Here is a 225,621-nt window from a genome sequence, read left to right on the forward strand (position 1 = left end):
CATCGCAGGCCAGCTCACCGCGTGGAACTACTACCAGACCGTCGACAGCCCGGTGAACCGGAAGTTCGTCGCCGACTACAAGGCCGCCTTCGGCGCCGACAAGCCGACCTCGGACCCGATGGAAGCCGCCTACGCGTCGGTCTACCTGTGGAAGAACACCGTCGAGAAGGCGAAGTCGTTCAAGGTCGAGGACATCCAGGCCGCCGCCGACGGCGTGACGTTCGACGCGCCCGAGGGCCTGGTCACCATCAACGGCGCCAACCACCACATCACCAAGACCGCCCGTATCGGCGAGATCCGCCCTGACGGACTGATCTACACCGTGTGGGACTCCGGCAAGGCCGTGACGCCGGACCCCTACCTGAAGTCCTACGACTGGGCCAAGGGCCTGAAGTAGTCCGCGGCTGTCCGCGGCCCAGCTACCGGTGCCCGCCCGGCGACACAGTCGCGACGGCGGTCACGCGGAGCGCGTAATGAGGGGGGCCGCGGACAGCATCGGACCGGCGCAGGCATCGCAGGCCCTGCGGCAACTAGCCGCAGGGCACGGCCACCGATTCCGCGCATGCCGCTTGCGGCCATACCGCTTCCGGCCATACCGCTTCCGGCACAGCTTCGGTCCCTGGTCACAAGCGCTCAACGCGCACCGCGCTAGCCACGGAGGTGAACGAAGAGAGCCACTGGTAGGCGAACACCAGATCCTCCGGCGCACACCGAACGCGCCCAGCGCACCTCAGCTCCAGGTTTCGAGCGAAGCGAGACCGAGCATGCGCCGTTCGCGGCCCGGCTCGCGTTTGCGCGGCCGCCGCGCACGCGACGAAGGAGCAAGCGGCGGTCGCGCAAACGCGAGCCACAAGGGGGCCGCGAACACGCCGCGACGAAGTCGCGGCAAATCCAACACAGGAGCCTTCCCCATGGATGTTGTGATCGGACAGCTCTTCACCGGGCTGAGTCTGGGATCCATTCTCTTGCTCGCCGCGCTCGGTCTCTCGCTGACATTCGGTCAGATGGGCGTGATCAACATGGCGCACGGCGAGTTCATCATGGCCGGTTGTTACACCACTTATGTTGTGCAGAAGGTGATCTCGTCGGCGGGCGTCTCGCTCGTCATCTCCTTGCTGATCGGTTTCCTCGTCGGCGGACTGTTGGGCGCCGCGTTGGAGATGGGCCTGATCCGCTGGATGTACGACCGGCCGCTGGACACCCTGCTGGTCACCTTCGGTGTCGGCCTGGTGCTGCAACAATTGGCCCGCGACATCTTCGGCGCACCCGCCAAGAACGTGATCGCGCCGGAATGGCTCAGCGGCGGCGTCACGATCCTGGGCGCGGTGGTGCCGAAGACGCGCATCTTCATCCTGGTCCTCGCGGTGGTCGCGGTGACCGCGCTGGCCGCGGTGCTCAAGACGACGCCGCTGGGCCGCCGTATCCGAGCGGTGGTGCAGAATCGCGGCCTGGCCGAAACCTCCGGCGTATCCAGTCGTTTCACGGATATCAGCACGTTCTTCATCGGCTCGGGCCTGGCGGGCGTGGCCGGTGTGGCGCTGACGCTGATCGGCTCGACCAGCCCGACCATCGGCCAGAGTTACCTGATCGACGCGTTCCTCGTGGTGGTCATCGGCGGGCTCGGTCAGATCAAAGGCACGGTGATCGCGGCGTTCGCGCTCGGGCTGCTCAATTCCTACATCGAATACTCGACCACCGCGTCCATCGCGAAGGTCATCGTCTTCGTCGTCATCGTGATCTTCCTGCAGGTCCGCCCGCAGGGTCTGTTCACCGTCCGGACAAGGAGCCTGGCATGACCACGCTGATACAACGGTGGCGCGCGCACTCCTCGCTCGGCGCGCTGGCCGGATTCGCCGTCGCCGCCGTTCTGTTGTTCGCGGTCGCGCCCGCCCTGCTCAGCGATTTCCGGCTCAACCTGCTTGCGAAGTTCCTGTGCTTCGCGATCGTCGCGGTCGGCATCGGATTGGCTTGGGGCCGAGGCGGAATGCTCACCCTGGGACAAGGTGTGTTCTTCGGCATCGGCGCCTACATCATGGCTATGCACCTGCAGATGGCCGACGCCGCCCGGCTGGGCAACGACGTGCCGGAGTTCATGGAGATCGCGGGCATTCGCGAATTGCCTTCGTTCTGGAAGCCGTTCGCGTCGGCTCCGGTTGCGCTGATCGGCATCCTCGTGCTGCCCGCTCTGATCGCCGCGGTGCTGGGCTACGGCGTTTTCAAGCGCCGCGTGAAGGGCGCCTACTTCGCCATCCTCAGCCAGGCGCTGGCCGCCGCGCTGGCCATCCTGCTGACCGGTCAGCAGAGCATCGGCGGGTTCACCGGCCTGTCGGATTTCCGCGCGTTCTTCGGGTTCAAGCTGTCCGACCCGGTCAACCGGCGCATGCTGTTCTTCTTCGCCGCGGCCGCGCTGCTGGTGGTGGTCGCGCTGGTGCGGCAGTTGATGCACAGCCGCTACGGCGAGTTGCTCGTCGCGGTGCGCGATCAGGAGGAACGGGTACGTTTCCTGGGCTACGATCCGGCGAACGTCAAGATCGTCGCCTACGTGGTCGCCGCGTTCTTCGCGGGCATCGCAGGCGCCCTGTTCACCCCGATCGTCGGCATCATCTCCCCCGCCGACATCGGCGTCGTCCCGTCCATCGCGTTCCTCATCGGCGTCGCGATCGGCGGCCGGACCACGCTGCTCGGGCCGGTGCTCGGCGCGATCGGCGTGGCGTGGGCGCAGACGGCGCTGTCGGAGGAGTTCCCCTCGGGGTGGACGTATCTGCAAGGCGTGCTGTTCATCGTGGTGGTCGGTTTCGTTCCGGCGGGTCTGGCCGGATTGTGGCCGATGCTGAAAGGCCTGCTGGACAGCAGGCGTTCCGCGCCCGCACCCGCGACGGTGGTGGTCGAGGCGCTGCCGGAATCCGCGACGGAGAAGGTGGAATCGCGATGACCGAGACGACGCACGAACCGAAGCTCGGCGGCAACGCCGGAATGTCCAGCGAGTACCTCGAGATCCGCGGTCTCTCGGTGAGTTTCGACGGTTTCAAGGCCGTCACCGACGTCGATCTGACGGTGTTGCAGGGCGATCTGCGCTTCCTCATCGGCCCCAACGGGGCGGGCAAGACGACGCTCATCGACGCGATCACCGGACTGGTCCCGGCGACCGGCTCCGCGCAGAAGACCGGCGTGGAACTGCTCGGCCAGAAGGTACACCGGATCGCCCGGCTCGGTGTCGGAAGAACGTTCCAGACCGCGAGCGTGTTCGAGCAGCTCAGCGTGCTGCAGAACCTCGACATCGCCGCGGGCGCCGGCCGTTCGGCGCTCACCATGCTGCGCCGCCGCAAGACGGTGCTGCCCGCGATCGAGGAGGCGCTGGAGACCACCGGCCTTGCCGACCTGCGCGACAAACCCGCAGGGATGCTCGCACACGGGCAGAAGCAATGGCTGGAGATCGGCATGCTTCTGGTGCAGAACGCGTCGGTGCTGCTGTTGGACGAACCGGTGGCCGGGATGAGCGCCGAGGAGCGCGAGGAAACCGGCAATCTGTTACGCCGCATCGGCGGCGACCGGGTGGTCGTCGTGGTCGAGCACGACATGGATTTCATGCGCGCCTTCGCCACCTCGGTCACCGTCCTGGCCGGCGGCAAGGTGCTCAGCGAGGGAACCGTCGAACAGGTGCAGGCGGACCCGAAAGTCCAGGAGGTCTACCTCGGCACCGCAGCGGCCGTCGGGACCGAGCTGGAGGACGCGTCGATCGCGCCGAGCCCGGAGTCACCCCAGAAAGGGGACAGTGATGCTTGAACTCACCGATATCCACTCCGGTTACGGCCGCACCGAGGTGATCCACGGCGTCTCGGTGACCGTCCCGGACGACAGCGTGGTCGCCATCATGGGGCACAACGGCGCGGGGAAGACCACGTTGCTGCGCACCGCCGTCGGGCTGATCGGCACGAAGGCGGGCCGGATCGAGTTCGACGGGGAGACCATCACCAAACTGTCGCCGTCGCGCCGGGTGCGCCGCGGGATCGCGTATGTGCCGCAGGGGCAGCAAAGTTTCCCGCAACTGACCACGGCGGAGAATTTGCAAGTGGTCGCCGACGGCCGCAAACGGGGCAAGGCGTTGATCGATGAATCGCTGGACCTGTTTCCCGCGCTGCGCGAGCTGCTCACCCGGAAGGCGGGCCTGCTGTCCGGTGGCCAGCGCCAGCAACTCGCCATCGCGCGGGCGCTGATCACCGAGCCGAAGCTGCTCATCCTGGACGAGCCGACCGAGGGCATCCAGCCGTCGGTGGTCGCCGAGATCGAGCGCACCATCATCGATCTCACCCGGCGCGGCGGGCTGAGCGTGCTGCTGGTCGAACAGCACATCGGCTTCGCATTGCAGGCGGCGCAGCGCTACTACGTGTTGCGATCGGGCCGGGTGACCTCCACGGGCACGGGTGGGGCGGGCGCCGAGCGCGAAGTCCGCTCGGCGATGGCGATCTGAGCGCCGCCGTGGCCCGCGACAGGGGCCGGATTCCGTTGCGCGAGCAGGTGTACGACTCGTTGCGCCAGGATCTGGCCACCGGAGCCATCGTGCCGACCGAACGGCTCGGCGAAGAACGCCTCGCCGAGGCGTACGGCGTGTCGCGCACGCCGGTGCGCGAGGCGCTGGCGCGACTGCAAGCGGACGGACTGGTCGAGCGGCTCGCCGACGGCCTCTACCCGTACCGTCCCCGGCTCGACGAACTCGATCACCTCTACGAGTTGCGGCTCGTACTGGAAGCCAGGGGCATGCAACGCGTGGCCCCGCCCGGCGAGGCGCCCACGCACGATCTGGATCTCGTGCGCACGGAACTCGACACCTGGCGCGCACTGCGCGACGCCCCACCCGAACCGGGCCCCGCGCTGGTGGCCGCCGACGAACACTTCCACACCACCCTGCTCACAGCCGCGGGCAACGCCGCGCTCGCCGACGCGCTCACCGCCGTGCACGTCCGGGTGCGTCCGGTGCGCACGCTGGACATGCCGACTCCGGAACGCATCGCCACGATGACCGCCGAGCACATCGCGATCGCCGAACACCTGGTGTCCGGTGCGGTGGACACGGCGTTGGCGACGCTCACCGCCCATATCGACACCTCGCGAACGCATGTGCTGGCCCGAGCGCAGTACGCCATGCGCCTGACCAAACTGGGCCGCGCCGTGCGGGATTGACCGTTCAGCAGTGCTGCTGGAAGGGGTAGCACTGGGTGGGCCGGTACGCCGGCGGCGACGGCGTCGGACTCGTCGTGCCGGTCGCCGGGATCGGCTGGGCCGAGTCGTGCGCCAACGCGGTGGCGATCACGCCGAGCACGAACAGGACCCCGACAACGGCGATCACGATGACGGACCAGCCCGCATAGGCCTGGCTTTTCGTCGCGACGCCCGCCGTCGGCTCGACTCGCGGCTTCGGTGTGCGCGCGATGGTGGTGACCGGTTCCGGCGCGTTCTCCTCGAAGCCCGCCTCGAGGAGCTCCGCGCGGGACGGCGCGATTTCCGCCAGGCCGAGCGCGCCGCACGCGCCGATCACCCGGTCCGCGGTCCAGTCGCGCGGTCCCGCGGAGAAACCCTCCAGGTAGATGCGTAGTTCGGTCGCGTCGGTGACATTCCCGACGACCACGTCCAACCCCGGACGCAGATTCGTGCGCGCCGGGCGCACCACGGCGCCGCGGAAGGGGACGAGCACGACGGCGCCGCTGATGTGTCCCGGGTCCTGCAACGCGCGCTGGAGCATGTGCTTGACCGCGTAGATGCCGTGTTCCACGCGCTCGGCGGGGCTTCCGTTCTCCGGGTCGTCCAGCTCCACCGGCGCGTCGCTGATCGTCCACGGCCCTTCGGCCGGTGTGCTCAGGATGCCGCTCTGCCTGCGCTGGAACCCGTGCACCTCCAGCACGGTCAACCCGCGCGGGGTCCACACCACCGCGTCGACACGCCGGTTGTCCGCCTCGAGATCTATCACGGCGAGGCCGGTCGTCGGATACGACCTCAGGCACGCGACGAATTCCCGCTCAGCGCCGGACAGCTCCGCTCCCGGCCTGATCCTCACCAGCATCTTTTCCCCTGACGACCTGTTGTCCACACCTGACGCCGCGGAAACGCGCTGCGGCCGCGGCGACCCGCACCGGTACTGATGATGACGGGGTACCCCGCTGAAAACCACTGGAAAGCAAAAGAATGGTGGCGCGCCGGACGGGATACTGCCAAGTAGGCTCTCATCTCGGTCGGCACCGACGCCGGCCGCACAGACCACGCGGAGGTGGCAACCGGCATGGTTTCAGCGCTGCAACCACGCATCTCGCCCGGACGGCTCCGGGAACTCGGGGCGCTCAATTGGGTTGTCTGGCAGGTGCTCTCCCGCGCCGCGGGCACCCACGACGCCCATTTGTTCAGCACGCTGGGCCGCACCCGCGGCCTGTTCCGCGGTTGGCTGCACTTCTCGGGCAAGCTCATGCCAGGCGGGCGGCTGCCCCGCCACGAGTCCGAGCTGGTCATCATCCGGGTCGCACATCTGCGCGGGTGCGAGTACGAGATGGACCATCACATCCGGCTCGGCCGGCGCGCCGGGGTGACGAGCGAAATCCTGGAGCGGCTGCGCAAAGGCCCCGAGGCGGCGGAGTGGTCGGACAAGCACCGCGCGCTGCTGGCCGCCGTGGATCAGCTGGTGGAGACCCGTGACCTCGACGACGACACCTGGGCCGAGCTGGCGAAGCACTACGACGAGCGCAGTCTGATCGAGATCGTCCTGCTGATCAACCAATACGACGGGCTGGCCGCCACGATCACCGCCCTGCGCATCCAACGCGACGGCCTCTAGTCGGACCGGCCCTCGATACGGCGGGCCAGACCGTCCAGCACCAGCGTCAACCCGAACTCGTAGGCATGGTCGGCGCTGTAGGCGGCGTCGTGCGCCTGGCCCGCGGCCGTCCCGACGCGCGCGGCGAGCGGGTACCGCCGCGCGTCGAAGACCTGCGCCAGCACCGGCGCGGCCCGCTCCCACCACTGACCGTCGGACATGGCGCTGTCGGCCGCCGCCCGCGCGCTGTCGATGGCGATGCGGGCGACGGACGTGACGAAGCCGAGCACGAAGGTCAGAGCGGCGTCCATCGCCAGGTCGTCGAGGCCGAGGTCCGCGAAGGCCTCCAGCTCGTGGTCGTATTTCGCGGCGAGGCCCGGCCCGAGCGGTGGCCGGGTGGTCGGCAGATACGCCACCCACGGATGACGGGCCAGCAGGGCGCGGTTCTCGGCGGCGATCCGGGCGACCCGCTCGCGCCAGGGCAGACCGGTGAGGTCGGCGCGCTCCATCCGCGCGTACACCGTGTCCAGCATCAGGTCGATCAGTTCGGATTTGCCCGGCACATAGGTGTAGGTGGCCATGGGAGTCAGGCCGAGCCGGTTGGCGACCGCACGCATCGTGACCGCTGCGATTCCCTCCACGTCGGCGATCTCGATCGCGGCGGCGACGACCGCATCGACGCTGCTGCGCTGTTTCGGCCCCCGGCCGGTGCCCGGCTCCGACGGAATCCGCCACAGCAATTCCAGCGTGCGCACCGGGTCACCGGCGCCGCTGCGCTCCTTCGGCTGTCTCATCGCTCGCCTCCTCAACCGCCTCGCTTCCCGATGGTATCGATGTGACGCACCTCATAATGCGCAGTGCCCATTAACTACGTACAAAGTACAGTGTACTTAGTACGGAGTTTTTCCGCCGAGGAGGGCCCATGCACATCACCGCTTCCGCCATCTCGCTCAACGTTCCCGACCCGGCCGCCTCGGCGCGGTTCCTCATCGAGCACCTCGGCTTCGAGGAGAAGATGTCGGCCGACGGGTTCGTCTCGCTGGACCGCGACGACGCCGGACTGAACGTCATCTACCTGCGCACCGGACTGGCGAGCTTCAAACCGCGGAGCGCGGCGGGCAGCGCGGGCGAAGGCCTGCTCGTCGTCTTCGTCGTCGACGACATCGATGCCGAATACGCCCGGCTGCGAGCCGAGGGCGTGCCGATCGTGACGCCCATCGAAACCGAGGAGTGGGGCGAGCGGTACTTCCAGATGAGCGATCCGAACGGGATCATCATCCAATTGGTGCAGTGGGTCTGAGTTGTGTCCGAGTGGCCGCCGCTGGCGACTTCGTCGCGCACGCGGCGGCCACTCGGACGCCAGCCGGGCCGCGAACAGCGCCTGCCCGGTCCCGCTTCGCCCTCTCCTCGAGCGGCTCGGATGATGTCAGGCGAGCGCAGCGCGGAAGACGTCGACGGCGGGAGTCGCCGGGCGGCCGAGCAGTCGCGCCAGGTCGCCGGAGCGGACGTCGAGGATGCCTTGTGCGATACCGGCGTCGGCGTCGGCAAGTGCCTCGGCGAACTGGGCGGGCAATCCCCCCCCGGTCAAACCAGCCGCATAGTCGGCCTGCGGAAGGTTCTCGTAGCGCACCGGCTTGCCCGATGCCTCTGAGATCGCCTCGGCCAGTTCGGCATAGGTGAGCCGGTCGTCGCCGCCGAGTTCGTATACCCGGCCCGCGTGGCCGTCGGTGGTCAGCACCCGGGCGGCGGCTTCGGCGTAGTCTGCCCGCGCCGCGCCCGCCACGCGACCTTCACCCGCCGCGCCGTGCAGCACGCCGGACTCCACCGCGTGCGCCAGACCGCCCAGGTAGTTCTCCCAGTACCACCCGTTGCGCAGCACTGTGTGTGGCACAGCCGATTCGGCGAGCACCGCTTCGGTGCCCTTGTGTTCCTGCGCGAGAATGAGCGGATTGTCGGTCGCGCCGGGAATGCTGGTGTAGGCGAGCAATTCCACACCGGCCCGCTCAGCGGCGCGAATGACGTTGGTGTGCTGCGCCACGCGCGCGCCGAACTCGTTACCGGAGACCAGCAGCACCCGGTCGACACCCGCGAGCGCCCGGTCCAGCGCGGCCGCGTCGTCGTAGTCGGCCTGCCGGACGTCCACGCCACGCTCAGCCAGGTCGGCCACCTTCGCCGGGTCGCGCACGATCGCCACGACCGGTGTCGATCCCACCTTCAACAGCGCGTCCACTACGAGCCGGCCCAGCTGTCCGCTGGCCCCGGTCACCGCGACGGTCATGACTACCTCCAAGTTCGGCATGTTCGAATAGCACTAACTATTCGTAAGCACTATGCACCTTGTAGCCACTATGGTCAAGTTGGGTACTATCGAAGTATGTCCACCCAGCGCATTGCCTCGGCGGACGCCGACGATCCCACGCTGGAAGCCGACGTCTTCGCCCGGAACTGCACGTCGCGGCCGGTCCTGCAGAACGTCGCCAGTCGTTGGGGCACCCTGGCGCTGGTCGCGCTGCGCGAGGGGCCGTACCGGTTCAGCGCCTTGCGGCGGCGGGTCGACGGCGTCAGCGAGCGCATGCTGTCGCAGACCCTGCAGGCCCTGGAACGCGACGGCATGGTGCACCGCGAGGTGCAGGAAACCATTCCGCCCCGGGTCGAGTACACCCTCACCAACCTGGGTGTCGAGGTGGCCGACCGCTTGGAGGCGCTCATCCGGGTACTGGAAACCAACATGCCGCGCGTGCGCGAGGCGCAGGCCGCCTACCACCGCGACTGACGGGAAGAGACCAGCGTCACCGCGGGTTACACGGGCATGGAACTCGCCGCCGCAGTCGATTTCGCCCGCGACCACCGCAGGTCCGTGCTCACCACGATCCGCCGCAACGGACGACCGCAACTGTCCAACGTGCTGCACGTCGTGGGCGCGGATGGCCGCATTCGCATCTCCATCACCGCCGACCGGGCGAAATACTACAACCTCGTCCGGGACCCGTGGGCGGCGCTGCACGTGACCCGCGACGATTTCTTCGCGTATGCCGTCCTCGAAGGCACGGTCGAACTCACCCCCGTCGCCGCCGAGCCAGACGACCCCACCGTCGACGCACTCGTCGACTACTACCGCACCGCCACCGGCGAGCACCCGGACTGGGACGAATACCGCAACGCGATGGTCACCGACCGCCGCGCCTTGGTGTTGTTCACCCCGACTCACGCCTACGGCATGCTCCCGGCCGCCGGGTAGCCGAACGAATCCTGCGCCACGAACACCGACGCTCCGGCGCATCGCCTCCGTCGGTGCCTGCGGCCGCGCGGGCATAGCCCACTTGCCCCGCACAAGGCGAAGCAGGGCGGCCCGTCCGGCTACCCGAGCCGGGCCGAGAGCGCCCACGACTGGGTGGCGAGACAGACACCGGATCGGCGCGTGGGCGCGCGTAGCAGTAGCGGATACGCCGTACCCCGCCCCACCTCGCGGCGGCTGATGTGCGCCGCCGACCGGACCTCGCCGCGCCGCCGACCGGCTCGGCTCCGCGGTCGGCGCGGGCCGCGAAATCCGCCGTCACCCGGCAGCCCCGCGCATCGACCGCCGTCGACGACGGCCAGTGCGCCGGGCCGGTCGGATCAGCGGGACATGAGATCGGACACCGTGACGAATTGGTATCCCGCGGCACGCAATTCGGTGACAATGCGCGGGATGGCGGCGATCGAGGGCTCCGCGTTGCCGTGCATGACATGCAGCAGAACGATCGACCCGGGGCGGACCTTGCCGAGCGTCTCGGCGACGATGTCGTCCGCGGTAACGCCGGCCCGGCCGGAATCTGGCTCGACGTCCCAGGTCACGGTGACGCGGTTGTGCTCGGCGAGATAATGCGGCAGCACCCACAACTTCTTGCCGTAAGGCGGACGGAAGGTGATCGGGCCCACGTAACCCGTCTGCATGATCTCGGCGTCCGTGCGCTCCACTTCGTCGCGGACCGTGCCGGGCGTCACGAAGACCATCCGCCGATGCGAATAGGTGTGATTGCCGATCTCGTGGCCCGCCGCGGCGATCGCCCGGCCATACTCCGGGTGTTCGGCGAGATCACGCCCGTTCAGGTAGAAGGTCGCCGGAACCTGCGCGTCGGCGAGCACTTTCAGCACCTCGGGCGCGCGATCGGACGGCCCGTCGTCCAAGGTCAGCGCGACTACCCGCGCGTCGGTGTCCACCCGGCTGACCACGTGACCGGCCAACTGGAAGGTGCGCGCCTTCATCAGGTAGAAGGTGCCCGTCCCCAGCAGCACCACCACGACGAGCACCGGCACACTTCCGATCAGCCACCTGCGAAACATGCACGCTGTATAGCAGAACGCTCGCACCGATGCCGACCGCCGACGACCCTACCGGCGCGGAAACCCTTGCCGGACAGCGAAAAAGGGCGTGCGATCATCGACCGCACGCCCTTTCGACGCGAAGGGATCAGAAGTTGATCATGTGGCCGGCCAAGCCGTGGAAGGCTTCCTGGAGGGCCTCGCTGAGCGTCGGGTGAGTGTGGACGTTGCGGGTCAGCTCGTTGACCGTCAGGTCCCACTTCTGCGCGAGGGTGAGTTCGGGCAGCAGTTCGGAGACGTCCGGGCCGATGAGGTGCCCGCCGATCAGCTCGCCGTACTTGGCGTCGGCGACGAGCTTGACGAAACCGGTCGGGTCGCCGAGGCCGTGGGCCTTGCCGTTCGCGGTGAACGGGAAGGTCGCGACCTTCACGTCGTAGCCCTCGTCACGGGCCTGCTGCTCGGTCAGGCCGAAGCTGGCGACCTGCGGCTGGCAGAAGGTGGCGCGCGGCATCATCCGGTAGTCGCCGAGGGGAACGGTCTCCGCGCCCGCGATGGTCTCGGCCGCGACCACGCCTTGGGCCTCCGCGACGTGCGCGAGCTGCAGTTTCCCGGTGACGTCGCCGATCGCGTAGATGTGCGGCACGTTGGTGCGCATGTAGTCGTCGATCCCGATCGCGCCCCGGTCGGTGACCACGACGCCCGTGGTCTCCAGGCCGTAGCCGTCGACGCGCGGGGCGAAGCCGACGGCCTGCAGCACCTTGTCTACGGTGACGGTCTCGATCGACCCGGTCTTGTTGTCCTTGATCGCGACGGTGACCTTGGCGCCGTCGTCCTCGATGGACTGCACGGCCGCACCGGTGGTGATGGTGATGCCGAGCTTCTTGTACTGCTTGGTGATCTCCTTGGAGACGTCCGCGTCCTCGTTCGGCAGCGCGCGATCGAGGAACTCCACGATGCGCACGTCGACGCCGTAGTTCTTCAGGACGTAACCGAACTCCATGCCGATCGCGCCGGCGCCGACGATGAGGATCGAGCCGGGCAGGTCACGGGTGAGGATCTGCTCCTCGTAGGTGACCACGTTGGCGCTGAGCTGAGTGCCGGGCAGCAGCTTGGTGACGGTACCCGCCGCGATGATCGCGTTGTCGAAGGTGATCGACTCGGTGCCGCCCTTGGTGAGCTCGACCGAGAGCGAGTTCGGGCCGGTGAAGGTGCCCTTGCCGTCGAACTCGTCGATCTTGTTCTTCTTCATCAGGAAGTGGACGCCCTTGACCCGGCCGTCGGCGACCTTGCGGCTGCGGTCGAAGGCGACCCCGAAGTCGAAGTTCACCTCACCGGAGATGCCGAAGGTCTTCGCCTCCTTGGTGAAGATGTGGGCGAGCTCGGCGTTGCGCAGCAGCGCCTTGGACGGGATGCAGCCGACGTTGAGGCACACACCACCCCAGTATTTCTGCTCGACGATCGCTGTTCGCAGGCCGAGTTGAGCGGCGCGGATAGCGGCGACGTATCCGCCGGGACCAGCGCCGAGAACGACGACATCGTAGTGGGAAGTCACGACCCGAGCCTAACTCCGCAGCGGGTAGTTCACCCACCCATCCCCCACCACAGTGAGGCGTGGGCCACACCCGTCAGCTACGCCAGACCTGACGGGCGACGCGGCGGAAGTTTTCACCGAAGATCGCGGCTCGGTCGGCGGAGGTGAAGCCACGCTGGGAGAGGGCCGCGTCGAGGGTGGGGACTTCGGAGGGGCCGAGGAGGTCTTCGGGCGGAGTCCAGTGGAGGGGCCCCCATTGGGTGTACGCCTCGGAGAAGGCCTCGGGGTTCTGCTGTAGTTCGGCGTTGAAGTCGTCGGCGTCGAAGGAGTAGTCCGAACCTATGCCGATGTGTTCGATCCCGACGAGCTCGACGCCGTACTCGATGTGGCGGGCCATCGCCGCGATCCGCTCGGCGCGCTCGTGGGGCGCGTTGCGGCCGAGGAAGATGCCGACGCCGTTGATGCCGATGACACCGCCGGTCGCGGCGCAGGCGCGCGCTTGGTCGTCGGTGATGTTGCGCGGGTGGTCCCACAGCGCGGCGAAATTGGAGTGGCTGTAGATCATCGGGACGACGCTCAGCTCGGCCAGCTCCAGCCCGGTGCGCCGGGAACAGTGCGAACCGTCGGCGAACATGCCGACTTCGTTCAACGCGTGAACGAGATCGCGCCCGTAACCGGTGAGCCCGGTGTCCTCGGTGTCCAGGCAGCCGCAGCCCGCGGCGTTGGCGTGGTTGTAGGCGGGCAGCAACGACCGCACGCCGAGGTCGTAGAAGCGAGCGACGTTGTCCAGGTCGCCGCCCAGCGGCCCGGCGTCCTCCAGATCGAAGGCCAGCGCGATGGTGTCCGCGGCCCCGATGTCCGCCACGGTCTCGACGAGGCGGAACCGACCGTCCGCCATGGCATCCCGGCGGAATCGATCCAGCAGCGCCATGGAGTCCGCGGTCGATTGCCGGGAGTAGCCGACGTTCACCGACAGATACGATCCGGCCGGGTAGCGCGCGAGGTCGCCGATGCGCGCGGCGGGCGACAGCGGCAGACAGCAGTGCTGTTCCCAGAGAAAGGGGGGCAACCTCGAACCTCCTGGTCGGATCCAGCCTCGGAGCAGCGATCCTACTGTTGGCGCCGAGCGAGCACAGGCGCGCAGCGAACGCCGGGCCGCCGAGCCGCCGTGCCGTGACCGAGTTGCCGCGACCGCCAACACTTTTCGCCCTCACCCATCGGTAACGAGGCATCCACCTGGACCGATGCATGTTATACATCAATCCCTCCTGTGCCCGAAGGCGGTGCGACCATGCGTCGCTTGCTTCTCCTGTTCGTCTCCTTCGTGACCCTCGCCGGTCTTTTCGTCGCCCCCGCCCCGGCTTCCGCCGCCCCGGCGTGCGCCTCCGGCTGGGGTTCGATACCCAAGGTGAGCCGAGCCCGGATGCTCACGCCGCTGACCGGGATCCGCGCCGGGCGGCACGACTGCTTCGACCGCCTGGTGCTCGACATCGCCGGTCCGGTGACCGGTTATCACGTCGGCTACGTCGAGCGAGTGGTCATGGACGGCTCCGGCGCACCCGTCACGCTGCGCGGCGGCGCGTTCCTGAGCATCGCCGTCTACGCCCCGGCCTACGACGACGCGTTCAACCCCACCTACACCCCCGCGAATCGGGCCGAACTCGCCGACGTGCGGGACTACCGGACCTTCCGCCAGGTGGCCTGGGCCGGTTCCTTCGAAGGTCAGACCAACGTCGGATTGGGCACGCGCGCGCGATTGCCGTTCCAGGTGTCCACCCTGGCCGGGCCGGGCAGCGGATCGCGCATCGTGATCGATGTAGCGCACTCCTGGTGACCCCGCGCCGCGCGGCTCGGCAACAATGTGGGGATGAGCGGCGTTGAGCGGAATGTGACCGATCCCTACCTCTGGCTGGAAGAAGTGACCGGCGAGCGCGCTCTGGACTGGGCTCGCGCGCACAACACGGTCGTGCGCGCCCGGTTCGCCGACTCCGATCGCTTCCGCGACCTGGAGCGACGCATCCTCGACATGCTCGACACCGACACCAAGATCGCCTACCCATCCCGCCGCGGGCCCTGGCTCTACAACTTCTGGCGGGACGCCCAGCATCCGCGCGGCCTCTGGCGGCGCACCACGTTCGCCGAGTACGCCGAGGACGCGCCGGACTGGGACGTGCTGATCGACCTGGACGCGGTGGCCGCCGACGAGGACGAGAACTGGGTGTGGGGCGGCGCGGCGGTGCTGCGCCCGGAACAGTCCCGCGCGCTGATCAGCCTGTCGCGCGGCGGCGCGGACGCGAAGGTCGTCCGCGAGTTCGACATGGAGCGCAGGGTGTTCCTCGATCCGGCCGATGGCGGGTTCTTCCTGCCCGAGGCCAAGTCGGAGATCCGCTGGATCGACATCGACTCGGTGTACGTGGGCACCGACTTCGGCCCTGGCACACTGACCGATTCGGGATATCCGCGCATCGCGAAACGCTGGCGGCGCGGTACCGCGCTGGAGGAGGCGACCACCGTCTTCGAGGGCGAGAGCGGCGATGTCGCGGTCTCGGCGGGTTACGACCGCACGCCGGGTTACGAACGGCACTACGTCGGCCGCGCCACCGACTTCTTCAACGAAGAGGTCTACCTGTTGGAGGACGACGGAGCCCTGCGGCACCTCGACATCCCCACCGACGCGAGTGAGTCCTGGTACAAGGACTGGCTGCTGGTGCGGCTGAAGTCGCCGTGGGAGGTCGGCGGCACGAGTTATCCCGCGGGCGCGCTGCTGGCCATCGACTTCGAGAAGTTCCTCTCCGGCGCACGGGAATTCGAGGTGATCTTCACCCCGGACGCGCACACCTCACTGCACGGCTACGGCTGGACCGAGAACCACCTGCTGCTGGTCACGCTCGAGGACGTGCAGACCAAGCTCTACGTGCTGACGCCGGGATCCGACGGCTGGCGCCGCGAGCCGCTTGCCGATACCCCGCCGATGGCCACCACCAGCGTCCTGAATCTCGACCCGCTGGAGAGCGGCGACGAGTTCATGCTCAACACCAGCGGCTTCACCACCCCGGCGACGCTGCTGGCCAGTGCCGTCGGTGGGCGCACCGAGCGGCTCAAACAGGAACCCGGATTCTTCGACGCCGACGGGGTGGAGACCGAGCAGTTCTTCGCCACATCCGACGACGGCACGCCGGTGCCGTACTTCGTGATCCGCCATCGTGACCGGAAGGACGCGCCGGGGCCGACGGTGATGTCCGGCTACGGCGGTTTCGAAGTGTCCCGAACCCCCGCATACAGCGGCGCGTCCGGCATGGGCTGGTTGGAGCGCGGCGGGACGTGGGTGATGACGAACATCCGTGGCGGCGGCGAGTACGGACCGCAGTGGCACACCTCGGTGCAGAAAGCGAACCGGCACAAGGTGTACGAGGACTTCTCCTCGATCGCGAAAGACCTCGTCGCGCGCGGCATCACCACCGCGGACCAGCTCGGCGCGGTGGGCGGCAGCAACGGCGGACTGCTCATGGGTGTGATGCTGACCCGCTACCCCGAATTGTTCGGCGCCATCGTCTGCCAGGTGCCGCTGCTGGATATGAAGCGCTACCACCTGCTGCTCGCGGGCGCTTCGTGGATGGCCGAGTACGGTGACCCGGACAAACCGGAGGAATGGGAGTACATCGGCAAGTACTCGCCCTACCAGAACGCGCGCGCCGACCGCGCCTACCCGCCGATCCTGCTCACTACCTCGACCAGGGACGACCGGGTGCACCCCGGCCATGCCCGCAAGATGGCCGCCCTGCTCGAGGAGCAGGGCCACGAGTTCTGGTACCACGAGAACATCGAAGGCGGCCACGGCGGCGCGGCCGACAACAAGCAGTCGGCCTTCCAGGCGGCGCTGATCTACGAGTTCTTCACCCAGATGCTGATCGAACGACGCGGCTGACGGATCGGCGCGCAGGAACGCTCAGCGGTCGCGCAACCACTTCTCGATCTGGTCGACGGTGCTGGTGTACTGCCGGATCCAGCCGTTGTGGCCCAGTGGTTCCGGCTGGCGCCAGCGCGTCACCTCCGCGTTGGGCAGCTTCTCCAGCAGATGCTCGGCGGAGCTGGGCGGGGTGAGGTCGTCGCCGGTGATCGTGATGGACAGCACCGGGAGTTTCAGCCGCGCGATGCGCTCCTCGTAGTCGATGTCCGCGCCGACCGGAACGAACCGGCCGGTGCGCGCCAGCCGGGCCCAGTCGGAGATCAGCACCTTGGACTGGCGGCCGAAACCCATCGAGACACGGTCACCGGGCCAGAAGCCGGCCAGGTTGGCCGTCAGCGAGATCGCCGCGGTGCCGACCAGCATGCCCGGACCCGAAAGTCCCCGATAGCCACGGTAATAGGGGGTGCCGGAGGCGACCAGGATCAGCCCGCCGAGCCTGCCACGGACGCGCGCGGCGTACATGACGCCGAGCTGGCCGCCCATGCTGTGACCGAGCAGGTACGGCGTGCTGTCCGGGAACTGCTCGCGGACCACCTCGAAGATCGCCGGGAAGTCCACCGCGACCAGTTCGTGGTAGCCGAAGGTGCTGGCGGAGCTCGGCTTCGGCCTGCTGTCGCCGTTGCCGCGCAGCTCGCCGATGGCCACGTCGAACCCGCGCGCGGCCAGTCCCGAGGCGAACAGTTCGTAGTAGCCCCCCGGAACGCCGAGCCCGGGCACGATCACCAGCACCGGTCGCGGCGTGTCCGGACCCACCGCGTGCCGGTGCGGACCCCCGGCGGGGATCAACCGCACCGGGACCGTTGTGCCGTCCGGCATCTGGATCGGAACTGTTTGCATCCCCGCACGTTACCGCGCTCATCGCGCCTGATCCCGCAGGCCGGGACGCTATGCGCGGACCGCGCCGATGATCACCCTGCTGAGCACCCGGATCACGTCGTCGAGCGGCGGGCGCGGCTCCGCGCCGCTCCACGAGTCGACCACATAGTTGACACCGCCGATGATGGCGAGCATCCGCATTTCGTAGTCGCCCGCGGGTATCTCACCGTGCAGGGCGGCGTCTTCGGCAGCGCCGGCCAGCAGCGAACCCCACTCCCGGCGCACCGCGAGACGGAACTTTTCCACCTTCGGGCCCGCGCCGACCACTTCCACCAGGGCGACGCGTGCCTTGCGCGGATCGGAACCGATGGATTCGACGTAGGCGCGAACCGCGGCGTCGATGACGTCCAGGGCCTTCGCGCCGGACTTCGCGTCCAACGCTTTCTTCACGGCGTCCCGCGACTCCCGGTCGATCTGCTCGTACAGCTCTAGGAGCAGGGACTCGCGCCCGGTGAACTCCTCGTAGAACTGTCGCGAGGAGAGTCCGGCGTCCTTGCATATGGCGCCGACCGAACTGTTGGCGTAGCCGTCCCGCGCGAAGACCGTCAGGCCTGACTCCAGAAAACGCGCACGCCGCTGACGTTGCCGGTCCTCCACGGGTTGCCCGGCATACATTCGACCCGTATTCGCATCCTGTGACATTGGGGCAGACAATACAGAAGGGCCCGAACTCATCGTCACGGATCGGGCCCTTCGTTACAACCCTCGACCAATCTACGGTTAGCCGAAAGTTGGCTGAGCAGTTGCTACCTCATCAAATGGTCGCCGGACAGAAGCCCGGCGACCATAGTAGCTTGCGCACAAGCACTCTTTTCCACGGATCGAGCATTCGGCAACTCCGATCTGGGCCGTAGGAGATTTCTTGTCACTGGCTATTTGCCGGAACAGACGATACCTAGCAGCGTCGCGCTTGCGGGCAATTTTAGAGGGAAACTGTAGAATTTTTTGTTTCATTCCGATTCGTCGGTTACGGCGAGTTCGCCGGCTCCCACCGAACCGCCCAGCAATTCCGGCAGATCGACCACGGAATCGATGACGTGATCCGGCGCGCGGTCGGCCGACGCCAGCACGCCCGGCCGGAATTTGCCGGTGCGCACCAGCACGCCGGTCAACCCGACGTCCTGCGCCGCAAGCACATCCGAGTACAGATCGTCACCGATCATCACGACCTCCGCCGGCTCGAGGCGCATCAGCCCCGCGGCGGTCCGGAAACCGGGGGCCGCGGGCTTGCCCACCACCTCGATGCGGGCATTGCCCGCCGCCTCCAAGCCGGGCAGATACGCCCCCGCGTCGATACGCAATCCGTCCGCGGTCGCCCAGGTCAGTCCGCTGTGCATGGCGACGACGGGCACGCCGTCCAGCATCAGTTCCGCCACTCGACTCAGTGCGGCATGGGTGAATTCCGCTCCCGCACCGCCGATCACGACCACGTCCGGATGTTCCTCGTCGAGCCGGAGACCGGCGAGGTCGGCATCGATGTCGCCGTGGTTGAGCACCCAGACGGCGGCGCCGGGGTAGCGCCCGCGCACGAACTCGGCGGTGAGTCTTGCGGCGGTGACGATCTCGGCGGGTTCGACCTCGATACCCGCGCCGCACAGGCGTTCCGCGATCTCGGCGCAGGTACGCGAAGTGGTGTTGGTCAGAAACGCCCGGCGCAGGCCGCTCTCCCGGATCCGGCGCACCGCTGAGGCGGCGCCCGCGATCTCCCGCCAGGAGGTCACCAGGACGCCGTCGATGTCGTAGAGCACGCCTCGGATCCGGACGCGGTCAGGCATGGCTTCAGCGTACGACCGACCCGATGGCCCGGCATGCCGACTTAGGGTGTTCCCATGATGAAGGCGCTGCTCTACGGACTCGGCACGGCCGTACCGCTGGTCTTGGGCGCTGCCATCGGGTCGCGGTGGCAACTGCCCAAGGCGGTGCTCGCCTCCCTGATGGCCTTCGGCGCGGGCACGATGATCGCGGCGGTGTCCACCGAGCTGTTCGAGCCCGCCTTTCGCCAGAACGCGACGATCGCCGCGATCGCGCTGCTCGCGGGCGCGGGGGTCTACGTGGTGGCCGATCACCTCATCGAGAACAAGCTCGGTCCCCGCGCGCTCGGCTGGGCGCTGATGCTGGGCGCGGTGCTGGACGGCGTCCCGGAGAACACGGCGCTCGGCGTCACACTGACCGGTGGCGGCGGACTGGTGCTGCTGGTGGCAGTGGCCGTGGGCAACGTGCCCGAGGCGATCAGCGGAGCCGCGCTGATGCGCGACCAGCACGGCGTGGCGCGGCACCGCGCCCTCTGGCTGTGGACGGCGACCGGCGCGGTGCTCGTACTGGTCACGATGCTCGGAAACGCGTTGTCGGACAACTTGTCCGAGACCCACATCGGCGCGGTGCAAGCGTTCGCCGGCGGTGCCACGATCGCGGTGCTGGCCGACTCACTGATGCCGGAGGCCTACCGAGAAGGCGGCTGGTGGGTCGGAATGGCCACGGCGGCCGGGTTTCTCGTGGCTTTCATCTTGCGCTGACCGGCGGCGGTCGTCAGCGCCGCGCGCCGCTGATGACCGCGTCCAGCAGGCCGGGGAAGCGCTGATTCAAATCTTCGCGCCGTAGCGCGACCAGCCGATTGCGGCCGGAGACGAACGTCATCGTGACGCCCGCGTCCCGCAGCACCTTCCAGTGGTGCGAGGCGGTGGCCGCCGTGATCTCCACGTCGAACTCTCGGACATTGCAGCTCAACGGTTCCCGTTCCCCGGCGAGCGCGCGCACCAGTTCCAGGCGCACCGGGTCGGCGAGCGCGCTCAGCACGCGGACCAGATCGATGTCGGCGGTACTCGGCTGCGGCAGCGTACGCATCTCCATTCCCCGATCATTTGACAACGATCGAATTGTATCTCACGCTCATCCTATGATGTTTCGACAACCATCAAATAATCTCTACCGGTCGCTGCTCCCGCTCGCCGTGGGCACTTTCGTGCTCGGCACCGACGGCTTCGTGCTCAGCGGCCTGCTTCCGCTGATCGCCGCCGATCTGCACGTCTCCGTGTCCACCGCCGGGCAGCTGACCACGATCTTCGCCTGGACCTACGCCATCGCCGCACCGCTGATCGCGGCGGCGACCGGGTCCTGGGATCGCCGCGTGCTGCTCGGTGGCGGCGCCGCGCTCTTCGTGGTCGGCATGATCGGGCAGGCCGCCGGGGAGAGCTTCGGCGTCATGGCCGCGGCGCGCGTCGTCGCGGCCATCGGGGCGGCGGCCTTCCAGGCCAACGCGTACGCCGTCGCCGGCGTCGTCGCCGATGAAGCCCATCGGGGGCGGGCACTGGCGATCGTGACGGCGGGTATCACGCTGTCCAGCGTCGCGGGCGTGCCGATCGGCATCTTCGCCGAGCGCTGGATCGGCTGGCGCGGCGTGCTGTGGGGCATCGCGCTCGGCGGAGCCATCGCCGCGCTGCTGGTATTGCTACTGCCACGGGTGACCCTGCCGAGCACGGGACTGCGCGCCCGGATCGGCGTGCTGACCCGTCCGCCGGTGCTGCGGGTGCTGATCGTGACGACAACGCAGATCACCGCCGTCTACACCACCATCGTCTACCTGCCCGTGGTGGTCGCGGCATCGGTGCCGCAGAGCATGCTCGCCTGGCTGTTGCTGGCCATGGGCATCGGCCAGGTGATCGGCAACGCGCAGGCCGGGCGTGCGGTCGACCGCTACGGCCCGCAGCGCACGCTGACGGTGGGACTCGCGGGCGCGCTGGTCGGCCTCGCACTGCTCGGCGTGGCCGTCCATGCCGCGTGGGCGGTGTTCGTGGTGCTCGCCATCACCGGACTGTTCGGTTCGGCGATCCTGGTTCCGCAACAGCATCGCCTGTTCGGCATCGCCCATGACGCGCCCACCGTCGCCCTCGGCCTGAACGGATCGGCCATCTACCTCGGCGCGGGAATCGGGTCGATCATCGGTGCGACCGTGCTGGATTCCTCCGGCAGCCAGTGGCTCCCGTGGACCTCCACGCTCATCGCATGCCTCGCCCTCGCCCTCGCGCTCCAGAAGACCCAGTCCCCCACCAGGGCTCCAGTTCCGGCATGAGCTACCCGTCGCCGGGATCGGGCGGGGCACTCGCCATACCGCGTGCCCCGCTACCGGCGACTAAGCGGCAGGGCCGGGGCGGATCGAGTCCAATCGGTCGGCACAGCGAGTCAGCAAGTCCTGCAAGGAGGCTCGCTCGGCGTCGGTGAATTCTTCGGCCAAGGCGCGTTCGACTCGGACGGCGCGGGCGTCCGCGTCGCGCATGACCGCCGCGCCCTTCTCGGTCAACGTGGTCTCCAGGACGTTCTTGTGCCACGGGTGCGGGGTGCGCTCGATGAGCCCGCGGTCCTGCAGATTGCCCAGCACGGTGTTCATCGAGGGCGGGGTGACGCCGCAGAGCCGGGCCAGGGCGGCGGCGGAGATACCGGGATTCTCGGCGAGGAACAGCAGCGCGGCGTATTGGGGCACGGTGACGCCCGCCGGTTTCAACGCGGCGTTCTTGGCCGTGTTGAGGGACTGCTCGGCCCGTTTGAGGTACGAGCCGATCCGTTCGGCGGCGGGCATCGACGTCATAAGCGCATGGTATCCGCACGTCTTCTTGTTTCAGTCTTGACTGATATTAGAGTTCTAACTTAGATTCGAGCAAGATGCTTGATGTGAGCACATTTGCATGCATGATCTCTAAGAGGTAATCGATGCCCCACGCACTACCCCTCCGCCTGCTGTCGAGCCTGGCCGCAGCCAGCGCCTGCCTCCCGCTCGTCGCCTGCGGCACCAGCGACGAACCGAACACTGCCGTCCACACCGCCTACGAACTGCCGGGCGACCGGGCCTACCCCGAGGGCATCGCGGTGGACGCGCGGACGGGAGACAGCTACGTCGGCTCCTACACCACCGGCGCCGTCTATCGCGCGACGCAAAACGCGCACCGAGCCGAGGTCTTCCTGCCCGAAGGCGCGAACAACCACAAGACCGCCAACGGCTTGAAAGTCGACGCGGCCGGACGGCTGTGGGTGACCGACTCGACAACCGGCGTCGCGGTGTACGACATCGCGACCCGCGCGCTGCTCGCCGACTTCACCGTGCCCGGAAGCGAGCCCCGCTTCGTGAACGATCTCGCCATCACCCCGGACGGCACGGCGTATCTGACCGACAGCACACGTGCGCTCGTCTATCGCGTGACACCCGATCAACTGGCCGCCGCCAGAGCGCAGGGTGGGCGAGCCGAACTGACCCCACGGTTCGACCTGCACTCCGCGCTGCCGCCGATCGAGCCGGGCGGCTTCAGCCTCAACGGCATCGTCGCCGATCCGGCAGGCCGCTATCTGCTCACGGTCGACATGCCGCGCGGCGACTTGTACCGCATCGCGTTGACTCCGGACCCGAATCCGATCCGCAAGGTGGCCTTGCGCGGTGGCGATCTGCGTCAGGGCGACGGACTGGAACTGCGCGACGACACCCTGTGGGCCGCGCACAACACGACCAACACCATCAGCCGCTGGACCCTCTCCGACGACGGCGCCACGGCCACGCTCGCGCAGCAACGCACCGACGAAGCCCTGTCCATCCCCACCACCCTGGCCCGCGCCGGTGACCGGATCCTGATCGTCTCCTCCCAATTCGACAAGGGCGGCCCGATGGCCCCCGGCACCCCGAAGACGCCTTTCACCGTCGTCACTCTCGACGGAATCTGACCCGGAACGCCGGAAGCCGGCCCACCTCGCGGTGGACCGGCTTCCGGTTCGAAATGTGTTGCCGGGTGGCCGGACTCAGAAGTCCATGCCGCCCATGCCACCGGTCGGGTCGCCGGCGGGAGCGGCGGCCTTCTCCGGCTTGTCGGCGACAACGGCCTCCGTGGTCAGGAACAGAGCCGCGATCGAGGCCGCGTTCTGCAGCGCCGAACGGGTGACCTTGACCGGGTCGGCGACACCGGCGGCCAGCAGGTCCTCGTACTCGCCCGAGTCGGCGTTCAGGCCGTGACCCGCGGGCAGGTTGGCGACCTTCTCGGCGACCACGCCGGGCTCGAGGCCCGCGTTGAACGCGATCTGCTTCAGCGGAGCCGACAGCGCGACCTTCACGATGTTCGCGCCGGTGGCCTCGTCACCGGTGAGCTTCAGCTCCTCCAGCGCCGGAGCCGACTGCAGCAGGGCCACGCCACCACCGGCGACGATGCCCTCCTCCACGGCGGCCTTCGCGTTGCGGACGGCGTCCTCGATGCGGTGCTTGCGCTCCTTGAGCTCCACCTCGGTGGCCGCGCCCGCCTTGATCACCGCGACACCGCCGGCCAGCTTGGCCAGACGCTCCTGCAGCTTCTCCCGGTCGTAGTCCGAGTCGGAGTTCTCGATCTCGGTACGGATCTGCGCGACCCGGCCCTTGATCGCCTCCGCGTCGCCCGCGCCCTCGACGATGGTGGTCTCGTCCTTGGTGACGACGACCTTGCGCGCCTGGCCGAGCAGCTCGACGCCGGCGTTCTCCAGCGACAGGCCGACCTCTTCGCTGATGACCTCGCCACCGGTCAGGATGGCGATGTCGGCCAGCTGAGCCTTGCGGCGGTCACCGAAGCCGGGAGCCTTCACGGCGACCGACTTGAAGGTGCCGCGGATCTTGTTGACCACCAGGGTGGACAGGGCCTCGCCCTCGACGTCCTCGGCGATGATCAGCAGCGGCTTGCCCGCCTGGATGACCTTCTCCAGCAGCGGCAGCAGGTCCTTGACGGTGGAGACCTTCGAGCCGACCAGCAGGATGTACGGGTCCTCGAGGACCGCTTCCTGACGCTCCGGGTCGGTGACGAAGTAGCCGGAGATGTAGCCCTTGTCGAAGCGCATGCCCTCGGTGAGCTCCAGCTGGAGACCGAAGGTGTTGCTCTCCTCGACGGTGATGACGCCTTCCTTGCCGACCTTGTCCATGGCCTCGGCGATCAGCTCACCGATGGACGCGTCGCCTGCCGAGATACCGGCGGTGGCGGCGATCTGCTCCTTGGTCTCGACCTCCTTGGCGGTGTCGAGCAGCTTGGCGGTGACGGCCTCGACGGCCTTCTCGATGCCGCGCTTCAGGCCCAGCGGGTTCGCGCCGGCCGCGACGTTGCGCAGGCCCTCGCGCACCAGCGCCTGGGCGAGCACGGTCGCGGTGGTGGTGCCGTCGCCCGCGACGTCGTCGGTCTTCTTGGCGACTTCCTTGACCAGCTCGGCGCCGATCTTCTCGTACGGGTCCTCCAGCTCGATCTCCTTGGCGATGGACACACCATCGTTGGTGATCGTGGGGGCGCCCCACTTCTTCTCCAGGACAACGTTGCGACCCTTGGGGCCCAGCGTCACCTTGACCGCGTCGGCGAGGCTGTTCAGACCCCGCTCGAGGCCGCGGCGGGCCTCTTCGTCATACGCAATTGTCTTGGCCATGGCGTTGTTGAGATCCTCCATGTGTATGGCTGACACACAGGACGACCGCCGGTTGGGTCGCCCCAGTTACGCTGGCCAGGTTCGGTGCCCGCGACGGACGACCGAGGGTGTCTAGGGAACCCGGTCTCACCGTCCCGACCTGGCACTCACAGGTCGAGAGTGCCAAAAGCATTTTTAGCACTCAGGGGTGCCGAGTGCAAGGTCCGCGCGGGCTAGGGGCGGTCGTCGACACGGAGCACCAGCGCGACGAACGCGTCGGTACGGCGTTCCTCCGGGGTGCGGGGCTCGCCGTCCTCGACGGTGACGAGCTCGGCGTCGTGCAGCAGCAACTCCGCCTCCACCCGCATGATCGCGCGAATGAACGGCGGGGCGACGTCTGGCGGCAGGTCGCCGTTCACCACGTAGCTGCCGTCCGGTTGGGACTCGGTGGACACATACGAAAGCGCGCGCAGCAGATCTGCGCGCCGTTCCCCCGCTATTAGGTCGGAATCCGTTTCATCCGCCATTGCTATAGCTTAGCCGCCAGTGGTTCACATCTTCGGCCGGACGATTCGCGCCGCCCGGCGCCGACGATGAAAGCGCAGGTCACAACACCCCTCCTGGGGACAGGGTGAACCAGGCACCGCGCCGAGGCGGCCGGGGCGGCGTAGATTCCGGGTGGACCATGATCAACCTCAGCCCGGAAGGGGACGCGGGTGGACGACCTGCCGTTCGATTCGCTCTACCGGCACGGCTTCGCCCGGGTGGCGGTCGCGGTACCCCGGATCCGGGTGGCCGATCCCGCCTACAACGTGGAACAGACCGTCGAGCTGGCCACGCAAGCCGCGGCGGCCGGGGCGGTGCTCACGGTGTTCCCCGAGCTGGGCCTCTCCTCCTACACCGCCGACGACCTGTTCCACCAGGACGCGCTGGACGCGGCGGTGGAGGCGGCGCTCGCCAGGGTGGTCGCGGCGAGTACGGACATCGACACGGTGCTCGTGGTGGGCGCGCCGCTGCGGGTGCACCACCGGTTGTTCAACTGCGCGATCGTGATCTGCCGGGGCATCGTGCTCGGCGTGGCGCCGAAGAGCTACCTGCCGAACTATCGGGAGTTCTACGAGAAGCGTCAGTTCGCGGCGGCGCGGGAGGCGCTGGAGGATCACGTCACCGTCGCCGGGCACCGGGCGCCGTTCGGATCCGACCTGTTGTTCCGCGCGAGCAATCTGGACGAGTTCGTCTTCCACCTGGAGATCTGTGAGGACGGCTGGGTTCCGTTGCCGCCCAGCGGCTTCGCCGCGCTGGCCGGGGCGACCGTGCTGATCAACCTGTCCGCGAGCAACATCGTGATCGGCAAGGCGGACTACCGGCGGTCGCTGTGCACCTCGCATTCGGCGCGCTATCTCGCGGCATACCTGTACTCCGCCGCGGGGACCGGCGAGTCGACCACCGACCTCGCCTGGGACGGCCAGGCACTGATCTGCGAGAACGGCGACCTGCTCGCGGAGGGCGAGCGGTTCTCCGATCATCCCCAGCTGGTCACCGCCGACCTGGACCTGCGCCGCCTCGCCGCGGACCGGCTGCGCACCACCAGCTTCGCCGACAACGTGCACGACCACCGCGACCGGCTGACCTCGCTGCGGCACATCGACGTGCGGCTGCCCGTCCCCGAGGCCCCGGTGGCGCTGGAGCGCGAGCTCGCGCGCTTCCCCTACGTCCCCGCCGACCCCGCCTTGCGCAACGAGCGCTGCGCCGAGGTGCACCACATCCAGGTTGAGGGCTTGAGCACGCGATTGCGCGCCACCGGCACGCAGCGCGTGGTGATCGGGGTCTCCGGCGGCTTGGACTCCACGCAGGCGCTGATCGTGGCGGCCAAGACGATGGACCGGCTCGGCCTGCCCCGGGAGAACGTGCTCGCCTACACCATGCCCGGCTTCGCGACCAGCACCAGGACCAGGACCGACGCGCACCGCCTGATGGCCGCCCTCGGCGTCACGGCGCGCGAGATCGACATCACCCCATCGGCGACGCAGATGCTGCGCGACCTCGGCCATCCGGCCGCCGACGGCGCGCCGGTGTACGACATCACCTACGAGAACGTGCAGGCGGGCGAGCGGACCTCGCACCTGTTCCGGCTGGCCAATATGCACGGTGCGCTGGTGGTCGGCACCGGCGACCTCAGCGAACTCGCGCTGGGCTGGTGCACGTTCGGCGTCGGCGACCACATGGCGCACTACAGCGTGAACGCGTCGGTGCCCAAGACGCTGATCAAGTACCTGATCGCCTGGGCGGTGGACACCGAGCAGTTCGGCGCCGAAGCGAACGAGGTGCTCTCGTCGATCCTGCGCACCGAGATCTCGCCGGAGCTGATTCCGCACGAGGACTCCTCCGCGCCGGCCCAGAGCTCCGAGGCGACCGTCGGCCCGTACGAATTGCAGGACTTCCATCTCTATTACCTGTTGCGCTTCGGCTACCTGCCCAGCCGTATCGCCTACCTGGCCTGGCACGCCTGGTCCGATCCGGCGACCGGCCGCTGGCCCGATCTGGTCCCCGCCGACCAGCGCAACGCCTACGACCTCGCCACCGTCAAGCACTGGCTGGGCGAGTTCCTGCGCCGCTTCGTGCAGACCAGCCAGTTCAAGCGCTCGACGCTGCCGAACGCGCCGAAGGTCGGCTCCGGCGGCTCGCTCTCGCCGCGCGGCGACTGGCGCGCGCCGAGCGACGCGTCCGCGGCTGCCTGGCTGGACGAGCTCGCCCGCAACGTGCCGGATGCCTGACCGGCGCGGTGTCCGGCGCCCCGGATAGGGCCCGACGCACCCCTGCCTATGGTGGCTGCGTGAGTGAGAGATTCGGCTGGGATGCCATCGACGGTGCGTTGCGGCCGCTGTACGGCGACATCGAACCCTTCCATTGGGCCTCCGACCACCCGTGGTCGCTGGGCGGGTCCGACCCTCTCGACGGGATCAGCGCCTACTCCCGCACCGATCCGGTGCCGCACTGGCACTACGTCAGCTATGGGATGACCGAGCTGTACGAGAAGGAATGGGACAACCCGGCGGAGTCCGGCTGGGGCTTCGAGTTCACCTTCCGCTTGGCGCGCGGGCCCGAGGACACCGAACCGCCCGCGTGGCCCGCGAACTTCATGCAGAACCTCGCCCACTACGTCTTCCAGTCCGGCAAGTGGTTCGAACCGGGGCACACCATCAAGACGAACGGGCCGATCGCGGCCGACCACGCGGACTGCACCAATCACGCGGTCTGCTTCACGACGGACCCGGAACTGGGCGCCATCGACAGCCCGCACGGCCGCGTGCTGTTCCTGCAGATCGTCGGGTTGACCATGCGGGAGTACCGCGCGGCGCAAGGCGGGCGCGCCCTCGCACTGCTCGCCGAGCTGGAACCGCGACTACCTTTGTTCGTCACCGACATTCATCGCGAACCGTTGGTTCCCGAGCCGAAACCGCAAGCCCGCTGGCCCCGATGGGGCGGCGGCCTGGCCGGACGAGGGTGATCACGCCGCCCAGGTCGCGTGGTGTGCGACCGGAACGGCCGCGCGTGGTCCGCGGATACCGGCTCCCCGCGTGCGCAGCGCCCGGCGATGGCGCGCCCGCGCGGCGTGCGCGCCCCGCAATCCGTTGACGACGTTGCGAATCTCGTGCGCGGCAACCGATCGCCGGGCCACGCCGATCACCAGCAAGAGCACCGCGAGGGCGAGCGCGGTCCACGCACGAAACTTCCCGTCGCCCATCGGAATCAGGACTTCTCGGTCTTGATAACCGCGAGCAGCTCGCCCAGATGCGCTTCGGCGCTCGCCTTGTCGACGCCGAGATCACTGAGCAGACCGGCGCCGTTCTCCTGTTCCAGCAGCGCCAGCAGCATGTGCTCGGTGCCGATGTAGTTGTGCCCCAGCCGAAGCGCCTCACGGAAGGTGAGTTCCAGGACCTTCTTGGCCTCCGCGCCGAACGGGATCAGCGCGGGGATGTCCCCCTCGGCCTGCGGCAACGACGCGGAAGCGGCGGCGGCGATCACGTCGACGGACACGCCCTGGTGGACGAGTTCGTGCACCGCGAGACCTTGGGGTTCGGTGAGCAACCCCAGCACCATGTGCCCGAGGGAGATCTCCCGATTGCCCGCGGTACGCGCGGCCTCCTGCGCCGCCATCACGACCGCCCGCGCTCGCGGGGTGAAACGGGCGAAGCCCGCGTTCGGGTCCATGGCCGCCGCGGCGGCCGGATCGGGCACCTTGGGCACGAACCGCTTCTGCGCGGCCTGCTTGGTGACGCCCATGCTGGCGCCGATATCGGTCCACGAGGCGCCGGAGCGCCGGGCCTGGTCAACGAAGTGGCCGATCAGGTGGTCGGCCACTTCACCCAGGTGATTCGCCACGACGACGGCATCGGACAGCTGTTCGAGCACATTGTCGGGACGGGCTTTCTTGATGCCGTCGATCAGGTCGTCGAGGCGGAATTGTTCGGTCATGCGTCAACCATAAGTTGACGATGACCCATCGTCAACCGTTAGTTGACGATGCGACTCACGGGCGCGAAGACCAGGCCGCGCCGCGCACGATGCGTTCCTTCACCCACGCGGCCGTGCGCCCGGTCAGCACCGTCCTGGCCGGTGCGTCGTCGGCGCGCACCGCTTGGACGACCCCGTCGCCGCGACCCAGGCTGAGGCACTGGAGCACATAGCGGAACCGCAGCTCCTTCGGCTCACGACCACGCATCAGGGCGACGGCGGAGTCCGCCGCGTGCTTGCCGGTCGGCAGCGCCGTGGCACACGCCATGCGCAGTTCGCGTCCGCCGGGCCCTGCGACCACGGCGGCGTCACCTGCGGCGAAAACGTCCGGGTGCGACACCGAACGCAACGTGGCGTCGGTGAGCACCCGACCGTCGGGATCCACCGCCAGACCGGAGCGGGCGGCGAGGTCGGGCACCCGGAAACCGGTGGTCCACACCGTCGCGGCGGCCGCAACCAGTGAGCCGTCGGCCAAGCGCGGCCCTTCGACTGTCACCTCGATCACCTTGGCGCCGGACCGGATCTCGACTCCGAGTCGCTCGAGCGTCCGCGTGATGTGCGCCTGCGCCCGCGCCGACAGCCAGGCGCCCGGCTCCTCCGATCCGAGCAGCACCACCCGGGACTCCGGATGCGATTCGGCCAGTTCCGCCGCCAGCTCGATGCCGGTGGCTCCGGCGCCGACGATCGCCACCGGTCCGCCCGCCACGGCCAGACCGCGCACGTCTTCCTGCGTGGCGACCGAAAAGGCGTGTTCGGCGACGCCGGGGACGCTCGCGAGATCGGCGACGCTACCAAGGGCGTAGATCAAAGTGTCGTAATCGAGTGCGGGCGCAGTGTCGAGCACCACCCGACGCGCGACCGTATCGATCTCCGTCGCCAGGGCTTGCACGAAGGCGATGCCCTTGCTTTCCAGCGATTCCCGCAGATCCCATGCCGCGATCCGCTGCCCGGCCGCCTGCTGATGCAGCCGTACCCGCTCGACGAAGAACGCGTGCGCGTCCACCACGGTGATCCGAGCGTCCCGCGCCGTGCGAGCGAGCCTGCGGGCCGCCGCCAATCCCGCGTACCCCGCGCCGAGAACGACGATCCGATGCTGTCCGGTCATTGCTGAGGCTCCTTTCGATCGGCCATCAACACTCAGACCGGACAGGGCCCCGATCCCTGACAGGCCGGTGCCGTGAAGCGCGTCACAGCGGACGGCGAAGCCGGTCCGGCATTGTGTCCACCGCGCCCGCCGACCCGCTCGCCCCGGCGAAATAGGCGAGCTTGTCCGGATTCACGATCAACCGCAGCGCGGTGACCGCGCCGTCGGCCACGTCCACCGCGACCACGAGCAGTGGCGCACCGTTCACCCGTGCGACCGCGGCGGGCGCGCCGTTGACCTCCTCCACGACCAGCCGCATGCCGGGCACCTCCCAGCGCATGAGCCCGACGAGGTACCGCGCCACCTGCGCCGCACCTCGCACGGGACGGCGCGCCGCGTTCACCTTGCCGCCGCCGTCGGCCGTCGCGCTCACGTCGGCGGCGAGCATCTGCTCCAGCGACGCGACGTCGCCGTCGCGCGCCGCCTTCAGGAACCGCTCGACCAACTCGCGGGCATGGTCGGGCGTGATACCGAAGCGGGGGCGGTCCTCTCGTACCCGCAGGCCCGCCCTGCGGAAGATCTGCTGCGAGTTCGTCTCGGTGATATCGAGCATGTCGGCGATCTCGCGGTGCGCGTATCCGAACGCCTCGCGCAAGACAAAGACCGCGCGTTCGAGCGGGGTCAGCCGCTCCAGCGCGGTCAGCAGCGCGAGCGAGACCTGTTCGCGCTCCTCGACGGTCTCCAGCGGTCCGAGCTCGCCTCGCGCGGTCGGCACCGGTTCGGGCAGCCACGGCCCGACGTAGCTCTCCCGCCGGGCCCGCGCCGAAACGAGCCAGGTGCGGCACAGATTCACCAGCGCCGTGGTCAGCCAGGCCTCGGCGGAGCGGATACCGCCGCGGTCGGCGCCGTCCCAGCGCAGATAGGTCTCCTGCACCGCGTCCTCGGCCTCACCTGCCGAGCCGAGCATCCGATAGGCGAGCGCGAACAAGCGCGGCCGATGCCCCTCGAATTCCCGCAAACCGTCCGGCTCCATACGCACCTTCCTCCACCCGCCCGACGGACATGACCGTACCGCTCCCAGCGCAGCGCGCGGAGGTGCCGATGCGCCGATCCGGCGACACGGCGCATTGGCACGGCGAAGTGGAAGCGGCCGCTCCGGAAGCCGCCGCTAGAGCTCCGCGCGCGGCGGCCCATCACCGTTCTGGCGTTGCTTCGCCCCAGGTCGGCGCAGCCGCAGCCGGGCCGAGCCGCGGATCGCCGGACGCGGGATGGTCGGACGCGGAATCGCCGGACGACGGATGCCTGGCAGCCGCCGGTCCGCCCGTCGTTGCGCACGCCGCTCAGCGGGTTTGTGCGTCCAGGTCTCCGGACGCGCGGCCACCCAGCGCTGGGAATGCCAGGCGAACGGGATGTGGCCCAGATACAACGCGACCAGCACCAGCAGCAGCACGATCGGATACGTGACCAGCGCCGCGGCGGCGAGCGCGACCAGCACCAGCAGCCCGGCCGCGGCCTGCGGCGCCACCGACACCGATTTCATGGCCAGCGTCGGGATGGTGCTGACGCACAGCGCGGCCGAGAACACCGTCCACGCCGCGACCTCGTAGAAGCCGACCCACCAGCCGTCGCCGAACTGCACGAACAGGGCCACCGGCACCATCGCGATGAGCGCGCCCGCCGGAGCGGGCACACCGACGAAGTACTCCCGCGACCAATCCGGCCGGGTGTCGTCGTCCATCAGGGTGTTGAACCGGGCCAGGCGCAGCACGATGCTGACGGCGAACAGCAGCGCGACGATCCAGCCGACGCTGTTGCTGCTGAGCAGGGTCACGTACAGCACCAACGCGGGGGCGACGCCGAAGGAGATGGCATCCGACAACGAGTCGAGCTCGGCGCCCATCTTCGTGGTTGCGTCGAGCATTCTGGCCAGCCTGCCGTCGAGGGTGTCCAGCACGGCCGCCGCGCCGATCATGGCCAGCGCGATACCGAGTTTGCCGTCGAGGCCGAACTTCACCGCCGACAGCCCGGCGCACAGCGCCAGGATGGTGACGATGCTCGGCAGCAGGCGGACGGACCGCCGCCTGCGCCGCTGGGTGGATACCGCCGCTTCCATCACGCGTCAGCGGATGTGCCGAGCACGGCGAGCACTGTCTCGCCGCCGATGGTGCGCTGGCCGGGCTGCACGAGCAGTTCGGTGCCCGCCGGGAAGTAGGTGTCGACCCGCGAGCCGAAGCGGATCAGGCCGTAGGTGTCGGCGATGGTCAGCACGTCGCCGACCTGGGCGTCGCAGACGATCCGGCGCGCGAGCAGCCCGGCGATCTGCACCACGACGACCTGGTCGCCCTCCGGCGTCAGGAGCACCATGCTGTTGCGCTCGTTCACCGAACTCGCCTCGGGCAGGTCGGCGGAGCGGAACTGGCCGGGCTGGTGCAGCACGGTGCGCACGACGCCGGAGACCGGTGTGCGCTGCACGTGGACGTCCAGCACGGACAGGAAGATGCTCACGCGCGGCAGCGGCGCGTCGCCGAGACCCAGCTCGGCGGGGGGAGCGGCCGTGTCGACCAAGGCGATCTCGCCATCCGCCGGGGCGACCACGACGCCCGGCCGGTTCGGCGGCACGCGACGCGGGTGACGGAAGAAGGTCGCACAGGCCGCGGCGGCGAAGAGTCCGGTGCGCCGCACCCATTTGCGCTTGCCGCCGACCACGGCGACCGCCAAGGGTGCGGCGACGAACGGAAGCCCGGCGGGATGCAACGGAGGGATCGCGTTGCGGACCAGATCGACAACGTGGCCGACTCCGGTGCGTTCAGGCGTGCCGGGCGGGGTGGGACGGCGGGCCACAGGCTCCTCTTTCGTGCTCGATGCAGACGGTTTGCGCCATATCGACGATAGGACCGGCGCAAGCGTTCACACCTTACGGGAAAGGAGCCTGTGGCACGCGGGGTCAGGACCTGACTCGGGCGCCGGTGACCAGTCGAACCAGGAACAACAGGATGATGGCACCGCCCAGACAGGTGAAGAAGCTGAACCAAAGGCCGCCACCCTCGACGTCGACTCCGAGCAGCTTCAGCAGGAACCCACCGAGCAGACCGCCGACCACCCCGACGACAATATTGAGCAAGATGCCCTGTTGGGCGTCCGTCTTCATGAACTTGCTCGCGATCCATCCGGCAAGACCGCCGATGATGATCCATCCGATAATCCCGAGACCGAGCATGGTGTCCTCGCATTCAGTTGGGCCACGCCTCGTGCAGCAGTGGCGTGCTTCGACGTGATACCCACCGATTGTCGGAATACGCGCGGCAGATGAGCGACTTTCAAGCTAATATGAGGAAGCCTCATGTCTGTTCGCCAATGGACAGTGGCTGATGAGGGACCGATTTCGATGCTTCGGGGCACCCCCGGCGGCGTCGCCGCAGGTACATAGGAGACGCAGATGGCTGCTCGAATCGCCCAGACCACCGGCGCTGAGCACACGGCGATCCTCGGGCTCGGCGTTTACCGCCCTGCTCGAGTGGTCACCAACGACGAGGTGGCCGGCCCGATCAACTCCAGCGACGAGTGGATCAGGACCAGGTCGGGAATCAGAACCCGCCGGTTCGCCGACGAGTCGGAGACGATCCAGAGCATGAGCGTCGCGGCCGCGCGCGGCGCGCTGGAATCCTCCGGTATCGCGGTCGACCAAGTCGATTGCGTGATCGTTGCTACATCCACCCACCTGTTGCTGACGCCGGCCGCCGCCCCGCGCATCGCCACCGAACTCGGCATGAACGGCTCCGCCGCCTTCGACGTCTCGGCCGGGTGCGCGGGCTTTTGCCACTCGATCGCGCTGGCGTCGGATCTGGTCCGGGCGGGCACCGCTTCGCACGTCCTCGTGATCGGCGTGGAGAAGCTGACGAACACGGTCAACCCGAAGGACCGTTCCACCGCCTTCCTCTTCGCCGACGGCGCGGGCGCGGTGATCGTCGGCCCCTCCGACGAGCCGGGCATCGGCCCCACCGTATGGGGCTCGGACGGCACCCAGCACCACGCCATCCGGCAGGACAAGGACTGGATGGAGTTCTTCCACGAGATCGACGAGAAGGGCCTGGACGCGGTGCGGCCCTATCTGGCCATGGAGGGCACCGCGGTGTTCCGGTGGGCCGCGCACTCGCTGGAGAAGGTGTGCCGCGACGCCATCGACCGCGCGGGCCTGTCTCCCGAGGACCTGGACGCGATGATCCCGCACCAAGCCAACGGCCGGATCATCGAGATCATGGCCAGGGTGCTGAAGCTGCCCGAGCACTGCGCGCTCGCCAACGACATCGAGGAGGCGGGCAACACCTCGGCCGCCTCGATCCCGCTGGCCATGGAGGCGTTGCTGCGCAAGGGTGAGTCGAAGCCGGGCGACACGGCGCTGCTCATCGCGTTCGGCGCGGGCCTGTCCTACGCCGCTCAGGTCGTGAACCTGCCGAACTGGAAGTAACCGCTCCCACTCGCCGCGGCCGGGTCACGACATCTCGTGCACCGGCCGCGGCGAGCACCGCGCGCGGCGCCCCGCGCTCAGGCGCCGGCTTCGACCGCCGCCTTGACCTTGCCCAGCGTCTCGTTCATGCCGCGCACCAACGCCTCCTCGAACGGGATCTCGCCGCCGAGCGCGGCCTCGATCGCCTTGCGGGAGAACCAGGTGGTTCCGTTGGGCACGTCCCGCCGCTCGATCAGCCGCGTGCCGGACTCGGTCGGCTCCAAGGTGTAGCTCCACACCGTCCGGTTCTCGGTGATCCGGAACGCGAACGCCTGGTTCGGCTCGAACCGCACGATGCGGGACGTGGTCGGCCAGAATTTCTTGCCGTCGCGATTGAGGTTCAACGTCCAGGTGCCCGCCGCGAGCGAGCCGAGCGGCACCATGCGCACGCACTGCGGACTGAACTCCCGCATCCGCTTCAGATCGGAGATCACCGCCCACACCTGCTCCGGGGGCGCGGAGATGTCGATGCTGGCTTCGAGATTTTTCGGCAACGCTGCCTCCGGGATACGAGCGACGGACCGACGACCATCCGTCCGAACGCGATGTGACGAGTCGCGCACATTTTAAACGCGCCGACAGTTGCGTCACATTTTCGCTACTCGCGCACCGGCCGGTGTAATGATCGGCGCACAATAACAGATACATGAAGCACAGACACCGCCTCCAACATTTCGGCGTCCCAACGTGAGGTGAATCGGCCGTGAAACTGCGCTCCCTGCTCCATCGTCGACCGGCGGACCCGGTTCCGCTGCTTCCCGCCATCGAGCCGGTGGACGGACGAAAAGCGCACGGCGCGTCGGTCTTTCCGCCACGTAGTGTTCGCGGGGCCGCGCAAGAAGAACGTCTGGAGCGTCTGCTCACCCCGCGTGAGCTCGATTTCGTCTTGCACCATCGGCTCTGAGCCCTCGGCGAACGCCCACGACAGACCGCGCCGCGAGGCTCCATACTCGACAGGTGACTTCACCCGCTGCCACGAAACCGGCCATCCTGAGCGTCGACGACGACCCGGGCGTCTCCCGGGCGGTCGTCCGCGACCTGCGCCGCCGCTACGGCGCCGATTACCGGATTCTGCGCGCGGAATCGGGTCCGCAGGCCCTGGACGCGCTGCGTGAGATGAAGCTGCGCGGGCAGCCGGTCGCCGTGTTGATCGCCGACTATCGGATGCCGGGCATGGACGGCATCGAATTCCTCGAGCAGGCGATGGACCTGCACCCCTACGCGCGCCGCGTGCTGCTGACCGCCTACGCCGACACCAATGCCGCGATCGACGCGATCAACGTCATCGACCTCGACCACTATCTGCTCAAACCGTGGGACCCGCCGGAGGAGAAGCTCTATCCCGTGCTCGACGGGCTGCTCGACGCCTGGCGCAGCAGCGAGCATCGGCCCGTCACCGAGACCAAGGTGGTCGGCAATCGCTGGTCGCCGCGGTCGTCGCAGGTGCGGGAATTCCTCGCCCGCAACCAGCTCCCCTACCGGTGGTACCTGGCCGACGAGCCCGAGGGCGCGCGCCTGCTGGAAGCGGCGGGCGCCGACCCGGAGCGCTGTCCGGTGGTGATCACTTCCGCGGGCGACGCGCTCGTGCAGCCCACCGACAGCGAACTGGCCCAGAACGTCGGCCTGACCGTCGACCCGGCGGGCGAGTTCTACGACCTGATCGTGGTGGGCGGCGGTCCCGCCGGTCTCGGTGCGGCGGTCTACGGCGCGTCCGAGGGTCTGCGCACCGTGCTCGTGGAGCGGACCGCCACCGGCGGCCAAGCGGGGCAGAGTTCGCGCATCGAGAACTATCTCGGCTTCCCCGACGGTTTGTCCGGGGCGCAGCTGGCCGACCGGGCCCGGCGGCAGGCGGCGAAATTCGGCGCCGAAGTGATCACCACGCGCGAGGTGGTGGGGCTGGAGGTGAACGGGTCCGCGCGCACCGTGCGGTTCGCCGACGGCGGCAGACTGTGCGCGCACACCGTGATCATCGCGACCGGCGTCGACTACCGCCGCCACCCGGCGCCGGGCGTCGACGACTTCACCGGGCGCGGCGTCTACTACGGATCGGCGATGACCGAAGCGTCCGAGTGCGCCGATCACGAGGTCTACATCGTCGGCGGGGCGAACTCCGCCGGTCAGGCCGCGGTGTTCCTGTCTCGCAACGCGCGCACCGTGCACCTGGTGGTCCGGGCCGATTCGCTGGAACAGTCCATGTCGCACTACCTCATCCAGCAGATCGCGCAGATCGCGAACATCGAGGTGCACACCAACACCGAGGTGAGCGCCGCCGACGGTGACGATCACCTCCAGCAGATCGTGCTGCGCAACAACAAGTCCGGCGCCGAGGAGAAGGCCGACGCGGAGCGGCTGTTCCTGTTCATCGGCGCGGCGCCGCAGACCGATTGGCTCGACGGCGTCGTCATTCGTGACGACGCAGGTTACGTGCTCGCCGGGCCCGACCTGATGGTCGAGAGCGCGCGCCCCGCGGGCTGGGAGCTATCCCGGCCACCGCATCACCTCGAAACCAGCGTGCCCGGCGTGTTCGTGGCGGGCGACGTGCACGCCGAGTCGGCCAAGCGCGTCGCCTCCGCCGTCGGCGAGGGCGCCATGGCCGTCATGCTCGTGCACCGCTATCTCGCGTAACCAGGAGGCCGCAGATGACTTCGAACCAGACCGCGGACCGCAGCAGCAGGTCGGTGTGCGACCCCGCCGAGCTGCGCACCCTGTTCCTGTTCGAGAAGCTGAACGACGAGCAGCTGGAATGGCTGTGCGCCGACGGCCGGATCGAGACGATCGAACCCGGTGTCGTCTTCCGCGAAGGCGAACCGGCCACCTGTTTCTACGTGTTGATGGATGGCGAGCTGATCCTCACCAAGCAATCCGGCGGCGCGGAGATCGAATTGGTACGCACCGAGCATCACGGCGCCTACGCGGGCGCTTGGATGTCCTACATCGGCGACAAGGTCGACCAGACCTACAGCGGGACGATGCAGGTGACACGGCCGGCGCGGTTCTTCGTGCTGGACGCCGAGATCTTCGCCAGGATGATGCACGAGTGGTTCCCGATGGCCGTGCACCTGCTCGAAGGCGTGTTCTTCGGCAACCGCAACACCAACGCGCGCATCGGTGAGCGCGAACGACTGCTCGCGCTGGGTTCGCTGTCGGCCGGCCTCACCCACGAGCTCAACAACCCGGCCGCCGCCGCGGTGCGCGCCACCTCGGGCCTGCGCGAGCGGGTCGCGGGCATGCGGCACAAGCTCGCCATGATGGCGGAGGGCAAGTTCGATCCGTCGTCCTTGGGTTCCTTGGTGCGCCTGCAGGAGGAGGCCGCCGCCCAGGTCGCGAAGGCTCCGGAGCTGACGCCGATGGAAGCCGCCGATCGCGAGGACGTGCTCGGCGAATGGCTGGAGGACCACGGGATCGCCGACGGCTGGAACCTCGCGCCGAACTTCGTGCAGGCCGGGTTCGACACCGACTGGCTGGAGCGGGTGGCCGCCACCCTGGACGGCTCGCCGGAGCAGGTGTTCCAAGGGGCCATCCGCTGGCTGAACTACACCATCGAGACCGAGCTGCTGATGAACGAGATCGCCGACTCGACGACGCGCATCTCCGCGCTGGTGGGCGCCGCGAAGCAGTACTCGCAGATGGACCGCGCCCCGTTCCAGGTGGTCGACATCCACGAGCTGCTGGACAGCACCTTGGTGATGCTCAGCCGCAAGATCGGCGACGGCGTGCACGTGGTCAAGGAGTACGACCGGACGCTGCCGGAAGTGCCGTGCTACGCGGCCGAACTCAACCAGGTGTGGACCAATCTCATCGACAACGCGGTGTACGCGATGAACGGTGAGGGCACGCTGACCATTCGCACCAGGAAAGAGAACGACTGCGCGGTCGTGGAGATCGGCGACACCGGGCCTGGCATCGCGCCGGAGGCCCGCAACCGGATCTTCGAGCCGTTCTTCACTACCAAGCCGATGGGCGAGGGCACCGGACTGGGGCTGGACATCTCGTTCCGCATCGTGGTCAAGAAACACAACGGCGACATCAGGGTGGACTCGGAGCCGGGCGACACCAGGTTCACCGTCTGGCTGCCGCTGCACCGCCCAGAACAGGATCGAGCCGGAATCGACACGGAAGGGCAGTCATGACCGAGCAGCTCGCGGGCATCGATCCCGCGGTACCGCCCAGTGGGCCGGGTTGCGCGGAGTGCGAGCAGCACTCCGGCTGGTGGGTGCATCTGCGCCGGTGCGCCCAGTGCGGGCATATCGGCTGCTGTGACACCTCCCCCGCGCAGCACGCCACCGCGCACGCGAAGAGCACCGGTCACCCGTTCATCCAGAGCTTCGAGCCGGGTGAGGACTGGTACTACAACTTCGAAACCGAAGAGATGTTCAGCGGCGGACCGGAATTGGCGCCACCGCACAGTCATCCCGCCGATCAGGGCGTCCCCGGCCCGCGCGAGCGGGTTCCCTCGGATTGGCAGGCACACATCCACTGATGCCGCCGGAACCGGTACGCTGCTGCCGACGCCGGGGCCTCCGGCGCCACGATCCACCCGGGAAAGCATCGGTATGAAACGAACTTCCGCCATCGTCCTGATCGCCGGGACGGTGGGTTTCCTGCTGGCAGGCTGCGGCGGAGGGGACGAGTCCACCGACGCGAACGGATTGCGCCAGGGCTCCGTGACCGCGACCGCGGCCGCCTCGGCCGCCCGCACGACGACCGCTCCCGGCACCGCGACGCCGAGCGGCCCGGCGGATACGGACGCCCCCGCCACGACGAAGCAGCGCGACCCGGCGCTCGGTCCGGCGTCGAGCACCACCTGCGGTGAGTTCCGCAAGCTCGACACCGACGAAGAGAAGGTCCTGATCGAGCAGATCCTGGCGGAGAACCCGGGCGGCCCGTTCGACGGCAGCCCGAACGTCGCGCTCGGCACGGCCAAACTGGTGTGCCTGGCGCCGAGCGTCGCCGACAAGTCGGTCGCGACCGCCGCGGGACTCGTCAAGAAATAGCCGAAAGCGTCGTCGTCCACCATTCCCGGACGGCGGACCGTGACCGAACGCGGGGCCGCGCGGCAGAATGGCACAGTGGCAGAACTGGCACTCACCGCCCGTCTGAACCCTTCGGCCGCCGATGCCCGGCGCGGGGTGGTCCGCCTGCATCCGGAGGCGCTGACCGCGCTGGGGTTGCGGGAATGGGACGGGATCATGCTGGTCGGCTCCCGGCGCACGGCCGCGGTGGTCGGCGTCGCGCGCCAGGGCACGCCCGCCGGGGTAGCCCTGCTCGATGACGTCACGCTGTCCAACGCCGGGCTGCGCGAGGATGCGACGGTGGTGGTCTCCCCCGCGACCGTCTACGGCGCGAGACAGATCACGGTGAGCGGTTCGGTGCACGCCACCCGCACGATCCCGGCCGCGACACTGCGGCAGGCGCTGCTGGGGAAGGTCGTCACCGTCGGTGACGCCGTCTCCCTGCTGCCGCGCGATCTCGGCCCCGACATCAGCTCCACGGCGGCCACCCAGGCACTGTCGCGCACCTTCGGCATCGCCTGGACCACGGAATTGCTCACCGTCACCGGCACCGATCCGCGCGGACCGGTGAGCGTGCAACCGAATACCGCGGTGAGCTGGGGCGCGGGCGCGGTCGCCGCGCGGGACGCCGCCGATCTGGCCTGGGCCGGAACCCCGATCCCGGTGGGCGAGGCCTCGCGGGCCGCCACCGAAGCCGCCGCGTTCGACACGGCCGCGGGTAACAACGGCGCCGCGATGGTCCGGGCCACGGCGGCCGTCGACATGCAGAGCGTCTCGGTCGAAGTCCTGGCGGGCGGGCGCAGCCAGGCCGCGAAGCTCGAGGAGTGGCTCAGCCTGGCGTTGGACGAGCCCGAGCTGTTGCGCACGCTGGGCGCACGACCTCATCTCGGCGTGCTGATCACCGGCCCGGCCGGCGTCGGCAAAGCCACGCTGGCACGTGCGGTCGCGGGATCGCGGCGACTGGTGGAGCTGGACGGCCCCAGCATCGGCGCGGCCGAGAGCGGTGCGCGACTGCGCGAGGTCGCCGAGGCGGTGGCCGATATCGGCTGCGGCAGGGGCGGCGTCCTGCTGATCACCGACATCGACGCGCTGCTGCCCGCCGACCCCGAACCCGTCGCCACACTCATCCTCGACCAGCTGCGCGCCGCGATCGCGGGTCCCTGCGTCGCGTTCCTGGCGACCACCGCGCACCCGGCAGGCGTCGACCAGCGCCTGCGCGCCCCCGACCTGTGCGATCGCGAACTCGCGCTGCCGCTGCCCACCGCGGGCGTGCGCAAGGCGCTGCTGGAGTACCTGCTGCGCCGGGTGCCGACCGCGGAGCTGGAACTCGACGAGATCGCCTCGCGCACACCCGGATTCGTGGTGTCCGATCTGGCGGCGCTGTGCCGGGAGGCGGCGTTGCGCGCGGCGTCGCGGGCCAGAGAGCACGGCGAGCCGCAACTCACCCAATCCGACCTGCTCGGCGCGCTCGAGGTCATCCGGCCGCTGTCACGCTCAGGCATGGAGGAACTCGCCATCGGCAGCCTGAGCCTCGATGACGTCGGCGATATGGCGGAAACCAAGCAGGCGCTCACCGAGGCGGTGCTGTGGCCGCTGAAGCACCCGGACTCTTTCGCCCGCCTCGGCATCGAGCCGCCGCGCGGGGTGCTGCTCTACGGCCCGCCCGGCTGCGGCAAGACCTTCCTGGTGCGCGCGCTGGCCGGTACCGGTCAGCTCAGCGTGCACGCGGTCAAGGGCGCCGAACTGCTGGATCGGTGGGTCGGCTCGTCGGAGCGCGCGGTGCGCGAATTGTTCCAGCGGGCGCGGGATTCCGCACCCTCGCTGATCTTCCTCGATGAGGTGGACGCGCTGGCCCCGCGCCGCGGCCAGAGCGCCGACGCGGGCGTGGGCGATCGGGTGGTCGCGGCACTGCTCACCGAACTCGACGGCGTGGAGCCGCTGCGCGACGTGGTGGTGCTGGGCGCGACCAACCGGCCGGAGCTGATCGATCCGGCGCTGCTGCGCCCGGGCAGGCTCGAACGGCTGGTGTTCGTGCCGCCGCCGGACGCCGCCGCCCGCCGGGAGATCCTGCGCACCGCGGGCCGCGCGGTGCCGCTGGCCGACGATGTCGACCTCGACGCGCTCGCGGAGGAACTGGACGGCTACTCCGCCGCCGACTGCGCCGCGCTGCTGCGCGAGTCCGCGCTCGCGGCGATGCGCCGGGACGTACACGCGGCCGACGTCACCGCCGCCGATGTGCTGGCCGCCAAGACGGTGGTGCGGCCCTCGCTGGATCCGTCGCAGATCGACACACTGCGCCGCTACGCCGACAGCCGCGGGTAGGTCGCGGGCGACCCGCTTCGGACAATCTCCGGCAATCCGGCTCTTGTTGCCTTTTTCGCACCGGAGACATTTTCGGGCGAATCGTCGGCAATCACAAGATCACGTCGCCACCACGGGTATGTTCGACAACCGTGCGCAGGGTCGGCGACATTGTCGACGCGACCACGGCCTTCACCGGAGCCGCGGTCGCGGGCGTGACGCTGTTCCTGCCGGTCACCGTCAACACACAGGGGCAAGCCACGTCGTACCGGATCGCCGGGCTGCTCAACAGCGTGCCGCGCAGCGCGGCACTGGGCGTGATCGCCGCCGTGGCGGTCGCCGTGCTGGTCGCCACCACCTCGCGACCGCTGACCGGGTGGGCGACGGCCACTGCCGCCGCGCTGGCGCAGCTGATCAACCACTTCACCGGACGCCACGTGGCCACGGCCGAGATACTGACCACGCAGAACTACATCGACTCGATCTGCGCCGCCGTGCTGCTCGGCGGGCTCGGCGCGGTGGTGCTGCGCAGACCCTTGCCCGCCGCGGCGTTCGCGGTGGGCGGCGTCGGCTTCTTCGGCTTCGGCGATCTCGCCGGCCTGCTGAACATCAACGCGGATCCGTACGCGGTTCTGGAGACCCCGACGCGCTGGATGATCGGCGTGAGCTTGATCCTGCTGATGATCAGCACCTTGCACAACTGGAAGCGAACCGAGGACGCGAAGGAGCCGCACATGGCGATCGCGCTGCCGGTGACGCCGATCCTCGCCGCCATGGTGCTCGCGCTGGTGGTCCTGGCCGGCACCGAATGGCTGGGCAGGCAGTACAGCAAACTGCCGGGGGAGAGTCACGTGGTCGAGATCGTCATCGTCGTCGCGGCGACGATCGTCAGCGCGACCGCGGCCGCCATGCTGCTGCCCGGCCGCGACGGCACCGGCGTGTACCTGGCCGTGAGCCTGACCGCGGCGGTCGACGCGGTCGGCTACGCGGTGCGGCCCGGCTGGACCGCGCCGGTGCTCATCGCGCTGACCGCGGCCGGACTCGTCATCGGCGCCCGGATGCCATCGACCGCCCTCGCCATCCTGCTGCTGCTGGGCATCACGGTCTTCGCCCTCGTCACCTCGACGTCCGCGAGCACCGTCGCGTTCGCCGTGATCAGCGGGGTCATCGCGTTGACGGCGGGATACTGCTGCGGCACCGCGCGGCCGCACTACGCGCCCAGCGGCGTACTCGCGCTCAGCGCGCTGTATCTGCCGTCGGCGGTCTCGGTGATGCCTGACCGCGTCAAGGACTGGCGCGAGGACGTGGCGGCGCACGACGCGACCCCGGGCGGCACCGCGCTCGCCATCGTCATCGGCAGCGCCGTCGGGCTCGTCATGCTGCGTAAATTACGGCCACGCAGCAGGCCGCAAACAAATGGGCAACCAGAGAGCGAATCATTAGCGGACATATAGCTTCGGTTCGGGCGGATGACGGACACCATACTCAGCCCTTCCACGGAAAAAGCACGCTTTCCGTAGGCTTGTGCCGGACACCCCGCCGCCCCTACCCGACGGAGTGAAGTTTGCTCGCAATCCTGCTCGCTCATGCCGCGGCCGCCCTGGTGGCTCCGCTGTGGGTGCGGGCACTGGGGCGCAACGCATTCTTTCTACTGGCTGTGGTCCCGCTCGGCGGCTTCGCCTGGGTGATCGCGAATTGGTCCGAGCCGCAGCGAGTTCGGCTGACCTGGGCGCCGAGCATCGCCCTGAACATCGATCTGCGCTTCGACACCCTCGCGGCGGTATTGTGCGCGCTCGTACTGGGCATCGGGGCGCTGGTGCTGATCTACTGCGCCCGGTACTTCGAGGACGACGAGCCGCGGCTCGGGGTGTTCGCCGCCGAGCTGGTCGCGTTCGCCGGCGCCATGTTCGGGCTGGTCACCAGCGACAACATGCTTCTGCTCTATGTGTTCTGGGAAGCGACAACGGTGCTGTCGTTCTTGCTGATCGGTCACAACGCCGAGCAGGCGGCCAGCCGAAGGGCCGCGATCCAGGCGCTGCTGGTGACCGGAGCGGGCGGACTGGCGATGCTGACGGGCATCGTCGTGCTCGGCACCGTGAACGGCAGCTATCTGCTGTCGGATCTCCTATCCGGGACCAACCCGAGCGGGACCGCGGTGAATGTCGCGGTGGCCCTGATCCTGGTGGGCGCGCTCACCAAATCCGCCGTAGTGCCCTTGCATTTCTGGCTGCCCGGCGCGATGGCCGCACCGACCCCGGTGAGCGCGTACCTGCATGCCGCGGCGATGGTGAAAGCCGGCGTGTACCTGATCGCGCGCCTGGCACCGGCGTTCGCGCAGAACCCCGTGTGGCATCCGCTGGTGCTGACCCTCGGCCTCGCCTCGATGCTGCTGGCCGGGCTGCGCTCGCTCCAGGTGGTGGATCTGAAACTGGTGCTGGCCTTCGGCACGGTGAGCCAGCTGGGATTCCTGATCGTGCTGGTCGGCATCGGCACACCCGATGCCGCGCTGGCCGGAGTCGCGCTGGTCGTCGCGCACGCGCTGTTCAAGGCGTGCCTGTTCCTGGTGGTCGGGATCATCGACCACGGTGCGGGCACGCGCGATCTGCGCCGCTTGTCCGGGCTCGGCCGTCGGGCTCCCGTGCTGTGCGCCACCGCGGTCCTGGCCGCGCTCAGCATGGCGGGCATACCGCCGCTGCTCGGCTTCGTCGGCAAAGAAAGCGCGCTGAACGCCGTACTGGACGCGGACGTGCTCACCGCGCCCGTACGCGGCGCGGTGTTCACCGGAGTGGTGCTCGGGTCGATGCTGACCGTCGGCTACAGCATCAGGTTCGTCTGGGGCGCTTTCGCGGACAAGGACCGCGAGCCGGAACCCGCGGCAGGCGCCACGCCCGTCGCACACCACCCGAGCGAAGTACCCGTCGCCGAAGATCAGCCGGAAGCCGAGCGTCGTCTCCGCTGGCATCCGCCGGGTGCTCTGTTCCTCGCGGCACCGGTGATCCTCGCCGTCGCGAGCCTCGCGGCCGGTCTCGCCCCGTCCTGGCTCGACGCACGATTGCGCCCCTACGCCGAAACGCTGGCCGCCGTTCCGTTTTCGCATCTGGCGCTGTGGCACGGTTTCGATGCCGCGCTCGCGTCGACACTGTTGATCGTCGCGGTCGGCGTCGTGTTGTGGCGGCTGCGCGGCCGCTTCGCCGAATCGGCGCACCCGCGCCTCGGCAACGCCGACCGCGCCTACGACGCCACGCTGCGCGCGATGGACACCCTCTCGCTGCGGATGACCGGCGCGGTGCAGCGCGGGTCGCTGCCGCTGAGCCAAGCCGCGATCCTGGTCACGCTCATCGTCCTGCCGACCGTCCTGCTCGCCCTCGGCACCCGCACCGGAGTCACGCTGCGGTTGTGGGACTCGCCGCTGCAAGCGGCCATCGGCGCGATCATGGCGGTGAGCGCGCTCGCCGCGACGGTGCTGCGCAACCGGCTCGCGAGCGTGCTGGTCGTCGGGGTGACCGGATACGGCAGCGGCGTGATCTTCGCGCTGCACGGCGCGCCCGACCTCGCGCTGACCCAATTCCTGGTGGAGACGCTCACGCTGGTCATCTTCGTGCTGGTGCTGCGCGCTTTCCCCGCGACGATCGAGCCGAGCCGGACGGCCGCGTTCAAGCTGCGCAGAGCGGTCCTGGCCGTCGGGACCGGGACGATGGTCGCGGTCCTGGCCGGGTTCGCCGTGGCGGCCCGCACCGCCGAACCCATCTGGCTCAGAATTCCCGGTGCCGCCTACGAATTCGGCGGGGGGAAGAACGCCGTCAACGTCCTGCTCGTCGACCTGCGGGCGTGGGACACCCTCGGTGAGATCTCGGTGCTCGTCGTCGCCGCGACGGGGGTGGCCTCTTTGGTGTTCCGCAGCAGGCGCTTCGGCAGCGCGCCGCGCGCGACGGACTCCCCCGACTACGATCCGGAGCTGGTCAGCTGGCTGCCCGCGGGCCGATTGGTGGCCCGGGCCGAACGCTCGATGGTCCTGCAGATCACCACGCGGCTGGTGTTCCCGACCATCATGGTGCTGTCGGTCTACTTCTTCTTCTCCGGCCACAACGCGCCCGGCGGCGGGTTCGCGGGCGGGCTCACCGCTGGGCTCGCGCTGACCCTGCGGTACCTCGCGGGCGGCCGCTACGAATTGGGTGAGGCACTGCCCGTCGACGCGGGCCACATCCTCGGCGCCGGCCTCACCTTGGCCGCGGGCACTGCCGTCTCGTCGCTGCTGCTCGGCGCGCCGCCGCTGTCCTCGGCGATCATCGAGGTTTCGCTGCCGGTGATCGGGCACGTCAAGGTGGTCACCGCGCTGCTGTTCGATCTCGGCGTCTACCTCATCGTGGTCGGCCTGGTGCTGGACGTGCTGCGCAGTCTCGGCGCGCGCCTGGACAGCGAGCTGGCCGACGCCGAGACCCCCTCGGCGAACGGAGGTTCCGCGACGTGACCGCGAATCTGACCCTGCTGGTGGTGATCGGCATCCTCGTCGCGTGCGGGGTATACCTGCTCCTGGAACGCGCCGTGTCGAAGATGCTGCTCGGGCTGATCCTGTTCGGCAACGCGGTGAACCTGCTGATCCTCACCGCGGGCGGCGGTCGCGGCAAACCGCCCATCCGCGGCACGGCCGACACCGAGGAGATGGCCGACCCGCTCGCCCAGGCGATGGTGCTCACCGCCATCGTGATCACCATGGGCATCGCGGCATTCGTGCTCGCCCTCGCCTACCGCGCCTACATGCTCACCACCAGCGACGACGTCGCCAACGACCAAGAGGACGTGGATGTCGCCCGGCGTCGTATCGGAGAGGACCCGGAGACGTGAGCCTTTCACCCGGCCTGCTGCCGGTCCTCACCCCGCTGCCGGTGCTCGTCCCCCTGCTCGGCGCTGCGGCCACGCTGGTGTTCGGGCGCAGGCCGCGCATCCAGAGCGCGGTCAGCGTCGGGGCGCTCACCGCTGTCGTGGTGATCTGCGGGTTGCTGCTGTTCCTGGTCGACCGGGACGGCACCACCGCGTTGCAGGTGGGCGACTGGGCAGCGCCGATCGGCATCACGCTGGTGGTGGACCGGCTGTCGGCGGCGATGCTGCTGGTCTCGTCCATCGTGCTGCTGTCGGTCAACCTCTACGGCGCGGGCCAGAACATCCGCGACGGCGACGAGCGGCAGCCCACCTCGATCTACCGGCCCACGTATCTGGTGCTCACCGCCGGTGTTTCGGCCGCGTTCCTCGCCGGTGACCTGTTCAACCTCTTCGTCGGCTTCGAGATCCTGCTCGCGGCGTCGTTCGTGCTGCTCACCGTGGGCGCGACCACCGAACGCATCCGCGCGGGCGTGGCCTACGTGATGGTCTCGTCGGTCTCGTCGCTGATCTTCCTCGCCGGCATCGGGCTCACCTACGCGGCCACCGGAACGCTGAATCTCGCCCAGCTCGCGGTCCGGTTCGGCGCCGTGCCGGAGGGCACGCGCACGGCGATCTTCGCAGTGCTTCTGGTGGCTTTCGGCATCAAGGCGGCCGTCTTCCCGCTGTCGAACTGGCTGCCCGACTCCTATCCGACCGCCCCGGCGCCGGTCACCGCCGTGTTCGCCGGTCTGCTCACCAAAGTCGGCGTGTACGCGATCATCCGGACCCACTCGCTGTTGTTCCCCGACGGCGGCTTCGACTCGGTGCTGCTGGTGGCGGGCCTGCTCACCATGCTCATCGGCATCCTCGGCGCCATCGCGCAGAGCGACATCCGCCGTTTGCTGTCGTTCACGCTGGTCAGTCACATCGGCTACATGGTGTTCGGCGTCGGCCTCGCCAACGCGGCCGGGCTGTCGGGCGCGGTGTTCTACGTGGCGCACCACATTCTGGTGCAGACCACGCTGTTCCTGGTGGCGGGACTGATCGAGCGGCAAGCCGGATCCACCTCGCTGCGCAGGCTGGGCGGGCTCGCCGCGGCCAGCCCGCTGCTGGCCGTGCTGTTCCTCGTCCCGGCGCTGAATCTCGGTGGGATACCGCCGTTCTCCGGGTTCATCGGCAAGGTCGCGCTGTTGCGGGCCGGCGCCGAACGCGGCAGCGTGCTGGCCTGGGTGCTGGTCGGCGGCGCCGTGCTCACCAGCCTGCTCACGCTTTACACCGTCGCCAGGGTATGGAGCAAAGCGTTCTGGCGGCCCCGCGAGGACGCGCCGGAGGGCCATCTCACCGCGGCCAGGCCGCCGACGCTGATCGAGGAAGCGACCGACGTGCACTACGACGAGCGCACCGATCCCGGCCGCATGCCGCCGCTGATGGTGCTGTCCACCGCGGCCCTGGTGACGGTGGGGCTGTGCCTGACGGTGCTGGCCGGGCCGATCCTCATGATCGCCGACCGCGCCGCGGTGGACCTGCGCGATCCCGGCGTGTACATCGGTGCGGTGCTGGGCGAATCGCCGGGAAGCCCACGATGAGCGCCGAGCGGGGCCCGGTGCGCGACACGACCGTCCGCGTCGGCATCCTCGTATGGCTCACCGTGGTCTGGCTGGCCCTGTGGGGCGATCTGAGCATCGCGAATGTACTGGGCGGGCTGGCGGTCGCCGCGCTGATCATGGTGGCGCTGCCGCTGCCGCGCGTGCCGGTGTCCGGGCGGCTGAACCCGTTTCCCCTGCCCGAGCTGATCCTGGCGAGCGCGTATTACGCGCTGGAGTCGAGTCTTCAGGTCGCCTGGCTCGCGATCCGCCCCAAGCAGACCCCGGTGTCCGGCGTGTTGCGCGTGTACTCCGGCACGAGATCGGATCTGGTGCTGGTGCTGTGGGCCGACCTGCTCAACCTGATCCCCGGCACCATGGTGCTGGAGATCGACCGCAGGCGCTGCGTCGTCTACGTGCACGTTCTCGATGTCGGCAGCGATGCGGCGGTGGACAAGTTCTTCCGGACCACCCGGCGGCTGGAACGCCTGCTGATCGAAACGTTCGAACGCCCGACCGGATGGCCGTACTCCCGGCCGCCCTCTCCCCCGGAGGTGACATCGTGACCGTCGTCGCCGTCCTCGCCGCCGTCATCCTGACCGCGGCGGCACTGATCACCACGTATCGCGTCGTCATGGGGCCGAGCACGCTGGACCGGGTGGTCGGCATCGACTCGCTGATCGCCATCGCCGCCTCCGGGCTGGCCGTCTGGGCGGCCTACAGCGCCGACACCACCGTGGTGCCCGCGATCGTCGCGCTGGCGCTGGTCGGGTTCCTCGGCTCGGCCGCGGTGTCCCGATTCCGAGTGCGGGACGACACATGAACCTCTGGCACGTGCTCGCGGGCACCCTGATCCTGTTCGGCTCGACGCTGGCGCTCACGGCGGCGATCGGGATCGTGCGCTTTCCCGACACGCTGACCCGGATGCACGCCGCCACCAAGCCACAGGTCATCGGGCTGATCCTGGTGCTGGCGGGCGCCGCGATCCAGCTGGGCGGACACGGCAACGTCTGGATGCTGGTGCTGGTCGGGCTGTTCACCCTGCTGACCGCCCCGGTGATCGCCCACCTGATCGGCCGCACCGCCTACCGCGAGCAGCGCCACCGCGACGGCCTGTTGCGCGTGAACGAGATGCGCGACGACGACGTCGATTAGCCGCGTGACCGGCCTCAGCGCGCGACGGGCTCGACCTCGCGGACGGCCTGTTCCGGCTGCCGCGCGGTCGCGAACCACGTCGCGTGGAACGCCGCGGCCAGTCCGGCCAGCAGTCCCAGCACGACCGTGCCCGCGAGCACCGGATACTCGGCCATCGGCACGGCGAGGTACCGGTAGGACAGCAGCAGCGTGGCCAGCACGACCGCGCCTGCGCCGACCAACCGGATCCGGAACCATCCCCAGCCGCGCTCCGGTGCGCGCAGCGCCGATTCGACGGTGAGGCACAGCACCGCGCCCGCGACCAGGTCGACGCCGTAGTGGTAGCCGAAACCGAGGGTGGCGGTGAGGGTGGCCAGCAGCCAGAACGCGCCGCCCCAGCGCAGCCAGCGCGGAGCGGGCTCGCCGTCGCCGTCGCGGCGGGTGTGCAGGAACACCGACAGCGCCCAGGCGGTGTGCATCGAAGGCATGCAGTTGCGTGGAACCGCCGCGTCGAACGGCAGCGGCAGCGGGTTGCGATCGATCGGCGGCACCACCCCCGGCCAGTAGTTGCCCAATTGCAGCCCGTTGCCGTCCGGGCCGTACGCGAACATCGGACCGACCACCGGGAAGAGGACGTACACCAAGGGACCGATCAAGCCGAGCACCAGGAAGGTGCGCACCAGGTAATGCGATGGCCACCGGCCCGACGACACCACTCGGCGCAGCTGCCACACGGCCACGACGATCGCCGCCACGGGCAGCTCGATGTAGACCCAGTGCAGCACCGCGTAGACCACCGGCCCGAGCGTGTCCACCGCCCGCCCGAGCACCCACGACGGATCGCCCAGCGCATGGTCGGCCAGGATCACGTATTCGTCGAGCACCGTCGGTCTGCCGATCACGGTGACGTGCAACCAGACATCGCCCACTTTGGTGGCCAGGACGAGCAGCGCGCCGAGCGCGGCGGCGTGCAGCGCGTCCCGCCGTTCGGTTCCGGACCAGCGCAGCCAGGCCACCAGCGCCAAGCCGGTCAGCACGATCACGGGGCCGTTCCCGATCGCGAACGGCTCTCCCGCCAGCAAGCGGACACCGGCCCACGCCACATCGATGGCAGCCGCGACACCCACCGCGACCAGCCTGCGACGGGCCGAAATACCCACCAGCGCAAGGACCAGTCCGGCCCACGGCACCGACATCGATTTCGGTGTGCCGATGTAGTCCCGCCCCAAGCTCTCCAGGGGGCCTTCGAATCCCTGCCAGATGGCTACGCCCTGCAACACGATCAGCAGGACCGGCACCGCGGCCACCGCCGCGACGACCCGGATCCGAGTCCGCGGTACGCGACGGCGCGAGACCGCGCTTCCTGCTCTGGAACCCGGGTATTCGACAAGCATCCGACCATAGTAAACGTGGGGTGAACGTCATCCCCCTGGCCAGCTGAACAGCAACCGACCTATACGCGGCCGATCGCTACTGTTTCAGCTCCTCGACCAGCGCGTCCACCACCGCGACCAGATCTCCCTGCGACGCTGCGGCAACCCGGCGCTGCCGCTGGTAGGAGGCTCCCCGCTTGGGGATCTCGGCGACCAGGGCGAGTTCGTCCGCGCAGCCCAGCCGCGCCGCCGTCGGCTCCAGCCGGTTCAGCAGATCCGCCAGGTCGTCGGTGACCAACCGCTCGTTGCTGTCGGCGTCGGTGATGATGATCGCATCCAGCCCGTAACGTGCGGCGCGCCACTTGTTCTCCTGCACGTGCCACGGCGGCAGGGTGGGCAGTTCCTCGCCGTTCTCGACGCGGCGGTCGAGGTCGACGATGAGGCAATGGATGAGCGCGGCCATCGCGGCGAGCTCGGCGCGCGTGGAGATCCCGTCGCACACCCGGACCTCGATGGTGCCCCACTTCGGCGCCGGGCGGATGTCCCAGTGCATGCCCCCGAGCTGCGTGAAGACACCGGTCTTGATCTGATCGTGCACGAAATGCTCGAACTGGGTCCAGTTCTCGAACTGGAACGGCAGGCCCGCGGTCGGCAACTGCTGGAACATGAGCGTCCGGTTGCTCGCGTAGCCGGTGTCCGATCCCGACCACATCGGCGAGCCCGCCGACAGCGCGAGCAGATGCGGATACGACAGCAGCAACGAGTTGAGGATCGGAAAAACCTTGTCGCGGTGAGAGACTCCGACGTGCACGTGCACGCCCCAGATCATCATCTGGCGACCCCACCACTGGGTGCGCTCGATCAGCTCGTCGTAGTGCTCCGATCGGGTCAGCTGCTGGGCCGACCATTGCGCGAACGGATGGGTGCCCGCGCAGAACAAGTCGACACCGAGCTGCTCGGCCGCACGGCGCACCGTGTTCATCGTGCCGGTGAGGTCCTCCACCGCCGCGCCGACGGTCTCGTGCACCCCGGTGACGAGTTCGACGGTGTTGCGCAGCAATTCCTTGGTGACCTGGGGTGTGCCGTCGTGGGCACGGAGCTCACCGAGTGAATCGAATACCGCCGCGGCGGTATTCGACAGGTCGCGGGTCACCTTGTCGACCAAGGCGATCTCCCATTCGACCCCGATGGTGGGCCGGGGCGAACCATCGAAGGGAACGTGTTCGATTCCTGCCCCGGCCATATGCCACCGCGCTATTGGATCACGCCACAAGCGACACGGCCGCCCGCGTCGCCCGTCGCTAGGGTCGTCTCATCGGGACCCGCGACGCCATCGGCACGGGAGTAACGGTTGGGAATGTTGCCGAAGTTGTCGGCGTCGGCGTGGATGATGAGGGCCTTGCCCTTCACGTCGTCCAGCGTCACCGCGTCGGTGGTGGTGATCAGCTTGGCGACGCCGTCGCCGCGCACCTCGAGCGAGGTCAGATCGCCGCTGGCCGGATGCGCGTTGGCGCTGCCGACCTGCAGGTGACCACCGGCGGACAGGAAGTCGCCCGCCGGGCCGCCGGTCGGCGCGACGGAGTTCGGCTCGCACTTGCCGACCTGGTGCACGTGCAGGCCGTGGAAGCCGGGGCGCAGGCCGTGCGCCTCGACGGTGAGCTGCAGGTGGTTGCCGTCCTTGGCGAAGTTCGCGGTGCCGACCGAGGCGCCCGAGGGGTCCTTCAGCTGCACGTTCACGCCCTGCTCGGCGTTCGGCGAGCCACCGTGCTCGGTGCTCGACTGCCCGGCCGGAGCGGGCGACCCGCTCCACACCGGCGGGGTCGTTCCCTGGACGTCACTCGACTCCTGGCTGTTCGAGCATGCGGCGAGGCCGAAGACCGCGACCGCGAGCACCGGGGTCACAGTCCGCCAGGACGGGCGTCGAGTTGTGGACGGGGCCATCGGGGAACTCCTTTACGAGTACCGAGTTTACGAGTAAGGGCGGGTGGACACGTTCGTTACCGGACAAGATGATGCCACGCCGTCCCGCCGTGCCCCCGACAGGGCGGCGCGCCCTCACGCGTGTTCGCTGGTCCGGGCGTGCGACCAGCGGCCACATATGGGTCAGTTACCCGTGACGATCACCGTTACACCCGGCGCGGTATCCCCGATCGCACTCGACTTCGGTGCCACCGACGCGCCGAGCTGGTCCGCGATGGCCTGCGCGGCCTCCTTGTCGCCGGACGAATCGCCGTAGTACACCGTGGTTTTGGCGATGTTCGAGCCCGGGTAGTTGCCCGTTTCCGCGATCGTCCAGCCGCTCGCCTCCAGCTGGCCTGCCGTTTTCGCCGCGAGTCCGGCCACCATGCTGTTGTTGAGCACGCGCACCGGGACCGAACGCGCCGCCGTGGTGGTGGTCGACGCGGCGGCACTGGTCGGCGTCACGGTCGCCACCGCGGTGGACGAGGTCGGCGCCTTGGGCGCGGTGGTGCTCGCCGGGACCTGCGGCGCGGCGCTCGCGCTCGAGGTCGGCGATGCGCTGGTCCCCGAGGCGTCGGTGTCGGCGTCGGAACTCGACAGCGACATCGCCCCGAGACCGGCGAAGACGATGGCCAACGCGATCAGCACCATCGCCAGGGCACGCAACGGTGGCCCACCGGAGGTGGGGTTCGGGTAGCTCACCTTCGCGAGCCTAGTCGCACGGGACGGGTCCGGGTCCGCATCGCCGGGTCAGACCTGGAATCCGAGCCGCCGCGCCGCGCGCGCCTTCTGCCTGCTCGCTCGCAGCCTGCGCAGCCGCTTGACCAGCATCGGGTCGGCCGCCAGCGCCTCCTGCCGATCGACCACCGCGTTCAGCACCTGGTAGTACCGGGTCGGCGACATGGCGAACAGCTCGCGGATCGCCTCTTCCTTGGCCCCGGCGTACTTCCACCACTGCCGCTCGAAGGCCAGGATGTCGAGTTCGCGACGGCTCAGTCCGTCACCGTCGGCCTGTTCGGCCGAAGCGTGCTCCGTCGTGCCATCTTCGCTCGCGGAAGGGCCGTTGTGGGTCGCGGAAAGATTCCGTGCCGCTGCGCCGTCCATCTCGCTCCTCGCCGAGTGACCACCAGACGAAAATGGTGCTTGTACGTCGCGGAACATTCAACCACGCGGGCGAGGAATCGCCGGGCCCGCAGCGCGGCGTGTTCCCTACCGGCCGGTAGTCGCGGTCTCCACTTCGGCACCCGGGAAGCTGTGACGTGGCGCCCACGGCAATAATTGGCCCATGGCAATCCTCCCGATCGTGATCGTCGGCGACCCGGTTCTGCACAACCCGACCGAGCGGGTCACTCGATCGCCGGAGGAATTGGCTCCGCTCATCGCGGACATGTACGAAACGCTCGACGCCGCGCACGGCGTCGGGCTCGCCGCCAACCAGGTCGGCGTTCCGCTTCGCCTGTTCGTCTACGACTGCCCCGACCTCGGTGCGGACGGCACCGCGACCCGACGACGCGGGGTGGTGGTCAATCCGGTGCTGGAGACCTCGGAGATCCCGGAGACCATGCCCGACCCGGACGACGACGAGGAAGGCTGTCTGTCGGTGCCCGGGGAGCAGTTCCCCACCGGTCGCGCCGAATGGGCGAAGGTGACCGGCACCGACGAGAACGGCGAGCCGGTGGAGGTGGAGGGCAAGGGCTTCTTCGCCCGCATGCTCCAGCACGAGGTCGGGCATCTGGACGGGTTCCTCTACGTGGACGTGCTGATCGGACGGAACGCGCGGGCCGCCAAGAAGGCGATCAAACGCAACGGCTGGGGCACACCGGGTCTGAGCTGGCTGCCCGGCACCGACCCCGACCCGTTCGTGCATGACGACTGACCCCGCCGCCGGCCTGCCCGATATCCCGCTCGGCCGCCGCGTGGTGCTGCGCTATCAGCTGCCCGCGGGTTATCCACAACCGCTGACCGACGTGATCGGCGAACTCGTCTCCCTGGACCCGCCGACCGTGCGCGGCGTGGGCGGCGAGCTCGTCTCGGTGGCGCCGGAGCGCGTGGTCGCGCTGAAAGCCGTCGGGCCGAGGCCGATTCGCATCAGAGAGATCCGCGCGCTGGAGGCCGCGGCCGCCTATGGCTGGCCGGGCGTCGAACACGCGTGGATCGACGGCTGGCTGGCGCGCGCGGGCAACGGATACACCGGGCGCGCGAATTCCGCTGTGCCGCTGGGCAGCTCCGAGGGACCCGCCACCGTGTCGGCGGATACGCTGCACCGGATCGGCGAGTGGTACACCGCGCAGGGCCTGCCTGTGCAGCTCGCGCTGCCCGATCGGCTGGCCCCGGTGCCGCCCGGCTGGCACAGCTGGCGAGAGACGGCCATGCTGGCTCTCGATATCGACAATTTCGTGCTGCCCCAAGGCCCTTCGATGGTGCGGATCGCGCCCGCTCCCGACGCCGACTGGCTGGAGACGCACCGCTACGACGGCGAGGAACCCGGCGCGCGGACGATTCCCGCGCCCGATCCCGAGGTGCTGACCGCGGTCCTGAACGGTGAACTCGGCTTCGCCTCGCTCGGCCTGCCGCGTCCCATCGCGATCGGCCGCGGCGCACTCACCACCGCCCCGGACGGACGCCGCTGGATCGGCCTCACCTGCGTGGCCGTGGCCGCCGCGCACCGCAGGCACGGGCTCGGCTCGCTGGTCTGCGCCGAACTGATCCGCTGGGGCCGCGACCGCGGCGCGACGCACGCCTATCTCCAGGTGGAAGCCACCAACGAGCCGGCCCGCGCGATGTACCGCGAACTGGGCTTCATCGAACACCACACCTATCGCTACGCCGCGCCGGAACCGCTCGCCGGGCCCGGCGGCCTGCGGTAGAACAGACCTGTCACCCCCGAAGGAAGGCCGCAGTGCGTCTCGCCACCTGGAATGTCAACTCCATTCGCTCCCGGCTCGACCGCGTCGCGGACTGGCTCGACCGCCAGGACATCGACGTGCTGGCCATCCAGGAGACCAAGTGCCGCGACGACCAGTTCCCGTTCGAGCGCTTCGACGAACTGGGCTACGAAGTCGCCCACCTGGGGATCAACCAGTGGAATGGGGTGGCGATCGTCTCCCGCGTCGGTCTCTCCGACGTCGAGCTCGCCTTTCCCGGCCAGCCCGGCTTCGACAAGGACGCGGGTGAGTCGCTGATCAGCACGCCGGTCGTCGAGTCCCGCGCGATCGGGGCGACCTGTGGCGGCGTGCGGGTGTGGAGCCTGTACGTGCCCAACGGCCGTATGCTGGGCGACCCGCACTACGCCTACAAACTGGAATGGCTTGCCGCGCTGCGTGACAACGGCGCGCGCTGGCTGGCCGACGACCCGCAGGCCAAGATCGCGCTGGTGGGCGACTGGAACATCGCGCCGACCGACGACGATGTGTGGTCCGTGGAGTACTTCGCCGAGAAGACGCACACGTCGCAGCCGGAGCGCGATGCCTTCCAGGCCGTCGTGGACGCCGGATTCGCGGATGTCATGCGTCCGTTCGCGCCAGGACCGGGCGTCTACACCTACTGGGACTACACCCAGCTGCGCTTCCCGCGAAAAGAGGGGATGCGCATCGATTTCATCCTCGCCTCTCCCGCGCTCGCCGCCACCGTATCGGACGCGACGGTCGATCGTGAGGCGCGAAAGGGCAAGGGCGCCAGCGACCACGCCCCGGTGATCGCCGAGTTCGCCGACGAACCCGGGCGCTCATGACCCGCCCGGCGCAGCCGCCTTTCCCCCGCCGCAGCAGCGGTAACCGGGCCACCGGCGGCAGGCTGGGCGGTATGGGCGCCGACCCGGCCGTGCGGCAACGGCAGCGCGCACAGCATCTCGGCCCGGAGCGCCGCCGTCCGCAGGTGCTCGACACCGCGCTCGCCATCGCCGTGGAGAACGGCATCGCCGCGGTCACCATGGCCGCCATCGCGGAGCGGATGAAGGTGACCAGGCCGGTGGTCTACGCCTGCTTCGCCGATCGCGTCGAGCTGATCGAGGCGCTGATTCAGCGCGAGGAGGGCTACCTGGTCAGCGGCGTGCTCGAGGTGATGAAGCCACGGGACGTCGACGCCGACGAAACCGTGTTCGTCCAGGGATTCCGCGCCCTGCTGACGAAGGCCGCGAGCCGGCCGGACGCCTGGCGGCTGGTCTACGGCAATCCCGACCCCGCCGTCGCGAATTCCTTCGGGCGCGGGCGCGCGCTCGTCATCGAGCGCTGTACCAAACTCCTGCGCCCGACGCTGCGCGCCTGGGGCACGGCGGACGCCGAGCACAAGTTGCCGGTGCTGGTGGAGCAGTGGGTGTCCGCGGGCGAGGCCGCCGTACGCGCGCTGCTCGCGGACCAGGACGGCTGGACACCGGCGGATCTCGGCGCGTTCGTCGGGGCCGCGGTCTACCGAGCCATGCGAAACGCCTGATCGGGGATTCGGCCGCACTACGATGGTGATCAACTACCCGACCACCGGCTGGCGGAGGAACGGTCATGGCGTTCTATCGGCAAGTGGGTGCGGTACCGCCGAAGCGGCACACCCAGCATCGTGACGAGCAGGGGCGGCTCTACTACGAGGAGCTGATGGGCGAGGAGGGCTTCTCCGGCGACTCCTCCCTGCTCTATCACCGTGGCCTGCCGCCGGCACTGGTCGATTCGACGGTCTGGGAGCTGCCCGATCAGCGGACCACGCCGAACCATCCGCTGCGTCATCGCCATCTGCGCCTGCACACGCTGTTCCCCGGCGACACCCCGGCGGAGACCGATCCGGTGACCGGGCGCCGCTTGCTGCTGGGCAACGCGGACGTGCGCATCTCCTATGTGGTCGCGAAAGGCGGTTCGCCGCTGTACCGCAACGCGATCGGCGACGAGCTGGTCTATGTGGAGTCGGGCGCGGCGGTGGTGGAGACCGTGTTCGGCGCGCTGCCCGCACGGCAGGGCGATCAGGTGCTCATCCCGCGTGCCACCACACACCGCTGGCGGCCCACCGGACCGGAACCTTTGCGGGCGTACGCGATCGAAGCGACAGGTCACATCACGCCGCCCAAGCGCTATCTGTCGAAGTTCGGCCAGCTGCTCGAAAACGCCCCGTATTGCGAGCGCGACCTGCACGGACCCACCGAGACCATCAGTGCGCCCGGCACCGAAGTGGAAGTGCTGGTCAAGCACCGCCCCGGCGGCCAGGTCGTCGGCACGCGGATGGTCTACGCCGCGCACCCGTTCGACGTGGTCGGCTGGGACGGCTGCCTGTATCCGTTCACCTTCAATATCGCCGACTTCGAACCGATCACCGGCCGTATCCATCAGCCGCCGCCGGTCCATCAGGCGTTCGAGGGCGGCAACTTCGTCGTCTGCAATTTCGTTCCGCGCAAAGTGGACTACCACCCGCTGTCGATCCCGGTGCCGTACTACCACTCCAACGTCGATTCCGACGAGGTCATGTTCTATTGCGGCGGCAATTACGAAGCGCGCAAAGGCTCCGGAATCACGCAAGGCTCGGTGTCGGTGCACCCCGGCGGTTACGCACACGGTCCACAGCCCGGCGCGTACGAGAACAGCATCGGCATCGAGTACTTCGACGAGCTGGCCGTCATGGTGGACACCTTTCGCCCGCTGGAGCTCGGCGAAGGCGCGCTGGCCTGCGAGGACCCGACCTATGCGTGGAGCTGGTCGGGGCGGGGCCCCGCGTGAGGACCGAGGTGGAGGTAGCGCCGGAGTCGCTGTTCGGTCCGGACAACCTGCCCTACGGGGTGTTCGCGCCGACCGGAGAAGGCCCCCGCGTGGGGGTGCGGCTCGGCGAACATGTCATCGATTTGGCTGTGCTGCTCGATGATTCGGTTTTCGCCGAACCGAGCCTGAACGCCTTCCTTGCGCAGGGCCCCGTGCGCTGGCGGACGGTGCGCGACCGGATTCGTGCGGCGGTCGACGGCGAACTGGACCACGCCGCGGTGCATCGGCTGTCCGACGTGGTGTTGCGGCTGCCCGTGCGTGTCGGCGATTACGTGGACTTCTACGCCAGCATCGACCACGCGACGAACCTCGGCCGCCTGTTCCGGCCGGACGGCGACCCGCTGCTGCCGAATTGGCGCCATCTGCCGGTCGGTTATCACGGGCGGGCGGGCACCGTGGTGGTGTCCGGCACCGATGTGGCACGCCCCTGTGGGCAGCGCGGAACAGACTCCGGCGCACCGGATTTCGGCCCGTCGCGGCGGCTGGACATCGAAGCCGAGCTCGGATTCGTGATCGGCGTCGGCTCGCGGCTCGGCGTACCGGTGGAGATCGATGAGTTCGCCGACCGGGTCTTCGGCGTCGCGCTGGTCAACGATTGGTCCGCCCGCGACATCCAGGCCTGGGAGTACCAGCCGCTCGGCCCGTTCCTCGGCAAGTCGTTCGCGACCTCGATATCGCCGTGGATCACGCCGCTGGCTGCCTTGGAGTCGGCGCGGATACCGCTGCCCGAGCAGTCACCCGCGCCCCTGCCCTACCTGCTCGGCACCGAGCACTGGGGCCTGGACATCGAACTCACCGTGACGTGGAACGGACAACCGGTCACTTACCCGCCCTACTCCCGGATGTACTGGTCACCGGCGCAGATGCTGGCTCATCTCACCGCGAACGGCGCATCGACGCGCACCGGGGACCTGTACGCCTCTGGCACCATCTCCGGTCCCGAACCCGGCCAGCGCGGATCGTTCATCGAGTTGTCCTGGGGCGGCAGCAGGCCGGTATCGGTCAACGATCAGCAACGCACTTTCCTCGAGGACGGCGACGCGGTGACGATCACGGCATCGGCCCCGGGCCCGGGTTCGGCCAGGATCGGATTGGGCGAGGTCACCGGCCGGATCCTGCCGGCACACCCGCGCTGAACGCGTTCGGTCTCGTCCCACCGGATACCGGGTTCGACGACAGCCGCGCTTGAGAACGGCGTTCTCCGGGTACGCCGCTACCCGAGCGCCTCGATCTCCGCTGCCCGGCCGGACCGCGGAGTTCACGGCCGCACCCATCCTCCGGACAAGGAGCGAGGTCATGACCGATCGCCCGGCCGCTCAACACCGTCGCCCCGATGGCGTCGACGACGGCACCGTCGCCGCCACCGGCAAACTCTCGGAGGCCCTGGAGATCGTCGAACGCGCACGCGGCCACCTGTACTCCTTCCACCAACTGACCGGCGGGGCCGATCTGGCGCTCGACATAGCGGTGGAGCTGTTCCGCGCGGCGGGTCACGCGCACATCGCCGATCGGATCTCCGCCGAGTTGATCGGGCGCAACGTGTTGGCCGGACGCTGGACATTCCAGATCATCGAGGAATACGACGACGGTTACTACGACCTGTTCCGCGACATCGAGCGCGCCGCCCGCGACGAACTGCTCGACGGCCGCCGCCACATCTACGAGGCCGAGATGAAAGAAGCTCGCCGCACCCACGGCGCCCCGGGACATTCGGCCACCCCGCAGCCGGCGGAAGACGCCTGATCCCAACGCCGCTGCCTGCGTCTTCACTCGATCAGCCGAATCGCCGGGCAGACGCTCGGCGGGTCCGGGTATGGTCGGGCGGGAAAATTTCACAAACCAACGGGGGCTCGCACCAGCGGGCTGAGAGGACGGCTAGCCGAGAGGCGTCAGGGCCGTCGACCGTATGAACCTGACCGGGTAATGCCGGCGTAGGGAGGAAAAATGGCACGCGCCGCTGCGTCCGACGGCGGATCCGCACCCGTCGACAGCGTCACCACCGGCCCCATCGAGGGCAGCGTCAAGCACTATCTCGAGGTCGATGACCTGCGCATTCCGGTGCGCCGGATCAATCTGACCAATGGCGAGCACTTCGACGTCTACGACACGTCGGGCCCGTACACCGACGAGTCGGCGACGATCGATCTCGAAGGCGGTCTACCGAAACTGCGCGACACGTGGACCAGACCCGAGGGGAAGGGCCCGCGTACTCAGCTCGCCTGGGCCCGCGAGGGCCTAGTCACGCCGGAGATGCGTTTCATTGCCGCGCGGGAAGGCGTCTCGCCGGAATCGGTGCGGGAAGAGGTCGCCGCGGGCCGCGCGGTGATCCCGGCCAACCACAAGCATCCGGAGCTCGAGCCGACCATCATCGGCAAGAAGTTCCTGGTCAAGATCAATGCGAACATCGGCAACTCGGCCGTGTCCTCCTCGATCGCGGAGGAGGTGGAGAAGATGGTGTGGGCCACCCGCTGGGGCGCGGACACCATCATGGACCTGTCCACCGGCAAGAACATCCACGAGACCCGCGAGTGGATTCTGCGCAACTCCCCCGTCCCGGTCGGCACCGTGCCGATCTACCAGGCGCTGGAGAAGGTGAACGGCGACCCGACCGCGCTGACCTGGGAAATCTACCGGGACACCGTGATCGAGCAGTGCGAACAGGGCGTCGACTACATGACCGTCCACGCGGGCGTGCTGCTGCGCTACATTCCGCTGACCGCCAAGCGGGTGACCGGCATCGTCTCGCGCGGCGGATCCATCATGGCGGCCTGGTGCCTCGCGCATCACCAGGAATCGTTCCTCTACACGCACTTCGCGGAGCTCTGCGAGATCCTGGCCCGCTACGACGTCACGTTCTCCCTCGGTGACGGCCTGCGGCCCGGCTCCATCGCCGACGCCAACGACGAGGCGCAGTTCGCGGAACTGCGCACCCTTGGCGAACTGACCAAGATCGCGAAATCCCATGGCGTGCAGGTGATGATCGAGGGTCCGGGGCACGTGCCCATGCACAAGATCGTGGAGAACGTGCGGCTCGAGGAGGAGCTGTGCGAGGAGGCTCCGTTCTACACCCTCGGCCCGCTCGCCACCGACATCGCCCCCGCCTACGACCACATCACCTCCGCGATCGGCGCCGCCATCATCGCGCAGGCGGGCACCGCCATGCTCTGCTACGTCACGCCGAAGGAACACCTCGGCCTGCCCAACCGCGACGACGTGAAGGTCGGCGTGATCACCTACAAGATCGCCGCACACGCCGCCGACCTGGCCAAGGGCCATCCGCACGCACAGCAGCGCGACGACGCGCTGTCCCAGGCCCGCTTCGAATTCCGCTGGCGCGACCAGTTCGCGCTGTCCCTCGATCCGGACACCGCGCGCGAATACCACGACGAGACCCTGCCCGCCGAACCCGCCAAGACCGCACACTTCTGCTCCATGTGCGGCCCCAAGTTCTGCTCGATGCGGATCTCCGCGGACGTGCGCGAATACGCCGAGCGCCAGGGCTTGAACGACGCGGAGGCACTGCAGGCGGGCATGGCGGAGAAGTCCGCCGAGTTCGCCAGCCACGGCAACGCCGTCTACCTGCCCGTGGTCTCGTAGTCACCGCCCCGCCCGCCGCATCGCGACGATGCGGCGGGCGGTGGGACGACAAAAGCCGGCTGAATTTTCGACGCTGGATCTCATCTGCTCAGAAGTTCCAGGTAGAGACGTTCGCATGGCAAGCACTATCGGGCTGGCGAGGATTGGGGCCGAGTAGCGCGCCTAGAGTCGACGCGTCGTCGGACCCCTAGCGCTGCTGGTGTCTGTAAGCCTGGCGTCGCCCTTGCACTTATAAGTGCAAGCGCCTACGGTAAGTAGTACCTGCGAGAGCAGAAAGGAGTTCGAGTCGATGAGTCCGTCACTGATTCACGACGAGAAAGCGGTCGTGTCGATCACCGCAAGCGAAATCGAGCAGGCTCGGGCGTTCCAGGCCCACGTCGAGCAGGCTCGCGGCGTCGCGTCGGATGATGCAGAGGAGACCATTACTGTCGGTCTCCGAAGTGGGGACTCCGTGGAGATGCCCGCCCAGCTGACGGCGCTGATCTCTCAGATTCTCGACTTCATCAGCCGTGGTTGCACCGTGACTGTCGGCAGTGTCCCGAACGAGGTGACCACCACCGTCGCCGCAAAGATGCTGAGCATCTCACGTCCGACACTGATGAAGCTGGTCAACGAAGGCACGTTGCCCGCGCACAAGGTCGGCTCGCACACTCGACTTTTCAGCAGGGATGTTCTCGCGCACAGGGAATCCCAGCGGGCTGCGCAGCGTCAGGCTTTCGATGACCTGCGCGCTCTCGAAGACGAACTCGGCGTAGTCGACTGACTGCTCACGATGCCTGTTTGATCCGGTAAGTGGTGCCCCGTCCGCTTGTACCATGTCCGTCATGGTCAGCGGGTGGGGTACGAATGTGCTTGTCGATGCGAACGTCTTGTACTCCCGTACGCTCCGGGATTGGCTCGCACTGCTCTATCTCGAGCCGGACAATGAGATGTTCGAGGTCATGTGGACTGACGACATCATGGCGGAGTTCCATTACCACCTGAGGAAAAACAACCCGCTGCTGGATGACGCCCAGGTCGGAGGCATTCGCCGCAGACTCGAGCACACGTTCGAGACGGGCCACATAACCGGCTACACGATCGATAAGTCGGCGACTTACCCCGACGTGGGCGATGCCCACGTCCACTGCGCGGCGGTTTACGCCGCCATCGACATCCTGCTCACCGACAACGATAAGCACTTCACTCAGATGGATGAGCTTCCCTACGAGATCTACACAGCCGATGAATTCTTCGAGCTTGTCGATGACTCGGCCCCCCATATGGTTCGAGCCGTCACCGCGAAGCAACTCGTCTACCACGTTCGCAATAGCGATACCAGCAGCGCCGCACTCCCCGAACGACTGAAGGCGGCTGGAGCGCCCGCTTTCGCAGAGCGCGTCCGAAAGCATCTGCTGACACTTGATATCAACGCTCTTCTGCGCGAACCGGACTTGTAAAGTACAACGCCTGATACTCCGGTAGGCACCGGTTGGCGTGCGGGTGCGGCATGGAATCGTCGAACTACCTGGCGGTCAATAGGACTGGAGTTCGATGAGCGTGCCCTCCGGGTCGCGCAGGTGGGCGGTGCGCAGTCCGGGGCCCCACTGCGGGCGGTCGGTTGGGCCCGCGACAACGGTCGCGCCGTGGTCGGCGCACAGCTTCGCGCCCGCGTCGACGTCGGGCACTCGGCAGACGAACATCACCGTGTCCTGCGACGGTGCGGCAGGCAGCGTAGACGTGCCGATGACCTCCGCCATCGCGGCGCGATCGAAGAGCACTAGTACGCCTTGGTCCGCCACGTCCCAGTTCGCGTATGGACCGGCGGCGGTTCCCTTGACGAGGGTCGCCCCGATCAGCTCGGGTAGCACCGCCGCGTAGAACCCGAAGCATTCGGCGAAGCGGGTGACGAGGAGTCTCGGATGTAGCGCGTCCACGGTGATCTCCGATTAGTTGGTGCTGACCTATTGTAGGTTCGCTCCTACAATAGGCCCATGGGTACCGGACGCGCACTCCCACCGAGCCTGCTCGGCCTCGACATCTACCTCCTGTCGCGGGTCGGCAAGGCCGCGCGCACCGGGTTCGCCGACCGCCTCGCCGCGCGCGGCCTGCGCCTGTGGCACATGGCGATCCTCGCGGCGCTCGCCGATTTCGGCCCGCACGCCCAGCGGGACTTGGCCGAGCGCCTGGCCATCCACCCCAGCGACGTGGCCAAGATCGTCGACGAACTCGAAGCCGCCGGTAGGGTGGAACGGGCGCGGGACGAGCGCGACCGTCGCCGCATCACCGTGCGCCTCACCCGGACCGGCCGTACCGCGTTGCGTTCCCTCGATCGCGAAGCCGGTCGGGTCGGCGACGAGATCCTCGCCCCGCTCGACCCCGCGGAACGAGAGCAGCTGCATGCGATGCTCGAACGCCTCTTCGCGCATGCGCACCCGGGGTCACGCACCGAGTGATCGCCTCCGCGCGAGGCGAGCGATCTGATCACCCCGCCCTCGTCGCAGAGCTAGTCGGAAGCGCGGGCCACGGCCGTGCCGAGCAGCAGCGTCGCTACCAGATTCCACCGTCACCGACCGCACGACGGCTCGAACTCTGCCCACTGCCGATGCGCCGACAAACTGTTCAGAGCACCGTCTGTTCGATCAGGCGGCGGGCCGCGCGATCGGTGCGCTCGACCTCGCCGGTGATCAGCCGGTCTTGCAGAATTCCGCGCAGACCCGAAATCAACAGTGTGGCGACAATTTCCGGGTCATCAATGGAATCGATGACGCGCAGCCCGTCGGCCAGCGCCGAGACGAAGATCGCGATGGCCGAGTTGGCGTAATCGGCATACGGACTGCGCGGCGCACAGGCCGCGCCGAGCACCTGAAGCATCACCCTGACGCTGGTGCGGCCGTCGCCCGAGGCGTTCGCGGTCCAGAAATCCCACAGCCGGTCGCGCAGTTCCGCAGCGTCACCGATGTCGGCGAACATCGCCGCGATGTCGGGGCGCTGCGTCGCCAGCGCTTGGACCAGCAATTCCTCCTTGGTCGTGAAGTAGTAGATCAGCATGCGGGAGCTGGTGCCGAGTTCGGCGGCCAGCGGGCGCAGCGACAGGTCCGCGAGACCGTGATCGGCGATGTAGCTCACGACGGCGGCGAGCAGTTCTGCGCGTTTGGCGTGGTCGAGGGGGCGGGCCATGGGTTGACTGTAGCGATCGGTACAGGTATGCATGACATCGTGACTGTAACAATCGCTTCAGAAACTCGGAATTCGGTCGTGGTCACCGGATACGCGGCGACCACGTCGCTGGCCGACGACATGGATACGACCTGGTCCGGTTTGCTGGCGGGGCACAGCGGGATCGGCGCGTTGGATGACGATTTCGTGGCCGAGTACGACCTGCCGGTCCGCATCGGCGGCAAGTTGAAGTCACAGCCCAGCGGGGAACTGTCCCGGGTCGAACAGCGCAGGCATTCCTACGTCGAACAGATGGCGCTGGTGCTCGGCCGCCGGGTCTGGCGCGCGGCGGGCGCGCCCGAGGTGGACGGCGACCGCTTGGCGGTGGCGATCGGCACCGGGCTCGGCGGTGGTGACGCGCTGATCTCCGCGGTCGACGCGATGCGCGCGGGCGGCTACCGCAAGGTGTCGCCGATGTCGGTGCCGATGGTGATGCCGAACGGTCCCGCCGCCACCGTCGGGCTCGAAATCGGTGCCAGAGCAGGAGTTTTCGCTCCGGTCTCGGCATGTTCGTCGGGTTCGGAGGCGATCGCGCACGCCTGGCGGCTGATCACCACCGGCGAGGCGGACGTAGTGGTGGCGGGCGGGGTCGAAGGACACATCGACGCCGTGCCCATCGCGAGCTTCGCCATGATGCGCGCCATGAGCACCCGCAACGACGAACCGGAACGCGCGTCCCGCCCGTTCGACCGGGACCGCGACGGGTTCGTCTTCGGCGAGGCGGGCGCGCTGCTGGTGCTCGAATCGGAGCGGCACGCACGCGCGCGCGGCGCGACCGTGCACGGGCGGGTGCTCGGCGCGGGCATCACCTCCGACGCCTATCACATCGTCGCCTCCGAGCCGGAAGGGCTCGGCGCTGCCCGCGCGATGCGTAAGGCCATCGAAACCGCGGGACTGCGGGCTTCGGATATCCAGCATGTGAACGCCCACGCCACGTCGACCTCCATCGGCGACGCCTCGGAAGCCAACGCGATCACCTCCGTCGCGCCCGACGCCTCGGTCTACGCTCCGAAATCCGCGCTGGGTCACTCGATCGGGGCGGTCGGCGCGTTGGAATCGCTCGTCACCATGCTCACCCTGCGGGATCAGGTCGTCCCGCCGACGTTGAACCTCGACAACCTCGATCCGGAGATCGATCTCGACGTCGTCGCGGGCGCGCCACGGACTCAACACGTCGATTTCGCACTGAACAACTCGTTCGGTTTCGGCGGGCACAACGTCGCGCTCGCGTTCGGCCGGGTCTGATCCCGAGCCCGTTCCGGGGCGGGTTACCGTCGTTGTGCAAGCGACCGATCGGCCCGAAGGATGGACAGCGCCGTGAGCGAGCGTCAGCGAAGCAACCGAGGACACCGTGCGCGGGCGCGCACTGAGCCGAGCGCGGGCGAGGCACGGTCATGACTGACGCCTTCTACCTACCCGATCCCGATCGGCCGGACCGATTCATCTCGACCGAGCTCACCCGTGGCCCCTGGTCGCCGGACGCCCAGCACGCCGGTCCACCGTCGGCGCTGCTCGGGCACGTGATCGAGCGGTGCGAGCCACGGCCCGGGTTCCAGGTCGGCCGGGTCGCCGTCGAGATCCTCGGCCCGGTGCCGTTGGAACCGCTCACCGCGCAGGCGCGCGTCGCGCGTCCCGGTCGCAGCGTCGAACTCATCGAGGCGACACTGTCGACCGAGCGCGGGCCGGTGATGCGGGCGAATGCCTGGCGATTCAAGCTGGCCGAACCGGAATTGCCGCTGCCGGAACGCTTCTTGCCGACGGGTTCGCGCCCCGGCCCGGAGCACGCGGACGCGCCCGAGCCGTTCCCGTCCACCCAGCCGATCGGGTTCCACACGGCCATCGATTACCGCTTCGTCAGCGGATCCTTCTCCGAACCAGGCCCGGCGATCTGCTGGATCAGGATCAAGCACCCGATCGTCGCGGGCACCGATCCGAGCCCGCTGGAGCGCACCCTCGCGGCCGCGGATTCCGGCAACGGCGTGAGCGCGGTCCTGGACTGGTCGAAGTACCTTTTCATCAACACCGACCTGACGGTCACCCTGTACCGCCAGCCGGCGGGCGAATGGGTCTGCCTCGACGCCGTCACCTACCCCCAACCCCATGGCATAGGTATGGCGGAATCAGCGCTCTACGACGAAAAGGGTCCCTTGGGCCGCAGCACGCAAACCCTCTTCCTCGGCAACCGATAACCGAGGCAGACCCACTCGGCGTTCGTCACCGCCGCGTTCACGGACGGGTCTGGATCTGCTGGATTGCCCAATCTTGTGGTCGTAGCTTCGACGCGACTGACAGCCGTCAGGGCGAGAGGTCGGCAGCTACACGAGTACGCCGACGCGGCGGCTCAGGTTCCGCACGTCGCGGCTCATCCCCGTCGGCGGGTGCTGCACCAGGTCGTGGATCATCTCCCGCGCGAACCCGTTGTATCGAATGGTCTCCGGCGCTGTCTGCTCCGACCTCTCCAGCATCGCGAACACCGCTGCGGACTCCCGCCGCTGCGCATGTGCCCGTGCGACCTCGATGTAGTGGCGGCTACGGCGCGGCACCGACACGATCGTCTCCGCATCCACATTCCCCGCCGCACGAAGAGCCTCTGCCGAACGCCGCAGCTCCACACCGAGCGTCGTCGCATGGGCCGTCATCGCGGGCATGGAAAACGATGACTGCACATGCCGATACTCTCGACCCAGATTGCGGGCCATCGCGTCGGCCGACTCCCAATGCGCCCACGCCTCCCCATAGCGGCCGCGGCGACCGTGCACATACGCGGCTTCGGCTTCGAGAGCACCTGCGATCCCCCGCCAATCATCCGGTGTCTCATCCCTGCTCAGATAGGGCTCCAACTGGCCCAGCGCATCGCGGATCAGGTCGAGCGCTTCCTCCCAGCGGCCGGAGTCCCGCAGCGCCTGCGCCATCGCCCATGTGCTGCACGCGATCACATACGGATCATCGGCTTCAAAGCCCTCGTTCATGGCGCGGTCGGCGACCAGCCAGACCAGTTCGGGCGCAGGCTGATAAGCGACGTAGAAGTCCGCGAGCTGATACACACCTGCGAGCACACGACGCGCTTCTCTACGACCCGCCCCTGGAATGCGCGCCGCCTGCTGCGCGTCGCGGATAAGGCCGGGCAGCAGCGCCCCCAACTGGGTGCGGTGGTCGGGGCTACTGTGGCGAATCTTCCACGCCTGAGCCAATCGGATCGCCAGGTGCTCGACACTGGCCGGGCGTGGGCTCGATGTCATCCGGTAGTCGGTGAGTGCGCGACGCACCTCGGCGAGCGCTTCATGTTGCGCACCGGCGAAGACCGCCACCGACACCGCATGTCCGTTGCCGGTCAACTCGGCTAGGTCCTTCACCTCGAGAGCTTGCGCGATTCGCAGCAACATCGGCAGCTTCGGAGGTTGAAGGCGACCTGCCTCAACAGCTTTGATCCACTCTGCCGACCGGCCGACAAGTCCGGCCAGGACAGGCCGCGACATGCCCGCACGCTCACGCAGGGCCTTGATCCGCTTACCGACAGGTGCTTCATCCCAGGGGTCCTGCATGGCGCCCTCCTACGCGACGTGCCCGTGTGAGTAAAGAGTATCGGACCAAATGCGAACGGATGGTATGAAATGTACCCGGCCCCGTCTGGCGCATACCTACCGTAAGTCGCAGCACTCGATATCGGGTCCACGACCACGACACCGGACTCCAGGTCGTAAACGGTTCAACCGAAAGCCACCCGCACTGAGTGCCTATTCGATTCGACAGAACAAACGCGCAAGGGGGTATCAGATGTCCGCGGATATTTCAGCGGTTTTGATTATGGTTGCCGCCGTCGTGGGCGGATTCATTCTCTTGTTTTGGGTGCTGCCATGGATGATCGACCATCGGCCCCAGGAGCCCGATCACGCCGCACCATCCATTCCCTACCTTATGGATGAAGCCCACTTGGTCATGCAAGACCACCTCGACTGCGACGCCACCTCATGCGAGGCGCGGGCGCACGCCGTTCGCGTACTGCGTGAGGCGGGGCGCATGGTGCCCGCGAGGGACGACCGATGATTGCCCGGCGGGTTACCTGGGGAGCGGATCTACTTGCGGGCGTCTCGAGCACCGCATGGGTGGCGATGACATGAGCGAACCCATCGGGATGATGCAGTCGCACATCGACGGCTCGATGTACATCGTGGGCCCGGATGGAATGCCATACACCGCTGAGGAGTACCTCGACCTGCTCAGGGAAGCGAACGATCGGTCACCGGAGCATCTTCAGCGCATCGCCGACGCAATCCGGGAATGGGCAGGTCTATCGAATGACACTCGGTGAAGCGAGCCCACGGAAAGGTCGAGATCTGTCGCATCGACTAGCCGTTGCCAATCCGGGCAGATAAATTGCAGGCCATGCAGCAGTCCGAAAGTAATGTCGTCCAGCGCTAGGAGGTCGCTCCGGTATGACAGCGAGTCTAATCGAATTACTCGGAATCGCTCGTTCGGCGGTTGAGCGGGGGGCTGAACTTCTCCACACCGCCGATCGAGGAACCATCCACACCAAGGGCGATCGCGACTACGTAACCGGCCTGGACCATCGAATCCAAGATGACATCAGGCGGTATCTGGCCGACGCGACAGCCGAGTGCGGGTTTCTCGGTGAGGAACTGGATGACAGGTCGCCCGCACACAAGGCGCGGTATATGTGGGTTCTGGATCCGATCGACGGAACGTCCAACTTCATTCACGGACTGCCGCTCTGCGCTGTATCGCTGGCTCTGGTTCACGACGGCGAACCGGTGATCGGAGTTATCGGCGCACCGTTCCTCGGCTTGGAGTATCACGCCGCCGCTGGGCGGGGCGCGTGGAGCAATGGCAAACCGATCAGAGTGAGCAGCACCGAAACGCTCAGCCAGGCAATTGTTTCCATCGGTGATTATGCGGTCGGGCAGGAGGCGATGCCGGAGAACGAGCGCCGCATCGCTCTCACCGCCGCGCTGGCGGCAACTGTCGAGCGGGTACGAATGTTCGGATCCGCCGCCCTCGATCTGGTGTGGGTTGCCGAGGGGCGGACCGACGCCTGCGTCATGCTGTCCAACAAGCCTTGGGACACGGCGGCCGGCGTGCTCATCGCCCGGGAGGCGGGCGCTGTTGTCCTCGACTCGAGCTCTCGCCGCCACAGCCTCGACTCTCCGGACACGATCGCCGTCTCACCCGCCATCGCCGACGAACTCATGAGCTTGGTCAACGAATCGATCTATTGATCTTGGGGACAGGATCATCCCGGCTTGCCACCGGCGGTCGAAATCAGGTTGCTCACGGACGGGTCGAGATCTGTTGTACGGCCCAGCCGTTGCCGTCCGGGTCGGTGAAGAAGAAGAATCCGACGTTGTCCAAGGGGTCGGGCATGGGGGTCGGGTTTTCGCCGAGGACTTGGATTTCGGTGAGCTCGACGCCGCGGGAAGTCAGTTCCTCATGGGCTTTGCGCAGGTCGTTGACTACCAACTGGAGGCCTTGTTGGGATCCGGGGCGCATGTCCGGCACCGCGCCCTTGCCGATCACGATCGAGCAGCCCGAGCCGGGCGGGGTGAGCTGCACTATGCGCACCTCCTCGGCGATCTTCGTGTCATGGTCGACGGCGAAGCCCAGTTGCTCCGCGTAGAACCGCTTGGCTCGGTCGATGTCCGACACGGGCACGATCACGACCTCGAGTGTCCAGTTCACGGCACTTCCTTTCGGCGGACTGCGGTATTCGTACCAGTGCGGACCGGTTCACCCCGGGAAATTCATCGCCGTGCCCACCGCCAGGAGAACTCGTCCGGCGCGGGCGGTGGGCCGGGGAGTTCGCCGTCGGAGCTCAGTCCGGCGACGAGCATCGCGAGCACGCGGCGGCGCAACTGGACGGTGCGCTCGGGGTCGGGCACCGCGACCGCCGCGCAGGATTCCAGGATCAGGCCGAGGTCCTGCGGGGTGACGTCGGGACGCAGCTTGCCGGTGGCGTGGGCGCGGCGCACGAGCTCCTCGGTCGCCTCGCCGGAGCGCAGGACGTCGGGGAGGATCGATTCGTCGGGAGTGAACGTGCCCGCGAGGTGCACGGCGAGGGAATGCACGTCCGCGTCCACCACGCGCTCCAAGAAGCCGACGAGTCCGCGCCATCCGTCCGAATCCTCCAGCGCCGCTTCGGCCTCCTTGTTGTATCGGCGCAGACCGTCATGGCAGAGCGTGCGCAGCAGCACTTCCTTGCTCGGATAGCGGCGGTAGAGCGCGCTGATCCCGACGCCCGCGCGTTCGGCGACGGCGGAGATCGGGGCCGTCGCGTCGGCGAGGAAGACCACGCGGGCGGCCTCCAGGATCAAGCCGTCGTTGCGGGCCGCCTGCGCCTTGCGGCCGGGCAGACCCTTCTGAGCTGGGGCGTCGGATGTTCTCGGCATGAATTCAGCGTAGCACTTGAAACGGAATGATCCGTTCTGTTACGGTTGGAACAGAACAGAGCATTCCGTTTCACTAGGAGCAGGACATGACCGCGATCACCCCCTTCCGCATCGACATCGCCCAGGCCGAGCTGGACGATCTGTGCGACCGGCTCGCACGTACCCGGTGGGCTCAGCAGATCCCAGGCTCGGGCGACACCTACGGGGTGAGCGTCGAGCGCGTCCGTCACCTGGTCGATTACTGGCGCGACGGGTTCGACTGGCGCGCGGTCGAGAACGCGCTGAACGCCTACCCGCAGTTCACCACCGAGATCGACGGTCAGAACATCCATTTCCTGCACGTGAAATCCGCACAGGAGGACGCGTTCCCGCTGATCCTCACGCACGGCTGGCCCGGCACTTTCGTCGAGTTCGTCGGCGTCATCGAGCCGCTCACCACGGCCGGATTCGATCTGGTGATCCCTTCGGTACCGGGATACGGCTTCTCCGGCCCCACCACCGAGGCGGGCTGGAACGACGCTCGCATCGCCCGCGCCTGGGCCGAGTTGATGCGGCGGCTCGGCTACGCCCGCTACGGCGCGGTGGGCAACGACGGCGGATCGCAGATCTCGCCGGAACTCGGGCGGGTGGCTCCGGAGAACGTCGTCGGCGTGCACGTCGCGCAGGTGTACTCGTTCCCGTCCGGCGACCCGGCCGAACTGGCCGATCTCGACGAGGACGAGCAGCGGTCGCTGGCCACCCTGGACTGGTTCGTGAAGAACAAGATGGGCTTCAACGTGCTGCAATCCCAGCAGCCGCAGACGCTGGCGCACGCGATCACGGATTCGCCCGCCGGATTGGTCGGCTGGAACGGCCAACTGCTCGGCCCGGATCTGGACGACGACTTCGTGCTGACCAATATCGCGATCCACTGGCTCACCGGCACCGCGGGCTCGGCGATCCGGCACTACTTCGAGAAGGACAAGGCCGAGCACCCCACCGCGCCGACCACGGTTCCGCTCGCGCTGTGCGGCTCCTCCGGCGATTTCCACGGCATCCGGCGCTTCGCCGAGCGCGATCACAACATCGTCTCGTGGCGCACGCACGATGTGTTCACCCATTACCTGCACCATGTGGCGCCCGCGCTCATGACGGAGGAGATCACGGAGTTCTTCGCGAAGCTGCGCTGAGACAGTCGCTTATGGCATCGAGAGTCGCGGCCATGGTTCGTCTCGATTCCCGCTGATGTACTGGATTCATCAACAGCACAACAGCTTTCGAACAAGGAGAGAAACCATGCGAATCGCGGTCTTCGGAGCCACCGGTACCGTCGGGCGTCTCGTCGTCGAGCGGGCGCTGCGGGAGGGCCACGAGGTGACGGCCTTCACCCGCAGCGCCGCGAGCGTCACGCAGCGGCACGAGCGGCTGCGCGTCGTGGAAGGCGATGTGCTGGACACCGATTCGGTGCAACGCGCGGTGGAGGGACAGGAGGCGGTGCTGATCTCGCTCGGCAACGGCCGCAAGGGCGTGGTCCGGGCGGGCGGCACCAAAGCGATCATCGACGCGATGCGGCGCACGGGCGTGAAACGGCTGATCTGCCAGACGACGCTCGGCGTGGGCGACAGCAAGGGCAACCTGAACTTCCTGTGGAAGTACGTGATGTTCGGCTTGCTGCTGCGCCCGGCCTACGCCGACCACGTCGAGCAGGAGAAGTACGTCATGGCCAGCGACCTGGATTGGACGATCGTGCGGCCGAGCGCGTTCACCGACGGACCGGCCACCGGTGGCTACCGGCGCGGGTTCCGGGCGGACGAGCCCGGACTCACCCTGAAAATCTCCCGCGCCGACATCGCCGACTTCATGATCGAGCAACTGACCGACCCCACCTACCTGCACCAGGCGCCCGGTATCTCGAACTGAGCGCGTGATGCGGCGGCACAGAGACGTGTGGGTCGACGCAGCGCTCACATGTGCTCGTGCAGTTCATCCCAGGCCGGGAGAGGATCTGGATACTCGGCCCAAGCGCCAGGGCCCGCGGCGAACTCCGCGTCGGTGAGCAGGGCTTCGTCCAACAACGCGCGCACCTTCGCGCAATCCAGCTTCACCCCGATGAACACGATCTCCTGCCCTGGCGGCACCTCCAGCGACGACCACCAGGCGGCGGGTTCGAACACCAGGTTCGGTCCCGCTTGCGACCACACGGCGGCCAGCGTCGAGCGGCTCGCGATCCAGCAGAATCCTTTGCTGCGCAACAGGCCGCGCAACCGCTCCAGCGCATCGGCCAGACGCAGCGGATGGAACGGCCGGTCGGCGGTGTAGGTGAGGCTGCGGATGCCGTACTCCTCGGTCTCCGGCGTGTGGCCGCCTGCGAGTTCCTCCGCCCACCCCTCGGCCGCCGCGGCGACCAGCGGGTTGTAGCGGCCGGTGTCGAGCACCTCGCGCAGGTCGACCACACCGTTAGTGGTCCGCAGCACGTGAGCGCGCGGATTGAGCCTGCGCACCGTGGCCTCCACCGCACCCGCCGCCGCGACGCCCACCAGGTCGGTCTTGTTGACGAGCACGACGTCGGCGAACTCGACCTGATCCACCAGGAGGTCGGCGATGGTGCGCGCGTCGCCCTCCCCCGCTTCCAGATTCCGCTCGGCCAGCGCTTGGCCGCGCGCCACTTCCGCGAGGAAGGTCGAGGCATCGACCACGGTCACCATGGTGTCCAGCCGGGCGATGTCGCCGAGCCGGAACCCGTCCTCGAACTCCCAGTCGAAGGTCGCGGCCACAGGCATCGGCTCGGAGATGCCGGTGGACTCGATCACCAGCTGATCGAACCGTCCTTCCCGCGCGAGCCGGGCCACCGCCTCGATCAGGTCCTCGCGCAGGGTGCAGCAGATGCAGCCGTTGGTCAGTTCGACCAGCTTCTCTTCGGTGCGGTCGAGGTGGCCTTGGCCCGCGACCAGCGCGGCGTCGATGTTCACCTCACTCATGTCGTTGACGATGACCGCGACCCGGCGGCCCTCCCGGTTGGCGAGGATGTGGTTGAGCAGCGTCGTCTTGCCCGCACCGAGGAAGCCGGACAGCACGGTGACGGGAAGCAGGTCGGAGTCCATGAAGTTAATGATAACGATTTTCATTTTATGTGTACGGGCGGGTCCGGTTGCCCGTAGCGGGAGAACGACGTCGCCGTAGGGTTTGGGTCGTGAAATTGCTGCCATTGCCCGCCGAGGGGCAGACCCCCGTCCGGGCGCTCACCATTGCCGGTACCGATTCCGGCGGAGGCGCCGGAATCCAAGCCGATACCCGCACCATGGCGCTGTGCGGCGTGCACGCCCTGGTCGCGGTCGCAGCGGTGACCGTGCAGAACACGGTGGGCGTCAGCGGTTTCCACGAGATTCCGCCGCAGGTCGTGGCCGCTCAGGTGCGCTCGGTCGCCGGGGATATCGGCGTCGGCGCCGCGAAGACCGGCATGCTGGCCTCGACCGCGATCATCGAGGCGGTCGCGGAAGTGTGCCGGGAGGTCGGCATCGGCCGCGATGGCGAGATTCCGCTGGTCGTCGATCCGGTGGCGGCCTCGATGCACGGCGACCCACTGCTGCACGCCGAAGCGCTGGACGCGCTGCGCAACACCCTGATTCCGCTCGCGACCGTGGTGACGCCGAACCTGGACGAGGTCCGCCTGCTCACGGGCATCGAGGTAGCGGACGACGATTCGGCGCGGCGCGCGGCCGAGGCGCTGCACAAGCTGGGACCGCGGTGGGCGATCGTCAAGGGCGGGCACCTGCGTTCCTCCGAATACAGCGCCGACCTGCTGTTCGACGGCGAGCAATTCCTCGAATTCACCGCGCCGCGCATCGCGACCGGCAACGACCACGGCGGCGGCGACACGCTGGCCGCCGCGATCGCCTGTGCGCTCGCCCACGGCTATCCGGTGCCCGAAGCGGTCGAGTTCGCCAAGGAGTGGACCTACCGCTGCTTGGCCGCGTCCTACGATCTCGGCGCTGGCCATGGGCCGGTGTCCCCGCTGTGGCGGTTGCACCGGAGCTGATCGGCGCCATTTCTTGTCGGTGGGCGCTGCGATACTGAAGACGTCGCCGACACGGATGGCTTCAACGGCGAGGCGATCGGAACAACGACGTTCGGCGTGGACGCGGCACGACCTCGGCGCCCGGCCCGGGGGGCGCTCCGGTCACAACGTGGAAAAGGCGAGGTGCAGCGGACGATCGGCCGCGATGGCGATGCCGTGCAGCCGAGCGCTCGCCGCCACCAGCGCGAAGATGGTCTCGCTCAGATAGTCGGCGAACTGCTCGGCCGTCATGGCGGGCGGCTCCAGCCGGTTCACTCCCAGCCACCAATCGGTGGCCGAGGCCACCGCGCCGAAAATCGAATAGATCACCAGCTGCACGTTTTCGACCCGCACCGACTCGTCGTCCACGACGCCTGCGAACAGCTCGGCGGCGCGCCGGGCGGACTGCCTGGCCGATTGCAGCGCGCGATCGGCGTCGTCGGACCGTTGCGTGAAGTGGCTGTGCAGCATGAACCGGAAGACGTTCGGCTGCCGCGACACCACCAGCACGTATTCGGACGCGGCGCGGCGCACCAGGTCACCGGCCGAGTCGCCGGTGAGGTCGAAGCTGGTCATGACCTGTTCCCAGAGCAGGTCGCGGACCCGGTCCACGATCGCGTTGTAGAGGTCGGTCTTGTCCTCGAAATGGCGATACAGCTTCGGCTTAGCCGCGCCCGCCTCCTTGGCGATGTCGCCCATGCTGACGGCGGGGCCGAATTTGTCGAGGGCGCGGAACGCCGCGTCCACGAACTCCTCGCGCACCTTTCTGCGATGCTCGCGCCAGCGCTCGGTGCGGGCGTCCACGCGTTTCGGCGGCTGGTCGTCTTCCGTCCGGCCGCGCAGCATCACGAATCCGGATGCTACCTGCACCGAGCAGCCCCGATAACCGGGCGTCCGCCGGGCATCCACCCGGCGATCCCGAGCTACCAGGAACCTCACAGCTGAGGCCCAGCCCGGTGGCAGTGTGGCCGTCGAGTCTGGTTCGCATGACCGAGACTTCCACCGTCGCGGCGACGGAACGGACCGAGACCACGGGCGCGCCCGTGCTGGACGTGGTGATACCCGTCTACAACGAAGAGACCGACCTCGGCGTGTGCGTACGCAGACTGCACGCCCACCTGCGCGAGGGGTTCCCGTTCCCGGCGCGCATCACGGTCGCCGACAACGCGAGCACCGACGCCACGCTCCAGGTCGCCCAGCTGCTCGCGGAGGAACTGGACGATGTGCGCGTCGTCCATCTGTCCGCCAAGGGGCGCGGTCGGGCGCTGCGCGCGGTGTGGGAACACTCGGACGCGCAGGTGGTCGCCTACATGGACGTCGACCTGTCCACCGACCTGAACGCCTTGCTCCCGCTGGTCGCGCCGCTGATCACCGGGCATTCCGACCTGGCCATCGGCACCCGGCTCGACGCCGCGTCCCGCGTGGTGCGCGGACCCAAGCGCGAGATCATCTCGCGCTGCTACAACCTGCTGCTGAAGGCCTCGCTGCGCGCGCACTTCTCCGACGCGCAGTGCGGCTTCAAGGCGATGCGCACCGAGGTGGCGCGCCGCCTGCTACCGCTGGTGCACGACGGGGAATGGTTCTTCGACACCGAATTGCTGGTGCTCGCCGAGCGGGCGGGTCTGCGGATTCACGAGGTCCCGGTGGACTGGATCGATGACCCGGACAGCCGCGTCGACATCATCGACACCGCCCGCAAGGACCTGCTCGGCATCTGGCGGCTTGGTCGGGCGCTGGCGACCGGCGCGCTGCCGCTGGAGGAACTGCGCCGCTCGGTGGGCCGGGAACCGCTGGTGCCCGGGGTGCCGCTGGGCATGGTGGGTCAGCTGGTGCGGTTCGCGATCGTCGGTGTGTTGAGCACGCTGGCCTACCTGCTGCTCTACGTGGCGCTGCAACCATTGACCGGCGCGCAAGTGGCGAACTTCGCCGCCCTGCTGATCACGGCGGTGGGCAACACGGCGGCCAACCGTGCCTTCACCTTCGGCGTGCGCGGCTCGAACGGGGCCGTGTCGCACCAGTTCCAGGGTTTGGTGATCTTCGGCATCGGGCTGGCGCTCACCAGCGGTTCGTTGTTCGCGCTGCATCGGTGGGCGCCGGACTCCTCGGTGCATCTGGAACTGTTCGTCCTGGTGGTGGCGAATCTGGTGGCGACGCTGCTGCGGTTCGTCGGGCTGCGCTGGGTGTTCCGCGACAGCGGAGGCGATCGTGCGTCGAACGCATCGGGGCTCGCCGCGGAGGTTCGTCGATGACGGCGACTCTGACGACGCAACCGGTCGCGGCCCAACCGCGGCCTCGGACCAGAAGGAACTGGGAGTATCCGGCGCTGGCGGCGCTGCTGCTCGGCACGGCGGTGACCTATCTGTGCAACCTGAGCGCCAATGGGTGGGCGAATTCGTTCTATTCCGCCGCGGTGCAGGCGGGCTCGGTGTCGTGGAAGGCGTTCTTCTTCGGGTCCTCCGACGCGGCCAACTCGATCACCGTGGACAAGCCACCCGCCTCGCTGTGGTTGATGGAGCTATCGGTGCGGGCCTTCGGCCTCAACAGCTGGAGCATCCTGGTGCCGGAGGTGCTGCTCGGCGTGGCGAGCGTGGCACTGCTGTGGGCGACGGTGCGCAGGCCGTTCGGGCCCGCGGCCGGATTGCTCGCCGGGTTGGCGCTGGCGGTGACGCCGGTCGCGGCGTTGATGTTCCGCTTCAACAATCCCGAAGCGCTCTTGGTGTTCTTGATGATCGCCGCCGCCTGGGCGATGACCCGGGCGGTGGAGGACGGCCGCTGGCGTTGGCTGGTGCTGACCGGCGCGCTGATCGGATTCGGCTTTCTCACCAAGCAATTGCAGGTGCTGCTGGTGGTTCCGGCGCTCGCGCTGACTTATCTGCTCGCGGGGCCGCCGAAGCTCGGCAAGCGCATCCTGCAACTCTTCGCGGCCGGGGCCGCGATGGTGGTGGCCGCGGGCTGGTGGCTGCTCGCGGTGGAGTTGTGGCCCGCCTCGTCCCGTCCGTGGATCGGCGGCTCGCACGAGAACTCCATCCTGGAACTCACCCTCGGCTACAACGGGCTCGGCCGGCTCAACGGCAACGAGCGCGGCAGCGTCGTACCGGGCGGCGGTGAGCTGCCGCCGGGCGGCAACGGCATGTGGGGGGAAACCGGCGTCACGCGGATGTTCGAACCGGCACAGGGCGGTCAGATCGCGTGGTTGATCCCCGCCGCGCTGGTCGCGCTGGTCGTCGGAATCCTCTTGCGCGGCAGAGCGGCTCGCACCGACCGGCAGCGCGCTTCGCTTGTCCTCTGGGGCGGATGGCTCCTGGCGACCGGGCTGGTGTTCAGCTTCATGGCGGGCATCTTCCACCAGTACTACACCGTCGCCCTGGCTCCGGCCATCGCCGCGCTGGTCGGCGCGGGGGCGGTCCTGGCGTGGCGGGGGCGGCATCGGCTGTGGGTGCGACTGGCGTCGGCACTCGCGGTGGGTCTCACCACGGCGACCGCCTGGATGCTGTTGTCGCGCAGTCCGGAATGGCAGTCGTGGCTGCGCTGGACGGTGCTGGTCGTCGGCGTGCTCGCGACACTCGCCGTGCTCGTTCCCGCGCCGCGCAAGCTGGCCGTCGTGTCGGCGCTGGCGGTCGCGTTCACTTTCCTGGCCGGGCCCGTGGCCTATGCCGTCGATACCATCGCGACGCCACACGCCGGTTCGATTCCTTCGGCGGGGCCGAACGTCGCGATGCGCGGGCGGCCACCGCGGGGCGAAGGCATGCCCGGCATGGGTCGCCGTATGCAGAACGGAACGAGCACGGGCCGCGACGGCACCGCGCAAGCACCGGGTGGCACACCGCCGGACGGAGGTTCGCCGAGTCCGCAGGGCACGGACGGCCGAATTCCACAGCCGGGCAGCCGACTTCCGGGTTCTGGACCGCAGGGCAACGCACCCGGCGGCCGGACACCGAGCGGCGGACGCCAGGGCACCACGCCCAACGGGCAGGCCCCCGGCGGCGCGGGTACACCGCCCGGCTTCCCGCCCGACGGGCAAGCTCCCGACGGCGCGGGTACACCGCCGGGTTTCCCGTCCGGCACCACGCCGCAAGGCACCGCGCCCGGCGGGCAGGCACCGGACGGCACGGTGTTCCCGCAGGGAACGGGCGGTATGCCCGGAGACGGCGGTCCTGGTCCCAATGGCGGCGGTGGGATGGGCGGCCTCCTCGGGGCGAGCGAACCGAGCGCGCAGATCGTGTCCCTGCTCGAGCAGAACGGCGGCGACTACACCTGGGTGGCCGCGGCCATCGGCTCGAACAGCGCCGCGGGCTTGCAGTTGGCCACCGAACTTCCGGTGATGCCGATCGGCGGCTTCAACGGCAGTGACCCCTCGCCGACGCTGGAGCAGTTCCAGCAGTATGTCGCCGAAGGGAAGATCCACTACTTCGTCGGCGGCGGCCGTGGCGGGCCCGGTTCATCCAGCTCCTCCCCCAGTGCGCAGATCACGCAGTGGGTCGAGGAGAACTTCACCGCCATCCAGGTGGACGGGGTCGCCTTGTACGACCTGACCGCCACCCACTGAAACCACGCGATGCGGCCCTGTCGCCCTGCATCCCTCGGGGCCGCATCGCCTTCCAGTGTTCAGCGCATTCCCCTGCACTCGCTGAACACCGCATCCGCACCGGCGTCATACCTCGGCGCCGGTGCGGACCGCGTTTTCGACGTCTTCGCGTGGCTACCGGACGGACTCGATCCATTCGGCGAACGTCGGGCCTGCGAGCTTGGCGTGCGGGCCGGGGAGAAGTCCACCGTTTTCGTACACCTCACGATCGGGATTGTCCTGGTCGCTCACCTCGACGACGTGTGCGGGCGCGCCGCGGCGGGCGGCAAGCAGGGTTGCGGCACCGGCCATCGTTTCCGGTTGCGGGCCCGCGATTTCCGGGAAAGGAGCCGCGGTGATCTCGGGAGCGAGCGCGAGGTGGACGAGTTCCTCGGCGACGGTACGCGCGGCGACCAACTGGGTGCGCATCTCGGCCACGTAGGCGGTGTCCCCCTGGGTGCCCCACCCCATCATCAGCTCGACCAGTTCGTGGAACTGCGCCGCACGCAGGATCTGCACCGGCAGCGGCCCTTCCAGCAGCGCTCGCTCGTGGGCCAGCTTGGCCGCGTTGTATCCGGCGGTGGTGCCGTCGATGCCGATGATCGACGCCACCACCAGACGCTCGACCCCTGCCTTCTGTCCCGCTTCGTGCAGATTGCGCGCGGTCGCGGTGAAGAAGGCCGTCGCCACCTCCCGGTCCGGGGACGGCGTGCTGGAAACGTCGATCACGACGCGCACACCATCCAGCGCATCGACCAGGCCCCGCCCGGTCTCGATGTCGACACCGTCGGCCCGGGAGAAGGCGACCACCTCGTGCCCCTGCTCGTTCAGCACATCCACCACGTGCCTGCCCAGCCGCCCTGTCGCGCCCGCTACCGCGATCTTCGTGCCCTTCGTCATGGTCCTCACTCCTTGTGTCGCTGCGTCGTTTCGCGTTCACAGGAAGGACGACGCGACGCCGGCGAGTGTGACATCGACGAAGGCGCTCGGAGTTGGCACCGGCGCAGGCTATTCGAGCGTCAGGTCTTGGCACACCGCAAAACTCCAGCGATGATGATCGGATGCGTGACAGCGCACGTTCCGGAGCGGGAACCCGGAGCGCATCAGGTCACGTGTCCACCGCGAACATTCAGGGAAACAGTTGAACGCTTTCACGAAGCTGGCCGTGACGGTGGTCAGCGCACTGGTCGCAACCGCGCTCACCGTCGGATTCGCCGCCACCGCGTCGGCCGCGCCCGTCGACCGCACCGAACCGATCGCCGCGGCGACCATCGAGGCCCCGCAGGTGACCTACATCAAGGCGTGCCTGCCGCCCGGCGACACGATCGAACTGCGCACGGGAATCGGCGCGGCGATCGGCGCCGCCATCGGCGCGCTGGTCGGCCTGCCCGTCTTCTTCGTCGGCGCGATCCCCGGCGCGATCATCGTCGGCCTGATCGGCGCCGCCATCGGGGCCTCCTCCTACGCCATCGATTCCGGGCGCCTCGAGCAGCAAGGGTTGTGCTGATCGGTCACAGCGCATGAGCGCGCCGAGTTCGGAAGAGCCCTAAGCGAATTCGTTGAACATCAGGGGCGCGAGTTGTCTATCGCGCCCCTACCGATCCACGCGATCACATGCACCGGGACATCGGGACCCGGTAAGCATCGCTTCCCGCACAGGGAGGCCAAAAGTGACACACGTTACATTTCCCAATGGTAATACTACTTTCGTAGTAGCCGTATCGTTAGACGAGCTCACGGTTTCAGCGTTGCCCTCGGGACCGCGCCGATCATGTTGTCCGGCACCGGTTCCGCCGATCGATCGTCATCTGATGAAGGAAAGTTCATGGCAACTGTCGCACCGGCGACAACTGTCGTTGTCGCGCAGGCGACGGAACTATCGACCGCGCGTAGCCGACCGCCACGAGCCGCGCTCGCCCTGGGCGCGGCCATCGTGTTCACCGCGATCTCCCTGGCGGCCTGGCTGCTGTTCTTGCGGCCGAACTGGGAAATGTACTGGCACCAAATAGATCTGCAGGTCTACATGTGGGGCGGCAAGGCCGCCGCCCTGCACCCGGGCCAGTTGTACGCCGCCCGCGGCCCGATGTTCCTGCCGTTTCTCTATCCCGTCTTCGCCGCGTGGATCTGCGCCGAATTGGCGCGGTTCCCGATCAACTACATCGGCACCGGCATCGTGGTCACGACGCTGATCTCCCTGTATGTCAGCGTGTGGTGCACCGCTGTACTGATGCGGTATCGGCGTGGGCTCGGCATGCTGGCGATGACGCTTGCCGTGGGCAGCGCCGCGCTCTGGCTCGAGCCGGTGCAGCAGACCTTCCGCTTCGGGCAGATCAGCATGATCCTGATGGCGATGGTCCTTGGCGACCTCGCCATGCCGAAACACCGCCGGAGTCGCGGCATCCTCATCGGTATCGCCACCGGCATCAAACTGACGCCCGCGGTGTTCGTCGTCTATCTGGTGATCACCCGCCAATTCAAGGCCGCCGCCGTCGCGATGGGCGCGTTCGCGGCCACGGTCGCGGTCGGTCTCTGGTATCGGCCGACCGAGGCGATCCAGTTCTGGACCTCGACCGTGGCGTCGCAGAACCGGATCGGCTTCGCATACGTGCAGAATCAGTCGCTCAACGGTGTGCTCGGCCGCCTGCAATGGACCACGTGGGACAGCCACGTGGTGTGGCTCTTCGGCGCCGGCGGGCTCGGGCTGGCCGGGTTGGCCGCGGCGCGAATCGCCTACCAGCGGGGAGACGAGATGCTCGGCGCCCTGCTCGCCGCCGGTGTAACGCTGCTGTGCTCACCGATCTCCTGGACCCACTACTGGGTGTGGGCGGTGCCCGCGCTCGTCTGGGCCGTGCACGCACTGTCCCGCCGATCGTGGACAGCCGGCATCACCGTGCCCGGCGCGATCGCGTTGTTCGCCTTCGCGTGGCCGATGCAAGTCGACTCGATCGGAACATGGGATCAGACGCTGCCGCTGCTTCCGCAAGGCCTGATCTGGTTCGTACCCCAGACCAACGGCCGAGAATTCCACTGGACCGTCGTGCAATTCCTGGTCGGCAACTCCTACGCTCTGCTCACTCTCGCCGCCATGGTCGCCGCGATAGTCCTGCTGCTGAGTGCGCCGAGACCGCCGATCGCGGACTCCCGATCAGCGAGGAGCGTGCAAAGCGGCGTGTAGCGTGGCCGCCCATTGCTCGACTATGCGCTTGCGGCGGGCCGAGTCGTCGGTGAGGACGTCGGCCAACCCCAGGCCGCGGGCCATGTCCAAGGTCGCCTGGACCAGGTGATGGGTGACCGGATCGGAGTCGTCCACGCCGAGAGCCTCGATCGCGCGACGATGCGACGCGCGGCCGAAGCGGGCTTCCAGCGGGACGATGCGTTCGCGCAGCACCGGGTCGGCGGCGGCGTGCGTCCACACCTGCAACGCGGCTTTGAACAGCGGACTGGTGTACGACTCGACCAGCCCCGCCACCACCGCCTCCGTACGGCCGACGCCGTCGCCCAGCTCCCCCAGCGACGACGCCTCTTGCACCGCCTGCCCGCTGCGCGTGTCGAACATGAACTCCAGCGCGGCGGTGATCAGATCCTCCCTGGTGGGAAAGTGATGCTGCGCCGCGCCACGCGACACCCCGGCCCGTTCGGCGACGACCGCGACCGTCGCGGCCGCCCAGCCCATCTCGGCCAGACAGTCGATGGTCGCCTCGAGCAGGCGCTGCCGGGTGGCTCGGCTGCGGTCCTGCTTGGGTTCGTGGGGTGTCGCCATGGTCGTTATTCTGCCCAGCTCGGCGGGCGGCGCTGCAAAAAGGCCAGCATGCCCTCGTGCACTTCGGGGGTGCCGAAGAAGCTCGCCGAACGCCGCGCGAGCTCCTCGGCGGAGGCGTCGAACTCCGCGAGGATGCCCGCGTTGACCAACCGCTTGGCCTCGGCCAGCCCCTGCGGGGAGCCCTTGCGCACTTCCCCGCACAGCCGCGCCACCTCGGCGGCCGGGTCGTCGGCGGTCACCGTGACCAGGCCGATCTGCTCGGCGACGGCGGCGTCGAACTTCTCGCCGGTGAGGTAGTACCGGCTGGCCGCGCGCGGATCGAGCCTGGGCAGCAGGGTCAGCGAGATCATGAACGGCGCCAGCCCGATCCGCACCTCGGTGAGCGCGAAACTGCTGCCCGGTCCGGCCACGACGATGTCGCAACCGGCCACGATGCCCATGCCGCCCGCCCGCACGTTGCCGTCGATCCGCGCGATCACCGGCTTCGGGATCTCCACCAGCCTGCGCAGCACGCCGATCATGACCCGGGTGCGCTCGTCGGCGGCCACGGCCGGATCGGCGTCGCTCGCCTCGCTCAGATCGGCGCCAGCGCAGAACGTGTTGCCGGTGTGCGCGAGCACGACGACGCGCACCTTCTCGTCGTCGGCGGCGTCGTCGAGTCCGCGCAGCAGCTCGGCGACCAGCTTGGACGACAGGGCGTTGCGGTTGTGCGGCGAGTCGAAGGTGAGCGTCGCCACGCCGCCGCTCACCTCGTAGCGGACGAACGGAGCCGTCTCGGTCATGCGCGACCTCTCAGTACGACTTCGGCAGGCCCAGCGAGTACTGGGCGACGAAGTTCAAGACCATTTCCCGGCTCACCGGCGCGATGCGGCCGATGCGAGCGGCGGCGAGCATGGCGGCCAGTCCGACGTCCTTGGTCAGGCCGGAGCCGCCGTGGGTCTGGACGGCCTGGTCGAGCGCCTTGATGCTGGCTTCCGCCGCCGCGTATTTCGCCATGTTGGCGGCCTCGGCGGCGCCCATCTCGTCGCCCGCGTCGTAGAGGGTCGCGGCCTTCTGCATCATCAGCTTCGCCAGCTCCACTTCGACCTTCACCTGCGCCAGCGGATGCGAGATGCCCTGGTGCGCACCGATCGGCGTCTTCCACACCGTGCGCTCCTTGGCGTATTCCACCGCGCGTTCGATGGCGTAGCGACCCATGCCGACGGCCATCGCGGCGCCCATGATCCGCTCCGGGTTCAGGCCCGCGAACAACTGCATCAACGCCGCGTCCTCCTTGCCGACCAGCGCGGTGGACGGCAGCCGGACGTCGTCGAGGAACAGGTTGTACTGGTGATCGGGCTCGATGATGTCCATCTCCTGCGCCGTCTTGGTGAAGCCTTCGGCGTCGGTCGGCACGATGAACAGGGCGGGCTTGAGCTTGCCGGTCTTGTGGTCGGAGGTGCGGGCCACGATCAGCACGGCCTCGGCCTGGTCAACGCCGGAGATGAAAATCTTGCGGCCGTTGAGAATCCAGTCGTCACCGTCGCGGCGCGCGGTGGTGGTGATCTGGTGGGAGTTGGAGCCCGCGTCCGGCTCGGTGATGCCGAACACCATCTTTCCGGAGCCGTCGGCGAGTTTGGGCAGCCATTCCTGCTTCTGCTCGTCGGTGCCGTACTTGGTGATGATGGTGCCGCAGATGGCCGGGGACACCACCATCAGCAGCAGGCCCGCGCCCTGCGCGGACAGCTCCTCCATCACCAGCGACAGCTCGTACATGCCCGCGCCGCCGCCACCGTATTCCTCCGGCAGGTTCACGCCGAGGAACCCGAGTTTGCCCGCCTCCTGCCACAATTCGTCCAGCGGCTCGCTCTTGCGCGCCTTCGGCAGCACGTAGTCGCGGTAGTTGTACTTCGTGGCCAGCGCGGCGACGGCGGCCCGCAGCGCCTTCTGCTCGTCGGTTTCGATGAACGTCATCAGCTCTCCTGAGTTTCTACGGGTTCGACGACCGCGAGCACGGCGCCGACGTCGACCTGCTGGCCGACGGTGACGTTGACGGCGCTGAGCACGCCCGCGGCGGGCGCGGCGATGGTGTGCTCCATCTTCATCGCCTCCAGCCACAGGATCGGCTGGCCCTGTTCGACGTGGTTGCCGACCTCCGCGCCGAGCCGGATCACGCTGCCCGGCATGGGCGCGAGCAGAGAACCGATGGCCACCTGGTCGGCCGGATCGCTGAAACGCGGCAGCCTGCGCAGAGCCACCGGGCCGAGCGGCGAGTCGACGTAGACCTGGTCGCCGTAGCGGGCGATCTCGAACTGCCTACGCACCGGGCCGCGCTCACCCGGAACCGACAGCACGACGCGATCGGGAGCCGACTCGACGAGAGCGAGACCGTCGTGACCGTCCACGGTGACGGCGGTCCGGCCGAACCGGTAACCCACCTCGTGCGTTCCGGTAGCGCGGCTTTCGTAGGACTTGCGCTGTGACTGCGAGGGGAGATTGCGCCACCCGCTGGGCAGCCCGCCGCCCACCCGCGCGCTGCCCCGGTTGGCGGCGGCGTCGGCGAGCGCGGCGGCCACGATGGACAGCGCCTCGTCGGACTCCGACGCCAGCGGCGCGGCCAGGGCGGCCAGCCCATGCGTCGTGAAGAACGCGGTGTCGGTGTCACCCGCCAGGAACGCCGGATGACGCAGCACGCGCACCAGCAGGTCGCGGTTGGTGACCAGGCCGTGGATCTTCGCGCGGTGGAGCGCCGAAGCCAGCAATCGTGCTGCCTCGCCGCGCGTTTCGGCGTAGGAGATGACTTTGGCCAACATCGGGTCGTAGTGCACGCCGACCACCGAGCCGTCCACCACGCCTGTGTCGAGCCGCACGCCCGGGCGGTCCAGCAGGGCGAACTCGATGAGCACCGACGGGATATCGATCCGGTGCACGGTGCCGCTCTGCGGCTGCCAGTCGTGCGCCGGATCTTCGGCGTAGAGCCGGACCTCGATCGAATGCCCGTGCATGGCAGGCGGTTCTGCGGGCAACACGCCGCCCGCGGCGACGTCCAGTTGCAGGCGCACCAGATCCAGCCCGGTGGTGCACTCGGTGACCGGATGCTCCACTTGCAGGCGGGTGTTCATCTCCAGGAAGAAGAACTCGCCCTGCTCGTCGGCGAGGAACTCGACGGTGCCCGCGCCGGTGTAGCCGATCGCGCCCGCCGCCAGCCGCGCCGCCTCGAACAGCCGCGCCCGCATGCCCTCGGTGCGCTCCACCAGCGGCGACGGAGCCTCCTCGATCACCTTCTGGTGGCGGCGCTGGATCGAGCACTCACGCTCGCCGACCGCCCAGATGGTGCCGTGCGTGTCAGCCATCACCTGGACTTCGATGTGCCTGCCGGTCTCGAGGTAGCGCTCGCAGAAGACCGTCGGATCGCCGAAGGCGGATTCCGCCTCGCGCCGGGCGGCCTCGATCTGCGAAGTCAGGTCGGCCAGCTCGCGAACCACGCGCATGCCGCGCCCGCCGCCACCGGCGGACGCCTTGATCAGCACCGGCAGGTGCGCCTCGGTGACCTCGGCCGGGTCCAGTTCGGCGAGCACCGGCACGCCCGCGGCGTCCATCATCTTCTTCGCGGCGACCTTCGAGCCCATCTGCTCGATCGCCTCGACAGGCGGCCCGATCCAGACCAGCCCGGCGTCGAGCACGGCCTTGGCGAATTCGGCGTTCTCGGAGAGGAATCCGTATCCAGGATGGATGGCATCGGCGCCAGCGGCGACCGCGGCCTCGATGATCAGCTCACCGCGCAGATAGGTCTCCGCGGGCGTGTTGCCGGGCAGGCGCACCGCGGCGTCCGCCTCGGTGACATGCGGCGCGGCGGCATCCGCGTCGGAGTACACCGCGACGGTGCCGAGACCCATCCTGCGGCAGGTCGCGAAGACCCGGCGGGCGATTTCGCCACGGTTGGCGACAAGGACATTCGTGAGCCCACCCGTCACCCGGCCGCCGCCCTTCATCGAATCGCTCTGCGATGCAGTCATCGTCGGCCTCACATTCGGAAGACGCCGAAGCCGTCGGCGCCTTTGATCGGGGCGTTGTGAATGGCCGACAGGGACATTCCCAACACGGTGCGGGTGTCGCGCGGGTCGATGACGCCGTCGTCGTAGAGCCGCCCGGACATGAACATCGCCAGCGATTCGGCCTCGATCTGCGCCTCCACCATGGCGCGCATCCCGGCGTCGGCCTCCTCGTCGAACGGCAGGCCCTTCGCCTCGGCGGCGGCCCGGCCGACGATCGAGATGACGCCCGCCAGCTGCGCACCGCCCATGACGGCGGATTTCGCACTGGGCCAGGCGAAAACGAAGCGCGGGTCATAGGCCCGGCCGCACATGCCGTAGTGGCCCGCGCCGTAGGACGCGCCCATCAGCACCGAGATGTGCGGCACCTTCGAATTGGAGACCGCGTTGATCATCATCGCGCCGTGCTTGATGATGCCCTTCTGCTCGTACTCCTTGCCGACCATGTAGCCGGTGGTGTTGTGCAGGAACAGCAGCGGGGTGTTCGACTTGTTGGCCAGCTGGATGAACTGGGTGGCCTTCTGCGATTCCTCGGAGAACAGCACACCGCGCGCGTTGGCCAGGATGCCGACCGGGTAACCGTGCAGCTCGGCCCATCCGGTGACCAGGCTGCTGCCGTAGAGCGGCTTGAACTCGTCGAAATCCGAGCCGTCCACGATGCGGGCGATCACCTCGCGCGGATCGAACGGGATCTTCAGATCCGACGGCACGATGCCGAGCAGATCCTCCGGGTCGTAGAGCGGTTCGATCACCTCGGCGCGCGGGGCGGGCCCCTGCTTGCGCCAGTTCAGCCGCTTGACGATGGAGCGGCCGATGCGGATCGCGTCCTGCTCGTCCACGGCGTAGTAATCCGCCAGGCCGGAGATCCGCGCGTGCATGTCCGCGCCGCCTAGGGATTCGTCGTCGGATTCCTCACCGGTGGCCATCTTGACCAGCGGCGGACCGCCGAGGAACACCTTCGAGCGCTCCTTGATCATCACCACGTGATCGGACATACCGGGGATGTACGCGCCGCCCGCGGTGGAGTTGCCGAACACCAGCGCGATGGTCGGGATGCCCGCCGCCGACGCCTGGGTGAGGTCGCGGAACATCCGGCCGCCGGGGACGAAGACCTCCTTCTGCGTCGGCAGGTCCGCGCCGCCGGATTCCACCAGCGAGATCACCGGCAGCCGGTTCTCCCGCACGATGTCGTTGATCCGCAACGTCTTGCGCAGCGTCCACGGGTTCGAGGTGCCGCCGCGCACGGTCGGATCGGGCGCGACGATCATGCACTCGACACCCTCCACGATGCCGATGCCCGCGATGGTGCTGCCGCCGACGTGGAATTCGCTGCCCCAGCCCGCCAGCGGGCACAACTCCAGGAACGGCGAGTCCTCGTCGACGAGCAGTTCGATGCGCTCGCGCGCGGTCAGCTTGCCGCGCTTGCGATGCCGCGCCAGTTTGTCCGGCCCACCGCCCGCGATGGCCTTGGCGAACTCCGCGTCGACCTCGGCGAGCTTGGCCGTCATCGCCTCCGCGGCCGCCTCGTACTCGGGCGCGGCGGTGTCCAAGGTGCTGCGCAGAATGGTCATGACTGGTACCCCAATCGCTTCGCCGCCAGTCCGGTCAGTATTTCGGTAGTGCCGCCGCCGATCCCGAGGATGCGCATATCCCGATACTGGCGCTCGATCTCGGATTCGCGCATATAACCGAGGCCGCCGAACAACTGGACGGCCTGGTTGGCCACCCACTCGCCCGCTTCCACCGCGGTGTTCTTCGCGAAACACACCTCGGCGATCAGGTCGGTCTCGCCTTCGGCGCTGCGCTGCACCACATCCCGGGTGTAGACGCGGGCCACATCGATCCGACGCGCCATCTCGGTGACCGTGTTCTGCACCGCCTGCCTGCTGATCAGCGGGCGGCCGAAGGTCTCGCGATTGCGCACCCACTCCAGCGTCAGTTCCAGGCAACGCTGCGCGCTGGAATACGCCTGCACCGCCAGCCCGACGCGCTCGCTGACGAACGCGCCCGCGATCTGGTAGAAGCCGGAGTTCTCCGGGCCGACCAGGTTCTCCACCGGCACCCGGACGTCGACGTAGGACAGTTCGGCGGTGTCGGAGGCCAGCCAGCCCATCTTGTCCAGCTTGCGGCTGACCGTGAAGCCCGGCGTGTCCTTGTCGACGATGAGCAGCGAGATGCCGCCGGAGCCAGGCCCGCCGGTGCGCACCGCGGTGACCACGAAGTCGGCGCGGACGCCGGAGGTGATGTAGGTCTTGGCGCCGTTGATGATGTAGTGGTCGCCGTCGCGGCGCGCGGTGGTGGTGAGGTGCCCGACGTCGGAGCCGCCGCCGGGCTCGGTGATCGCGAGCGATCCGATCTTCTCGCCCGCCAGCGTCGGCTTCACCCAGCGCTCGATCTGGTCGGCGTTGTCCGAGGCGATGATGTGCGGCACGGAGATGCCGCAGGTGAACAGGGAGGCGAACAACCCGCCGGACGCACCGGCCTGGTGCATCTCCTCGCAGACGATCATCGCGTCAACGCCGTCGCCGCCGGAACCACCCGCGGATTCCGGGAACTGCACGCCGAGCAGGCCGAGCGCGCCCGCCTTCTTGTGCAGCTCGCGCGGGATCTCACCGGCGCGCTCCCAGCCGTCCAGGTACGGCAGGATCTCGCGTTCCACGAATCCGCGCACCGTGGATCGCAATTCGCGTCGTTCCGGCGTTTCCCAGAGTTTCGTCATGCGGTGTCCTTTCTCGCATGGCCGGGGGCCCTGCGTGGTGACGCGAGCTGCCGCCTCCGGGCCTGACCGGTCATGCGAAAAGCTCCACTGGAATGTCGAGGTGACGAGACCGCAGCCATTCGCCGAGTCCCTTGGCCTGCGGGTCGAAGCGGGCCTGATAGGCCACGCCCTGGCCGAGCAGGCCTTCGATGATGAAGTTCAGCGCCCGCAGATTGGGCAGCACATGCCGGGTGACGGTCAGCGAAGCCGCTTCCGGGAGTAGTTCTTTGATGCGCTCCACGGTGAGCGTGTGCACCAGCCAGCGCCATTGCTCGTCGGTGCGCACCCACACACCGATATTCGCGTCACCGCCTTTGTCACCGCTGCGTGCCAGCGCGACGGTTCCCAGCGGCACGCGGCGCGTTTCCCCGGCGGGCAGCGGTTCCGGAGCGGGCGGCTCGTCGACGGCGGCGAGTTCGGCCGTCTCCGTCGCCGGGGCGATCTCGACGCGGGCGCCGTCGGGCAGCACCGCCGTGTGCGGCACTTCGGCGGCGTCGACGAACCCGGGCGTGAACACGCCGTAAGGAGAACCGTTGCCCGGCAAGGTGGTGAAGCTGCACCCCGGATAGCTGGCCAGCGCCAGCTCCACCGCGACGTTGGAGAACGCGCGCCCGACCTTGTTCGGGTCCGGATCGCGCACCACGCAGCGCAGCAGTGCGCTGGCCTGCTCCTCGGTGTCGGCGTCCGGGCGGTCCAGGCGGGCCAAGGTCCAGGTCAGCTCGGACGGTCGGCTCGGCAGCCAGGACTCCAGTTGCCGTTGCGCCAGTTCCGCTTTCGCTTCGATGTCCAGACCGGTGAGCACGAATTCCATCTCGTTGCGGAAGCCGCCGATGGTGTTCAGCGAGACCTTGAGCCGGGGCGGCGGGGCCTCACCGGTGACGCCGCTGATCCGCACCCGGTCCGGGCCGTCCTGGTCGAGCCGGATGGTGTCCAGGCGGGAGGTGACGTCGGGCCCGGCGTAGCGCGCCCCCTGGATCTCGTACATGAGCTGGGCCTCGACCGTGTCGACGGTGACCGCGCCGCCGGTGACCGCGTGTTTGGTGATGACGCTGCCGCCGTCGGCGCGGATCTCCGCGATCGGGAAACCCGGCCTGCCCAGATCGGCGAGCTCGGTGAAGAAGGCGTAGTTGCCGCCGGTGGCCTGGGTGCCGCACTCGATGACGTGCCCGGCCACAACCGCGCCGGCCAGGCGGTCGTAATCCGTTCGGCCCCAGCCGAAGTGCGCGGCGGCGGGGCCGACGATCACCGAAGCGTCGGTGACCCGGCCGGTGACCACGATGTCCGCGCCCGCGTTCAGGCATTCGACGATGCCCCACGCGCCGAGGTAGGCGTTGGCGGTCAGCGGCGCGCCGAAGCCGAGGTCACCGGCGCGCGCGAGGAGGTCGTCGCCCTCGACGTGCGCGATCTTGGCCTCCAGTCCGAGGTCGGCGGCAACCTTGCGCAGACGCTGCGCCAGACCGGCCGGGTTCAGGCCGCCCGCGTTCGCCACGATGCGCACGTTGCGTTCGAGCGCCAGCCCGAGGCAGTCCTCGATCTGCTTGACGAAGGTCTTGGCATAGCCGAGGTCCGGGTCCTTCATCCGGTCCCGGCCGAGAATCAGCATGGTGAGTTCGGCGAGATAATCGCCGGTGAGGACGTCGAGCTGTCCCCCTTCCAGCATCTCGCGCATGGCGCCGAGCCGGTCGCCGTAGAAGCCGGAACAGTTGCCGATCCGGAGCACGTCCGGGTCGGCGGCCAGCATACTCATCAGCGGGAATGCCTCCTGTACGGCGAACCGTCAGGATGAGCCGCATGCCGCACCCGTGAAGTCCGCGTTCCGCGACCAGCATCACACCGGGGCCAGAAAAAAGCAAGCATGCGTGCTTGTTAATTGCCGCCCCGCCGCCCCGGCCACCGGGAGACCGAGTGGGCTGGAGCAAGATGGCACCGTGTCCAGCGACGTCACCGTGATCGTTCTGTTCGCCCTGGCGGGCTTCCTGCTCGGCGGCGTTTACACCACCTGGAGGACGGCCCGGCCGCTGTCCATCGCGCTCGCCGTCTGCGCCGCCCTCGCGGCGGGCGGCGCGCTGGCCTGGTGGCTCGGATAGATCGAGCGGAGAGGCAGCCGCTCAGCCCCTCGACAACCGGAAGATTCGCAGGTCCTCAGGGACACCGTTGAGTGGCGCCGCGAAGAAGCTGCGGCGATACGGCTTGGCCGCCAAGCCCAGCTCCGCCAGCGTCTCCGGCCGCAGCCCCTGGAGCGTGGCCTCCGACAGCATGGTGTTGCCGTTGCCGCCCGCCTCCATGACCCGGGCCGCGATGGTGACGTCCACCCCGAGCCAGTCGCCCCCGATCTCACGCGGGGAACCGGTGTGCAAACCGATCCGCATCTGCGGGGTATAGCCGCGCACCTGCACGTCGGCCAGGTTGCGCTTGGCGGTCACGGCGGCGCGCACCGCCCGGTCGGCCGAGGGGAACACCGCCATGACCCCGTCGCCCATGCGCTTGACCACGTGGCCGCCCCGCTCGGCGATCGGCGGCTCGATGGCCTTGGCCACCTTGCGCAGCAGTTCCAGGGTGGCCTCGTCACCGGCCGACAGCGACCAGCGCGAGAAGGCCACCAGATCGGTGAACATGACAGTTACTTCTTGGCTACCTTTACCGCGTCCCATCCGCTCCAGGGCGGCCTGCCAGACCTGCAAGGCGCCGAAGCCGATCTCCCGCGCGGCGCTCGGTGCGTCGCCGACCAGTTTGTCCGCCGCGCGCGCGACCGCTCGCGCCCCGCCGGGCCCGGAAACCGACAGCGGGTCGCCGAAAGCGGGATCACCCGGCAGCTGCTGCCGCGCCTTGCGCAGCACGCCGATCAGATCCGCCCGCTGATTCGCCGCGTTCACCAGCGCGGATATCTGGGCACGCCGTAACCCGCCGGAACGGCGGGGAGCATCGCCCGGATCGGACGGCTCCAACGGAATGACCACCTCGGGCGGTACCCCTCCCTCGGCCTCCGGCCCCGACCCCGGCTCGGCGCCGCCGGAAGGTGTTTCATGCACGCCCCGAGGGTATCTCAGCCGATCCGACGTCGGCAGGTTACCGATCATCACCATGTGCCACCTCCGCTGCGAACCTCAGCGAGCACACCGTCGGGCCCGACATTGGATAACGAGCTGGTTGCTGCACCGAGGCTACTCGGGCGAGAAGGGGTCTCGGAACCGGCAAGGGGCATAGTTTCCTCGATGTTCACACGCACGATCGGCCCGGCGCGAGGGTTCGCACCGGGCCGATCAGGGCACCGTCCGCCGGGCAGTGACGGGCGGTGGGGGGAGCGCCGGACCTCCCGACAAGGTCGGCGCACCGTCAACCCGAGTGGCGAGGGAAGGCGACTCGGGTCGTCAAGGGAGCTCGTCTCAAGCGTCGCGCTGGTTCACCACGACCAGCGACGCGCCGAAGACGATCGCGACGAAGACGGTGAAGTAGAGCAGGCTGCCCCAGGGTCCCCAGTGCCAGTTGGCCGTGGACGGGGAGGCGCTCATGAAATGGTTCGCGTTCGCGAACGGCAGGAACGGGGTGACATTGCGCCCGAAGCTGCCGAACGCACCGAGCAATCCCTCGATGAGCAGCGGCCACAGCACGATCAGCGAGATCGCGGCGGCGGATTGCCGCACCAGCACGCCGACGCCGACCGCGAGGACGACGCACAGGAACGCGTAGATCGGGATGGAGTAGACCTCGCGCCAGTCGGCCGCGCTGGACAGCGTGAGCGCCGCGCCCGCGTCCGGCCCGCTGATCGCTTTCGCCACCACGTAGGCGACGAACGCCAAGGCGATGGTCAGCAGCGCGCCGTACACGCTGACCAGCCCGGCCTTGGTCAGGATGACCTTGGCCCGGTGCGGCGTCGCTTGGAACGTCGTCCGGATGATGCCGAAGCGGTATTCGCTGGTCACGGTCAGGGTAGCCATGATCATCAGGACCATCACGCCGAAACCGCTGATCCCGGCCACCGCGGTGGAGACCGTCAGGTCGATCGCGCCTTCCGTGCCGTAGGACGCGCGCGCCACCGAGGCGAGCAAGGCGGCCATGCCCAGCGCGAGGGCGACGACGATCGCCGAGCACCACCAGGGCGACCTGGTCGAGGTGAGCTTGATTCGTTCCGCTGCCAGCACGCCCATCAGAGCGCACCTCCCATCACCTGATCGAAGCCTTCGCCGTGGTACTCCACCGCGCCGCCGGTCATCCGCATGAACGCCTCTTCCAGCGACGCGCGCTGCGGGGCCAGCTCGAACAGCGTGATGCTGTTCTCGCCCGCGAGCTTGCCCACCGCGTCACTGGAGACGCCCGCCACCATGAGCGCGGGGCCGTCGGCACTCGCGCCGTCCTCCCTGACGGTCATGCCGTTGGAGGTGAGCACGCTGCGCAGCTGGTCGAGCTGCGGGCTGCGCACCCGGACCGTCTGCTCCGAGGCGCGTTCGATGAACTCCTGGGTGGTGGAATCCGAGATCAGCTTGCCGCGCCCGATCACAACCAGGTGCTCGGCGGTCTGCGCCATCTCCGACAGCAGATGACTGGAGACCAGCACCGTGCGGCCCTCGGCGGCCAGCCGCTGCATGAAGCGGCGGATCCACAGGATGCCCTCCGGATCGAGGCCGTTCACCGGTTCGTCGAACAGCAGCACCTCCGGGTCGCCCAGCAGCGCGCCGGCCAGGCCGAGCCGCTGCGACATGCCGAGCGAGAAGCCGCCCGCCGACTTGCCCGCAACCTCGGACAGGCCGACCAGCCGCAGCACCTCCTCCACCCGGGACTTGGCGATGTCGTTGGAGGCGGCCATCCACTCCAGATGAGCCCGCGCCGACCGGTTCGGATGCACCCACTTGGCGTCCAGCAGCGCGCCGACGGTGCGCAGCGGATGGTCCAGCTCGTGGTATGGCCTGCCTTTGATCAAGGCGGTGCCCGCGGTGGGCTTGTCCAAGCCGAGGATCATGCGCATGGTGGTCGATTTACCCGCGCCGTTCGGTCCGAGGAACCCCGTTACCTGCCCGGGGCGAACGGTGAAGGTCAGATCCTGCACCGCTACGGTCTGCCCGTAGTGCTTGGTGAGGCCTTTCAGCTCGATCATGCCGCCCAGCATTCCGCAAATCGCGGGCGCGCGCGTCGGTAATTAGTGCCGAGTTGGATCATCCTCGAGGATGAGGACGGGAAACAGGATCCCTTAAGGGTCGAGGCCGAAGTCTCAACGGCCGAGTAGTTCGGCGACGTGCAGCAGCGGAGCGATGTAACCGGGGATCGCACTCGGATCGCGCAGCGCCGCCGATGTTCGGAGCGGCAGGATCACAGGCGTTTACACCGCGAGGGCGAACACGGCGGCGAGCGCGGCGGCCGCGTCGAGCAGGGCGCGAGATCGAGCCGCGATGCTCGCGTCCCGAGCCGCCAGCGCCGCCTCGACGTCATCGGATCGGTGGCCGCGCGGCAGGTCGGACATCAAGGTCTTCAGCGTGTCGACGCGGTATCCCGCTCTGCGGAGCTGATGGACGATCCGGGCATCCCGGACCTGGATGGGAGAGTACTGCCGCGTGCGCTGCGTGGTCGCGCGATCCGGGACGACGAGTCCCTCCGCGTCCCAATGCCGCAGTGTCGACGGGCGCACGCCCAGCGCGGCAGCGAGTTCGGCGACGCTCATCGCATCCGAAGGGCGCGCGTCGGCGATCGGCTCGGCGGAGATCACCTCCGCCGCCCGCTTGGCGAGTGCCAGATCGGTGCGTTCCCGGTCCAGCCGGGCATGTGCCGCGTCGAGCAGAGCCAGTACCTGAGGTACCGGTCCCTCGTGGACGGCGCGAACGATGCGCTTGGCCTCGACGGGGCCGACGCCCGCCGCCAGCGCTCGATAGGCGAGTGCGGAACGCACATGCACCTCGCCGTACCTGCGGTAGCCGGTCGCAGTGCGTATCGCCGTCGGCAGCACACCGTCGCGTTCGAGGTTGCGGATCTGCTGCACGGAGTACCCGACCCGCAGCGCCACATCGGCCGTGCGCATCGTGGAGTTGCGACTTGTCACGCTATTTGCCATGCGTCTCCTGCTCGAAGTCTCCACAAGCACCTTAATGAAACGCTGGAATACGTGACCATCGACGAGATCATCGGCTTCGTCTCCACCCTCGACGGAGTCCTCACCCTCAGCCCCGGCCCCGGCGACGGCTCACCGGAGATCAGCTGGGGCGATACCTTCTTCTACTACTCACCGGACGGGGTGATACCGAAGGCGACCCAGCCCTTCGCGACGATCGTGACGAAGAACTATCCCGCCGACGAAAGTTCGGACTTGGACCGCCCAGATGCGTTCCGCGTCAACATCGCCGCCGGAAAAGAAGCCTTCACCCACTGGACCGGCCACACTCCCCGCGAACGATCCACCCCCGACAATCCGAGCGCAACCGATACGGTGATCCCCCACCCGGTCTACGCATCCGCCGCCTGGCTGGCAGTCATCAACCCCGGCCCCCGAACCACCGCGCCCACCCGCACCCTCCTCCGCACCGCCTACGACCTCGCCCGCTCCCGCCACGAGCGCCGCTGAGGCGCCGCGAGTGGCACATGGTTGCGGCGAAGTGCGAGAAGACCTTCGACCATGTGCCACTCGCGGGAATGGTTGACATGGAGCGCGCTCCAGCACCTAGCGTCGGGGCCGACGAATTCGAGTGCAGGAGGTAGCAGCATGAACGAGGTTCCGACCCGGCAGCTCGGTGGGCTGACGGTTTCCGCGCAGGGCCTGGGGTGCATGGGTATGAGTCACGGCTACGGCGCCGCGGACGACGAGCAGTCGATCGCGACGCTGCACCATGCCCTCGACTTGGGGGTCACCTTGTTGGACACCGCTGACTTCTACGGCGCGGGGCACAACGAGGAGCTGATCGGGCGGGCCGTCGCAGGGCGGCGAGACGAGGTGGTGCTCGCCACGAAATTCGGCTTCGCCAACCGTTTGGGCGAGCCCACTCATATCCGTGGCGACGCGGCCTACGTGCGACAGGCATGCGACGCATCGCTGCGCAGGCTGGGCGTCGACCACATCGACCTCTACTACCTGCACCGGGTGGACCCGCAGGTGCCGATCGAGGAGACCGTCGGCGCGATGGCCGAACTGGTACAGGCCGGGAAGGTCCGGCACCTCGGGCTGTCGGAGGCGGGCGCGGACACCATTCGCCGCGCACACGCGGTGCACCCGATCGCCGCGTTGCAGAGCGAGTGGTCATTGTGGACGCGCGATCTGGAGGCGGAGATTCTCCCGGTCTGCCGTGAACTCGGCATCGGCCTGGTCCCCTTCTCGCCGCTCGGGCGCGGATTCCTGACCGGACGGTACAACTCGGTGGAAGGCCTGGCGGACAACGACGTGCGGCGCAGCCAGCCTCGCTTCGCCGACGGCAACCTCGAACGGAACCTGGCGATCGTCGCCGAGCTGAACGAGCTGGCCGCGGCGAAAGGTGTCACCGCGGGCCAGCTCGCGTTGGCCTGGGTGCAGCACCGGGGCGAGGACGTGGTGCCGATTCCCGGCACCCGACGGCAGCGGTACCTGGAGGAGAACCTCGCAGCGCTGACCATCGAGCTGTCCGCCGACGACATCGCCGCCATCGAGGCCGCCGCCCCGCCGGAGCAAGTGGCGGGCGACCGCTACGACGCGACGAACCTCACCTTCGTCAACGGCTGAGGCCCGAACCCAGCGCGCCCTCGCCCCACCGAGAGATGGCAGGCACCTGCTAGACCCGCTTCCGTCAACGGCTGGATCCGGGGGCGACTGGGCCGCCATCGTTCGCCGACGGAGTGAGGGCCGAGCACGCGATTCCGAAAGCCGTCATCGACGTCCCGAGCCTCTGGACTCGAGCCCGACGCTCACAGCCCCGGGGACGATGCCTGGGCCCAGAAGCGCTTCGGGATGCGCCCGGCCAAGCGCGCGGTGTATCCGGCGCGCACCGCGTCCGCCATCGCCGCGGCCATCAACTCGGGGCGTTTCGCCCTGGTGACGGCGGTGGCCAGCAACACCGCGGAGCAGCCGAGTTCCATGGCGAGGGCGGCGTCGCTCGCGGTGCCGATGCCCGCGTCCAGGATGACCGGCACCTTCGCGTCGGCGACGATCATCTCGATGTTGTGCGGGTTGCCGATGCCGAGGCCGGTGCCGATGGGCGCGCCCAGCGGCATCACCGCCACGCAACCCGTCTCCTCCAGACGGCGAGCCAGGACCGGGTCGTCGTTGGTGTAGGGCAACACGACGAAGCCGTCGTCGACGAGTTGTTCCGCGGCGGTGAGCAGTTCGACGGGGTCCGGCAGCAGGGTGCGCTCGTCGGCGACCACCTCGAGCTTCACCCAGTTGGTGTCAAGCGCCTCACGCGCCAGCTGCGCGGTGAGCACCGCCTCGGCCGCGGTGCGACAGCCCGCCGTGTTCGGCAGCGGCGCGATGTCCAGACGTTTCAGCAGGTCGAGCACACCAGTGCCGCCCGCGGCGTCGATGCGCCGCATGGCCACGGTGGTCAACTCGGTGCCGGAGGCGATCAGCGCTTCCTCCAGCACGGCGAGGTTCTCCGCGCCGCCGGTGCCCATGATCAGGCGGGAACCGAACTCCCGGTCCGCGATCCGCAGCGGGGCGTCGGCCCGCGCGGATGCCGTCGCAGCCTCAGCCACCTTGAACCGCCGTCAGCACCTCGATCTGCCAGCCGCGCCCGACCGGTTCGTCCCAGCGCGACTTGGGGAACACGGCTCCGTCCACCGCGAGCGCGACACCCCGGCACGGCAGTCCGAGGCGCTCCAGCAACTCGCGCACGGTGAGCGGCTCGGCGAACTCGTGCTCGTCGCCGTTCACCGTGACACCGATGGGGACGGATGACAGCGTCATCGAATTCCTCCTACAGTCGTCGAAAAGCGTTGCGGGTCGGCTACTTCCGCTTCGGGCAGCATTGCCCCGCCGAGCAGGCTCGCCACCGCGTCCACCGTGAGCGGCAGGGTCAGCATGCCGTTGCGGCCGTGCCCGGTGGCCGCGACGATGCGGTCGGTGAGCCGGCCGATCAGCGGCAGGTTGTCCGGGCTGCCCGGCCGGGAACCGGCGCTCGCTTCGGCCAGTTCGTATTCGCCGATGCCGGGGAACACCGCCTCCGCGTCGGCGATCAGGTCGCGGACGCCGGCGACGGTGACCGCGGTGTCGAAACCCGCCTCGTACTGCGTGGCGCCGACGACGATTCCGTCGGCGCGCGGCACCAGGTAGACCGCGCGCCCGTGCACTCTGGCTCGGATCACCCGGCGCGGCGCGGGCGCGACGCCGGGCCGTTGCCGCAGGCGCAGGATCTCGCCCTTCACCGGGCGAACCGGCAGCTCCGGCCACAATGCCGCCGACGCGGCTCCCGCGGCGAGCACGACTTGGTCGTGCGGAAGTTCCGTCAGCGAGTCTACGGACTCGGCGCGCACCACGACGCCGGCCGCCTCGGCGGCTCGCCGCAGCGCGGCGACCAGCTTGCGGTTGTCGAGCGCGGGTTCTGCGGGTGCGAGCAGCGCGGCGCGCACCGTCCTGGCCAGGCCGGGTTCCCGCTCACGCACTCCAGCGCGGTCCAGCAGGCGCAGCTCGTGCCCGCGTCCGCCGACCCAATCGGCCACGGTGCGCAGGTCGGCCACGTCGGCCGCGTCCAGCGCGACGGTCATGGTCTCGTCCGCCACGAAAACCGAGACGCCGGTCGCGTCCGCCAGCCGGGCGGCGAATTCCGGCCAGCGGGCCAGCGACGCTGCGCCGAATTCGAGCACCCGATCCTCGCCGGGCCAGCCTTCCGACAGCGGTGCGAGCATGCCCCCGGCCACCCAGGAGGCCCCGGTGGCGACAGCCGGATCGAACAGGGTGGCCGACCAACCGGCCTCGGCGGCCCGCCAGGCCACGGCGAGCCCCACGGCGCCGCCACCGACGACGGCCAGAGTCCGCATCCGATCCACCTGCCTCCTGTTTCGCATCCCACGGTAGCGCGGCTACGGTCGAAGGCGTGCAACCCTCCCACCCCAATCGACCCGCCTCGCCGCGGGAGCGTCTGACGAACGCGCGGCTGTACCTGTGCACCGACGCTCGCCGGGAGAAGGGCGATCTGGCCAAGTTCGCCGAGGCCGCGTTCGCAGGCGGAGTCGACATCATCCAGCTCAGGGACAAAGGATCACCGGGCGAGGCCGAGTTCGGCCCGCTGGAGGCCAGGGCCGAGCTCGGCGCGCTGGCCGAACTGAAGGCCGCCGCGCGCAGGCACGGCGGGCTGGTCGCGGTGAACGACCGCGCCGACATCGCCCTCGCCGCCACCGCCGACGTGCTGCACCTCGGCCAAGGCGACCTGCCGCCCTGGTACGCGCGCCGAATCCTCGGGCCCGACGTGGTGATCGGACGATCCACGCACAATCGCGCGCAGGCCGGGCTCGCCGCGATCGATGAGCACATCGATTACTTCTGCACCGGCCCCATCTGGGCGACCCCGACCAAACCCGGCAGGCAGGCGGCGGGCCCCGAACTGGTTCGCTCCACCGCGGACGCCCATCCCACCCGGCCCTGGTTCGCGATCGGCGGGATCAACGCCGAGAACCTGGCGCAGGTGCTGGAAGCCGGGGCGAAGCGGGTCGTCGTGGTGCGCGCGATCACCGAGGCACGCGATCCGGAAGCCGCGGCGCGTGAGCTGAAAACGGCGCTACTGGCGAACGCGTGAGCGCCGCGGTCAGGAAAGCACCTGTCCGCGGGTGAACGAAAGCGCGGTCTCCACCGCCGTGTTCCCGTTCGACGCGGGCTCCGCGGCCTGCACGCTCGGCTCGTCGACGATCCTGGCGTAGTCGCCCGGACCGGCAGGATCCGAATGCAGCCAAACGAAACCGAGGTCGGCGAGGTCGAGCGTGCGCGGCAGGGCGGCGGCGACGGCTCGATCGTCGCCGAGTTCGGCGAGCAGCACCCGCGCCGGTGCGGCGCGCAGAGTGGGCCAGGACGCGGCGAAACCGGGATGCAGCGGGCGGGCGTCGACGTCGTCCTCGGGAACCCAGGCCAATTCGGTGCTCTCGCGGTTGCCGGTGGTCGGCAGCGTCATCACCGCGTCGGCGACGACCGTGGTGTAGGTCCAGCCGCTCAGGGCCGACGCTGTCACCCGCTCGCCGCGCACCCGGACGTCGGCCGGATCGATGCCCGCCTCTTCCCACGCCTCGCGGACCGCCGCGTGCACGGGCGTCTCGTGACTGTCCCGCGCGCCGCCGGGCAACGCCCAGGTCCCGCCTTGATGACTCCACGGCGCGCGGTGTTGCAGCAGCACCGCCGAACCGCCATCGGCCAGCGGAGCGCGCAGCAGCAGTCCGGCGGCGCCGAAGCGCCCCCAGTGCCGCAATCCGTCCGGGCCACGCGACCAACCGTCACCGTCACCACGCATGTCGTACCCATCCTCGTCCAGCCGCGGGCAGCGCCTCACCGCCGTCTCCTCCCAATCGGGGGTGTTTCACACGCCGCGGCGCCCGTACGACCACAATAAACTCCGCACCAACACGCACGGATCGATCGGATATCCGGTCCAGCCGTCGAGAAATCCGCGTACGCGGCCCAAACTGGGGAGGTGGACATGGCTAGCTCCGAGCCGACGACGGCCGAACTCCGGCCGTCCGCGCCCGAGCCCGCCGGTCGGGACGATCCGGGCGGCCTGAGCGTCGCGGTGGTGCGCGAACGTCTCGACCTGACCAATCTGCGTTCGTTCGCCAATTCCTCACCGGGACGGCTGATCGCGCTCGGGCTGCTGCTCATCGGGTTGTGCCTGGCCGCGGGCTCGATGACCGCCGCGACGGTCGGTGACCGACAGCAGGGTTTGGATGTGTTGCTGCGCGACACCGAACCGGACGCGCATTCCGCGCTCCGGCTCTACACTTCGCTGTCGATCGCCGACGCAGCGGCGAGCACCGCCTTCATCTCCGGCGGGCTGGAGCCGCAGGCGGTGCGGGATCGCTACACGCAGGCACTGGGCGAAGCGTCGGCGGAATTGGTCACCCAATCCGACGCGGCGGCCGATCCGGATGCGCGGCTGCGCACCGGCATAGTCACCGGCCTGCCGGTGTACTCCGGTCTGGTGGAAACCGCACGGACGAACAATCGCAGCGGATATCCGGTCGGCGCCGCGTATTTGAGCGAGGCCTCCAACCAGATGCAGACGACGCTGCTACCTATGGCCGAGGAACTGCACAATCATCGCTCGGCGGCGGTGACCGCCGCGCAGCGCAACCACGTGCGCCCGCCGTGGTCCGCGATCGGCCTGCTGCTGCTCACCCTCGGCGTGCTGGTCTGGGTCCAGCGCGATCTGGCGCGACGCTGGCGGCGGGTGCTCAACCCGGGACTGGTGCTCGCGTCGGCGGCCATGCTGATCCTGCTCGCGTGGACGGTGATCGCGGGCTCGGTGTCGGCGGCGGCGATGATCAGCGCTCGCGACGACGGCGCGGTGCCCTCCTCCCGGTTGACCGAGAGCCGCATCCTGGTGCAGCAGGCCCGCGCCGCGGAGACCTTGAAATTGGTGCGCCGCGACGCGACCGGCGACTACGACCGCACCTACGACGCGGACATCGAACGGCTGGCCGATCTGATCGGCAAGTATCCCGGCTCCGCGCCCGCGGCGAAAGAGATGCGCAATGCCGTGCCTGCCCTGGCGCGCTGGCGAGTGGCGCACCAGCGCATGAACGACGCGCTGGCGAAGGGCGATTTCAACAGCGCGGCCGTGGTGGCGACCGGACCCGGCTCGGCGGACGTCACCGTGCAGGTGGAGGCGCTGGACCGTTCGCTGGAGCAAGGCATCGCCGCCACCAGGGACACGCTGCGCGACAGGATCTCCCATGCGGCCCGCACCCTGGACTTCCTGGGCACGGGCGCGATGGTGCTCGGCATACTGGCGGCAGGCTATGTCGGACTGGGCATCTGGCCCCGGCTTCGGGAGTACCGATGAGATCCGCGCGCGGCATTCTGGTGGCCACCCTCGTCGTAGTGACGCTGGCGAGCGGCTGTGCGAGCGATTCCGGCGCGCCGGTGTCGGGCAAGACGCCGAAGTACACCGATCCCCCGTTGCCTGCCAAGGCCGTTCCGGTGCTCACCGATTCGCCGGTCCCGCCGTCGCCGGGCACGTCGCGGTGCGGAGACCCGACCGCGAGCCTGCGTCCGACCGGAGCGGGCGCTGCCGCGCGCGGCGCGGCGATCGACGCGATCCGGGCGCGCGGCAGGCTGCTCGTCGGATTGGACACCGGCAGCAATCTGTTCAGCTACCGTGACCCGATCTCCGGCGCCATCGTCGGTTTCGACGCCGACATCGCCAGGGAAGTGGCCCGCGATCTGCTCGGCAGCCCGGATCTGATCGAGTTCCGCAGCCTCGGCTCCGCCGAGCGGGAGACGGCGTTGCAGAACCGCACCGTCGACCTGGTCGCCAAGACCATGACGATCAACTGCGAGCGCCGCGAGAAGGTCACGTTCTCCACCGTCTATCTGCGCGCCAACCAGCGGGTGCTCGCGGTGAAGAACTCCGGGATCCGCAGCCTGGCCGATCTGGCGGGCCGGCGGGTGTGCATCGTCTCGGGCACCACGTCGCTGGAGCACATGCGCCGCGACCAGCCCGCCGCGACCATCCTCACCGTGCCGAGCTGGGCCGACTGTCTGGTCGTGCTGCAACAGCGCCAGGTCGACGCGGTGAGCACCGACGACGCCGTGCTCGCAGGCCTGGCCGCGCAGGACCCGTACACCGAGCTGGTCGGCGGCAGCATCAGCGAGGAGCCGTACGGCATCGGCATCACCAAGGGCAACGACGACCTGGTCCGCTTCGTCAACGGCACACTGGAACGCATCCGCAACGACGGCACCTGGGTCGGGCTTTACCAGAAATATCTCACCGTTCTCGGCCCCGTACCCGCTCCACCCGCCCCTACGTATCAGGACTGACGGGTCGATGAGCACACGGCAGGTCCCCGAGCCCGACCCGGACGAGAACGCCGCGGTAGGGCCCGGCCCGGCCGCTGTGTTCGAGGCTGGATCCAGCGCGGCCGGGCGGCAGCAGAACGCGGCGGCGGCGAAACCGTCGCGTGGAGACCACGCGGACCCGCGACAACTGGGGGCACACGCCACGGGAACGGGGCGGCGCGCGGGTGTGGGCGAGCCGGAAACGGTTGCGGCCGAAGAAATCGAGCACACCACGTATACGCCGATCGGTCGTGCGGCGACCTCGTTCGGCCCAGTCGCGTTGAACCGCGTCGAGGACATTGATCCCCCCGATGAGGCGCAGACCCCACGGAACCCTGCCGTGCGCGACGCCGAGGAATCGGCCTCGTCCACCGACGACACACCGGACCGCACCGGTGCGGAGCAACATGGGCCGCCCACGCGGGACAACCCACCGGACACGGAACGCGAACCATCGCCCGCGGATGCGGAACAGTCGGCGGAAGAGGCGGATTCGGACGCGACCCGATTGCAGGTGAACCGCCCGGAAACGGCATCGAGCACGGCCGCGTGGCTACGCGACCCCGCCGAAAGGCAAGAGACACCGGAACCGGGCGGAACCCAGGGCACGGCGGCGTACGCGGCGACATCGGATCAGACGCGACGCACGGATTCCGAACCCGCGTCGGCTCCGCAGCGCACCTCCGGACGCAGCGTGCGCACCGCGCGCACCCGGCCTGCGGTGCGGCGGCTCGGCGCCGGGCTGGTGCCGATCCCGACGGTGACGCCCGCGGATCCCCGCGACGCCGTGCTCACCAACGCGGTCGTCTCCGAAGGCAGGCGATTCTGCTGGCGCTGCGGCAAACCGGTCGGCCGGGCGACGGCGACCCGGCCCGCGACCACGGCGGGCACCTGCGCGACCTGCGAGGCGCCCTTCGACTTCCGCCCCACGCTGTACCCGGGCGACATGGTGGCGGGACAGTACGAGATCCAGGGCTGCATCGCGCACGGCGGACTCGGCTGGATCTATCTGGCGATCGATCGCAATGTCAGCGACCGCTGGGTCGTGCTGAAGGGCCTGCTGCACGCCGGTGACGCCGAAGCGCAGGCGGTCGCCATGGCCGAACGCCAATTCCTCGCCGAGGTGGCGCACCCCAGCATCGTCAAGATCTACAACTTCGTCGAGCACACCGGCGCGGACGGCACACCCGTCGGCTACATCGTCATGGAGTACGTCGGCGGCCGGTCGCTGCGCGACATCCTCGACTCCTACGAACGCCCGAAGCGCATGCCGGTCACCGAGGCGATCGCCTACCTGCTCGAGATCCTGCCCGCGCTGGACTACCTGCACTCGACCGGCCTGACCTACAACGACCTCAAGCCCGACAACGTGATGGTCACCGACGATCAGGTCAAACTGATCGATCTCGGGGCCGTCGCCACCATCGAAGCGTACGGAAACCTTTACGGCACCAGAGGGTTCCAGGCGCCGGAGATCGCGCGTACGGGCCCGACCGTCGCCTCCGACGTCTACACCGTGGGGCGCACGCTGGCCGTGCTCACCTTGAACATGCCTTCGGAGCACGGACGGTACCTCGACGGCCTGCCCGACCCCGCCGACCAGCCGGTGCTGGCTCGCTACCAGTGTTTCCATCGTCTGCTGCTGTGCGCCACCGACCCGGACCCGCAACGCCGCTTTCCCTCCGCCCGTGCGATGTCCGCCCAGATGTCGGGCGTGCTGCGGGAGATCCTCGCGCTGGAGACCGAGACCGAACACCCGCAGTTGTCCACCGTCTTCACGCCGCCGCGGTCCAGTTTCGGCACCGAGGAATTGATCAGTCAAACCGACGCCTACACCGACGGCCGCCCCCGCAGCAGCCTGCTCGACGCCCCCGATGTGGTGGCGGCGTTGCCGATTCCGCTGCTGGATCCGGCCGACCCGGCCGCGCCCCTGCTCTCGGCAGCCGTGCATCCCGAGCCCGCCCACGCGCTGGAGGCGCTGCGGCACGCACGTGAGCGAGCCGAAGCCGATCCCGGCAACGCCCCGGAGACGCTCGAGCTGGAACTCACCCTCGCCGAGGCGCGCGTGCGGCTCGATCTGCGCGAATCCGCCACGGTGCTTGACTTGCTGGCGCGGCTGCCCGAACGGGAGTGGCGGGTGAGCTGGTTTCGGGGCATGGCCGAATTGCTCGACCGGGAGTACGAGCGCGCCTTCACCGACTTCGACGAGGTCTTCCGGGTGCTCCCCGGCGAACTCGCCCCCCAGCTGGCGCTCGCCGCAACGGCCGAACTCATACTCCAGCATTGGGATTCGCCGGACCCCGAACAGTGGCGCAGCTATGCCGAGCAGGCGTACGAGACCGTCTGGCGCACCGACCGCACCGTGGTGAGCGCCGCCTTCGGGCTGGCCAGGCAGCTGGCGGCGGACGAGCGGGTGGCCGAGGCCGTGCAGGCGCTGGACGCCGTGCCCGCCGCGTCACGGCATTTCACCACCGCGCGGATGACGGCGGTGCTGCTGATGCTCACCGCCGCGCCGATAGCCGATCTCGACGAGGCCACCCTGCACATCTCGGCGTCTCGGATGCTGAGCCTGCCCGCGGGCGAGAGTCGCGCGGTGCAGATGCGGGTGCTGGTGCTCGGCGCGGCCCTCGCGTGGCTCCAGGCGGGCAACACGCCGAAGCGTCCCGATGCCACACTGTTCGGCGCGCCGTTCACCGAACGCGAACTCCGCGCGGGCGCCGAGACGGGCCTGCGCTCGCTGGCTCGTGGAGCGCCCAACCGCAGGCATCGCTACGCGCTCGTCGACCTGGCCAACCTCATTCGCGCGAAGACCTGGATCTAGCCGTCGACCACGTGCCGCGCGGCGCGGGCGATGGCCAGTTCCTCGTTGGTCGGCACCACGAGCACCGCGACCGGTGCGCCGGGCGGGGAGATACGCCGCGCGGCACGGTTTTCCGCGGTGTTGGCCGCGGGATCCACCTCGATGCCGAACGCGCCGAGACCGGCCAGGGCGTCGGCCCGCACCTGTGGGCTGTTCTCGCCGACTCCTCCGGTGAAGGTGATCGCGTCGACGCCGCCCAGGTCGATCAGGTACGCGCCGAGGTAGCGCCGCAGCCGATGGATGTACACGTCGTAGGCCAACCGCGCGGCCTCGTCCCCGCCGTCGATGAGACGGCGCAGTTCGCGGAAGTCGTTCACGCCGGACAGGCCCTTGATCCCGGAATCCCGGTTGAGCAGCGTGTCGATCGCATCGATGTCCAGGTGCGCCGACCGCGCCAGATGCGCCACGATGCCGGGATCGAGATCACCGGACCTGGTGCCCATCACCAGGCCTTCCAGCGGCGTGAGGCCCATGCTGGTATCGATCGGACGACCGCCACGGATGGCCGACGCCGACGCGCCGTTGCCGAGGTGGAAGACGATCTGGTTCAGCTCGGCGGGGTCACGCCCGAGGAAGTCGGCCGCGCAGCCGGACACGTATTCGTGCGAGGTGCCGTGGAAGCCGTACTTCCGAATACCGTGCGCGGCCGCCACTTTGGCGTCGATGGCGTAGGTCTTCGCGGCGGCGGGCAAGCCGTGGAAGAACGCCGTGTCGAACACCGCGACCTGCGGCACGCCCGGCAACAGCGCCCGCGCGCTCTCGATCCCGGCGACGTTGGCCGGATTGTGCAGCGGCGCCAGCGCGGCTAGTTCGCTGATCGCGGCCACCACGTCGTCGTCGATCAGGGTGGGCCGGTAGAACACCTCGCCGCCGTGCACCACCCGGTGCCCGACCGCCCGCACTCCTTCGCGTACCAAGTCGTGGCCCGTCGCGGCGAACGTGTCGAAGATCAGTCGCAGCCCGGCGGCGTGGTCGGCGATCCGCTCGCGGCGCTCGGTGGTCGAGCCGTCGGCGCTATGCTCGATCCCACCTTCGTCCTCGCCGATCCGCTCGACCACGCCCGAGGCCGCGACCATGCCCGAATCCGGGTCCACCAGCTGGTATTTGATGGACGAGGAGCCGGAATTGATCACCAGCACCATGCCCTCGGCCGTCTTGCTCATCACGCCTCCCGTGTCCCGCGGTCGCGTCGCACTCGCTCGGCAACCACGATCACCACGCGCTTGTTCCGCGACGCGCCCGCGCCGCGACGGCGAACGCACCCATCAGCTGTCCTGCGCCTGGATGGCGGTGATCGCCACGGTGTTGACGATGTCGGCCACCAGCGCGCCGCGCGACAGGTCGTTGACCGGCTTGCGCAGACCTTGCAGCACCGGGCCGATCGCGATCGCGCCCGCGCTGCGCTGCACCGCCTTGTAGGTGTTGTTGCCGGTATTGAGGTCGGGAAACACGAACACCGTGGCGCGCCCGGCGACTTCCGAATCGGGCAGCTTGGCGTCGGCGACGGTCGGTTCGATCGCGGCGTCGTATTGGATCGGCCCCTCCACCGGCAACTTCGGTGCGCGCTCGCGCGCCAGCTTCGTCGCGACGCGCACCTTGTCCACGTCCGCCCCGCTACCGGATTCGCCGGTGGAGTACGACAGCATCGCGACCCGGGGCTCGATGCCGAAGCGGTCGGCGGTCGCCGCGGACGAGATCGCGATATCGGCCAGCTGCTCCGCGGTCGGATCCGGCACGACCGCGCAATCGCCGTACGCGAGCACCCGGTCGGCCAGGCACATCAGGAACACGCTGGAGACGGTGGAGACGCCTTCCACCGTTTTGATGATCTCCAGCGACGGGCGGATGGTGTGCGCCGTGGTGTGCGCCGCGCCGGAGACCATGCCGTCGGCGATCCCCTTGTACACCATCATGGTGCCGAAATACGAGATGTCGGCGACGGTTTCGCGGGCGCGCTCCAGCGTGATGCCCTTGTGTTTGCGCAGTTCGGCGTATTCGGCGGCGAACTCGTCCAGGTAGCCGGAGTTGCGTGGGTCGAGCACCTGCGCGGCGGAGATGTCCACCCCGAGTTCGGCGGCGCGGGCGCGCACCGCCGTCTCCTCGCCGAGGATGACCAGATCGGCGATCTTGCGCTGCAACACCCGTCCGGCCGCGCGCAGGATACGGTCGTCGTCGCCCTCCGGCAGCACGATGCGTTTGCGATCGGCTCGCGCGCGCTCGATGAGCTGGTATTCGAACATCTGCGGCGTGACCACCGGACTGTGCGGAACGTCGATGCGTCGCAACAGCTCCGCGGCGTCCACGTGTTCCTCCATCAGAGCCAGAGCGGTGTTCACCTTGCGTGGGTTGCCCGCGGACATGCGGCCGCGGCTGCGGTACGCGGCGCCCGCCGTGTCGTAGGTGCCGAGCTCGGTGGTGAGGATCGGCAACTTGGGTTTCAGGCCGGTCATGAGCCGCGCCACCGCGGGATGCGGCAGCAGGCCGCCGTTCATGATGATGCCCGACAGCGACGGAAAGCCCTCGGCCTCGTGCGCGTTCACGACGCTCAGCAGTACGTCGGACCGATCGCCCGGCGCGATCACCACCACGCCCTCGGTCAGCCGTTCCAGGATGTGCTCGGCGGTCATGCCGCCGACCATGACCTTCAGCGCCTCGCGGTGCAGCAATTCCGGATCACCGCTGTACATCTCGCCGTCGATGGCGGCGCACAGCTCGGCCATGGTGGGGGCGATCAGCAAGGGGACCTCGGGCAGTGTCCAGGACGGGACGTCGAACCCGCCGAGCGCCGCGCTCACCTCGTCCAGCCGCTGCGGGTCGCAGCGATTGGCGATGATGGCGACCAGCTGCGCGTGCTCGTGCGCCAGCTCCGACGCGCACAGTTCGGCCAGCTGCTTCACCTCGTCCGGAGTGCGCCCGGCGCCGCGGACCACCAGCAACACGGGTGCGCCCAGATTGACCGCGATCCTGGCGTTGAAGCGCAACTCGCTGGGGCTGGCCACGTCGGTGTAGTCGCTGCCGACCACCACCACCGCGTCGCACGCTTTGGCGACCTCGTGGAAGCGCAGCACGATCTCGCTGATCGCCGCGTCCGGATCGGCGTGCACCTGCTCGTAGGTGGTGCCGATCGCCTGCGCGTAGTCGATGTCCGCCGTGCTGTGCTCGAGCAGCAGTTCGAGGATGTAGTCGGGTTCGGTGGTCGAGCGTGTGATCGGCCGGAACACCCCGACCCGCGCGGTCGTCGCGCACAGCGTCTGCAGTACCCCGAGGGCCACCGTCGACTTACCGGTGTCGCCTTCGGGAGAGGCGATGTACACGGCGGATGGAGCGTTGTCGGCCATGTCCCAGAGCTTAGTGAACCAGCGGCAACCGGAACCCGCCGCGCGACGATCGTCACCCACCGGGGCCTGCTCGGCGAGGTTCGATAGGTGCTGGCGCGAAGCCGCCGAAGCCGATATCCCGGGGCCGCTATAGTCCGGGCATGGCTGAGCAATTTCCGGACCGGCAGTGGGGTTCGCGGACCAACCTATTCGCTCGCGCGGCAAGCAGATTCGCGGCCACCAAGCCCGGCTCCCGACTCGTCCGGGCCCTCACGCCACTGGACCGGGCGGTCCTGGAGCGCACCCATGCCAAGTACACCGTGCTCGGCCCGATCGGCGCGCCGGTCATCCTGCTGACGACGATCGGACGCAAGTCCGGCCAACCGCGCACCCAGCCGTTGCTGTACGTGCACGACGGCGACACGCTCTACGTGATCGGCAGCAACTTCGGCCAGGCGCACCACCCGGCCTGGACCACGAACCTCCTGGCCCACCCCACCGCGACGGTGGCGATCGCGGGCGAACGCATCCGGGTAACCGCCACCCCCGTCGAGACTCCCGACAAAGACGCGATCTTCCAACGCTTCGTCGACATCACCGGCGCCTACGCCGCCTACCGCTCCCGCACCACCCGCGACCTGCGAATCTTCGCCCTCCGCCGGGCGTGACTTCGCGAGTGGACACCACTGCGGCATCGGCCCGAGAAGACCTCTCCGTGGTGTGCCACTCGTGAACGGTCAGGCCAGAGCGCGGAGGCGGGGGGCCAGGTCGCGCTGGAAGAGGTCGAGGAAGCGGCGCTGGTCGTGGCCGGGGGCGTGGAAGACCAGGTGGTTGAGGCCCGCGTCGATGTAGGGCTTGATCTGGGCGACAGCCTCGTCGGGGTCGCTGGCGACGATCCAGCGCTTGGCGATCTGCTCGATGGGCAGCGCGTCGGCGGCGGCCTCCATCTCGATCGGGTCGGTGATGCTGTGCTTCTGCTCCGGGGTGAGCGACAGCGGAGCCCAGAACCGGGTGTTCTCCCTGGCCAGTTCCGGATCGGTGTCGTAGGAGAGCTTGATCTCGATCATCCGATCGATGTCGTCGACGCTGCGGCCGGTCTTCGCCGCGCCCTCCGCGACGGCGGGCATCAACTTCTCGGTGTAGAGGTCCATCCCCTTGCCCGAGGTGCAGATGAAACCATCGCCCGCGCGTCCGGCGTACCGCGCGACCAGCGGGCCGCCCGCGGCGACGTAGATCGGGACACCGCCCTTGGGCACGTCGTAGATGGAGGCGCCGACGGTCTTGTAGTACTCGCCGTCGAAGTCGACGCGGTCGCCGGTCCACAGGGCGCGCATCAGGTCGACCGCCTCGCGCAGGCGCGCGAAACGCTCCTTGAACTCCGGCCATTCGCCGGTGTAGCCGGTGGCGATCTCGTTGAGCGCCTCACCGGTGCCGACACCGAGCATCACGCGATCGGGGTACAGGCAACTCATGGTGGCGAATGCCTGCGCGATCACCGCTGGGTTGTAGCGGAACGTCGGGGTGAGCACCGACGTGCCGAGCTGAATGCGCTGGGTGCGCTCACCGACCGCGGCCAGCCAGGCCAGCGAGAACGGCGCGTGTCCGCCCTTGTGCCGCCAGGGCTGGAAATGGTCGCTCACGGTGGCGCTGTCCAAGCCGTGTTGCTCGGCCAGCACCGCGATCTCGACGAGTTCACGGGGACCGAACTGCTCCGCCGATGCCTTGTATCCGAGCTTGAGTCCGCTCATCTGCACGCTCCTCGCGTTTCGTTTCGCCGCCATCGCGATCCGTCATCGACAGTAGTCAACGCTGCCGCCCTCCGCGCCGACGGCCCGACGCGGATGATCTTCACAGCGGAGAACACCGCGGCGGGGGCGAAATGTTTCTGCGGTGGCCGGCGCGGGGCGATAGCGGATAATGGCCGCGTGAGCGCAGACGACGAGCCGATCCTGTCCTACTTGACCGATATGGACGGCGTGCTGGTGCACGAGGACCATCTCATTCCGGGCGCCGACAAGTTCCTCGCCGAACTGCGCGCCAACGAGACACCGTTCCTGGTGTTGACGAACAATTCGATCCGCACGCCGCGCGATCTGCAGGCGCGACTGCGGCACACCGGGCTCGACATCCCGGAAGAAGCGATCTGGACCTCCGCGCTGGCCACCGCCACCTTCCTGAACGAACAGCGCCCCAACGGCACCGCTTACGTGGTGGGCGAATCCGGCCTCACCACCGCACTGCACGAGATCGGCTACGTGCTGACCGACAGCGACCCGGACTACGTCGTCCTCGGCGAGACCCGCACGTACTCTTTCGAGGCCATCACCACCGCGATCCGGCTGGTCGAGCGAGGCGCCCGTTTCATCGCGACCAACCCCGACCCGACCGGCCCGTCCCGCGATGGCTCGCTGCCCGCGACCGGCTCGGTGGCCGCGCTGATCACCCGCGCCACCGGACGCGACCCGTACTACGTCGGCAAGCCGAACCCGCTGATGATGCGCTCCGCGCTGCGCCGCATCGGCGCACATTCGCAGTCGACGGTGATGATCGGCGACCGGATGGACACCGACGTGATCTCCGGCCTGGAAGCGGGCATGCGCACGATCCTGGTCACCTCGGGCATCTCCACCCGCGCGTCCTTCGAGGCCTACCCCTACCGCCCCACGATGGTGGTGGACTCCGTCGCCGACCTGATCGGGAAGACCGAGTCCCCGTTCGCCGACTGAGCGACACGTCCGGACCTGCGACGAACCACGCCGCCGCTGCCGCCTCCTCGGTCTCGGAAGCCCGCCGGGGACCAGGCACTCGTCGATCCGACAACAGCCGCTGCCCAGAGGCTCGGCGCGCGAAAAGCTTTCCGCGACCCGCACTTCCGCCTACGACGACGTACGCTGCGGTCGAACGCGATCGTCGTTGGTCGGCGCGGCTAGGCGCCGTCCGTGGTGATCGCGTCGATCGCGGCGGACAGCGTGGTGAGCACCTCGACGGTGCGCGCGAGCTGATCGCGGCCGAGTTCGTTTACGAGCCGTTCGGCCAGCACTTTGTGTTGCGGGTCGATGCGGTGCACCGCCGCCCGGCCCGCGTCGGTGACCGCGACGAGTTTCGCGCGCCGGTGGGCGGGATTGGGCTGGTATTCGGCGAGCCCTTTATCCACGAGCAGATCCGCGATGCGCTGGACGCTCTGGCGGGTGATGCCCATCTCGCGGGCGATGCCCGCGACGGGTAGCGGCGCACGCAGCACCGCACCGAGCACTTGCCACCAAGCGGCGGTCAGGCCCGCCGGTCGCGCCAGTTCCTCGGCCACGCCGAGGAACTGACCGTTCAAACGGAACGACGTGATCGCCGCCGCGGCGAACAATTCCTGTTCTGGGGTCATGCGTCGCCTCCCGATGCCGGCGATCCGGCCGGATCACCGACGATTCTCGCTCACGCGTGCTGCGCGTCGTATTCCGCCAGCACCGCCCATCCGGCCGGATCGGAGTGCGCGTACAACGCGTACCAGCCATCCAGCACATGCGGCTCGTACACGCCGAGCCTGCCGAGCACCTCGCGCGCGAACTCGAACGGCGCGCTCGCCCCGGCGGTGATGACGTCACCGTCGGTGACGGCCGGTTCGTCGACGTAGTGGTGCGCACCCGAATACCCGCTGTAGCGAAGGTATTCGGCGACGTTGCTGGTGTGCTCGCGAGTGTCGAGCAGACCCGCCTTGGCCAAGCCGAATGTCGCACCGCACATCGCGGCGACCGGAACACCGGCGTCCACGAACTCGCGTGCCTTGTGCGCGAACGGATCCAAGTGCGGCCCCTCCCAGGTGTCCGCGCCCGGCAGGATCAACATCGCGCTGTCCGCGGGGGTCAGCTCGGCGAGCACGACATCCGGCACGATGCGCATGCCGCCCATCGTCGTGATCGGCTCCACGGTCGGGCCGACCGTCTTCACTTGCCAGGTTCCCGGTTCCCGGTGCCAGCTCGGCTTGTTGATGTGCGCGGTCGCCGCGCCCACCTCCCAGTCGGCGAGTGTGTCGTAAACGGCCATGTGCACGGTCTTCATCATGACAGTATGCTGTCATATTTGACAGCATACTGTCAATGCGAACGATCGTCCGCACTGCCCGCGAACCGGCAACTACGCTGAACGCATGCGAATTTCGGTGGCGGCGGACGAGCGGGTCGGAGTGGCCGCGGAACTGGTCGACGAACTGGGCAAGCGCGGCCACCAACTCGTGTTGCACGGCGCGCTGTCCGACGAGGAACGCGACGACTGGGCCTGGGCCAGCGAAGCGGCCGCCCGCGATGTCGCCTCCGGCCACGCCGACCAAGCCGTCGTCTGCTGCTGGACCGGCACGGGCGCCTCGATCGCGGCCAACAAGGTCGCAGGTGTCCGCGCCGCACTCTGCGCGGACGCCTCGACCGCGGCGGGCGCCCGCACCTGGAACGACGCCAACGTCCTTGCCCTGAGCCTGCGTTCGACCTCCAGCGCCGAGCTACGGGAGATCCTCGACTCCTGGTTCACCACCGAACCGAGCTCGTCCCCGGACGACCGGGCCAACATCGCCCATCTCACCGACATCGAGCGCACCGCCGATGCCTGACGAAGCCTTCTCCGCGTAACGTGCGGCGTCGACAGCACGAAAGCGGACGCCCTCCCGCCCGCGATGGCGACGAAACCCGGCGATACGGTCGAGGCATGTCCGTGCAGAGCGCCGGTGGCACGTTCGGGAACTACTCGCTCGAACGCTTGCTGGGTCGTGGCGGCATGGGTGAGGTGTGGTTGGCACACGACCCTGAGGGCCGCGCCGTGGCGCTCAAGGTGCTGTCCGCGGCGTATACCGCGGATTCGCTCTATCGGCAGCGCTTCGAGCGGGAGGCGCGGCTGGGCGCTCGGGCGCGCGACCCGCACATCGTGCCCATCCACGCGTTCGGCGAGGTCGACGGCCATCTGTTCTTGGAGATGGCCTACATCGATGGCGTCGACTTGGGCACCCGGCTTCGATCGGGCGCGCTGCCGCCGGATCGGGCCGTCGACGTCATCGCCCAGGCCGCCGAGGCGCTGGACGCCGCGCACGCGGCCGGACTCGTGCACCGCGATGTGAAGCCGGGCAACATCCTTCTGCACACCAGCGGTTTCGTATATCTGATCGATTTCGGTATCGCCCGCGCCGCCGACGGCACCGCGCTCACCGCCACCGGGCTGGTGGTCGGCACGCTGGGGTACATGGCGCCGGAGCGATTCACCGGCACGGTCGATGCCAGGTCGGATGTCTATTCGCTGGCCTGCGTGCTCTACGAGACCCTCACCGGACAACCGCCCTACGGCGCGGGCGATCCGGCACAACAGATGCGGGCGCATCTGATGGCCGAGCCGCCGCGCGCCTCGCGGGCGGCCCACGGCGTCCCGGCCGCACTCGACGACGTCATCGCCCGGGGAATGGCCAAAGAGCCGGACGCACGCTATGGCAGCGCGGGGGAATTCGCCGCGGCGGCGTCGGCCGCTCTGGCCCGGTCCACGGTCGCGCGACCGGCCCCGCCTCTCCCGGCACCGGCCGCCCGCCCGCGAACTCGCGTCATGACCGCCGCCACTGCGGCGCAGCCGACGCCCGAGGTACGTTCACCCGCTCCGACCGGCCAGCTCCATCGTCGGCGAAAGCGCCGATGGATACCCGTCGCCGCAGGGGCGGCGCTCGTCGCCGCGGCGGCGTTGTGGCTGCTGGTAGGCGGCATCGGGTCCGCGCCCGTCGCGGGTCCGACGACCCGCGAAACCGCTACGCCGACCGATACTCCGCTGCCCCCGACCGGCGGACAACCCGCGAATCCGGGTACTGCCGTGCGCGACGGAAACTTCGCTTTCACCGTGACCGATGTGGGCTCCGGCGGCGGTTCCCGAACCATCGTCACGCTGACGGTCACCAACGTGTCCGACCGCGACCAAGTCCTCGACGTCACCGGTCAACGGCTGGTCACCACCGCGGGCCGCTCCGTCGCACCCGACGCGGCGGCCACCGCCGGACTCAACCCGCCCGGCGACGACTTCGCACGCATCGCGCCCGGCCGCGCCGACACGATCCGGCTGGCCTTCGACCTGCCGGGCAAGAACAAGAACGGCAAGAAGAACGACAAGAAAGACGACGTTCCGAGCCACTTGATCCTGCACGGTGCACCGTCTTCACCCGGCGTCACCATGCCGATGTGACCGATCCCTGCTCAGGCGAGGGCTTGGTCGAGATCCTGGAGCAGGTCTTCCACGTCCTCCAGGCCCACCGAGATGCGGACGACGCCGTCGGACAAACCGATGGTGGCCCGGCCTTCGGGACCCATGGCGCGGTGTGTCGTGGTCGCGGGGTGGGTGATCAGGGACTTGGCGTCACCGAGGTTGTTGGAGATGTCGACGATGCGCAACCGGTTCAGGACTTCGAACGCGCGCTTCTTCGCCTCGTTCTCGGGTGCGTTCAGCTCGAAGGTGACCACGGTGCCGCCGCCGCTCATCTGGCCCGTGGCCAGCGCGTACTGCGGATGCGAATCCAGGAACGGGTATCGCACCCAGCTGACGGCCGGGTTGCTCTCCAGGAAGCGGGCGATCCGCAGCGCGGACTCCGTCGAATGGCGCACCCGCAGCGGCATCGTCTCCAAGCCTTTTAGCAGCGTCCACGCGTTGAACGGGCTCAGGGCCGGGCCGGTATGGCGCATCAACGTCTTCACCGGGCCGTCGATGTAGTCCTGGGCGCCGAGGATCGCGCCGCCCAGCACGCGGCCTTGGCCGTCGATGTGCTTGGTGCCCGAATAGACCACCACGTCGGCGCCGAGTTCGAAGCCGCGTTGCAGCAGCGGAGTGGCGAACACGTTGTCCAGCACGACCTTCGCGCCCGCCGCGTGCGCCAGCTCGCTCACCCGCCGCACGTCGACCAACGTCTGCATCGGATTGGCGGGCGTCTCGAAGAAGACCGCCTGAGTGGGCACGGACAGCGCCTGTTCCCACTGGTCGAGATCCTCGCCGTCGACGAAGACGGTCTCCACGCCCCAGCGCGGCAGTATCTCGTTGCACACCACGAAGCACGAGCCGAACAGGCTGCGCGCGGCGACGAGCCGGTCGCCGGCGCCCAGCAGCGCGCCCAGCGCGGTGAACACCGCGGCCATGCCGCTCGCGGTCGCGAAGCACGCCTCGGCGCCGTCGAGCAGGCGCATCCGCTCCTCGAACATGGCCACCGTCGGGTTGCCGTAGCGGGAGTAGACGAAATGTTCGACCTCGCCGGTGAACGCGGCCTCGGCGGCCTCCGCGCTCTCGTAGACGAAGCCGGAGGTGAGGTAGAGCGCCTCGGCGGTCTCCTCGAAACCGGAGCGCCGCAGCCCGCCGCGCACGCCGAGCGTCGCGGGGCCGACGCTCTCGGGCAGCGGCTTGTCGAACGCGCCGCCGGTGATCACGACTGCCGCCAGGGCAGTCCGAGGGCACGCCAGCCGGAGCCGCCGCGATGCCCGAATTCGTCGAGCGGGCCTTCGAAGCCCTCCAGCACGTTGTAGGAGGTGCGGTAGCCCGCCGAGGTGGCGGCGATCGCCGCACCCACCGAACGCTGACCGGAGCGACAGAGGAAGACGACAGGAGCATCGGGATCATGGCCGTCGAGCGCTTGCTTCAGCTGCTCGACGAACGTCTCGTTGCGCGCTCCCGTGGAATCGACCCACTCGATCAGCACGGTCGGCCGTTCGATCGGGCTCGTGTCGGGGACTCCGACGAATCTCCATTCCGCTTCCGTCCGCACGTCCACCAGGACGGCTTCCGGATTGTCCCGCAGCAACTCCCAAGCCTGCTGAGGGGTGATGTCACCGGCATAACTCATGTGCACCTCCTGCGAATCCGCACTTGCCGCGCCCGGGACCAGGGCGCCGCCAGGTCGTCACCCGGAGCACCCCACCGCGGAGGAGGGTTGCCGACCAGCAATGCCGGGGCTTGACACTGGTTCTCATGACCTTCGACTGAGATTGCACCGACCCGGGTCACCGTGTCAAACGGTGACGCACCCTGCGCGAACGCTCAGGTGCATACCAGCCACTTGTCGCCGGATCTGGCGAGAATCCAGGTCGTCGTCTTCTCCTGCCCGTCCACCTTCGTGGTGACGGTCGCCTTGCCCCGGTCGCCGTCCACCATGGGCGGGTCGATTTTCGTGATCTCGACGGGCTTTCCGGCGCCGTCCTGGCCCGCCAGCGGTGAGTGGGCGGCGTCGAAGCCCTGGCACGCGGTGCCGGGCGGCGGCACGGCGTCGCTGCGGTTGGCACCGTCGACGAAGTTTCGGACGGCCGCCGTGATGCGGTCGGCGTCTGTGACATTTTTCTCAGCGGGTGACAGCACACCGCCGAGCACGATCGCGATCAGCACGATCGCCGCGACCACCGCGGCGGCGACGAACGGGACCACCGAGCGTTTATCGGTCTGATCGACCCGGATGATCTCGTCCTCGCCCGCGGTCGGCTGCTGTTCGGTCATGGCTCGATGATCCCTGGTCGGCGCCGGTATCGAGCGCTCGACCCCGGGCAAACACCGGCGCGACGCCGACCAGGGGCGAGCGGCGGCGATAGACCGCGCGCGAGCGGGTAAGCGGCAATCGTGGCTGTCGATGGCATCCGTCGAGTTCACGCACCGACGCGGGGCGGCGTCGGCCATCCCGATAGAATCGCGGGACGGCGGCCTGCTGTCATAGCGAATCGGCAGCTCTACGCCGCGGCGAACGGAGCACCGTGCAGCCACGAGCCGGCGACGCCGGCGTCCGCACCGGACGGGTGCGACCGAGCCGGTGCGTCAACTTAGCCTAAGCTAAGCCCGACGTCATTAATTGTTTCGACCATAAAGGTGCGCGTAAAGAGATGACCGAACAGAGTGCAGTAGAGGATGGCGGTGTCCGCGAGCCCTCCGTGGTGACGCAGGCTTCCTCCTCCGGGCCTGACGCGCACACCGCGAAGACCCGCCCGCTCCGCATCGCGATCGTGGGCGCCGGACCGGCCGGGATCTACGCCGCCGACGCCTTGATGAAGTCCGATGCCGAGGTGTCGATCGACCTCTACGAGCGCATGCCCGCGCCGTTCGGCCTGATCCGCTACGGCGTCGCGCCCGATCACCCCCGCATCAAGGGCATCATCACGGCCCTGCACAAGGTCCTCGACAAGCCGCAGGTGCGCCTGCTCGGCAACATCGACTACGGCACCGACATCACCCTCGACGACCTGCGGGCCTTCTACGACGCGGTGATCTTCTCCACCGGCGCCAACGCCGACCGCGCCCTGCCGATCCCCGGCATCGACCTCGACGGCTCCTACGGCGCCGCCGACTTCGTCTCCTGGTACGACGGCCACCCCGACGTCCCCCGCACCTGGCCGCTGGAGGCGGAGAAGGTCGCCGTCCTCGGCGTCGGCAACGTCGCCCTCGACGTCGCCCGCGTGCTGGCCAAGACCGGCGACGAACTGCTGCCGACCGAGATTCCGCCGAACGTCTACAAGGGCCTGGTGGCCAACAAGGCCGTCGAGGTGCACGTCTTCGGCCGCCGCGGTCCCGCGCAGGCCAAGTTCACCCCGCTGGAACTGCGCGAGCTCGACCATTCGCCCACGATCGAGGTCATCGTCGACCCCGAGGACATCGACTACGACGAAGGCTCCGAAGCCGCGCGCCGTCACTCCAAGCAGGTCGACATGGTCGCCAACACGCTCGAGCAGTGGGCCATCCGCGACGCGGGCGACCGGCCGCACAAGCTGTTCCTGCACTTCTTCGAATCCCCCGCCGAGATTCTCGGCGAGAACGGCAAGGTCGTCGGCCTGCGCACCGAGCGCACCGAGCTCGACGGCACCGGCAACGTCAAGGGCACCGGCGTGTTCAAGGACTGGGACGTGCAGGCGGTGTACCGCGCCGTCGGCTACCTGTCGCAGAACCTGACCAACCTGCCGTTCGACGACCAGGCCGGCACCGTGCCGAACGAAGCGGGCCGCGTGCTCATCGACGAGAACGCCGACGGCGCCGCGCGCTACCTGCCCGCCACATACGTCACCGGCTGGATCAAGCGCGGCCCGGTCGGCCTGATCGGCCACACCAAGGGCGACGCCAACGAGACCATCGCCTGCCTGCTGGACGACGCTCCCGGCTTCACCCCGGCCGAGCGGCCCGACCCCGAGGCCGTCATCGAGTTCCTCGAAGGCAAGGGCATCCCGTTCACCACCTGGGCCGGTTGGTACCGCCTCGACGCGCACGAACGCTCCCTCGGTGAGCCGGAGGGCCGCGAGCGCGTCAAGGTCGTCGAACGCGAGGACATGCTGCGCGCCAGCGAACCCCACAAGGTCTGATCACCCCGCAGTGACCCCCTCCGCCGCCATCGCGACACCCCTGCTGTGGCAGCGGAAAATCCGACCCTGAGGCATTCTGTACAAGTGTTCGATGCCCACCTGCACATTTTCGACCCGCGGTTTCCGCTGGCCGAGAACGAGGGCTACCTGCCCGACCCGTTCACCATCGCCGATTACCGGAAGCGCATGGCGCGCTACGACGTCAGCGGCGGCGCCGTGGTCAGCGGGTCGTTCCAGGGCACGGACCAGACCTACCTGAAGGCCGCCCTCGCCGAACTCGGCGAGGGCTGGGTCGGCGTCACCCGGCTCGATCTCGACGCCTCCGACGAGGAGATCCTCGAACTGGACCGGATCGGTGTGCGCGCACTGCGTTTCAACCTCAAGCGCGCGGCCACCGACATCGCCGGAATGACGTTGCAGGCGCTGCGCGCGTACGAGCTGGCCGGCTGGCACGTCGAGGTCTACATCGACGGCACGATGCTGGCCTCGTTGCAACCGGTCATCTCCAAGCTGCCCGCGCTGTCGGTCGACCATCTGGGCATGTCCGCCGAAGGGCTGCCCTTCCTGCTGGACCTGGTCGACCGCGGAGCCAAGGTCAAGGCGACCGGTTTCGGCCGGGTCGCGATGAACGTCGCCGACACGCTGCGCCGCGTGCACGCGGTGAATCCGGAAGCCCTCATGTTCGGCACCGATCTGCCCGGTACCCGAGCCGGACGTCCGTTCCGGGACTCGGACGTGGATCTGCTCTGCGACGTGGTGGGCACCGACATGTACGCGGTGCTGGAGGACAACGCGCGCGCGTTCTATCGGCTCCCGGCCCGCGAGCGTGTCGTCCGCGAGGAGCCGGCCCCCACGCTGCCGCTGTACCGGCCCGAACCGCCGACCCTCCGGCTGCGCCGCGACGAACTCCCGGGAAGCCGCGCGGGCGACACGATCCCGTTCCCCGCCATCGATAGGTAGCGCTCAGACGGCGAACACACCGGCGAGCCACACACCGGTGGCAAGCAACGCGCCGAAGAGTTCGATCAGGATGGACAGTCCGACGCCCTTCAACGCGTGCACGGTCGCCTGCCACGCCTGCCGGTTGACGCGCAGCCGCTGGAGTTCCCAAAGATAAACGCCGAGAACGAAGCCCACGAACAGGCCGATCACCGGAATCACGAAGAAGCCGATGACGCCGAGTATCGCGCCGAGCAGGACCGCGCGGTTGGACACTCCCGCGTCCTTCATCCTGCGCCCCGGCCAGGTGTATTTGACGACGCCGGAGAGCACCAGCAGCACCGTGCTGATCGCGAAAACCGTCCAGGCCGTGGCGCCCCCGGTGAGAAAGGCCCAGACGGCGATGGCCGCGAAGATCAGGATGACGCCCGGCAGGATCGGCACGACGATGCCGACCAGACCGACCAGAATCGCGAGACCGGCGAGAAGGTTGTACCACCCCTGATCAGACAGCGCTTGCACACGTGCAGCCTAGGACCGGGCGACCGAACGGGCGACTCGTCGTCCATCCGTCGTCCGGGTATGCCCCCGGCTCCGGCCCCGGCGTTATTGTCATACTGTCAATACAACCCTCCCGGCCGCGTTCGGGAGGACGCGCCGGACCGCCGGTGCGCTGGATCAACGACGAACCGAGGTAGGGCGTGAGCACTCCATCCACCGCCAAGCAGGGCCCGCTCGCGGGCATCAAGGTCATCGAGCTGGCCGGGATCGGTCCCGGTCCGCACGCCGCGCTGCTGCTCGCCGATCTGGGCGCCGACGTGGTGCGGGTGCAGCGTGCGGGCCAGCTGCCGGGCGGGTTCGACCGTCCGCAGCTGCGCGGCCGGACGATCGTCGAGGCCAACCTCAAGGACCCCGCCGACATCGAGAAGGTTCTCGGCCTCGTCGAGAAGGCGGACGTGCTGATCGAAGGCTTCCGCCCCGGCGTCACCGAGCGGCTCGGCATCGGCCCGGACGACGCGCTCGCCCGCAACCCGCGCCTGGTCTACGGACGGATGACCGGCTGGGGTCAGGAAGGCCCGCTGGCCGATCGCGCCGGACACGACATCAACTACATCTCCATCACCGGCGTTCTGCACGCCATCGGCCGCAAGGGCGAACGCCCGGTCCCGCCGCTGAACATGGTTGGCGATTTCGGCGGCGGCTCGATGTTCCTGGTCTTCGGCATCCTCGCCGCGCTGGTCGAGCGGCAGCAGTCCGGCAAGGGCCAGGTGATCGACGCGGCCATGGTCGATGGCGCCCTTGCCCTTTCGCACATGATCTGGGGCATGCGCGGCGCGGGCGCCTGGTCCGATGAGCGTGGCGTGAACCTGCTCGACACCGGAATGTCGTTCTACGACACCTACGAAACCTCCGACGGCAAGTACATGGCGGTCGGTGCGATCGAACCGCAGTTCTACGCCCAGTTGCTCGCCGGACTGGAGATCGAGGCGGACGGCCTGCCCTTCCAGCTCGACCCCGCCGGTCAGGAAACGCTGAAAAAGCTTTTCGCCGAGCGTTTCCGGACCAAGACCCGGGACGAATGGGCCGAGATCTTCGTCGGCACCGACGCGTGTGTCTCTCCCGTGCTGACATTCGACGAGGCGACGCGAAACGAGCACATCGCGGCCCGCGGCTCGCTGCTGGAGCTCGACGACATCACCCAGCACGCCCCCGCGCCGCGATTCTCCCGCACTCCGAACGGGATTCCGACCCCGCCGCCCACCACCGCCACCCCGATCGAGACGGTCTGGGCCGACTGAGCGTCGAGCGGGGTGGCATGGCGCCACTCCGCTTCGCGGCTGATAATTGAAACTTTTAACATACCAACCGGTTCGACAGTTCGGCACCGGGCCTGCCATACTGTCCGCGAGCAGGTGGCTTTCGAGAATCGCGAACCTCGTCCGGTCCGCTCCTTGACCGCTGCTCGAGCTGGAGGCCTCCGCGCCGTGCGAGCTTCTGCACACCGCCCGAGCACGACGAGGGCCAGCCCCGAGGGGTGGCCGGCCGATCGTGCTCGGCGGTGCTCGGAGGGGACATACCGCCTGCGGAGGCTCTCCCCAGCGACGAAATCGCTTCAGTAGCAGGTCAACGGCGTCAACGGGTCGGCGGCGCGTGGCGTGAGCGCCATATAGGCGGACGCGATGGCCTTGACCGCCAAACGCAATTCGGGTTCCTGGTGGGTGAACGGCAGCCGCAGGAACCGTTCGAACGCGCCTTGCACGCCGAATCGTGGCCCGGCGGCGAGTAATACGCCATGGTTGGGAGCCGTGGCCGCCAGCGCCGTGGAAACCGAGGTCGGCAGCTGTGCCCACACCGACATGCCGCCCGCGCCGACGGTGACGCGCCAGTCCGGCAGTTCCTCGGCGAGCGCGTCGAGCAGCGCGGCACGCTGCGAACGCAACTGGTCCCGGCGACGGTCGAGGATCACCTCCGCGTGCTCGAGCAGGTGCACGGTGGCCAACTGGTCCATGACGGGGGTGCCGAGGTCGACCGTGGAGCGGATGCCGAGCAGCTTGGTGATCAGCGCCTGGTTGGTCCGGATCCAGCCGACGCGCAGACCGCCCCAGAACGATTTCGAGGCCGACCCGATGGTCACGATCTCGGATCCTCTGGCGAAAGCGGCGACCGGCGGCGGCGGGTTGTCCGCACCGAGCCCGAGATCCGCCATGGACTCGTCGATCACGATGGTCATCCTGGTGTCCCTGGCGATGGCGGTCAGTTCGGCGCGGCCGTCGGCGTCGAGCAGCAGGCCGGTCGGGTTGTTGTAGTCCGGCACCAGATAGGCCAGGCTGGCCGCGGTCTGCCGCGCGGCACTGCGGACGCCGTCGAGATCCCAGCCGCCCGCCGGGTCCTCCGGGCGCAGCGGCACCGGCACCGGCCTGGCGCCGACGTCGCGGATCGCCTCGATGGCGTTCGGGTAGGTCGGGTGGTCGATGAGCACGCGGGCCGCGGGCGCGGTGAGCACGTTCAGCAGCAGGCGCAGGCCGTGCTGAGCGCCGAGGGTGACCAGGATCTGATCGGGCTCGGTCGGCAGCCCGCGCGCGGTGTAGCGGCGGGCGATCGCCTCACGGAGTGCCAGCACACCGACCGGGTCCATGCCGTGCGTGCCGAGGTAGGCGGGAATGCCCTCCAGGGCAGCCGAATACGCGTCCTGCATCTCCAGCGGGGCGGCCATGGCGGCATAGGTCATGTCGACGGTGGGCAGTTCGGGCGAGCCCATCATGGCCAGGATGCTCCGCGCCGGCTTGACGCCGTCGTGCTGCACGTCGCGGGGCAGGGCCACCGTGCTGCGCGAGCCCTGGCGGCTGATCAGGTAGCCGTGCTCGCGCAACAGCGCGTAGGTGGAGGTGATGGTGGTGCGACTGACCCCGAGGGTGCCGGCGAGATCCCGTTCGCTGGGCAAGGCGACGCCCAGCGGCGCGCGCCCGTCGTGGATCAGCAGCCGGATTCCTTCGGCGAGCGCCAAGTAGGCCGGGCGGGTGGAGCGCCGCCCGGCCGAATCCGGATCGCCGTCGTGCGCGTGCCGCCAATGGCCCAGATCGCGAGCCAGGCTGCCCGCGCCGATCACTCTTGTCGCCATACGGTCCAGTATCGGCCGATTGGATATTTATTGGCAAGGCCAGTGGCGCGCACCCTGACGGACATGATGCTCGCCACCCTGCTCCTGACCGCCTTGCTCGGCTGCCTGATCTACCGATTCGCGCCGGAACGCGACACGCGCACCTTTCGCCTCGAACGCTTCCACCCCGGTACGCCGATGTCCGACCAACTCCTCTCGTACTACGACCACCAGCGGCGATACTCCGATCTCGCGGCGATCTACGGCCGCGGCGACGCACCGAACCAATGCCAGTTCCACTAAACTGGACTGCTAATTGCGAACTTGTCGGGCCCGCGATGCAGACTTGGCTCATGAGTGACGCCACTCGCCTCGCCGCCGATCCTCCGGCGAACGAAGCCACCGAGCCCGTGGCCTCCGGCCGTCCCACACCGTACGCGGTCGCGGCGACGCTGTTCGATACCGCGATCGGCTGCTGCGCGATCGCCTGGAGCAGCGCAGGGGTGATCCGATTCCAACTTCCGGAGGCGAGCCCCGCCGCCACCCGAGCGCGCATCACACGCGCTCGCGCGGGCGAGAAGCTTCACGAGCAGCCACCCACCGAAGCCATCGCCGAGGCGATCGCGGGCATCCGCGCGCACCTCTCGGGGGAACTCGACGACCTGCGTTGGATCGCCTTGGACACCAGTGGAATTCCGGAGTTCCACCGCGCCGTCTACACCGTCACACGCGCCATCGACCCAGGCCACACCCTCAGCTACGGCCAGGTCGCCCATCGCGTGGGCGCGCCAGGCGGCGCCCAGGCGGTCGGCCAGGCCCTGGGCCGCAACCCGATCCCGTTGATCATCCCGTGCCACCGTGTACTCGCCGCCGACCACGCCCTGCACGGCTTCTCCGCCCCCGGCGGCATCGACACCAAGCAGCGTCTTCTGACCATCGAGCGCACACCGGGATTCGGCGAGCCCACCTTGTTCTGAGCGACCACGCCCGACCGGTGCGGCGCCCAGGTCCTGGTCTCGGAGTCATGGATACGCCAACGGACCGATGAATTCGCTCAGTTCGCATCGTCCTACGAGCGAGACATCGGCGACACCCGCCGATCCGGAACGAAAGTGAGCTGGCCATGGAGACTGTGACATCGACCGATGGCACCGTGATCGCGTTCGATCGGCAAGTCGGCGGCGACAACGGAGTCGTGATCTTGATCGGCGGCGCCTTCGGTTTCCGGAAATTCCCCAAGATGGTCGAGTTGGCCGCGGCACTCGCCGAGCAGCACCGATTGACGGTGATCAATTACGACCGACGCGGCCGCGGCGACAGCACGGATTCGCCCGGTGTCTACGACGTCGACCGCGAGATCGATGACATCGCCGCTTTGATCGAGGCCGCGGGCGGTACGGCGGCGTTGTTCGGGTGGTCCTCGGGCGCCGCGCTCGCGCTACGGGCCGCCGAGTCCGGCCGAGTGAAGGGCATCACGAAAGTCGTCGCGTTCGAGCCGCCATTCGTGGTCGACCGGGAAGGGTTCGTACCAGAGGCCGATCTGGAGGCGCGCCTGCACGAACTGATCGCCGCGGATTCTCGCGGGGACACCGTTCGGTTCTACATGACCAAAGCCATGGGACTCCCGCGTGTGATGGCCGCCGTCATGCGATTCACCCCCTTCTGGAAAGACTTGTGCGCCACCGCTCCCTCCACCGCGCACGACTGGGCTGTGATGCGCGACTTCATGCGCGGCGAGCCGCTGCGGCCCGCGGACTGGTCCGGAGTCGGTGTTCCCACCCTGGTCATCGCCGGCGGCAAATCCGACGCGCTACTGCGGAAGGGAGCCCGCGCCATCGCCGCCGCACTTCCCGATGCCGTTTTCCGGGAGATTCCCCGGCTCAGCCACAATCCGAACATCGGGCTTCTCGCCCCCGTCGCGGGTTCGTTCCTTACCGGCGCCGAGCAGCCCGCCGGGTAGTACGCGGCGGCTCAGCGCAAGGGGTGCGCGCGGAAGAATTCGCACGCGTCCCCGGTGATGTAGCCGTCCTCGCAGCCGAAGTACGTCTGGATGCAGGCGTTCGTCGAGCAGCCGAGTTCGATCAATTTCTGCCTGATCCGGGCGTTGCGCTCCTGCGTCGTCTCGGTCTTCGTCGCCACTGTCGCCGAGGGACGCGCGGAACTGGTGACCGGTTGCGGCTGTCCGTCCGAGCACCCGGCGGCCAAGACCAGACCCGCCGCCGTGGCAGCGATCACCGCGGCCGCTCGCAGCGTCATTTTCCGCTCCCGGACTCTCCGCGCATCAGCGCGCCCAGGGACTCGCGATCGGTGACGTCCATCTTGATGCAGGCCCGGTAGAGATGGCCTTCGACGGTGCGCACCGAGACGGTGAGCCGGTCGGCGATCTGCCGGTTGGACAGGCCCGCGGCGACGAGGTTGGCGATCTCCCGTTCCCGCGCGGTCAAGGGCAAGGGTTGTGCGGCCTGCCGCAGCGCGGGGGTGCTCGCTCCGCCGCAGGCGGCGGCGAGCCGGTTGGCGGTGGCGGCGGACTCCAGCAACTTGCGCCGATCCCCGGCTCGCTCGTGGGCCGAGGCGGCCTGCGCCGCGGCGTCGGCGGCCGACAACAGCGCGCCGATGCGCTCGAATTCGGCGGCGACCGAGTCCAGCCCGGGTCCGTCATGGTCGGCGAGCGCCACCGCGTGCCGAGCCTGCGCCTGTACCAGCCGTCCTTCCACTCGCTCGGCCAGTTCCGCCAGTCGTCCGGAGACGGAATGGTCGCCGAAGCGGGCCGCGGTGTGCAGCGCCATGGCCTCGATGGCGTGCTGATGCGAGCGTGCGGCCGCGTCGGCGGCGCCCACCGCGATGCGGATGGCAGGTGTGACGGTTCCTTCGGCCGCGGCCAGCCAAGCGCGCGCTACTTCCAGCTGCGGTTCGTACACGGCACTGTGCCTGCCGCCTCGTGCGGTGGCGTGCGCGATCGACTCGGAGGCGTCGCCGGCCCGCCCGAGCGCCGAATACGCCTCCGCCAGACGGATTCGCGCGGGGAACATCCACGCGGCCGCGCCCTCCGCGGCCAATGCGGCCAGCGCCTGTTCCAGATTCTCGATGCCGTCCAGGAACCGGCCCTGCGCCACATCGACGGTCCCTTGCAGGATCTTCGACATGCCCCAGGCCAGATACTGGCCCGGCGAGGAGTAGCCGACGAATGCCCCGGCGCAGCGCCGCGCGGCCTCCAGATCGCCGGCGAAGGTCAGGGCGAGCACCTCGGCGTGCGTGGACATGAAGCGGTTGAGCCCGTCGATGTGCGCTTCCACCTCGTGCCCACGGGCCGCGTACTGCCTGGCCGCTTCCCCCTTGCCCATCAACGCCGACGCCAGGCCGCCGCCGAACGACGCCCACCACACCGCCCACGGCGGTGCGCCGTCGGCGGACATCACCGTCTCCGCCTCGGCGATCGCGTCGTCGACCCGGTTCTCGTTGACCAGACTCGCCGACGCCAGGCCGGTGAAGATGGCCGCGATCTTCGGATGCCGCACCTTCGCGCGCACCAGCTTCAGCACCTCGTCGGCGCGATCGGCATCGCCCATGGCCCACAACAGGTTCGCCACCCTGGTGCTGCCCCAGCGCGCCAGCTGCACCTCGTCGAGTTGGTCGGGGTCGAAGCTGGCGAGGGTGCGCTCGGCCTCGATCCGGTGCCCCTGCCACAGCAGGGCGCGCGCCAGCAGGTCGGCGGCCTCCACGCCGCCGCGCCGCTCCACCGCTGCGCGGGCGAAGCGCTCGCCCAGCGGCAGATTCGCCAATCCGATCGCGTCGGCCGCCGCCGCCTCGAACAATTCCAGATCCGCGGATTTATCACTGTCCAGCGCCAATTCGGCCAGGCGGATGCGGTCGGCGGCGGAGTTTATCCGGCGGTCCTTCAGCGACGAATACAACCTGCCGCGCAAACGCCGCGCCGAGGCGATGCCGAGCCTGCGGCGGATCACCTCACCGAACAGCGGGTGGTTGTAGCGCACGATCAGATCTTGGGAATTCTCCACCACCCGGATCACCCCGCGCGTTTCGGCGGCTTCCACCGCGTCCTCGCCCGCCAATTCGGCGAGGACGTCGAGATCGATCGGTTCGCAGAAAGTCAGCAGTTCCAGCACCCGCAGCACCGGCTCGGGCAACTGCTCGACGCGGTCCTCCAGCAGCGCGGCCAGCTCCGAGGTCACCGCCGCGCGCCCACGCAGTTGCCACACGCCGTTGACCTGACGCAGCGTGCCCGCCTCCAGCGCACCCTCCACCAAATGCCGCAGGAACAACGCGTTTCCGGCGGAGGACTCCCACATCAGATTGGCGGTGAACCCCTCGAGTTGCCCACCGAGCATCGATTCCACCAGTTCGACGCTCTGGCGCTGGGTGAACGGGCGCAGGTCGATGCGCGTCAGATGGCCGTCTTTCCACAACGAGGTGACCGCGTCCGGCACCGGGACTCCGCTGCGCACGGTGACGACGATGTGGGCGGCTTTGTCGATGGCCAGTTGCAGCAGCAGCGTGGCGGAGAGCTGATCCAGCAGATGCGCGTCGTCGACCCCGATCACCGTGTCCCCGTCGGCGAGCAACGCCTCGCGCGCCGCCGACATGAACGTGACCGGATCGTGCGCCGTATAGACGCCGACCATATGCGCGAACACCCCCAGCGGAATGCTGCGCGCCGACTCGGTGCCCGCCACCCAGCGGACATTGCCGCCGATCGCGGAGGTGGCATGCCGGGCCAGGGTGGTCTTGCCCACCCCCGCGTCACCGGTCAGTACCACGCCGACGTGCCCCGGACCGGTCAGCGCCGCACGGATCGCCTCGAATTCGCTCTCGCGCTCGATCATCGGCCAGTTCCGAGCCATGCTCTAACTGTAGTTCTTCACCGATCATGATCGAAGCCGAGCGAGCACGATAGATGTGGCGAATTTCTGGTGATCTTGCCGAATTTCCGCTGGCCCACGCGGAATTCGAACAGGTTCTAGTCGAGTACGTCGTGCCGGACGATGGTCTGATCCCGGCCGGGACCCACGCCGATGCAAGAAATCCTGGCGCCGGACAGCTCCTCCAAACGCAACACGTACGCCTGGGCGTTGGCGGGCAACTCCTCGAAGGTGCGCGCGCCGGAAATGTCCTCCCACCAACCGGGCATTTGCTCGAAAATCGGCTTCGCGTGATGGAATTCGGTCTGCGTGGTCGGCATCTGCTCGACTCGCTCGCCGTCGATCTCATAGGCGACGCAGATCGGCACCGTCTCGAGACTGGATAGAACGTCCAGTTTGGTGAGGAAGTAGTCGGTGATGCCGTTGACCCGGGTGGCGTAGCGCGCGATCACCGCGTCGAACCAGCCGCAGCGGCGAGCGCGCCCGGTGGTGACACCGACCTCGCCGCCGGTCTTGGCCAGGTAGGCGCCGAACTCGTCGAACAGCTCGGTCGGGAACGGTCCGGAACCGACCCGGGTGGTGTAGGACTTCAGGATGCCGAGCACCGTGTTGATCTTGTTCGGTCCGATGCCCGCGCCGACCGCCGCGCCGCCCGAGGTCGGGTTCGACGACGTGACGTACGGGTAGGTGCCGTGGTCGACGTCGAGCAGGGTGCCCTGCGAACCCTCCAGCAGCACCGTCTCACCACGCTCGAGCGCGAGGTTCAGCTTCAGCCTGGTGTCGGCGATCCGGTGCTTGAAACTGTCCGCCTGGGTCAGCACCTCGTCCACCACCTGCTGCGGATCCAGCGCGCGGCGGTTGTAGATCTTGACAAGCACCTGGTTCTTGAACTCGAGCGCCGCCTCGACCTTCTGGGTGAGGATCTTCTCGTCCAGCACGTCCGCGACGCGCACGCCGACGCGCGCCACCTTGTCCTGGTAGCACGGCCCGATCCCGCGGCCGGTGGTGCCGATCTTCTTGTTGCCGAGGAAACGTTCGGTGACCTTATCGATGGCCACGTGGTACGGCATGATCAAGTGCGCGTCGGCCGAGAGCAGCAGCCCGGAGGTGTCGACGCCCCGCTGCTCCAGCCCCGCCAGCTCGTCCAGCAGCACGCCGGGATCCACGACGACACCGTTGCCGATGACATTCGTCACGCCAGGGGTCAGGATGCCGGAGGGGATCAGGTGCAGGGCGAAGTTGTCGCCGTTGGGCAGCACCACGGTGTGACCCGCGTTGTTGCCGCCCTGGTACCGGACCACCCAGTTCACCCGACCACCGAGCAGATCGGTTGCTTTGCCCTTCCCCTCGTCGCCCCACTGGGCGCCGATCAGGACGATTGCCGGCATGGTCGTGTCTCCTACGGTTCGACAGGCAACACTGGTGTGTTGCAGCTACCTGCCGTACTGAGGCGGTGGCCGGAAGCACAGTCTAGCCGACCCGTCCCCGGCGGCATCGCAGCGCATCTCGTCGTAGGCTCGACAACCGTGTGGTCGCGGCCGGGCAGGGCTAAGGTTGCACGGCACGCCGAGCGGCAGCGCGGCGGGCACGGGCGAGCCGCGGCTCGGGTTCGCCCGCCAATGGCGAGGGGCCCGACGGTGTCGGCTCGAACCGAGGAGGGTGTACGGCAGCTTGAGTACCCATGTTCTCCGCTGCGACGGCGCCCCCGTACCCATCGCGCTCGCGGCGCTGCCGACCACCCAGACGGCCGCCATCCCCGATCCCGCCGTGATCGACGAGTTGCTTCCCGTGCTGGCCGCCGACAGCCTGCCGCGCCTGATCGTGCTGGGTGAGGACGCCGCGCTGGCCGCGGTGCTCACCCATCTGATGCGCACCGAGCGCCTGCACGTGGAGATCGGGTACGTGCCGGTCGAGAAGACCTACGCCGCACGCGCCTACCAGACCGGCACCGGCAACGCCGCCGCCAAGCGCGCCATCGGAGGCAGCGCCGTCGAGACGCCACTGGTTCGCGACGACACCGGCAAGGTGCTCGCGGGCCGGGCGGTGATCACCGGCATCGGCGGCGAGCGGCTCGAGGGTGAGGCTTATGTCGACGACACCCTGCTGTTCTCCGGTGACGTGACGGCCATGCTCGTCTCGCCGTGCCTCGAACCGCCCGGGGTGCGGGCGGCCGTGCGGCGAAGGTTCCGCAAACGGCGCTGGGTCGAGGGGCGAGCGGCGCAGCTCGGCACGCCAGGCGCCATCGTGACCAGGGACGGCGTCCGCACCGATCGCCCGGTGCCGCGCTCGAGTTTCTACCGCCATCACGAACCCTGGCTGCTGGTGCGATGAGTTTCCCGACCAACCGCAGAGCGCGTGCGGTCCGGCCGAGCCCGGTGTTCCTGCTCGTGGTGGTCGTGACCGCGGTCGGCGGCGCGCTGGCCTGGGACGCCCCGCTGGACTCCACCAGAGCCAAGGCCGGTGTGTTCGTCCTCGTGGTCTTCGGTTGGGTGGTCTCGCTGTGCCTGCACGAGTTCGCGCACGCGTACTCGGCGTGGCGCGCGGGTGATCGCGAAGTGGAGTTGCGCGGCTATCTGACGCTCAACCCACTGAAGTACAGCCATCCGCTGCTGTCGATCGTGTTGCCGATGGTGTTCATCGCGCTCGGCGGGATCGGCTTGCCCGGCGGCGCGGTCTACGTGCACACGCACAATGTCGCGCCGCGCACGCAGCGGATCATCAGCGGCGCGGGGCCCGCCGTGAACGCGTTGTGCGCGGTGTTGCTGCTGGCGACCGTCCGGATCTGGGGCAGCTCGGCCACTCATCCCGCGTTCTGGTTCGGCGTCAGTTTCCTTGCCTTCCTGCAGATCACGGCGACTCTGCTGAATCTGATCCCGCTGCCGGGACTGGACGGCTACGGCATCGTCGAGCCGTCACTGAGCTACCAGACCCGGCGCTCGCTCGACCAGTTCAAGCCGTTCGGCATGTTGATCCTGTTCGCGCTGCTGTTCACGCCCGCGATCAATCAGGTGTTCTTCGACGCGGTGTACGCGCTGTTCGAACTGTCCGGTGTTCCGTCGAATTGGTCGCGCTACGGCGGCTACCTGACTCGGTTCTGGACCTGATCTCCAGCGACTCGCCGTACACGTGGGCGCGGGACCGCCCGGTCGGGTTGCCGGGCGGCCCCGCTTCTTCGCCGCTTCCGATCCGCCCCCCTTCCGGCTGCCACACCCCTTGGCCGGAAGGTCCTTTCGTCCACGTGCGAAGTGGTCGACCGCGATACCCCGCGACTCGCGGTCACATCGCAAAACTACGGCGGGATGACGCGCGGAACCCGAGTAGCGGACTACCCGAAGATCGAACTTCCGGCGCGCCGCACCGGAATCGGACCACGGTGGCAGGCAAGAATGTCCGAATACCGCTGAGTAGTAGGGCTTCAGACCTCGGGCCGCACGTAGGGGTTCTTGACCGTCGGCGGCAGCAGGGCAATCGCCGAGATACGTTGCACGCCGCACACCTGCATCAGGTCTACCAGCGTCGAACGCACCTGCGCGAAGACGACGTGCGCCGAAAGGCCCGCGCCGGTTACCAGTTCCGGGCGCGCGCCCTTCGCGACCGAGCGCAGTACGCGGGCCGCCTCGGCGCGGTCGGGTTGGTCGCCGGGGTCGGCCAGCATCATCCGGCGCACCACGTCGACGGCCTGGCCCAGGCGCTCCACCTCGTCGATCAAACCGGGGTGGAGGATTTCGTCGTCGCGCACCAGAGTCAGCGAGCGCCGCAACAGGACTCGGGTGTTGCGGATGGCGTTGTCCAGCGGATCCGCCGTGGCTCTGATGCGTTCGAGCCGGGGACGGGAGTTCCAGTACAACGGCGAGATCCGGCTGATCTCGCGGCCGCCTTCCAGGGTGGCGCGCAAGGAGTCGATCTGCGGCTGAGTGGCGCGCATCGCGGTGAGCGCGCGGTGCACCTTCTCCGGATCCTGTTCGAGCAGTCCGTCGGCGCATTCGGTGATCGATCTGCCCATCACGGCGAGGATGTCCCCGGCGAGCGTCCGCGCCCTGCGCACTGGATGCAGGGGGATCGCGGCGACCACCACCACGCCGACCAGTCCGCCGACCAAGGCGTCGATCATGCGGGAGAGACCGCCGCCCGCCGAGGGCGGCAGCAACGTGGCGACCAGCACGGCGGAGCCCGCCGCCTGCACGGTGATGACCGGACCGCCGTCCAGGAACACCGCCGCGGCCATGGCGACCGCGACCACCAGCGCGATCTGCCATATGCCGGTGCCCGCGTGGGAGATGAACAGATCGCCGATGCCGATGCCGACCGCGACCCCGACCACCAGTTCCACCGAGCGACGCAGCCGCGCGCCGAAGGAGATGCCCATCGACACCACGGCGGCCGTCGGCGCGAAGAACGGCAGCGCGTGGCCGATGACGTGATGCGCGAGGAACCAGGCCAGCGCGGCGCCGACCGAACACTGGATGATCGGCAGCGCCGACCGGCGCAGCCGCGCCCACGAGGTGCGTAGCCTCGCCATGCCGCTCGCGCGGGCCACGCCGAACCGGGACATCGGGTCGAACGCACCCGTCACCCGGCCGCTACCTACCATCGAATCGCTACGCGGTGCTCCGATCACTACGACTCAGTCGAGGCCCAGCTCCGCGGCCGCCTGAGGGTCGCAGTCTTCCAGCAGATCGAGGCAGCGAGCGTACTCGTCGGTCTCGCCGATCACCTTGGCGGCGCGGGCCAGCGCGCCGACGCTGCGCAGGAAGCCGCGATTGGGTTCGTGGCTCCACGGCACGGGACCGAAGCCCTTCCAGCCGTTGCGGCGCAGTAGATCGAGGCCGCGGTGGTAGCCGGTGCGGGCGAACGCGTACGCGGCCACGATGTCGTGGTTGACCGCCTCGTCCTGGGCTTCGCCACGAGACAGCGCCGCCTCGGCGAGGTGCGCCCAGGCGATCGAGGCGGCCGGGTGCTCGGCCGCCACCCGCACCGGATCGGCGCCGTCGAGGAGCGCGTCCTCGGCGTCGGAGAGTTCTGGTAGCAATACCGGTTGCGGTCCGAGCAGGTCACCGAACGAGGTCATGCGGTTCATTGTGCACCGCACGACGGTTTGCTCGACAGGCGACCGCCTCGCCTCCTCGCGTCACGGCGTAGGCCGAACACGGAGGTCAGGTGACGCGCCGGCATTCGTTCGGCTCGACGTGGGCTGATGCCGGACCTCGCCGGGCCGCGCCCATTAGGCTTGCCGTCGAGTTCAAACAGTTCCGCTTAGCGAGGGGTGTGCGTGTCCGACCCGAACGACGAGAAGAGCACGGCGCGAGACAGCGCCGGACCGGCCGACGCCGCCGGGGCCGACGCACGCCCCGAGGCCGCCACCGAACGTATCCCCGCCTCGGGCAAAAGCGGTTCCGCTTCGTCGGCTGCCCCCACCGAGCGCATCGCCAAGGCGCAGCGACCGGGTGCGACGCCGTCCGGCGGCGCCGCAGCAGCCGCCTCGGATGCTTCCGCGGCGAGATCGAAGGCCGGCGCGGGCACCGGTAGTCCAGCCCCTGGCGGCCAACCGAAACAGGCTCCCGGTGGCGGTCCGGTCCCCGGGAAGGACGCGAACACGGCCAAGGCGGGCACGAAACCGGCCAACGGTCCAGCGAGCGGTACGAACTCACCGGCTACGAATCCACCGGCTTCCAATGCGAGCGGCTCCGCACCCGCGGGTCCCGCGCCACAGGTTTCGACGCAGTCCGGAGCGTCCGGCGGTCCGAAGACCCCCGGCAACCAGGCGAATGCCACCAACCGGCCCGCAGCCGCGAGCCCCCGAGCGGCCGGGACCCCGGCTGGGTCCAACGCGACCAGTGGGACCAGCGCGGAAAGCACACCTGCCGCCGGTCCCTCGAGCGCGGCGAAGGCCGCTGGGGCGGCGTCAGCAGGCGGTACCGGTAAGCCGAACCCTCCTGCTTCTTCCGCGCCGTCCCCGGCGGGGCAATCAGCCGCGAAACCACCTGCGGGGCAAGTCGCAGCCAGCCGGAACACACCGCCGCCCTCCGGCCCGACCGCATCGAACGCACCCGGCGCCAAAGGCACAGCCCCTTCCGGTCCAGCGAACACCCCGGCAGGGAAACTCGGCGGCGCAGCAGCACCCAATGGCCCGGCCGCATCGAACCCGCCCGGCACCAAAGGCACAGCCCCTTCCGGACCGGCGAACACCCCAGGGAAACTCGGCAGCACACCAACGCCCTCCGCCCCGGCCGCATCGAACCCGCCCAGCACCAAAGGCACTGCTCCATCTGGACCGGCGAACACCCCAGGGAAACTCGGCAGCACACCAACGCCCTCCGCCCCGGCCGCATCGAACCCGCCCAGCACCAGAGACACAGCTCGTCCCGGACCGGCGAACAGCCCGGCAGGGAAGGTGGGCGGCGCACCGGCACCGTCCGGGCCAGGCACATCCAGCTCACGCCCAGCATCGGGCACCGATGCGGAAACGGCCGCGCCCGAGCGCGAGTCCGCGCCGGAGACCGGCGGTAGCGCCTCGAAGCCTGGTTCCGCTCCGGACCAGTCGCGCACCGTGGTGATCAAACGGGATCAGCTTCCGTCCGGTGCGGCCCCCGCGAGTGGGTCCGCTTCGAAAGACGCACCGGCGCAGCCGGATCGACCAGCGACGGACAAGGCACCCGACTCCGGCGCGAAGGCAGGACCGGCGGCCGCCTCGAAGAACGCGGCGACGGCCGAGACGACCCCGGGTACGCCGCCCGATACCGCCGGTGCCTCTACTCCGCCCGGTGGCAAGCCTGAGGCCGAGACCGCCGCGATCCCGGGGGGCGGCGAATCCGCGACCGTCGTGATACGCAAGCCGTCGGCCGGACCGGCTCCCGCGCCGGAGCGGACCGGCGAATCCACCCCGGCCGAGGCGCAGAACCCGCCCGGTTCGGATGACGTGACGATGGCGATGCCGGTGGTCGGCCTGGACGACGCGAAGACCGTCGCGTTGCCCATCCAGCGCCCCGGCGACGGCGGCAGGCCGGGCACCGATCGCGTGGTCACTCCACCGGCGGGTCCGGTACCGGTCACCAAGCCGCCGAGCACGCCGCGTCCGGCTCCCGGTCCCAAACAGCCCGGCCCGCACGGCCCTGCCGCGCCGCCGCAGCACGGACCCGGCGTCGAGGACACCCGCCCGTCGCCGCAGCGTCCCGGCGGCAGACCGCGACAGGTGGCGACCGCACCGTCCCCCGCGGACGTCCAGCAGACCGTGCCCGCGCAGTCGATGGGGGGTCCGCGTGCGCCGCAGACCCGGCCCGTCGCGCCGCCGCAACGGATCCCCCCTGCTTCGCAGACCGCCGGTGCGACCGCCACCGGTCCCACTCGGCCCGATCGACGGCTGATCGTGCTCGGCGCGGCGGCCGTGGCGGTGATCGCGCTCATCGCGGTGATCGTGTCGCTTGTCACGATGTCCGGCGACGACTCCCCCGAGGCTCAGGTGCGCAGCGCCATCACCAGCTACACCGACGCGCTGAAGAGCGGCGATCTGGACGCGCTCCGCTCCACCACCTGCGGTCCGCTGCACGACTTCTATCAGGGCATTCCGAGCGACCAGTTCGCCGGCGTGCACAAGTTGTCGATGGAACGCAAGAACATCCCGGTGGTGGACAGCATCGACGCCATCCGCATCACCGACGCCACCGCCATCGCCCAGGCCACGGTGTACACCGAGGCCGACCCGGCGAAGCGGTCCGCACGCACCTTCGACCTGCAGCGCACCGACGACGGATGGAAGGTCTGCGATCCGCCCTCCAGCAGCCAGTAACCACCTGGCGGCGTGATAGCCGCCACGCATCGATGCCGGTCACACACGTCACACTCACCTGGTCAATGGTCCGGTCCGGCAGTAGCATGGCCGGGATCATGAGCAGGGAGCAGACGATGGCGCGGCCGGATATCGATGTCGTCCCGGTGACGCCGATCGGACAGCGATTCCGGGTGCGTGACCACTACGAGGTCGGCCGGGAGAAGGTCCGGGAATTCGCCCGCGCGGTACAGAACCACCACGCGGCGCACCAGCACGAAGCCGACGCACGCGCGCTCGGGTATCCCGGGCTCATCGCGCCGCCGACCTTCGCCTCGGTGATCGGGATGACCGGGACCAGGGCGCTGCTCGACACGGTGCTCACCGAGTACGACCTCTCCCAGTTCCTGCAGACCGATCAGGTCTTCGAGATCTACCGGCCGATCCTGGCCGGCGACCGGATGCGCAGCGAGATCGTCATCGAATCGATCCGCCAGTTCGGCGACAACGACTTCATCTTGGTGCGCTTCACGCTGAGCAACCAGCACGGCGAGGTCGCCATCGTCGGGTCGACCACGATCGTCGCGCGCCGCGGAGCCGAGGTCGACGACACGCTCGACGACATCGTCGAGAACGTCATGATGCACGGGCGCCCGGTCGAATCCCGGAGTACCGACCCAGCGCACAACGATGTGCTGGTGTCGCTCGGCGTCAGCCCGTTGGTGGAGCCGGTCGAGCACGAGTCCACGCCCGTGCACACGCTGCCCGCCTTCGACGAGCTCGCTCCTGGCGATCAGCTACCCGACCGTGCGTTCCAGCTGACCCGCGGCGACCTGGCGAACTACGCGGGCGTGTCCGGCGACGCCAATCCGATCCACTTCAGCGACCACGCCGCACAGCTGGCCGGGCTGCCGACGGTGGTCGCGCACGGCATGCTGACCATGGGCTTGGCGGGTGACTATCTCACCTCGTGGCTGGGCGATCCCACCGCGATCCAGAAGTTCAGCGTGCGCTTCTCCGGCTTCGTTCCGGTCGCCGCCGACGCGGCGGGCACGGTGGAGTTCACCGGCCGGATCAAGTCGCTGGACGCCGCCGCGCGCACCGCGACCATTCTGCTCGGCGGCTCGTCCGAGGGTCGCAAGCTGTTCGGTCGCGCGCTGGCCGAGGTCCGGCTCCACTGACCCGAGCGGCTCACTCGCCGACGACCGAGTGCATCAGGTACACGTTGTAGTCACTCCAGGTCGACATGGTGAAGTACAGATCCGCACCCGAAGACCACGGGTGGATGAAGCCGCCGTACAGCTCCGGATAGCTCAGCGCCGACACCGTCGGCGTGCTCTCCGACCACACGCCCTGCGGTGTGTCCGCCTCGCGTACGACCAGCGCCGCCTTCGTCGTGTCCAGATAGCTCATCTGCCAGACCTCGCGGGCGGCGTCGTAGCGGACCGACAGTTCACCGACAGGACCGTCCATGATCGGCGTGGCCGAGCCGAAGCCACCGACGGGGGTCCAGGTGCCATCCCGCCAATACTGGTAGGCGGTGGTGTTGAGCAGCTGGTCCTCGGGCACCCGAGCCAGGCCCACCGCGCCGAGGCGGGTGTTGGGCGTGCCGAACATGTAGACGTAACCCCCGTGCGGCACCATCGCGCTCACCTGGAAATTCGCCAGCCCGAAGATGTTGTCCCAGCGCGCGTGCGGGTCCTTCGTCCAGGTCTGGCCGTGATCGTCGGAGTAGGCGATGCCGCCGTAGTTGGTGAAGAACGTGCCGGGCAGGCTGTTCCAGGTCCGAATGGACATATAGCTCAGATACTGTCGCTCGCCCAGCGCGAAACCCGAGGTGGGAATGGTGGTGACCTCGACATTGTCGAGTTTGCGGCTGGAGAGCACCTCGGCCGCGTGGCAGCGGTCGTCGGTCACCATCCGGTCGAAGGTCACCCCGTCGGCGAGATCCCGGTCGGTGCTGAAGGCGAGGACGTTGCTGCGCCAATCCAGCCCCATGCCGCCCGGCGGATGGAAGCCGCGCCCGACGGTGTCGCCGAACGCGGTCGCGATCTCGCCCGGTGCGCTCTCCCACATGATGCCGAGGTCGGTGCCGTCCACCTGCCAGCGTTTGTCGGTGCGGTTCACCGAGTTCGCGCCGGTCAGCTTCGCCACCTCGCGAGCTGGGCCGAGCCGCGGCGCGGGGCGAGCCGGTGACTGCGCCGCGGGCTCGATCGGCGGCCGCACCGGCGCGGGTGGTGGGGGCACCTGACCGGGGTCCGGGCCGGGGCCGGGGATCGCGAAGTGGAATGGTTTGGGATTGAGCAGGATTTCGGGGATCCCGAGCTGTCCGGCGAGACTCGGTGGCGCGCCGGGCAGATCGGTGAGATCCGGGCAGGGATTCGCGCAGGGATCCGGCGGGAGCTCCATCCGCGTTCGCTTCGGCGCGGATTCCGGCAGCTGTGGCGGGAGCACGGTGATCACCGGATAGGGAATCGGCACCTCCAGCGTTTTCGGCACCAAAGGCTCGTGGGTCGCCACCGGGTCGGTCGCGCACGGACCCACTCCCGCGAGAGGGCTCGCCGCTTCGGGCGCGGCGGCGGCAGGCCCGTCGGCGTAGACGAGCATTCCCGCGCCGACCACGATCGCACCGACCGCGGCGAGCATTCGCATCGCCATAGCAACCCCTCGAAATCCTTTGCGGACACGAATCTTGCAAGACGAACCAGCGGAACGACCTTACCCCGTTCGCCTTTCGAAGGCTGTCAGAACGACACGCCCGGCACCGCCGCAAACTCCGCCGCAGCCGAGCAATCCACCGGCCCCGAACAATCCGCCGCCGCCGAACAACCTGCCCCCGCAAGCGCCCCCGAGTCCCTACTACAAGAACTGCACGGAGGTCCGCAACGCCGGTAAGGCCCCACTGCGGCGTGGACAGCCGGGTTACGCCCCCCACCTGGACCGGGACAACGACGGAATCGCTTGCGAGTGAGGCGCGCCGGGCGATCCGGGAGCAGGATGGAGACGTGACCAAGTCAGTTCTCCGCGTCGCACCCGCGATCGGGGCGGCGCTGCTGGCGGCCGGAGCGTGCGCGCTCGTGCCGTCGGCGGCGTCCGCCGTCCCGCCCCCGGCCGTCGCGATCGCCGGACCGCACGACGACCATCCGATCCCGCACAACCGGACCGGGCCGAAGGGGGACAGCGAGCGACCCGAGGAACCCGCCGAGAGGTCGCCGAAGATCTACACCGACTGCGACCAGGTGCGCGCCGAGGGCGCCGGGCCGCTGTACCGCGGGCAGCCCGGCTTCAACACCCAGCTGGACCGGGACGGCGACGGGATCGCCTGCGACTAGTGCAGCGCCTGGAAGGTCAGGATCGTCGCGCCGATCCGGATCAGGTCGCCGTCGGCGAGCAACACGCCGCTGTCGATCGCGTCGTCGTTGACGTAGACGCCGTTGGCCGAATGCAGATCCTTGATGAGCAGACCGGAGCGACTCGGCATGATGTGCGCGTGATAGCGGCTGGCCCGCGGGTCCTCCAGCACCAAGTCGTTGTCGGTCATCCGCCCGATACGCAGGCCGCCCTGCGCGATCGCCACCACGCGACCGTCCGGCATCCGCAGCTGACCGCTGCGCACCGCACGCGGCACCTCGGTGACCGTCTCGGTCATCGCCGCGGCCAGGCGCTCGACCTGCCGGAGTTCGACCGTGCTCAGCGGCTCCTGCCGCAGCACGCGCTGCTCCAGGTCGATCAGCGCCGGCCCCGGGTCGATGCCGAGCTCGTCGGCGAGCACGCCGCGCACCTTCCGGCACGCCTCCAGCGCGTCCGCCTGCCGTCCGGACAGATACAGCGCGGTGATCAACTGGCCCCACAGCGGTTCGCGCAACGGGTGCTCGTTGGTCATCGCCACCAGCTCGCCGATCACCGAGGACGCTCGCCCGCAGGCGATCTCGGCGTCGATCCGGGCCGCCGCGGCCAGTAACCGCTCTTCGTCCATGGCGGTGGCGAACCCGTCGGCGAACTGCAATCCGGCCAGATCGGCCAGCGCCCGGCCGCTCCACTCGCGCAGCGCGGAGCCGAACAGCTGCGCCGCCCCGGCGTGATCACCCGCCTCGGCGGCACGGGCGCCCGCCTCCCGCGCCGCTTCGAAACGTCCCAGATCGCATGCGGTCTCGTCGATCTCCAACCGATAGCCCGACGACTCGGTGCGCAGCACCGTCGCCGGGTCCACCCCGGAGTTACGCAGCGCCTTGCGGATGTTGGAGACGAAGACCTGCAGGCTGGCGGCATAGGCGTCGGGCGGTTCCTCGTTCCACACCAGATCGGCGAGCGCGGCCGACGACACCGCGCGCCGCCGATTCACCGTGAGCGCGGCGAGCAGAGCTCGCGGTTTGGGCCCGCCGACGGCCACCGGTTCACCACCGACGAGCAGCCGCACGGGCCCGAGCACGCGCACATCCAAACTCATGTGCACCAAGCCCCTGACGGGTGTATCAGGGTCAGGCGCTGATCGAGCGTCCGGCCGAGTGCAGGTCGTTGCACGCCTCCACCACACGCGCCGACATCGAGGCCTCGGCCTTCTTCAGGTAGCTGCGCGGGTCGTAGGCCTTCTTGTTGCCCACTTCGCCGTCGATCTTCAGCACGCCGTCGTAGTTGGCGAACATGTGCCCGGCGACCGGCCGGGTGAACGCGTACTGGGTGTCGGTGTCGACGTTCATCTTCACCACGCCGAAGCGCAGCGAGTCCTCGATCTCGGACTTCAGCGAGCCCGAACCGCCGTGGAAGACGAAGTCGAACGGCTGCGCGTCGGCGCCGAGGCCGAGCTTGGCCGCCGCGACGCGCTGGCCCTCGGCGAGCACCTCGGGCTTGAGCACCACGTTGCCCGGCTTGTACACGCCGTGCACGTTGCCGAAGGTGGCCGCGAGCAGGTACTTGCCGTTCTCGCCCGCGCCGAGGGCGTCGATGGTCTTCTGGAAGTCCTCCGGCGAGGTGTAGAGCTTCTCGTTGATCTCGGCCTCGACGCCGTCCTCCTCACCGCCGACGACACCGATCTCGACCTCGAGAATGATGTTCGCGGCGTGGGTGGCCTTCAACAGCTCCTTGGCGATCTCGAGGTTCTCGTCGATCGGAATCGCGGAACCGTCCCACATGTGCGACTGGAACAGCGGGTTCTGGCCGGCGTTGACCCGCTCCTGGGAGATCGCCAGCAGTGGACGGACGAAAGTGTCCAGTTTGTCCTTCGGGCAGTGGTCGGTGTGCAGCGCGATGGTCACGTCGTACCTGGCCGCGACCACGTGCGCGAACTCGGCCAGCGCCACCGCGCCCGTGACCATGTCCTTCACACCCTGGCCGGAGCCGAATTCCGCGCCGCCGGTGGAGAACTGGATGATGCCGTCGCTGCCCGCGTCCGCGAAACCCTTGATGGCCGCGTTGATCGTCTCCGACGACGTGCAGTTGATGGCCGGGAATGCGAAGGAATTGGCTTTGGCCCGACCGAGCATCTCGGCGTAGACCTCCGGAGTCGCGATGGGCACTGTAAGACCTCCGTGTTGTGCGGCAAAGACCTATTTTGTCAGCCTTCACCCTAAGGCAGCGGTGTTTCGCCTGGTATGCAGGGAGGGAGGGCGCAGTTGACCCGCCGGTAATTTTGCGCACAGCACGAGCTTTTTCAGGTGGAGCCGGTACTGTGGGGCCGGTAATTTGCGCTGGCAGCTTCCGACGCGGTGGCAAGCGATGCAGGCCAGCCGTATCGGGACAGGAGGCCACGTGATTCTGCAGGCAGCGACAGAATCGGTGACGAGTAACCTCGCGTTGACCGAGTTGCTCGATCCGATGCACCTGCTCACGGAGACGTGGCTGAAGGACGCGGTGCTGCCGGCCATCCTGGTCATAGTCTTCATCGAGACCGGCTTGCTGTTCCCGATCCTGCCCGGCGACTCGCTGCTGTTCACCGGCGGCCTGCTCGCCGCGCAGCCGAATCCGCCGGTGTCGATCTGGGTGCTGGTGCCCGCCGTCGTCCTGGTCGCGTTCGCGGGAGACCAGTGCGCGTATTGGATCGGCCGGGCGATCGGGCCCGCGCTGTTCCACAAAGAGGACACCCGTTTCTTCAAGAAGCACTACGTGACGCAAACGCACGAGTTCTTCGAAAAGCACGGGCCGAAGACGATCATCCTGGCCCGCTTCGTGCCGATCGTGCGCACCTTCATGCCGGTGCTGGCCGGTGTCTCCAAGATGGACTACCGCAAGTTCGTCGCGTTCGACATCGTCGGCGCGCTGCTGTGGGGCGGCGGCGTCACCGTGCTCGGCTACTTCCTGGGCAACGTCGCGTTCATCCGGGACCACGTCGAGGCGATCTTCTTGCTCATCGTCTTCGTATCGATCCTGCCCGGCATCAGCGCGGTGGCGAAGAAGCTGCTCGGCCGCAATGCGCAGGCGCAAGAGCAGGCCGAGGCGAAGCTGCCCGCCTCGACCAGCGAGTCCACCCGCTGAAGCCGGTGACGACGGAATCGTCGCCCCTAGCCGTGGGCAGTTTCGATCCGCTACTGTCGGCGGGCCCCGCGCTCGTCTGGACGGTGGTGCTGACCTTCGTTTTCCTCGAGTGCGCGGTGATCCTCGGGCTGTTCTTGCCCGGTGACTCGATGCTGATCACCGCGGGCATCGTGATGGCGTCGCACGCCTCGGGTGAGACGCACGTCTGGGCGCTGTCGGTGGGCGCGATGGTCGCGGCCATCGCGGGCAATCAGGTCGGCTACGTCATCGGGCACCGCACCGGACGACACCTGGTGGCCAGGAAGAACGGCAGATACATCAACGTCCGCAACCTGCAACGCGTCGCGGAGCTGCTGCATCGGCACGGCTTCGTCGCGGTGCTGATCGCCCGGTGGATCCCGTGGGTGCGCACCCTGTGCCCCTCGGTGGCGGGCGCCGCGCGGATGGACCACCGCAAGTTCACAGTCGCCAGCACGATCGGCGCGATCGTCTGGGCGCCGGTGCTGTTGCTCATCGGGTACTACGCGGGCAGCTTCCTGCAGCGCGTGCAATGGCTGATGCCGATCGTGATCGGCACGCTGGTGGTGGGCCTGATCATCGGGACGGCGCTCGGCGTGCGGCACTACCGGCAGGAGATGTCGCAACCCGCCGAGGACTTCGCGCTGGAAACGGCTCCGAGCGCCGTGCTGGAGCCCGAGGGCTGATCCTCGGTCACAGCCCAGCGGCGCTGACCTGGTAGGCCGCCTCCATGAGCAGCCAGCCGGACAACTGCACCGACATGTCGCGTCCCGGCACTTTCGACGAGGTGACCGAGCCGCCGGAGGTGAGGTAACCAGCTCCCGCGCTGCCGCCGGGCAGTCGCGCGGGCTTGCTCCAGTCGTGCCCGAACAGTGGCTCGCCCTCGACTTGCAGCCGGTTCGCCCACGCCGCCTCGGCGGACGCGGTGACGATAGCGGCGGCCGCGCGGCGGTCGGCGATTTGCTGGGCGTCCTCGCCCGGCAGCATCACCGCGACCAGCGCCAGGTATCGGGCCAGGATGCCGTTGAACAGGCCGCCGTCGCCGCCGCCACCACCGTCGACCACACCGTCGGTGGTCATGTGTTCCTCGACGGCCGCGAGCAGCCGGTGCACGCGTTCGGTGTGCCTGGGTTCGCCGGTCTGCACGGCGAGCTCGGTCTCCAGGCCGAGCGCCACACCCTGGCAGTAGCTGAACACGGGACGCTCGATCTCGCCGGAGGGTAGGTGAATGCCGTCCAGGATCAACCCGGTCTCCGGATCGCGCAGGGTCGCGTCCAGCCAGTCGGACATCTCCTGCGCGCGTTGGACGCGCCCGAGGCGCAACAGCGCGATCGCGGCAGGACCGTTCGCGGGCGCGTTGAAGTAGTCCGAGCCGATGCGCCAGGGCAGGCCGCCGCCGACCTGCGGCTGCCAGCCGTCGTGCAGCTGCTTCTCCAGCGCGACCAGCGCGCTGCGCACGTCGGTGCCCTGGGTGCGCTCGGCGCGTTCCAGCGCGATGGCGAGCCAGGCCATGTCGTCGTAGTAACGGTTGGTCCAGCCGGTGATGTTGCGGATGCGGTGTGAGCGCGCCAGCGCGGCGATTCGCCTGCGGCGCAGCGGAGTCGGCGCCCGATTCGCGGCGTCGGTCGCGCACTCGATCAGATGCGCCTGCCACCAGTAGTGCCACGCGCCGAAGATTCGCTCCCGCTTGGTCGCCGGCCAACCGACCACACCGAGTTCGGTGCCAGGGAGCGCCCACAGCGCGCGCAGATGCCGGGAGATGATCGACGATTCGGCCATATCGGCCCGTTCGGACCACAGCGTCGCCGGCGCGACGGCCTCCCGGCCCGCCGGTGCCCGGCCGGTCGGCGGACGCGGTGCCGCGGAGCCCGTCTCGGCGTGCTCCACGCTCGGCACCTCGATATCGTCGCTCCGCGAGGTCATGGGTCAATGGTGCCAGGCCAGAACGCATTTATGCGCCCGATTTGTTACGAAAGCGATGTGGAATCGTGCCGGTGGGCTTCCGGGGGCGAAGATCGCCAGCTCAGACGATCGTGCGCGGGTCCGGCGCTCACCATGCGGTCGCCGGATCGGCGTGTTGCCGGATCCAGGCGTGCATGGCGATCCCGGCGGCCACGCCCGCGTTGATGCTGCGGGTCGAGCCGAACTGCGCGATCGACACCGTCATCACGGCGGCCTGCTTGGCATGGTCGGTGACACCGGGGCCTTCCTGGCCGAACAGCAGTAGGCACGCGCGCGGCAGCGTAACCGTCTCCAGCGGCACCGAACCCGGCACGTTGTCGACGGCGACCACGGTCAGGCCCGCGCGCTCGCTGAACGCCAGCAGTTCGCCGATGTCGGCGTGGTGGCGGATGTGCTGGTAGCGATCGGTCACCATGGCGCCCCGGCGATTCCAGCGCCGACGCCCGACGATGTGCACGGCCGCGGCGGCGAAGGCGTTCGCCGTGCGGACCACCGTGCCGATGTTCGCGTCGTGCCCGAAATTCTCGATCGCGACGTGGAACGGGTGCCTACGCCGGTCGATATCGGCCACGATGGCCTCGCGGCTCCAGTAGCGGTAGGCGTCGACCACGTTGCGGCGGTCGCCACCGGCCAGCAGTTCGGGATCGAGACGCGGATCATCCGGCGGCGGCTCGGCGTGCTCGCTCGCCCACGGACCGACGCCGTTGGGGTGCTCGCCCCACTCCGTCGGGCCGGGTAGATCCTGCTCCGCCGCGTCCGGCGCTGGGTGACTCACCTTCATGATGCTAATTCCGGGCACCGCGCCCGCGACGCGTGGCTCAGTAGCCGGACGAGCTTCCCGCGAACACGCCGACCAGGGCGAGCACCAACATCAACAGCAGGAACAGCAGGCTCACGCACAGCAGCCCGGTCGCGATGATGCCGCAGATGTATCCCGCGTTGACATTCCCCCGGCCACCGATGGTTCCACCGGACGCGTCGATCTCGTTGAGCGCCCGCTTGCCCATCACCCACGCGAAAGGTCCGATGAACTGACACAGCACGAGACTCAGGATGCCCAGGATCAAGATCGTGGTGGATTGCGGGTGGTCCGGTGCTCCGTAGGCCCCATAGGCTGGATAGCCGTACGGCGGCGGCTGCGGCGGGTAGCTCATCAGCAGGATCGTAGTAGGTGTGGCTGCCTACACCACTTTTTCGGCGGTCGGCTCCATCGACCCCCGGAATCGCCGCGACCACCATGGATTCCATGACCGAGACACACACCGAACCGACCCTCGTGTTCGACGCGCCGGCCAGTGCGCCAGAACCGGAAGAGCATGTCCTTCGATCGGTCCTGCTCGCACCCGTGCGCGCCCGGTTCTGGAAGGAACTCGTCTACGTTCTCACCGTTTTCGTGCTTGGCTGCCTGGCCGTCGCCTACCTGTTCCTCGGCTTCGGCGGCGGGCTGTATCTCGCGATCACGGTCATCGGCCTGCCGGTGCTGGCAGGCGTGCTGCTCGGCGGACGGCTGTGGGGCCGGGTCTACCGCGCCCTGGCCAAAGATCTGCTCGGCATCGTCGTCGCGCCGCCCCCGCCGTTCGCACCCGCGTCCGGCCTGATCGGATTCTTCCGCAGCGCCTTCACCGATCGGGCGGCATGGCGAGCGGCATTGTTCCTGCTCGCGCAGGCGGTGCTCGGCGTCGCGGTGGGTTACCTGGTGCTCGTCGGGGTGGCGATGACCATGTTCACCGCGCTCTCCCCGATCCCATGGGCACTGATCCGCCCGACGAATGTCGACGAGAACGGTGTCGAGCACCAGTCGATGGTCCAGTTCGGCGGTCTCTACCTCGACAGCTGGCCGAAAGTGCTGGCGTTCGCACTGGTGGGAGCGCTCGGCTGCCTGGCGCTGCCCTGGCTGCTGCGCGGCGTCTGCTGGTTGCACGGGCTGTTGACGATCGCGCTGCTCGGCGCGACGACCCGCGATCGCCGAGTGACCGAGTTGCAGGAGAGCAGGCGCACCGCCGTCGAGGACTCCGCGGCCACGCTGCGCAGACTGGAACGCGACCTGCACGACGGTACTCAGGCCAGACTGGTCACCATCGCGATGGCGCTGGGCCGTGCGGAGGATCGGCTGGCCGCGGGCGGCGATCCCAGCGACCTCATCGCCGAGGCGCGCGCGGGTTCCAAGGAGGCGCTGACCGAACTGCGCGAACTGGTGCGCGGAATCCACCCGCCCGCATTGGAATTGGGGCTCGGACCGGCGCTGGAGACGCTGGCGGCGCGCTGCTCGGTGCCGGTGCAGCTGCGGGTGCATCTGCCCGAACGGCCCACTCCGGCCATCGAAGCGATCGCGTATTTCTCGGTGGCCGAATTGCTGACGAACGTGGTGCGGCACGCGCGGGCCACCAGCGCGTGGGTCTCGGCGCTGCCGGGTGACGGGCGGACGATCGCGGTAACAGTGCGGGACAACGGTATCGGCGGCGTGATGACGCCCGTCGACGGCGCGCTCGGCGCGGGCAGCGGGTTGTCCGGCCTCGCGGCGCGGGCCCGCACCGTGGACGGGACGCTGACCGTGCACAGCCCGGCCGGTGGGCCGACGGTGGTGACGATTCTGCTGCCGCTGGCGGGGTCACGATGAGTGACGGACTACGCCTCGTGATCGCCGAGGACAGCGCCATCCTGCGCGACGGGCTCGCCGGGCTGCTGACCGAACGCGGCCACGAGGTGGTCGCCATGGTCGGCGACGCGACCACTCTCGCCGACGTGGTCGGCACACATAACCCCGATGTCGTCGTGGTGGACGTGCGGATGCCGCCCAGCTACACCGACGAGGGGCTTCTGGCCGCCATCGAATTGCGCCGCAAATACCCGATGACCGGCGTACTGGTGTTCTCCCAGTGGGTCGAGACCCGCTATGCCACGGAATTGCTGGCCGGTGGCGCGAGCGGCGTGGGCTACCTGCTCAAGGACCGGGTCGCCGACGTCCGTGACTTCGTGGACGCGCTGCACCGCGTGGCCACCGGAGGGACCGCGCTCGACCCGGAGGTGGTGAGTCAATTGATGGGCGCCTCACGTCAGCAGGATGCGCTGGCCCGCCTCACCCCGCGCGAACGCGAGGTGCTCGAGCTGATGGCCCAAGGCCTGTCCAACAGCGCCATCGCCGCCGCGCTGACCGTCACCGAGCGGGCGGTGGAAAAGCACATCGGCAATATCTTCCTCAAGCTCGACCTACCGCCCTCCGACACCCACCACCGCAGGGTTCTGGCGGTATTGCGACTCAAGGGCTGACGGCGCTGTGGTTTGTCGGCACGTTATGCCAGACTGGCCCCAACGCGGTATCCGTGCGGGGAGGGGAGGAAGCGATGACCGTCGACGTGAACTGGCCTGATCATCTGCTGACCCTGGAGGACTGGATTGCGCTGCCGGAGGACAGCAGCCGAAATTACGAGCTTGTCGAGGGGGTTCTGGTTGTGTCACCGAAGCCGGTGTCGCAACATCAGCGCGCTGTCTTGCGGCTGGGCCCGCAGTTGGAACCGCAACTGCCCGACACCCACGGCGTGCTGGCCGATACCGAAGTGGTGATCGACGCAGGCTCGGTGCCGACCATCCGAGTTCCGGACATTCTCGTGGTGCCCGAAGCTGGTATCGAGGCCAACCTGCCGCGCTATGATGCGGCCGACGTGCTGCTCGCCGTGGAGATTCTGTCGCCCGGTTCACGACGTACCGATCGAGTGACGAAATTCTTCGAGTACGCCGAGGCGGGTATCGAATACTACTGGCTGATCGACCTCGACAAACCCACAAGCCTTGCCGCCTACCACCTCATCGGCCGCGACTACGAACTCGTCGCCGAACAATCCGGCATCGTGACAGTCGACATTGCCGGAACTCCGATCACAATCGACCTCCCCGCGCTGACCAGCAGCCGAGCGGGCCGATAGCGCTTTCCACCGCCCGTTCCGGGCCTATCCTGGAGGTCTGGCACTCGGGGTGGAGGCTGGTATGGATCACGAGCGGATACTGCGCACGGTGCTCGGGGTGACCGCCGGGTATCTGATCCTGCTGGCGCTGTGGTTGGGGTGGGTGGTGCATCGGACGCCGCCGGGGACGGTGCCGTATCAGATCGTGGCGTTGGTCGGGTTGTTCGGTTCGTGCGTCGGCATCGGGATGATGCTCGCCGGACGGCCGTCCAAGGCGGATCGCCGCTTGTGGCGGCACGGGCTGGAAGGCTGGGCGACCGTCGAGGGCGTGCACCCACTCGAGCGCACCGACCATTACACGGAGCTCACCGAGCTGGATCTGGAACTGACCGTACCGGGCTCCGAGAGTTACCGCGGCACTGTGGTTTTCGACGCCACCCCGGCCGACAAACCCCGGCTCGCGGTCGGCGAGATCCTCTCCATCCGCGTCGACCCGGCGAACCGGGATCGCATCATTCTGGTGCTGTGAGCACCGGCTTCACGTGCGCTTTCGGATCGGCGAGCAGGTACTGCGCGGCCGCGTAGGTCGCCAGGATCACGCCTTCGGCCACCCGCCGGGTCCGCTCGCCGCGCGCGAACAACCGCCGCAGCACGATCAGCCCGTCCGAGACGGTGAACAGCAGCGCTCCGATGCCGAGGCGGCTGCGCGGATCGGTACCGGGAATGTTCACTCCCGCAATGTTTTTCGTCGCGGGCGCCAGCGCAGGGTCCGACGCGAGCACGGCCGCGGTACCCAAGGTGACGCCGTACGCGGTCAGCGGCGCGGCCACCGAAGGGGCCTTCTTCCGCAGCAACCCGGCCGCACCCAGCCAGGCGGCCACCCGCGGTACGGCCACCCCGGCGGCGGGCCTGCCACCCATCCGCCACCACAGCGTGGAGTATCCGGCCTGCATCACCGCGAACGACGAGGCGCCCGCGATCAGCCTGCGATCGTCGTCCGGATCGATGAGCAGGATGTCGCCGACCGTGGCCGCGCCCAGCGACCCGATCAGCACCGTGCGCTCGGTGGACGGCAGCTCTCGGCCTTCGGTGGCCACGTCCGCCGCGAGCAGCGGCATCAGCAGCGGCTTCGCGATCCACTGCGCCTTCTCCCGCCCGGTGACGGCGCCGAAGACGGTGAGCGCCGCCGCCGCGAGATATCCGGCTCGGAACGGCCGCATGGTCAGAAGCTCGGCTCGGCGGGCGCGGGCGGCAGCGTGACGACTTGTCCCGCGTAACTCAGCCCCGCGCCGAAGCCGAGCAGCAACGCCGTCTGCCCGCCCTTGGCCTTGCCGGTGACCAGCATTTCCTCGATCGCGAGCGGAATGGACGCGGCGGAGGTGTTTCCGGTGTTCTCGATGTCGTTGGCCATCGGGATCTCGTCGGCCAGCCCGAGATTCTTCTTCATCAGCTCGTTGATCCGGGCATTGGCCTGATGCGGGACGAAGACCTCGATGTCCTCCTTGGCCACGCCGGAGACCTCGAGCGCGGTGGACAGCGCGCGCGGCAGGGTGACCGCGGCCCAGCGGAAGACGCGGGGGCCCTCCATCCGCAGCGACATCCGGCCGACCGGATCCACCGCCGGGTCGAGCCCCTGCATGGCCTGAGCGCGCTGCATGTACTCGAGGAAATCGATGTCCTGCATGATCGCTGCGGCGTTCTCGCCGTCGCTGCCCCACACGGTCGGCGAGATGCCGTTCTCGTCGCTCGGGCCGACCACGACCGCGCCCGCGCCGTCACCGAAGATCATCGCGGTGCCGCGGTCGGTGGGGTCGAGTCCGACGGTCATCGTCTCGGCGCCGATGAGCAGGACGTACTCGGCGGAACCGGATCGGATCATGTCGGCGGCCACGCCGAGGCCGTATCCGAAGCCGCCGCAGCCGGAGGTCAGGTCGAAAGCGGGGACACCGTTCATGCCGATGTCATAGGCCACCTGCGGCGCGCCGTGCGGGGTGAGGGTCAGCCAGCTGGAGGTGGCCAGGATCACGGCGCCGATCTTCGACCGGTCGACGCCGCTGTTGACGATCGCGCGCTCGCCCGCCGCCGCCGCGATCGACCGGAGCGTCTCGTCACCGCTGATCCAGCGCCGGTTGCGGACGCCGGTGCGCTCGAAGATCCACTCGTCGGTGGAATCCAGGACCTCGCAGACCTCCGCGTTGCTGACCAGGCGTTCGGGTCGGTAAGCGCCGATTCCGAGCATCGCGACGTTCTCGCGGCTCCTGTTGACTGCAATGCTCACCACTGGAGACTCACACGACCCTTCACCTTCGAAGACTTACACCTCTTCCAGGCTATCCCAGGGCGAGATCCTTCAAGCCGAGGATCGACCGGTACTCCAGACCTTCCGCGGCAATCACCTGGTCGGCGCCGGTTTCCCGGTCGACGACGGTGGCGACGCCGACCACGGTAGCGCCCGCAGCGCGCAACGCGCGCACCGCGGTCAGGGGCGAATTGCCGGTCGTCGTGGTGTCCTCCACGACCAGCACCCGCTTGCCCACGACATCGGGGCCTTCGATCTGGCGCTGCATGCCGTGCGACTTCGCGGCCTTGCGCACCACGAAGGCGTCGATCGGGCGGCCGGGCGCGTGCAGCACGGCCAGCGCCACCGGGTCCGCGCCCATGGTCAGGCCGCCGACGGCGTCGAAGTCCCAGTCCGCGACGAGTTCGCGCAGCAGCTTGCCGATCAGCGGGCCCGCGCCGTGGTGCAGCGTCGCGCGGCGCAGGTCGACGTAGTAGTCGGCCTCTTTGCCCGAGGACAGGGTCACCCGGCCGTGCACGACGGCGAGCTCGCGTACCAGCGCGGCCAGCCGGTCCCTGTCGTTGGTAATCACGTCGATCATGTCAAGTCCTTCCGCGTGCGTTGAACAGCCCGCGATTGAGCCGGGCCCCCAGGGTTCGCGGGATCATTCCGGCGACGGTGGTGAGCGCTTTGTACTGCACACCGGGCACGCTGAGCACCCGGCCCTTCTCCAGATCACGCAGTGAGCCGGCGACTACCTGGTCGACGCTCAGCCACAACGCTTTCGGCAGCGAGGACATCTCGATGCCTGCTCGCTGGTGGAATTCCGTGCGGACGAATCCCGGGCACAGGGCTTGGACCCGGACTCCGGTCCCGGCCAATCCGCCTGCCAACCCTTCCGTGAAGGATACGACGTATGCCTTGGACGCCGAGTACGTCGACCCTCGTCCGGGAATCAGGCCCGCCACGCTGGCCACGTTGACGACGCAGCCGTTGGCCGCCGCGATCATCGGCGGCAGCGCGGCCCTGGTGAGCCGCACCACGGAGGTGACGTTGACGTCCAGTTGCGCCTGCAACTGCTCGGGCGGCAATGTCCAGAACTCCCCTGACCGCGCGAAACCGGCGTTGTTCACCAGGAATTCGACGCCGTCGGCCAGCCGCGCCGCGACCCGCTCGCGATCCTCGGCCCCGGCCAGGTCGGCGACGAGCAGCTCCGAGCGGGTACCGAAGCGGTGTTCCATCTCGGTCGCGAGGGCGGTGAGCCGCTGCTCGTCCCTGGCGGCCAGCACCAAGTCGTAGCCGAGGGAGGCCAGCCGGGTCGCGTAACCGCGGCCGATACCCGAGGTCGGTCCGGTGATCAAAGCCACCGGGCGGGTGGCGCCGGGCAGCCGGGGATGCTCGGTCATGACGGCGCGATCGATGGCAGTCGCTCGGGTCCGACCGCGGTGGGCGCGCGGCCGGTCACTTCGGCACGGGTCCCTGGTAGGGGCGGAAGCCGGGATGGAACGGTCCACCGGGCGGGTCGGCGGGCCGCTGCCGCGACTCGGAGTCGGCCCGGCCCTCGGCGCGCTCGTCGCGTTCCTCATGTGACCGAGGCCCGTCGTCCTCGCGCACGCGGGCGCGGGTGTTCGGCACGACGGCCAGCGACGGGCGGCGCGCCGGTTCCGATCCCCGCTCCTCGGCTCGCTCGCCGGCGTGGGAGTCTTCATCGGACCGCTCGTCGCCTTCGGCCTCCGGGCGCGCACGGTCGCCCGCGTCGTCCTCGGGGCCCCGGACGTTCTCGCCCCGCTGACGCTCGCGAGGCCGGGAGCGGCCCGGCTCGGGGCCGCCGTCGTCGAAGTGCGGCTCGCTGACCGGTGGCAGCACGTGCAGCAGGCCGGACAGGCGCAGCACCGCGTCGATCGCGCCTTCCCAGTCCTTCGGGGTGGTGCCGACCAGCAGCATGCCCAGCGTCCAGTTGCCCTCGCTCCAGAGCATCTGTACGGAGTCCGGAAGATTCTCGATGAACGCGACCATGCGCTGATCGACCGCATGCCTGGCGATTTCGGGATTGGTCGCGAACACCACGCGATCACCGATGGCGCCGAGCAGTTCCAGATCGTGGTCCTTGGGCGGCGCGGCCGTCTTCAGCCGCATGTCCACGTCGATGTCCGAACCGATCTGGCGGCGGACCGCGACCAGCGTCGCGGAGTCCTCCAAGTCGAACAGCACGAACTTCTCGCCCTTGCGGATGCCGGAGACCACGTCGACCGCGGAGAGATAGCCCAGTTTGGTCAGCGCGCCCCGCCGCCACGTGGACGGCAGCGCGGGTTCCACGGACACATAGGTATAGCCCTGCGACTTCGCCCACACCTGTCGCGCGTGACCGGTCCGCTGACGCTGGAGCCGATCGAAATACAGCAGCACGATCGCACCCACGAGCGCGATCGCCGCCAACCCGAACCACATTGCCGTCATCGACGCCTAGCCTAATGGTCCCGGCCGGACATGGTCCGTCATTACCCCCGGCGCTTCGCGCGGGCCGCGCCCGGCGCGGCTCATCGTCCGCCGCCGGGCAGCGAGGTACCGATGATGACCTTCGCCTGGATCGATCCGTCCGCGGCCTTGTCGCCCTGGATCAGCACCAGCTCACCGGTGGCGAGATCGGATACTTTCGTGCCCGACAAGGCGATCACCTGCGTCTTGGCGTCCGTGCGCACCGTGATGGTGTTGCCCATCACCGAACTCACCGTCAGGGTGCCCCCGTCGTTCGCGGTGATGGTGCCCATGGTCGCGCCGAGCCCGTCGGCATCGCCGAGGCCGGGCACGCTGGGCAACCCGCTCGGTGGGGTCGGCTGGGCGTTCCTGGTTCCCGGCGCCGGTCTCGTGGTGACGCGCGTCGTCGGTGCCGCCGCGGTGTCGGCCGAGCCGGAATCGCTTGCGCCAAGCAGCACGCCCGAGACCACCCCGATCGCACCGATGAGCAACACGACGCCGATGCCGAGGGCGATCCACAGACCGGTGTTGCGCCGCGGCGGCTGCGGTGGTGGTCCCTGCGGCACTCCCCCGGCAGGCGGCATCGCGCCGCCGGGCGGCCCCGCCGCACCCGGAGCGGTGTCCGGATAGGCGGCCCACTGGGAGTCGTAGGACGGGAACGCGCGCGTCGCGTTCGTCGGGGGTGGGCCCCAGGATCCGTACTGCTCCGTCGGGGGATATTCCGACGGAGCGCCGGCGCCGTACGCGTCGGGATACGCCGTGGTGTGCGCCGGGCCCCCGTAGCCGGACTTGCCCGGCGGACCCAGGTGCTCGGTCGGTGCATCCTCCGGCCGCTGTCCCCAGGGATCGTTCGGGTTGGTCATGGCTTCCAGGGTAAGCGGCCCCGCACGCGCGGGGCCGCTTGCTCGCTCATCACCTTCCGACGATCAGACCGTCCCCGTCGGGGCTGACGGCCACCTTGACGCTGTCGCCGTCGGTGACCTCGCCCGCGAGCAACTCCTTGGCGAGGGAGTCGCCGATGGCCTGCTGGATCAGCCTGCGCAACGGACGAGCGCCATAGGAGGGGTCGTAACCGCGCACGGCGAGCCAGAACCGAGCCGAATCGCTGACCTCCAGCTTCAGCCTGCGTTGCGCCAGGCGCTTCTGCAGCTGATCGAGCTGTATGTCGACGATCTGCTCCAACTGCTCCTCGTCGAGCGCGTGGAACATGACCACGTCGTCGAGGCGGTTGAGGAACTCCGGCTTGAAGGCCGAACGCACCGCGTTCATGACGAACTCCTGGTCACCACCCGCACCCAGGTTCGAGGTGAGGATGAGGATGGTGTTGCGGAAGTCCACCGTGCGGCCTTGGCCGTCGGTGAGCCTGCCCTCGTCGAGTACCTGGAGCAGGATGTCGAACACGTCCGGGTGCGCCTTCTCGATCTCGTCGAACAGCACCACCGTGTAGGGCCTGCGCCGCACCGCCTCGGTGAGCTGACCGCCCTGGTCGTAACCGACGTAGCCGGGCGGGGCGCCGACCAGCCGGGCCACCGAGTGCTTCTCGCTGTACTCGCTCATGTCGATGCGGACCATGGCGCGCTCGTCGTCGAACAGGAAGTCCGCCAACGCTTTCGCCAGCTCCGTCTTGCCGACGCCGGTCGGGCCGACGAACATGAACGAGCCGGTCGGGCGATTCGGATCGGCGACACCCGCGCGCGCCCGGCGCACCGCGTCGGACACCGCCTGCACCGCCTCGGTCTGACCGACCACGCGGCGACCCAGCTCCTCCTCCATGCGCAGCAGCTTTTGGGTCTCGCCTTCCAGCATCCGGCCCACCGGAATGCCGGTCCACGAGGACACCACCTCGGCGATGTCGTCCGGGCCGACTTCTTCCTTGAGCATCACCTCGCCGTCGCCCGCGGTGGCCGAGGACTGCTCGGCCTGAGCGAGCTGCTTCTCCAGCGCGGGGATCCGGCCGTAGCGCAGTTCGGCCGCCTTGCCCAGATCACCGTCGCGCTCGGCGCGTTCGGATTCGCCGCGCAGCGCTTCCAGTTGCTCCTTGAGCGTGCGCACCTGGTCGATCGCGCTCTTCTCGTTCTGCCAACGGGTGGTCAGCTGATTGAGCTTCTCCCGGTCGTCGGCGAGTTCGGCGCGCAGCTTCTCCAGCCGCTGCTTGGAGGCCTCGTCGGTCTCCTTGGCGAGGGCGACCTCCTCGATCTCCAGGCGGCGCACCGCGCGCTCCACCTCGTCGATCTCCACCGGGCGGGAGTCGATCTCCATGCGCAACCGCGAGGCCGACTCGTCTACCAGGTCGATCGCCTTGTCCGGCAGGAACCGGGAGGTGATGTAGCGGTCCGACAGCGTTGCCGCGGCGACCAGCGCGGAGTCGGTGATGCGCACACCGTGGTGCACCTCGTAGCGATCCTTGATGCCGCGCAGGATGCCGATGGTGTCCTCGACCGACGGCTCGCCGACCAGCACCTGCTGGAAGCGCCGCTCCAGGGCGGCGTCCTTCTCGATGTGCTGGCGGTATTCCTCCAGCGTGGTCGCGCCGACCAGGCGCAGCTCGCCGCGGGCCAGCATCGGTTTGATCATGTTGCCCGCGTCCATCGCCGATTCACCGGTGGCGCCCGCGCCGACGATGGTGTGCAGTTCGTCGATGAACGTGATGATCTGGCCCGCGCTGTTCTTGATGTCCTCAAGCACGGCCTTGAGCCGCTCCTCGAACTCGCCGCGGTACTTCGCGCCCGCGACCATCGCGCCGAGGTCGAGCGCCACGACGGACTTGCCGCGCAGCGACTCCGGGACGTCGCCCGCCACGATGCGCTGGGCGAGCCCCTCGACGATGGCCGTCTTGCCGACACCCGGCTCGCCGATCAGCACCGGGTTGTTCTTGGTGCGACGGCTCAAAACCTGCACCACCCGGCGGATCTCGGTGTCCCGGCCGATGACCGGGTCGAGTTTGCCGTGGCGGGCGGCGTCGGTGAGGTCGGTGGAGTACTTCTCCAGCGCCTGGTAGCTGCCCTCCGGATCGGGGCTGGTCACCCGGGCGCTGCCACGCACCGCGGTGAACGCCGCACGCAGCGCGTCGGCGGTGGCGCCGTACTTGGTGAGCAGCATCGTCACGTCGGAGTCGCCTTGGGCGAGACCGACCATCACGTGCTCGGTGGAGACGTATTCGTCACCGAGTTCGGTGGCCAGGCGCTGCGCCGCGGTGATCGCGGCGAGCGCCTCGCGGCCCAGCTGCGGTGTGGTGGTGGCGCCGGTCGCCTGCGGCAGCCGGTCCACGATGGCCTGTGCCTCGTTGCGCACGACCGCCGGATCCGTTCCGACGGCCTTCAGCAAGGGCGCGGCGATGCCGTCGGTCTGGTCCAGCAACGCCACCAGCAAGTGCGCCGGACGAATCTCCGGGTTGCCCGCGGCGGAGGCCGCCTGCAGGGCGGCGGTCAGTGCGGCCTGGGTCTTGGTGGTGGGATTGAACGAGTCCACGAGTCACCTTCCTACTAGTCGAGTCGATTCGTACGGCGCCGAGCGTGTTCGCCCGGCCGAAGCCGTCGCTTCGTCCCGCTCCGCCTTCGGCTCGGCGCCGTTCCTACCCGTCCAACGTCCGAAAGGTTGAGTCTGTTCCGCTCAAGTTTCAGATTCTTCGCCACGCCGCTCCGATGCCGCCGGATCGTGTCGAACGCTACGCCCCGGCACCGGCGAAAGCGACGGCCCGCGACACCGCCGATGCGATGATTCCGCACGTCGGCGACCTTCGGATGCCTACGATGACCTCGGCCGTCAGTTGTTGCAGCACTCTTCACCCCGACTCAAGGAGCGAATGGATGCGCGCGATCGTGGTACGGAAGTTCGGAGCGACGCCGGAACTGGCCGAGATGCCGATGCCCGAGCCGGGCCCCGGATCCGTGCGGGTCCAACTCCAGGCGGCCGGGGTGAATCCCTTCGACCGGAAGGTGGCCTCCGGCCTCCTGGAAGGCAAACTGCCGCACGACTTTCCGCTGATCCTCGGAGTCGACGGGGCGGGCACGGTCGCCACGATCGGCGCGGGCGTCAGCCGGTTCGCCATCGGCGACCGGGTGGTCGGCAAGTTCCTCACACCGCCGGTGGGCCACGGCAGTTTCGCCGAGTACGCGGTGCTCCCTGAGGGCGGCACGCTGGTGCCGATCCCGCCGGGCGTGACCACCGTCGCCGCCGCCGCGCTGCCGACGGCCGGGGTGACCGCGCAGGACCTCGTGGACGCCACCCACATCCACCCGGGCCAGACCGTGCTGATCGTGGGCGCGACCGGCGGCGTCGGCTCCTTCTTGGTGCAGCTGGCCAATATCGCCGGCGCGCACGTCATCGCCACGGCACGCGGCGACTCCGCCGATCAGATGACCCGCTTGGGCGCGGCCGAGACGGTGGACTACACCGCGGGGCCGGTGCGCGACCAGGTCGCCGCCGCGCATCCGGACGGCATCGACGTGCTGTTCGATCTGGTGAGCCCGCCCGAGGCGCTGGCGGAGCTGACCACGCTGGTCCGCGACGGCGGCACCGTCTACTCCACCACCTTCGCGGCCGACGAGGACGCGCTGCGCGCACGGTCGCTGAAAGGGGGCAACATCGAATCCAAGGGGAAAGCGCCGGAGCTGGCACGGCTGATCCAGCGCGTCGCCGCCGGTGACGTGGTCGTGCCGATCGACGCGACCGTCCCGCTCGCGGAGGGACCGGCGGTCATCGGAGCGCCCGGCGCACGCGGCAAGACCGTGCTCGCCATCTGAGCGACACCGGCCCGCCACGCCGGGGTCGGGCGTCCCGCGAGACCACCAGGAGGTGTGTGACGAGCACTCGACCGCCCCAATTCGGTCTGTTCCTGATCCCGGAGGCCGACGACTTCCGCAGGCTCGCCGAGCTGAGCGTGTACGCCGACGTGTCCGGGCTCGACCTGATCGGGATCCAGGACCATCCCTACCAGCGCCGTTTCCTGGACACCTGGACGCTGATCACCGCTCTCGTCGCGCGCACCGAGCGGATCACCTTCTTCCCCGACGTGGCGAACCTGCCGCTGCGCAACCCCGCGTTGCTCGCGAAGGCGGTGGCCTCGCTCGACATCATCAGCGACGGCCGGATCCAGCTCGGTCTCGGCGCCGGCGCGTTCTGGGACGCCGTCGCCGGGATGGGCGGACCGCGCCGAACCGGCGGCGAGGCGGTACGCGCCCTGGCCGAGGCGATCGCGGTGATCCGCGCCTTGTGGAGCGACGAGCGATCGGTCCGGGTGCCCGGCGCCTTCTACTCCCTGGCGGGCGCGCATCCGGGCCCCCGGCCGCGGCACGAGCCCGGCATCTGGCTCGGTGCGCGCGGGCCGCGCATGCTCGAGCTCACCGGACGCGCCGCCGACGGCTGGGTACCGTCCGCCGCGTGGGCGCCGCCGGAGTTCCTCGCCGAAGCGGGCGAGCGGATCGATGCCGCCGCCGCGGCGGCGGGCCGGGATCCGCTGACGGTGCGGCGGGTGCTGAACGTATCGGGCACCATCACCGCGGACGGGTCCGATCGCGGCTTCCTGGAGGGCCCGCCCCAGCGCTGGGTCGACGACCTGCTCGCCCTGCACCGTGACCAGCGGATCGACGGTTTCGTCTTCTGGCCGACCGAGGGGGAACCGGTCGAGCAGATCCGTCGTTATACCGAGCAGGTCGTGCCTGCGGTGTGTACCGGCGCCGGAACCTGACCGGCCGGAAACGGCATCCTCCGGTCCCGCATCGACGCGGAAATCCGGCCCGGCCCGCCCACGACGGCGGTACCCGACGGGTCAGCGGCATCCGCCGTTTGCCCACCGATTACCGTTTGCCCGGGACGCACGGCACCAACGGGCGCAGCCGGACGTAGTCCGTCTCCAGCACGGGCGTGGCCGCAGCGAAGGCGAAGGTTCGCTTTATACCCACACGACCACGGCATTTTCGGGGATACTTGTCGGCGGGAGACCGCCGGTAACGGGTATGTCCCCGGGCAGAACTGAGGGAAAGGAAGCTCCACGTCGTGGATGCGCGTTCGGCTGCGCTGGTCCGCGCCAATTTTCGTTCGGTGATCGAGTCGCCGAATGGACCCGAGCGGTTGGTCAGTGCGTTCTACGGACATTTGTTCGCCGAGAACCCACGGTTGCGCGAATTGTTCCCACCCGCCATGGAGATGCAGGCCAAACGGATCGCCACGGCCATCCAGTACGTCCTCGATCACCTGGAGGACTGGGACCGCGCGCAGAAGTTCCTGGAGCAACTCGCTCGCGACCATCGCAAGTACGGCGTGGAGGCCGCGCACTACGACATAGCGGGCCGTGCGCTGCTGGCGGCGTTCCGCGTCTACAACGGCGCGGCGTGGAATCGGAGCCTGGAGGAGGGCTGGCGCGACATCACCATCCTGATCTCCGCGTCCATGGCCATCGGCGCCAACTCCGACAAGTCGCAGCCGGTGTGGGAGGCCACCGTGGTCGGCCATCGCCGCGTGCTGGAGGACCTGGCCATCGTGCGCCTGCAGTCCGATGGGCCGGTGCCCTACCAGGCCGGGCAGTACGTGCCGGTCACCATTCCGCAGCGGCCCAAGATGTGGCGCTATTTCTCTCCCGCCATCCCGTCCAACCCGTACGGCGAGATCGAGTTCCACGTGCGCAAGATCCGCGGCGGCTGGGTGAGCCCCGCGATCGTCAACGAGACCAGGGTCGGCGACCGATGGCGGATCGCGGGCCCGCTCGGCGGACTGCACGTCGACCGGGACAGCGGCCGCGACGTGCTCATGATCGGCGCGGGCACCGGCATCGCCCCGCTGCGCGCCCAGCTGATCGAAATGGGCCAGCGCGGCATCAACCCGCGAGTGCACTTCTTCATCGGCGGCCGCTATCCCTGCGACCTGTACGACGTGGAGAACATGTGGCAGCTCTCGCAGAGCAACCCGTGGCTGACCATCGTTCCGGTGTGCGAGCAGAAGACCAACCCGTGGTGGTACCCGCATCCGCCGCAGGACGCACCGTACGGCATGCACCGGCGCCTGATCGGTAACCTTGGCGCCGTGGTCGCGAGCTTCGGCGCGTGGGAAGACCGGCAGATCCAGATCGCCGGCTCGGCCCGGATGATCGCGGACACCCGGCGCGCGCTCATCGCGGTCGGCACGCCGGAGCAGAACATCAGCTGCGACCCTGTGTAAGAAGGAGGCCCCGTTGGGGGATCCGAGCATGCTCGGCAATGGTCATCAGGCGCCGGAGTGGACTTCGACCGTGGTCGGCCATCATCGCCTGCGACACGATCTCGCGGTGATCCGCCTGATCGGAGAGTTCGTGCCGTTCGCCGCCGGACAGTCGGTCGAAGTCCGGGTGCCGCAGCATCCCGGCGTGCGCCGCAGGCTGTCCCCCGCGCTGCCGCCGTCCCTGGACGGCAAACTGGAGTTCCACGTGCGCACGGTGCCCGGCGGCTGGTGCAGCGCCGCGATCGTCGCCGACACCCAGCCGGGCGACGAGTGGCGGATCGGCGCTCCGGCAGGCGGGTTCTGGGTCGACCCCGACGGCGACGAGGTGGTGATGATCGCGGGCGGTACGGGATTGGCGCCCATGCGCGCTCAGATCCTCGAGCTGGCGCGCAAGCCGTCGCCGCCGCCCACCTACCTCTTCGTCGGGGGGCGTTCCCCCCGCGACCTGTACGCCTCGGACATGCTCTACCTGCTGGCCGCCGAATTGCCTTGGCTAACGGTGATTCCGGTGGTGGAGAACCCGGAGGATCCGAGCTGGGTCGACGACTGGTACGAGCAGTCCCGCGTCGACATCGGCTTCGCACCCGACGACCTGCTCTACGGCACCCTCGCCGAAGTCCTCGGCTCCCACGGCGCTTTCCTCGAACACCAAGTACTCGTCTGCGGCTCCCCGGCCATGGTCCAAACCACGGTCGACCGCCTCCTCGAAACCGGAACTCCGCCGGAGCGAATCCAGTTCGAGGGGCTCTGACCGATCAGCAGATCGATACAGCAGCCGTAGTATTGCCACCATCGGATATCCCGAGGCTGCAACAACGGCGAGCCCCTGGGAGCGCGGTCATCACCTGACGCCCGGCGCACCGCAACCACGTCTTTCGAGCGAAGCGAGACCGAGCATCCGCCGTTCGCGCCGAAGGCGCGGCCGAACAACACAGCCCGCGAACACCCGGCGCCGCAGGCGCCGGACTAATACAACGGGTCGTGGCGGATGTTCTTCGCCAGGGTTCCGGCTGCCATGAGTCGGAACTTGGTGGTCTGCACCATCGAGGGTGAGCCTACGATCTGCACGTCGCGGTCGGACCATGCGCCGAAACTGGCGACGACCTTGCCGATCTGGCCGGTGACGCGGGGTTCCAGGCCCGGCCAGGTGGTGCGCGGCTCCTCCGGTTCCGGGTACCACCAGGGGTTTTCGTCGTGCTCGCTCACCGGCGTGACCGTGAGCCAGCGGTTGGCCATCGCCAGCTTGCTCAGGGTCTCCAGGTCGTAGAGGTCGCATGGGTGGTGGCCGCCGACGAACAGATGCACCTTCGGATTGGTCCGCCGCATCGCCATCGACATCAGCTGCGCGCGCAGCGGCGCGATTCCGGTGCCGCAGCCGACCATCAGCATCTTGCGTTTGGCGTTGCGCGGAACGCCGAGGCCGCCGAGTGGCGAGCCGAGCAGCCATTGGTCGCCGACGACAGTCTGGCCGACGATGGCCGAGCTGACCCAGCCGCCGAGCACGCTGCGGACGTGGAACTCGATCTCACCGTTGGCATTCGCCGGCACGGCGGGCGAGAGATAGCGCCACATGCGCGGCCGCGACGGAACCTGCACGCTCAAGTACTGGCCCGCGGCATAGCGCATCGGCTGATCCAGTTGCAGCCGGACGACGACCAGGTTGCGCAGCACCTCGCGGCGCTCGATCACCGTGCCGGTCCACACCGACGGCGTGGTCTCCTTCTCCGCCGCGCCGATCATGGTGTCGGAGATGATCTGCAGGCCCTCGTCCCAGGCGCGGTCCACCTCGTCGGTCCACATCTCGGTGCCCGCGAACACTTTCACGGCGTTCTTCAGCGCGGTGGCGACGGCGGCGTAGTGCGCGGGCTGCACGCCGTACTTGCGGTGGTCCCTGCCGAGCTGGGCCAGGAAGGGCAGCAGCTTGTCGGGCTCCTCCAACCGGTCCAGTGCATAGGAGATCGCCTTGACCAGCCGGTCACGCTGGGAGTCCATCGCGGCGGGAAAGAAATCGCGGACGTGCGGGTAGTCGGTGAACAAGATCGCGTAGAACGATCTCGCCAGTTTCTCCGGCCCCCCATCCTCCGCAGCAACCGCCTTGAACGTAGTTCTGATCAAAGCGACAGTGCGTGAATCCATTGGTCTCACAACCCCATTTCGCACTCGTTCACGAACCATGCCGGCGAGTGAGGTGCTGCGGGGCCACTCGACAGCAGCCGATGGCAAGGAGTGTAGGCGAGGTTTGCCAGCAACGGAATCTTTCGAAGGAACATACCGCGCTCAATTTCGTCGAAACGAGGATGCCCAGGGCGACACGCCAGAGAAACCGACTGCAAGACCGGGGATTCGGCACAAAGTCAGTCGTGTGCATACCGAATTGGTAAGGCTCTCTTGTGGAATTACGTCCCGATTGGTCTGTTCTAGCGACTTCAGGGCAACATGGCGTCCATCCGAGGTGGATCGAATCGGGTAGGCCGAACCGGTTACGTAAACTGATCTATGGTGAAAATGTCCAGCTGATTCGACAACGAAATAGATGATGCCGCACCACTTCCGCCGAACATGTTCTGGTTTATCTTCAGCAAATCTTTGTGACAATGCCCGCGCACGACGACGGCCCCGGCGCCGGATCGCGATGTGCGACCGAGGCCGGGGCCGTCGTCGTGCCGGTTATCGTCTGCGCTGACCGTCCTCACGACGATGCCGCGGCTGCCAGACGACCAGCGCGGTACTGCGCTGCTGCGGAGCGAGATCCGGACGGTACGCCGCCCGCGTCCGCTCCAGCTCGGCCGACAGTTCCGCGACCTGCTGGCGCAGTTCCTCCACCTGATTGGTCAGTTCGATGATGCGCTTGATGCCCGCCAGGTTGACGCCCTCGTCCTGGGACAGCCGCTGCACCTCGCGCAGCAGCTCCACGTCCCGGGCCGAGTAGCGCCGACCACCGCCCGAAGTACGTTGCGGCGTGACCAGTCCCAGACGGTCATACGTGCGCAGCGTCTGCGCGTGCATGCCGGCCAGCTGGGCCGCGACCGAGATCATGAAGAACTCGGCCCGCGACCCGCCGGACGCGTTCTTCGGTTCGGAGGACATCACGCACCTGCCCATCCCGCACGTGGGTCGAAGCCGCCGGCCCGTTCCGCCTCCTGGTAGCGCTTCAGCGCCTCGACGGCGTCGTTGTCCAGCTTCTGCGGAATCGCGACCTTCACCGTCACCAGTAGGTCGCCCGCGCCGCCGCCGCGCTTGGGCACGCCACGGCCGCGCACCCGCAAGGTGCGGCCGTCGGCGGTACCCGGAGGCACCTTGACGCCGACCCGGCCGTCCAGAGTGGGCACCGAAACCGTTGTACCGAGGACCAATTCACTGTAACTGACCGGCAGAACCAGGGTCAGGTCGTCGCCGTTGCGGCCGAAGACCTTGTCCTGGCTGACGTGGACGGTGACATACAGGTCGCCCGAGGGCGCCCCGCGCAGCCCCGCCTCGCCCTGACCGGCCAGCCGGATCCGTTGACCGTCACCGACTCCGGGAGGAATCCGCACCGTGATGGTGCGCGTGCGGTTCTGGATGCCGCTGCCCTGGCAGTCGAGGCACGGGTCGTCGATGATCGACCCGCTGCCCCGGCACTCGTCGCACGGCTCGCTGAAGCCGAACGCGCCCTGGTTGCGGCTGACGATGCCGGTCCCGTTGCAGATCGGGCAGACTCGCGGACTCGTGCCCGGTTTGGCGCCGCTGCCGTGACACGTCGTGCACGGCGAGGGGCTGGTCATCCGCAGCGGGACCGTGACGCCCTGGGCCGCTTCCCGGAAACCGAGCGTCGTCTCGGTCTCCACGTCGGCCCCGCGCCTGGGTCGGCTCGACGACCGCGTGCCGCCCCGGTTGAACAGACCGCCGAGCAGGTCGCCGAGGCCACCGTCGGCGGCACCGGCGGCGCCGCCGAAGATGTCCCCGAGGTTGAACTCCTGCGAGAAGCCGCCACCGGTACCGCCGCCGAAGCCACCGCGACCGTAGCCGCCACCCGCGAAGAGCTTGCGGGTGTCGTCGTACTCCTTGCGCTTGGCCGGATCCGACAGCACGGCGTGCGCCTCGCTGACGGCCTTGAACCGCTCCTCGGCTTTGGTGTCACCGGGGTTGGCGTCCGGATGCAAGTCCCTGGCGAGCTTGCGATAGGCCTTCTTGATCTCGTCCTGCGAGGCGCCGGAGGAAATACCCAGCTCCTTGTAGAAGTCCTTTTCGATCCACTCCCGTTGGCTCACCGAGCATCTCCTCCTCTCGCGTCCTTATTGATCGTTCGCGCCGGCATCAACATCCGATGCCTCTTCAGTAGGTTGAACAGCGTTTTCCGTCAGATCGGCTACGCCGTCGGTTACCCCGACGAGCGCGTGCCGAAGCACCCTATCGCCGAAGCGATAGCCTTTGCGCATCACAATGCCGATCACCGGGTCGTGGCCGGAGCCCTCGTGCTGCACGGCCTCGTGCAGGGTCGGGTCGAAAGGCTCGCCCTCTGAACCGAACTCCTCGAGACCCTGCTTGAGCAGCGCGGCCGACAGCTTGTCGGCCACCGACCGCAGCGGACCCGATTCCAGGTCGCCGTGCGCCCGCGCGCGGTCGAGATCGTCGAGCACGCCGAGCAACTCGGTGACCACCGACGCCTTGGCGTTGTCGATGACGGCCTTGCGGTCGCGCTCGACCCGGCGCCGGTAGTTGGCGTACTCGGCGGTCAGCCGCTGCAGGTCGGCGGTGCGCTCGGCGAGCTCGCCGCTGATGGTGTCGGCGAGGGCGTCGTCGTTGTCGATGTCCACGCCCTCGTCCACCTGCGGGGCCTGCGCGGCCGCGGCGCCGTTGTCCGCGGCCTGCTGCCTGACGTCACCGGTCTCCGGATCGATCTTCCGGTTGTCGACGAAGGTGATCGGCTCCTTCTCGAAGTTGTCCTCGGTCACTTCTTCTCCGTGTCGACCGGCTCGTCCACGACCTCGGCGTCCACGACCTGGTCATCCGACGCGGCGCTGGTCGCGCCGTCGCCCTGCGCGGCGGCGTCCGCGGCGGAGGCCTCGTAGATGGCCTGGCCGAGCGCCTGCGACTCGGTGGCCAGCTTCTCGACGGCCGCCTTGACCGCGGCGATGTCGGTGCCCTTCAGAGCCTCGTTCGCCTCGGCGATGGCCGCCTCGACCTTGGTCTTGACGTCCGCGGGGACCTTGTCCTCGTTCTCCTTGATGAACTTCTCGGTCTGGTGGACCAGCGACTCGGCCTGGTTGCGGGTCTCCGCCTCCTCGCGACGCGCCTTGTCCTCGGCCGCGTGCGCCTCGGCGTCCTTGACCATCCGATCGATCTCCTCCTTGGACAGGCCGGAGCCGTCCTGGATCTTGATCGTGTTCTCCTTGCCGGTGCCCTTGTCCTTCGCGGTGACGTGCACGATGCCGTTGGCGTCGATGTCGAAGGTGACCTCGATCTGCGGCACGCCGCGCGGGGCGGGCGGGATGCCGGTCAGCTCGAAAGAGCCGAGCAGCTTGTTGTGCGAGGCGATCTCGCGCTCACCCTGGAACACCTGGATCTGCACCGACGGCTGGTTGTCGTCAGCCGTGGTGAAGGTCTCCGAGCGCTTGGTCGGGATGGTGGTGTTGCGCTCGATGAGCTTGGTCATCACGCCGCCCTTGGTCTCGATGCCCAGCGACAGCGGGGTCACGTCGAGCAGCAGGACGTCCTTGACCTCACCCTTGAGCACACCGGCCTGCAGGGCGGCGCCGACGGCGACGACCTCGTCCGGGTTCACGCCCTTGTTGGGCTCCTTGCCACCGGTCAGCTCGCGCACCAGGTCGGTGACGGCCGGCATACGGGTGGAACCGCCGACGAGCACCACGTGGTCGATGTCGGACACCTTGATGCCCGCGTCCTTGATCACGGACTGGAACGGCGCGCGGGTGCGGTCGAGCAGGTCCGAGGTGATCTTCTGGAACTCGGCGCGAGTCAGCTGCTCGTCGAGGAACAGCGGGTTCTTCTCCGCGTCGACGGTGATGTAGGGCAGGTTGATCGAGGTGCTCTGCGAGGAGCTCAGCTCGATCTTGGCCTTCTCGGCGGCCTCACGCAGCCGCTGCATGGCCATCTTGTCCTTGGTCAGGTCGATGCCCGAGCTGGCCTTGAACTTGTCGACCAGCCACTGCACGACCCGCTCGTCCCAGTCGTCACCACCGAGGTGGTTGTCGCCGGAGGTGGCGCGGACCTCGACGACGCCCTCGCCGATTTCCAGCAGCGAGACGTCGAAGGTGCCGCCACCGAGGTCGAAGACCAGGATGGTCTGTTCCTTGTCGCCCTTGTCCAGGCCGTAGGCGAGCGCCGCGGCGGTGGGCTCGTTGACGATGCGCAGGACGTTCAGGCCCGCGATCTGGCCTGCTTCCTTCGTGGCCTGCCGCTGGGCGTCCTCGAAGTAGGCGGGCACGGTGATGACCGCGTCGGTGATCTCCTCACCGAGGTAGGACTCCGCGTCGCGCTTGAGCTTCATCAGCACGCGCGCGCTGATCTCCTGCGGCGTGTACTTCTTGTCGTCGATGTCCACCGACCAGTCGGTGCCGATGTGCCGCTTGACGGAGCGAATGGTGCGGTCGACGTTGGTGACGGCCTGGTTCTTCGCCGGCTGGCCGACCAGTACCTCGCCGTTCTTCGCGAACGCGACGATCGACGGGGTGGTGCGCGATCCTTCCGAGTTGGCGACGACGACCGGTTCACCGCCTTCGAGAACGGCGACGACCGAGTTCGTGGTCCCGAGGTCGATTCCGACCGCACGAGCCATAGTGGGTTCCTCCTAATTGACGTACCGATATGTGTAGGTGCCGGGCGAAACCGCCCTCGGCGTCCGCTGCGGGACGCCGCGAGACCTCGCCCCTAGCACCTCACGGAGCACGGCCCCAGCAACACTGAGCGTGGTCGGCTCAATCCTGCCTCGCAGGAGTCTCGGAGTCAACCGAAACTTGAGTCGTACACACTCAATCTTGTCGACAGGCTCAACGGGCGACTCGCGCGTTTAATTCCCGAACGGCGACGCACATGCGTGACCTGCCACACACTTCCGGCGCGGCGAGGAAGCCCATGAAGGGCAGGAATCAGCGGGAGAGTCCGGGATGAATGCCCGGTTCCAGCCCGTTCGTCGCCGCGAGCCGCTGCAACAGCTGCAACAAGGTGGCGCGGTCGGCCGCGTCGAATTCGCGCAGCAGGTCGGACTCGAGTCCGTCGACGACACGTTGAGCCCGGGCCAGCAGATCATGCGCGGCGGGCAGCAGGTAGACGGCGTGCGCCCGGCGGTCGGCCGGATGCTTGCGGCGCTCGACCAGGCCGCGCTTCTCCAGCTCGTCGACCAACCCGACCATCACGTTGCGATGGATGCCCAGCGTCTCGCACAGCTGCTGCTGCGACTGGCCGTCGTGCTCGCGCAGCACGCGCAACGTGCCGAAATGCCTGGGACCGATGCCGAGCGGGGCCAACCCGTCACTGAAGCGGTACGCGGTGTGGAACCCGAGCTGCCCGAGGAGAAAGGCGACGTGGTCGGACAGCGGCGTCGGATCGGCTTCGGGCACGCCCCGATCATAGCATTAACGCACCTTTCATGATTGCCATATTGATTGATAATCACTCGAGGTGCATAGTTTGGGAGTCGGTACTTCCCTCCCATCCGAAAGAGGCCCTCATGGAACCCGACCCCACTACTCGTCCCCCCACCGATTCCCGCCGCTGGATCGCGTTCGCGGTCGTGCTCGCCGCGGGATTCATGGACTTGCTCGACGTCACGATCGTCAATGTCGCCGTGCCGAGCATCCAGGCCGATCTGCACGCCGCGTACTCGCAGATCGAATGGATCGTCGCGGCCTACGTGCTCGCCTTCGCCGCCGTGCTGATCACCGGCGGCAGGCTCGGCGACATCTTCGGCCGCAAACGGATCTTCCTGATCGGCATGGCCGGCTTCACGCTCGCCTCGGCGGCCTGCGGCCTGAGCACCGATCCGGCCATGTTGATCGCCGCACGCTTCGTGCAGGGCGCGATGGCCGGGCTCATGGTGCCGCAGATCCTGGCGATCATCCGCGTCACCTTCGCCGACCACGAGCGCGGGCGGGCCATCGCGCTCTACAGCGGCGTCGGCGGGTCCGCCTCCGCGGTCGGTCTCTCGCTCGGCGGCCTGCTGGTGCAGTGGGACCTGTTCGACCTGGTGTGGCGGCCGATCTTCCTGGTCAACGTCCCGGTGGGCATTCTCGCGCTCGGCGCGGCCGCGGCGGTGATGAAGGAGTCCCGCTCGCCCGCCGCGCCGCGCTTGGACGTGGTCGGCATGATCCTGGCCATCGGCGCGGTGCTCCTGCTCGTCTACCCGCTGGCCGAGGGGCGCAGACTCGACTGGCCCGCTTGGACATTCGTCATGATGGCCGCCTCCGCCGCGACCTTCGCGGTGTTCGTCGCGTATGAGCGGTACCGGGCGCGGACGGTCGGCTCACCCCTGGTCGACTTGACGCTGTTCCGGTCCCGGCCGTTCGCGATCGGGCTGGGCAGCTGGCTGCTGTTCTGGATCGGACTCGGCGGGTTCTTCCTGGTGTGGACGCTGTTCATGCAGGCGGGACTGGGCTGGACGCCGATGCGAGCCGGGTTGACCGCCGTGTTCTTCGCGGTCGGCGCGGGGATCGGCGCCGGAGTCTCGGTGAGCGTGCTCGCGCCGCGGTTCGGCAGGCGGGTCCTGATCGTCGGCGGCCTGGTCAACGCCGCGGGCTTCGGCCTCTACGGCTGGCTGGCCACGCACTACGGCGCGGAGATCGCCTCGTGGCAGATGGTCTTCCCGCTGATCGTCACCGGTGCCGGATTCGGCATGGTGGTCGCGCCGACCATCGACTTACTGCTCGGCCAGGTGCCCGCGCGGGAAGCGGGCTCGGCGTCCGGTCTGCTCAATACCGGGCAGCAACTCGGCACGGCTCTGGGCGTCGCGCTCGTGGGCGTGGTGTTCTTCACCCAGCTCGACCACGATTCGGCACGCGGGGTCGACACGGTCGCGCCGGAGGTTCGCGCCGAACTCGCCGCGGTAGGCGTGCCCGAGCAGGCGCGGGACGAGATCCTCGCGAACTTCCGCGCCTGCGTGCTGGATCGATCCGCGCAGGTCGATCCGACCGTGGTGCCGGACAGCTGCCGGGCCGGCGCGGAGCGGAGCTCCAGCGGCGTCGGTCAGGTGCTCACGACGGCGGGCATGCGGGCGAACGCGGTGAACTTCGCGAATACTTTCGAGCGCACCCTCTGGTACGGCATCGGCGTCCTGGCGCTGGTCTGCCTGGGCTTCCTCGCGCTGCCGCGCAGTGCCAAGCTCGAACACCACGAGATCGATATCGATGCGACGGACCCGCAACCGGTAGGGGTGTGAGCGAGATGGACCTTCTGATCATCGGCCGCAGCAGGAACACCGTGGACGCCGCCGTCGAGCGGGTTCGGGCCGCCGGGTTCTCCGCGCGCGGTGTCACCACCGACGACGAGGCGCTCGCGGCACTCGACACCGGAGAGTTCGCCCATCTGCTGATCGGCGGCGGGGTGGAGAAGAGGTCGCGGCCCGCGCTGAAGGAGGTTGCCGGACGGCACGGTGTCGCCGTGCACGAAGCTCGTCGCCATGGCCGCGACGTCGCCGACTACCTCGAGCAGGAGGTGTACCCGCGGCTGCGCGGCGCTTGACTGAAGCCGCAACCGAAAGCGCCTCGGCCCGTTGAGTCTACGGCCGAGGCAGCCACGGGGTGCGCCCTGCCGCAGTAGGGTGGCGGCGGGGCGCCCCGGCCGAGGCGCCCACCGTGCGCCGTCGATCCGAGGAGTCGTCATGAGGGCCGCCGTCGTCACCGCCGCCGAATTCGAGGTCACGGAACTGCCCACGCCCCGGCCCGGTGCGGGTCAACTGCTGATCGACGTGTCACGCTGCGGTATCTGCGGCTCGGACCTGCATGCCCGCACCCACGCCGACGAACTGGCCGACCTGGCCGTGGCCACGGGCTACGAGCACTTCATGCGTTCGGATCAGAGCGTGGTGCTCGGCCACGAATTCAGCGGCACGGTGGTCGATTACGGGCCGGACTGCCGGAAGAGGTGGAAGACGGGAACGCCGGTGGTATCGCTGCCGATCGTCCGGCACGGCAGGCAACCCCACTTGGTGGGACTGTCGACGGCGGCGCCCGGCGGCTACGCCGAACAGGTGGTGGTCCAGGAATCGATGACCATGCCGGTGCCCAACGGCTTGTCCGCCGAACACGCCGCGTTGACCGAGCCCATGGCCGTGGCCTGGCACGCCGTGCGCCGGGGCCGGGTGGGCAAGGGACAGACCGCGTTCGTCATCGGCTGTGGGCCGATCGGGCTCGCGGTGATCAGCATGCTGAAAGCCGCGGGCGTGCGCACCGTGGTGGCCAGCGACTTCTCGCCGCGCCGACGAGAACTGGCGACGACGTGCGGCGCCGACGTCGTGGTCGATCCGGCGACCGAATCGCCCTGGACGGCCGCCCCGAAGAAGGGACGGATCAACGGCGTCACCGACATCCTCGGACTCGGATTCGACGCCATGGATCGCCTGCGGCGGGTACCGAACCTGCCGTGGTGGTATGTCTTCCGGCTGGCTCACACGTTGAACGCGGGACCGGCCGGTCCGGTCATCTTCGAATGTGTCGGCGTACCGGGAATCATCGACCAGATCCTCACGGCCGCGCCGCCCCTCTCGCGTGTGGTGGTGGTCGGGGTCTGTATGGAGACCGACCGCTTCCATCCCGCCATGGCGATCAACAAGGAGATCGAACTGCGGTTCGTCCTCGGCTACGACCCCGGCGAGTTCCGCGACACCTTGCACATGCTCGCCGAGGGAAAGGTCGACCCGAGCCCCTTGATCACCGGGACCGTCGGTCTGGACGGCGTCGCGGACGCCTTCACCGCCCTCGGCAACCCGGAGCGGCACGCGAAGATCCTGATCGACCCGCGCGGTGCGGGCACCGCGCTGATCTGAGCGCGCTCGGTCAGGGCGCGGCGGCGAGAACCTCGTCGGCGATCTTCTCGTCCAGTGTCACCCGCACCAGGGCCGCGGCGAGATCCGCGGTGTGGTGGTTCGGCGCAAGGCGGGCCAGCCGGTCGGGATCTTCCGGCAACTGGACGCGCTTGGCGCCGCGCAGGGCTCGCTCGTCGAAATGGGGCTGGACCCAGGGCCAGGTGTCCTGGACCTCGCGTAGGAAGATGTCGGCGCCGGTGGGGCCGATGCCGTCGAACTCCTGGAGCAGTTCGGCCGCGCGCCGCGGGTCGTTGTCCGCCTTCTTCGCCAGCTCGCGCAGATCACCGTGGTAGCGGTCGAGCACGCGCGTGGCGTTGTGGCCCAGCCTCGTCGCGGTGCTCTCGTCGTAGCGGCGATAGTTTCCCCGCCCCAGCGCGTCGACCAGCTCCTGCCAGTCGGCGTCCGCCACCCGGTGCGGCGTCCGATAGCCGCTGCCGATCAGCTCCCGGGTGGCCCCGATCGCGATCTCGGCGGAGATGCGGGCACTGAGCAGCTGGGAAAGCATGAGCAGCTGGAACAGTGCGGCCGGTTTGTCGTCGAGCGTGATACCCGCTTCCTCGGCATATCCCGTGCCCGCACGGACGAGCAATTCGTGTACGACGTCCTCTTGGCTCATCGTTACCTCCTCTCGCTACCAGGGCGCATACCCGGGCCCACGTCGACTACACCGCCCTACATGGCGTGGATACGACGTCCCCGCAGGTCACCGCGCCGCCGGGGCGATCATTCCGGCAGCACGCTCAGGGTGCCCTCCGCGCTGCGAGCGGCGGTCAGGCAGGCCGTGGCGGTGAACTGGTCGGCGAGCGGGTGACGTGCCCGCGCGCGCCATTTCCGGACCGCGGCCATCGCTTGGGCCCGCTGCGCGGGGAGCGGTGCGTCGATCGGGAGGCCGAGGCGCAGATGGGGTGCGATCCCGGAGCCGCCGATGAGGCGGTGCAGTTCGGCGAGATCGTCCGCGGGCAGCGCCAGCTCGTCGGTGCGCAGGCGGCCGAGCAGGCGCAGCTCGGCGAAACCGTGCACATCCGCGAGCAGGGTGCGCACCCTGGGCAGCAGGCGATCGGCCGGGGTGCCTCGATAGGCGGTCAGCACCCGGGCCAGCGCGGTCAGCGCGGAATGCGCTTTGAGCTGATCGGCGCGCTGACCGAACTGCACGTCGAGCACCGAGCGCAGTTCGTCCACGCCGCTGCGGCTGGTCAATTCGGCGGCCAGCGTGGCCGAATCGCGCACGCCGAGCCGGATCAGCGTGACCGCCATCCGGATGCCGAACAACCCGAACCGCTCGGCCAGCTGCGCGCGCAGTTCCGGCGGCACCGGAAGCGGCACGTCGGCGCGCGCGAAACGGTCCGCCGAGAGCAACGCGGCGCTCAGTTCGTCGACCGGGACCCGCGCCAGCGCCTCGAAAGCCGCGAACTCCTGCTGACGCAGCGTCGCCGCGGCGAACGCGAGCAGGCCGGCGACCGGGATCACCGCCTGGCACAGACCCGTCCGTTCCAATTCCCCGGCGAAACGCGTGGCGACGTCACGCGCCGAGTGCAGCGCATCGATCCGGCCCGCCCCGATCTCGTCGGCCCGCGAGACCACGCCGACGATGCCGAGCGGGCCGGGCGCCCCCGGTCCACCGTTGGCCACGGCGGTTCCGGCGCCCACGCGCTCGAGAAACTGCACGTCCGTCGCGTCCAGCCGGCGCAGCAGGTAGACCACCGCGTCGGCGCCCGGGATGGCGACGCTCTGCTCGGACCGCTCGTCGTCCGCGCCGGGCGTCAGCAGACGCGCGGTGCGCCGCGACACCTCGCGCGACAGCGACGACGTGCCGGGGGTGTCGATGATGGTGGTGTGCGCGAGCGTCGCGGCGGGCCACTCGACTTCGAGATGATCGACCTCGCGCGGAGGCGGGGCGTTCCAGTTGAGCCGCTCCAGGTCGAAGGTCAGCCCGTGCGTCCCGCTGCCACGGCGGACCACGACATGCGCGCGGGCCCCGTCGGGAGCATACGCCGTCACGCTGGGTGTGGAGCCGTACCGATACCAGGTGACGACCCTGGTGCACTCGGTCGCGTCGGTCGGGGCGATGTCCTGTCCGACAAGCGAATTCAGCAGTGTGGACTTGCCCGCCTTGATCGAACCGGCGAGCGCCACCCGCAGCGGCTGATCCAATCGGCGGGCGCAGTCGGCCAGCAGGGCACGAGGCCGCGGCTCGCCCGCGAGCGCCGCTTGCGCCGCCCCGACCAGCCGATGCGCCTCGGCGACGATTCCCGGCACCGGGCCACCATCACGTCTCACGGGGTTACCGTACCGGCGGGTCCCATCGGTAGTGCGTTCTGCATGGCATCGGCGTATCGGCGCAGTTCGGCGACCACGCGCAGCTGCTGTTCCAGTTGCGCACCGCGTTCGGCGCGGCGGGTGGCGACCATGGACGCCGCCTCCTGCGCGGCCCGCAGCGACTCGTCGATCGAACGCAGGCTGCGTTCGGCGACGCCCGCGTAGTGGTCGCGCAACGCGCGGTGGATCCGGTGCAGTCGATCCTTCGACTCCTTGCCCGCCTGGAACGCCACATCGTCGACGAACCGGCGCACCGCCGCCTTCGCCTCGTTGCGCCGCTTGGCCAGCCTGGCCTGCTTGTCGTCCCGAAAAGCCTTGCCGCCCACGATCAAACCGGCGCCGATCGAGATCGGGTTGAGCATGGCGAGCCCGGCGAAGGTGGTGGCCAGCCCGACCATGAGCACGCCGCCGTAGGAGCCGCGCATGCCGACGAGCAGTTTGCTGCCGAGACCGATGTCGGGTTCCAGATCGGCGAGCGTGCCGGTGATGGCACGGCCGGTGTCGGCGCCTGCGCCGGGGCGCACGTCCGGCAGGTCGACGGCGCCGAGTTCGGAGAAGTGCTCGGCGACGCGCTCGGCGAGTTGAATCGCTCGCGCGTGGGTCCACAGCAGATTGTCGCCGAGCGCGGTATCGACGGTGCCGGTGAGGTGTTCGGCGATACGGTCCCAGTGCCTGCCCGGATCGTGCTCGTCGATCCATTCCTCGGTGCTGCGCGCGAGATTGCGCAGACGGTCGCGCAGGTCGTGGTCGACGTCTCCGGCGAGGTCGGTGATGCCGTCGGCGAGCGTCTGCTGCCAGGCGGCGGTCCTGCGGTGCAGTTCCTCCGCCGCGGAACGGGCGGATTGCAGCTCGCGCACCGCCGCCGCGCCCTGGGCGGGATCGCGGACCGCGACCAGCTCGCTGCCCAGAGCCAGCGCGAGATGCTCTGCCGCGGAGCGGATGTCGCGGGCCACGGCGGTGCGGGTGGCGAGCTGATCGCGCGCAACCACCTGGTCGCGCAGGAAGGTGTACAGCACGCCGAAGCCGGATTCGACGCCCAGCTGCGCGTCCTGCAACCGCATCGCGTGGCTGCGCAGCAGCGACGACACCGGGATCATCGGCACGTCGAGGCCGGCCCGCGCGAGATGGCCCAGATCGGCCTCGTGCACCTGGCGCCAGTGCGGGTACAGGTCGGTCTTGGTGAGCAGCAGCGCCACCGTCGGGCACAGTTCCCGCACCTGCCGCAGGAACGCCAGCTCGGGCTCGGTGAGTTCGGTCGACGCGTCCGACAGCACCAGGACCGCGTCCGCGGCGGGCACCAGTCCCAGCACGCCCGCCGCGTGAGCGTTGCCGTGCCCGCCGACGCCGGGAGTATCGATCAGCACGATGCCATCGGCCAACAACGCGTTGGGGATCTGGACCTCGAGCCGCACGATCCGACGTCCCTGCGCGAGCGGGGCGCGCTGATCGATCGCACCGATCTCGGCGATCGGCACCGTCACCCTGGTCTCCGCGCCGCTGGAGTCGCCGTGCGCCGCGAGGACCAGCTCCGCGCGCGGCTCCGGACCGTGCGCGAGCAGCATCGGCACCGCGGTTGTGGCGTCGTCGCCCACCGGGCAGATGTCCAGGTTCAGCAGCGCGTTGACGAAACGGCTCTTGCCCTGGTCCAGCTGCCCGGCGACGACGATGCGCCGCCGCGGGTCGCGGACCCGGTCGGCCGCCACTTCGAGGCGGCCGACCAGATCGTTGCGGCCCGCGGCACGGGCCGCCGCGATGGTTTCACCGAGTACCGACAGCAGCGGTACCGCCGGTGGAGTGGCGTTCGGCGCGGGTGTCCCCATCGCGGTATGGACCTCTTTCCGTATTACCGGGCAACTGTCAGTGCAGGAATGTATCGCCACCCAGCTCGGCGCCCGCCGAACCGCTCAACTCCGTGCCCGCATGGGTGTCGCCGAACAGGCCTGCGTCGGCATGGCCGCCCGCGGTGCTGTCCAAGCCCGAACCGAAGGCGCTCGACACATCCAGCGAGGACCAGGTGTGCGCGGTCGAGCCGACGCTGCCGCCGAGACCCGCGCCCGTGTCAACGGCACCGTGCGCCGCGCCGCCGGCGGAGCCCGCCAGTCCGGCGCCCGCGTCCGCCGCGCCGCTCACGGTCGAGTGCGCCGCACCGCTGAGGCCGCCCGTCGCGTCGATTCCCGTGGAGAGTCCGGAAGCCGCGTGCGAACCGACGCCGATACCGCTGTCCAGACTCGAACCGAGATGCGCTCCCGCGCTGGACGCGCCTTCCAGACCACTCGACAGACCCGCACCCGCGCTGCCCGCAGCGCCGAGACCGGTGGATAAGCCGGTCTCCAAGCCCGAACCAGCCGCACCCTCGATCCCCGTGGAGAGACCGGAAGCCGCGTGCGAACCGGCGCCGATGCCGCTGTCCAGACTCGAACCGAGATGCGCTCCCGCGCTGGACGCGCCTTCCAGACCACTCGACAGACCCGCACCCGCGCTGCCCGCAGCGCCGAGACCGGTGGATAAGCCGGTCTCCAAGCCCGAAGCAGCCGCACCCTCGATCCCGGTGGAAAGTCCGGAGCCGAGTCCCGCACCGGCTTCAGCGGCCGTGCCCAGTCCGGCCGACAAATCCGAAGCGAGTCCGGCACCAGCGTGAGTTCCCGCATCGAGCCCAGCCGAAAGCCCCGAAGCGAGTCCGGTACCCGCCTGAGCTCCCGCATCGAGCCCAGCCGAAAGCCCCGAACCCAGCCCCGCACCTGCCTGCGCACCGCCGTCGATGGCACCGGTCAGCCCGGCTCCAAGGCCGGTACCGGCGTGTGCCCCACCGCCCACGCCGGTGGACAGGGCCCCACCGAGGCCGGTGGACAAGCCCGTCTCCAGGCCGCTCGCCCCGTGGACTCCGGCGTCGAGCGCCCCGCCCAGGCCGGTCCCGAGGCCCGCACCGGCCTGCCCGCCGGTGTGCAGGGAGCTGTCCAGTCCGCCGCCGAGCTCCGCTCCGGTGTTCACGGCCGCGCCGAGACCCGTCGCGAGTCCGGTCTCCAGGCCCGCCGTCGCCTGCGTTCCGAGGCTTCCGGCACCACCGATGGCGGAGGAGAAGTTGCTTCCGAGTCCGGCGGCCAGGTTGCCGGAACCCTGCGCGGCGGTGTCGATTCCGCCGGTGAGCCCGGTCGTCGCCTGCCCGGTGGCATCGAGCGCGCCTCCGAGCCCGGTCTCCAGACCCGACCCGATCTGCGCACCCGCGTCGGCCGCCCCGTGCAACCCGGTGGACACCCCGGCGCCGAGACCGGCACCCGCCTGCGCACCGCTGCCGAGAGCCGCGTCCAAACCGGTGGTCACCCCACCGGCTCCGTTCACCGCGCCCTCCAGACCCGCACCCGCGGCGCCCCCGAGATTCGCACCAAGACCGTTCGACGCATCGACAGCACCGTTCAGACCCGCACCAAGACCCGTCGCGGCGCCAGCGGAACCATCCACAGCGCCTCCGAGATTCGCGCCCAAGCCGGTCGTCGCATCAACAGCACCGCCAAGATTCGCACCAAGCCCCGTGGCGGCACCCGCAGCACCCTCCAGACCCGCACCGACACCAGCGGTCAAATCCGTAGCGGCACCAACTGAACCATCCACAGCACCTCCCAGGCTCCCACCCAAGCCGGTCGTCGCATCGACAGCGCCGCCGAGACCCGCACCGACGCCCGCGGTCAAGTCCGTAGCAGCGCCGGCGGAACCATCCACAGCGCCTCCGAGGTTCGCGCCGAGACCGGTCGTCGCATCGACAGCTCCCCCGACACCCGCACCGAGCCCCGCGGTTACGTCGGTCGCCGCGCCCAGACCACCCTCCAGGCCCGCGCCCACACCGGTGGTGAGGTCCACCGCACCACCGACCGCGCTGTCCAGACCCGCGCCGAGGGCGGTCGTCGCGTCGACAGCCCCCCCAAGACCGGCACCCAGGCCCGAGGTCACATCGGTCGCCGCGCCCAGACCACCTTCCAGGCCCGCGTTCAATCCCGCGGAGATGTCCGTGGCACCCTGCACAGCGCCTTCCAGACCGGCGCCGACACCCGTCGTGATGTCCGCCGCGCCACCGATGGCGGTTTCCAGGCCCGCGCCGAGCCCGGTCGTCGCGTCGACAGCACCCCCGATACCCGCACCGAGATCAGCACCCGTCTGCACACTGCCGCCGATACCCCCGGTCACGCCGGTTGCCGCGTCCACCGCGCCTCCCAGGCCCGCGCCGAGCCCGGTCGTCAAACCGGTCGTCGCGTCGATCACACCGCCGAGGCCCGCGCCCGCCTGCGCACCCGTGCCCAAAGCGGCGTCCAGGCCTGTGGTCAGACCGGCTGCGGCGTCCACCGCGCCTTGCAGCCCCGCGCCTAGTCCGGCACCCAGGTCCGCTGCCCCGTTCACCGCGCCTTCCAGCCCGGCGCCCAGTCCCGCTGCCCCGTTCACCGCGCCTTCCAGCCCGGCGCCCAAGCCCACCGCCGCGTCCGCCGCGCCTTCCAGGCCCGCGCCGAGGCCGGCGCCCGCGTCTATGCCGGTGGAGAGGCCGGTCTCCAGTCCGGCGGCGATGTCGCCCAGCCCTTGGGCGTCGGCGTTCAGGTCGAGGCCCGCGCCGATACCGCTGATCACCTGAGCGCCCGCGCCGAGCAGGCCGCCCACGGCGGCGGACAGGTCGGCGCCCGCGTTCACCACGGTCTCGAGGCCCGCCGCCAGCCCCGCGCCCAGACCCGCGCCGAGCTCCAGGCCGGTTTCGATCGCGGTGTTCAGTCCGGCACCCACGTCCACGCCCGTACCGACACCGAGGTCGACGTCGAGCCCGCCACCCGCACCGGCACCGGCACCCAGATCCACGCCGAGATCGGTGCCGAGGTCGACTCCGGCATCCGCCACCGCCGCCGCGCCCACGGTGCTCGCCGCACCGATCGCGGCGGCCGTGCCGGTCTGCGCGCCCGCGGCCACGATGGACTGCAACTGGGAACCGCCGGTGACCAGAGCCGACTCGGCGACCATCGGGGCGCAGAGGGCGATGTCCTCCGGCGTCACCGCGCTCAGGCCTGCCGCGGCCAGCGCCTGGGTCGGGTTGGCGCAGTAGGCGACCGCGGCCTCTTGGTTCCGCAGCAGACCGAGGATGAACTCCAGAATCGCGTTGGGTGTCATGAGAATCTTCTCCTGAGTCCCGGCGGACCTCGCTGATCCGCAGTCGTTGGAATGCAAATCACGCTAGGAGCGCATCGCGTTACGCCGAAACGGGGCGGACCCCTACGACCGGCCGGGGCCGCCGGATAGGGGTGGGAGCGGAATTAGGGGAATTTCCCTAAACGTCCCCCTAACGAAGTAACGGCGGATGGCCAGCAACCGACAGAACGGTTGCGTCGGCAACCACAACGCCCAGCGCACGATCTCGGACATGCAGCAGCGACACCGGAACAGACAGCTTCTCGAACGGGGTTCTCGAATGACACAGCGCCTGGCGCTCGGCATCACTGTCGGAGCGTCGAATTCGGTCGCCGTGGCGGCAACGGAGGATGGCGACGACGGCCTCGGCCGGTCCGGCGGCGGCTACCTACGCTCGCATCCGAGCGTGCTGCGGCTGTCGCCGGACATGGCGCCCATGCTCGGCGCGGGCGCCGGCTCCACCGGCCGCCATTCCAGCGACGTTCTGCTGGAGGGTTTCCTCGCCAGGGTCGGCGACCCGGTCGGCATCCTCGCCGAGGACGGCTCATCTTATTCCGCCCCCGACCTGGTGGCGACCTCGATCGGCTGCCTGGTCGACGAGATCGCCGCCGAGAGCGGCCCGAGCGGCGTTCAGGCGACGGTCGCCTGCCACCCGGCCTGGTGGTCGCGGCACACCGTCGACGTCCAGCGCGACGCCCTCGAGCGGGCCGGACTCGGCGAGGTGACGCTGGTGCCGGAGCCCACCGCCGCGATCCGCTGGCTCGACGCCGCGCACGGCAGGGCCGACGACGGGGCGGTGCTCGTCTTCGATCTCGGCGCGACCGGCTCGACCGTCTCGGTGGTCCGTACCGGCGAGCACGCCAGCCTGCTCGGCACACCGTTGCGCAGCACCGACGTCGCCGGCGCGGAATTCGATCTGCTGACCATGCGCTATGTCCTGGCTAATGCGGTGCTCGCCGCGGATTTCGATCCGTTCGATCCAATGGTGGAACGCGGATTATCGGCATTGCGCGAGCACTGCAGGAAAGCGAAAGAAGAGCTTTCCATAAATACCGCGACCGTTGTTCCGGTGCGTGTTGACCCCGCGGATCCGCAGGGCAGCACCGTGCGTCTGGTGCGCGGTGAACTGGAAGACCTGCTGCGCGGACCGCTGCTGAGTGCGATGGACCTGATCCGCGACGCCGTGCACCGCGCCGGGCTCGATATCGGCGACGTCGGCCGCGTCCTGCTCACCGGAGGAGGAGGCGCCATACCGTTGGTCGCCGAACTCGTCTCCTCCGAGTTCGGATTGCCGGTCGTGGCGGCCCCGGATCCCGAGCACACCACGGCACGCGGCGCGGCGCTGCTGGCCGCCGACCTGCTCGCCGCCGAGACCGACCAACTCCCCATGGTCGATCCGGTGGTCGAGGACGAGACCGTGCCGCAACCCCGAGCGCTGCCCTCGGCGGGACTGGCGGCGCTGCCGGAGGAGCCGCCTGCGCGCGGGCGCGCACTGATCAGCAGGCAGCGCATCGCGGTGGTAGCCGGTATCGCGGCCGCCATCGGCCTGCTGGCGACCGGCACGCTCGCGATCGGCACCAGCATCCAGTCCGGCCAGGACAGCCCCGCCTCGACCGAGCAGTCCGGCACCGGCGCCGTCCAGGTCGCCGCGACGACGGGCGCGCAGACGGGCACGGAATCCGCATCTTCCGGTGTCGCCGCCACGGACTCGGCGAGCGCCACCGGCCGACCGCGGGCAAGGAACGAGGCGCCGCAGGCCGGTTCGCCTTCGTCCGCAGCTCAGGGCACGACCGCGGCCGTGGTGAAGAGCGAACAGAATCCCGATCAACCTGCCCCCGCGCCCGCCGTGGACTCCCCGGCGCAGCAACCCGCGCCGCAGCCGCAATCCCAACAGCCGTCTCCTGCTCCCGCGCCCGCACCGGCGCCGACCATCCCACCCGCGCCGACCCAGCAACAGCCCCGGCCTACACCGCCGACCGCCCCGAGCCTGCCGACCGGCGGGCTGGGCGACACCCTCGGCACGGTGCTGCGCGCTCCCGGAGAGATCCTGGGAGGCTCCGGTGGCTGATACCGCCTTCGACACCCTCCCCTGCGCCCGCGACATCTTCCGCGATCTGGATTCCGCCGACGACCAACCGGTGGTCTACCTGATCCGCGGCCGGTCCCAGACCGGCAAGTCGACGCTGCTCGCGGAGATCCGGGCTCGTCTGCGCGCCCGCGGCGTCCCGTTGCAGGACGACATCGCCGCGCTCCAGCACGCGCATGCGCGCAACGGCGCGCACCCCGTGCACCACACGACGAGCACCGCGGGCGTGACGACCGACATAGCCCGCCCCGCGCTGATCATCGACAATGCCCACACGCTTGGCCGACTCGATCTCGAATACCTCTGCGCCGCAGTGGAATCCGGGCATCGAACGATGGTGATCGCCGCGCAGCCGCGCCCGCACGACCCGCGGCTGCGGATGCTCGCCGACGCCGTCGCCCGGCGTGGTCGCGTGGTCGACCTGCGCCCACTGGGCGTCGCGGACATGGCGCCGTTCGCCCGAGAACTGGGCATGATGGTGCCGCGTCAGGTCGCGCAGCACATTCATGTGCAGACCGCGGGTATCCGCGGCGGCGTGGTGGCCGCGCTGACAGCCGCCTGCTCGGCGCGTCTGGACGCGGGCATCACCGCCGTCGACACGGCCGTCGCCGCGTGGGCGCGCGGGTTGCTGGACAACCTCGCGCCCGACCTGCTGGAGACCCTGGTTGTCGCCACGACGGGCACCGGCCTGGATTCCAGCGAGCTCACCGAGGTGCTCGGCGTGGAGCAGGCCGTCGCGCAGGATCTCATCGACCGAGCCAGGGCCAGCGCCCTGGTGACCGACGCCGACCTGCTGTTGGAACCCGCCGTTGCCCCACTGCGCACGCTGCTCGGCGACCGCAGGTTCGTCGCGGTCGAGCGCCGGTTGCTCGGCGCCCGGCTGGAGGCGGGCCTGCTGCGCGACCGCACCGCCTTGCAATTGGCCGAGTCCGGCGTCCGCGATCCGCGGCTCGCCTCTTTCCTCGTCGACGCCGCCGAGCAAGCCGGTCGCGACGCGGTTCGCTATTACGCCGCGGCGGCGGCCGTGGGTGCGGAACTGGATCTGATCGCGCTGCGCTGGGCCGAGGCGGCCGCCAGGACCGGCGACGGCGAGACCGCCATGCGCCTGGCCGAGCCGATGCTGGCGCGGTCGGGCAGCACGGGCGCGGAACTCGCTACGGCGGTGCGGATCTGCGCGGCGGTGCTCACCCGCCGGGGCCTGGTCGGTCGCGCGGCGCAGCTGTACACCTGGCTCGGGGGGCACCGGGTCGGCCCGGACTGGGCCGTCGGCGCCACGGTGTTGTGCCTGGCGGGCGACGTGACAGGCGCGCGGGAGATGTCCTCCTCGGCGACGAAGTGGCCGCCTACCGAAGCGGGCGCGCACGCGCGGCTGATCGCGACCGCGCTCGCGGACACCATCGAACCGGGCAACAACACCGCCGCCGCGGTATCGGCGCTGGTCCAGGCCGCCCATGCGGACGCGGGCGTGGACCGCTTCCTGCCTTGCACGGCGGCCTCCATCGCCACGCTGCTCTCGCTCGGCACCGGCGAGCCCCGCCGCGCCCAGGACGCGTTGCGGCGAGCCACGGCGAGCGGCCTGCGCTGCCATCAACTCGACGTGCTCGCGGCTTGGACGGCGATGCTCGGCGGCGACGAGCGCGCCGCCGCGGCCACCGTGGCCGCGCTCGACCACGATCGGCTCGACGTCCGCGACCGCCTGCTCGCGCACGGCGTCGCGGTCGGTCTCGCCCGGCGCAGCGGCGACCACACCGCGCTGGCCCGTGCGTGGCAGGCGGCGTATCCGTTGTTCGACGACGTGCAGACCGACCTGCTGGCGCTGCTGCCGATCGGCGAACTATGGCTGGCCGCCATCCGGATGCGCGACGAACGACGGATCGCGCCCCTGGTGGACGCCGCGCTGGCGCTGCTGCGTCGCTTGGACGATCCGCCCGCGTGGTCCAACGCCTTCCACTGGTACGGCGTGCAGGCCGCGATCGCCCACGAGAGCCCCGAGGAGCTGCTGCCGCACGCGCGCGCGTTGAAAGCCGCGGCCGAGGCGGGTGACCGGCACGCCGCCGTACTCGCCGACGCGGGCCGTACCTGGGTGCTGGTGCTGCGCGGCCAGGTGGTCAGCGCGCCGGTCCACGCGGCGGTCGCCGCCCTCACCGAAATCGGCATGACCTGGGACGGCGCCCGGCTGGCCAGCGAGGCGGCGCTCGCGGCGCCCGACTCGGCGACGGCCACCGCGCTGCTCAAACTGGCCCGCACGGTTCGCGCCGACGCCCGTCCGCAGGAGCCGCAGGCTCGGCAGGCGGCCCCGGCCGCGCACAACGGCGACACCCCGCCGCCCGTGCCGCCGCAGGCCGCGATTCTCAGCGAACGGGAACGCGAAGTGGCCGAGCTGGTTCTGCTCGGGCTCACCTATCGGGAGATCGGTGCGCGCCTGTACATTTCGGCGAAGACGGTCGAGCACCACGTCGCGCGCATCCGACGCCGGGTCGGTGCCCGTTCCCGTTCGGAGTTATTGTCGATGCTCCGCGCCATGGGACACGGTTCGCTTCTGGTGTGACCGGGTGCGGTTCCGTCAGCGGGAACGCCGAAGCGAGGTAGGTGAGGATGGCCACTGGGGTTGGCCTGCGCGTCGCCGACGACGAGTGCACGGCGGTCATCGTCACCGACGGTGACGAGCAGCCGGAGTACATCGTCCGGGAGTCGGTACTGCACATGTCCGAGGACGGTGACGCCGAATTGGGCGGTCCCCCGCCCACGGAGGAGTCCCACTCGATCAGCGGCTTCGTGGCCGCCGTCGGCGACCCGGCGGGTATCCCCGTCGACGACGGTGAGGCGTACCGCGCCGAAGACCTCGTCGCGACCGCCCTGTTCTGCCTGATCAACCTGGCCGCCGAACATCTCAGCGGAGCGGCCGAGTTCTACGCGACGCATCCGGCGGACTGGCCCGCCGAGCAGGTGCGTTCGCTGCGTGACGCGCTGGACTACCTCGGTCTGCGCTCGGTGCTGCTGGTCAGCGAGGGTGAATTGCCCAGCGCCCAAACCGGAGCCGACGGAAGATCGTTCGCCCACGACGCGGCCAGAGGGGCGCTGGCGGCGGTGCTCGCCACTCCGGCAGGGGCCACCCCGCCGGACCCGTCCACCGCGGAGAACTCGACGGTGGACACCATCATCATCCCGGCCGTGCCCGCCGCCGACGCGCAGCCGCAGGCGTACTCGGCGGCCATGCCGATCGCCGAGCCGATCGCGGCCACCGGAACGAAGCAGGTCGAGCAACAACCACAGCCGGCGGTTCCAGCGCGGCAACCGAAACGCACGCCGCTGGTGATCGCGGGCGCCGCGGCGATCGGCCTGGTGCTCGGCGGCATCGTGGTGGCCATGCTGCTGCGCGACGGCAGCGAGACGCCGGTGCCGCCGCTGCCCGACGCCAAGTCCGAGCCGACGTCGGTGCTCCCGGCCCCGCCGCCGGTCGTGACCACCACGGCGACCACCACCACCGAGACGTCCGAGCCACCGGTGGTGACCGAGACCACGACGCCGGAACCGACCACGACGACGCCGGAACCGACCACCACGACGCCGCCCACCACCACGCCGACCACCACCCCCACTCGGACTTCGACGACGCGGACCATCACGCCCACGACCAATCCGTTCGGTCAGCAGCTGCCGCAGATCCCGACCATCCCCGGAATGGGAATACCGGGTAGTCGGTGATTAGTAGCGTCCTTCTCGGGTTTGTGGCTTAGAGTGTTGCGCTGACCGGGTTGTCGGATGATTTTCCACACACCGGTCGATTGCTGGACGAAGACTGTGTGCCAACGGATTCTGCCCGTGGCCACGGATTTAGCTGGCACGTGCGTGCCGACGAAGGGACTTCATGCGCAAGTTGGTGGCGCGTCGCGCCGCGGTCAAAGCTGTCGCCATCGCATCGACCGTTCTCCTGACTCCCTTGTTCGGCACGACCACCGCCTCGGCGGTACCCGAAGCACCGGCGCAGCTGGCCGCGGACAATCTCCCTCCGGAACTCGTGCAGGCCATCGCGCGGGATCTGAAGATGACCCCGACGGAATACCTGGACCGCGCCGCGCGCGCCCAGCAGCTGCGTGACTACGCGCGCGGATTCCGTTCGGAGCGGCCGGATTCCTACGCGGGCGCCTGGATCGGCGCCGACGGCAAGCCCGTCATGGCGGTCACCTCGCTGGACGCCGCCAAGATCGCCGCGGCCGACGGATACCAGACCCGGCTGGCCCCCGTGTCGGCGGACAGCCTGGAAGGCTCGCTGGTGCAGCTCAACCAGTGGATCACCGGCCTGCCGCGCGAGATCTCGCAGGCGATCAACTCCGTGGCCATCGACTTCCTGAACAGTCAGCTGGTGCTCAGCGTCGCCAACACGCCCGCGGGTCACATGCTCAACCTGCCGACGCTCCTGGCCAACATCAAGGTCATCCTGTCGCCGAACAGCGGCGGACCGGTCGAGCGCAGGCCGATGGGCGGCGACACCTACATCAGTGCACCCGGTTCGCTCCAGGACTCGTCGCTGCGCGCCGTCGACGTGTGCTCGTTCGGGTTCAACAGCGTCGACGCCTCCGGCAACGCGCTGAACATCAGTGCGGGCCACTGTGATCCGAACCTGGGCAAGGGCAACCAGGAGGCGGGCGTCTACCTGCCGAACGTCCGGGACATCCCGGCCAGCCCCGAACTGGGCACCTTCGTGCGCGCCTCGCTGGGCGGACAGTCCGCGCTGGACTACTCGGTGATCAAGCTGAACGAGCGCGCGGTGCGGGCGGGCATGGACCAGCCCTCGGTGCGCGGCGCCAACGGCACGACGCTGGCGATCACCGGCACCGCCGACCCGATCACCGGCGCCCCGGTCTGCAAGTCCGGTCAGTCGTCCACGTTCACCTGCGGCTTCGTCGTCGCCGACCGGGTGGAGACCCAGCTCTACACCGCCGAGGGAGAGAGCAAGACCGTGCGCGGCTTCGCCAGCTCGGCCTGCACGCTCGGCGGCGACAGCGGCGGCGCGATCGTGTCCGGCACGCTGGCGCTCGGCATCACCAGTGGCTCCAACGCCGCGGACGCGCCGAACTGCAACGAGGCCAACGTCGCGCTCGCGCAGTACGGCGGCACCGCGTCCCTCGGCATCCCGATCCGGGCGATCCTGGCCGACATCGACGCCTCCTCCGGCGGCGGAATCGGCAGCGGAATCAGCGTGCGCACCCGGCCGAACGCGAGCTGAGCGCGCACCCGCGTGGTGTGGCGATCGGCATACTCCCGGTCGGAGGGCTATGAGCGAGTCGGGAACCACAAGATGAGTAGGCATCCCGCGTCAAACCCCATATAGTCTGCTCATGCTCCTGCCACGTATAGGACCTCCCCGATCGACTGCGCGACAGACCGTAATCCGAAAGACAGTGATCGCCGCCTCGGCGGCGATACTGCTGTTCGGGCCCACGGCGGCAGTAGCGACGGCTCAACCCGACCATGCTCCCGGTCTGCCCGCCGAGCTGGTCGCCGCGGTGACCCGCGATTTGAAGATCTCGCCCGACGAGTACCTGCACCGCGCGGAGCTGGCGCAGCAGGTCGCCGCGTTCGCCACCACCGCCCAGCGGCAGTACCCGGCCGTGTTCGGCGGCTCCTGGCTGGATGACGCGGGCAAGGCGGTCGTGGCGCTGGCGCAGGGCCCCGGCGCCGACGAGGCGAAGAAGGCCGCGGAGTCGGCCGGTTTCGAGGTCCGTAACGTCGCCAAGAGCGAAGCGGCCCTGCGTGGCGAGAAGAGCGCGTTCGAGCGCTGGCTGGAGGGTCAGCCGGAGTCGGTGCGGTCGCTGGTGCGCGGCGCGGTGGTGGACACCGTGAACAACGCGATCGCGGTCCGCGTGGACCAGGTGGGTCTGCCGATGCCGAACTTCATCGACCCGGCGCGCGTCATCGTGATGGCCCCGCCGGTGGCGGGCGAGCAGGGCACTCTCCAGGCCGGCGACATCGCGGGCGACGCGCGCGGCGCGCTCGCGGGCGGCGACGGCTACGCCTCGGTCGCCGGACGCAGCTCGCTGCGCTGCTCGCTCGGCTTCAACGGCACCGATCGCAACGGCAACACGGTGAACATCACCGCGGGCCACTGCAACCCGGACATCCCGTCCGCGGGTAGCGGCAACGCCGCGGGCGTCTACGAGATGAACGGCGACCGCCTGGGCGCGCAGCTCGGCGTCTTCCAGAAGTCGGTGCTCGGCGAGCAGGACTACTCGATCATCCGGATCAACGACCAGGCCAAGGACCGCTTCGCCAACAACGGCGTTCGTGCGCCCGGCGCGGCTCCGATTCCGGTCGACGGCGTGGCGACCCCGGTGGTCGGCGCTCCGGTGTGCAAGTCCGGTGCGCGCACCGGCTTCAGCTGCGGCGTGGTCAACGCCGTCGACCAGACCGTGCAGGTCGGCGACCGGGAGCTCACCCAGAGCTTCTCGGCCAACATCTGCGCGCTGCCCGGCGACAGCGGCGGCCCGATCGTGACCGGCCGGTTGGCGCTCGGCATCTCCAGCGCGTCGTCGGTGGCCGACTACCCGATCTGCGAGATCCCGAACCTGATCGGCGCGCTCACCGGTAACGTGCCGCAGCTGTTCGCGCAGCCGGTGCACGTGGTGCTCTCCGACAACCCGGGACTGCGCGTCCGCACCAACTGACCGCGGGAACGCGCGAAAGGCCGGCAGCGTCGAGCTGTCGGCCTTTCGCCGTCTCAGGGGCTTTCCACTGCCCTTACGCGGCCCGCAGGGGGAAACGCCACATGGCATGCGGTAGCGGTCCGGCATCCTGGACCGCATGTGTTTGGTGTTGATCGGCTGGCGCGCGCACCCGGAATACCGGTTGATCGTGGCCGCCAACCGGGACGAGTTCTATACCCGGCCGACCGAGTCCATGCGTTGGTGGCCGGAAGCGCCCGGTCTGCTCGCCGGACGCGACACCGGGGCGATCGGCCGGGCGGAGGGCGAACCGCCCGGCACCTGGCTCGGCCTGAGCACCCATCCGCACGCCGACAATCGCTTCGCGGCCGTCACGAACGTGCGAAATCCCGCCGATCAACGTCTCGATGCCCGTTCCCGTGGCGCGCTGCTGATGGATTTTCTGCGCGGCGCGTCCGACCGCGGTCCGGCGGGCGAGTTCCCCGGGCCGGAGAAGTACGTGCTCGACGTCGCCGCGGGACCCGACGACTACAACGGCTACAACTTGGTGGTCTCCGACCTGCGCACGCTGTGGTGGCATTCCAATCGCAGCGCCGCGGAACCGCGCGAACTCGCCGCGGGCTTCCACGGGCTCTCCAACGGCACATTCGTCACGTCGGCTGGTCCGAGCCTGGCGGAAACCGATCTGATCGCTCCACAGCCCATCTGGCCCAAGATCCGGGCGGGTGTGCGCGGACTGCGCGAGGTCGTGCGCACCGAGCCCGGTGCGGTGGACCGCTACTTCGAAGTGCTGGCCGACCGCACCGAAGCCGCTGACGACGAACTTCCGCGCACCGGCGTCCCGTATGAGATGGAGCGGGCGCTGTCGGCCAGGTTCGTCGCGCACACCGTGCACGGGACAAGGGCGAGCACGGTGCTGGTCGTCCGCGAGGACGGGACGTTCGAAATGGTGGAGCGCTCGTTCGGCACGCTGGGCGAGGAACTGGGCGAGAACGTCGTCCGCGGCCTGCTGGATCTGACCGGGTAAACGACCGGCGGCCCGCCCTCCGAAAGGAGAGCGGGCCGCCGAGAATCCGACGAGCGGGTGAGACCGAGGGCTTACTTCGGCTCGCTCGGCTTGTCCGCCCACTTGGTGGTGCCTTCCGGCGCCTGCAGCGTGTTGATCAGGTCGATACCCGCGACAGCGAGCATCGGTCCGCCGACCGCAACGGTGCCGAGGATGCCGCCGATGCCCGCGCCCGCGATCGCGGCCGGGATGCAGCCGACGCCGAGGAACGGCAGGCCGAGGATGCAGCCGATCACCGCACCGCCGATGACGCCGACGGCGGTGCCGAGGAAGCCACCGACGGCGGTCGCGATGCCGAACTGGCTGGCGAACTCGTTCTGCGCGCGCTGGTTCTCGATCGGCGAGGCGATCGGCTGCGCCACGACGTTGACCGCGTTGGCCGGCTTGTCCTTGGGAACGGTGACACCCTGCTCAGGCGTCAGCTCGAGCACCGTGTTGTCTTCCTTCACGATCGGCTTCACCGGGACGACGGTGTCGGCGACCTTGAAGGCGATCGGCAGTGTGAGGACTGCGTTGCCCTGCGAATCCTTGATCCGGTAGACGTCGTCTTCCTTGACGTCCTCGGACGACTTGGCCAGCTCGAATGTTCCCCCCTTGAGCGTCGTCACGACGGTCTTCTCCACCAGCTTGACCGAGTACCGGATCGGGTCGGGCGTAGCAGCGGCCGGCTCGGCATGGGCGGTCCCCAGTCCGATGGTCATCGCACCGATGACCATCGCGGCCGCCGCGGTGGTTCTGCGGAGTTTCAATTCAGTTTCCAATCCATCATCAGGTCGTGCGTTACCGCTGGTCTTCAGCACGCGAGAGCTCTGTACAGCAAATCCGGGTGGTCGGCTCCGGATCCTCCCCGAGCGGTGTGAAGACGGTCGTGGCAATCAGAACGTCGTGAGCCTAATAGAACGCCGCGTTTTAAGCGAGATCCCTTATCAGGCATGGGGACTAAGCCAATCCTTACCGACTGGACGGAATGCTTCGCCGTTTACGGTGGTGGTCGACCACTCGCCAGCGCGATCTGGGCAATTTACTGTGACATTCATCACAGGTAAATAGAGGGTCAAGCCCCAGCATATGGGGCTATAGCCCAAAAGCCCGATCGTACGATGGACATGGTTGTTACTGGCGGGTAACTTTCTGCCGGTTAGGATACGAGCCAACCGAGGCGGTAGCAGAACCAGCCGCGCTCGTTGTGCCTCTAAAGAAAGGTCGCACATGAATGCCCTGACAGTGACGCTGGGCACGATTGGGGCGGCGCTCAGCCTCCTGTGTTGGGCGTCGTTCATCGGCGGCGTCCGCAATATCGCGCGCGCCATCATGATCGGACAGCCCGCGCCGGACCGTTGGCGGCCCTTCTTTCCGCGCTTCAAGCAGATGCTCGTGGAGTTCATCGCGCACACGCGGATGAACAAATTCCGCACCGTCGGCTGGGCGCACTGGCTGGTGATGATCGGCTTTATCGGCGGAGCCATGCTGTGGTTCGAGGCGTACGGGCAGACGTTCGACCCCGCGTTCCACTGGCCGATCATCGGCAACCTGGCGATCTACCACCTGTGGGACGAGATCCTGGGCATCGGCACCGTGGTCGGCATCCTCACGCTGATCATCCTGCGGCAGCTCAACCACCCGCGTCTGCCGGAGCGCCTTTCCCGGTTCAGCGGTTCCAAGTTCGGCCCGGCCTACGTCATCGAGGCGATCGTGCTGCTCGAGGGCCTCGGCATGATCTTCGTGAAGGCGGGCAAGATCGCCGCCTACGGCCACTCCGACCCGGCCACCGACTTCTTCACCATGCAGGTGGCGAAGCTGCTGCCCGCGAACACCACGATGGTGGCGCTGTTCGCTTTCGTGAAGCTGATGTCCGGCATGGCGTTCCTGTACTACGTCGGCCGCAATGTCACCTGGGGCGTGGCCTGGCACCGGTTCTCCGCGTTCTTCAACATCTACTTCAAGCGTGAGGACGACGGCGGCGTCGCGCTGGGCCCGGCCAAGCCGATGATGTCGAAGGGCAAGCCGGTCGACATGGAGACCGCCGACCCCGACACCGACACCTTCGGCGCGGGCCGGATCGAGGACTTCTCCTGGAAGGGCTGGCTGGACTTCACCACCTGCACCGAGTGCGGTCGCTGCCAGTCGCAGTGCCCCGCCTGGAACACCGGCAAGCCGCTGTCGCCGAAGCTGCTGATCATGTCGCTGCGCGACCACGGGTACGCCAAGGCCCCCTACCTGCTGGCCGGTGGCCGCAAGGACATGGGTGGCGACGAGGTCGGCCTGGTCGACGCCGAGGGCAACCCGAACGAAGCGAAGCTCGCCAAGATCTCGGAGGCCGCCAAGGCCGAGGCCGAGCGGCCGCTGGTCGGCGGCGAGGACGTGGGCGGCATCATCGATCCCGAGGTGCTGTGGAGCTGCACCACCTGCGGCGCGTGCGTCGAGCAGTGCCCGGTGGACATCGAGCACGTCGACCACATCATCGACATGCGCCGCTATCAGGTGCTGATCGAGTCCGAGTTCCCGTCCGAGCTCGCGGGCCTGTTCAAGAACCTGGAGAACAAGGGCAACCCCTGGGGCCAGAACGCCAAGGACCGGCTCAACTGGATCAACGAGCTCGATTTCCAGATCCCGGTCTTCGGCCAGGACGCCGACAGCTTCGACGGCTACGAGTACCTGTTCTGGGTCGGCTGCGCGGGCGCCTACGAGGACCGCGCCAAGAAGACCACCAAGGCGGTCGCCGAACTGCTGGCCACCGCGGGCGTGAGATTCATGGTGCTCGGCGCGGAGGAGACCTGCACCGGCGACTCCGCTCGCCGCGCGGGTAACGAGTTCCTGTTCCAGCAGCTGGCCCAGCAGAACATCGAGCTGCTGAACTCGGTGTTCGAGGGCGTCGAGGATCGCAAGAAGAAGATCGTCGTCACCTGTGCGCACTGCTTCAACGCGCTGAACAACGAGTACCCGCAGGTCGGGGGCAACTACGAGGTCGTGCACCACACTCAGCTGCTCAACCGCCTGGTGCGGCAGAAGCAGCTGGTCCCGGTGGCCTCGGTGTCGCAGAACGTCACCTACCACGACCCTTGCTACCTGGGTCGGCACAACAAGATCTACAACGCGCCGCGTGAGCTGATGGCCGCGTCCGGCTCCAACCTGGTCGAGATGCCCCGGCACGGCGAGCGATCCATGTGCTGTGGCGCCGGTGGCGCCCGGATGTGGATGGAGGAGCAGCTCGGCAAGCGCGTCAACATCGACCGCGTGGACGAGGCGCTGACCACCTCGCCCGCGAAGATCGCGACCGGCTGCCCGTTCTGCCGCGTGATGCTGACCGACGGCGTCACCGCGCGCCAGGAGAAGGGTGAGGGCGAAGGCGTCGAGGTGGTGGACGTCGCCCAGCTGATGCTGGACGCCATCGAGCGCGTCGAGCCCGCGGTGCTGACCGAGAACCTGACCGTCATCCAGGAGCCGAAGGCGCCCGAGGTGGAGCCCGAACCGGAGCCGGAGCCCGAACCCGCCCCGGCCGCCGAAGCTCCCGCCAAGGCCGCGCCGACCGGCGGCGGTCTGGCCATGAAGGGCCCGGCGAAAGCGCCCGGTGGCGGCGGTCTCGCCATGAAGGGCCCGGCCAAGGCACCCGGTGGCGGACTCGGCATGAAGGGTGCGGCCAAGGCGCCCGGCGCCAAGGCCCCCGCCGCGGAAACGGCGGAGGCCGAGGCCACGTCGGCGCCTGCCGCTCCGGTCAAGGGTCTTGCCATGAAGGGCCCCGCGAAGGCGCCCGGTGGTCTGGGGATGAAGGGCGGAGCCAAGGCACCCGGCGCCAAGGCCGCTGCGGCGCCCGCCGCCGAAGCCCCGGCCGAGGCTCCCGCGACCGAAGCCCCCGCGGCCAAGCCGGCCAAGGGATTGGGCATGAAGGGCGGCGCGAAGGCGCCCGGTGGTGGTCTCACCATGAAGGGCGCGGCCAAGGCTCCCGGCGCGAAGGCCCCGGCAGCCGAGGCAACGGCCGTCGAGACGGCTACGGAACCGGCCGAAGCCACGACCGCAGCCGCGCCGACCGAGACCAAGCCCACGGTGCCCGCCAAGGGTCTGGCCATGAAGTCGGGCTTCAAGCGGCCCGGCCCCAAGGCCCCCGGCAAGGCAACCCCGGCACCGGCCCCGAAGGATGCGGCTCCCACCGAGCCGGCTCCGGTGGAGCAGGCCCCCGCCGCGGAAGCCCCTGCGGCAAAGCCCGAACCCGCCGCCGAACCGGAGCAGACCAACGGTGCGAGCGGCAACGGCGCACCCGAAGTCGCGCCGCCCAGCGCCAAGCCCGGCGGTCTCGGCTTCAAGGCCGGTGCGAAAGCGCCGGGCCGCAAGAGCTGAGCCCACAACAACTCCATACCGACATCGGCCGGGTCCGGGAACGGACCCGGCCGAGTCACATCAGGAGCAGGTAGGCGCTAGGAGCAAGCCAAAGCGGTGAAACGGCCCAGAACCCGCCCGACCGGTCCGGCCGGGGTTGCGGGTCCCGGCCGGAGACTCGAACTACGGCCTGGTCAGTGCCGCGTAGCGAGCGAGATGTTCGTCGGTGGAGCCGAATTCGTGCTCGATCACGGTGAGGCGCTTGAAGTAGTGGCCGATGGCCAGCTCTTCGGTCATGCCCATCGCGCCGTGGAGTTGCACGGCGTTCTGCCCGATGAACCGCGCCGCCCTGGCGACGGTGACCTTCGCCGCCGAGACGGCGCGGGCCCGGTCGCCTGCGGAGGCGCGCAGGGAATGGACGACCAGGTGGACCGCCGCGATGGCCTGCTCGAGTTCGATGTACATGTCGACCATGCGATGTTGCAGCACCTGGAAGCTGCCGATCGGCTGGCCGAACTGCTCGCGCTGCTTGGCGTAGTCGATGGTGTCGGCGAGCACTTTGCGCATGCAGCCGACCGCCTCGGCGCAGATCGCCGCGGTCGCTTCCGCGATGGTCGGCTCGATGACCGTCCAGCCGTCGGACTCCGTGCCGAGCAGCGCGTCGGAGGGCAGACGCAAGCCGGTGAACACGAGATCGGCGGCGGTCCGGTCGTCGATGGTGCGGTAGGCGTGCACCTCGACTCCGGCGGGCGGAGCGCTCGCGTCGAATTCGAGCCGGAACAGCGAGATACCTGCCTCGTCGCGTCGTTCGCCGGATGTGCGCGCGGTGATCACCAGGTCGGTGGCCAGCGGTGCGCTGGTCACCACGGTCTTCGCGCCGTCGAGCACCCAGGTGTCGCCGTCGCGGCGGGCGGTGGTCGACACGTCGTGCAAAGCGTGTCCCGATGACGGTTCCAGCGCGGCGAACGCGATGCGCGCGTCACCGGACACGATCCGGCGCAGCACGGCGTCGGCCTGCTCGCCACCGGAACGCTCGAGCAGACCGGCGCCGAGCACGACCGTGTCCACGAACGGCTCGACCACCAGTGCACGGCCGAGTTCCTCGGCGATCACCATGAGTTCGACGGGGCCGCCGCCGGTGCCGTCCACCCGCTCGGGCAGGGTCGCGCCGAGGATGCCGAGTTCGTCGGCGAATCCGCGCCAGATCGCGGGCTGCCAGCCCGTCTCCGATTTCGCCGACGCGCGGCTCTTCTCCAGGTCGTAGCGGGCGCCGAGATATCCGGCGATCGCGGAGCGGAGCATTTCCTGCTCGTCGGTAAGCGTGAAGTCCATCAGAGTCCCAATGCTGCTTTGGCGAGGATGTTTCGCTGAATCTCGTTGCTGCCCGCGTAGATCGAGCCCGCTCGGTCGTTGAAGTACTTCAGCGGCGCGACGGCCTGCCAGTCCGCGCCGCTGCGGTAGCCGTCGGCGGGCGGCGTGAACTGGGCGATCGGGCCACCCGGCTTGGTGGCGTGCGGCTGGTAGACGCGACCGCGCGGGCCCGCGGCCTCCAGCGCCAGCTCGGTAAGCTTCTGGCTGAGTTCGGTGCCGAGGATCTTCAGGATGGAGGACGCCGGGCCCGGGTTCTTCCCCTGCGCCATCGCGGAAATCGTGCGGTATTCCAGGATTTCGAGCACCTCGGTGCGGATCCGCAAGTCCGCCAGCTTCGCCGCGAACGCGCGGTCGTCGATCAGCGGGTTGCCGTCCGGGCCGGGCTGCCGCGCCGCTTCGGCGGCGATGTCCTGGGCCATGACCTGCAGCCACGGCGCGGCCGCTCCGCCCCGCTCGTGCACCAGCAGGTACTTCGCGACGGTCCACCCGTCATCGATCCGGCCGAGCACATTGGTCTTCGGCACTCGCACGCTGTCGAAGAAGACCTGGTTCTGCACCTGCTCGCCCGAGGTCATCACCAGCGGCCGGATCTCGATGCCCGGCGCGGTCATGTCGATCAGCAGGAACGTGATGCCCTGTTGTTTCTTACCCGTGCGCGAGGTGCGCACGAGGCAGAAGATCCAGTTCGCCTCGGTGGCGTGGGTGGTCCAGATCTTGCTGCCGGTGCATACGAAGTCCTCGCCGTCGTCGACGGCGGCCATGGCCAGCGCGGCCAGGTCCGATCCGGCCTCGGGCTCGGAGTAGCCCTGGCAGAAGAAGACCTCGCCGGTGAGGATGCGCGGCAGATAGAACGCCTTCTGTTCCGGGGTGCCGAACGCGATGATGGCCGGGGCCACCATCCTGATGCCCATCGGCGACAGCGCGGGTGCGCCGGCCAGCGCCGATTCCCGCTGGAAGATGTAGTGCTGGGTCAGGCTCCAGTCGCATCCGCCGTGTTCCACCGGCCAGGCGGGCGCCGCCCAGCCGCGCTCGTGCAGGATGCGCTGCCATTCCGTGCTCGCCTCGTGGTCGGGATACACGCTCGTCGCCAAGCGCCCGGCCCGCCGCAACTCCGGCGTCAGCTTCGCGTCGAGGAATCCGCGCACCTCGTCCCGAAACGCCAGATCCTCCGCTGACCAGTCGTAATCCATCTGCCCTCCCGGAGGGTGTGCACCGTTGCTTCCCTGGCGACCATCCCGCCACCACGCGACAGAATGTACGGCCGCCTCTTTCACCGAGTCAAACTGAAGTCATATGCCAGCACATCCTCAACCTGGTGCGACCGGCACTCCCGAGTGCTTCAGCAGTCCTCGAAGAAGGCCTTCAGGTAGCCCACCGATTGGTAGACGTAGTCGTAGGCCCAGCGGGGGATGGAGAGGGCGGGTTCGGGATCGATGAAGAGGAGTTCTCCGTCCCAGCACCTTTGCAAGACGTAGCGGGCTCGAGAGATATGGGGGGTGAAGGTGACGACGATGACCCGGTGCCAATTGTGGGCGCGGGCGAGGCGGGCGAGTTCGCGGCCCTCGCCGCGGGTGGTGCGGGGAGACGGGTCGAAGCACTGCACCTCGAAGCTGTAGCCGCCGTGACAGATGCGGTTCAGCATGGCGCTGTTCTCATAGGGATTGGAGAACACCACCCGTGGCGCGAATCCCTCACGCGCCAAGCGCAGGCCCAGCTGTTCGCGTCCGTCGTGCGCACCGCCGAGCACGAGAACGGCGTCCGCCCGCGCGGGCGGATCGATCCGCGGACGCACGTAGACCGGCCACAGCGCCACCGCGGCGACCACTACCACCAGACCGGCACAGAGCCCGGTCCAGGCCAACCGACGACGTCGCACAGGCCGATGCTAGCCGGGTGCCGCGCGAGCATCACGCCAGGTCACGGCGTCCGGATCAGCGATGTCGCCGCATGTACACCTGCTGTTGCCCGGACCCTTGCCTCGCTGACGTGGCGTGGCCATCGGCGGGGCTTACCAATCGATCATGCGATGCACAGTCTTCGGAACCGGGTATCTCGGGGCCACGCACGCGGCGTGCATGGCCGAACTCGGGCACGACGTCATCGGAGTGGACGTGGACCCGGGCAAGGTCGCGAAGCTGTCCGACGGAGTGGTGCCGTTCTACGAACCGGGCCTGGAGGATGTGCTTCGTCGCAACCTCGATGCGGGCCGACTGCGGTTCACCACCTCCTACGCCGAGGCGGCCGCACACGCCGATGTGCATTTCCTCGGTGTGGGCACGCCGCAGAAGAAGGGTGAGTACGCCGCCGACTTGAAATACGTGCACGCGGTGGTGGATACCCTCGCCCCGCTACTGGAACGTCCCTCGGTGATCATCGGCAAGTCGACGGTTCCGGTCGGCACGGCGGACGCGCTGGGAGCCCGCGCTCGCGCGCTGAGTTCCACCGACGTCGAGGTGGCGTGGAATCCGGAATTCCTCCGAGAAGGCTTCGCGGTCAAGGACACCCTGCGGCCGGACCGATTGGTCCTCGGAGTCGACCGGGAGCGCGCCGCCGCCGGGTGGGTCGAGGATCTGGTGCGCGAGATCTACGCCGACCTCATCGCCGCCGAGGTCCCGTTCCTGCTCACCGACCTGGCCACAGCGGAATTGGTGAAGGTCTCGGCGAACGCCTTTCTGGCGACGAAGATCTCGTTCATCAACGCGGTGTCGGAGGTCTGCGAAGCGACCGGCGCCGACGTGACCATGCTGGCCGACGTCCTCGGCTACGACGCGCGCATCGGCCGTCGGTTCCTCAACGCCGGACTGGGTTTCGGCGGCGGATGTCTGCCGAAGGACATCCGGGCGTTCATGGCCCGCTCCGGCGAACTCGGCGCCGACCACGCCGTCGCCTTCCTGCGCGAGGTGGACAACATCAATATGCGCCGACGGACCAAGGTGGTCGACATGGCCGCCCGCGCCTGCGGCGGCTCACTGCTCGGGGCCAACGTGGCGGTACTCGGCGCGGCTTTCAAACCGGAATCCGACGACGTCCGCGACTCGCCCGCGTTGAACGTGGCGGGCATGATCCAGCTGCACGGCGCCGTGGTGACCGTCTACGATCCCAAGGCGCTGGAGAATTCGCGCCGGGTGTTCCCCACCCTGAACTACGCGACCTCGGTCACCGAGGCGTGCGAACGCGCCGACGTGGTGCTCGTGCTCACCGAGTGGGACGAATTCACCGCGCTGCGCCCGCAAGACCTGGACCGGGTGGTGCGTGCCCGCTCGATCATCGACGGCCGGAACTGTCTCAATCGTGCCACCTGGAGAGCAGCCGGATGGGTGTACGCGGGACTCGGTACACCGTAGAGTTGCGGAGCGAGGCGGGCTACTGCCAGACAGACGACCAGTCCTGCCTTAAGCACAGCTGATCGCCGACGGTAGGGTCCGTCCAGCGGGTCTCCGCCGACGGACGGCGCAGGCTCGCATGTCGTGAAGTGTGAAACGAGATGGGCAGCTGATGAGTTCGGTACTGGGAGTTTCGGTGGGGGCCGGCGCTGTCCGTATGGCGCGACCACACGCCGGAAACCCCCACGGGCATGTCTCCCCGCATTCCTTCGATCTGCAGACCATTCCGGTCGTCGACCAAAGCATGGAAGAGTTGGCGGCAGAGGCCATCGGAGTCACCCTGGAGGCCACGCCGGGTATCGGCGCCACCGCCATCGCCTACCGCAGTGAGCAGCACGCCCGCGCCATTCGCGCCGCCATGGCGCGTCAGCAGCTGACCAATTACGAACTCGTGCCCGAGATCGCGGCCGCACTCGAGTTCGCCCAGGCCACCGGCGATATCCGGGGTATCTCCTCGCTGGTCGTCTACGACCTGGGCAGTTCGGGCCTGACGGTAAGCGTGGTCGACACGCAGACCCGTGAGGTCCGGCACAGCGAGCGCACCAGCGACATCAGCGGCGACTATCTCGACTCGTTGATCCGGGAGCAGCAGATCGCCTCGGGGCGAATCGCGCACCCGCCGAACGCCGCGGGCCTGGCCGCGCTGGACGCGCTGTGCCGCGAGGCCAAAGAGCAGCTCACCACCAACACCGCGGTGGCGCTGCCGAGCGAGCAGGGTTTGGTGCTGCTCGCGCAGGAGAACTTCGAATCGCTGATCATGCTGGCCATCGAGTCGTCGGCGCGCATGGCGCGCGACGTGATCGTGCGCTCGGACCGCCCGGTGCACGGCGTGCTCGCGATCGGCGGTTGCGCCCGGATCCCGTTGGTGGCCAAGGTGCTCGAACGCTGGATGGGCGTGCCCGTCATCGTGCCGGACAGCCCGGAGACCGTGATGGCTCGCGGCGCCGCGCTGCTGGCCAGACCGGTCCGCAAGGAAACGCCGACGGCGGGCGCCACGCTGGACGACGAGCTGTCACCCGCATGGTTGTCGGCTCCGACCCAGCGCGGCAAGCGTGAGATCAGCGGTGCGGTGCTGACCGTCAGCGCGCTGGCCGTGGTCGCCGCGATCGGGCTCGGCCTCGGTTACGGACCGCAGGTGCTGGAACGGGATTCACACACCAGCGAAGGATCACCGTCGCTGTCGCCCACCACCACACCGCGCACGACCAGCTTGGACCCGCAGATTGCGGTCGCGCCGGGCACCACGGAATCGCCCGCGCACGAGTCGCTCGCCGCGCCGCCGCCGAACCGGAGGCAGACCACCAGCGAGGCGCCGCCGACACCCGGCCCGAACACCATCGTCGTGCCGGGCCTTCCGCCGATCGTGGTTCCCACGATCCCGCCGGAGGTCTTCCCCTTCCCTCCGCCGCCGCAGCGCTGAGCCGGGCGGCCGCGCCGCACAACTCCTGACGAGACGGGAAACGAGGGGAGTTCAGACCCTCGCGTGCCGTGCGCGACGCGGGCGCGGCGCGGGGGTTGGTTCCTTGGTCGTGAACGGGCGGGCCAGCAGCACAGCGATGCCGGTGGTCAACGGCACCGAGAGCGCCAGCGCGATACCGCCGACCGCCGAGCGCGCGATCTCGATGGCAACGGCGTCACCGGTCAGCACGTCGCGGATGGACCGCCCCGCCACGCTGAACAGCAGCAACAGCGGCAGCGCCCCACCGGCGTAGGCGAGCACCAGCGTGTAGACGGTACTGGCGATGTGGTCGCGCCCCACGCGCATGGCGGCGGCGAAAACCTCGCGCCGGGAGGCCGACCGGTCGATGGCGGCCAGCTCGAACGCGGCGGACGCCTGGGTGATGGTGACGTCGTTGAGCACACCGAGCGAACCGATGATGAATCCGGCCAGCAGCAATCCGGTGATACTGACGTGCTCGATGTAGGTCGCGACGTTCGTGTTCTGCTCTTCGGAAAGGCCGGTGAGATGGGTCATCTCGATGGTGAGCCAGGACAACGCGGCGGCGAGCAACATCGAGGTCAGCGTGCCGAGCAGCGCCGAACTGGTGCGCAGGTTCACCCCGTGCGCCAGATACAGCACCGCGTACAGGATCAGGGCGCCCGCGACCAAGGCGACCGGGATCGCCGGTTTGCCGTCCAGCAGGGCGGGCAGCAGGAACAGCACCAGGACGGCGAAGGCGAACACCAGGCCCAGCAGCGCGCGGACGCCACGCCAGCGCGCCACCGCGATGATCACCACGACGAAAGCCACCACGATCAGCGTGAGCGGCAGCCCGCGCGAGTAGTCCTCGAACGAGTACAGCGGCGTCCCGCTGGGATCGGTCTGGCGGACCAGCCGCAGTTCGTCACCGGCGTGCAGGTCGGGTTGCCCTGGGCCCGGTGCGATTTCCAGCAGCGTGCGGTTGCCCTTGTGCGGTCCGGATTCGATCGAGATCAGGCTGCGCTGGCAGGTGTAGGCGTTGTTGCGCGGCGGTTCGGGCTTGTCGACGAAGACCTTGCCCAGTGAAGAGCTGCCGCACGGCCCGATGTCCTGCAGCACTACGGTGCCCGCCTCGGTCTGTACCGCGCCGCCGCCCGCGTTCTGCATCGGCAGCGGGATATCGATGTGCTGCTTGCTCGGCCACAGCGCGATCGCGCCGATGACGACGACGATCCCGATGGCGGTGAGCAGCCCGATGACCACGCGCGCCGCGGTCGCGCCGATCGCGATCGGTCCCGAATGATCGTGGTGATGGTGGTGGTCGCTCACCGCGCTCCTCTGTCCGATGTGTTTGCGCCCGGAGCGAGCCTAAAGGATTTCATTTTCAAGACCGTCGCGGCGGTTACCTAACACAGCGGAGACGCGGTTGATGTGAACCGATCACGGGAAAAAAGGAGTTAGAGGGGGGCGGCGGAGAGCAGGGGGATGTCTCCGCCGCCCGCAGGGCAGGCGGCCCAGGGGGGTAGGCGGCCTAACCCGAGGTCGGATATGCCCAGGGGGGGTAGGCAATCCGACCGGGCACTCTGAGTGCCGAGGACCACTGTACACAAAAGTACTTCTTTTGCGCTAGCTAGTCGCCAAATCCGACGGGTATCCGTACATCGAGTTTGTTTCCGGGCCAGAAGCGGGGCGATTATATTGTCCAGCTCCGGGCTTCCCGCTACTGGCGATAGCTGGACAGGAAGTTGCCGAAGCGTTCGATCGCGACCGCGAGATCGCGGGCCCAGGGCAGTGTGACGATCCGCAGGTGGTCGTGGCGCGGCCAGTTGAAGCCGGTGCCCTGCACCATCAGGATCTTCTCCTGCAGCAGCAGATCCAGGATCAGCTTGGAGTCGTCGTGGATCTCGTACACATTCGGATCCAGCTTCGGGAACGCGTAGAGCGCGCCCTTCGGCTTCACGCACGACACGCCGGGGATCATGTTCAACCGCTCCCAGGCGACGTCGCGCTGTTCGAGCAGCCGCCCGCCGGGCAGGATCAGGTCCTCGATGCTCTGATGACCGCCGAGCGCGACCTGAATCGCGTGCTGCGCGGGCACGTTCGGACACAACCGCGAGGAGGCGAGCAGGTCGATGCCCTCCAGGAACCCGGCCGCGTGCTCCTTCGGGCCCGTGATCGCCAGCCAACCCGACCGGTAACCCGCGACCCGGTAGGCCTTGGACAGCCCGTTGAAGGTCAGGCACAGCAGGTCGGGCGCCACGGTGGCCAGCGAGATGTGCTTGGCGTCGTCGTAGAGGATCTTGTCGTAGATCTCGTCGGCGAGCAGCAACAGCTGATGCTTGCGAGCCAGGTCGGCGATCTGCTGGAGCACTTCGGCGGAGTACACCGCGCCGGTGGGGTTGTTCGGGTTGATCACCAGCAGCGCTTTGGTCTTGTCGGTGATCTTCGATTCGATGTCGGCGATATCGGGCTGCCAGCCGTTGGCCTCGTCACACAGGTAGTGCACCGGCGTGCCGCCCGCCAGGCTGGTCATGGCGGTCCACAGCGGGTAGTCCGGCGCCGGGATCAGCACCTCGTCGCCGTTGTCCAGCAGGGCCTGCATGGTGATGGTGATCAGCTCGGATACGCCGTTGCCGAGGTAGACGCCGTCCACGTCCAGCTCGGGGAAGCCGGGCACGAGTTCGTAGCGGGTCACGATCGCGCGCCGCGCGGAGAGGATGCCTTTGGATTCGGAGTAGCCCTGGGCATACGGCAGCGCCGCGATGATGTCGCGCATGATCACGTCGGGCGCCTCGAACCCGAACGGGGCGGGGTTGCCGATATTCAGTTTGAGGATGCGGTGGCCCTCGGCCTCCAGCCGTGCCGCGTGCGCGTGTACCGGTCCACGGATCTCGTAGACGACGTTCTGCAGCTTCGTGGACTGCTCCAGAACACGCGGGGGATGGTGCGGATGCTGAGGACTCACCCGTCCCATGGTGCCATCCGTCGCAACTGGATAAACCGCCTGTCCGAGCTCTCCACGGGCCGCCACGCCCACGACGGCGGCCGCGGCCCCGCCGGGTGTGACGCGTCACTCAATGGGCCGCGCCGGGCGGGATCCCCTTGGCCGCCGTCGACCCGCAGAATTCCTCGATCCGCTCGTCCAGCCTGCGCGCCTCGACCGAGTCGCGGAAAGCCGGAGCCGCGATCCGCCTGCGCACACCGGTCAACCGCTCCTCGAGCTGCGCGATGCGCTTGGCCTCGTCGAGGCCGAGCACCGGCTGCAGCGCCTCGGCCGCGCCGTCCAGGCTGCCGTTGATCAGGTGGGCAGCCGCGCAGTCGACCCTGGCAAGCGCCTCCGCGCCGTAGGAACGCTGTTCGGACGGGCCGTTCGAATAGAGTTCGATGGCCCGCTGGGTGGCGCCGAGCGCGGGCTCCGCCTGACCGAGGTGGATGTAGGTGGCGCCAGCGTAGTAGTTGGCCTTGGCCTCGTTGAACCCGAAGACGCCGCCCACCTCGTCGTGCAGCGTGTCGGTCGCGGCGATCTCGCGCGCGTCGTCGGCCGCCCGCACGCAGCGATCGGTGTCGGCGGCGCTGCCAAGCGCCGACCAGATGCGCGCCTCGATATTGAGCAGTCGCACCTGCGCGGTCGCGGATTCCGCGAACTCCTGCCCGCTCTGGGCGAGCTGGACCGCCCGGCGCGGCCGCTGCGACCAGTACTCGATCAGCGCGTGCATGCCGCGGGTCCAGGCCCGAAGCCCGTTGTGCCCGCACAACTCCGCGTAGGCCCATGCGGCCCGGACCTGCTCGCCCGCCGCGTCGTAGTAGCCGAGATCGGTGCTGGCGTTGGCGAGCAGGCCCGAGAGGGTGCCCGCCAAAAGATACAGATGACCGGTATCGGCGGGCCGCTGATGGCCTTCCAGCAACCGATACACCCGGCGCCGCACCCGCACCATTTCCACCATCATCGGCACCGGCGGAATGCGCACGTAGTCGTTCGCGATGCGCACGACATCCGCGTCGAGCTGGTCCAAAGTGCTCGCACCGACATTGGTGCTCTCGGCCTTGCCGGCGTGCTCGCTGGCCTCGTGGGCAGCCGCCATGATCAGATCCCTCTCCGAAATCGCTGCCAACGCAGCACCTCTCATCGCACCGGCGTCTATGAGAGCCAAAAGGTCCGCGTCGCTCGAATAATGAACGCGCGCCGAGGCGTCGGCACGCGCATCGAATCCCGGCGGGACGGTTCGATCGATCGCGGGCTTATCGATCAATGCCGCGAACCGCGCCCGCACCACATCGTCGGACCTGGCCAGTGAGGTATCCAGAGCGGCTTGGTTGATCGGTCGTGGATGAACCCGGACGCCCCCGGCTTCCCACTTCGACACCAAGCGTTCGTGCACACCCAAATGGGCGGCGAATTCCCTGATGCTCATCCGCTTGGCATCGCGAAGGGCACGGGCCTCTTTGCCTGACCAATGCGTGACCACGGTGTCATCCCTTCCGAACGAACTCCTTCCAGAGTACGAGCGGTTTGTGAGCGCGGCCACAGGTGAAATACGGCCCGTATCAAAGGCAGCGGAAGGGCAGCGCAAGGCGGGTGAGCGGGCGATGCCGAATCGCGCGGCGGGCCGGGACCATTGAGTCGGAAGGCAAGGAGTTCGCCGTGAATGTCGAGAAACTCAGGACCGTGGACGATTGGGTGGCGTTCTATCGGCACGAGTTCGGACTGCCGGTCACCGAGCGGGGCGGTTTCGCCATGCTGCCGATCACCGGACGCGTTTGCGTCGTCCACCTGCCGACCGCGCGTGCCGAGAAGGTGCGCGCCGCACTGGAACAGCAGGGAACGAGGGGTCCCATGTTGGCCAGGCAGATCCGATGGAGTTTCCTCGCCGAGCCCGACAGCCGACCGGGACCGCAGGTGCTCGAGGTGCTCAATCGGCTGGATATCGGCCTGCCCGCCGTCGGCAGCGCCGTGATGTTGCCGACCGGCCTCGGCCGCTGGACCCGGGAAGGGTGCTTCTGGGTCAGCCCGCCGAGCCGCGGTGACACGCTCCCACCGCTGTCCGTCATCCTCACAACGGCGCTCGCGGTGGGAGCGGGCGGCGGGGACTGATCACCTCCGCGGTCGGTTCCCCGCCGCCGTCCGCCGGGTCCGCTTCTCCCCCACAGTCGACGAAGCGGACTCGGCCCCGGTCAGCGTGCTTCGGCGGCGTCGATCGCGGCGGCCGGAATCGGGAAGTTCAGGTAGGACCGCGACGGAGTCGGTCCGCGCTGGCCCTGGTACTTCGAGCCCGCCACGGCACTGCCGTACGGGTGCTCGGCCGGGCTGGTCAGCCTGAGCAGGCACAGCTGACCGATCTTCATGCCGGGCCACAGCGTGATCGGCAGATTCGCCACGTTGGACAGCTCCAGCGTGATGTGCCCGCTGAACCCGGGATCGATGAAGCCGGCGGTCGAGTGGGTCAGCAGACCCAATCGGCCCAGGCTGGACTTGCCCTCCAACCGTCCGGCCAGATCGTCCGGCAGCGTGCACACCTCGAGGGTGGAGCCGAGCACGAATTCGCCGGGATGCAGCACGAACGGCTCGCCCTCGCCCGGCTCGACCAGGCTGGTGAGTTCGTCCTGCCGCTGCGCCGGATCGATGTGGGTGTAGCGGGTGTTGTTGAACACCCGGAACATCCGGTCCAGGCGCACGTCGATGCTCGACGGCTGGATCAGGTTCTCCAGCAGCGGCTCGACGCCGAGACGCCCAGCGGCGATCTCCGCGCGGATGTCACGATCGGAAAGCAGCACGCGACGAGCGTAGCGCCTGCTCGCCGGGGCTCCTCAGCCGCACAGTGATATGGAGAGAACGATATCCTCGCATTCATTCGGGCGGCGCCGCCCGCGATCGAAGGGATGAACCATGTCCGAGGGCTCGCTGTTCGACCTGACCGGCCACGTCGCCGTCGTCACCGGAGGCAACTCCGGCATCGGTCTCGGATTCGCCCGGGGTCTCGCACGGGCCGGGGCCGATGTCTGCGTCGTCGGCCGCAACGCCGAACGCAACGAGGCTGCCGCCGCCGAATTGCGCGCGTTCGGCGGGCGCGTGCTCGCGCTGAGCTGCGACGTCGGCGAGGAGCAGCAGGTGATCGACACCATCGGCCACGCGGCCGCCGAACTCGGCCGCATCGACTCCTGCTTCGTGAACGCCGGTGTGAGCCAGGGATTCATTCCGTTCGTGGATACCGATCTCACGGAATTCCGCCGAATCACCTCTCTCAATCTCGACGCCGCGTTCGTGACGCTGCGTGAAGCGGCGAAAGCAATGCTCGCCCAGGGCGAGGGTGGCAGTCTGGTCGCCACCGCGAGTTTGGCCGCCCACCAGGGCGTTCCGCGCGGGCAGTCCTATGCGGCCAGCAAGGCGGGGTTGATCGCCATGGTCAACTCGATCGCGGTGGAGCTGGCCAAGCACGGCATCCGTGCGAACTCCGTGCTGCCCGGCTGGGTCGAGACGCCGATGACCGAAGGGGCCTTCGCGTGGGACCGTTTCCGCGAACGCGTCCACCCGAGGATCCCGGTCCGCCGCTGGGGCCTGCCGAGCGATTTCGAATCCGTCGCCGTCTACCTCGCCAGCCCCACCAGCGCGTACCACACCGGCGACACTCTGCTGATCGACGGCGGCTACAGCAAGTTCTGACGCGCTTCGGCCGCGGCGGTGTCATGCCAGCTGGGAAGGAGCCGGTTACCTTCGAGCGTCGGAGGTGGCAACGTGGAGGAGTGACCTCCCCTCGCATTAGCGGCATCATCGGGGTGCTCACCGCGTTGCTGGTGGTGTGCGCCGCGGCTCTCACGGCGGGCGTGGTCGGGAATCACGGTCCCGGCGGGTTCGATCGCGGCATCACCGATTGGGCCGTCACGCACCGCAACGGCACGCTGACACCGGTCGCGGTGACGGTCAGCCTGCTGGGCGGCACGCTCGCCATGACCGCCCTGGCCACCGCCACCTGCCTGGTCCTGTCCTGGCGGCGGCGCTGGACGGCGGCAGCGCTCGTCGCGATCACCGGGCTCGGCGGCGGCCTACTGGTCCGAGGCGGCAAGAAACTCACCGACCGAGACCGCCCACCCCTCGAAGAACACCTGATCAGTGTGTCCAACCAGGCGTACCCCTCCGGGCACAGCATGGGCTCGTTCGTCGTGGTCGGCATCGTCCTCGCGGTCGCGCTCCCCGGCATACACGGCCCCGCCCTGCGCGCCTGGACCGCGATCGCCGCCGCGCTCTTCGTCATCGCGGTCGGCCTGTCGCGGATCTACCTCGGCGTCCACTGGGCGACGGACGTCCTCGGCGGTTGGTGCTTCGGGGCGCTGTGGCTCATCCTCTGCCTGAGCTTGTACCGGTACTTGGTACGCGCCGACCGGGGTACATCGGCCAATCGACGGGAACTCGACACCAGACGGCCGGACGATGCGAGTGCTTCCTCGAACTACCGGCGGGCATAGCGAACAGTGCGATAAGGCCGACGACCAATGCCCTGACTTCTGCCACCGGTACAAGCTGCGCTTTTCCCACCCTGAGCGCGGCTTCTGCTACAGTCTCGATTGGCACTTTTGCCTCTGCCGATGTAGTTCAATGGTAGAACTTCTGCTTCCCAAGCAGACAGCGCGGGTTCGATTCCCGTCATCGGCTCCACCACAAAACCCGTCCTGATCAGGGCGGGTTTTGTTTTGAGACCGGCGGGCGAGTAGGGCACTGTACCCTAACCTGTACCCAATGCACATCCGAAGAGTCGCAACGGAATCGGGCATATAACCCCAGCTCAGAGGGTTGCTGTGTGACTGCATGGAACCGATGCGGTACATGGTGCGTCAGAACATTCATGACACATGAGTTGCGTCCTGCGCCGAATCCCGAACCGCCGCTGGGCGGCACGCACCGGGAAGATGCCACCCGGATGTGGAGCGAGTTCCTCGCCGAGTGGCCCGGCCGCAGTAGCGAATCGCATGACGAGGAACGTGTACACGGTGACGACCGAACCTGATGACGAGGCACTGATGACCGGCGAGCAGCAAGCTCTACTGCGCGCCGTCGTCGACGCGATCAATTCCGCCGGCCGACCGGTCACTCCCGACGAGATCGCCCGCCACCTGGCCGACCGGCTGCTCCCCGCGCCAGCACTCGACGACATCACTGCCGTAGTGAACATCTTGGAGCTGCCGAGCGTCGCCTTCCAGCGCGGGGAGGCGAGCGGCATCGTGCTCGCGCGAGTGCTCGATGCGCTGGAGGCCGCCACCGCAGGCGAAGAGTATCGGCCTCCCCCGCCAGACGTGGACGACCGGTACTGACCAGCGCTACTGCTGACCGAGCAGGTAATCCCTCATACGCGGCGAGCCTGTGCGCGCAGTCTCGATGATGTTCACGGCCTCACGTCCGGTCAGGCCGAGACGCTGAGCCAGCTCGACCGGCACAACGTCGTCGTCGCCGACCAGTTCGACGAGCAGGCGATTACGTGCCTGCTCTGCGGCGTGCACTTCGTCGCGGGCCTGCTTGAACCGGTCGGATCGCGAGGGGGGTCGACCACCCTCGCTGCGCGCGAACACTTCGCCGGTCCCCATGAGGGCGGCCTTGGCGCGCTCGATCTGCGCCAACACCTCGGCTTCCCGCTCCGCGCTCATACCATCACGATATCCCGAGCCGCGAGGCGTGCGTCCAGCTCGCGGACCGGCCGTGAGCCAGCCCACGGTGACAGGACTCGGCGCCCGTCCCGGATCGCAGCGGCCAGGCGTGGCGACTTGCATTGCGCGGTGAGGTCGGCAGCGTCGCCGACGGCGGTCGCGGCCTCGCCTACTTCGCCGAGTTGGATGAGTGACCGCTCCAGCTCGAGCAGCGATATCGCGCGGTCGCGCACGTACTGCGGCTGCATGAGGGTCAGCGCCTGTCGTGTCGCCGCTGCGGCGTCACGGGCTTCGCCGAGGATCGACAAGCAGTTGCCGCGGTAGGAGTGCATCATCGCCTCGGACACGAAGTAGGCGCGCGACTGCGAAGGGTGGCAGGGCTCCAACCCCGCGATGGCCTGGTCAGCTTCATCCAACGCCACGAGGCACGCCTGCCGCTGCCCGGCAACCGCGGCGGCCTCGGCTGTGCGCATCGCGACATACGCGCGAAGCGGTGCGTCCTCACTTTGGGCGACCCAACTTCGCGCCGCCACAGCGTGATCGACGGCGACGCGTGGACGACGCTGCCAGATGGCGAGCTGGGACAGGTGGCACAGCATGTACGCGCCGAGGTCCGCGTCCTCGGCGTCGTGCGCTGTCTCGCGCGCGAGCTTGTACAGCCGCGCGGCGGTGTCGTACTCGCCGGAGTCCCACGCCAGACACCCCGCGAACCCAGTCCATTCGGCATACAGCGACAGCACAGCGGGCCGCAGCGCAGGCATGCAGTCACGCAGCATCGCCTCGGTGAGTTGCTGCTGAGCGATCACGAGCCCCTGCGCGGCAGGTGAGCCGAGGGTGTCGTCGAGCAGCATCGCCGAGTGGAGAGTGTTGCGCACCACCTCAACAGCTGCGGCGTCCGGTTGGCCGGCCCCCGACATCAACCAGCGCGCCCGATCGGCGTCGGCGATACCGAGCATCGCCAACCCACCGGCACCGAGCGCGCCCACCTTGAACAACTGCCGCCGATCCACGTCGCCCTCCTGTGTCGGGTGTAGCCGCGCACGGAACGCTGCTACGACTTCCTCCGGAGCCATGGACAGCGTCGTGTCGAGCACGGCTTGATACGCCGGGCGAATAGATCGACCGGCCTCCCAGTGCTTGACGGTGCGCTCATTCGCACCCAACTTGCGTGCCCAAGCCGCCTGGCTCAATCGGAATGCGTTGCGCAGGGCGCGGCTTTCCTTGCCAGTCCACTCTCTGACGCTAACCATGCTGTCTCCCAGGACGTAGTGGCTGAGGCCCACTGTGCACCACCACGCCCCCACTGGTCCACCAAAACGCCACCGAAGCGCCACCGCCCTCGCGGCGAAGCTACCTACAGCCCCGGCGCCGGGAGATGCCACCCGAAGATCCCCGGCGTCGGGTGCTCACCAACCACCCCAGCAGCGAGGACGGCATGACCGCAAAGGCGATCGGGTTCCTGCGGAAGAATTTGGCAGTAGACCCACAGCGCGACGCAGCGACGATCCGCGAACTGGTCGACCGAGTCGGCTACACGCTGGTCGAAATGCTCACGCCCGGCGAAGAGATCGAACCAGACCCCGCGACCTGGCTACTCACCCAGGTCCACAGGCATCGCGCCGCGGCGGTGGTGATCGCGGACGAGCGGCATTTAACTCCACCGATGGCGGACGCGATCACCGCAGTGTGCAGCGTGGTCGGGCCAGAGCGGATCATTCCCGGTCACATCCGGTACCCGGAGGGATGATCGATGTTCGAACAGCCCTATCGAGACGCCTTCAACCCTGCATCGGTGGTGATGGGGTGAACGACGCCGTCTCCGCCTGGCAGGAACGCCTGGACGGCCGCACCATGATCGTCGGCCCGGACGGGCTCGCATACACCGTCCAGCACTACCTGGCGCTTGTCGCGAGGGCGAACGCCGGTCAGTCGCCGCAGCAACTGATGCGTTTCGCCGTAGCCATCCGCGAATGGGCCGACCAGTGATCGGCTACCGCGAGTCCTTCGTTGGCGAATCGGTGGTGACGCGATGAGCTGGATCAACGACCACTGCGAGACCAAACCGCCCGTGACCATGTCCGAGACGCGGGCGCGCGGCATCCTCGCCATCCACGCCTCCTGCGATCCGCCGTGCCCCCGCAAGCTCGGCGCGCTGGCGAAGCTGCCCATCCACGCGACACCGAACACGGTGATCCGGTGAACGAGTACCGCGACAACGTCCTGCCGTTCCACCGCGACCACCTCGACGCCAAGTTCGGGTTCGACCACCCCGACGCCGCCGTGATCACCCACCACGACTGCGAGGTCGGGGTATGCGCGCCGCGCACGGCCGCCGCAATCCGCCTCCGCTACAGGCAGAGGCGGTACTGATCTTCCCCGGCACACGCCGGGGAATTAAGGGAAAACACCAGAGCGAAGGAGATCGTGTGGACAAGCGCGTACCCGGTCCTGATGGCGCCTCGAACAACTGGCCGACGCATCCGTTGGAGAAGGACGCGCCGCGGCACCGGCTCGCTGAGGACCGGCTGCGCCTCAACGGCGAGGACTGAGCACCACTCAAAACGCCGAAACCGCCCCGCCCCACGTTGCTGGTGCGGGGCGGTGCGGTTTATAGACAGGATCCGATTGCGGGAATACCCCTGCGCTGTCAGGATGTAGCCGCGCAATCAGCAGGGGACTTGAGGGGAGCGACGATGAGCGATGTACCCGAAGAGAGCAAGCCACCGAACCAAAGGAAGCGCATCGCCTGGTTCGTAGTTGGTGGCGTGCTATTGGTGAACATCGTGGTCTTCGGCATCTTCGCGATAGGCACCGCTGCTGATAGCGACCGCACGAACAACAATCAAGCACGCGCGGTCGCCGCCAACTACAGTGGCACGCCCATCTCACCGTCATCGATCTACACCCCGCCGCGCACCACCGTGGCGCAGGCGACCACCACGACTGCACCGACGCCCGGGAAGTCGAAGTGGTCGGGCAACGGAGTGTTCAGCGTCGGCAGCACGCCCACCGGCGGCGCGAAGGCGGCAATCCCGCCGGGCCGGTACACAATCGAGATGACAGACTCAAGGCTCGGCGCACTCGTAGTGATCCGCTGCTCCGATCTGCCGTGCTCGGAGACGCAGAACTTCCTGGGCGGCGACAGCGGATTCGGCGACAGCTACGTCAGCGTGATCGAAATCCTGCCCAGCGACGGCGCGGTCCGGCTGATGAATGCCACATTGACCGCAGTGCCGTAGCCGGCTCCATCCGCTTCGCCCGGTCAGGTGATGGTCAGGAATGTGCCTGTCCCTGTAGTGACGGACCCGTTGTTGGTGCCGGCCGCGGACATCTGCACGCCCACGCTGGTGATCCCCGACAGGTTCACGTTGTTGACGGTGACCGTGCACGTGCCGGAGTTGGCGGAGACCGCGCTGCCGGCGGAGCCGATGACGTTGTTGGACTGATCGACCAGCCGGATCTGGTGGGCGGAGTTGAAGATGCCGCCGGTGAACGGAACCGATGCCGAGAGGGTGGCATTGGCTTTGGTTCCCTGGACCACCAGTTTGTCGCTGACCACACTCGACCCTGGATAGGTCCCGGTGTTCGCGGTCCAGCCCGGGATCAGCGTCCAGGTCCCGTTGTCCGACCAGGTTTGGGCGCCGTTCTTCGTCATGCCTGAGGGAGTGAAACCTGGTGCGATCGCGGCCGACAGTGTGCCGGAGCCGGTGAGCGCCGCCGCGGCTGTGTAGGTGGCGAGCGCTGCTGCGAGGGCACCGGAGCCGGTGAATGCCGCCGCAGCAGTTGCTTTCGGCACCACGACAGCGGACAGTGCGCCGGAGCCGGTGAATGCCGGTGTCGCGGGGTAGCCGCCGATCACGACCGCCGACAGAGCGCCCGAACCCGACAGGGCGGCCGACAGCGCCGCGGCCACGGATGCGGAGAGTGCTCCGCTGCCGGTGAGCCCAGGCGCGGCAGTCGCTTTCGGCACAATGACCGCGGACAGTGCGCCGGATCCGGTGAATCGGGCGGGGTGACTCGCGGTCGCTGTCAGCGTGCCCGTGCCCGACAGCCGCGCGGGGAACGCCACCGTCGCGGTGAGCGCTCCCCCGCCGACGAGCTGCGCGGCCGTGAACGCCTTGGTGATGGTCGCGGCCTGCAGGACGCCACGTCCGGTCAGCTTGGGCCACACGCCGGGCTTGACCGTGATCAGCGCCGCCAGGACACCGCTGCCGGTGAAGACGGCGACGACGCCGTCGGGCACGGCGGGGATCCAGTCGTCGGGCACGACGAACATCGGCACCGCCGGAGCGTCCGCGACCCAGAACGAGCTGGGCGGGTCGCTGCTGCCGAGGCCTGGGCCCGGCAGGTCTTCGCGCATCAGCTCTGGGTGAATGTCGGGGTGATCAGCAGCTGCCCCTGGGCGCCGAGAGTGGTGCTGGTGATGGCGCACTTGTCGATGAACGTGCCGCCCGAGGCCGCCGACCAGATTCCGATGTGGGTGTAGGTGCCTGCCGGAAGGTCGACGGTGACCTGGCTGCCGTTGACGACACCGCCGGTCGCGGAGGTCCACGTGGTCTGCTTGCGCGCGTAGGCGGGGCTGCCTCCGGACGCTTCCGACGCACCGGTGCTGCCGGGGTCGGCGGTGTGGACCGAGACATAGGCGCCGAGGGTCTTGTAGTTGTCCGCCAGGGACTGGCGTGTGGTGCCGACTGCGATGGCCATGATTGCCTCCTGAAATGCGAAAACCCCCAGAGGTACTGGGGGTTCAGGTGGGTCGAGGGGTGCGGGTTACTGCTGGCGGTGGCGGCGGATGACCGGCCCGAAGCACCAGTCGTATCCGGTGGGCGGTGCGGTGGGCATGACGACCGACAGGGTGTAGCGAGCTCCGGCGGGGATGGCGTCGGCGCTAGCGGCGGGCACCGACCAGGTGACCGCTGTCGGGGTGACGGTGCCGAGCCAAATATCCAGCAGCGTCGTCTCGGTGCTGTCCCAGATCTCGATCGTGGCGGTCATCCCCGCCGGGAACGGTGTGGTGGCCGGGGTGATCTGGTGGACGAACGCGCGGCCGCGGGCCAGGACGAGCGGACGCTGCGGGGCGTCGTGCCCGAGCGGCGCGGTCACGGCTGCCCCGGATCCGGGTCAGGTTCGGGTTCGGGCTGTGGTTCGGGCTCGACGATCGTGTAGCCGCCAAGCATTTGCAGCGCCATCCAGTACGCGCCCTCGATGCGTTCGGTGCTGTCCGGCTCGTCGTGCAGGACAAACGATCCGGGCCGCCGCTGCAGCGTGCGCTCGGCTGATGCGCCGGTCTCGTCGGCGGGGACCACGGCGATCTCCGGGCGCTGATATCTGCCGTAGGCGGGTTGCACCCATGCGGTCACCCACTGGTGTCCTTCATACGGTGGGTCCACCTGGAAACACCGTGCGGGACCAGCGAACCCGTCGACGCTTTCGATATGCACTGTCGCAGTGGCCATTAGCCCTCCATTCAGTCGAAGATGTATTCGATGATCGTGAGCACGCCCGCGGCACCGATCGCGGTCGCGCCGCCACCGCCGCCCGGGAATCCGCCCGCGCTACCGCCGTTGCCACCGCCACCGGACTGGCATGTCTGCCACAACGGCGGGCTGGACACACCCGCGGCGACCAAACCGGACGCGCCTCCGGACGCGCTCGCGCCGCCACCACCGCCACCACCGGCGAGCAGGCGCACCGGCGCGGAAGTCACCGAGGCACCAGCGATGCCGGATCCTGTCCCGCCGTTGCCGCCACGCATATTCGACAGACCGCCGAGGCCGCCATTGACGGCACCGAGCCCGGGTGCGGCGGTGTAGTAGTCGCCGAAACTGGTCGGGCCACCGTCACCGCCCGCGCTGCCCCCGGCGCCGATGAGGATCGCGACGGTGGGGGCGAGTTGGTAGGCGCCGATGCGTTTCTTGTTGATCACCGCCGCGCCGCCACCGCCGCCGCGGGTGCTGTCTCCGGAGCCGCCTGCGCCGCGGGCGATCACATCGATCGCGAACAGTCCCGGCGGCTGCGCCCAGGTCGCGTTGGAGGTGTACACGCGCAGGACCGAACGCATCACGACGACCGTTCGATGATGAACAGGATGCCGTTGCCGCCGATGAACCCGTTCGTCGAAGACGAGACGCCGCCACCACCACCGCCGCCACCACCGCCGGGAAACGCGCCCGGGCCCGCGGTGGTGCCGTCGTTGAGCGCGCCGCCCCCGCCGCCCCCGCCGGTGGCGACAATGCTGGCCGGAGGCGTGCCCGCCACACCGGGATTGCCGCCGGGCGAGATTCCGCCCGCTCCGCCGGCGGAACCCGGCCAGATCGGTGTGCCACCGCCGCCACCGCCTCCACCGCCACCGTTGAGGTCGTAGGCCGAGACCGAGTTGCCGCCGGCCGTGGACATCACGCCGCCGTTGCCTGCCGCGCCGCGGCCGCCTGCGCCGCCGGGGATCATCCCGACTCCACCCGCGCCGCCTGGACTGCCGGTGTTGGTGCCCAACGACGCACCGCCGTTGCCGCCTCCGGCCACGATTTGATACGAGCCGGTACCGAAGGTCGTGTTGCCGCCACCGGTCCCGGCCGCTCCCGAACCGATGCCGCCGGCACCGGCCGCGCCGATCAGGATCGGGATGCCGACGAAATTGCCGGACCCGTCGGTGGGTAGCAGGTTCGCGGGGATGCTGACGTGCACCTCACCGCCGCCGCCCCCGCCGCCCCCGCCGGAGCGCTGGTCGGCGATCAGATCCCATCGGCCGGACCCGCCGCCAGCGCCCGCGCCGATCTCGATGATGTCGACGCTGAGAATGCCCGGCGACGGGTAGTAGGTGTTGTTGCTGGTGAAGACCTGGGCCAAGCCCTGCAAGATCAGCTGATCGAACTGCTCGACCAGCGTCTCCAGGGTGTTGCTGTGATCGGTGATCGTCGGCAGCTGCGCCACGTAGTCGTCGGTGACCGTGCCCAGGATCGCGTCGGCGACCGTGGAGAAGACACCGAGGATCGCGCCCACGGCAGCGGCGATCAGCGACAGGATCAGGTTGATCAGCCCGCCGCCCAGCCCGCCCCAATGCCCGCTGCCGACTTGCGCTTTCAGGCGCTCGGTGATCGCGTCCTGGGTGCGGCCGGCCATGCCGGGGATCGAGCCGTTGCTCGACAGCCCCCACTCGGTGCCGTCGAATCCTGAGCCGAGCGGGAAGCTCATCGGATCAGATCTCCTCCGCCAGCTCGGGCGGGATCACCACCGGGTTCGGTGGTGCGTCCTGCCCGGCGCGGCGCATGGTGTCGGACAGGTCGTCGATGAACCGCAGCAGTGAGCGGATCACCCGCACTGCCGAGCGGAACTTGCCGCGCTCCTCGACCATCTGCGCTTCCAGGGTGGCGACGCGTTCGGTGAGCTGCTTGATGCGGCGGGACTGCCAGGCGGTCGCCGCGCCGATGATGCCCGCCGTGGCGACGCCGAGCGCTTGGACGAATTCCGGGGTGAGCCAATCCATCAGCGCTCCCCGTCGGGTTCGGCCGCCAGCCACGGCACCCATACGGTGAGCGCGCCGTTGACCACCGGCAGCGACATCAGGCGGGTGATGGCGGCCGAGACACCGAGCGCGACACCGACACCGGCGGCGGTCTCGGGCAGGCCGGAGGCGGCGACGATCATCGGCATGGCCGCAGCGATGCCGATGATCAGCTGGAAGACGGTGCGCACGGTGGTGCGCCACGGATAGCGCACCTGCGTCGCGTCCTGCGGGTCGCTGTGGCGGCCCATCACTTCGCCTGCCGGGGCGGGATGCCGGCGGATTCCAGTAGCGCCGCCAGCGCCTCGAGCTGCGTGCGGTTGCCGAGCTCCGTCCAGCGCTTCGGCTCGACGACCGGGCCGCGGATCGCTTCGGAGCCGGGGCCGAGCTGCTCGACGACGAGCTGCGCGGTGTGCTGGTCGATCCACGACAGCACGTTGCCGACGGTCTCGCCGGGCTTGCCGTCCGGGCGGGTCAGGCGTGTTTCGAGCACGGCCTTGGCGATGTCGTCGATGCTGGGCATGTCGTCCTCCTCGGATTCGGTGGTGCGGCCGTCGATTGCGGCTTGTACGTCGCGGGCGAAGACGTCCCAGGGGAAGCCGGGCCCGACGTCTGTGTGGTCGCCGATGCCGAGGCAATCGGTCACGTATCGGTGATCGCTGATCCCCTCGCCGCGCCGGTAGGGCGGAGCGATGACGGTCGTAGCGAACCCGTATTTGCGGGCGTCCTGCACCGCGAGCCAGGCCGCGATGCGGATGTCGTCGCGGATCCGCAGCCAGTCCTCCCTGGTCCACGCTGACCGGCTGCCCGCGAAGCAGAGATTGATGGTGAACGAGTTCGCGTCCAGCACCGACCAGCTGGCGAGATTGGTGTCGACCACATCGACCACCACGCCATCGCGGACGGTGTAGTGGTAGCTCACCCCGTTCGCTGGATTGTTCAGGTAGTTCGCGAGGCTCTCGGCGGTGCCGTTGCCTTCCTGGGTGTGCAGCAGGAAGTTCGTCACGCGGCGGCCGTAGCGAGACGACGCCGAGTTCCCCATCCGGTCCAGTTCGACGTATTCGGGCTTGCCCATTACTGCTGTGCCTCCTTGTTTTGTGCCCGCTCGATCTGGTCCAGCGCGGCGCGCACGGCGTCGATGTGGGCGGGGATGTTTTTCTCCAGGCGCGCGGCCATGGCGGCGCGCTGCTCGGGGTCGGTCAGCGCGTCGATCTGCGCGAGCAAGGACGGCTTGACCGCGGCCAACATCTGCCGTGCCTGCTGCTCGCGTTGCTCATCCGGGTCGGTCGGCGCCGCCGCCTGCTCGGCCTCGGCGGCCTGAGCGGCGCGGTGTTCCTCGTACTTCTCGCGTGACATCCACTCCATTGGCTGCAGCCACCCGGCCTCCGGGTGTTCCCCGGTCGGGACCGGCAGCTCTTTCATCAGTTCCGGCACCACCACCACACCGCGGCGGATCAGCGTTCTCGCCCACGCCTGGCGGACGCTGGGATGGATGGGCACCAGGACGTCAGGGTTGCCGGACTGGCCGGGAAACGCGTCCAGCAGCGCGGTCAGCATCGCCTCCTGGTCGGCGTCGTCGCGGAATGTCGGATGGTCGAACACGGATCTCCTTACGAGACGAGACGGACGCCGATGCCCTGCAGCGTGGCCAGGGTCTTGGTGAACAGCCGCGCGCTGCGTGCCGCCATCGACATCGCGGCATCGGCTTTGCCGACCGTGGTCGACCAGCCGAAGAACTTCGCGGCTTCGAAGTCCCAGTCGATTTCCATGTCCTGCACCTGGTCGACGAGCAGCTTGTCGGTGACGTGGCTGGCCGAGGAAGCGATGCGGTGGCCGATGTCGTAGTCCAGGCCGGGGATGTACTCGCCCCCTTCACGCATGGTGAATTGGTGCGCGGTTTGCGATTTCGTGGACTCGAATCCGGCGCGCAGCGCGGCGACGGCCGCCAGCGACCACGAATTGTTGTCCGCCCCTTGATGGAACACCTCATAGAGGTGCACCCAGCCCAAATTGTGGGCGCGGGTGTGGTTGGTCCATTGCAGCCAGGCGAAAATAGTTCCCACCAAAAACGGCATGACCACGTCGGCGACAATGCTGCCGAGGCCGGAGAATCCCGCGAGCAGGAAGTAGCCGATCAGCGCCGCGATGGATTCGATGGTCAAGCGGGCGAGGTTATCGGCCAGCGGATTGTCGCCACCGACGATGACGCTGACCGCGGTCGCTGGTGACCACACCAGTTCGCTGGTTTCGATCTGGCTATATCGGCTGTCGCGGATCGTCACGTGCGGCGCCGAGGGCACGGTGCCGTGGTAGTGGCCCTGGTAGTACTCGTCCGGCCAGATCGCCTCGTCGTCGGCGACGAGGACGCGCACGTCCTCGACGAAACCCGAGAGGAACTGCGCGACGGTGCGCTGCAGCCCGAGGGCGATCCCGCCGCCGGTGCCGGTGCCGGCCGCGCCGTAGTAGCCGGAGTTGTCGACCACCTCGAACACCAGCGCTCCGTTGGCGATCTCGGGCACGCCGTCGATCGGTGAAGTCTCGCTGTCCACGGTCATGATGCGCCGGTAGGTGATGGTCTGCTGTGCGTCGTCGAGCGCGTCGACGAAGACACGGTCGAGGCGATCCATGCGGGTGGCCAGCATCGTCCACATCGACGAGTCGTCCAGGTCGAATGCCTTGGCTTTGACGAAAACCTGCCAATCGGACCAGTCGAATAGGTCGTCCCAACTCTCGACACTGAATGGATCGTCCGGCAATGTCCACGGATGTCCGTTGAGCCTGATGAGGTTCATCAGGATCATCATGGAAATTGCCCATTTCGCAGGCCCGAAAATCGGTAGCACACGCGGAAATTGGAAAACCGGAATTGGTAGCGCCGGATTCGGTGGTCCCAGCATGAATTGCAGGAACTGAAGGTCGTCGACCCAATCCACTTCCAGATAGTGGATGCGGTTCTTCGTGACGACCCGCGAGTTCTTCAGCAGGCCCGACCATTGTTTCGCGCCGCCCACCACGCCTACGGTGATGACGACGTTCTTTTTCGCGTCCTCATCGTCGGGGATGCTGACCAGCCACCGCGCCAGGTGATGATCCAGCCGCAGCCGCAGCATGCCGGTGCTGGCCTGGTTGTTCTTCCACCCGAATTTCCCGGCCACGGTCTCGTTGACCCGCCCGCGCAGGGTCAGGCCGGGTGAGCCGTCCTGCTGGTTGGTCCACAGCCGGATCAGCGGCGGCATCCTGCGCAACCTCGCGAGGTTGTCGCGGATCTCGTCGGTCTGCTCCATCAACCGCGGGATGTCGGCCAGCGTGGTCGTCAAATCGTCACCCCCCACGGCCGCGAAAAACGCCGCGGAATCCAGATCCGGATGCCCGCACCAGGGCTCGCGCCCTCCACCTGCACCGTGACCGGGGTCGGCTTCGTCCAGGGCTTGATCGGATACAGCAGCCCCCGCGACTGCCACCGGTTCTGCACCGGCGCACCGTTCGCCGCGATCAGCGTCGGCATATCCGGATCGGTGTCGATCGAGGTGTCCTCGCCCGCCACCAACTCCGGCAGCCACTCCATCCGCGCGGCGTCGTCATCGGCGCGGTGGAACGGATACGTCGTCTTGGCGTAGAGCTTCTGACCCCAGCTGCGATCCGGCACCCGCCACCGCCCCGGTGCCGTGACGAAGCCGTACCACCACACCGGCACGTCGCCCCGGTTCTCGAACATCAGCGTGCCCGTACCGGAGGTGCCCGAGGTCAGTTCCCATTCCAGCGGGACCGGCGTCGACTCCCAGAACGGCTGCTCACACGCCGCGCTGATCGCCAGCGTCGAATCATGCGTCAGCCACGGGTCTCTGCCCTCGTAGTCGGCGTTCGCGTACGCGGTCGGCTCCGACAGCAGCCGCATCGCCAGCTTCCGGACACCGTAGGAGGTACGCGCTTCGAGCCAGAACGTGTCCTCGCCGACCATGCCCAGCGCCATCCGGAACCGGCTGTCGATGTCGGCCCACACATCCGGGTTCGGGTGATGGATCTGCACCGAGAACACCGGATCCCGGCGCTCGAACCTGGCGCCCTGGTAGTGGCTGCCCGTCGAGGACTCCAGCCAGAACGTCTTCGCCGGGGCGTCGAAGATCTTCTGCGGGCCGCGGCGCAGCAGGACACCCTCGGTCTCGTCGGTCAGATTCCACCGCGAGCCGTCCTGACCGATCAGCCAGAACGTCAGATGTCGGCTCATCCCGGCAGCCCCGCCCACTCGCCCTGAGCAGCGATCGCCTGATGCCGCTCCATCTCACGCATCAGCTCGTGCGGATCGTTCAGCTGAATCGGGCCATGGAAGTTGATCGAGCTGTCACGCCGGACCGTTGTCGTATCCCCGCCGCGCGGAACCATTCCCGATGGCAGCGGCGGCACCGGCAGCGGCAGGCCGGCGTTCATCGCCTCCAGCTCGGGTGCATACGCGGCGGCGGCGTCAGCGTTCATCACGAACTCGCCGCGGCTCAGGAACGCGCGGTTCGCGTCATCGCGCGGGCCACCGATGCCCAGCACCCAGCCGCCATCGGCGTAGCCGTGGCCCTGCCCCCACACCCCGACCGGGCTGCCGTAGCGGGCCACCGTGTACCGCAGCGACGCCGCGATGTTGGCGCCAGGGTCCCAGATGTCGGCCGGGTACAGTGCCGACTTGTAGGACTGGAACGTCGGGTCGATGACCTGCATAAGCCCCTTGCTCGGCGTTCCCTTCTGGGCGTTGGAATCCCAGAGATTGATGGCCTTCGGGTTACCGCCGGACTCGGTCTGCATCTGCGCCAGGCCCAGACTCAGCCAATCGGCGGGCATCGCCAGCGCACGCAGGACCTGAGCGAATGCGCCGCGCCACTGCTCGACGCCGCCGGAGGGGTTGTACTCCGCGGAGGTGGCCGACTCGCCGGACGTACCGGTCGCGGCCGCAGTCGAGTCCTTCCGGTCGACCGGGAGGTTCTTCGGCTGGTAGTCGTAGTCGCCGGTCTCGCCGGGCTGCTGTTCCCGCGCCTTCCCGGCGTAGAAGTTCAGCGCGGTGTTCACCGAGCGCGTGTAGACGTTGTTGCCGGACAGGATGCTGTTCTCCAGCCCCAGCGCCGACAGGATGCCCTCGGCGAGGATGCCCGCGCCCTTGGCCGCGATCCCGGGCAGGCTGATGTCGATATCGTTGCTGCCGCTACCCGACTGCGCCGAGGACTTGTAGGTCTCGGCGCGCCGGTTCTGGGCACGCTGGTAGTCGCGGTCCGCGGCGCGGCGGTCCTCGTCGGTCGCGTTCGGGTCGTTGTAGACCTGGTTGCGCTTCGTGTTCGCCGCATCGACCGCGGCGTCCGCGTCCTCCCGATCGAGCTCGGCGTTCGAGCGGCGGCCGGGCAGCGCCTGCTGGGGAAACACTTCGGTCGTGGGCCCGCCGCGGCCGGCCTTCTTGTCCTCCAGCTGCTGCGCCTTGTTCCGCGCTTCGTCGACCTTCAGTTCGGCCGCGCGGCGGTCGCCCGGGCTGACGTTCTTCTTGAAGTCCAGGACGCGCAAGTCCTCCTCGGCCTGGGTGATCGCGTTCTGCGCCTTCTGGAGCTTGATCTCGTCCTCTTCGGTCCAGCCGACCGCGCCGCCGGTGCGCATCGGCCGCACGAGACCGGCCTGCAGCGCAGCGCGGAATCGGTAGACGCCCGCCTGGCCGCCCAGCTTGTCGACATCGGAGGTGGTGAGCATGTGCTCGCCGGGCATGCCGAGGATCGGCACTGAGTCCTGGCCGGGGATGCCGCCGGTGATCGGGCCACCGTGGGCGCGGCCGGGCAGCCTGCGGCCGTCCTCGGCGCGCGGGTAGGACGCCGGGTCCTGCCGTGTGCGGCTACTGTGCTCCGCGGCTTGGGAGTCGGGGGTGTAGGAGTTGATCCCGTTCGGGTCGACAACATGGACGAGGACGTTCTTCGTCTCAGGCTTGACGATCTGCTGGATCTGCGCCTTTGCCGCCGCGTCGTCGAGGAAGATCTTCAGCGTGCCGTCGGGAAGAAGTTCGACAGTACGGCCCATCTCTTCCAGGCGGGCCTTGAAGTCGGCCGGATCCTGGCCCGGTGGCGCCTTGACCCACACCGTCTTCTCGTTCGGAACCTTGATGACTGCGGCGCCGAGTTCCTCGAAGGACTTTTTGCCCTGCTCAGTGAGCTGCCAGGAGTCATTGAGTGTTTCGTTGATGCGGCGCTGGGCTTCGGCGGCGCGGCCGGTGTTGGTCCCTAGGCCGTTCATTTCACCGCCGAGGGTGGCAGCGCTTTCGCCGATATCGTTGAGCTGTTCCTTCAGCTCGGCGAGATCGGCGGGCCGCGCGCCCTGGGCACGGGCGGCCATCGTCGACGCCTCGAACTTCTTGACCGCCTCTGGAATGCCCTGGAGGGCCTGGGCCACGGTCGCGGCATCCATGCCGGGCATCGCTGCGGCACTCTCGAAGGCCAGCTTTCCGTAGCCCTCCTTCGGTGTTTGCTCGAGAATGATCCGCGTCAGCCGGGCGTTGATCGCATCTCTGCCCGCCTGGTCCAGGCCGAGACCGGCCTGGACGTACTGGCGTGGGTCGACACCGAGAGTCTGGGCGCGCTCGAGGAAGCCGCGGTTCTCCAGGTCCTTCGTTGTCGAGGTGATGGTCTCTTTGGTCACCGCGCCGGTCTGCTCGTCGAGCGTTTCGCGCAGCGCCTCGAGCTTGCGCCGCTGATCCTCGGCCGCCTGCGCTGCCTCCTGATGCTTGGTTGCCAGCAGGCCGAGTCCGAGTGCGGCGCCGCCGAGGGCGAGCCCGAAGATGCCGCCCGCGCCGAGCATGCCCGCCAGACCGGCGGCGCTGGAGCGCAGCGCACCCGCGCCCGCACCGGATGCAGCGGCCTGGGACGCGACGTACCGGTCGACGGCCGCGCTGGCCGAAACCCACCCGGTTCGGAGCATGGTGAAGATCGGGTTGATGGTGCGGAACGCGAGGTAGCTGATCATGAGGGTCTTCAGCAGCCCGTCATGCTGGTCGAGTAGTTCGGCTCCGGCGCGCAGGAACGGCAGCAGGATCGCGCTCCACGCCTGCGAGGCCTCGTATACCGATTTGAGGATGCCGCCGACCGACTGGAGGATCGGCATCCAGCCGTCGAGCTGTTCGCGGCCTTCGCGGAAGAACACACGCAGATCCGCCTGGCCCTCTGGGGATTTCAGCCAGACGGCCATGCGCTCGGTCAGCTTGTCGACGGTGGTGAGGAATCCGTCGCCTTCGCCTTTTCCGGCGCGCAGGAAGGATGCGAGCGATGAGCCGAGGTTGCCGATGATCGACAGCAGTTCCTTGCCGGCGTCGATGCCCTCGTTCATCCAGCGCGACAGGTCACCGGAGTTGTCGGCGCGGGTCAGGAACGCATCGAGCCGTGTCGCTGCGTTGGCGAACCCTTGCGCGAGGATCGGCAGCTTGTCGCTGCCGACGCCTGCGAGGGTCTCGACCGAGGAGATGATCGGCTTGATCGCGGTGTTGAGGATGTCCGCGGACTTTGCGGTGTTGCCGAATACCCGGTCGACCGACGCGACGGACTTGTCCGAGCCCAATTCGTTGAGCAGGATGCCGGATC

At 68.8% G+C, this 225,621-nt stretch carries 219 protein-coding genes, 1 tRNA gene, 1 pseudogene and 1 riboswitch (2 of these 222 running past the window's edge); of the genes and pseudogenes, 110 read left to right on the forward strand and 111 right to left on the reverse strand.

The window, feature by feature from the left end; translation table 11 throughout:
- From urtA to ACL03I_RS00625, 6 genes are all read left to right on the forward strand, one after another.
- Positions 1–397, forward strand: the end of a protein-coding gene (gene urtA / locus ACL03I_RS00600; RefSeq protein ID WP_355071748.1) for an urea ABC transporter substrate-binding protein. 878 nt of this gene lie to the left of the window's left edge; the window shows 397 of its 1,275 coding nt (coding positions 879–1,275); its start codon lies off the left edge, out of view; it ends in the stop codon at positions 395–397.
- Positions 398–911: 514 nt separating this feature from the next.
- Complete coding sequence (gene urtB / locus ACL03I_RS00605; protein ID WP_356962700.1) at positions 912–1,796, forward strand: urea ABC transporter permease subunit UrtB; 885 nt, start codon at positions 912–914, stop codon at positions 1,794–1,796.
- On the forward strand, positions 1,793–2,932 hold the full coding sequence (gene urtC, locus ACL03I_RS00610) for an urea ABC transporter permease subunit UrtC (protein WP_356962702.1): 1,140 nt from the start codon (positions 1,793–1,795) through the stop codon (positions 2,930–2,932). The genes urtB and urtC overlap by 4 nt, the downstream gene beginning before the upstream one ends.
- A complete protein-coding gene (gene urtD, locus ACL03I_RS00615) occupies positions 2,929–3,783 on the forward strand; it encodes an urea ABC transporter ATP-binding protein UrtD (RefSeq protein ID WP_412804874.1) in 855 nt (284 codons plus the stop codon). The genes urtC and urtD overlap by 4 nt, the downstream gene beginning before the upstream one ends.
- Complete coding sequence (urtE, locus tag ACL03I_RS00620; protein WP_412804875.1) at positions 3,776–4,468, forward strand: urea ABC transporter ATP-binding subunit UrtE; 693 nt, start codon at positions 3,776–3,778, stop codon at positions 4,466–4,468. Before urtD ends, urtE begins: the two co-directional genes overlap by 8 nt.
- Before the next feature lie 8 nt (positions 4,469–4,476).
- The gene (locus ACL03I_RS00625) at positions 4,477–5,178 is read left to right on the forward strand and encodes a GntR family transcriptional regulator (RefSeq protein ID WP_412804876.1); all 702 of its coding nucleotides are present in this window, start codon (positions 4,477–4,479) and stop codon (positions 5,176–5,178) included.
- A 4-nt stretch (positions 5,179–5,182) separates the two neighbouring features.
- Here the strand turns inward: ACL03I_RS00625 and ACL03I_RS00630 are convergent, their stop codons facing one another.
- Positions 5,183–6,055: an NERD domain-containing protein gene (locus ACL03I_RS00630; RefSeq protein WP_412804877.1), complete on the reverse strand. Its 873-nt coding sequence runs from the start codon at positions 6,053–6,055 to the stop codon at positions 5,183–5,185.
- 228 nt (positions 6,056–6,283) lie between these two features.
- On the opposite strand from ACL03I_RS00630, the gene ACL03I_RS00635 reads away from it, so the two are divergent.
- Complete coding sequence (locus ACL03I_RS00635) at positions 6,284–6,817, forward strand: carboxymuconolactone decarboxylase family protein (RefSeq protein WP_355072125.1); 534 nt, start codon at positions 6,284–6,286, stop codon at positions 6,815–6,817.
- On the opposite strand, the gene ACL03I_RS00640 is transcribed toward ACL03I_RS00635, so the two are convergent.
- A complete protein-coding gene (locus ACL03I_RS00640; RefSeq protein ID WP_355071737.1) occupies positions 6,814–7,590 on the reverse strand; it encodes a TetR/AcrR family transcriptional regulator C-terminal domain-containing protein in 777 nt (258 codons plus the stop codon). The genes ACL03I_RS00635 and ACL03I_RS00640 overlap by 4 nt on opposite strands.
- Before the next feature lie 128 nt (positions 7,591–7,718).
- Between ACL03I_RS00640 and ACL03I_RS00645 the strand changes: the two genes are divergently transcribed.
- Complete coding sequence (locus ACL03I_RS00645) at positions 7,719–8,096, forward strand: VOC family protein (RefSeq protein WP_355071736.1); 378 nt, start codon at positions 7,719–7,721, stop codon at positions 8,094–8,096.
- Between the two features lie 126 nt (positions 8,097–8,222).
- On the opposite strand, the gene ACL03I_RS00650 is transcribed toward ACL03I_RS00645, so the two are convergent.
- On the reverse strand, positions 8,223–9,074 hold the full coding sequence (locus ACL03I_RS00650; RefSeq protein WP_412804878.1) for an SDR family oxidoreductase: 852 nt from the start codon (positions 9,072–9,074) through the stop codon (positions 8,223–8,225).
- Positions 9,075–9,170: 96 nt separating this feature from the next.
- On the opposite strand from ACL03I_RS00650, the gene ACL03I_RS00655 reads away from it, so the two are divergent.
- Positions 9,171–9,569, forward strand: a complete 399-nt coding sequence (locus ACL03I_RS00655; protein ID WP_355071732.1) for a winged helix-turn-helix transcriptional regulator — start codon at positions 9,171–9,173, stop codon at positions 9,567–9,569.
- Positions 9,570–9,605: 36 nt separating this feature from the next.
- Positions 9,606–10,034, forward strand: a complete 429-nt coding sequence (locus tag ACL03I_RS00660; protein ID WP_379248990.1) for a PPOX class F420-dependent oxidoreductase — start codon at positions 9,606–9,608, stop codon at positions 10,032–10,034.
- Positions 10,035–10,411: 377 nt separating this feature from the next.
- On the opposite strand, the gene ACL03I_RS00665 is transcribed toward ACL03I_RS00660, so the two are convergent.
- The 3 genes from ACL03I_RS00665 to ACL03I_RS00675 form a co-directional block, all read right to left on the reverse strand.
- Positions 10,412–11,119 (reverse strand): polysaccharide deacetylase family protein, encoded by a 708-nt coding sequence (locus ACL03I_RS00665; RefSeq protein WP_412804879.1) that lies wholly within the window; start codon positions 11,117–11,119, stop codon positions 10,412–10,414.
- Positions 11,120–11,246: 127 nt separating this feature from the next.
- The gene (gene lpdA, locus ACL03I_RS00670) at positions 11,247–12,650 is read right to left on the reverse strand and encodes a dihydrolipoyl dehydrogenase (RefSeq protein WP_355071727.1); all 1,404 of its coding nucleotides are present in this window, start codon (positions 12,648–12,650) and stop codon (positions 11,247–11,249) included.
- A gap of 73 nt (positions 12,651–12,723) precedes the next feature.
- The gene (locus tag ACL03I_RS00675) at positions 12,724–13,698 is read right to left on the reverse strand and encodes a dipeptidase (protein WP_355071725.1); all 975 of its coding nucleotides are present in this window, start codon (positions 13,696–13,698) and stop codon (positions 12,724–12,726) included.
- 222 nt (positions 13,699–13,920) lie between these two features.
- Here ACL03I_RS00675 and ACL03I_RS00680 point away from each other — a divergent pair, with 222 nt between their 5' ends.
- Together ACL03I_RS00680 and ACL03I_RS00685 are read left to right on the forward strand one after the other, a co-directional pair.
- On the forward strand, positions 13,921–14,463 hold the full coding sequence (locus ACL03I_RS00680) for an AMIN-like domain-containing (lipo)protein (RefSeq protein ID WP_412804880.1): 543 nt from the start codon (positions 13,921–13,923) through the stop codon (positions 14,461–14,463).
- 33 nt (positions 14,464–14,496) lie between these two features.
- A complete protein-coding gene (locus ACL03I_RS00685) occupies positions 14,497–16,554 on the forward strand; it encodes a prolyl oligopeptidase family serine peptidase (RefSeq protein ID WP_412804881.1) in 2,058 nt (685 codons plus the stop codon).
- 21 nt (positions 16,555–16,575) lie between these two features.
- Here the strand turns inward: ACL03I_RS00685 and ACL03I_RS00690 are convergent, their stop codons facing one another.
- From ACL03I_RS00690 to ACL03I_RS00700, 3 genes are all read right to left on the reverse strand, one after another.
- Positions 16,576–17,433 carry an alpha/beta hydrolase family protein gene (locus ACL03I_RS00690; RefSeq protein WP_412804882.1) on the reverse strand — a complete coding sequence of 286 codons (858 nt, stop codon included), beginning with the start codon at positions 17,431–17,433 and terminating at the stop codon, positions 16,576–16,578.
- A 48-nt stretch (positions 17,434–17,481) separates the two neighbouring features.
- Positions 17,482–18,114: a TetR/AcrR family transcriptional regulator gene (locus ACL03I_RS00695; protein ID WP_355071720.1), complete on the reverse strand. Its 633-nt coding sequence runs from the start codon at positions 18,112–18,114 to the stop codon at positions 17,482–17,484.
- Between the two features lie 308 nt (positions 18,115–18,422).
- Positions 18,423–19,247: an HAD-IIA family hydrolase gene (locus tag ACL03I_RS00700; RefSeq protein ID WP_412804883.1), complete on the reverse strand. Its 825-nt coding sequence runs from the start codon at positions 19,245–19,247 to the stop codon at positions 18,423–18,425.
- A gap of 54 nt (positions 19,248–19,301) precedes the next feature.
- Between ACL03I_RS00700 and ACL03I_RS00705 the strand changes: the two genes are divergently transcribed.
- Entirely contained in the window at positions 19,302–19,985 is a 684-nt protein-coding gene (locus ACL03I_RS00705) for a ZIP family metal transporter (RefSeq protein ID WP_355071716.1), read from the forward strand.
- 13 nt (positions 19,986–19,998) lie between these two features.
- On the opposite strand, the gene ACL03I_RS00710 is transcribed toward ACL03I_RS00705, so the two are convergent.
- Complete coding sequence (locus ACL03I_RS00710; protein ID WP_355071715.1) at positions 19,999–20,319, reverse strand: ArsR/SmtB family transcription factor; 321 nt, start codon at positions 20,317–20,319, stop codon at positions 19,999–20,001.
- 46 nt (positions 20,320–20,365) lie between these two features.
- On the opposite strand from ACL03I_RS00710, the gene ACL03I_RS00715 reads away from it, so the two are divergent.
- Positions 20,366–21,538 (forward strand): MFS transporter, encoded by a 1,173-nt coding sequence (locus tag ACL03I_RS00715; protein ID WP_412804884.1) that lies wholly within the window; start codon positions 20,366–20,368, stop codon positions 21,536–21,538.
- A 60-nt stretch (positions 21,539–21,598) separates the two neighbouring features.
- On the opposite strand, the gene ACL03I_RS00720 is transcribed toward ACL03I_RS00715, so the two are convergent.
- Complete coding sequence (locus ACL03I_RS00720; protein ID WP_355071711.1) at positions 21,599–22,051, reverse strand: MarR family winged helix-turn-helix transcriptional regulator; 453 nt, start codon at positions 22,049–22,051, stop codon at positions 21,599–21,601.
- Positions 22,052–22,173: 122 nt separating this feature from the next.
- On the opposite strand from ACL03I_RS00720, the gene ACL03I_RS00725 reads away from it, so the two are divergent.
- Entirely contained in the window at positions 22,174–23,172 is a 999-nt protein-coding gene (locus ACL03I_RS00725; RefSeq protein WP_355071709.1) for an SMP-30/gluconolactonase/LRE family protein, read from the forward strand.
- Between the two features lie 75 nt (positions 23,173–23,247).
- Here the strand turns inward: ACL03I_RS00725 and groL are convergent, their stop codons facing one another.
- Positions 23,248–24,873: a chaperonin GroEL gene (groL, locus tag ACL03I_RS00730; RefSeq protein ID WP_355071708.1), complete on the reverse strand. Its 1,626-nt coding sequence runs from the start codon at positions 24,871–24,873 to the stop codon at positions 23,248–23,250.
- A gap of 212 nt (positions 24,874–25,085) precedes the next feature.
- Positions 25,086–25,379 (reverse strand): hypothetical protein, encoded by a 294-nt coding sequence (locus ACL03I_RS00735; RefSeq protein ID WP_355071706.1) that lies wholly within the window; start codon positions 25,377–25,379, stop codon positions 25,086–25,088.
- Between the two features lie 189 nt (positions 25,380–25,568).
- Between ACL03I_RS00735 and ACL03I_RS00740 the strand changes: the two genes are divergently transcribed.
- Both ACL03I_RS00740 and ACL03I_RS00745 read left to right on the forward strand, forming a co-directional pair.
- Complete coding sequence (locus tag ACL03I_RS00740) at positions 25,569–27,626, forward strand: NAD(+) synthase (RefSeq protein ID WP_412804885.1); 2,058 nt, start codon at positions 25,569–25,571, stop codon at positions 27,624–27,626.
- A gap of 59 nt (positions 27,627–27,685) precedes the next feature.
- The gene (locus ACL03I_RS00745; RefSeq protein WP_412804886.1) at positions 27,686–28,360 is read left to right on the forward strand and encodes a suppressor of fused domain protein; all 675 of its coding nucleotides are present in this window, start codon (positions 27,686–27,688) and stop codon (positions 28,358–28,360) included.
- Here the strand turns inward: ACL03I_RS00745 and ACL03I_RS00750 are convergent, their stop codons facing one another.
- The 7 genes from ACL03I_RS00750 to ACL03I_RS00780 all read right to left on the reverse strand — a co-directional run bounded on the left by ACL03I_RS00750 (position 28,361) and on the right by ACL03I_RS00780 (position 33,668).
- Positions 28,361–28,597, reverse strand: coding sequence for a hypothetical protein (locus ACL03I_RS00750; RefSeq protein ID WP_355071700.1), 237 nt, complete (start codon positions 28,595–28,597; stop codon positions 28,361–28,363).
- Positions 28,598–28,602: 5 nt separating this feature from the next.
- Positions 28,603–29,328, reverse strand: coding sequence for a Clp protease N-terminal domain-containing protein (locus ACL03I_RS00755; protein ID WP_355071699.1), 726 nt, complete (start codon positions 29,326–29,328; stop codon positions 28,603–28,605).
- A 55-nt stretch (positions 29,329–29,383) separates the two neighbouring features.
- Complete coding sequence (locus ACL03I_RS00760) at positions 29,384–30,472, reverse strand: NAD(P)/FAD-dependent oxidoreductase (protein WP_412804887.1); 1,089 nt, start codon at positions 30,470–30,472, stop codon at positions 29,384–29,386.
- Positions 30,473–30,554: 82 nt separating this feature from the next.
- Positions 30,555–31,484: an RNA polymerase sigma-70 factor gene (locus ACL03I_RS00765; protein WP_412804888.1), complete on the reverse strand. Its 930-nt coding sequence runs from the start codon at positions 31,482–31,484 to the stop codon at positions 30,555–30,557.
- A gap of 135 nt (positions 31,485–31,619) precedes the next feature.
- Positions 31,620–32,564, reverse strand: coding sequence for a CDP-alcohol phosphatidyltransferase family protein (locus ACL03I_RS00770; protein WP_355071694.1), 945 nt, complete (start codon positions 32,562–32,564; stop codon positions 31,620–31,622).
- The gene (locus ACL03I_RS00775; protein ID WP_356962734.1) at positions 32,564–33,292 is read right to left on the reverse strand and encodes a phosphatidylserine decarboxylase; all 729 of its coding nucleotides are present in this window, start codon (positions 33,290–33,292) and stop codon (positions 32,564–32,566) included. The genes ACL03I_RS00770 and ACL03I_RS00775 overlap by 1 nt, the downstream gene beginning before the upstream one ends.
- Positions 33,293–33,395: 103 nt before the next feature.
- Entirely contained in the window at positions 33,396–33,668 is a 273-nt protein-coding gene (locus tag ACL03I_RS00780) for a GlsB/YeaQ/YmgE family stress response membrane protein (RefSeq protein ID WP_355071690.1), read from the reverse strand.
- Positions 33,669–33,887: 219 nt separating this feature from the next.
- Here ACL03I_RS00780 and ACL03I_RS00785 point away from each other — a divergent pair, with 219 nt between their 5' ends.
- Positions 33,888–34,916 (forward strand): beta-ketoacyl-ACP synthase III, encoded by a 1,029-nt coding sequence (locus tag ACL03I_RS00785; protein WP_355071688.1) that lies wholly within the window; start codon positions 33,888–33,890, stop codon positions 34,914–34,916.
- Between the two features lie 77 nt (positions 34,917–34,993).
- On the opposite strand, the gene ACL03I_RS00790 is transcribed toward ACL03I_RS00785, so the two are convergent.
- Positions 34,994–35,449, reverse strand: coding sequence for an SRPBCC family protein (locus tag ACL03I_RS00790; protein ID WP_356962737.1), 456 nt, complete (start codon positions 35,447–35,449; stop codon positions 34,994–34,996).
- Positions 35,450–35,658: 209 nt separating this feature from the next.
- On the opposite strand from ACL03I_RS00790, the gene ACL03I_RS00795 reads away from it, so the two are divergent.
- From ACL03I_RS00795 to mnhG, 13 genes are all read left to right on the forward strand, one after another.
- Positions 35,659–35,859, forward strand: coding sequence for a hypothetical protein (locus ACL03I_RS00795; RefSeq protein ID WP_355071685.1), 201 nt, complete (start codon positions 35,659–35,661; stop codon positions 35,857–35,859).
- 53 nt (positions 35,860–35,912) lie between these two features.
- Positions 35,913–37,580 (forward strand): NAD(P)/FAD-dependent oxidoreductase, encoded by a 1,668-nt coding sequence (locus ACL03I_RS00800; protein ID WP_412804889.1) that lies wholly within the window; start codon positions 35,913–35,915, stop codon positions 37,578–37,580.
- A gap of 14 nt (positions 37,581–37,594) precedes the next feature.
- Positions 37,595–39,085, forward strand: a complete 1,491-nt coding sequence (locus ACL03I_RS00805; RefSeq protein ID WP_412804890.1) for an ATP-binding protein — start codon at positions 37,595–37,597, stop codon at positions 39,083–39,085.
- On the forward strand, positions 39,082–39,435 hold the full coding sequence (locus ACL03I_RS00810; RefSeq protein WP_355071680.1) for a UBP-type zinc finger domain-containing protein: 354 nt from the start codon (positions 39,082–39,084) through the stop codon (positions 39,433–39,435). Before ACL03I_RS00805 ends, ACL03I_RS00810 begins: the two co-directional genes overlap by 4 nt.
- Positions 39,436–39,508: 73 nt before the next feature.
- On the forward strand, positions 39,509–39,949 hold the full coding sequence (locus ACL03I_RS00815; RefSeq protein WP_355071679.1) for a hypothetical protein: 441 nt from the start codon (positions 39,509–39,511) through the stop codon (positions 39,947–39,949).
- Positions 39,950–40,024: 75 nt separating this feature from the next.
- Positions 40,025–42,289, forward strand: a complete 2,265-nt coding sequence (locus ACL03I_RS00820; RefSeq protein ID WP_355071677.1) for an AAA family ATPase — start codon at positions 40,025–40,027, stop codon at positions 42,287–42,289.
- A 131-nt stretch (positions 42,290–42,420) separates the two neighbouring features.
- The gene (locus tag ACL03I_RS00825) at positions 42,421–43,722 is read left to right on the forward strand and encodes a hypothetical protein (protein WP_412804891.1); all 1,302 of its coding nucleotides are present in this window, start codon (positions 42,421–42,423) and stop codon (positions 43,720–43,722) included.
- Between the two features lie 110 nt (positions 43,723–43,832).
- Positions 43,833–46,736: a Na+/H+ antiporter subunit A gene (locus ACL03I_RS00830; protein WP_412804892.1), complete on the forward strand. Its 2,904-nt coding sequence runs from the start codon at positions 43,833–43,835 to the stop codon at positions 46,734–46,736.
- Positions 46,733–47,110 carry a Na(+)/H(+) antiporter subunit C gene (locus tag ACL03I_RS00835; RefSeq protein WP_355071672.1) on the forward strand — a complete coding sequence of 126 codons (378 nt, stop codon included), beginning with the start codon at positions 46,733–46,735 and terminating at the stop codon, positions 47,108–47,110. Before ACL03I_RS00830 ends, ACL03I_RS00835 begins: the two co-directional genes overlap by 4 nt.
- Positions 47,107–48,711: a Na+/H+ antiporter subunit D gene (locus ACL03I_RS00840; RefSeq protein ID WP_355071671.1), complete on the forward strand. Its 1,605-nt coding sequence runs from the start codon at positions 47,107–47,109 to the stop codon at positions 48,709–48,711. Before ACL03I_RS00835 ends, ACL03I_RS00840 begins: the two co-directional genes overlap by 4 nt.
- Positions 48,708–49,274, forward strand: a complete 567-nt coding sequence (locus tag ACL03I_RS00845) for a Na+/H+ antiporter subunit E (protein ID WP_412804893.1) — start codon at positions 48,708–48,710, stop codon at positions 49,272–49,274. The genes ACL03I_RS00840 and ACL03I_RS00845 overlap by 4 nt, the downstream gene beginning before the upstream one ends.
- Positions 49,271–49,531, forward strand: coding sequence for a monovalent cation/H+ antiporter complex subunit F (locus ACL03I_RS00850; protein ID WP_356962749.1), 261 nt, complete (start codon positions 49,271–49,273; stop codon positions 49,529–49,531). Before ACL03I_RS00845 ends, ACL03I_RS00850 begins: the two co-directional genes overlap by 4 nt.
- The gene (gene mnhG / locus ACL03I_RS00855; protein ID WP_412804894.1) at positions 49,528–49,863 is read left to right on the forward strand and encodes a monovalent cation/H(+) antiporter subunit G; all 336 of its coding nucleotides are present in this window, start codon (positions 49,528–49,530) and stop codon (positions 49,861–49,863) included. The genes ACL03I_RS00850 and mnhG overlap by 4 nt, the downstream gene beginning before the upstream one ends.
- Positions 49,864–49,877: 14 nt before the next feature.
- Here mnhG and ACL03I_RS00860 read toward each other — a convergent pair whose 3' ends face one another.
- The 5 genes from ACL03I_RS00860 to ACL03I_RS00880 all read right to left on the reverse strand — a co-directional run bounded on the left by ACL03I_RS00860 (position 49,878) and on the right by ACL03I_RS00880 (position 54,278).
- Positions 49,878–51,236, reverse strand: coding sequence for a phosphatase PAP2 family protein (locus tag ACL03I_RS00860; RefSeq protein ID WP_412804895.1), 1,359 nt, complete (start codon positions 51,234–51,236; stop codon positions 49,878–49,880).
- Between the two features lie 76 nt (positions 51,237–51,312).
- The gene (locus tag ACL03I_RS00865) at positions 51,313–52,458 is read right to left on the reverse strand and encodes a glutamate--cysteine ligase (RefSeq protein ID WP_355071663.1); all 1,146 of its coding nucleotides are present in this window, start codon (positions 52,456–52,458) and stop codon (positions 51,313–51,315) included.
- Between the two features lie 11 nt (positions 52,459–52,469).
- The gene (sodC, locus tag ACL03I_RS00870) at positions 52,470–53,156 is read right to left on the reverse strand and encodes a superoxide dismutase[Cu-Zn] (protein ID WP_355071662.1); all 687 of its coding nucleotides are present in this window, start codon (positions 53,154–53,156) and stop codon (positions 52,470–52,472) included.
- A gap of 162 nt (positions 53,157–53,318) precedes the next feature.
- On the reverse strand, positions 53,319–53,876 hold the full coding sequence (locus ACL03I_RS00875; protein ID WP_356962755.1) for a LytR C-terminal domain-containing protein: 558 nt from the start codon (positions 53,874–53,876) through the stop codon (positions 53,319–53,321).
- 48 nt (positions 53,877–53,924) lie between these two features.
- On the reverse strand, positions 53,925–54,278 hold the full coding sequence (locus ACL03I_RS00880) for a DUF3263 domain-containing protein (protein ID WP_356962756.1): 354 nt from the start codon (positions 54,276–54,278) through the stop codon (positions 53,925–53,927).
- Between the two features lie 181 nt (positions 54,279–54,459).
- Between ACL03I_RS00880 and ACL03I_RS00885 the strand changes: the two genes are divergently transcribed.
- The 10 genes from ACL03I_RS00885 (at position 54,460) to ACL03I_RS00930 (ending at position 63,939) form a co-directional block, all read left to right on the forward strand.
- Positions 54,460–55,050 (forward strand): peptide deformylase, encoded by a 591-nt coding sequence (locus ACL03I_RS00885; protein ID WP_412804896.1) that lies wholly within the window; start codon positions 54,460–54,462, stop codon positions 55,048–55,050.
- Positions 55,040–56,041 (forward strand): N-acetylglutamate synthase, CG3035 family, encoded by a 1,002-nt coding sequence (locus tag ACL03I_RS00890; protein WP_412804897.1) that lies wholly within the window; start codon positions 55,040–55,042, stop codon positions 56,039–56,041. The genes ACL03I_RS00885 and ACL03I_RS00890 overlap by 11 nt, the downstream gene beginning before the upstream one ends.
- Before the next feature lie 32 nt (positions 56,042–56,073).
- Positions 56,074–56,904: an exodeoxyribonuclease III gene (locus ACL03I_RS00895; protein WP_356962759.1), complete on the forward strand. Its 831-nt coding sequence runs from the start codon at positions 56,074–56,076 to the stop codon at positions 56,902–56,904.
- A gap of 71 nt (positions 56,905–56,975) precedes the next feature.
- Positions 56,976–57,602, forward strand: a complete 627-nt coding sequence (locus tag ACL03I_RS00900) for a TetR/AcrR family transcriptional regulator (RefSeq protein WP_355072123.1) — start codon at positions 56,976–56,978, stop codon at positions 57,600–57,602.
- Between the two features lie 65 nt (positions 57,603–57,667).
- The gene (locus ACL03I_RS00905) at positions 57,668–58,864 is read left to right on the forward strand and encodes a homogentisate 1,2-dioxygenase (protein WP_412804898.1); all 1,197 of its coding nucleotides are present in this window, start codon (positions 57,668–57,670) and stop codon (positions 58,862–58,864) included.
- Entirely contained in the window at positions 58,861–60,039 is a 1,179-nt protein-coding gene (gene fahA / locus ACL03I_RS00910; protein ID WP_412804899.1) for a fumarylacetoacetase, read from the forward strand. The genes ACL03I_RS00905 and fahA overlap by 4 nt, the downstream gene beginning before the upstream one ends.
- Positions 60,040–60,199: 160 nt before the next feature.
- On the forward strand, positions 60,200–60,646 hold the full coding sequence (locus tag ACL03I_RS00915; protein WP_355071648.1) for a hypothetical protein: 447 nt from the start codon (positions 60,200–60,202) through the stop codon (positions 60,644–60,646).
- A gap of 201 nt (positions 60,647–60,847) precedes the next feature.
- Positions 60,848–62,500: a phosphomethylpyrimidine synthase ThiC gene (gene thiC / locus ACL03I_RS00920; protein WP_355071646.1), complete on the forward strand. Its 1,653-nt coding sequence runs from the start codon at positions 60,848–60,850 to the stop codon at positions 62,498–62,500.
- 289 nt (positions 62,501–62,789) lie between these two features.
- Entirely contained in the window at positions 62,790–63,263 is a 474-nt protein-coding gene (locus ACL03I_RS00925) for a helix-turn-helix domain-containing protein (protein ID WP_364424556.1), read from the forward strand.
- A 52-nt stretch (positions 63,264–63,315) separates the two neighbouring features.
- Entirely contained in the window at positions 63,316–63,939 is a 624-nt protein-coding gene (locus tag ACL03I_RS00930) for a PIN domain-containing protein (RefSeq protein ID WP_355071643.1), read from the forward strand.
- A gap of 75 nt (positions 63,940–64,014) precedes the next feature.
- On the opposite strand, the gene ACL03I_RS00935 is transcribed toward ACL03I_RS00930, so the two are convergent.
- A complete protein-coding gene (locus ACL03I_RS00935) occupies positions 64,015–64,416 on the reverse strand; it encodes a VOC family protein (RefSeq protein ID WP_355071642.1) in 402 nt (133 codons plus the stop codon).
- 57 nt (positions 64,417–64,473) lie between these two features.
- Between ACL03I_RS00935 and ACL03I_RS00940 the strand changes: the two genes are divergently transcribed.
- Entirely contained in the window at positions 64,474–64,935 is a 462-nt protein-coding gene (locus tag ACL03I_RS00940) for a MarR family winged helix-turn-helix transcriptional regulator (protein ID WP_412804900.1), read from the forward strand.
- Positions 64,936–65,101: 166 nt separating this feature from the next.
- On the opposite strand, the gene ACL03I_RS00945 is transcribed toward ACL03I_RS00940, so the two are convergent.
- Positions 65,102–65,659: a TetR/AcrR family transcriptional regulator gene (locus ACL03I_RS00945; protein WP_355071639.1), complete on the reverse strand. Its 558-nt coding sequence runs from the start codon at positions 65,657–65,659 to the stop codon at positions 65,102–65,104.
- A 27-nt stretch (positions 65,660–65,686) separates the two neighbouring features.
- On the opposite strand from ACL03I_RS00945, the gene ACL03I_RS00950 reads away from it, so the two are divergent.
- Both ACL03I_RS00950 and ACL03I_RS00955 read left to right on the forward strand, forming a co-directional pair.
- The gene (locus ACL03I_RS00950) at positions 65,687–66,943 is read left to right on the forward strand and encodes a KasA/KasB family beta-ketoacyl-ACP synthase (protein WP_412804901.1); all 1,257 of its coding nucleotides are present in this window, start codon (positions 65,687–65,689) and stop codon (positions 66,941–66,943) included.
- Positions 66,944–67,092: 149 nt separating this feature from the next.
- A complete protein-coding gene (locus tag ACL03I_RS00955) occupies positions 67,093–67,887 on the forward strand; it encodes a thioesterase family protein (protein ID WP_412804902.1) in 795 nt (264 codons plus the stop codon).
- A gap of 126 nt (positions 67,888–68,013) precedes the next feature.
- Here the strand turns inward: ACL03I_RS00955 and ACL03I_RS00960 are convergent, their stop codons facing one another.
- Positions 68,014–69,240 (reverse strand): helix-turn-helix domain-containing protein, encoded by a 1,227-nt coding sequence (locus tag ACL03I_RS00960; protein WP_412804903.1) that lies wholly within the window; start codon positions 69,238–69,240, stop codon positions 68,014–68,016.
- Between the two features lie 232 nt (positions 69,241–69,472).
- Here ACL03I_RS00960 and ACL03I_RS00965 point away from each other — a divergent pair, with 232 nt between their 5' ends.
- From ACL03I_RS00965 to ACL03I_RS00975, 3 genes are all read left to right on the forward strand, one after another.
- Positions 69,473–69,742: a hypothetical protein gene (locus ACL03I_RS00965; RefSeq protein ID WP_412804904.1), complete on the forward strand. Its 270-nt coding sequence runs from the start codon at positions 69,473–69,475 to the stop codon at positions 69,740–69,742.
- Between the two features lie 70 nt (positions 69,743–69,812).
- The gene (locus tag ACL03I_RS00970; protein ID WP_039802559.1) at positions 69,813–70,007 is read left to right on the forward strand and encodes a hypothetical protein; all 195 of its coding nucleotides are present in this window, start codon (positions 69,813–69,815) and stop codon (positions 70,005–70,007) included.
- Between the two features lie 124 nt (positions 70,008–70,131).
- The gene (locus ACL03I_RS00975) at positions 70,132–70,932 is read left to right on the forward strand and encodes an inositol monophosphatase family protein (protein WP_412804905.1); all 801 of its coding nucleotides are present in this window, start codon (positions 70,132–70,134) and stop codon (positions 70,930–70,932) included.
- A 52-nt stretch (positions 70,933–70,984) separates the two neighbouring features.
- Here ACL03I_RS00975 and ACL03I_RS00980 read toward each other — a convergent pair whose 3' ends face one another.
- Positions 70,985–71,392, reverse strand: a complete 408-nt coding sequence (locus ACL03I_RS00980) for a VOC family protein (RefSeq protein WP_355071635.1) — start codon at positions 71,390–71,392, stop codon at positions 70,985–70,987.
- Between the two features lie 62 nt (positions 71,393–71,454).
- Complete coding sequence (locus ACL03I_RS00985) at positions 71,455–72,099, reverse strand: TetR/AcrR family transcriptional regulator (RefSeq protein ID WP_412804906.1); 645 nt, start codon at positions 72,097–72,099, stop codon at positions 71,455–71,457.
- Between the two features lie 86 nt (positions 72,100–72,185).
- Here ACL03I_RS00985 and ACL03I_RS00990 point away from each other — a divergent pair, with 86 nt between their 5' ends.
- Both ACL03I_RS00990 and ACL03I_RS00995 read left to right on the forward strand, forming a co-directional pair.
- Positions 72,186–73,268 (forward strand): epoxide hydrolase family protein, encoded by a 1,083-nt coding sequence (locus ACL03I_RS00990; protein ID WP_355071633.1) that lies wholly within the window; start codon positions 72,186–72,188, stop codon positions 73,266–73,268.
- 106 nt (positions 73,269–73,374) lie between these two features.
- Positions 73,375–73,998: an NAD(P)-dependent oxidoreductase gene (locus ACL03I_RS00995; protein ID WP_412804907.1), complete on the forward strand. Its 624-nt coding sequence runs from the start codon at positions 73,375–73,377 to the stop codon at positions 73,996–73,998.
- Positions 73,999–74,042: 44 nt separating this feature from the next.
- Here ACL03I_RS00995 and ACL03I_RS01000 read toward each other — a convergent pair whose 3' ends face one another.
- Entirely contained in the window at positions 74,043–75,179 is a 1,137-nt protein-coding gene (locus ACL03I_RS01000; protein WP_412804908.1) for a GTP-binding protein, read from the reverse strand.
- Positions 75,180–75,268: 89 nt separating this feature from the next.
- Between ACL03I_RS01000 and thiD the strand changes: the two genes are divergently transcribed.
- Positions 75,269–76,114 carry a bifunctional hydroxymethylpyrimidine kinase/phosphomethylpyrimidine kinase gene (thiD, locus tag ACL03I_RS01005; protein ID WP_355071616.1) on the forward strand — a complete coding sequence of 282 codons (846 nt, stop codon included), beginning with the start codon at positions 75,269–75,271 and terminating at the stop codon, positions 76,112–76,114.
- A 141-nt stretch (positions 76,115–76,255) separates the two neighbouring features.
- On the opposite strand, the gene ACL03I_RS01010 is transcribed toward thiD, so the two are convergent.
- Positions 76,256–77,002, reverse strand: a complete 747-nt coding sequence (locus ACL03I_RS01010; protein ID WP_397279524.1) for a TetR/AcrR family transcriptional regulator — start codon at positions 77,000–77,002, stop codon at positions 76,256–76,258.
- Between the two features lie 116 nt (positions 77,003–77,118).
- Here ACL03I_RS01010 and ACL03I_RS01015 point away from each other — a divergent pair, with 116 nt between their 5' ends.
- Both ACL03I_RS01015 and ACL03I_RS01020 read left to right on the forward strand, forming a co-directional pair.
- A complete protein-coding gene (locus ACL03I_RS01015; protein WP_355071612.1) occupies positions 77,119–78,381 on the forward strand; it encodes a bifunctional glycosyltransferase family 2/GtrA family protein in 1,263 nt (420 codons plus the stop codon).
- Positions 78,378–80,678, forward strand: coding sequence for a glycosyltransferase family 39 protein (locus ACL03I_RS01020; protein ID WP_412804909.1), 2,301 nt, complete (start codon positions 78,378–78,380; stop codon positions 80,676–80,678). Before ACL03I_RS01015 ends, ACL03I_RS01020 begins: the two co-directional genes overlap by 4 nt.
- Before the next feature lie 153 nt (positions 80,679–80,831).
- Here the strand turns inward: ACL03I_RS01020 and ACL03I_RS01025 are convergent, their stop codons facing one another.
- Positions 80,832–81,596 (reverse strand): SDR family oxidoreductase, encoded by a 765-nt coding sequence (locus tag ACL03I_RS01025; RefSeq protein ID WP_355071609.1) that lies wholly within the window; start codon positions 81,594–81,596, stop codon positions 80,832–80,834.
- 241 nt (positions 81,597–81,837) lie between these two features.
- On the opposite strand from ACL03I_RS01025, the gene ACL03I_RS01030 reads away from it, so the two are divergent.
- Together ACL03I_RS01030 and ACL03I_RS01035 are read left to right on the forward strand one after the other, a co-directional pair.
- Positions 81,838–82,203, forward strand: coding sequence for a hypothetical protein (locus ACL03I_RS01030; protein ID WP_355071608.1), 366 nt, complete (start codon positions 81,838–81,840; stop codon positions 82,201–82,203).
- A 318-nt stretch (positions 82,204–82,521) separates the two neighbouring features.
- On the forward strand, positions 82,522–83,871 hold the full coding sequence (locus ACL03I_RS01035) for a glycosyltransferase 87 family protein (protein WP_412804910.1): 1,350 nt from the start codon (positions 82,522–82,524) through the stop codon (positions 83,869–83,871).
- On the opposite strand, the gene ACL03I_RS01040 is transcribed toward ACL03I_RS01035, so the two are convergent.
- The 7 genes from ACL03I_RS01040 to ACL03I_RS01070 form a co-directional block, all read right to left on the reverse strand.
- Entirely contained in the window at positions 83,842–84,456 is a 615-nt protein-coding gene (locus tag ACL03I_RS01040) for a TetR/AcrR family transcriptional regulator (RefSeq protein ID WP_355071605.1), read from the reverse strand. The two genes, ACL03I_RS01035 and ACL03I_RS01040, sit on opposite strands and share 30 nt — an antisense overlap.
- 5 nt (positions 84,457–84,461) lie before the next feature.
- On the reverse strand, positions 84,462–85,238 hold the full coding sequence (locus ACL03I_RS01045; RefSeq protein ID WP_355071604.1) for an enoyl-CoA hydratase family protein: 777 nt from the start codon (positions 85,236–85,238) through the stop codon (positions 84,462–84,464).
- Positions 85,239–85,248: 10 nt separating this feature from the next.
- Positions 85,249–86,409 (reverse strand): acyl-CoA dehydrogenase family protein, encoded by a 1,161-nt coding sequence (locus ACL03I_RS01050; protein WP_397279516.1) that lies wholly within the window; start codon positions 86,407–86,409, stop codon positions 85,249–85,251.
- Positions 86,409–88,451 carry an acetyl/propionyl/methylcrotonyl-CoA carboxylase subunit alpha gene (locus ACL03I_RS01055; RefSeq protein WP_412804911.1) on the reverse strand — a complete coding sequence of 681 codons (2,043 nt, stop codon included), beginning with the start codon at positions 88,449–88,451 and terminating at the stop codon, positions 86,409–86,411. Before ACL03I_RS01055 ends, ACL03I_RS01050 begins: the two co-directional genes overlap by 1 nt.
- An 8-nt stretch (positions 88,452–88,459) precedes the next feature.
- Entirely contained in the window at positions 88,460–90,058 is a 1,599-nt protein-coding gene (locus tag ACL03I_RS01060; RefSeq protein ID WP_355071600.1) for an acyl-CoA carboxylase subunit beta, read from the reverse strand.
- Positions 90,055–91,206: an acyl-CoA dehydrogenase family protein gene (locus ACL03I_RS01065; protein ID WP_412804912.1), complete on the reverse strand. Its 1,152-nt coding sequence runs from the start codon at positions 91,204–91,206 to the stop codon at positions 90,055–90,057. The genes ACL03I_RS01060 and ACL03I_RS01065 overlap by 4 nt, the downstream gene beginning before the upstream one ends.
- A gap of 70 nt (positions 91,207–91,276) precedes the next feature.
- On the reverse strand, positions 91,277–92,992 hold the full coding sequence (locus tag ACL03I_RS01070; RefSeq protein ID WP_412804913.1) for an acyclic terpene utilization AtuA family protein: 1,716 nt from the start codon (positions 92,990–92,992) through the stop codon (positions 91,277–91,279).
- A gap of 181 nt (positions 92,993–93,173) precedes the next feature.
- Here ACL03I_RS01070 and ACL03I_RS01075 point away from each other — a divergent pair, with 181 nt between their 5' ends.
- Positions 93,174–93,332, forward strand: a complete 159-nt coding sequence (locus tag ACL03I_RS01075; protein ID WP_356962800.1) for a hypothetical protein — start codon at positions 93,174–93,176, stop codon at positions 93,330–93,332.
- A gap of 21 nt (positions 93,333–93,353) precedes the next feature.
- On the opposite strand, the gene ACL03I_RS01080 is transcribed toward ACL03I_RS01075, so the two are convergent.
- The 4 genes from ACL03I_RS01080 to ACL03I_RS01095 all read right to left on the reverse strand — a co-directional run bounded on the left by ACL03I_RS01080 (position 93,354) and on the right by ACL03I_RS01095 (position 97,249).
- Positions 93,354–94,274, reverse strand: a complete 921-nt coding sequence (locus ACL03I_RS01080) for an adenylate/guanylate cyclase domain-containing protein (protein ID WP_397279509.1) — start codon at positions 94,272–94,274, stop codon at positions 93,354–93,356.
- A gap of 354 nt (positions 94,275–94,628) precedes the next feature.
- Positions 94,629–95,390: an ABC transporter permease gene (locus tag ACL03I_RS01085; RefSeq protein WP_355071593.1), complete on the reverse strand. Its 762-nt coding sequence runs from the start codon at positions 95,388–95,390 to the stop codon at positions 94,629–94,631.
- A complete protein-coding gene (locus ACL03I_RS01090) occupies positions 95,390–96,334 on the reverse strand; it encodes an ABC transporter ATP-binding protein (protein WP_364424617.1) in 945 nt (314 codons plus the stop codon). The genes ACL03I_RS01085 and ACL03I_RS01090 overlap by 1 nt, the downstream gene beginning before the upstream one ends.
- Before the next feature lie 222 nt (positions 96,335–96,556).
- A complete protein-coding gene (locus ACL03I_RS01095; RefSeq protein WP_355072119.1) occupies positions 96,557–97,249 on the reverse strand; it encodes a MerR family transcriptional regulator in 693 nt (230 codons plus the stop codon).
- A gap of 84 nt (positions 97,250–97,333) precedes the next feature.
- On the opposite strand from ACL03I_RS01095, the gene ACL03I_RS01100 reads away from it, so the two are divergent.
- Both ACL03I_RS01100 and ACL03I_RS01105 read left to right on the forward strand, forming a co-directional pair.
- On the forward strand, positions 97,334–97,789 hold the full coding sequence (locus ACL03I_RS01100) for a DUF6194 family protein (protein ID WP_412804914.1): 456 nt from the start codon (positions 97,334–97,336) through the stop codon (positions 97,787–97,789).
- Between the two features lie 138 nt (positions 97,790–97,927).
- Positions 97,928–98,914, forward strand: coding sequence for an aldo/keto reductase (locus tag ACL03I_RS01105; protein WP_412804915.1), 987 nt, complete (start codon positions 97,928–97,930; stop codon positions 98,912–98,914).
- Positions 98,915–99,096: 182 nt separating this feature from the next.
- On the opposite strand, the gene thiG is transcribed toward ACL03I_RS01105, so the two are convergent.
- The 3 genes from thiG to thiO are packed head-to-tail and all read right to left on the reverse strand — an operon-like array spanning position 99,097 to position 101,163.
- On the reverse strand, positions 99,097–99,882 hold the full coding sequence (gene thiG / locus ACL03I_RS01110) for a thiazole synthase (protein WP_355071586.1): 786 nt from the start codon (positions 99,880–99,882) through the stop codon (positions 99,097–99,099).
- Positions 99,875–100,093: a sulfur carrier protein ThiS gene (gene thiS, locus ACL03I_RS01115; protein ID WP_355071584.1), complete on the reverse strand. Its 219-nt coding sequence runs from the start codon at positions 100,091–100,093 to the stop codon at positions 99,875–99,877. Before thiS ends, thiG begins: the two co-directional genes overlap by 8 nt.
- Positions 100,090–101,163 carry a glycine oxidase ThiO gene (gene thiO, locus ACL03I_RS01120; protein ID WP_412804916.1) on the reverse strand — a complete coding sequence of 358 codons (1,074 nt, stop codon included), beginning with the start codon at positions 101,161–101,163 and terminating at the stop codon, positions 100,090–100,092. Before thiO ends, thiS begins: the two co-directional genes overlap by 4 nt.
- Before the next feature lie 56 nt (positions 101,164–101,219).
- On the opposite strand from thiO, the gene thiE reads away from it, so the two are divergent.
- Entirely contained in the window at positions 101,220–101,918 is a 699-nt protein-coding gene (gene thiE, locus ACL03I_RS01125; protein WP_355071580.1) for a thiamine phosphate synthase, read from the forward strand.
- 9 nt (positions 101,919–101,927) lie between these two features.
- Here thiE and ACL03I_RS01130 read toward each other — a convergent pair whose 3' ends face one another.
- Positions 101,928–102,620: an NUDIX hydrolase gene (locus tag ACL03I_RS01130; protein ID WP_355072117.1), complete on the reverse strand. Its 693-nt coding sequence runs from the start codon at positions 102,618–102,620 to the stop codon at positions 101,928–101,930.
- Between the two features lie 186 nt (positions 102,621–102,806).
- On the opposite strand from ACL03I_RS01130, the gene ACL03I_RS01135 reads away from it, so the two are divergent.
- From ACL03I_RS01135 to ACL03I_RS01145, 3 genes are read left to right on the forward strand one after another with little or no spacing between them, the layout of a single operon-like run.
- The gene (locus ACL03I_RS01135) at positions 102,807–104,168 is read left to right on the forward strand and encodes a hypothetical protein (RefSeq protein ID WP_412804917.1); all 1,362 of its coding nucleotides are present in this window, start codon (positions 102,807–102,809) and stop codon (positions 104,166–104,168) included.
- Positions 104,165–105,148, forward strand: coding sequence for a glutamate ABC transporter substrate-binding protein (locus tag ACL03I_RS01140; RefSeq protein WP_397279499.1), 984 nt, complete (start codon positions 104,165–104,167; stop codon positions 105,146–105,148). The genes ACL03I_RS01135 and ACL03I_RS01140 overlap by 4 nt, the downstream gene beginning before the upstream one ends.
- 7 nt (positions 105,149–105,155) lie before the next feature.
- On the forward strand, positions 105,156–107,987 hold the full coding sequence (locus ACL03I_RS01145; protein WP_412804918.1) for a tetratricopeptide repeat protein: 2,832 nt from the start codon (positions 105,156–105,158) through the stop codon (positions 107,985–107,987).
- Here the strand turns inward: ACL03I_RS01145 and ACL03I_RS01150 are convergent.
- Both ACL03I_RS01150 and pta read right to left on the reverse strand, forming a co-directional pair.
- A complete protein-coding gene (locus ACL03I_RS01150; RefSeq protein ID WP_412804919.1) occupies positions 107,984–109,189 on the reverse strand; it encodes an acetate kinase in 1,206 nt (401 codons plus the stop codon). The two genes, ACL03I_RS01145 and ACL03I_RS01150, sit on opposite strands and share 4 nt — an antisense overlap.
- A 102-nt stretch (positions 109,190–109,291) precedes the next feature.
- Positions 109,292–111,364: a phosphate acetyltransferase gene (gene pta, locus ACL03I_RS01155; protein ID WP_355071571.1), complete on the reverse strand. Its 2,073-nt coding sequence runs from the start codon at positions 111,362–111,364 to the stop codon at positions 109,292–109,294.
- A gap of 140 nt (positions 111,365–111,504) precedes the next feature.
- Between pta and ACL03I_RS01160 the strand changes: the two genes are divergently transcribed.
- A complete protein-coding gene (locus ACL03I_RS01160; RefSeq protein ID WP_355071569.1) occupies positions 111,505–112,011 on the forward strand; it encodes a nitroreductase/quinone reductase family protein in 507 nt (168 codons plus the stop codon).
- Positions 112,012–112,080: 69 nt separating this feature from the next.
- Here the strand turns inward: ACL03I_RS01160 and fgd are convergent, their stop codons facing one another.
- Entirely contained in the window at positions 112,081–113,091 is a 1,011-nt protein-coding gene (fgd, locus tag ACL03I_RS01165) for a glucose-6-phosphate dehydrogenase (coenzyme-F420) (RefSeq protein ID WP_355071568.1), read from the reverse strand.
- 219 nt (positions 113,092–113,310) lie between these two features.
- Between fgd and ACL03I_RS01170 the strand changes: the two genes are divergently transcribed.
- On the forward strand, positions 113,311–114,069 hold the full coding sequence (locus ACL03I_RS01170) for an HAD-IIA family hydrolase (protein ID WP_355072115.1): 759 nt from the start codon (positions 113,311–113,313) through the stop codon (positions 114,067–114,069).
- Positions 114,070–114,269: 200 nt separating this feature from the next.
- Here the strand turns inward: ACL03I_RS01170 and ACL03I_RS01175 are convergent, their stop codons facing one another.
- Positions 114,270–114,719 (reverse strand): MarR family winged helix-turn-helix transcriptional regulator, encoded by a 450-nt coding sequence (locus tag ACL03I_RS01175; RefSeq protein WP_355071566.1) that lies wholly within the window; start codon positions 114,717–114,719, stop codon positions 114,270–114,272.
- 50 nt (positions 114,720–114,769) lie between these two features.
- Entirely contained in the window at positions 114,770–115,393 is a 624-nt protein-coding gene (locus ACL03I_RS01180; RefSeq protein WP_355072113.1) for a type 1 glutamine amidotransferase family protein, read from the reverse strand.
- Positions 115,394–115,481: 88 nt separating this feature from the next.
- Between ACL03I_RS01180 and ACL03I_RS01185 the strand changes: the two genes are divergently transcribed.
- Both ACL03I_RS01185 and ACL03I_RS01190 read left to right on the forward strand, forming a co-directional pair.
- Complete coding sequence (locus tag ACL03I_RS01185) at positions 115,482–115,934, forward strand: RpiB/LacA/LacB family sugar-phosphate isomerase (protein WP_355071565.1); 453 nt, start codon at positions 115,482–115,484, stop codon at positions 115,932–115,934.
- Positions 115,935–116,029: 95 nt separating this feature from the next.
- Complete coding sequence (locus ACL03I_RS01190; protein ID WP_412804920.1) at positions 116,030–117,532, forward strand: serine/threonine-protein kinase; 1,503 nt, start codon at positions 116,030–116,032, stop codon at positions 117,530–117,532.
- Between the two features lie 11 nt (positions 117,533–117,543).
- Here ACL03I_RS01190 and ACL03I_RS01195 read toward each other — a convergent pair whose 3' ends face one another.
- The 3 genes from ACL03I_RS01195 to ACL03I_RS01205 all read right to left on the reverse strand — a co-directional run bounded on the left by ACL03I_RS01195 (position 117,544) and on the right by ACL03I_RS01205 (position 119,815).
- Positions 117,544–118,758, reverse strand: a complete 1,215-nt coding sequence (locus ACL03I_RS01195) for an O-succinylhomoserine sulfhydrylase (RefSeq protein WP_379249147.1) — start codon at positions 118,756–118,758, stop codon at positions 117,544–117,546.
- Positions 118,755–119,171 (reverse strand): rhodanese-like domain-containing protein, encoded by a 417-nt coding sequence (locus ACL03I_RS01200; protein ID WP_412804921.1) that lies wholly within the window; start codon positions 119,169–119,171, stop codon positions 118,755–118,757. The genes ACL03I_RS01195 and ACL03I_RS01200 overlap by 4 nt, the downstream gene beginning before the upstream one ends.
- A 14-nt stretch (positions 119,172–119,185) precedes the next feature.
- Positions 119,186–119,302, reverse strand: a riboswitch (SAM riboswitch).
- A 63-nt stretch (positions 119,303–119,365) separates the two neighbouring features.
- Positions 119,366–119,815: an Rv0361 family membrane protein gene (locus ACL03I_RS01205; protein WP_355071558.1), complete on the reverse strand. Its 450-nt coding sequence runs from the start codon at positions 119,813–119,815 to the stop codon at positions 119,366–119,368.
- A gap of 377 nt (positions 119,816–120,192) precedes the next feature.
- Here ACL03I_RS01205 and ACL03I_RS01210 point away from each other — a divergent pair, with 377 nt between their 5' ends.
- Positions 120,193–121,656 (forward strand): FAD-dependent oxidoreductase, encoded by a 1,464-nt coding sequence (locus ACL03I_RS01210; RefSeq protein WP_364424645.1) that lies wholly within the window; start codon positions 120,193–120,195, stop codon positions 121,654–121,656.
- 84 nt (positions 121,657–121,740) lie between these two features.
- The gene (locus tag ACL03I_RS01215) at positions 121,741–122,616 is read left to right on the forward strand and encodes an amidohydrolase family protein (protein ID WP_355071555.1); all 876 of its coding nucleotides are present in this window, start codon (positions 121,741–121,743) and stop codon (positions 122,614–122,616) included.
- 3 nt (positions 122,617–122,619) lie between these two features.
- Here the strand turns inward: ACL03I_RS01215 and ACL03I_RS01220 are convergent, their stop codons facing one another.
- Complete coding sequence (locus ACL03I_RS01220; protein ID WP_355071554.1) at positions 122,620–123,117, reverse strand: DUF456 domain-containing protein; 498 nt, start codon at positions 123,115–123,117, stop codon at positions 122,620–122,622.
- Positions 123,118–123,296: 179 nt separating this feature from the next.
- Between ACL03I_RS01220 and ACL03I_RS01225 the strand changes: the two genes are divergently transcribed.
- Positions 123,297–124,394: a CaiB/BaiF CoA transferase family protein gene (locus ACL03I_RS01225; RefSeq protein WP_355071553.1), complete on the forward strand. Its 1,098-nt coding sequence runs from the start codon at positions 123,297–123,299 to the stop codon at positions 124,392–124,394.
- A gap of 314 nt (positions 124,395–124,708) precedes the next feature.
- Here the strand turns inward: ACL03I_RS01225 and yczR are convergent, their stop codons facing one another.
- Complete coding sequence (yczR, locus tag ACL03I_RS01230) at positions 124,709–126,214, reverse strand: MocR-like transcription factor YczR (protein ID WP_355071551.1); 1,506 nt, start codon at positions 126,212–126,214, stop codon at positions 124,709–124,711.
- A gap of 63 nt (positions 126,215–126,277) precedes the next feature.
- Between yczR and ACL03I_RS01235 the strand changes: the two genes are divergently transcribed.
- The 3 genes from ACL03I_RS01235 (at position 126,278) to ACL03I_RS01245 (ending at position 128,153) form a co-directional block, all read left to right on the forward strand.
- Entirely contained in the window at positions 126,278–126,496 is a 219-nt protein-coding gene (locus ACL03I_RS01235; protein WP_412804922.1) for a hypothetical protein, read from the forward strand.
- Positions 126,497–126,546: 50 nt separating this feature from the next.
- On the forward strand, positions 126,547–127,170 hold the full coding sequence (locus ACL03I_RS01240) for a methylated-DNA--[protein]-cysteine S-methyltransferase (protein ID WP_355071548.1): 624 nt from the start codon (positions 126,547–126,549) through the stop codon (positions 127,168–127,170).
- Positions 127,171–127,316: 146 nt separating this feature from the next.
- Positions 127,317–128,153 (forward strand): alpha/beta fold hydrolase, encoded by an 837-nt coding sequence (locus ACL03I_RS01245; RefSeq protein WP_412804923.1) that lies wholly within the window; start codon positions 127,317–127,319, stop codon positions 128,151–128,153.
- 11 nt (positions 128,154–128,164) lie between these two features.
- On the opposite strand, the gene ACL03I_RS01250 is transcribed toward ACL03I_RS01245, so the two are convergent.
- The 3 genes from ACL03I_RS01250 to ACL03I_RS01260 all read right to left on the reverse strand — a co-directional run bounded on the left by ACL03I_RS01250 (position 128,165) and on the right by ACL03I_RS01260 (position 132,458).
- Complete coding sequence (locus tag ACL03I_RS01250; protein ID WP_355071546.1) at positions 128,165–128,449, reverse strand: hypothetical protein; 285 nt, start codon at positions 128,447–128,449, stop codon at positions 128,165–128,167.
- Entirely contained in the window at positions 128,446–131,052 is a 2,607-nt protein-coding gene (locus ACL03I_RS01255; protein WP_355071544.1) for a helix-turn-helix transcriptional regulator, read from the reverse strand. The genes ACL03I_RS01250 and ACL03I_RS01255 overlap by 4 nt, the downstream gene beginning before the upstream one ends.
- Before the next feature lie 116 nt (positions 131,053–131,168).
- Positions 131,169–132,458 (reverse strand): adenylosuccinate synthase, encoded by a 1,290-nt coding sequence (locus ACL03I_RS01260; protein WP_355071542.1) that lies wholly within the window; start codon positions 132,456–132,458, stop codon positions 131,169–131,171.
- A 283-nt stretch (positions 132,459–132,741) separates the two neighbouring features.
- On the opposite strand from ACL03I_RS01260, the gene ACL03I_RS01265 reads away from it, so the two are divergent.
- Positions 132,742–133,401, forward strand: a complete 660-nt coding sequence (locus ACL03I_RS01265) for a hypothetical protein (protein ID WP_355071541.1) — start codon at positions 132,742–132,744, stop codon at positions 133,399–133,401.
- The gene (locus ACL03I_RS01270) at positions 133,398–134,174 is read left to right on the forward strand and encodes a site-2 protease family protein (RefSeq protein WP_355071539.1); all 777 of its coding nucleotides are present in this window, start codon (positions 133,398–133,400) and stop codon (positions 134,172–134,174) included. The genes ACL03I_RS01265 and ACL03I_RS01270 overlap by 4 nt, the downstream gene beginning before the upstream one ends.
- A 311-nt stretch (positions 134,175–134,485) precedes the next feature.
- Here the strand turns inward: ACL03I_RS01270 and ACL03I_RS01275 are convergent, their stop codons facing one another.
- From ACL03I_RS01275 to ACL03I_RS01285, 3 genes are all read right to left on the reverse strand, one after another.
- Positions 134,486–135,622 carry an FUSC family protein gene (locus ACL03I_RS01275; RefSeq protein WP_355072111.1) on the reverse strand — a complete coding sequence of 379 codons (1,137 nt, stop codon included), beginning with the start codon at positions 135,620–135,622 and terminating at the stop codon, positions 134,486–134,488.
- A 72-nt stretch (positions 135,623–135,694) separates the two neighbouring features.
- Entirely contained in the window at positions 135,695–136,138 is a 444-nt protein-coding gene (locus ACL03I_RS01280; protein ID WP_355071537.1) for a DUF3151 domain-containing protein, read from the reverse strand.
- Between the two features lie 185 nt (positions 136,139–136,323).
- A complete protein-coding gene (locus ACL03I_RS01285) occupies positions 136,324–137,628 on the reverse strand; it encodes a hypothetical protein (protein WP_412804924.1) in 1,305 nt (434 codons plus the stop codon).
- Here ACL03I_RS01285 and ACL03I_RS01290 point away from each other — a divergent pair.
- A complete protein-coding gene (locus tag ACL03I_RS01290) occupies positions 137,618–138,853 on the forward strand; it encodes an Rv0361 family membrane protein (protein ID WP_412804925.1) in 1,236 nt (411 codons plus the stop codon). The genes ACL03I_RS01285 and ACL03I_RS01290 overlap by 11 nt on opposite strands.
- A gap of 98 nt (positions 138,854–138,951) precedes the next feature.
- Positions 138,952–140,013: a fused (3R)-hydroxyacyl-ACP dehydratase subunits HadA/HadB gene (locus tag ACL03I_RS01295; RefSeq protein ID WP_412804926.1), complete on the forward strand. Its 1,062-nt coding sequence runs from the start codon at positions 138,952–138,954 to the stop codon at positions 140,011–140,013.
- 10 nt (positions 140,014–140,023) lie between these two features.
- On the opposite strand, the gene ACL03I_RS01300 is transcribed toward ACL03I_RS01295, so the two are convergent.
- Positions 140,024–141,490, reverse strand: a complete 1,467-nt coding sequence (locus tag ACL03I_RS01300) for a DUF4185 domain-containing protein (RefSeq protein WP_412804927.1) — start codon at positions 141,488–141,490, stop codon at positions 140,024–140,026.
- Between the two features lie 103 nt (positions 141,491–141,593).
- On the opposite strand from ACL03I_RS01300, the pseudogene ACL03I_RS01305 reads away from it, so the two are divergent.
- Positions 141,594–141,803 (forward strand): annotated as a pseudogene (locus ACL03I_RS01305) (excalibur calcium-binding domain-containing protein); the annotation flags it as partial.
- Positions 141,804–141,837: 34 nt separating this feature from the next.
- The gene (locus ACL03I_RS01310) at positions 141,838–142,164 is read left to right on the forward strand and encodes an excalibur calcium-binding domain-containing protein (RefSeq protein WP_412804928.1); all 327 of its coding nucleotides are present in this window, start codon (positions 141,838–141,840) and stop codon (positions 142,162–142,164) included.
- On the opposite strand, the gene ACL03I_RS01315 is transcribed toward ACL03I_RS01310, so the two are convergent.
- Positions 142,161–143,279: a BTAD domain-containing putative transcriptional regulator gene (locus ACL03I_RS01315; protein WP_355071526.1), complete on the reverse strand. Its 1,119-nt coding sequence runs from the start codon at positions 143,277–143,279 to the stop codon at positions 142,161–142,163. The two genes, ACL03I_RS01310 and ACL03I_RS01315, sit on opposite strands and share 4 nt — an antisense overlap.
- Before the next feature lie 31 nt (positions 143,280–143,310).
- A complete protein-coding gene (gene fbaA, locus ACL03I_RS01320) occupies positions 143,311–144,345 on the reverse strand; it encodes a class II fructose-bisphosphate aldolase (protein ID WP_364424668.1) in 1,035 nt (344 codons plus the stop codon).
- A 298-nt stretch (positions 144,346–144,643) separates the two neighbouring features.
- Between fbaA and ACL03I_RS01325 the strand changes: the two genes are divergently transcribed.
- Entirely contained in the window at positions 144,644–145,300 is a 657-nt protein-coding gene (locus ACL03I_RS01325; RefSeq protein ID WP_355072109.1) for a DedA family protein, read from the forward strand.
- 5 nt (positions 145,301–145,305) lie between these two features.
- On the forward strand, positions 145,306–146,004 hold the full coding sequence (locus tag ACL03I_RS01330) for a DedA family protein (protein WP_355071523.1): 699 nt from the start codon (positions 145,306–145,308) through the stop codon (positions 146,002–146,004).
- A 7-nt stretch (positions 146,005–146,011) separates the two neighbouring features.
- Here the strand turns inward: ACL03I_RS01330 and ACL03I_RS01335 are convergent, their stop codons facing one another.
- The 3 genes from ACL03I_RS01335 to ACL03I_RS01345 all read right to left on the reverse strand — a co-directional run bounded on the left by ACL03I_RS01335 (position 146,012) and on the right by ACL03I_RS01345 (position 148,434).
- The gene (locus tag ACL03I_RS01335) at positions 146,012–147,097 is read right to left on the reverse strand and encodes a glycoside hydrolase family 76 protein (protein WP_355072107.1); all 1,086 of its coding nucleotides are present in this window, start codon (positions 147,095–147,097) and stop codon (positions 146,012–146,014) included.
- Between the two features lie 271 nt (positions 147,098–147,368).
- Complete coding sequence (locus ACL03I_RS01340; RefSeq protein WP_355071522.1) at positions 147,369–148,061, reverse strand: TrmH family RNA methyltransferase; 693 nt, start codon at positions 148,059–148,061, stop codon at positions 147,369–147,371.
- A gap of 37 nt (positions 148,062–148,098) precedes the next feature.
- Positions 148,099–148,434: a DUF4190 domain-containing protein gene (locus tag ACL03I_RS01345; protein WP_356962841.1), complete on the reverse strand. Its 336-nt coding sequence runs from the start codon at positions 148,432–148,434 to the stop codon at positions 148,099–148,101.
- Positions 148,435–148,526: 92 nt separating this feature from the next.
- On the opposite strand from ACL03I_RS01345, the gene ACL03I_RS01350 reads away from it, so the two are divergent.
- The 4 genes from ACL03I_RS01350 to ACL03I_RS01365 all read left to right on the forward strand — a co-directional run bounded on the left by ACL03I_RS01350 (position 148,527) and on the right by ACL03I_RS01365 (position 151,708).
- Positions 148,527–149,897, forward strand: coding sequence for a sensor histidine kinase (locus ACL03I_RS01350; protein ID WP_412804929.1), 1,371 nt, complete (start codon positions 148,527–148,529; stop codon positions 149,895–149,897).
- Complete coding sequence (locus tag ACL03I_RS01355) at positions 149,894–150,547, forward strand: response regulator transcription factor (protein WP_355071518.1); 654 nt, start codon at positions 149,894–149,896, stop codon at positions 150,545–150,547. Before ACL03I_RS01350 ends, ACL03I_RS01355 begins: the two co-directional genes overlap by 4 nt.
- A 74-nt stretch (positions 150,548–150,621) precedes the next feature.
- A complete protein-coding gene (locus ACL03I_RS01360) occupies positions 150,622–151,200 on the forward strand; it encodes a Uma2 family endonuclease (RefSeq protein ID WP_356962844.1) in 579 nt (192 codons plus the stop codon).
- A gap of 61 nt (positions 151,201–151,261) precedes the next feature.
- Positions 151,262–151,708 (forward strand): hypothetical protein, encoded by a 447-nt coding sequence (locus ACL03I_RS01365; protein WP_355071515.1) that lies wholly within the window; start codon positions 151,262–151,264, stop codon positions 151,706–151,708.
- Here ACL03I_RS01365 and ACL03I_RS01370 read toward each other — a convergent pair.
- The 7 genes from ACL03I_RS01370 to clpB form a co-directional block, all read right to left on the reverse strand.
- Entirely contained in the window at positions 151,692–152,399 is a 708-nt protein-coding gene (locus ACL03I_RS01370; RefSeq protein ID WP_355071513.1) for a lysoplasmalogenase, read from the reverse strand. The two genes, ACL03I_RS01365 and ACL03I_RS01370, sit on opposite strands and share 17 nt — an antisense overlap.
- 2 nt (positions 152,400–152,401) lie before the next feature.
- The gene (locus ACL03I_RS01375) at positions 152,402–153,460 is read right to left on the reverse strand and encodes a beta-ketoacyl-ACP synthase 3 (RefSeq protein WP_355071511.1); all 1,059 of its coding nucleotides are present in this window, start codon (positions 153,458–153,460) and stop codon (positions 152,402–152,404) included.
- Positions 153,461–153,509: 49 nt separating this feature from the next.
- Entirely contained in the window at positions 153,510–154,058 is a 549-nt protein-coding gene (gene pyrE, locus ACL03I_RS01380) for an orotate phosphoribosyltransferase (protein ID WP_355071509.1), read from the reverse strand.
- A gap of 1 nt (position 154,059) precedes the next feature.
- The gene (locus ACL03I_RS01385) at positions 154,060–154,863 is read right to left on the reverse strand and encodes an SDR family NAD(P)-dependent oxidoreductase (protein ID WP_356962847.1); all 804 of its coding nucleotides are present in this window, start codon (positions 154,861–154,863) and stop codon (positions 154,060–154,062) included.
- A 55-nt stretch (positions 154,864–154,918) separates the two neighbouring features.
- Complete coding sequence (locus ACL03I_RS01390) at positions 154,919–155,914, reverse strand: type III secretion system chaperone family protein (RefSeq protein WP_412804930.1); 996 nt, start codon at positions 155,912–155,914, stop codon at positions 154,919–154,921.
- 80 nt (positions 155,915–155,994) lie between these two features.
- Positions 155,995–156,795, reverse strand: a complete 801-nt coding sequence (locus ACL03I_RS01395) for a DUF5666 domain-containing protein (protein ID WP_355071506.1) — start codon at positions 156,793–156,795, stop codon at positions 155,995–155,997.
- Positions 156,796–156,844: 49 nt separating this feature from the next.
- A complete protein-coding gene (clpB, locus tag ACL03I_RS01400; RefSeq protein WP_355071504.1) occupies positions 156,845–159,400 on the reverse strand; it encodes an ATP-dependent chaperone ClpB in 2,556 nt (851 codons plus the stop codon).
- 338 nt (positions 159,401–159,738) lie between these two features.
- Between clpB and ACL03I_RS01405 the strand changes: the two genes are divergently transcribed.
- The 4 genes from ACL03I_RS01405 (at position 159,739) to ACL03I_RS01420 (ending at position 163,874) form a co-directional block, all read left to right on the forward strand.
- Positions 159,739–160,674, forward strand: coding sequence for an NADP-dependent oxidoreductase (locus tag ACL03I_RS01405; protein WP_355071503.1), 936 nt, complete (start codon positions 159,739–159,741; stop codon positions 160,672–160,674).
- Positions 160,675–160,730: 56 nt separating this feature from the next.
- A complete protein-coding gene (locus tag ACL03I_RS01410) occupies positions 160,731–161,618 on the forward strand; it encodes an LLM class flavin-dependent oxidoreductase (protein WP_412804931.1) in 888 nt (295 codons plus the stop codon).
- A gap of 308 nt (positions 161,619–161,926) precedes the next feature.
- On the forward strand, positions 161,927–163,084 hold the full coding sequence (locus tag ACL03I_RS01415; protein ID WP_039802769.1) for an FAD-binding oxidoreductase: 1,158 nt from the start codon (positions 161,927–161,929) through the stop codon (positions 163,082–163,084).
- 28 nt (positions 163,085–163,112) lie between these two features.
- The gene (locus tag ACL03I_RS01420; RefSeq protein WP_355072103.1) at positions 163,113–163,874 is read left to right on the forward strand and encodes an FAD-binding oxidoreductase; all 762 of its coding nucleotides are present in this window, start codon (positions 163,113–163,115) and stop codon (positions 163,872–163,874) included.
- Between the two features lie 215 nt (positions 163,875–164,089).
- On the opposite strand, the gene ACL03I_RS01425 is transcribed toward ACL03I_RS01420, so the two are convergent.
- The 6 genes from ACL03I_RS01425 to ACL03I_RS01450 form a co-directional block, all read right to left on the reverse strand.
- On the reverse strand, positions 164,090–165,259 hold the full coding sequence (locus ACL03I_RS01425; protein WP_355071500.1) for an FAD-binding oxidoreductase: 1,170 nt from the start codon (positions 165,257–165,259) through the stop codon (positions 164,090–164,092).
- A 531-nt stretch (positions 165,260–165,790) separates the two neighbouring features.
- The gene (locus ACL03I_RS01430; protein WP_355071498.1) at positions 165,791–166,210 is read right to left on the reverse strand and encodes a heat shock protein transcriptional repressor HspR; all 420 of its coding nucleotides are present in this window, start codon (positions 166,208–166,210) and stop codon (positions 165,791–165,793) included.
- Complete coding sequence (gene dnaJ / locus ACL03I_RS01435) at positions 166,210–167,370, reverse strand: molecular chaperone DnaJ (protein ID WP_355071496.1); 1,161 nt, start codon at positions 167,368–167,370, stop codon at positions 166,210–166,212. The genes ACL03I_RS01430 and dnaJ overlap by 1 nt, the downstream gene beginning before the upstream one ends.
- 24 nt (positions 167,371–167,394) lie before the next feature.
- Positions 167,395–168,054, reverse strand: a complete 660-nt coding sequence (gene grpE, locus ACL03I_RS01440) for a nucleotide exchange factor GrpE (RefSeq protein WP_356962856.1) — start codon at positions 168,052–168,054, stop codon at positions 167,395–167,397.
- A complete protein-coding gene (gene dnaK, locus ACL03I_RS01445; protein WP_355071493.1) occupies positions 168,051–169,898 on the reverse strand; it encodes a molecular chaperone DnaK in 1,848 nt (615 codons plus the stop codon). The genes grpE and dnaK overlap by 4 nt, the downstream gene beginning before the upstream one ends.
- 310 nt (positions 169,899–170,208) lie before the next feature.
- Positions 170,209–170,679 (reverse strand): MarR family winged helix-turn-helix transcriptional regulator, encoded by a 471-nt coding sequence (locus tag ACL03I_RS01450; RefSeq protein WP_412804932.1) that lies wholly within the window; start codon positions 170,677–170,679, stop codon positions 170,209–170,211.
- Between the two features lie 110 nt (positions 170,680–170,789).
- Here ACL03I_RS01450 and ACL03I_RS01455 point away from each other — a divergent pair, with 110 nt between their 5' ends.
- From ACL03I_RS01455 to ACL03I_RS01465, 3 genes are all read left to right on the forward strand, one after another.
- A complete protein-coding gene (locus tag ACL03I_RS01455) occupies positions 170,790–172,493 on the forward strand; it encodes an MFS transporter (protein ID WP_412804933.1) in 1,704 nt (567 codons plus the stop codon).
- A gap of 5 nt (positions 172,494–172,498) precedes the next feature.
- On the forward strand, positions 172,499–172,795 hold the full coding sequence (locus tag ACL03I_RS01460; RefSeq protein WP_355071487.1) for a hypothetical protein: 297 nt from the start codon (positions 172,499–172,501) through the stop codon (positions 172,793–172,795).
- Positions 172,796–172,934: 139 nt separating this feature from the next.
- Positions 172,935–174,098: a zinc-binding dehydrogenase gene (locus ACL03I_RS01465; RefSeq protein WP_412804934.1), complete on the forward strand. Its 1,164-nt coding sequence runs from the start codon at positions 172,935–172,937 to the stop codon at positions 174,096–174,098.
- Positions 174,099–174,108: 10 nt separating this feature from the next.
- Here the strand turns inward: ACL03I_RS01465 and ACL03I_RS01470 are convergent, their stop codons facing one another.
- The 4 genes from ACL03I_RS01470 to ACL03I_RS01485 form a co-directional block, all read right to left on the reverse strand.
- A complete protein-coding gene (locus tag ACL03I_RS01470; RefSeq protein WP_355071483.1) occupies positions 174,109–174,753 on the reverse strand; it encodes an HhH-GDP family DNA glycosylase in 645 nt (214 codons plus the stop codon).
- A gap of 107 nt (positions 174,754–174,860) precedes the next feature.
- Positions 174,861–176,414 (reverse strand): dynamin family protein, encoded by a 1,554-nt coding sequence (locus ACL03I_RS01475; protein WP_412804935.1) that lies wholly within the window; start codon positions 176,412–176,414, stop codon positions 174,861–174,863.
- Positions 176,411–178,273, reverse strand: coding sequence for a dynamin family protein (locus tag ACL03I_RS01480; protein ID WP_364424698.1), 1,863 nt, complete (start codon positions 178,271–178,273; stop codon positions 176,411–176,413). The genes ACL03I_RS01475 and ACL03I_RS01480 overlap by 4 nt, the downstream gene beginning before the upstream one ends.
- 37 nt (positions 178,274–178,310) lie before the next feature.
- Complete coding sequence (locus ACL03I_RS01485) at positions 178,311–181,589, reverse strand: IniB N-terminal domain-containing protein (RefSeq protein WP_412804936.1); 3,279 nt, start codon at positions 181,587–181,589, stop codon at positions 178,311–178,313.
- A 298-nt stretch (positions 181,590–181,887) separates the two neighbouring features.
- On the opposite strand from ACL03I_RS01485, the gene ACL03I_RS01490 reads away from it, so the two are divergent.
- The 6 genes from ACL03I_RS01490 (at position 181,888) to ACL03I_RS01515 (ending at position 191,382) form a co-directional block, all read left to right on the forward strand.
- Entirely contained in the window at positions 181,888–183,675 is a 1,788-nt protein-coding gene (locus ACL03I_RS01490) for an Hsp70 family protein (protein ID WP_412804937.1), read from the forward strand.
- Positions 183,668–186,241 (forward strand): LuxR C-terminal-related transcriptional regulator, encoded by a 2,574-nt coding sequence (locus ACL03I_RS01495; protein WP_356962870.1) that lies wholly within the window; start codon positions 183,668–183,670, stop codon positions 186,239–186,241. Before ACL03I_RS01490 ends, ACL03I_RS01495 begins: the two co-directional genes overlap by 8 nt.
- Positions 186,242–186,288: 47 nt before the next feature.
- On the forward strand, positions 186,289–187,398 hold the full coding sequence (locus ACL03I_RS01500) for a hypothetical protein (RefSeq protein ID WP_412804938.1): 1,110 nt from the start codon (positions 186,289–186,291) through the stop codon (positions 187,396–187,398).
- 163 nt (positions 187,399–187,561) lie between these two features.
- Entirely contained in the window at positions 187,562–188,920 is a 1,359-nt protein-coding gene (locus ACL03I_RS01505) for a S1 family peptidase (RefSeq protein WP_355071471.1), read from the forward strand.
- A gap of 175 nt (positions 188,921–189,095) precedes the next feature.
- Complete coding sequence (locus tag ACL03I_RS01510; RefSeq protein ID WP_355071469.1) at positions 189,096–190,358, forward strand: S1 family peptidase; 1,263 nt, start codon at positions 189,096–189,098, stop codon at positions 190,356–190,358.
- Between the two features lie 136 nt (positions 190,359–190,494).
- Positions 190,495–191,382 (forward strand): NRDE family protein, encoded by an 888-nt coding sequence (locus ACL03I_RS01515; RefSeq protein WP_364424709.1) that lies wholly within the window; start codon positions 190,495–190,497, stop codon positions 191,380–191,382.
- A 71-nt stretch (positions 191,383–191,453) separates the two neighbouring features.
- Here ACL03I_RS01515 and ACL03I_RS01520 read toward each other — a convergent pair whose 3' ends face one another.
- A complete protein-coding gene (locus tag ACL03I_RS01520) occupies positions 191,454–192,170 on the reverse strand; it encodes a hypothetical protein (RefSeq protein WP_355071465.1) in 717 nt (238 codons plus the stop codon).
- 460 nt (positions 192,171–192,630) lie between these two features.
- On the opposite strand from ACL03I_RS01520, the gene ACL03I_RS01525 reads away from it, so the two are divergent.
- Complete coding sequence (locus ACL03I_RS01525) at positions 192,631–195,753, forward strand: (Fe-S)-binding protein (protein ID WP_412804939.1); 3,123 nt, start codon at positions 192,631–192,633, stop codon at positions 195,751–195,753.
- Positions 195,754–195,915: 162 nt separating this feature from the next.
- On the opposite strand, the gene ACL03I_RS01530 is transcribed toward ACL03I_RS01525, so the two are convergent.
- The 3 genes from ACL03I_RS01530 to ACL03I_RS01540 all read right to left on the reverse strand — a co-directional run bounded on the left by ACL03I_RS01530 (position 195,916) and on the right by ACL03I_RS01540 (position 198,979).
- Positions 195,916–197,064: an acyl-CoA dehydrogenase family protein gene (locus tag ACL03I_RS01530; protein WP_355071461.1), complete on the reverse strand. Its 1,149-nt coding sequence runs from the start codon at positions 197,062–197,064 to the stop codon at positions 195,916–195,918.
- Positions 197,064–198,293 (reverse strand): acyl-CoA dehydrogenase family protein, encoded by a 1,230-nt coding sequence (locus tag ACL03I_RS01535; protein ID WP_412804940.1) that lies wholly within the window; start codon positions 198,291–198,293, stop codon positions 197,064–197,066. The genes ACL03I_RS01530 and ACL03I_RS01535 overlap by 1 nt, the downstream gene beginning before the upstream one ends.
- Positions 198,294–198,442: 149 nt before the next feature.
- Entirely contained in the window at positions 198,443–198,979 is a 537-nt protein-coding gene (locus ACL03I_RS01540) for a YdcF family protein (protein WP_412804941.1), read from the reverse strand.
- Positions 198,980–199,124: 145 nt separating this feature from the next.
- On the opposite strand from ACL03I_RS01540, the gene ACL03I_RS01545 reads away from it, so the two are divergent.
- Together ACL03I_RS01545 and ACL03I_RS01550 are read left to right on the forward strand one after the other, a co-directional pair.
- Entirely contained in the window at positions 199,125–200,447 is a 1,323-nt protein-coding gene (locus tag ACL03I_RS01545) for a UDP-glucose dehydrogenase family protein (protein WP_412804942.1), read from the forward strand.
- A gap of 151 nt (positions 200,448–200,598) precedes the next feature.
- Complete coding sequence (locus ACL03I_RS01550; RefSeq protein ID WP_364424719.1) at positions 200,599–201,906, forward strand: Hsp70 family protein; 1,308 nt, start codon at positions 200,599–200,601, stop codon at positions 201,904–201,906.
- 51 nt (positions 201,907–201,957) lie between these two features.
- On the opposite strand, the gene ACL03I_RS01555 is transcribed toward ACL03I_RS01550, so the two are convergent.
- The 3 genes from ACL03I_RS01555 to ACL03I_RS01565 form a co-directional block, all read right to left on the reverse strand.
- Positions 201,958–203,235, reverse strand: coding sequence for a YibE/F family protein (locus ACL03I_RS01555; RefSeq protein ID WP_355071451.1), 1,278 nt, complete (start codon positions 203,233–203,235; stop codon positions 201,958–201,960).
- A 391-nt stretch (positions 203,236–203,626) separates the two neighbouring features.
- Positions 203,627–204,880, reverse strand: a complete 1,254-nt coding sequence (locus ACL03I_RS01560; RefSeq protein WP_355071449.1) for a pyridoxal phosphate-dependent aminotransferase — start codon at positions 204,878–204,880, stop codon at positions 203,627–203,629.
- Between the two features lie 100 nt (positions 204,881–204,980).
- On the reverse strand, positions 204,981–205,988 hold the full coding sequence (locus ACL03I_RS01565) for an XRE family transcriptional regulator (protein WP_355071447.1): 1,008 nt from the start codon (positions 205,986–205,988) through the stop codon (positions 204,981–204,983).
- 560 nt (positions 205,989–206,548) lie between these two features.
- On the opposite strand from ACL03I_RS01565, the gene ACL03I_RS01570 reads away from it, so the two are divergent.
- Positions 206,549–206,998, forward strand: coding sequence for a hypothetical protein (locus tag ACL03I_RS01570; protein ID WP_063016495.1), 450 nt, complete (start codon positions 206,549–206,551; stop codon positions 206,996–206,998).
- 80 nt (positions 206,999–207,078) lie between these two features.
- On the opposite strand, the gene dcd is transcribed toward ACL03I_RS01570, so the two are convergent.
- Complete coding sequence (gene dcd, locus ACL03I_RS01575) at positions 207,079–207,678, reverse strand: dCTP deaminase (RefSeq protein ID WP_355071445.1); 600 nt, start codon at positions 207,676–207,678, stop codon at positions 207,079–207,081.
- A 112-nt stretch (positions 207,679–207,790) separates the two neighbouring features.
- Here dcd and ACL03I_RS01580 point away from each other — a divergent pair, with 112 nt between their 5' ends.
- The 4 genes from ACL03I_RS01580 to ACL03I_RS01595 all read left to right on the forward strand — a co-directional run bounded on the left by ACL03I_RS01580 (position 207,791) and on the right by ACL03I_RS01595 (position 210,207).
- Entirely contained in the window at positions 207,791–208,564 is a 774-nt protein-coding gene (locus ACL03I_RS01580) for an SDR family NAD(P)-dependent oxidoreductase (protein WP_412804943.1), read from the forward strand.
- Positions 208,565–208,644: 80 nt separating this feature from the next.
- Complete coding sequence (locus ACL03I_RS01585) at positions 208,645–209,364, forward strand: phosphatase PAP2 family protein (RefSeq protein ID WP_412804944.1); 720 nt, start codon at positions 208,645–208,647, stop codon at positions 209,362–209,364.
- A gap of 116 nt (positions 209,365–209,480) precedes the next feature.
- Positions 209,481–209,554 (forward strand) — tRNA-Gly (locus ACL03I_RS01590).
- A gap of 332 nt (positions 209,555–209,886) precedes the next feature.
- Positions 209,887–210,207 carry a hypothetical protein gene (locus ACL03I_RS01595; RefSeq protein WP_412804945.1) on the forward strand — a complete coding sequence of 107 codons (321 nt, stop codon included), beginning with the start codon at positions 209,887–209,889 and terminating at the stop codon, positions 210,205–210,207.
- Positions 210,208–210,213: 6 nt separating this feature from the next.
- Here ACL03I_RS01595 and ACL03I_RS01600 read toward each other — a convergent pair whose 3' ends face one another.
- Both ACL03I_RS01600 and ACL03I_RS01605 read right to left on the reverse strand, forming a co-directional pair.
- The gene (locus tag ACL03I_RS01600) at positions 210,214–210,537 is read right to left on the reverse strand and encodes a hypothetical protein (protein ID WP_412804946.1); all 324 of its coding nucleotides are present in this window, start codon (positions 210,535–210,537) and stop codon (positions 210,214–210,216) included.
- Positions 210,534–211,787 (reverse strand): hypothetical protein, encoded by a 1,254-nt coding sequence (locus tag ACL03I_RS01605; protein WP_412804947.1) that lies wholly within the window; start codon positions 211,785–211,787, stop codon positions 210,534–210,536. Before ACL03I_RS01605 ends, ACL03I_RS01600 begins: the two co-directional genes overlap by 4 nt.
- Before the next feature lie 185 nt (positions 211,788–211,972).
- On the opposite strand from ACL03I_RS01605, the gene ACL03I_RS01610 reads away from it, so the two are divergent.
- The 6 genes from ACL03I_RS01610 (at position 211,973) to ACL03I_RS01635 (ending at position 213,776) form a co-directional block, all read left to right on the forward strand.
- Positions 211,973–212,284 carry a hypothetical protein gene (locus ACL03I_RS01610; RefSeq protein WP_412804948.1) on the forward strand — a complete coding sequence of 104 codons (312 nt, stop codon included), beginning with the start codon at positions 211,973–211,975 and terminating at the stop codon, positions 212,282–212,284.
- Positions 212,285–212,340: 56 nt separating this feature from the next.
- Entirely contained in the window at positions 212,341–212,523 is a 183-nt protein-coding gene (locus ACL03I_RS01615) for a hypothetical protein (RefSeq protein ID WP_412804949.1), read from the forward strand.
- Between the two features lie 43 nt (positions 212,524–212,566).
- A complete protein-coding gene (locus ACL03I_RS01620) occupies positions 212,567–212,737 on the forward strand; it encodes a hypothetical protein (protein WP_412804950.1) in 171 nt (56 codons plus the stop codon).
- Positions 212,734–212,907, forward strand: coding sequence for a hypothetical protein (locus ACL03I_RS01625; RefSeq protein ID WP_412804951.1), 174 nt, complete (start codon positions 212,734–212,736; stop codon positions 212,905–212,907). The genes ACL03I_RS01620 and ACL03I_RS01625 overlap by 4 nt, the downstream gene beginning before the upstream one ends.
- A 56-nt stretch (positions 212,908–212,963) precedes the next feature.
- Positions 212,964–213,086 (forward strand): hypothetical protein, encoded by a 123-nt coding sequence (locus ACL03I_RS01630; protein ID WP_412804952.1) that lies wholly within the window; start codon positions 212,964–212,966, stop codon positions 213,084–213,086.
- A 144-nt stretch (positions 213,087–213,230) separates the two neighbouring features.
- Positions 213,231–213,776 carry a hypothetical protein gene (locus tag ACL03I_RS01635; RefSeq protein WP_412804953.1) on the forward strand — a complete coding sequence of 182 codons (546 nt, stop codon included), beginning with the start codon at positions 213,231–213,233 and terminating at the stop codon, positions 213,774–213,776.
- 23 nt (positions 213,777–213,799) lie between these two features.
- Here the strand turns inward: ACL03I_RS01635 and ACL03I_RS01640 are convergent, their stop codons facing one another.
- The 13 genes from ACL03I_RS01640 to ACL03I_RS01700 all read right to left on the reverse strand — a co-directional run.
- Complete coding sequence (locus tag ACL03I_RS01640; protein ID WP_412804954.1) at positions 213,800–214,897, reverse strand: hypothetical protein; 1,098 nt, start codon at positions 214,895–214,897, stop codon at positions 213,800–213,802.
- Positions 214,897–215,241 (reverse strand): phage tail fiber protein, encoded by a 345-nt coding sequence (locus ACL03I_RS01645; protein WP_412804955.1) that lies wholly within the window; start codon positions 215,239–215,241, stop codon positions 214,897–214,899. Before ACL03I_RS01645 ends, ACL03I_RS01640 begins: the two co-directional genes overlap by 1 nt.
- A gap of 66 nt (positions 215,242–215,307) precedes the next feature.
- A complete protein-coding gene (locus ACL03I_RS01650; RefSeq protein WP_412804956.1) occupies positions 215,308–215,640 on the reverse strand; it encodes an LtfC-like domain-containing protein in 333 nt (110 codons plus the stop codon).
- Positions 215,637–215,897, reverse strand: coding sequence for a hypothetical protein (locus tag ACL03I_RS01655; RefSeq protein ID WP_412804957.1), 261 nt, complete (start codon positions 215,895–215,897; stop codon positions 215,637–215,639). The genes ACL03I_RS01650 and ACL03I_RS01655 overlap by 4 nt, the downstream gene beginning before the upstream one ends.
- A 107-nt stretch (positions 215,898–216,004) precedes the next feature.
- Complete coding sequence (locus ACL03I_RS01660) at positions 216,005–216,598, reverse strand: hypothetical protein (RefSeq protein WP_412804958.1); 594 nt, start codon at positions 216,596–216,598, stop codon at positions 216,005–216,007.
- On the reverse strand, positions 216,598–217,728 hold the full coding sequence (locus ACL03I_RS01665) for a hypothetical protein (protein WP_412804959.1): 1,131 nt from the start codon (positions 217,726–217,728) through the stop codon (positions 216,598–216,600). Before ACL03I_RS01665 ends, ACL03I_RS01660 begins: the two co-directional genes overlap by 1 nt.
- A gap of 4 nt (positions 217,729–217,732) precedes the next feature.
- The gene (locus ACL03I_RS01670; protein ID WP_412804960.1) at positions 217,733–218,020 is read right to left on the reverse strand and encodes a hypothetical protein; all 288 of its coding nucleotides are present in this window, start codon (positions 218,018–218,020) and stop codon (positions 217,733–217,735) included.
- Positions 218,020–218,289: a hypothetical protein gene (locus tag ACL03I_RS01675; protein ID WP_412804961.1), complete on the reverse strand. Its 270-nt coding sequence runs from the start codon at positions 218,287–218,289 to the stop codon at positions 218,020–218,022. Before ACL03I_RS01675 ends, ACL03I_RS01670 begins: the two co-directional genes overlap by 1 nt.
- Positions 218,289–219,113 (reverse strand): N-acetylmuramoyl-L-alanine amidase, encoded by an 825-nt coding sequence (locus ACL03I_RS01680; protein ID WP_412804962.1) that lies wholly within the window; start codon positions 219,111–219,113, stop codon positions 218,289–218,291. The genes ACL03I_RS01675 and ACL03I_RS01680 overlap by 1 nt, the downstream gene beginning before the upstream one ends.
- Complete coding sequence (locus tag ACL03I_RS01685) at positions 219,113–219,640, reverse strand: hypothetical protein (protein WP_412804963.1); 528 nt, start codon at positions 219,638–219,640, stop codon at positions 219,113–219,115. The genes ACL03I_RS01680 and ACL03I_RS01685 overlap by 1 nt, the downstream gene beginning before the upstream one ends.
- An 8-nt stretch (positions 219,641–219,648) precedes the next feature.
- The gene (locus ACL03I_RS01690) at positions 219,649–221,355 is read right to left on the reverse strand and encodes a Gp37-like protein (protein WP_412804964.1); all 1,707 of its coding nucleotides are present in this window, start codon (positions 221,353–221,355) and stop codon (positions 219,649–219,651) included.
- The gene (locus ACL03I_RS01695; RefSeq protein WP_412804965.1) at positions 221,352–222,263 is read right to left on the reverse strand and encodes a hypothetical protein; all 912 of its coding nucleotides are present in this window, start codon (positions 222,261–222,263) and stop codon (positions 221,352–221,354) included. Before ACL03I_RS01695 ends, ACL03I_RS01690 begins: the two co-directional genes overlap by 4 nt.
- Positions 222,260–225,621: the 3' portion of a lytic transglycosylase domain-containing protein gene (locus ACL03I_RS01700; RefSeq protein WP_412804966.1), read on the reverse strand. The gene runs 970 nt beyond the window's last position; 3,362 of the gene's 4,332 nt are visible here — the last part of the coding sequence; its start codon lies off the right edge, out of view — the gene reads right to left on this strand; its stop codon occupies positions 222,260–222,262. The genes ACL03I_RS01695 and ACL03I_RS01700 overlap by 4 nt, the downstream gene beginning before the upstream one ends.

Origin of the sequence: Nocardia sichangensis, assembly GCF_047200615.1 — a bacterium.
Classification (GTDB): domain Bacteria; phylum Actinomycetota; class Actinomycetes; order Mycobacteriales; family Mycobacteriaceae; genus Nocardia; species Nocardia sichangensis.

Excerpts from the sequence above, each read along its gene's own strand:
- urtB (WP_356962700.1), top strand. The coding sequence starts at position 912 with ATGGATGTTGTGATCGGACAGCTCTTCACCGGGCTGAGTCTGGGATCC.
- urtC (WP_356962702.1), top strand. The coding sequence starts at position 1,793 with ATGACCACGCTGATACAACGGTGGCGCGCGCACTCCTCGCTCGGCGCG.
- urtD (WP_412804874.1), top strand. The coding sequence starts at position 2,929 with ATGACCGAGACGACGCACGAACCGAAGCTCGGCGGCAACGCCGGAATG.
- urtE (WP_412804875.1), top strand. The coding sequence starts at position 3,776 with ATGCTTGAACTCACCGATATCCACTCCGGTTACGGCCGCACCGAGGTG.
- ACL03I_RS00630 (WP_412804877.1), bottom strand. The coding sequence starts at position 6,055 with ATGCTGGTGAGGATCAGGCCGGGAGCGGAGCTGTCCGGCGCTGAGCGG.
- ACL03I_RS00640 (WP_355071737.1), bottom strand. The coding sequence starts at position 7,590 with ATGAGACAGCCGAAGGAGCGCAGCGGCGCCGGTGACCCGGTGCGCACG.
- ACL03I_RS00645 (WP_355071736.1), top strand. The coding sequence starts at position 7,719 with ATGCACATCACCGCTTCCGCCATCTCGCTCAACGTTCCCGACCCGGCC.
- ACL03I_RS00650 (WP_412804878.1), bottom strand. The coding sequence starts at position 9,074 with ATGACCGTCGCGGTGACCGGGGCCAGCGGACAGCTGGGCCGGCTCGTA.
- ACL03I_RS00655 (WP_355071732.1), top strand. The coding sequence starts at position 9,171 with ATGTCCACCCAGCGCATTGCCTCGGCGGACGCCGACGATCCCACGCTG.
- ACL03I_RS00660 (WP_379248990.1), top strand. The coding sequence starts at position 9,606 with ATGGAACTCGCCGCCGCAGTCGATTTCGCCCGCGACCACCGCAGGTCC.
- ACL03I_RS00665 (WP_412804879.1), bottom strand. The coding sequence starts at position 11,119 with ATGTTTCGCAGGTGGCTGATCGGAAGTGTGCCGGTGCTCGTCGTGGTG.
- ACL03I_RS00680 (WP_412804880.1), top strand. The coding sequence starts at position 13,921 with ATGCGTCGCTTGCTTCTCCTGTTCGTCTCCTTCGTGACCCTCGCCGGT.
- ACL03I_RS00685 (WP_412804881.1), top strand. The coding sequence starts at position 14,497 with ATGAGCGGCGTTGAGCGGAATGTGACCGATCCCTACCTCTGGCTGGAA.
- ACL03I_RS00690 (WP_412804882.1), bottom strand. The coding sequence starts at position 17,433 with ATGCAAACAGTTCCGATCCAGATGCCGGACGGCACAACGGTCCCGGTG.
- ACL03I_RS00695 (WP_355071720.1), bottom strand. The coding sequence starts at position 18,114 with ATGTCACAGGATGCGAATACGGGTCGAATGTATGCCGGGCAACCCGTG.
- ACL03I_RS00700 (WP_412804883.1), bottom strand. The coding sequence starts at position 19,247 with ATGCCTGACCGCGTCCGGATCCGAGGCGTGCTCTACGACATCGACGGC.
- ACL03I_RS00705 (WP_355071716.1), top strand. The coding sequence starts at position 19,302 with ATGATGAAGGCGCTGCTCTACGGACTCGGCACGGCCGTACCGCTGGTC.
- ACL03I_RS00710 (WP_355071715.1), bottom strand. The coding sequence starts at position 20,319 with ATGGAGATGCGTACGCTGCCGCAGCCGAGTACCGCCGACATCGATCTG.
- ACL03I_RS00715 (WP_412804884.1), top strand. The coding sequence starts at position 20,366 with ATGATGTTTCGACAACCATCAAATAATCTCTACCGGTCGCTGCTCCCG.
- ACL03I_RS00720 (WP_355071711.1), bottom strand. The coding sequence starts at position 22,051 with ATGACGTCGATGCCCGCCGCCGAACGGATCGGCTCGTACCTCAAACGG.
- ACL03I_RS00725 (WP_355071709.1), top strand. The coding sequence starts at position 22,174 with ATGCCCCACGCACTACCCCTCCGCCTGCTGTCGAGCCTGGCCGCAGCC.
- groL (WP_355071708.1), bottom strand. The coding sequence starts at position 24,873 with ATGGCCAAGACAATTGCGTATGACGAAGAGGCCCGCCGCGGCCTCGAG.
- ACL03I_RS00735 (WP_355071706.1), bottom strand. The coding sequence starts at position 25,379 with ATGGCGGATGAAACGGATTCCGACCTAATAGCGGGGGAACGGCGCGCA.
- ACL03I_RS00750 (WP_355071700.1), bottom strand. The coding sequence starts at position 28,597 with ATGGGCGACGGGAAGTTTCGTGCGTGGACCGCGCTCGCCCTCGCGGTG.
- ACL03I_RS00755 (WP_355071699.1), bottom strand. The coding sequence starts at position 29,328 with ATGACCGAACAATTCCGCCTCGACGACCTGATCGACGGCATCAAGAAA.
- ACL03I_RS00760 (WP_412804887.1), bottom strand. The coding sequence starts at position 30,472 with ATGACCGGACAGCATCGGATCGTCGTTCTCGGCGCGGGGTACGCGGGA.
- ACL03I_RS00765 (WP_412804888.1), bottom strand. The coding sequence starts at position 31,484 with ATGGAGCCGGACGGTTTGCGGGAATTCGAGGGGCATCGGCCGCGCTTG.
- ACL03I_RS00770 (WP_355071694.1), bottom strand. The coding sequence starts at position 32,564 with ATGGAAGCGGCGGTATCCACCCAGCGGCGCAGGCGGCGGTCCGTCCGC.
- ACL03I_RS00780 (WP_355071690.1), bottom strand. The coding sequence starts at position 33,668 with ATGCTCGGTCTCGGGATTATCGGATGGATCATCATCGGCGGTCTTGCC.
- ACL03I_RS00785 (WP_355071688.1), top strand. The coding sequence starts at position 33,888 with ATGGCTGCTCGAATCGCCCAGACCACCGGCGCTGAGCACACGGCGATC.
- ACL03I_RS00805 (WP_412804890.1), top strand. The coding sequence starts at position 37,595 with ATGACTTCGAACCAGACCGCGGACCGCAGCAGCAGGTCGGTGTGCGAC.
- ACL03I_RS00810 (WP_355071680.1), top strand. The coding sequence starts at position 39,082 with ATGACCGAGCAGCTCGCGGGCATCGATCCCGCGGTACCGCCCAGTGGG.
- ACL03I_RS00815 (WP_355071679.1), top strand. The coding sequence starts at position 39,509 with ATGAAACGAACTTCCGCCATCGTCCTGATCGCCGGGACGGTGGGTTTC.
- ACL03I_RS00845 (WP_412804893.1), top strand. The coding sequence starts at position 48,708 with ATGAGCGCCGAGCGGGGCCCGGTGCGCGACACGACCGTCCGCGTCGGC.
- mnhG (WP_412804894.1), top strand. The coding sequence starts at position 49,528 with ATGAACCTCTGGCACGTGCTCGCGGGCACCCTGATCCTGTTCGGCTCG.
- ACL03I_RS00860 (WP_412804895.1), bottom strand. The coding sequence starts at position 51,236 with ATGCTTGTCGAATACCCGGGTTCCAGAGCAGGAAGCGCGGTCTCGCGC.
- ACL03I_RS00865 (WP_355071663.1), bottom strand. The coding sequence starts at position 52,458 with ATGGCCGGGGCAGGAATCGAACACGTTCCCTTCGATGGTTCGCCCCGG.
- sodC (WP_355071662.1), bottom strand. The coding sequence starts at position 53,156 with ATGGCCCCGTCCACAACTCGACGCCCGTCCTGGCGGACTGTGACCCCG.
- ACL03I_RS00880 (WP_356962756.1), bottom strand. The coding sequence starts at position 54,278 with ATGGACGGCGCAGCGGCACGGAATCTTTCCGCGACCCACAACGGCCCT.
- ACL03I_RS00885 (WP_412804896.1), top strand. The coding sequence starts at position 54,460 with ATGGCAATCCTCCCGATCGTGATCGTCGGCGACCCGGTTCTGCACAAC.
- ACL03I_RS00890 (WP_412804897.1), top strand. The coding sequence starts at position 55,040 with ATGACGACTGACCCCGCCGCCGGCCTGCCCGATATCCCGCTCGGCCGC.
- ACL03I_RS00900 (WP_355072123.1), top strand. The coding sequence starts at position 56,976 with ATGGGCGCCGACCCGGCCGTGCGGCAACGGCAGCGCGCACAGCATCTC.
- ACL03I_RS00905 (WP_412804898.1), top strand. The coding sequence starts at position 57,668 with ATGGCGTTCTATCGGCAAGTGGGTGCGGTACCGCCGAAGCGGCACACC.
- ACL03I_RS00915 (WP_355071648.1), top strand. The coding sequence starts at position 60,200 with ATGACCGATCGCCCGGCCGCTCAACACCGTCGCCCCGATGGCGTCGAC.
- thiC (WP_355071646.1), top strand. The coding sequence starts at position 60,848 with ATGGCACGCGCCGCTGCGTCCGACGGCGGATCCGCACCCGTCGACAGC.
- ACL03I_RS00925 (WP_364424556.1), top strand. The coding sequence starts at position 62,790 with ATGAGTCCGTCACTGATTCACGACGAGAAAGCGGTCGTGTCGATCACC.
- ACL03I_RS00930 (WP_355071643.1), top strand. The coding sequence starts at position 63,316 with ATGTCCGTCATGGTCAGCGGGTGGGGTACGAATGTGCTTGTCGATGCG.
- ACL03I_RS00940 (WP_412804900.1), top strand. The coding sequence starts at position 64,474 with ATGGGTACCGGACGCGCACTCCCACCGAGCCTGCTCGGCCTCGACATC.
- ACL03I_RS00945 (WP_355071639.1), bottom strand. The coding sequence starts at position 65,659 with ATGGCCCGCCCCCTCGACCACGCCAAACGCGCAGAACTGCTCGCCGCC.
- ACL03I_RS00950 (WP_412804901.1), top strand. The coding sequence starts at position 65,687 with ATGCATGACATCGTGACTGTAACAATCGCTTCAGAAACTCGGAATTCG.
- ACL03I_RS00955 (WP_412804902.1), top strand. The coding sequence starts at position 67,093 with ATGACTGACGCCTTCTACCTACCCGATCCCGATCGGCCGGACCGATTC.
- ACL03I_RS00960 (WP_412804903.1), bottom strand. The coding sequence starts at position 69,240 with ATGCAGGACCCCTGGGATGAAGCACCTGTCGGTAAGCGGATCAAGGCC.
- ACL03I_RS00965 (WP_412804904.1), top strand. The coding sequence starts at position 69,473 with ATGTCCGCGGATATTTCAGCGGTTTTGATTATGGTTGCCGCCGTCGTG.
- ACL03I_RS00970 (WP_039802559.1), top strand. The coding sequence starts at position 69,813 with ATGAGCGAACCCATCGGGATGATGCAGTCGCACATCGACGGCTCGATG.
- ACL03I_RS00975 (WP_412804905.1), top strand. The coding sequence starts at position 70,132 with ATGACAGCGAGTCTAATCGAATTACTCGGAATCGCTCGTTCGGCGGTT.
- ACL03I_RS00985 (WP_412804906.1), bottom strand. The coding sequence starts at position 72,099 with ATGCCGAGAACATCCGACGCCCCAGCTCAGAAGGGTCTGCCCGGCCGC.
- ACL03I_RS00990 (WP_355071633.1), top strand. The coding sequence starts at position 72,186 with ATGACCGCGATCACCCCCTTCCGCATCGACATCGCCCAGGCCGAGCTG.
- ACL03I_RS00995 (WP_412804907.1), top strand. The coding sequence starts at position 73,375 with ATGCGAATCGCGGTCTTCGGAGCCACCGGTACCGTCGGGCGTCTCGTC.
- ACL03I_RS01000 (WP_412804908.1), bottom strand. The coding sequence starts at position 75,179 with ATGGACTCCGACCTGCTTCCCGTCACCGTGCTGTCCGGCTTCCTCGGT.
- ACL03I_RS01015 (WP_355071612.1), top strand. The coding sequence starts at position 77,119 with ATGACCGAGACTTCCACCGTCGCGGCGACGGAACGGACCGAGACCACG.
- ACL03I_RS01020 (WP_412804909.1), top strand. The coding sequence starts at position 78,378 with ATGACGGCGACTCTGACGACGCAACCGGTCGCGGCCCAACCGCGGCCT.
- ACL03I_RS01025 (WP_355071609.1), bottom strand. The coding sequence starts at position 81,596 with ATGACGAAGGGCACGAAGATCGCGGTAGCGGGCGCGACAGGGCGGCTG.
- ACL03I_RS01035 (WP_412804910.1), top strand. The coding sequence starts at position 82,522 with ATGGCAACTGTCGCACCGGCGACAACTGTCGTTGTCGCGCAGGCGACG.
- ACL03I_RS01040 (WP_355071605.1), bottom strand. The coding sequence starts at position 84,456 with ATGGCGACACCCCACGAACCCAAGCAGGACCGCAGCCGAGCCACCCGG.
- ACL03I_RS01045 (WP_355071604.1), bottom strand. The coding sequence starts at position 85,238 with ATGACCGAGACGGCTCCGTTCGTCCGCTACGAGGTGAGCGGCGGCGTG.
- ACL03I_RS01050 (WP_397279516.1), bottom strand. The coding sequence starts at position 86,409 with ATGACGTTCATCGAAACCGACGAGCAGAAGGCGCTGCGGGCCGCCGTC.
- ACL03I_RS01055 (WP_412804911.1), bottom strand. The coding sequence starts at position 88,451 with ATGACTGCATCGCAGAGCGATTCGATGAAGGGCGGCGGCCGGGTGACG.
- ACL03I_RS01060 (WP_355071600.1), bottom strand. The coding sequence starts at position 90,058 with ATGACCATTCTGCGCAGCACCTTGGACACCGCCGCGCCCGAGTACGAG.
- ACL03I_RS01065 (WP_412804912.1), bottom strand. The coding sequence starts at position 91,206 with ATGACGAAACTCTGGGAAACGCCGGAACGACGCGAATTGCGATCCACG.
- ACL03I_RS01070 (WP_412804913.1), bottom strand. The coding sequence starts at position 92,992 with ATGAGTATGCTGGCCGCCGACCCGGACGTGCTCCGGATCGGCAACTGT.
- ACL03I_RS01085 (WP_355071593.1), bottom strand. The coding sequence starts at position 95,390 with ATGGGCGTGCTGGCAGCGGAACGAATCAAGCTCACCTCGACCAGGTCG.
- ACL03I_RS01090 (WP_364424617.1), bottom strand. The coding sequence starts at position 96,334 with ATGATCGAGCTGAAAGGCCTCACCAAGCACTACGGGCAGACCGTAGCG.
- ACL03I_RS01095 (WP_355072119.1), bottom strand. The coding sequence starts at position 97,249 with ATGCGCACGGCCGATGTGGCGCTGCGGGTCGGGTACTCCGTGCAGCAG.
- ACL03I_RS01105 (WP_412804915.1), top strand. The coding sequence starts at position 97,928 with ATGAACGAGGTTCCGACCCGGCAGCTCGGTGGGCTGACGGTTTCCGCG.
- thiS (WP_355071584.1), bottom strand. The coding sequence starts at position 100,093 with ATGACGCTGTCATCCGTCCCCATCGGTGTCACGGTGAACGGCGACGAG.
- thiO (WP_412804916.1), bottom strand. The coding sequence starts at position 101,163 with ATGCGGACTCTGGCCGTCGTCGGTGGCGGCGCCGTGGGGCTCGCCGTG.
- ACL03I_RS01130 (WP_355072117.1), bottom strand. The coding sequence starts at position 102,620 with ATGCGTGGTGACGGTGACGGTTGGTCGCGTGGCCCGGACGGATTGCGG.
- ACL03I_RS01135 (WP_412804917.1), top strand. The coding sequence starts at position 102,807 with ATGGCTAGCTCCGAGCCGACGACGGCCGAACTCCGGCCGTCCGCGCCC.
- ACL03I_RS01140 (WP_397279499.1), top strand. The coding sequence starts at position 104,165 with ATGAGATCCGCGCGCGGCATTCTGGTGGCCACCCTCGTCGTAGTGACG.
- ACL03I_RS01145 (WP_412804918.1), top strand. The coding sequence starts at position 105,156 with ATGAGCACACGGCAGGTCCCCGAGCCCGACCCGGACGAGAACGCCGCG.
- ACL03I_RS01150 (WP_412804919.1), bottom strand. The coding sequence starts at position 109,189 with ATGAGCAAGACGGCCGAGGGCATGGTGCTGGTGATCAATTCCGGCTCC.
- pta (WP_355071571.1), bottom strand. The coding sequence starts at position 111,364 with ATGGCCGACAACGCTCCATCCGCCGTGTACATCGCCTCTCCCGAAGGC.
- ACL03I_RS01160 (WP_355071569.1), top strand. The coding sequence starts at position 111,505 with ATGGCTGAGCAATTTCCGGACCGGCAGTGGGGTTCGCGGACCAACCTA.
- fgd (WP_355071568.1), bottom strand. The coding sequence starts at position 113,091 with ATGAGCGGACTCAAGCTCGGATACAAGGCATCGGCGGAGCAGTTCGGT.
- ACL03I_RS01170 (WP_355072115.1), top strand. The coding sequence starts at position 113,311 with ATGGACGGCGTGCTGGTGCACGAGGACCATCTCATTCCGGGCGCCGAC.
- ACL03I_RS01175 (WP_355071566.1), bottom strand. The coding sequence starts at position 114,719 with ATGACCCCAGAACAGGAATTGTTCGCCGCGGCGGCGATCACGTCGTTC.
- ACL03I_RS01180 (WP_355072113.1), bottom strand. The coding sequence starts at position 115,393 with ATGAAGACCGTGCACATGGCCGTTTACGACACACTCGCCGACTGGGAG.
- ACL03I_RS01185 (WP_355071565.1), top strand. The coding sequence starts at position 115,482 with ATGCGAATTTCGGTGGCGGCGGACGAGCGGGTCGGAGTGGCCGCGGAA.
- ACL03I_RS01190 (WP_412804920.1), top strand. The coding sequence starts at position 116,030 with ATGTCCGTGCAGAGCGCCGGTGGCACGTTCGGGAACTACTCGCTCGAA.
- ACL03I_RS01200 (WP_412804921.1), bottom strand. The coding sequence starts at position 119,171 with ATGAGTTATGCCGGTGACATCACCCCTCAGCAGGCTTGGGAGTTGCTG.
- ACL03I_RS01205 (WP_355071558.1), bottom strand. The coding sequence starts at position 119,815 with ATGACCGAACAGCAGCCGACCGCGGGCGAGGACGAGATCATCCGGGTC.
- ACL03I_RS01210 (WP_364424645.1), top strand. The coding sequence starts at position 120,193 with ATGACCGAACAGAGTGCAGTAGAGGATGGCGGTGTCCGCGAGCCCTCC.
- yczR (WP_355071551.1), bottom strand. The coding sequence starts at position 126,214 with ATGGCGACAAGAGTGATCGGCGCGGGCAGCCTGGCTCGCGATCTGGGC.
- ACL03I_RS01235 (WP_412804922.1), top strand. The coding sequence starts at position 126,278 with ATGATGCTCGCCACCCTGCTCCTGACCGCCTTGCTCGGCTGCCTGATC.
- ACL03I_RS01240 (WP_355071548.1), top strand. The coding sequence starts at position 126,547 with ATGAGTGACGCCACTCGCCTCGCCGCCGATCCTCCGGCGAACGAAGCC.
- ACL03I_RS01245 (WP_412804923.1), top strand. The coding sequence starts at position 127,317 with ATGGAGACTGTGACATCGACCGATGGCACCGTGATCGCGTTCGATCGG.
- ACL03I_RS01250 (WP_355071546.1), bottom strand. The coding sequence starts at position 128,449 with ATGACGCTGCGAGCGGCCGCGGTGATCGCTGCCACGGCGGCGGGTCTG.
- ACL03I_RS01255 (WP_355071544.1), bottom strand. The coding sequence starts at position 131,052 with ATGGCTCGGAACTGGCCGATGATCGAGCGCGAGAGCGAATTCGAGGCG.
- ACL03I_RS01260 (WP_355071542.1), bottom strand. The coding sequence starts at position 132,458 with ATGCCGGCAATCGTCCTGATCGGCGCCCAGTGGGGCGACGAGGGGAAG.
- ACL03I_RS01270 (WP_355071539.1), top strand. The coding sequence starts at position 133,398 with ATGAGTTTCCCGACCAACCGCAGAGCGCGTGCGGTCCGGCCGAGCCCG.
- ACL03I_RS01275 (WP_355072111.1), bottom strand. The coding sequence starts at position 135,622 with ATGTCCCGGTTCGGCGTGGCCCGCGCGAGCGGCATGGCGAGGCTACGC.
- ACL03I_RS01280 (WP_355071537.1), bottom strand. The coding sequence starts at position 136,138 with ATGACCTCGTTCGGTGACCTGCTCGGACCGCAACCGGTATTGCTACCA.
- ACL03I_RS01295 (WP_412804926.1), top strand. The coding sequence starts at position 138,952 with ATGAGCAGGGAGCAGACGATGGCGCGGCCGGATATCGATGTCGTCCCG.
- ACL03I_RS01300 (WP_412804927.1), bottom strand. The coding sequence starts at position 141,490 with ATGGCGATGCGAATGCTCGCCGCGGTCGGTGCGATCGTGGTCGGCGCG.
- ACL03I_RS01315 (WP_355071526.1), bottom strand. The coding sequence starts at position 143,279 with ATGAGTTTGGATGTGCGCGTGCTCGGGCCCGTGCGGCTGCTCGTCGGT.
- ACL03I_RS01325 (WP_355072109.1), top strand. The coding sequence starts at position 144,644 with ATGCACCTGCTCACGGAGACGTGGCTGAAGGACGCGGTGCTGCCGGCC.
- ACL03I_RS01335 (WP_355072107.1), bottom strand. The coding sequence starts at position 147,097 with ATGGCCGAATCGTCGATCATCTCCCGGCATCTGCGCGCGCTGTGGGCG.
- ACL03I_RS01340 (WP_355071522.1), bottom strand. The coding sequence starts at position 148,061 with ATGAAGGTGAGTCACCCAGCGCCGGACGCGGCGGAGCAGGATCTACCC.
- ACL03I_RS01345 (WP_356962841.1), bottom strand. The coding sequence starts at position 148,434 with ATGAGCTACCCGCCGCAGCCGCCGCCGTACGGCTATCCAGCCTATGGG.
- ACL03I_RS01350 (WP_412804929.1), top strand. The coding sequence starts at position 148,527 with ATGACCGAGACACACACCGAACCGACCCTCGTGTTCGACGCGCCGGCC.
- ACL03I_RS01355 (WP_355071518.1), top strand. The coding sequence starts at position 149,894 with ATGAGTGACGGACTACGCCTCGTGATCGCCGAGGACAGCGCCATCCTG.
- ACL03I_RS01360 (WP_356962844.1), top strand. The coding sequence starts at position 150,622 with ATGACCGTCGACGTGAACTGGCCTGATCATCTGCTGACCCTGGAGGAC.
- ACL03I_RS01365 (WP_355071515.1), top strand. The coding sequence starts at position 151,262 with ATGGATCACGAGCGGATACTGCGCACGGTGCTCGGGGTGACCGCCGGG.
- ACL03I_RS01370 (WP_355071513.1), bottom strand. The coding sequence starts at position 152,399 with ATGCGGCCGTTCCGAGCCGGATATCTCGCGGCGGCGGCGCTCACCGTC.
- pyrE (WP_355071509.1), bottom strand. The coding sequence starts at position 154,058 with ATGATCGACGTGATTACCAACGACAGGGACCGGCTGGCCGCGCTGGTA.
- ACL03I_RS01385 (WP_356962847.1), bottom strand. The coding sequence starts at position 154,863 with ATGACCGAGCATCCCCGGCTGCCCGGCGCCACCCGCCCGGTGGCTTTG.
- ACL03I_RS01390 (WP_412804930.1), bottom strand. The coding sequence starts at position 155,914 with ATGACGGCAATGTGGTTCGGGTTGGCGGCGATCGCGCTCGTGGGTGCG.
- ACL03I_RS01395 (WP_355071506.1), bottom strand. The coding sequence starts at position 156,795 with ATGACCAACCCGAACGATCCCTGGGGACAGCGGCCGGAGGATGCACCG.
- ACL03I_RS01405 (WP_355071503.1), top strand. The coding sequence starts at position 159,739 with ATGCGCGCGATCGTGGTACGGAAGTTCGGAGCGACGCCGGAACTGGCC.
- ACL03I_RS01420 (WP_355072103.1), top strand. The coding sequence starts at position 163,113 with ATGCTCGGCAATGGTCATCAGGCGCCGGAGTGGACTTCGACCGTGGTC.
- ACL03I_RS01425 (WP_355071500.1), bottom strand. The coding sequence starts at position 165,259 with ATGGATTCACGCACTGTCGCTTTGATCAGAACTACGTTCAAGGCGGTT.
- ACL03I_RS01430 (WP_355071498.1), bottom strand. The coding sequence starts at position 166,210 with ATGTCCTCCGAACCGAAGAACGCGTCCGGCGGGTCGCGGGCCGAGTTC.
- dnaK (WP_355071493.1), bottom strand. The coding sequence starts at position 169,898 with ATGGCTCGTGCGGTCGGAATCGACCTCGGGACCACGAACTCGGTCGTC.
- ACL03I_RS01455 (WP_412804933.1), top strand. The coding sequence starts at position 170,790 with ATGGAACCCGACCCCACTACTCGTCCCCCCACCGATTCCCGCCGCTGG.
- ACL03I_RS01460 (WP_355071487.1), top strand. The coding sequence starts at position 172,499 with ATGGACCTTCTGATCATCGGCCGCAGCAGGAACACCGTGGACGCCGCC.
- ACL03I_RS01465 (WP_412804934.1), top strand. The coding sequence starts at position 172,935 with ATGAGGGCCGCCGTCGTCACCGCCGCCGAATTCGAGGTCACGGAACTG.
- ACL03I_RS01470 (WP_355071483.1), bottom strand. The coding sequence starts at position 174,753 with ATGAGCCAAGAGGACGTCGTACACGAATTGCTCGTCCGTGCGGGCACG.
- ACL03I_RS01480 (WP_364424698.1), bottom strand. The coding sequence starts at position 178,273 with ATGGGGACACCCGCGCCGAACGCCACTCCACCGGCGGTACCGCTGCTG.
- ACL03I_RS01485 (WP_412804936.1), bottom strand. The coding sequence starts at position 181,589 with ATGACACCCAACGCGATTCTGGAGTTCATCCTCGGTCTGCTGCGGAAC.
- ACL03I_RS01490 (WP_412804937.1), top strand. The coding sequence starts at position 181,888 with ATGACACAGCGCCTGGCGCTCGGCATCACTGTCGGAGCGTCGAATTCG.
- ACL03I_RS01500 (WP_412804938.1), top strand. The coding sequence starts at position 186,289 with ATGGCCACTGGGGTTGGCCTGCGCGTCGCCGACGACGAGTGCACGGCG.
- ACL03I_RS01505 (WP_355071471.1), top strand. The coding sequence starts at position 187,562 with ATGCGCAAGTTGGTGGCGCGTCGCGCCGCGGTCAAAGCTGTCGCCATC.
- ACL03I_RS01515 (WP_364424709.1), top strand. The coding sequence starts at position 190,495 with ATGTGTTTGGTGTTGATCGGCTGGCGCGCGCACCCGGAATACCGGTTG.
- ACL03I_RS01525 (WP_412804939.1), top strand. The coding sequence starts at position 192,631 with ATGAATGCCCTGACAGTGACGCTGGGCACGATTGGGGCGGCGCTCAGC.
- ACL03I_RS01530 (WP_355071461.1), bottom strand. The coding sequence starts at position 197,064 with ATGGACTTCACGCTTACCGACGAGCAGGAAATGCTCCGCTCCGCGATC.
- ACL03I_RS01535 (WP_412804940.1), bottom strand. The coding sequence starts at position 198,293 with ATGGATTACGACTGGTCAGCGGAGGATCTGGCGTTTCGGGACGAGGTG.
- ACL03I_RS01545 (WP_412804942.1), top strand. The coding sequence starts at position 199,125 with ATGCGATGCACAGTCTTCGGAACCGGGTATCTCGGGGCCACGCACGCG.
- ACL03I_RS01550 (WP_364424719.1), top strand. The coding sequence starts at position 200,599 with ATGAGTTCGGTACTGGGAGTTTCGGTGGGGGCCGGCGCTGTCCGTATG.
- ACL03I_RS01560 (WP_355071449.1), bottom strand. The coding sequence starts at position 204,880 with ATGGGACGGGTGAGTCCTCAGCATCCGCACCATCCCCCGCGTGTTCTG.
- ACL03I_RS01565 (WP_355071447.1), bottom strand. The coding sequence starts at position 205,988 with ATGGCGGCTGCCCACGAGGCCAGCGAGCACGCCGGCAAGGCCGAGAGC.
- ACL03I_RS01580 (WP_412804943.1), top strand. The coding sequence starts at position 207,791 with ATGTCCGAGGGCTCGCTGTTCGACCTGACCGGCCACGTCGCCGTCGTC.
- ACL03I_RS01600 (WP_412804946.1), bottom strand. The coding sequence starts at position 210,537 with ATGAGCGCGGAGCGGGAAGCCGAGGTGTTGGCGCAGATCGAGCGCGCC.
- ACL03I_RS01605 (WP_412804947.1), bottom strand. The coding sequence starts at position 211,787 with ATGGTTAGCGTCAGAGAGTGGACTGGCAAGGAAAGCCGCGCCCTGCGC.
- ACL03I_RS01610 (WP_412804948.1), top strand. The coding sequence starts at position 211,973 with ATGACCGCAAAGGCGATCGGGTTCCTGCGGAAGAATTTGGCAGTAGAC.
- ACL03I_RS01620 (WP_412804950.1), top strand. The coding sequence starts at position 212,567 with ATGAGCTGGATCAACGACCACTGCGAGACCAAACCGCCCGTGACCATG.
- ACL03I_RS01635 (WP_412804953.1), top strand. The coding sequence starts at position 213,231 with ATGAGCGATGTACCCGAAGAGAGCAAGCCACCGAACCAAAGGAAGCGC.
- ACL03I_RS01640 (WP_412804954.1), bottom strand. The coding sequence starts at position 214,897 with ATGCGCGAAGACCTGCCGGGCCCAGGCCTCGGCAGCAGCGACCCGCCC.
- ACL03I_RS01645 (WP_412804955.1), bottom strand. The coding sequence starts at position 215,241 with ATGGCCATCGCAGTCGGCACCACACGCCAGTCCCTGGCGGACAACTAC.
- ACL03I_RS01660 (WP_412804958.1), bottom strand. The coding sequence starts at position 216,598 with ATGCGTTCGGTCCTGCGCGTGTACACCTCCAACGCGACCTGGGCGCAG.
- ACL03I_RS01665 (WP_412804959.1), bottom strand. The coding sequence starts at position 217,728 with ATGAGCTTCCCGCTCGGCTCAGGATTCGACGGCACCGAGTGGGGGCTG.
- ACL03I_RS01670 (WP_412804960.1), bottom strand. The coding sequence starts at position 218,020 with ATGGATTGGCTCACCCCGGAATTCGTCCAAGCGCTCGGCGTCGCCACG.
- ACL03I_RS01675 (WP_412804961.1), bottom strand. The coding sequence starts at position 218,289 with ATGGGCCGCCACAGCGACCCGCAGGACGCGACGCAGGTGCGCTATCCG.
- ACL03I_RS01680 (WP_412804962.1), bottom strand. The coding sequence starts at position 219,113 with ATGGGCAAGCCCGAATACGTCGAACTGGACCGGATGGGGAACTCGGCG.
- ACL03I_RS01695 (WP_412804965.1), bottom strand. The coding sequence starts at position 222,263 with ATGAGCCGACATCTGACGTTCTGGCTGATCGGTCAGGACGGCTCGCGG.